The 228396-nt window shown below is 68.9% G+C and carries 221 protein-coding genes and 5 tRNA genes (2 of these 226 cut by a window edge); 77 read left to right on the top strand and 149 right to left on the bottom strand.

Annotated elements, in window-relative coordinates:
- Window positions 1–1363: the 3' portion of a purine-cytosine permease family protein gene (locus PU630_RS07305; RefSeq protein ID WP_275279701.1), read on the top strand. The gene continues 95 nt to the left of window position 1, outside the view; 1363 of the gene's 1458 nt are visible here — the last part of the coding sequence; the start codon falls outside the window, past its left edge; it ends in the stop codon at window positions 1361–1363.
- Window positions 1360–1908: a cysteine hydrolase family protein gene (locus PU630_RS07300; RefSeq protein ID WP_275279700.1), complete on the top strand. Its 549-nt coding sequence runs from the start codon at window positions 1360–1362 to the stop codon at window positions 1906–1908. Before PU630_RS07305 ends, PU630_RS07300 begins: the two co-directional genes overlap by 4 nt.
- Here PU630_RS07300 and PU630_RS07295 read toward each other — a convergent pair.
- The 6 genes from PU630_RS07295 to PU630_RS07270 form a co-directional block, all read right to left on the bottom strand.
- Complete coding sequence (locus PU630_RS07295) at window positions 1895–4141, bottom strand: exo-beta-d-1,3/1,6-glucosidase (RefSeq protein ID WP_275279699.1); 2247 nt, start codon at window positions 4139–4141, stop codon at window positions 1895–1897. The genes PU630_RS07300 and PU630_RS07295 overlap by 14 nt on opposite strands.
- Window positions 4138–5121, bottom strand: coding sequence for an ABC transporter permease (locus tag PU630_RS07290; RefSeq protein WP_428982001.1), 984 nt, complete (start codon window positions 5119–5121; stop codon window positions 4138–4140). The genes PU630_RS07295 and PU630_RS07290 overlap by 4 nt, the downstream gene beginning before the upstream one ends.
- Window positions 5122–5138: 17 nt before the next feature.
- Entirely contained in the window at window positions 5139–6185 is a 1047-nt protein-coding gene (locus PU630_RS07285) for an ABC transporter permease (protein ID WP_275280048.1), read from the bottom strand.
- 74 nt (window positions 6186–6259) lie between these two features.
- Complete coding sequence (locus PU630_RS07280) at window positions 6260–7078, bottom strand: ABC transporter ATP-binding protein (protein ID WP_275279697.1); 819 nt, start codon at window positions 7076–7078, stop codon at window positions 6260–6262.
- Complete coding sequence (locus PU630_RS07275) at window positions 7075–7899, bottom strand: ABC transporter ATP-binding protein (RefSeq protein WP_275279696.1); 825 nt, start codon at window positions 7897–7899, stop codon at window positions 7075–7077. The genes PU630_RS07280 and PU630_RS07275 overlap by 4 nt, the downstream gene beginning before the upstream one ends.
- A gap of 78 nt (window positions 7900–7977) precedes the next feature.
- A complete protein-coding gene (locus PU630_RS07270) occupies window positions 7978–9657 on the bottom strand; it encodes an ABC transporter substrate-binding protein (protein ID WP_275279695.1) in 1680 nt (559 codons plus the stop codon).
- Window positions 9658–9842: 185 nt separating this feature from the next.
- Here PU630_RS07270 and PU630_RS07265 point away from each other — a divergent pair, with 185 nt between their 5' ends.
- Window positions 9843–10457 (top strand): TetR/AcrR family transcriptional regulator, encoded by a 615-nt coding sequence (locus PU630_RS07265; protein WP_275280047.1) that lies wholly within the window; start codon window positions 9843–9845, stop codon window positions 10455–10457.
- Window positions 10458–10475: 18 nt separating this feature from the next.
- Here PU630_RS07265 and PU630_RS07260 read toward each other — a convergent pair whose 3' ends face one another.
- From PU630_RS07260 to rplU, 14 genes are all read right to left on the bottom strand, one after another.
- Window positions 10476–11264, bottom strand: coding sequence for an SDR family oxidoreductase (locus PU630_RS07260; RefSeq protein ID WP_275279694.1), 789 nt, complete (start codon window positions 11262–11264; stop codon window positions 10476–10478).
- Window positions 11265–11641: 377 nt separating this feature from the next.
- Window positions 11642–12685: a hypothetical protein gene (locus tag PU630_RS07255; protein WP_275279693.1), complete on the bottom strand. Its 1044-nt coding sequence runs from the start codon at window positions 12683–12685 to the stop codon at window positions 11642–11644.
- A 74-nt stretch (window positions 12686–12759) separates the two neighbouring features.
- On the bottom strand, window positions 12760–13083 hold the full coding sequence (locus PU630_RS07250) for a hypothetical protein (RefSeq protein ID WP_275279692.1): 324 nt from the start codon (window positions 13081–13083) through the stop codon (window positions 12760–12762).
- Between the two features lie 19 nt (window positions 13084–13102).
- Window positions 13103–13642 (bottom strand): hypothetical protein, encoded by a 540-nt coding sequence (locus tag PU630_RS07245; protein ID WP_275279691.1) that lies wholly within the window; start codon window positions 13640–13642, stop codon window positions 13103–13105.
- 80 nt (window positions 13643–13722) lie between these two features.
- Window positions 13723–13798 (bottom strand) — tRNA-Ala (locus PU630_RS07240).
- A 72-nt stretch (window positions 13799–13870) separates the two neighbouring features.
- Window positions 13871–14248: a ribosome silencing factor gene (gene rsfS / locus PU630_RS07235; protein WP_275279690.1), complete on the bottom strand. Its 378-nt coding sequence runs from the start codon at window positions 14246–14248 to the stop codon at window positions 13871–13873.
- Window positions 14245–15324, bottom strand: coding sequence for a hypothetical protein (locus PU630_RS07230; protein ID WP_275279689.1), 1080 nt, complete (start codon window positions 15322–15324; stop codon window positions 14245–14247). The genes rsfS and PU630_RS07230 overlap by 4 nt, the downstream gene beginning before the upstream one ends.
- The gene (gene nadD, locus PU630_RS07225; RefSeq protein ID WP_275279688.1) at window positions 15321–15917 is read right to left on the bottom strand and encodes a nicotinate-nucleotide adenylyltransferase; all 597 of its coding nucleotides are present in this window, start codon (window positions 15915–15917) and stop codon (window positions 15321–15323) included. Before nadD ends, PU630_RS07230 begins: the two co-directional genes overlap by 4 nt.
- A gap of 9 nt (window positions 15918–15926) precedes the next feature.
- On the bottom strand, window positions 15927–16148 hold the full coding sequence (locus PU630_RS07220) for a hypothetical protein (RefSeq protein ID WP_275279687.1): 222 nt from the start codon (window positions 16146–16148) through the stop codon (window positions 15927–15929).
- A 56-nt stretch (window positions 16149–16204) separates the two neighbouring features.
- Window positions 16205–17431, bottom strand: a complete 1227-nt coding sequence (locus tag PU630_RS07215; protein ID WP_428982000.1) for a glutamate-5-semialdehyde dehydrogenase — start codon at window positions 17429–17431, stop codon at window positions 16205–16207.
- Between the two features lie 42 nt (window positions 17432–17473).
- The gene (gene proB / locus PU630_RS07210) at window positions 17474–18337 is read right to left on the bottom strand and encodes a glutamate 5-kinase (RefSeq protein WP_275279685.1); all 864 of its coding nucleotides are present in this window, start codon (window positions 18335–18337) and stop codon (window positions 17474–17476) included.
- The gene (obgE, locus tag PU630_RS07205) at window positions 18334–19842 is read right to left on the bottom strand and encodes a GTPase ObgE (protein WP_275279684.1); all 1509 of its coding nucleotides are present in this window, start codon (window positions 19840–19842) and stop codon (window positions 18334–18336) included. Before obgE ends, proB begins: the two co-directional genes overlap by 4 nt.
- Before the next feature lie 83 nt (window positions 19843–19925).
- Window positions 19926–20183, bottom strand: a complete 258-nt coding sequence (gene rpmA / locus PU630_RS07200; protein WP_275279683.1) for a 50S ribosomal protein L27 — start codon at window positions 20181–20183, stop codon at window positions 19926–19928.
- 19 nt (window positions 20184–20202) lie between these two features.
- Window positions 20203–20511 (bottom strand): 50S ribosomal protein L21, encoded by a 309-nt coding sequence (rplU, locus tag PU630_RS07195; RefSeq protein WP_275279682.1) that lies wholly within the window; start codon window positions 20509–20511, stop codon window positions 20203–20205.
- A 230-nt stretch (window positions 20512–20741) separates the two neighbouring features.
- Between rplU and PU630_RS07190 the strand changes: the two genes are divergently transcribed.
- Window positions 20742–21014, top strand: coding sequence for a DUF4031 domain-containing protein (locus PU630_RS07190; RefSeq protein ID WP_275279681.1), 273 nt, complete (start codon window positions 20742–20744; stop codon window positions 21012–21014).
- A gap of 8 nt (window positions 21015–21022) precedes the next feature.
- Here the strand turns inward: PU630_RS07190 and PU630_RS07185 are convergent, their stop codons facing one another.
- The gene (locus PU630_RS07185; RefSeq protein ID WP_428981999.1) at window positions 21023–23257 is read right to left on the bottom strand and encodes an Rne/Rng family ribonuclease; all 2235 of its coding nucleotides are present in this window, start codon (window positions 23255–23257) and stop codon (window positions 21023–21025) included.
- Window positions 23258–23643: 386 nt separating this feature from the next.
- On the opposite strand from PU630_RS07185, the gene PU630_RS07180 reads away from it, so the two are divergent.
- Window positions 23644–24276 (top strand): vitamin K epoxide reductase family protein, encoded by a 633-nt coding sequence (locus tag PU630_RS07180; protein ID WP_275279679.1) that lies wholly within the window; start codon window positions 23644–23646, stop codon window positions 24274–24276.
- Window position 24277: 1 nt separating this feature from the next.
- Here the strand turns inward: PU630_RS07180 and ndk are convergent, their stop codons facing one another.
- The 7 genes from ndk to PU630_RS07145 all read right to left on the bottom strand — a co-directional run bounded on the left by ndk (window position 24278) and on the right by PU630_RS07145 (window position 32017).
- Window positions 24278–24694, bottom strand: a complete 417-nt coding sequence (gene ndk, locus PU630_RS07175) for a nucleoside-diphosphate kinase (RefSeq protein WP_275279678.1) — start codon at window positions 24692–24694, stop codon at window positions 24278–24280.
- Window position 24695: 1 nt separating this feature from the next.
- On the bottom strand, window positions 24696–25118 hold the full coding sequence (locus tag PU630_RS07170; RefSeq protein ID WP_275279677.1) for a DUF4233 domain-containing protein: 423 nt from the start codon (window positions 25116–25118) through the stop codon (window positions 24696–24698).
- Window positions 25115–26467 (bottom strand): bifunctional folylpolyglutamate synthase/dihydrofolate synthase, encoded by a 1353-nt coding sequence (locus PU630_RS07165; RefSeq protein ID WP_275279676.1) that lies wholly within the window; start codon window positions 26465–26467, stop codon window positions 25115–25117. Before PU630_RS07165 ends, PU630_RS07170 begins: the two co-directional genes overlap by 4 nt.
- Window positions 26464–29775 carry an isoleucine--tRNA ligase gene (gene ileS, locus PU630_RS07160; RefSeq protein ID WP_275279675.1) on the bottom strand — a complete coding sequence of 1104 codons (3312 nt, stop codon included), beginning with the start codon at window positions 29773–29775 and terminating at the stop codon, window positions 26464–26466. The genes PU630_RS07165 and ileS overlap by 4 nt, the downstream gene beginning before the upstream one ends.
- Before the next feature lie 411 nt (window positions 29776–30186).
- Window positions 30187–31029 carry an endonuclease domain-containing protein gene (locus tag PU630_RS07155; RefSeq protein ID WP_275279674.1) on the bottom strand — a complete coding sequence of 281 codons (843 nt, stop codon included), beginning with the start codon at window positions 31027–31029 and terminating at the stop codon, window positions 30187–30189.
- Window positions 31030–31149: 120 nt separating this feature from the next.
- The gene (locus PU630_RS07150; RefSeq protein ID WP_275279673.1) at window positions 31150–31854 is read right to left on the bottom strand and encodes a hypothetical protein; all 705 of its coding nucleotides are present in this window, start codon (window positions 31852–31854) and stop codon (window positions 31150–31152) included.
- A 1-nt stretch (window position 31855) separates the two neighbouring features.
- On the bottom strand, window positions 31856–32017 hold the full coding sequence (locus PU630_RS07145; protein ID WP_275279672.1) for a ribbon-helix-helix domain-containing protein: 162 nt from the start codon (window positions 32015–32017) through the stop codon (window positions 31856–31858).
- 264 nt (window positions 32018–32281) lie between these two features.
- Here PU630_RS07145 and valS point away from each other — a divergent pair, with 264 nt between their 5' ends.
- Together valS and PU630_RS07135 are read left to right on the top strand one after the other, a co-directional pair.
- Window positions 32282–34870 (top strand): valine--tRNA ligase, encoded by a 2589-nt coding sequence (gene valS, locus PU630_RS07140; protein ID WP_275279671.1) that lies wholly within the window; start codon window positions 32282–32284, stop codon window positions 34868–34870.
- A gap of 1 nt (window position 34871) precedes the next feature.
- A complete protein-coding gene (locus tag PU630_RS07135) occupies window positions 34872–35114 on the top strand; it encodes a hypothetical protein (protein WP_275279669.1) in 243 nt (80 codons plus the stop codon).
- 4 nt (window positions 35115–35118) lie between these two features.
- On the opposite strand, the gene PU630_RS07130 is transcribed toward PU630_RS07135, so the two are convergent.
- Both PU630_RS07130 and PU630_RS07125 read right to left on the bottom strand, forming a co-directional pair.
- Window positions 35119–35343, bottom strand: a complete 225-nt coding sequence (locus PU630_RS07130; protein WP_275279667.1) for a hypothetical protein — start codon at window positions 35341–35343, stop codon at window positions 35119–35121.
- Between the two features lies 1 nt (window position 35344).
- Window positions 35345–35944: a winged helix-turn-helix domain-containing protein gene (locus tag PU630_RS07125; protein ID WP_275279666.1), complete on the bottom strand. Its 600-nt coding sequence runs from the start codon at window positions 35942–35944 to the stop codon at window positions 35345–35347.
- An 84-nt stretch (window positions 35945–36028) separates the two neighbouring features.
- Between PU630_RS07125 and PU630_RS07120 the strand changes: the two genes are divergently transcribed.
- Together PU630_RS07120 and PU630_RS07115 are read left to right on the top strand one after the other, a co-directional pair.
- On the top strand, window positions 36029–38068 hold the full coding sequence (locus PU630_RS07120) for a M3 family metallopeptidase (protein WP_275279665.1): 2040 nt from the start codon (window positions 36029–36031) through the stop codon (window positions 38066–38068).
- Between the two features lie 13 nt (window positions 38069–38081).
- The gene (locus PU630_RS07115; protein WP_275279663.1) at window positions 38082–38717 is read left to right on the top strand and encodes a class I SAM-dependent methyltransferase; all 636 of its coding nucleotides are present in this window, start codon (window positions 38082–38084) and stop codon (window positions 38715–38717) included.
- Between the two features lie 122 nt (window positions 38718–38839).
- On the opposite strand, the gene clpX is transcribed toward PU630_RS07115, so the two are convergent.
- The 6 genes from clpX to PU630_RS07085 form a co-directional block, all read right to left on the bottom strand.
- Window positions 38840–40111 carry an ATP-dependent Clp protease ATP-binding subunit ClpX gene (gene clpX, locus PU630_RS07110; protein ID WP_275279662.1) on the bottom strand — a complete coding sequence of 424 codons (1272 nt, stop codon included), beginning with the start codon at window positions 40109–40111 and terminating at the stop codon, window positions 38840–38842.
- A gap of 174 nt (window positions 40112–40285) precedes the next feature.
- Window positions 40286–40978 (bottom strand): ATP-dependent Clp protease proteolytic subunit, encoded by a 693-nt coding sequence (locus PU630_RS07105; protein WP_428981987.1) that lies wholly within the window; start codon window positions 40976–40978, stop codon window positions 40286–40288.
- Window positions 40978–41580: an ATP-dependent Clp protease proteolytic subunit gene (locus PU630_RS07100; protein WP_275279661.1), complete on the bottom strand. Its 603-nt coding sequence runs from the start codon at window positions 41578–41580 to the stop codon at window positions 40978–40980. The genes PU630_RS07105 and PU630_RS07100 overlap by 1 nt, the downstream gene beginning before the upstream one ends.
- A gap of 80 nt (window positions 41581–41660) precedes the next feature.
- Window positions 41661–42161: a tetratricopeptide repeat protein gene (locus PU630_RS07095; RefSeq protein WP_275279660.1), complete on the bottom strand. Its 501-nt coding sequence runs from the start codon at window positions 42159–42161 to the stop codon at window positions 41661–41663.
- Between the two features lie 62 nt (window positions 42162–42223).
- Window positions 42224–43729 carry a trigger factor gene (gene tig / locus PU630_RS07090; protein ID WP_275279659.1) on the bottom strand — a complete coding sequence of 502 codons (1506 nt, stop codon included), beginning with the start codon at window positions 43727–43729 and terminating at the stop codon, window positions 42224–42226.
- Window positions 43730–43801: 72 nt separating this feature from the next.
- Window positions 43802–43875, bottom strand: a tRNA-Pro gene (locus tag PU630_RS07085).
- 114 nt (window positions 43876–43989) lie between these two features.
- Here PU630_RS07085 and PU630_RS07080 point away from each other — a divergent pair.
- Window positions 43990–44063, top strand: a tRNA-Gly gene (locus PU630_RS07080).
- 162 nt (window positions 44064–44225) lie between these two features.
- On the opposite strand, the gene PU630_RS07075 is transcribed toward PU630_RS07080, so the two are convergent.
- Both PU630_RS07075 and PU630_RS07070 read right to left on the bottom strand, forming a co-directional pair.
- On the bottom strand, window positions 44226–45341 hold the full coding sequence (locus tag PU630_RS07075; RefSeq protein WP_275279658.1) for a hypothetical protein: 1116 nt from the start codon (window positions 45339–45341) through the stop codon (window positions 44226–44228).
- Window positions 45338–45877 (bottom strand): gamma carbonic anhydrase family protein, encoded by a 540-nt coding sequence (locus PU630_RS07070; protein WP_275279657.1) that lies wholly within the window; start codon window positions 45875–45877, stop codon window positions 45338–45340. The genes PU630_RS07075 and PU630_RS07070 overlap by 4 nt, the downstream gene beginning before the upstream one ends.
- Window positions 45878–45998: 121 nt before the next feature.
- Between PU630_RS07070 and PU630_RS07065 the strand changes: the two genes are divergently transcribed.
- Entirely contained in the window at window positions 45999–46484 is a 486-nt protein-coding gene (locus PU630_RS07065; RefSeq protein ID WP_275279656.1) for a Dps family protein, read from the top strand.
- Window positions 46485–46539: 55 nt separating this feature from the next.
- Here PU630_RS07065 and PU630_RS07060 read toward each other — a convergent pair whose 3' ends face one another.
- The 4 genes from PU630_RS07060 to PU630_RS07045 form a co-directional block, all read right to left on the bottom strand.
- Window positions 46540–47202, bottom strand: coding sequence for a response regulator transcription factor (locus PU630_RS07060; protein WP_275279654.1), 663 nt, complete (start codon window positions 47200–47202; stop codon window positions 46540–46542).
- A 20-nt stretch (window positions 47203–47222) separates the two neighbouring features.
- Entirely contained in the window at window positions 47223–48587 is a 1365-nt protein-coding gene (locus PU630_RS07055; protein WP_275279653.1) for a sensor histidine kinase, read from the bottom strand.
- Window positions 48588–48711: 124 nt separating this feature from the next.
- The gene (locus tag PU630_RS07050; RefSeq protein WP_275279651.1) at window positions 48712–49707 is read right to left on the bottom strand and encodes an Fpg/Nei family DNA glycosylase; all 996 of its coding nucleotides are present in this window, start codon (window positions 49705–49707) and stop codon (window positions 48712–48714) included.
- Complete coding sequence (locus PU630_RS07045) at window positions 49707–50198, bottom strand: ribose-5-phosphate isomerase (protein ID WP_275279650.1); 492 nt, start codon at window positions 50196–50198, stop codon at window positions 49707–49709. The genes PU630_RS07050 and PU630_RS07045 overlap by 1 nt, the downstream gene beginning before the upstream one ends.
- 134 nt (window positions 50199–50332) lie before the next feature.
- Between PU630_RS07045 and pepN the strand changes: the two genes are divergently transcribed.
- The 8 genes from pepN to PU630_RS07005 all read left to right on the top strand — a co-directional run bounded on the left by pepN (window position 50333) and on the right by PU630_RS07005 (window position 59886).
- The gene (gene pepN / locus PU630_RS07040; RefSeq protein ID WP_275279649.1) at window positions 50333–52882 is read left to right on the top strand and encodes an aminopeptidase N; all 2550 of its coding nucleotides are present in this window, start codon (window positions 50333–50335) and stop codon (window positions 52880–52882) included.
- An 85-nt stretch (window positions 52883–52967) separates the two neighbouring features.
- Window positions 52968–53879: an ABC transporter ATP-binding protein gene (locus tag PU630_RS07035; protein WP_275279648.1), complete on the top strand. Its 912-nt coding sequence runs from the start codon at window positions 52968–52970 to the stop codon at window positions 53877–53879.
- Entirely contained in the window at window positions 53876–54715 is an 840-nt protein-coding gene (locus PU630_RS07030) for an ABC transporter permease subunit (protein WP_275279647.1), read from the top strand. The genes PU630_RS07035 and PU630_RS07030 overlap by 4 nt, the downstream gene beginning before the upstream one ends.
- Before the next feature lie 17 nt (window positions 54716–54732).
- The gene (locus PU630_RS07025) at window positions 54733–55977 is read left to right on the top strand and encodes a sensor histidine kinase (RefSeq protein ID WP_275279645.1); all 1245 of its coding nucleotides are present in this window, start codon (window positions 54733–54735) and stop codon (window positions 55975–55977) included.
- Window positions 55974–56624 (top strand): response regulator, encoded by a 651-nt coding sequence (locus PU630_RS07020; protein ID WP_275279644.1) that lies wholly within the window; start codon window positions 55974–55976, stop codon window positions 56622–56624. Before PU630_RS07025 ends, PU630_RS07020 begins: the two co-directional genes overlap by 4 nt.
- A gap of 51 nt (window positions 56625–56675) precedes the next feature.
- Window positions 56676–57749 carry a mechanosensitive ion channel family protein gene (locus PU630_RS07015; protein WP_428981998.1) on the top strand — a complete coding sequence of 358 codons (1074 nt, stop codon included), beginning with the start codon at window positions 56676–56678 and terminating at the stop codon, window positions 57747–57749.
- The gene (locus tag PU630_RS07010) at window positions 57746–58222 is read left to right on the top strand and encodes a globin (protein WP_275279643.1); all 477 of its coding nucleotides are present in this window, start codon (window positions 57746–57748) and stop codon (window positions 58220–58222) included. Before PU630_RS07015 ends, PU630_RS07010 begins: the two co-directional genes overlap by 4 nt.
- Window positions 58219–59886 (top strand): FAD-binding dehydrogenase, encoded by a 1668-nt coding sequence (locus PU630_RS07005; RefSeq protein WP_275279642.1) that lies wholly within the window; start codon window positions 58219–58221, stop codon window positions 59884–59886. Before PU630_RS07010 ends, PU630_RS07005 begins: the two co-directional genes overlap by 4 nt.
- A gap of 1 nt (window position 59887) precedes the next feature.
- Here the strand turns inward: PU630_RS07005 and PU630_RS07000 are convergent, their stop codons facing one another.
- Entirely contained in the window at window positions 59888–60574 is a 687-nt protein-coding gene (locus PU630_RS07000) for a DUF8185 domain-containing protein (RefSeq protein WP_275279641.1), read from the bottom strand.
- 20 nt (window positions 60575–60594) lie between these two features.
- Between PU630_RS07000 and PU630_RS06995 the strand changes: the two genes are divergently transcribed.
- A complete protein-coding gene (locus PU630_RS06995; RefSeq protein WP_275279640.1) occupies window positions 60595–61479 on the top strand; it encodes an acyl-CoA thioesterase in 885 nt (294 codons plus the stop codon).
- An 11-nt stretch (window positions 61480–61490) separates the two neighbouring features.
- On the opposite strand, the gene PU630_RS06990 is transcribed toward PU630_RS06995, so the two are convergent.
- The 4 genes from PU630_RS06990 to ssb all read right to left on the bottom strand — a co-directional run bounded on the left by PU630_RS06990 (window position 61491) and on the right by ssb (window position 64896).
- Window positions 61491–61961 (bottom strand): acyl-CoA thioesterase, encoded by a 471-nt coding sequence (locus PU630_RS06990; protein ID WP_275280044.1) that lies wholly within the window; start codon window positions 61959–61961, stop codon window positions 61491–61493.
- A gap of 37 nt (window positions 61962–61998) precedes the next feature.
- Complete coding sequence (gene ettA / locus PU630_RS06985) at window positions 61999–63678, bottom strand: energy-dependent translational throttle protein EttA (RefSeq protein ID WP_275279639.1); 1680 nt, start codon at window positions 63676–63678, stop codon at window positions 61999–62001.
- Between the two features lie 83 nt (window positions 63679–63761).
- Entirely contained in the window at window positions 63762–64277 is a 516-nt protein-coding gene (locus PU630_RS06980; RefSeq protein ID WP_275279638.1) for a DUF6993 domain-containing protein, read from the bottom strand.
- Window positions 64278–64335: 58 nt separating this feature from the next.
- Complete coding sequence (ssb, locus tag PU630_RS06975) at window positions 64336–64896, bottom strand: single-stranded DNA-binding protein (RefSeq protein ID WP_275279637.1); 561 nt, start codon at window positions 64894–64896, stop codon at window positions 64336–64338.
- Between the two features lie 227 nt (window positions 64897–65123).
- Here ssb and PU630_RS06970 point away from each other — a divergent pair, with 227 nt between their 5' ends.
- Window positions 65124–65381, top strand: a complete 258-nt coding sequence (locus PU630_RS06970; protein WP_275279636.1) for a hypothetical protein — start codon at window positions 65124–65126, stop codon at window positions 65379–65381.
- 22 nt (window positions 65382–65403) lie between these two features.
- Here the strand turns inward: PU630_RS06970 and PU630_RS06965 are convergent, their stop codons facing one another.
- Window positions 65404–65628 carry a methyltransferase gene (locus PU630_RS06965; RefSeq protein WP_275279635.1) on the bottom strand — a complete coding sequence of 75 codons (225 nt, stop codon included), beginning with the start codon at window positions 65626–65628 and terminating at the stop codon, window positions 65404–65406.
- 103 nt (window positions 65629–65731) lie between these two features.
- On the opposite strand from PU630_RS06965, the gene PU630_RS06960 reads away from it, so the two are divergent.
- The 6 genes from PU630_RS06960 to PU630_RS06935 all read left to right on the top strand — a co-directional run bounded on the left by PU630_RS06960 (window position 65732) and on the right by PU630_RS06935 (window position 67806).
- Window positions 65732–65804: transfer RNA gene (locus tag PU630_RS06960), tRNA-Arg, on the top strand.
- 42 nt (window positions 65805–65846) lie between these two features.
- Window positions 65847–66473: an oligoribonuclease gene (gene orn / locus PU630_RS06955; protein ID WP_275279634.1), complete on the top strand. Its 627-nt coding sequence runs from the start codon at window positions 65847–65849 to the stop codon at window positions 66471–66473.
- Between the two features lie 36 nt (window positions 66474–66509).
- Window positions 66510–66585 (top strand) — tRNA-His (locus PU630_RS06950).
- A gap of 119 nt (window positions 66586–66704) precedes the next feature.
- Complete coding sequence (locus tag PU630_RS06945) at window positions 66705–67055, top strand: metallopeptidase family protein (RefSeq protein ID WP_275279633.1); 351 nt, start codon at window positions 66705–66707, stop codon at window positions 67053–67055.
- Entirely contained in the window at window positions 67046–67351 is a 306-nt protein-coding gene (clpS, locus tag PU630_RS06940; protein WP_275279632.1) for an ATP-dependent Clp protease adapter ClpS, read from the top strand. Before PU630_RS06945 ends, clpS begins: the two co-directional genes overlap by 10 nt.
- On the top strand, window positions 67348–67806 hold the full coding sequence (locus PU630_RS06935; protein WP_275279631.1) for a DUF2017 family protein: 459 nt from the start codon (window positions 67348–67350) through the stop codon (window positions 67804–67806). The genes clpS and PU630_RS06935 overlap by 4 nt, the downstream gene beginning before the upstream one ends.
- Before the next feature lie 31 nt (window positions 67807–67837).
- On the opposite strand, the gene PU630_RS06930 is transcribed toward PU630_RS06935, so the two are convergent.
- From PU630_RS06930 to gatC, 6 genes are read right to left on the bottom strand one after another with little or no spacing between them, the layout of a single operon-like run.
- Complete coding sequence (locus tag PU630_RS06930; protein ID WP_275279630.1) at window positions 67838–68371, bottom strand: nucleoside/nucleotide kinase family protein; 534 nt, start codon at window positions 68369–68371, stop codon at window positions 67838–67840.
- 28 nt (window positions 68372–68399) lie between these two features.
- Window positions 68400–68720 carry a hypothetical protein gene (locus tag PU630_RS06925; protein ID WP_275279629.1) on the bottom strand — a complete coding sequence of 107 codons (321 nt, stop codon included), beginning with the start codon at window positions 68718–68720 and terminating at the stop codon, window positions 68400–68402.
- 54 nt (window positions 68721–68774) lie between these two features.
- The gene (locus PU630_RS06920) at window positions 68775–70034 is read right to left on the bottom strand and encodes a DNA polymerase IV (protein WP_275279628.1); all 1260 of its coding nucleotides are present in this window, start codon (window positions 70032–70034) and stop codon (window positions 68775–68777) included.
- A gap of 54 nt (window positions 70035–70088) precedes the next feature.
- A complete protein-coding gene (gatB, locus tag PU630_RS06915) occupies window positions 70089–71585 on the bottom strand; it encodes an Asp-tRNA(Asn)/Glu-tRNA(Gln) amidotransferase subunit GatB (protein WP_428981986.1) in 1497 nt (498 codons plus the stop codon).
- The gene (gene gatA / locus PU630_RS06910) at window positions 71585–73096 is read right to left on the bottom strand and encodes an Asp-tRNA(Asn)/Glu-tRNA(Gln) amidotransferase subunit GatA (RefSeq protein WP_275279627.1); all 1512 of its coding nucleotides are present in this window, start codon (window positions 73094–73096) and stop codon (window positions 71585–71587) included. The genes gatB and gatA overlap by 1 nt, the downstream gene beginning before the upstream one ends.
- Window positions 73093–73392 carry an Asp-tRNA(Asn)/Glu-tRNA(Gln) amidotransferase subunit GatC gene (gene gatC / locus PU630_RS06905; protein WP_275279626.1) on the bottom strand — a complete coding sequence of 100 codons (300 nt, stop codon included), beginning with the start codon at window positions 73390–73392 and terminating at the stop codon, window positions 73093–73095. The genes gatA and gatC overlap by 4 nt, the downstream gene beginning before the upstream one ends.
- 297 nt (window positions 73393–73689) lie before the next feature.
- On the opposite strand from gatC, the gene PU630_RS06900 reads away from it, so the two are divergent.
- From PU630_RS06900 to PU630_RS06890, 3 genes are all read left to right on the top strand, one after another.
- Window positions 73690–74166 carry an anthrone oxygenase family protein gene (locus PU630_RS06900; protein WP_275279625.1) on the top strand — a complete coding sequence of 159 codons (477 nt, stop codon included), beginning with the start codon at window positions 73690–73692 and terminating at the stop codon, window positions 74164–74166.
- A gap of 74 nt (window positions 74167–74240) precedes the next feature.
- Window positions 74241–75947 carry a long-chain-fatty-acid--CoA ligase gene (locus tag PU630_RS06895; protein WP_275279624.1) on the top strand — a complete coding sequence of 569 codons (1707 nt, stop codon included), beginning with the start codon at window positions 74241–74243 and terminating at the stop codon, window positions 75945–75947.
- Window positions 75944–77785 (top strand): DEAD/DEAH box helicase, encoded by a 1842-nt coding sequence (locus PU630_RS06890; protein WP_275279622.1) that lies wholly within the window; start codon window positions 75944–75946, stop codon window positions 77783–77785. Before PU630_RS06895 ends, PU630_RS06890 begins: the two co-directional genes overlap by 4 nt.
- 6 nt (window positions 77786–77791) lie before the next feature.
- Here PU630_RS06890 and PU630_RS06885 read toward each other — a convergent pair whose 3' ends face one another.
- The 9 genes from PU630_RS06885 to PU630_RS06845 form a co-directional block, all read right to left on the bottom strand.
- Window positions 77792–78061, bottom strand: a complete 270-nt coding sequence (locus PU630_RS06885) for a PIN domain-containing protein (RefSeq protein WP_275279621.1) — start codon at window positions 78059–78061, stop codon at window positions 77792–77794.
- A 36-nt stretch (window positions 78062–78097) separates the two neighbouring features.
- Window positions 78098–78628, bottom strand: coding sequence for a P-loop nucleotide/nucleoside kinase family protein (locus PU630_RS06880; protein WP_275279619.1), 531 nt, complete (start codon window positions 78626–78628; stop codon window positions 78098–78100).
- Complete coding sequence (gene ligA / locus PU630_RS06875; RefSeq protein ID WP_275279618.1) at window positions 78621–80921, bottom strand: NAD-dependent DNA ligase LigA; 2301 nt, start codon at window positions 80919–80921, stop codon at window positions 78621–78623. Before ligA ends, PU630_RS06880 begins: the two co-directional genes overlap by 8 nt.
- A gap of 9 nt (window positions 80922–80930) precedes the next feature.
- The gene (gene mnmA, locus PU630_RS06870; protein ID WP_275279616.1) at window positions 80931–82046 is read right to left on the bottom strand and encodes a tRNA 2-thiouridine(34) synthase MnmA; all 1116 of its coding nucleotides are present in this window, start codon (window positions 82044–82046) and stop codon (window positions 80931–80933) included.
- 10 nt (window positions 82047–82056) lie between these two features.
- A complete protein-coding gene (locus PU630_RS06865) occupies window positions 82057–83241 on the bottom strand; it encodes a cysteine desulfurase family protein (RefSeq protein WP_275279615.1) in 1185 nt (394 codons plus the stop codon).
- 26 nt (window positions 83242–83267) lie between these two features.
- Entirely contained in the window at window positions 83268–84881 is a 1614-nt protein-coding gene (locus PU630_RS06860) for a DHA2 family efflux MFS transporter permease subunit (protein WP_275279614.1), read from the bottom strand.
- 230 nt (window positions 84882–85111) lie between these two features.
- On the bottom strand, window positions 85112–86191 hold the full coding sequence (locus PU630_RS06855; RefSeq protein WP_275279613.1) for a VIT1/CCC1 transporter family protein: 1080 nt from the start codon (window positions 86189–86191) through the stop codon (window positions 85112–85114).
- A 112-nt stretch (window positions 86192–86303) separates the two neighbouring features.
- The gene (locus PU630_RS06850; RefSeq protein ID WP_275279611.1) at window positions 86304–86765 is read right to left on the bottom strand and encodes an SRPBCC family protein; all 462 of its coding nucleotides are present in this window, start codon (window positions 86763–86765) and stop codon (window positions 86304–86306) included.
- 9 nt (window positions 86766–86774) lie between these two features.
- Window positions 86775–88652, bottom strand: a complete 1878-nt coding sequence (locus PU630_RS06845) for a DEAD/DEAH box helicase (protein WP_428981985.1) — start codon at window positions 88650–88652, stop codon at window positions 86775–86777.
- A 43-nt stretch (window positions 88653–88695) separates the two neighbouring features.
- Between PU630_RS06845 and PU630_RS06840 the strand changes: the two genes are divergently transcribed.
- Window positions 88696–89547: an SGNH/GDSL hydrolase family protein gene (locus PU630_RS06840; protein ID WP_275279609.1), complete on the top strand. Its 852-nt coding sequence runs from the start codon at window positions 88696–88698 to the stop codon at window positions 89545–89547.
- Here the strand turns inward: PU630_RS06840 and PU630_RS06835 are convergent.
- Window positions 89544–90347, bottom strand: coding sequence for a TrmH family RNA methyltransferase (locus PU630_RS06835; RefSeq protein ID WP_275279608.1), 804 nt, complete (start codon window positions 90345–90347; stop codon window positions 89544–89546). The two genes, PU630_RS06840 and PU630_RS06835, sit on opposite strands and share 4 nt — an antisense overlap.
- A 45-nt stretch (window positions 90348–90392) precedes the next feature.
- Between PU630_RS06835 and PU630_RS06830 the strand changes: the two genes are divergently transcribed.
- Both PU630_RS06830 and PU630_RS06825 read left to right on the top strand, forming a co-directional pair.
- Window positions 90393–91199 (top strand): NAD-dependent protein deacetylase, encoded by an 807-nt coding sequence (locus PU630_RS06830; protein ID WP_275279607.1) that lies wholly within the window; start codon window positions 90393–90395, stop codon window positions 91197–91199.
- Window positions 91196–91795: a histidine phosphatase family protein gene (locus PU630_RS06825; protein ID WP_275279606.1), complete on the top strand. Its 600-nt coding sequence runs from the start codon at window positions 91196–91198 to the stop codon at window positions 91793–91795. Before PU630_RS06830 ends, PU630_RS06825 begins: the two co-directional genes overlap by 4 nt.
- A 55-nt stretch (window positions 91796–91850) precedes the next feature.
- Here the strand turns inward: PU630_RS06825 and PU630_RS06820 are convergent, their stop codons facing one another.
- Genes PU630_RS06820 through PU630_RS06800 form a run of 5 tightly spaced genes read right to left on the bottom strand, consistent with a single transcriptional unit; the run spans window position 91851 to window position 97785 of the window.
- On the bottom strand, window positions 91851–92654 hold the full coding sequence (locus tag PU630_RS06820) for an HpcH/HpaI aldolase/citrate lyase family protein (protein ID WP_275279605.1): 804 nt from the start codon (window positions 92652–92654) through the stop codon (window positions 91851–91853).
- A complete protein-coding gene (locus PU630_RS06815) occupies window positions 92651–93127 on the bottom strand; it encodes a MaoC family dehydratase (RefSeq protein ID WP_275279603.1) in 477 nt (158 codons plus the stop codon). Before PU630_RS06815 ends, PU630_RS06820 begins: the two co-directional genes overlap by 4 nt.
- A 19-nt stretch (window positions 93128–93146) precedes the next feature.
- Entirely contained in the window at window positions 93147–94307 is a 1161-nt protein-coding gene (locus PU630_RS06810) for an acyl-CoA dehydrogenase family protein (protein WP_275279602.1), read from the bottom strand.
- Window positions 94308–94315: 8 nt separating this feature from the next.
- Window positions 94316–96214, bottom strand: coding sequence for an ATP-binding protein (locus PU630_RS06805; protein ID WP_275280042.1), 1899 nt, complete (start codon window positions 96212–96214; stop codon window positions 94316–94318).
- A gap of 8 nt (window positions 96215–96222) precedes the next feature.
- Window positions 96223–97785 (bottom strand): carboxyl transferase domain-containing protein, encoded by a 1563-nt coding sequence (locus PU630_RS06800; RefSeq protein WP_275279601.1) that lies wholly within the window; start codon window positions 97783–97785, stop codon window positions 96223–96225.
- A 61-nt stretch (window positions 97786–97846) separates the two neighbouring features.
- On the opposite strand from PU630_RS06800, the gene PU630_RS06795 reads away from it, so the two are divergent.
- Window positions 97847–98437, top strand: coding sequence for an SACE_7040 family transcriptional regulator (locus PU630_RS06795; RefSeq protein WP_275279600.1), 591 nt, complete (start codon window positions 97847–97849; stop codon window positions 98435–98437).
- A 484-nt stretch (window positions 98438–98921) separates the two neighbouring features.
- Here PU630_RS06795 and PU630_RS06790 read toward each other — a convergent pair whose 3' ends face one another.
- From PU630_RS06790 to pdhA, 3 genes are read right to left on the bottom strand one after another with little or no spacing between them, the layout of a single operon-like run.
- On the bottom strand, window positions 98922–100295 hold the full coding sequence (locus PU630_RS06790) for a dihydrolipoamide acetyltransferase family protein (protein ID WP_275279599.1): 1374 nt from the start codon (window positions 100293–100295) through the stop codon (window positions 98922–98924).
- Window positions 100295–101305, bottom strand: a complete 1011-nt coding sequence (locus tag PU630_RS06785) for an alpha-ketoacid dehydrogenase subunit beta (protein ID WP_275279598.1) — start codon at window positions 101303–101305, stop codon at window positions 100295–100297. Before PU630_RS06785 ends, PU630_RS06790 begins: the two co-directional genes overlap by 1 nt.
- Entirely contained in the window at window positions 101302–102429 is a 1128-nt protein-coding gene (gene pdhA, locus PU630_RS06780; RefSeq protein ID WP_275279596.1) for a pyruvate dehydrogenase (acetyl-transferring) E1 component subunit alpha, read from the bottom strand. Before pdhA ends, PU630_RS06785 begins: the two co-directional genes overlap by 4 nt.
- Before the next feature lie 164 nt (window positions 102430–102593).
- Between pdhA and PU630_RS06775 the strand changes: the two genes are divergently transcribed.
- Window positions 102594–103067, top strand: coding sequence for an Lrp/AsnC family transcriptional regulator (locus PU630_RS06775; protein ID WP_275279595.1), 474 nt, complete (start codon window positions 102594–102596; stop codon window positions 103065–103067).
- Here the strand turns inward: PU630_RS06775 and PU630_RS06770 are convergent.
- Window positions 103039–103926, bottom strand: a complete 888-nt coding sequence (locus tag PU630_RS06770; protein ID WP_275279594.1) for an alpha/beta fold hydrolase — start codon at window positions 103924–103926, stop codon at window positions 103039–103041. The two genes, PU630_RS06775 and PU630_RS06770, sit on opposite strands and share 29 nt — an antisense overlap.
- Window positions 103927–103991: 65 nt before the next feature.
- On the opposite strand from PU630_RS06770, the gene PU630_RS06765 reads away from it, so the two are divergent.
- A complete protein-coding gene (locus PU630_RS06765; protein ID WP_275279593.1) occupies window positions 103992–104711 on the top strand; it encodes an exonuclease domain-containing protein in 720 nt (239 codons plus the stop codon).
- Window positions 104712–104772: 61 nt separating this feature from the next.
- Here the strand turns inward: PU630_RS06765 and PU630_RS06760 are convergent, their stop codons facing one another.
- The 3 genes from PU630_RS06760 to glgA all read right to left on the bottom strand — a co-directional run bounded on the left by PU630_RS06760 (window position 104773) and on the right by glgA (window position 107109).
- Entirely contained in the window at window positions 104773–105027 is a 255-nt protein-coding gene (locus PU630_RS06760; RefSeq protein WP_275279592.1) for a type B 50S ribosomal protein L31, read from the bottom strand.
- 62 nt (window positions 105028–105089) lie between these two features.
- Window positions 105090–105893: an ABC transporter ATP-binding protein gene (locus tag PU630_RS06755; protein ID WP_275279591.1), complete on the bottom strand. Its 804-nt coding sequence runs from the start codon at window positions 105891–105893 to the stop codon at window positions 105090–105092.
- Between the two features lie 10 nt (window positions 105894–105903).
- Window positions 105904–107109 carry a glycogen synthase gene (glgA, locus tag PU630_RS06750; protein WP_275279590.1) on the bottom strand — a complete coding sequence of 402 codons (1206 nt, stop codon included), beginning with the start codon at window positions 107107–107109 and terminating at the stop codon, window positions 105904–105906.
- A gap of 46 nt (window positions 107110–107155) precedes the next feature.
- Here glgA and glgC point away from each other — a divergent pair, with 46 nt between their 5' ends.
- The 4 genes from glgC to PU630_RS06730 all read left to right on the top strand — a co-directional run bounded on the left by glgC (window position 107156) and on the right by PU630_RS06730 (window position 110733).
- Window positions 107156–108394: a glucose-1-phosphate adenylyltransferase gene (gene glgC / locus PU630_RS06745; RefSeq protein WP_275279588.1), complete on the top strand. Its 1239-nt coding sequence runs from the start codon at window positions 107156–107158 to the stop codon at window positions 108392–108394.
- A gap of 21 nt (window positions 108395–108415) precedes the next feature.
- A complete protein-coding gene (gene serB / locus PU630_RS06740; RefSeq protein ID WP_275279587.1) occupies window positions 108416–109060 on the top strand; it encodes a phosphoserine phosphatase SerB in 645 nt (214 codons plus the stop codon).
- A 56-nt stretch (window positions 109061–109116) separates the two neighbouring features.
- Window positions 109117–109857 (top strand): alpha/beta fold hydrolase, encoded by a 741-nt coding sequence (locus tag PU630_RS06735; RefSeq protein WP_275279585.1) that lies wholly within the window; start codon window positions 109117–109119, stop codon window positions 109855–109857.
- 243 nt (window positions 109858–110100) lie between these two features.
- On the top strand, window positions 110101–110733 hold the full coding sequence (locus PU630_RS06730) for an HAD-IA family hydrolase (RefSeq protein ID WP_275279583.1): 633 nt from the start codon (window positions 110101–110103) through the stop codon (window positions 110731–110733).
- Here PU630_RS06730 and PU630_RS06725 read toward each other — a convergent pair.
- On the bottom strand, window positions 110730–111440 hold the full coding sequence (locus tag PU630_RS06725) for a beta-ketoacyl-ACP reductase (RefSeq protein WP_275279582.1): 711 nt from the start codon (window positions 111438–111440) through the stop codon (window positions 110730–110732). The genes PU630_RS06730 and PU630_RS06725 overlap by 4 nt on opposite strands.
- 144 nt (window positions 111441–111584) lie before the next feature.
- Here PU630_RS06725 and PU630_RS06720 point away from each other — a divergent pair, with 144 nt between their 5' ends.
- From PU630_RS06720 to PU630_RS06710, 3 genes are read left to right on the top strand one after another with little or no spacing between them, the layout of a single operon-like run.
- Window positions 111585–111896, top strand: coding sequence for a DUF3099 domain-containing protein (locus tag PU630_RS06720; protein WP_275279581.1), 312 nt, complete (start codon window positions 111585–111587; stop codon window positions 111894–111896).
- A complete protein-coding gene (locus PU630_RS06715) occupies window positions 111893–112114 on the top strand; it encodes a hypothetical protein (RefSeq protein WP_275279580.1) in 222 nt (73 codons plus the stop codon). Before PU630_RS06720 ends, PU630_RS06715 begins: the two co-directional genes overlap by 4 nt.
- A complete protein-coding gene (locus PU630_RS06710; RefSeq protein WP_275279579.1) occupies window positions 112111–113031 on the top strand; it encodes an SURF1 family cytochrome oxidase biogenesis protein in 921 nt (306 codons plus the stop codon). Before PU630_RS06715 ends, PU630_RS06710 begins: the two co-directional genes overlap by 4 nt.
- 21 nt (window positions 113032–113052) lie before the next feature.
- On the opposite strand, the gene abc-f is transcribed toward PU630_RS06710, so the two are convergent.
- A complete protein-coding gene (abc-f, locus tag PU630_RS06705; RefSeq protein WP_275279578.1) occupies window positions 113053–114651 on the bottom strand; it encodes a ribosomal protection-like ABC-F family protein in 1599 nt (532 codons plus the stop codon).
- A gap of 154 nt (window positions 114652–114805) precedes the next feature.
- On the opposite strand from abc-f, the gene PU630_RS06700 reads away from it, so the two are divergent.
- The 8 genes from PU630_RS06700 (at window position 114806) to PU630_RS06665 (ending at window position 122284) form a co-directional block, all read left to right on the top strand.
- Window positions 114806–115459 (top strand): DedA family protein, encoded by a 654-nt coding sequence (locus tag PU630_RS06700; protein ID WP_275279577.1) that lies wholly within the window; start codon window positions 114806–114808, stop codon window positions 115457–115459.
- On the top strand, window positions 115456–116673 hold the full coding sequence (locus PU630_RS06695; protein ID WP_275279576.1) for a sensor histidine kinase: 1218 nt from the start codon (window positions 115456–115458) through the stop codon (window positions 116671–116673). The genes PU630_RS06700 and PU630_RS06695 overlap by 4 nt, the downstream gene beginning before the upstream one ends.
- Window positions 116670–117341 (top strand): response regulator, encoded by a 672-nt coding sequence (locus tag PU630_RS06690; RefSeq protein WP_275279575.1) that lies wholly within the window; start codon window positions 116670–116672, stop codon window positions 117339–117341. The genes PU630_RS06695 and PU630_RS06690 overlap by 4 nt, the downstream gene beginning before the upstream one ends.
- Window positions 117342–117413: 72 nt before the next feature.
- The gene (locus PU630_RS06685; RefSeq protein ID WP_275280041.1) at window positions 117414–118445 is read left to right on the top strand and encodes an iron-siderophore ABC transporter substrate-binding protein; all 1032 of its coding nucleotides are present in this window, start codon (window positions 117414–117416) and stop codon (window positions 118443–118445) included.
- A gap of 23 nt (window positions 118446–118468) precedes the next feature.
- Window positions 118469–119515, top strand: coding sequence for a FecCD family ABC transporter permease (locus tag PU630_RS06680; RefSeq protein WP_275279573.1), 1047 nt, complete (start codon window positions 118469–118471; stop codon window positions 119513–119515).
- Entirely contained in the window at window positions 119512–120567 is a 1056-nt protein-coding gene (locus tag PU630_RS06675; protein ID WP_275279572.1) for a FecCD family ABC transporter permease, read from the top strand. The genes PU630_RS06680 and PU630_RS06675 overlap by 4 nt, the downstream gene beginning before the upstream one ends.
- Window positions 120564–121394 (top strand): ABC transporter ATP-binding protein, encoded by an 831-nt coding sequence (locus PU630_RS06670; protein WP_275279571.1) that lies wholly within the window; start codon window positions 120564–120566, stop codon window positions 121392–121394. Before PU630_RS06675 ends, PU630_RS06670 begins: the two co-directional genes overlap by 4 nt.
- A complete protein-coding gene (locus tag PU630_RS06665) occupies window positions 121391–122284 on the top strand; it encodes a siderophore-interacting protein (RefSeq protein ID WP_275279569.1) in 894 nt (297 codons plus the stop codon). Before PU630_RS06670 ends, PU630_RS06665 begins: the two co-directional genes overlap by 4 nt.
- Window positions 122285–122289: 5 nt before the next feature.
- Here the strand turns inward: PU630_RS06665 and PU630_RS06660 are convergent, their stop codons facing one another.
- From PU630_RS06660 to sufB, 6 genes are read right to left on the bottom strand one after another with little or no spacing between them, the layout of a single operon-like run.
- Complete coding sequence (locus PU630_RS06660) at window positions 122290–123447, bottom strand: MalY/PatB family protein (protein ID WP_275279568.1); 1158 nt, start codon at window positions 123445–123447, stop codon at window positions 122290–122292.
- A gap of 56 nt (window positions 123448–123503) precedes the next feature.
- Window positions 123504–123833, bottom strand: a complete 330-nt coding sequence (locus tag PU630_RS06655) for a metal-sulfur cluster assembly factor (RefSeq protein ID WP_275279567.1) — start codon at window positions 123831–123833, stop codon at window positions 123504–123506.
- 9 nt (window positions 123834–123842) lie between these two features.
- A complete protein-coding gene (gene sufC, locus PU630_RS06650) occupies window positions 123843–124625 on the bottom strand; it encodes a Fe-S cluster assembly ATPase SufC (protein WP_275279566.1) in 783 nt (260 codons plus the stop codon).
- Entirely contained in the window at window positions 124626–124967 is a 342-nt protein-coding gene (locus PU630_RS06645) for a non-heme iron oxygenase ferredoxin subunit (protein ID WP_275279565.1), read from the bottom strand. It lies immediately after the preceding gene.
- Window positions 124964–126166, bottom strand: a complete 1203-nt coding sequence (gene sufD / locus PU630_RS06640) for a Fe-S cluster assembly protein SufD (RefSeq protein WP_275279563.1) — start codon at window positions 126164–126166, stop codon at window positions 124964–124966. The genes PU630_RS06645 and sufD overlap by 4 nt, the downstream gene beginning before the upstream one ends.
- On the bottom strand, window positions 126167–127585 hold the full coding sequence (gene sufB, locus PU630_RS06635) for a Fe-S cluster assembly protein SufB (protein WP_275279561.1): 1419 nt from the start codon (window positions 127583–127585) through the stop codon (window positions 126167–126169).
- A gap of 248 nt (window positions 127586–127833) precedes the next feature.
- Between sufB and PU630_RS06630 the strand changes: the two genes are divergently transcribed.
- Together PU630_RS06630 and PU630_RS06625 are read left to right on the top strand one after the other, a co-directional pair.
- Complete coding sequence (locus tag PU630_RS06630; RefSeq protein ID WP_275279560.1) at window positions 127834–128769, top strand: COX15/CtaA family protein; 936 nt, start codon at window positions 127834–127836, stop codon at window positions 128767–128769.
- An 87-nt stretch (window positions 128770–128856) separates the two neighbouring features.
- Window positions 128857–129231, top strand: coding sequence for a dinucleotide-utilizing enzyme (locus PU630_RS06625; RefSeq protein ID WP_275279559.1), 375 nt, complete (start codon window positions 128857–128859; stop codon window positions 129229–129231).
- On the opposite strand, the gene PU630_RS06620 is transcribed toward PU630_RS06625, so the two are convergent.
- Window positions 129228–130133 (bottom strand): heme o synthase, encoded by a 906-nt coding sequence (locus PU630_RS06620; RefSeq protein ID WP_275279557.1) that lies wholly within the window; start codon window positions 130131–130133, stop codon window positions 129228–129230. The two genes, PU630_RS06625 and PU630_RS06620, sit on opposite strands and share 4 nt — an antisense overlap.
- A gap of 229 nt (window positions 130134–130362) precedes the next feature.
- Here PU630_RS06620 and tkt point away from each other — a divergent pair, with 229 nt between their 5' ends.
- From tkt to pgl, 6 genes are read left to right on the top strand one after another with little or no spacing between them, the layout of a single operon-like run.
- The gene (tkt, locus tag PU630_RS06615; protein ID WP_275279556.1) at window positions 130363–132459 is read left to right on the top strand and encodes a transketolase; all 2097 of its coding nucleotides are present in this window, start codon (window positions 130363–130365) and stop codon (window positions 132457–132459) included.
- Window positions 132456–133571 (top strand): transaldolase, encoded by a 1116-nt coding sequence (gene tal, locus PU630_RS06610; protein ID WP_275279554.1) that lies wholly within the window; start codon window positions 132456–132458, stop codon window positions 133569–133571. Before tkt ends, tal begins: the two co-directional genes overlap by 4 nt.
- Complete coding sequence (locus tag PU630_RS06605; protein ID WP_275279553.1) at window positions 133568–135184, top strand: glucose-6-phosphate isomerase; 1617 nt, start codon at window positions 133568–133570, stop codon at window positions 135182–135184. Before tal ends, PU630_RS06605 begins: the two co-directional genes overlap by 4 nt.
- A gap of 7 nt (window positions 135185–135191) precedes the next feature.
- Window positions 135192–136742: a glucose-6-phosphate dehydrogenase gene (zwf, locus tag PU630_RS06600; protein WP_275279552.1), complete on the top strand. Its 1551-nt coding sequence runs from the start codon at window positions 135192–135194 to the stop codon at window positions 136740–136742.
- A complete protein-coding gene (locus PU630_RS06595; protein ID WP_275279550.1) occupies window positions 136739–137704 on the top strand; it encodes a glucose-6-phosphate dehydrogenase assembly protein OpcA in 966 nt (321 codons plus the stop codon). Before zwf ends, PU630_RS06595 begins: the two co-directional genes overlap by 4 nt.
- A complete protein-coding gene (gene pgl, locus PU630_RS06590; RefSeq protein ID WP_275279548.1) occupies window positions 137697–138497 on the top strand; it encodes a 6-phosphogluconolactonase in 801 nt (266 codons plus the stop codon). The genes PU630_RS06595 and pgl overlap by 8 nt, the downstream gene beginning before the upstream one ends.
- A gap of 9 nt (window positions 138498–138506) precedes the next feature.
- Here pgl and PU630_RS06585 read toward each other — a convergent pair whose 3' ends face one another.
- The 10 genes from PU630_RS06585 to uvrA all read right to left on the bottom strand — a co-directional run bounded on the left by PU630_RS06585 (window position 138507) and on the right by uvrA (window position 149764).
- Entirely contained in the window at window positions 138507–138860 is a 354-nt protein-coding gene (locus PU630_RS06585; protein ID WP_275279547.1) for an RNA polymerase-binding protein RbpA, read from the bottom strand.
- A 1-nt stretch (window position 138861) separates the two neighbouring features.
- Entirely contained in the window at window positions 138862–139110 is a 249-nt protein-coding gene (gene secG / locus PU630_RS06580; RefSeq protein WP_275279546.1) for a preprotein translocase subunit SecG, read from the bottom strand.
- A 90-nt stretch (window positions 139111–139200) separates the two neighbouring features.
- Window positions 139201–139992, bottom strand: coding sequence for a triose-phosphate isomerase (tpiA, locus tag PU630_RS06575; RefSeq protein WP_275279545.1), 792 nt, complete (start codon window positions 139990–139992; stop codon window positions 139201–139203).
- Window positions 139980–141212 carry a phosphoglycerate kinase gene (locus tag PU630_RS06570; RefSeq protein WP_275279544.1) on the bottom strand — a complete coding sequence of 411 codons (1233 nt, stop codon included), beginning with the start codon at window positions 141210–141212 and terminating at the stop codon, window positions 139980–139982. Before PU630_RS06570 ends, tpiA begins: the two co-directional genes overlap by 13 nt.
- 5 nt (window positions 141213–141217) lie before the next feature.
- On the bottom strand, window positions 141218–142228 hold the full coding sequence (gap, locus tag PU630_RS06565; protein WP_275279543.1) for a type I glyceraldehyde-3-phosphate dehydrogenase: 1011 nt from the start codon (window positions 142226–142228) through the stop codon (window positions 141218–141220).
- Between the two features lie 99 nt (window positions 142229–142327).
- Entirely contained in the window at window positions 142328–142954 is a 627-nt protein-coding gene (locus PU630_RS06560; protein ID WP_275279542.1) for a superoxide dismutase, read from the bottom strand.
- A gap of 92 nt (window positions 142955–143046) precedes the next feature.
- Window positions 143047–144015, bottom strand: coding sequence for a DNA-binding protein WhiA (whiA, locus tag PU630_RS06555; RefSeq protein ID WP_275279541.1), 969 nt, complete (start codon window positions 144013–144015; stop codon window positions 143047–143049).
- 48 nt (window positions 144016–144063) lie between these two features.
- Window positions 144064–144951, bottom strand: a complete 888-nt coding sequence (rapZ, locus tag PU630_RS06550) for an RNase adapter RapZ (RefSeq protein WP_275279540.1) — start codon at window positions 144949–144951, stop codon at window positions 144064–144066.
- Window positions 144952–144990: 39 nt separating this feature from the next.
- Window positions 144991–146856, bottom strand: a complete 1866-nt coding sequence (gene uvrC, locus PU630_RS06545; RefSeq protein ID WP_275279539.1) for an excinuclease ABC subunit UvrC — start codon at window positions 146854–146856, stop codon at window positions 144991–144993.
- 4 nt (window positions 146857–146860) lie between these two features.
- Window positions 146861–149764, bottom strand: a complete 2904-nt coding sequence (gene uvrA, locus PU630_RS06540; RefSeq protein WP_275279538.1) for an excinuclease ABC subunit UvrA — start codon at window positions 149762–149764, stop codon at window positions 146861–146863.
- Window positions 149765–149924: 160 nt separating this feature from the next.
- On the opposite strand from uvrA, the gene PU630_RS06535 reads away from it, so the two are divergent.
- Complete coding sequence (locus tag PU630_RS06535; RefSeq protein ID WP_275279537.1) at window positions 149925–152051, top strand: catalase; 2127 nt, start codon at window positions 149925–149927, stop codon at window positions 152049–152051.
- Window positions 152052–152056: 5 nt separating this feature from the next.
- Here PU630_RS06535 and PU630_RS06530 read toward each other — a convergent pair whose 3' ends face one another.
- Genes PU630_RS06530 through coaE form a run of 7 tightly spaced genes read right to left on the bottom strand, consistent with a single transcriptional unit; the run spans window position 152057 to window position 158772 of the window.
- Window positions 152057–152569, bottom strand: a complete 513-nt coding sequence (locus tag PU630_RS06530) for a hypothetical protein (protein WP_275279535.1) — start codon at window positions 152567–152569, stop codon at window positions 152057–152059.
- Window positions 152566–153840 (bottom strand): DUF58 domain-containing protein, encoded by a 1275-nt coding sequence (locus tag PU630_RS06525; protein WP_275279534.1) that lies wholly within the window; start codon window positions 153838–153840, stop codon window positions 152566–152568. Before PU630_RS06525 ends, PU630_RS06530 begins: the two co-directional genes overlap by 4 nt.
- Window positions 153840–154820: an AAA family ATPase gene (locus tag PU630_RS06520; protein WP_275280040.1), complete on the bottom strand. Its 981-nt coding sequence runs from the start codon at window positions 154818–154820 to the stop codon at window positions 153840–153842. Before PU630_RS06520 ends, PU630_RS06525 begins: the two co-directional genes overlap by 1 nt.
- 20 nt (window positions 154821–154840) lie before the next feature.
- Complete coding sequence (locus PU630_RS06515) at window positions 154841–155326, bottom strand: hypothetical protein (RefSeq protein WP_275279533.1); 486 nt, start codon at window positions 155324–155326, stop codon at window positions 154841–154843.
- Window positions 155323–156045: a DUF4129 domain-containing protein gene (locus PU630_RS06510; RefSeq protein WP_275279532.1), complete on the bottom strand. Its 723-nt coding sequence runs from the start codon at window positions 156043–156045 to the stop codon at window positions 155323–155325. Before PU630_RS06510 ends, PU630_RS06515 begins: the two co-directional genes overlap by 4 nt.
- A gap of 31 nt (window positions 156046–156076) precedes the next feature.
- The gene (gene uvrB, locus PU630_RS06505) at window positions 156077–158158 is read right to left on the bottom strand and encodes an excinuclease ABC subunit UvrB (protein ID WP_275279531.1); all 2082 of its coding nucleotides are present in this window, start codon (window positions 158156–158158) and stop codon (window positions 156077–156079) included.
- Window positions 158158–158772: a dephospho-CoA kinase gene (gene coaE, locus PU630_RS06500; protein WP_275279530.1), complete on the bottom strand. Its 615-nt coding sequence runs from the start codon at window positions 158770–158772 to the stop codon at window positions 158158–158160. Before coaE ends, uvrB begins: the two co-directional genes overlap by 1 nt.
- Window positions 158773–158837: 65 nt before the next feature.
- Here coaE and PU630_RS06495 point away from each other — a divergent pair, with 65 nt between their 5' ends.
- Entirely contained in the window at window positions 158838–159560 is a 723-nt protein-coding gene (locus PU630_RS06495; protein WP_275279529.1) for a response regulator transcription factor, read from the top strand.
- Here PU630_RS06495 and PU630_RS06490 read toward each other — a convergent pair.
- The 3 genes from PU630_RS06490 to rpsA form a co-directional block, all read right to left on the bottom strand.
- On the bottom strand, window positions 159501–160703 hold the full coding sequence (locus tag PU630_RS06490) for a hypothetical protein (RefSeq protein WP_275279528.1): 1203 nt from the start codon (window positions 160701–160703) through the stop codon (window positions 159501–159503). The two genes, PU630_RS06495 and PU630_RS06490, sit on opposite strands and share 60 nt — an antisense overlap.
- Complete coding sequence (locus PU630_RS06485) at window positions 160693–162006, bottom strand: sensor histidine kinase (protein WP_275279527.1); 1314 nt, start codon at window positions 162004–162006, stop codon at window positions 160693–160695. Before PU630_RS06485 ends, PU630_RS06490 begins: the two co-directional genes overlap by 11 nt.
- A 95-nt stretch (window positions 162007–162101) precedes the next feature.
- The gene (rpsA, locus tag PU630_RS06480) at window positions 162102–163553 is read right to left on the bottom strand and encodes a 30S ribosomal protein S1 (protein WP_275279526.1); all 1452 of its coding nucleotides are present in this window, start codon (window positions 163551–163553) and stop codon (window positions 162102–162104) included.
- Between the two features lie 204 nt (window positions 163554–163757).
- Between rpsA and PU630_RS06475 the strand changes: the two genes are divergently transcribed.
- The gene (locus PU630_RS06475; protein WP_275279525.1) at window positions 163758–164255 is read left to right on the top strand and encodes an STM3941 family protein; all 498 of its coding nucleotides are present in this window, start codon (window positions 163758–163760) and stop codon (window positions 164253–164255) included.
- A gap of 6 nt (window positions 164256–164261) precedes the next feature.
- On the opposite strand, the gene PU630_RS06470 is transcribed toward PU630_RS06475, so the two are convergent.
- Entirely contained in the window at window positions 164262–165299 is a 1038-nt protein-coding gene (locus PU630_RS06470; RefSeq protein WP_275279524.1) for an FUSC family protein, read from the bottom strand.
- A 63-nt stretch (window positions 165300–165362) separates the two neighbouring features.
- On the opposite strand from PU630_RS06470, the gene PU630_RS06465 reads away from it, so the two are divergent.
- Window positions 165363–165845, top strand: a complete 483-nt coding sequence (locus PU630_RS06465) for a MarR family winged helix-turn-helix transcriptional regulator (protein WP_275279523.1) — start codon at window positions 165363–165365, stop codon at window positions 165843–165845.
- Here PU630_RS06465 and PU630_RS06460 read toward each other — a convergent pair whose 3' ends face one another.
- The gene (locus tag PU630_RS06460) at window positions 165846–166208 is read right to left on the bottom strand and encodes a TraR/DksA family transcriptional regulator (protein ID WP_275279522.1); all 363 of its coding nucleotides are present in this window, start codon (window positions 166206–166208) and stop codon (window positions 165846–165848) included.
- 54 nt (window positions 166209–166262) lie between these two features.
- On the opposite strand from PU630_RS06460, the gene PU630_RS06455 reads away from it, so the two are divergent.
- Both PU630_RS06455 and PU630_RS06450 read left to right on the top strand, forming a co-directional pair.
- Window positions 166263–167309, top strand: a complete 1047-nt coding sequence (locus tag PU630_RS06455; protein ID WP_275279521.1) for an FUSC family protein — start codon at window positions 166263–166265, stop codon at window positions 167307–167309.
- Between the two features lie 4 nt (window positions 167310–167313).
- Window positions 167314–168225 (top strand): 5'-3' exonuclease, encoded by a 912-nt coding sequence (locus PU630_RS06450; RefSeq protein WP_275279520.1) that lies wholly within the window; start codon window positions 167314–167316, stop codon window positions 168223–168225.
- A gap of 7 nt (window positions 168226–168232) precedes the next feature.
- Here PU630_RS06450 and trpD read toward each other — a convergent pair whose 3' ends face one another.
- Window positions 168233–169294 (bottom strand): anthranilate phosphoribosyltransferase, encoded by a 1062-nt coding sequence (trpD, locus tag PU630_RS06445; protein ID WP_275279519.1) that lies wholly within the window; start codon window positions 169292–169294, stop codon window positions 168233–168235.
- Window positions 169295–169515: 221 nt separating this feature from the next.
- Between trpD and ctaE the strand changes: the two genes are divergently transcribed.
- The 4 genes from ctaE to qcrB are packed head-to-tail and all read left to right on the top strand — an operon-like array spanning window position 169516 to window position 173913.
- Window positions 169516–170154 carry an aa3-type cytochrome oxidase subunit III gene (gene ctaE / locus PU630_RS06440; RefSeq protein ID WP_275279518.1) on the top strand — a complete coding sequence of 213 codons (639 nt, stop codon included), beginning with the start codon at window positions 169516–169518 and terminating at the stop codon, window positions 170152–170154.
- A gap of 20 nt (window positions 170155–170174) precedes the next feature.
- Window positions 170175–170981, top strand: coding sequence for a cytochrome bc1 complex diheme cytochrome c subunit (gene qcrC / locus PU630_RS06435; RefSeq protein ID WP_275279517.1), 807 nt, complete (start codon window positions 170175–170177; stop codon window positions 170979–170981).
- Between the two features lie 32 nt (window positions 170982–171013).
- A complete protein-coding gene (gene qcrA / locus PU630_RS06430) occupies window positions 171014–172093 on the top strand; it encodes a cytochrome bc1 complex Rieske iron-sulfur subunit (protein ID WP_275279516.1) in 1080 nt (359 codons plus the stop codon).
- A complete protein-coding gene (gene qcrB / locus PU630_RS06425; RefSeq protein ID WP_275279515.1) occupies window positions 172090–173913 on the top strand; it encodes a cytochrome bc1 complex cytochrome b subunit in 1824 nt (607 codons plus the stop codon). Before qcrA ends, qcrB begins: the two co-directional genes overlap by 4 nt.
- A 106-nt stretch (window positions 173914–174019) precedes the next feature.
- On the opposite strand, the gene PU630_RS06420 is transcribed toward qcrB, so the two are convergent.
- The 6 genes from PU630_RS06420 to PU630_RS06395 all read right to left on the bottom strand — a co-directional run bounded on the left by PU630_RS06420 (window position 174020) and on the right by PU630_RS06395 (window position 179693).
- Window positions 174020–174493, bottom strand: a complete 474-nt coding sequence (locus PU630_RS06420; protein ID WP_275279514.1) for a GNAT family N-acetyltransferase — start codon at window positions 174491–174493, stop codon at window positions 174020–174022.
- Between the two features lie 191 nt (window positions 174494–174684).
- Entirely contained in the window at window positions 174685–175119 is a 435-nt protein-coding gene (locus PU630_RS06415) for a cytochrome c oxidase subunit 4 (RefSeq protein ID WP_275279513.1), read from the bottom strand.
- Window positions 175120–176844 carry an aa3-type cytochrome oxidase subunit I gene (gene ctaD, locus PU630_RS06410; protein ID WP_275279512.1) on the bottom strand — a complete coding sequence of 575 codons (1725 nt, stop codon included), beginning with the start codon at window positions 176842–176844 and terminating at the stop codon, window positions 175120–175122.
- A 1-nt stretch (window position 176845) separates the two neighbouring features.
- Window positions 176846–177742, bottom strand: coding sequence for an aa3-type cytochrome oxidase subunit II (ctaC, locus tag PU630_RS06405; RefSeq protein WP_275279511.1), 897 nt, complete (start codon window positions 177740–177742; stop codon window positions 176846–176848).
- Window positions 177743–177853: 111 nt separating this feature from the next.
- Window positions 177854–178219 carry an iron-sulfur cluster insertion protein ErpA gene (erpA, locus tag PU630_RS06400; RefSeq protein ID WP_275279510.1) on the bottom strand — a complete coding sequence of 122 codons (366 nt, stop codon included), beginning with the start codon at window positions 178217–178219 and terminating at the stop codon, window positions 177854–177856.
- 79 nt (window positions 178220–178298) lie between these two features.
- A complete protein-coding gene (locus tag PU630_RS06395) occupies window positions 178299–179693 on the bottom strand; it encodes a dipeptidase (RefSeq protein WP_275279509.1) in 1395 nt (464 codons plus the stop codon).
- A 97-nt stretch (window positions 179694–179790) separates the two neighbouring features.
- On the opposite strand from PU630_RS06395, the gene PU630_RS06390 reads away from it, so the two are divergent.
- Window positions 179791–180306: a DUF3043 domain-containing protein gene (locus tag PU630_RS06390; protein ID WP_275280039.1), complete on the top strand. Its 516-nt coding sequence runs from the start codon at window positions 179791–179793 to the stop codon at window positions 180304–180306.
- Here PU630_RS06390 and PU630_RS06385 read toward each other — a convergent pair.
- From PU630_RS06385 to murC, 14 genes are all read right to left on the bottom strand, one after another.
- A complete protein-coding gene (locus tag PU630_RS06385) occupies window positions 180278–181315 on the bottom strand; it encodes a quinone-dependent dihydroorotate dehydrogenase (protein WP_275279508.1) in 1038 nt (345 codons plus the stop codon). The genes PU630_RS06390 and PU630_RS06385 overlap by 29 nt on opposite strands.
- A gap of 15 nt (window positions 181316–181330) precedes the next feature.
- Window positions 181331–181786, bottom strand: coding sequence for a transcriptional regulator NrdR (gene nrdR, locus PU630_RS06380; RefSeq protein WP_275279507.1), 456 nt, complete (start codon window positions 181784–181786; stop codon window positions 181331–181333).
- 11 nt (window positions 181787–181797) lie between these two features.
- The gene (hisD, locus tag PU630_RS06375; protein WP_275279505.1) at window positions 181798–183099 is read right to left on the bottom strand and encodes a histidinol dehydrogenase; all 1302 of its coding nucleotides are present in this window, start codon (window positions 183097–183099) and stop codon (window positions 181798–181800) included.
- 49 nt (window positions 183100–183148) lie between these two features.
- The gene (locus PU630_RS06370) at window positions 183149–184330 is read right to left on the bottom strand and encodes a hypothetical protein (protein ID WP_275279503.1); all 1182 of its coding nucleotides are present in this window, start codon (window positions 184328–184330) and stop codon (window positions 183149–183151) included.
- Window positions 184331–184387: 57 nt separating this feature from the next.
- Complete coding sequence (gene dnaE, locus PU630_RS06365; protein ID WP_275280038.1) at window positions 184388–187858, bottom strand: DNA polymerase III subunit alpha; 3471 nt, start codon at window positions 187856–187858, stop codon at window positions 184388–184390.
- Window positions 187859–187954: 96 nt separating this feature from the next.
- Window positions 187955–188875: an RluA family pseudouridine synthase gene (locus tag PU630_RS06360; RefSeq protein WP_275279502.1), complete on the bottom strand. Its 921-nt coding sequence runs from the start codon at window positions 188873–188875 to the stop codon at window positions 187955–187957.
- A gap of 1 nt (window position 188876) precedes the next feature.
- Window positions 188877–189416: a signal peptidase II gene (gene lspA, locus PU630_RS06355; RefSeq protein WP_275279501.1), complete on the bottom strand. Its 540-nt coding sequence runs from the start codon at window positions 189414–189416 to the stop codon at window positions 188877–188879.
- A gap of 15 nt (window positions 189417–189431) precedes the next feature.
- Window positions 189432–190049 carry a DivIVA domain-containing protein gene (locus tag PU630_RS06350; protein ID WP_275279500.1) on the bottom strand — a complete coding sequence of 206 codons (618 nt, stop codon included), beginning with the start codon at window positions 190047–190049 and terminating at the stop codon, window positions 189432–189434.
- Window positions 190050–190171: 122 nt separating this feature from the next.
- Complete coding sequence (locus PU630_RS06345; protein ID WP_275279498.1) at window positions 190172–190474, bottom strand: YggT family protein; 303 nt, start codon at window positions 190472–190474, stop codon at window positions 190172–190174.
- Window positions 190475–190479: 5 nt separating this feature from the next.
- Window positions 190480–190947, bottom strand: coding sequence for a cell division protein SepF (locus PU630_RS06340; RefSeq protein ID WP_275279497.1), 468 nt, complete (start codon window positions 190945–190947; stop codon window positions 190480–190482).
- 31 nt (window positions 190948–190978) lie between these two features.
- Window positions 190979–191665 carry a YggS family pyridoxal phosphate-dependent enzyme gene (locus tag PU630_RS06335; RefSeq protein ID WP_275279496.1) on the bottom strand — a complete coding sequence of 229 codons (687 nt, stop codon included), beginning with the start codon at window positions 191663–191665 and terminating at the stop codon, window positions 190979–190981.
- A gap of 3 nt (window positions 191666–191668) precedes the next feature.
- Window positions 191669–192826 carry a cell division protein FtsZ gene (ftsZ, locus tag PU630_RS06330; protein ID WP_275279495.1) on the bottom strand — a complete coding sequence of 386 codons (1158 nt, stop codon included), beginning with the start codon at window positions 192824–192826 and terminating at the stop codon, window positions 191669–191671.
- A 158-nt stretch (window positions 192827–192984) separates the two neighbouring features.
- Entirely contained in the window at window positions 192985–193974 is a 990-nt protein-coding gene (locus PU630_RS06325) for a cell division protein FtsQ/DivIB (protein WP_275279493.1), read from the bottom strand.
- A 5-nt stretch (window positions 193975–193979) separates the two neighbouring features.
- Complete coding sequence (murC, locus tag PU630_RS06320; RefSeq protein ID WP_275279492.1) at window positions 193980–195419, bottom strand: UDP-N-acetylmuramate--L-alanine ligase; 1440 nt, start codon at window positions 195417–195419, stop codon at window positions 193980–193982.
- 128 nt (window positions 195420–195547) lie between these two features.
- Here murC and PU630_RS06315 point away from each other — a divergent pair, with 128 nt between their 5' ends.
- Window positions 195548–196429 carry a Hint domain-containing protein gene (locus PU630_RS06315; protein ID WP_275279491.1) on the top strand — a complete coding sequence of 294 codons (882 nt, stop codon included), beginning with the start codon at window positions 195548–195550 and terminating at the stop codon, window positions 196427–196429.
- Window positions 196426–196785, top strand: coding sequence for a GntR family transcriptional regulator (locus PU630_RS06310; protein ID WP_275279490.1), 360 nt, complete (start codon window positions 196426–196428; stop codon window positions 196783–196785). The genes PU630_RS06315 and PU630_RS06310 overlap by 4 nt, the downstream gene beginning before the upstream one ends.
- Window positions 196786–196789: 4 nt before the next feature.
- Here the strand turns inward: PU630_RS06310 and murG are convergent, their stop codons facing one another.
- From murG to PU630_RS06260, 10 genes are all read right to left on the bottom strand, one after another.
- Complete coding sequence (murG, locus tag PU630_RS06305; protein ID WP_275279489.1) at window positions 196790–197863, bottom strand: undecaprenyldiphospho-muramoylpentapeptide beta-N-acetylglucosaminyltransferase; 1074 nt, start codon at window positions 197861–197863, stop codon at window positions 196790–196792.
- 9 nt (window positions 197864–197872) lie between these two features.
- Complete coding sequence (ftsW, locus tag PU630_RS06300; protein ID WP_275279488.1) at window positions 197873–199084, bottom strand: putative lipid II flippase FtsW; 1212 nt, start codon at window positions 199082–199084, stop codon at window positions 197873–197875.
- Window positions 199044–200585 (bottom strand): UDP-N-acetylmuramoyl-L-alanine--D-glutamate ligase, encoded by a 1542-nt coding sequence (gene murD / locus PU630_RS06295; protein ID WP_275279487.1) that lies wholly within the window; start codon window positions 200583–200585, stop codon window positions 199044–199046. Before murD ends, ftsW begins: the two co-directional genes overlap by 41 nt.
- On the bottom strand, window positions 200582–201691 hold the full coding sequence (mraY, locus tag PU630_RS06290) for a phospho-N-acetylmuramoyl-pentapeptide-transferase (protein ID WP_275279485.1): 1110 nt from the start codon (window positions 201689–201691) through the stop codon (window positions 200582–200584). The genes murD and mraY overlap by 4 nt, the downstream gene beginning before the upstream one ends.
- Window positions 201688–203100, bottom strand: a complete 1413-nt coding sequence (locus PU630_RS06285) for a UDP-N-acetylmuramoyl-tripeptide--D-alanyl-D-alanine ligase (RefSeq protein WP_275279484.1) — start codon at window positions 203098–203100, stop codon at window positions 201688–201690. The genes mraY and PU630_RS06285 overlap by 4 nt, the downstream gene beginning before the upstream one ends.
- 18 nt (window positions 203101–203118) lie before the next feature.
- Window positions 203119–204912 (bottom strand): peptidoglycan D,D-transpeptidase FtsI family protein, encoded by a 1794-nt coding sequence (locus PU630_RS06280; protein WP_275279483.1) that lies wholly within the window; start codon window positions 204910–204912, stop codon window positions 203119–203121.
- A gap of 4 nt (window positions 204913–204916) precedes the next feature.
- Window positions 204917–205489 (bottom strand): cell division protein FtsL, encoded by a 573-nt coding sequence (ftsL, locus tag PU630_RS06275; RefSeq protein WP_275279482.1) that lies wholly within the window; start codon window positions 205487–205489, stop codon window positions 204917–204919.
- Window positions 205486–206454: a 16S rRNA (cytosine(1402)-N(4))-methyltransferase RsmH gene (gene rsmH / locus PU630_RS06270; RefSeq protein WP_275279481.1), complete on the bottom strand. Its 969-nt coding sequence runs from the start codon at window positions 206452–206454 to the stop codon at window positions 205486–205488. Before rsmH ends, ftsL begins: the two co-directional genes overlap by 4 nt.
- A 104-nt stretch (window positions 206455–206558) precedes the next feature.
- Window positions 206559–206990, bottom strand: a complete 432-nt coding sequence (gene mraZ / locus PU630_RS06265; RefSeq protein WP_275279480.1) for a division/cell wall cluster transcriptional repressor MraZ — start codon at window positions 206988–206990, stop codon at window positions 206559–206561.
- A 207-nt stretch (window positions 206991–207197) separates the two neighbouring features.
- Window positions 207198–207563 carry a DUF3040 domain-containing protein gene (locus tag PU630_RS06260; protein WP_275279479.1) on the bottom strand — a complete coding sequence of 122 codons (366 nt, stop codon included), beginning with the start codon at window positions 207561–207563 and terminating at the stop codon, window positions 207198–207200.
- Between the two features lie 65 nt (window positions 207564–207628).
- On the opposite strand from PU630_RS06260, the gene PU630_RS06255 reads away from it, so the two are divergent.
- A complete protein-coding gene (locus PU630_RS06255; RefSeq protein ID WP_275279477.1) occupies window positions 207629–208726 on the top strand; it encodes a polyprenyl synthetase family protein in 1098 nt (365 codons plus the stop codon).
- Between the two features lie 3 nt (window positions 208727–208729).
- Here PU630_RS06255 and PU630_RS06250 read toward each other — a convergent pair whose 3' ends face one another.
- Window positions 208730–209080 carry an Rv2175c family DNA-binding protein gene (locus PU630_RS06250; protein ID WP_275279476.1) on the bottom strand — a complete coding sequence of 117 codons (351 nt, stop codon included), beginning with the start codon at window positions 209078–209080 and terminating at the stop codon, window positions 208730–208732.
- 183 nt (window positions 209081–209263) lie between these two features.
- On the opposite strand from PU630_RS06250, the gene PU630_RS06245 reads away from it, so the two are divergent.
- Complete coding sequence (locus PU630_RS06245) at window positions 209264–210565, top strand: LysM peptidoglycan-binding domain-containing protein (protein WP_428981996.1); 1302 nt, start codon at window positions 209264–209266, stop codon at window positions 210563–210565.
- A gap of 43 nt (window positions 210566–210608) precedes the next feature.
- Complete coding sequence (gene pknB, locus PU630_RS06240; RefSeq protein WP_275279474.1) at window positions 210609–212570, top strand: Stk1 family PASTA domain-containing Ser/Thr kinase; 1962 nt, start codon at window positions 210609–210611, stop codon at window positions 212568–212570.
- 484 nt (window positions 212571–213054) lie between these two features.
- Here the strand turns inward: pknB and PU630_RS06235 are convergent, their stop codons facing one another.
- From PU630_RS06235 to PU630_RS06225, 3 genes are all read right to left on the bottom strand, one after another.
- A complete protein-coding gene (locus PU630_RS06235; RefSeq protein ID WP_275279472.1) occupies window positions 213055–213999 on the bottom strand; it encodes a hypothetical protein in 945 nt (314 codons plus the stop codon).
- Between the two features lie 401 nt (window positions 214000–214400).
- Entirely contained in the window at window positions 214401–215738 is a 1338-nt protein-coding gene (locus PU630_RS06230; RefSeq protein WP_275279471.1) for a class II 3-deoxy-7-phosphoheptulonate synthase, read from the bottom strand.
- A gap of 26 nt (window positions 215739–215764) precedes the next feature.
- On the bottom strand, window positions 215765–216457 hold the full coding sequence (locus tag PU630_RS06225) for a lysophospholipid acyltransferase family protein (RefSeq protein WP_275279469.1): 693 nt from the start codon (window positions 216455–216457) through the stop codon (window positions 215765–215767).
- Between the two features lie 201 nt (window positions 216458–216658).
- Between PU630_RS06225 and PU630_RS06220 the strand changes: the two genes are divergently transcribed.
- Window positions 216659–218494, top strand: a complete 1836-nt coding sequence (locus tag PU630_RS06220; protein WP_275279468.1) for an AMP-dependent synthetase/ligase — start codon at window positions 216659–216661, stop codon at window positions 218492–218494.
- A 308-nt stretch (window positions 218495–218802) separates the two neighbouring features.
- Here PU630_RS06220 and PU630_RS06215 read toward each other — a convergent pair whose 3' ends face one another.
- The 4 genes from PU630_RS06215 to PU630_RS06200 form a co-directional block, all read right to left on the bottom strand.
- A complete protein-coding gene (locus PU630_RS06215) occupies window positions 218803–219840 on the bottom strand; it encodes a hypothetical protein (RefSeq protein ID WP_275279467.1) in 1038 nt (345 codons plus the stop codon).
- 239 nt (window positions 219841–220079) lie between these two features.
- Entirely contained in the window at window positions 220080–220571 is a 492-nt protein-coding gene (gene def, locus PU630_RS06210) for a peptide deformylase (protein ID WP_275279466.1), read from the bottom strand.
- A gap of 3 nt (window positions 220572–220574) precedes the next feature.
- Complete coding sequence (locus PU630_RS06205; RefSeq protein ID WP_275279464.1) at window positions 220575–222239, bottom strand: MinD/ParA family ATP-binding protein; 1665 nt, start codon at window positions 222237–222239, stop codon at window positions 220575–220577.
- A gap of 48 nt (window positions 222240–222287) precedes the next feature.
- Window positions 222288–225695 (bottom strand): pyruvate carboxylase, encoded by a 3408-nt coding sequence (locus PU630_RS06200; protein ID WP_275279463.1) that lies wholly within the window; start codon window positions 225693–225695, stop codon window positions 222288–222290.
- Between the two features lie 95 nt (window positions 225696–225790).
- Between PU630_RS06200 and PU630_RS06195 the strand changes: the two genes are divergently transcribed.
- On the top strand, window positions 225791–226603 hold the full coding sequence (locus PU630_RS06195) for a ParA family protein (RefSeq protein WP_275279462.1): 813 nt from the start codon (window positions 225791–225793) through the stop codon (window positions 226601–226603).
- 161 nt (window positions 226604–226764) lie between these two features.
- Here the strand turns inward: PU630_RS06195 and PU630_RS06190 are convergent, their stop codons facing one another.
- From PU630_RS06190 to PU630_RS06180, 3 genes are all read right to left on the bottom strand, one after another.
- Window positions 226765–227310, bottom strand: a complete 546-nt coding sequence (locus PU630_RS06190; RefSeq protein WP_275279461.1) for a MerR family transcriptional regulator — start codon at window positions 227308–227310, stop codon at window positions 226765–226767.
- A 105-nt stretch (window positions 227311–227415) separates the two neighbouring features.
- Window positions 227416–228105, bottom strand: a complete 690-nt coding sequence (ftsR, locus tag PU630_RS06185) for a transcriptional regulator FtsR (RefSeq protein WP_275279460.1) — start codon at window positions 228103–228105, stop codon at window positions 227416–227418.
- Window positions 228105–228396, bottom strand: partial view of an FHA domain-containing protein gene (locus tag PU630_RS06180; protein ID WP_275279459.1) — the 3' portion only. It continues 203 nt past the right edge of the window; the window shows 292 of its 495 coding nt (coding positions 204–495); the start codon falls outside the window, past its right edge; the stop codon is at window positions 228105–228107. The genes ftsR and PU630_RS06180 overlap by 1 nt, the downstream gene beginning before the upstream one ends.

Here is a 228396-nt window from a genome sequence, read left to right as displayed (position 1 = left end):
CGACCTCTTCTGGCCCTGGTTCGCCGCCAACGTGTCGGTCTTCGGCATGTCGTACGGCTCGTTCGTGCTCGGCTTCGGCATCTCGTTCTGGCAGGCCACGATCGTCTCGGTCATCGGTATCGTGGTCTCGTTCTTCCTGTGCGGCCTGATCGCCATCGCCGGCAAGCGCGGCTCGGCCCCGACCATGGTTCTCTCCCGCGCCGCGTTCGGCGTGCACGGGCAGAAGGTGCCCGGCATCGTCTCCTGGCTGACCTCGATCGGGTGGGAGACGTTCCTGTCCATCACGGCGGTGCTCGCCACGGCGACGATCATCTCCGAACTCGGCGGCGACGGCGACAGCGTGTGGCTCAAGATCGCCGCGATCCTCATCGTCGCGGCCCTCATCGTGGCGGCCTCCGTGCTCGGCTACCACACGATCATGAAGCTGCAGTCGGTGCTCACGTGGATCACCGGCATCGTCACGATCCTGTACATCATCCTTGCGATCCCGCAGATCGACCTCGCCGGGGTCATGGCGCAGCCGTCGGGCAACATCGGCCACGTCATCGGCGCGCTCGTCATGGTCATGACCGGGTTCGGCCTCGGCTGGATCAACATCGCCGCCGACTGGTCTCGCTACCAGAAGCGCACGGCGTCAGACGGCGCGATCGTCTGGTGGAACACGTTCGGCGGCGCGATCGCGCCGGTGATCCTCGTGATCTTCGGCCTGCTGCTGGCCGGCTCGAACGACGAGCTGTTCCAGGGCGTGCAGAACGACCCCGTCGGCGCGCTCGCGAAGATCCTGCCGGTCTGGGTGCTCGTGCCGTTCCTCATCACCGCGATCCTCGCGCTCGTCTCCGGCGCTGTCTTGGGCATCTACTCGTCGGGGCTGACGCTGCTGAGCCTCGGCATCCGCATCCCCCGTCCGTCCGCCGCTGCAATCGACGGCGTGATCCTCACCCTCGGCACAATCTGGGTGGTGTTCTTCGCCCAGAGCTTCCTCGGCCCGTTCCAGAGCTTCCTGATCACGCTCGGCGTTCCGCTGGCAGCTTGGGCCGGCATCCTCATCGCCGACATCCTGCACCGCCGGAAGGACTACGACGACGCCGCCCTCTTCGATGCGAAGGGTCGCTACGGTTCGTGGGACTGGACGTCGATCATCACGATGATCGTCGCGTCGGTGATCGGCTGGGGCTTCGTGATCAACAACTTCGCGCAGGACGCGAGCTGGAACAACTGGCAGGGCTACCTCCTGTTCCTCATCGGCGGCAAGGACGGTGACTGGGCATACGCGAACCTCGGCGTGTTCTTGGCCCTGGTCATCGGCTTCATCGTGTGCTGGTTTGCGCGTGCGGGGAAGATCCGCCGGCAGGAGGCCGTATGACCGACCGATGGCTGGTCGTCGTCGACCCGCAGGCGATCTTCGCCGCACCCGACTCGCCGTGGGGATCGCCGACCTTCCCCGCGGCCATGGCGAACATCCGGCGCCTCGCCGACGCGTTCGGCGACCGCGTCATCGTCACGCGGTGGCTGCCGACGGCCGATCGCACGACGGCGTGGGGCGACTACTTCGCCGCCTGGCCGTTCGCGGACGTGCCGGCCGGTGATCCGCTGTACGCGCTGGTGCCGGATGCCGCGGGCCTGTCGCCTCACCCGACGCTGGATCTGCCCACCTTCGGCAAATGGGGTCCCGAACTCGAGCGGATCACCGGCCGAGCACCGCACCTGGTGCTGTGCGGAGTGTCGACGGACTGCTGTGTGATCTCCACGGCGCTGCCGGCGGCCGACGCCGGCGCGCACGTGGAGATCGCGGCCGACGCCTGTGCAGGGTCGACGGCCGAGAACCATACCGCCGCCCTGCACGTGTTGGGTCTGTATCCGCCGCAGATCGCGGTGACCGACACCGCCGCCGTGCTCAGCGAACGGTGAACTCCGCCGCCAGCAGATCCGCATCGCGCGACGACGGGCCCGCCAGAGCCCGGAAGCGCCCGGCCTCGACGATGCGTCGGCCCGCGGCATCCACGATCGTGCACTCGGCCACCGGAAGCTCGATACGTACCCGCTCCGAGGCGCCGGGCGCGATGTCGACCTGCCGATAGGCCTTGAGCTCCTTCTCTGCCCAGCTGACCGTCGTCACCTCGTCGCAGATGTAGAGCTGCACGGTTTCGCGCGCGGGCCGCTCTCCGGTGTTGCGCACGGTCACCTCGGCCACAAGGGTGTCAGCCTCGCCCAGTTCGGTGTCGGCAAGCGTCAGGTCGGCGTACTCGACCGTCGTGTATGACAGACCCTGGCCGAACGCCCAGGCGGGTGCCTGCGTGAGGTCGGCGTAGCGATCGCCATGCTGGCCGCGGATGCGGTTGTAGTAGATCGGCAGCTGGCCGGCATGCCGCGCGAACGAGATCGGCAGTCGACCCGAGGGCTCGACACGGCCGGTGAGCACCTCGGCCAGCGCGCGCCCGCCCTGCATGCCGGGGTTCGCGATCCACAGCATGGCCGCGGCGTCCTGCACCGAGGCCGGCAGCACGAGCGGCTTGGACGCCAGCAGCACGACGACCACCGGCGTACCGGTGGCGATCACCGCATCCAGGAGCGCGTTCTGCCCGCCGATCAGTTCGAGCGTCGCGGTCGAGCGGCCCTCGCCGACGAGCTCGATGTGGTCACCCACGACCGCCACGACGACGTCGGCGGTCGACGCCGCTTCGACCGCCTCGGCGATCCGCGCGTCGTCGGGCGCGCACGGGTGCACGATCGGCGGTCGCGGCTGCCCGTCGGGGAACGTGGCCCCGGCCGGGTCGGGCTGCATGGTCAGGATGTCGGCGCCGCGCGTGTATGTCACACTCGAGCCCTCGGGCGCGAGCTCGCGGATGCCGTCAAGGACGGTCGTGATCATCGCGCGCGGCTGACCGTCGAGCCAACCGGCCTGCCCCGACCCTCCGGCCCAGTCCCCCAGCTGGTACTGGGCGTCGTCGGCGAGAGGCCCGACGACGGCGATGGACGCCGCACGATCGGCCAGCGGCAAGGTTCCGTCGTTCTCGAGCAGCACGATCGACCGACGTGCGGCCTCGAGGTTGAGAGCTGCGTGCTCCTGCGAGCCCACAACGCGCTCCAGCCCGCTCTGCGGCAGCCGCGGGTCTTCGAACAGCCCCAGGTCGAACTTCAGGGTGAGGATACGGGCCACGGCGTCGTCGAAGGCGTCAGGCGGCAGCATCCCCTCCTCCACCGCCTGCAAGGCGCCTTCGAAGAATCCGGGCGTCGTCATGATCATGTCGTTGCCGGCGCGGGTCGCGGCTGCCGCCGCGTGCGCGTAGTCGGGCTGCACGTGCTGTTCCCACACCATGCGGCCCACGTTGTCCCAGTCGGTGATGAGGGTGCCGGTGTAGCCCCACTCCCCCTTGAGCACGTCGCTGAGCAGCCAGTCGTTCACCGTGATCGGCACACCGTCGGTGCTCTGGTAGCCGAGCATGAAGGTGCGGCATCCCTCCCGCGCCACCCTCTCGAACGGCGGCAGGAACCAGCTGCGCAGCTTGCGACGCGAGATGTCGGCCTCGCTCGCGTCGCGACCGCCCTGGGTCTCGGAGTATCCGGCGAAGTGCTTCGCCGTCGCCAGGATCGCCGTGGCATCGTCGAGCCCGGCACCCTGATAGCCGCGCACCATCGCCGAAGCGAGCTCGCCGATGAGGAACGGGTCCTCGCCGAAGGTCTCGTCCACACGGCCCCAGCGCAGGTCACGGGCGATGCAGAGCACGGGCGAGAAGGTCCAGTGGATGCCGGTGGCCGCGACCTCCACAGCGGTCACACGGGCGACCCGCTCGAGCAGGTCGGCGTCCCAGCTGGCGGCAAGTCCCAGCTGCGTCGGGAAGATGGTCGCGCCCGGCCAGAAGGAATGGCCGTGGATGCAGTCCTCCGCCACGAGCAGCGGGATACCCAGCCGGGTACGGCCGGTCAGGACGTTGGCCTGCACGATGCGCTCGGGCGAGGTGTGCAGGATCGACCCCGCATGCCGGTGCAGCACTATGTCGTCCAGATCACCCCGGGCGTCCAGCTGCAGCATCTGCCCGACCTTCTCGGCCAGCGTCATCCGCCCCAGCAGGTCGGCGACCCGCTCGGCGGTCGAACGCGACGGATCACGATAGGCGAGGGTGGCTGTGGAGAGAATCGTCATGCCTTGCTTTCTTCGTCGTCTGCGGTACGCACGGCTGTCACGGCGTCGTTCACGTTGAGGCCCTTCTTCTTCATCGCCCGGGCGCGCTCTCCGGCCGAGCGCAGGCGCGGGTTGACGTACTCGTCGATGCCGAAGTTGATCAGAGCGAGGGCGACGCCCACAAAGGCGATGCACAGGCCAGCCGGCACGTACCACCACCAGTAATCGGGGAAGGCACTGTTCTGCTGGGCCCAGAACAGAATCGTTCCCCAGTTGAGGTTCGACACCGGGATGACCCCGATGAACGCGAGGGTCGTCAGCCCCAGCACGGCCGCGGTCATCGTGCCGACGAAGCTCGAGGCGATGAGCGCCATGAGATTCGGCAGCATCTCGACCAGGATGATGCGGTGCAGCGGCTCGCCGTTGGCCCGCGCGGCCTGGACGAAGTCGCGGTTGCGCAACGACATGGTCTGTGCGCGCAGCACGCGCGCACCCCACGCCCACCCGGTCAGTCCGAGGACCGCGGCGATGATCCACAACGGCGGGTCGGCGAACTGCGAGGCGATGATGATCATCAGCGGCAGCCCGGGGATGACGAGGAAGACGTTCGACAGCGCCGAGAGCGACTCGCTCTTCCACCCCCGCAGGTAGCCTGCAGTCACGCCGACGACGACGGCGACCACGGTGGCCATGATCGTCGCGAGAAACCCGACCACGAGCACGCCGCGGGTGCCGTAGATGATCTGACTGAAGACGTCCTCGCCGATGTGCGTCGTGCCCAGGAGGTGCTGGAACGAGGGAGCCTGCAGCGTCGCATCGAGGTTCTGCGCGGTCGGGTCGTACGGGGCGATCAGCGGGGCGAAGATCGCGACGAGCACGAAGATGCCCAGGATGATGAGCCCCGCCGCCGACTTCGGATTGCTGAACATCGCCATCGAGGCCGACAGCTGCGTCCAGAAGGTCTTCTTCTTCACCGCAGCGACCGTGGCCGGGGCGGTCATCTCAGGAGCGGTCATGGTCAGGCCTCCGTCTGACGGGTGCGGGGGTCGAGGATCGCGTACGCGATGTCGGCCAGGATGTTGGCGACCAGCACGGCCAGGACCAGCACGAGGAAGATCCCCTGCATCAGTGCGTAATCCTTCGCGTTGGTCGCGCTGAGGAGCAGCAGCCCGATCCCGGGGTAGGAGAACACCATCTCCATCACGATCGTGCCGCCGACGATGAAGCCCAGTGCGAGTGCGAAGCTCTGGATCTGCGGGAGCACCGCATTGCGGGCCGCGTAGCGCCAGAGCACACGCTTGTTAGGCATGCCCTTCGCCTGCGCGACGGTGATGTAGTCCTCGTCCAGCACGGTGAGCATCATGTTGCGCATGCCCAGCACCCAGCCGCCGATCGATGCGATGACGATGGTGATCACCGGGAGCGCGGCATGTGAGATCACCTGACCGATGAACTCCGTGTTCCACCCGGTCTCCACCCCCACCTCATACGCGTGCCCGGCGGGGAACCAGCCCATGATGGTGGAGAACACCGCGATGAAGATCAACCCGAGCCAGAAGTACGGCACGGTGCCCATGAACGTCGTCACGGGCACGAGCGCGTCCAGGCGCCCGCCGCGTCGCCATCCGATGACAGCGCCGAGCACGGTGCCGACGAGGAACGAGATGATCGTCGCGACGCCCACGAGCCCGAGCGTCCACGGCAGGGCCGATGCGATGGCCTGACCGACCGGCGCCATGCCTGTCGAGATCGACAGCCCGAGGTCGCCGTGCAACAGTCTGCCCCAGTAGTCGAAGTACTGCTGCCACAGCGGCACGGACTTGTCGAGGCCGAACAGGGCGCGCAGCGCCTTCTCTGCCTCGGGCGGCAGCTGTCCCTGGCTGCGCGCCATGTAGGCGTCGACCGCATCGCCCTTCATCATGCGGGGAAGGAAGAAGTTGATGGTGATCGCGGCCCAGGCCGTGAACAGGTAGAACGCCGCCCGCCCGACGATGAACCGCCACGGCACGCGGATGCCGCCGCGCTCGGCGACCGTCGCCGTCGTCCCGACGAGCGTCGGGTCCATCGGCGTCGCCGACTCGGCGCTCTGAACTGCCGGATCCGAGGGACGTTGATCGGTGGATGTCGTCATGTCAGCGCTCATCGCGCACCTCCGATGGTCTGTGCGGGGGTGGATGCCGTGCCGAAGAACTCCTCGGGATCCGGGGAGGCCGCCCGCAACTCGCGGGTGTACGGGTCCTTCGGACGCAGGATGACGTCGTCTGCGGGTCCGCGTTCGACGACCCTGCCCTGGTTGAGCACCATGATCTCGTCGCTGAAGTGCCTCGCGGTCGCGAGGTCGTGCGTGATGTAGAGCACGCCGAGGCCCTCTTCGCGCTGCAGATCCGCAAGCAGATTCAACACGCCGAGGCGGATCGACACGTCGAGCATCGACACGGGCTCGTCGGCCACCAGCAGTGCGGGGCGGGAAGCGAGCGCACGGGCAATCGCGACGCGCTGCCGCTGCCCGCCGGACAGCTCGTGCGGGCGTCGCTCCATGACCGCGTCGGCGTCGAGCCGCACGCGCTCGAGAAGACGACGCACCTCGTCGTCGACCTCGTTGCGGGGAACCACCTTGTCCAGTCGCAGGGGCCGTTCGATGTGGTGACGGATGGAGTGATAGGGATTCAGCGACGCGAAGGGGTCTTGGAAGACCATGCGCAGCTGCTGCCGGTACCGGCGCAGTCCCTTGCCGCTGCGCGGGATGGGAGCGCCGTCCAGGAGCACTTCGCCACGCGTGGGCACCTCCAGCTGCGTGAGGATCTTCGCGATCGTCGACTTGCCGCTGCCGGACTGGCCCACCAGGCCGATCGTCTGGTGGGAGTTGAGGGTGAAGCTCACATCGTCGAGAGCTTTGATCTGGCCCGAGCCGCGGACGTTGTAGATCTTGGTGACGTTCTTGAACTCGAGCACGGTCATCGCACCACCACTCCCCTCTCGCCGGTCAGCCGTGGGAATGAGCTGAGCAGGCTGCGCGTGTACTCATGCTGAGGATTCGTCCAGATGTCTCGCGCATCGGCCAGCTCGACGATCTCTCCTTCACGCATGATCGCGATGCGGTCGCTGATCTCGAGAAGCAGGGGGAGATCGTGGGTGATGAACACCACCGAGAAGCCGAACTCCCGACGAAGCTGCGAGATCTGCTTCAGGATCTCACGCTGAACGAGCACGTCGAGTGCTGTGGTCGGCTCGTCCATCACCATCAGCTGCGGGCGCAGCGCAAGAGCCATGGCGATCATCACCCGCTGTCGCATACCGCCCGACAACTCGTGCGGGTACGACCGTGCGCGCTGTGCCCCGACCTTCACGATGTCCAGCAGCTCGGCCACGGCGGCGCGACGGTCTTTGCGCGTCATACCCGGCCGATGGATGACGAACACGTCATCCAACTGCGATCCGATGGTGGCGACGGGGTTGAGCGCATTCATCGCGCCTTGGAAGACCATCGAGATCCGGTCCCAGCGGAACCGACGCATCTGCTCGGCGTCCAGGGCGTGCAAATCGATGTCATCACCGCTGGCGTCGTGGAAGACGACGCTGCCGCTGGTGATCACCGCCGGGGGCTTCAGCAGGCGTTGCACGCCGTAGGCGAGCGTCGTCTTGCCGCTCCCGCTTTCGCCGGCGAGGCCGACGATCTCACCGCGCTGGATCTCAAGATTGACGTTCGCGACCGCCTTCACCGGCGGGTCCACGTCGTACACGACGGAGAAGTCGCGTACCGACAGGAGGGGATCTGTCATGGCTGTCCTTCGGGAGGAGCCGCCGGCCGTTGGGCGAAGTCCGGAGAGCTTCACTCAACGGCCGGTCGGCAGGAGTGCTTACTTGGCGGGCTTCAGATTCATCAGCACCTGCACGGCCGACGGCTGCGTCGGGTCAGCCGTGGCGTACTGATCGTCTTCGCTCGGCCAGCCGGTGTAGTTGCGGGTGTTGTACTCGGCCAGCTGCGGGTGGGTCCCGATCGGGATGGCCGGCACGTCCTCGACGAAGATCTTCTGGATCTTGTTGAGAGCGGCGGTACGGGTGGCGTCGTCGGACGCCTGTGCGTACTCCTTGAGCAGCGCCGTGGCCTCCGGGTTGTTGTAGCGCCCGAAGTTGTCAGACACCTTGCCGTCGGCCGCCTGCTCGAGGTAGGCGCCGTTCATGACGTCGTCATAGATGTGCCACGGGTTCGAGCCCGAGCCCGACCAGTGCAGCGCGGCGTCGAAGTTGCCTGTGGCCATGTTGGTGGTCCAGGTGTCGGCGTCGGGGGTGGCGACCTTCGCGTCCGCGCCCAGCGTCTTCTTCACCTGCGAGGCGACCAGCTGGATGCCGGTGACGTAGTCGTTCCAGCCCTGCGGGTCTTGCAGCGTGAACGACACCGCCTTGCCCTTCGGGTCGATCAGTGCGCCGTCCTTCCAGGTGTACCCGGCGTCGGAGAGCACCTTCTTGGCCCCCTCGACGTCGATGGTGAAGTTCTTGTCCTTGTAGTCCGGTGCGATGTACTGGTCACCGGTCGGCTGCGGAATGCCGGTGACGCTGGTCAGCTCGGGGCCGGCGTTGCTGCGCGCCTTCTCGGCATGCGCCTTGCGGTCGACGACCATGTTCACGGCCTTGCGGAACGCGACGTCGTTGAACGGCGCCTTCGTGGTGTTGACCAGGATCATGTCGGGGCTGAGCACGTTGGCTCCCCAGAACACGTTGTGGTCGGGGTCCTTGTCGATGTAGTTCGTCTGGTAGTCGGTGATGAAGATCTGCGCCCAGTCGGTCTCGCCGTTCTGCAGAGCACGCAGCAGACCGGTGTTGTCGTTGTACTCGAGGTACTTCAGCTGCCCGACCGGAACGTCGCCGCCCCAGTAGTCCTTGCGCGCGTCGAGCACGACGCCCTGCGATGAGAAGGACTTGACCGTGTAAGGGCCGGTGCCCACGGCATCCTTCACCGGATCCTTCGTCGGGTCGGCGATGTCTTTCCACTGGTGCTCGGGGACGATGCTGATCTGCAGCACATCGCCCTGCTTGACGAACTTCGACTCGCTGAAGGTCATGACGACGTTGTCGCCGTCCTTCTTGATGTCCGCCAGCTTCAGGCCGGCCAGATCCAGCGCCGGGGTGTTCTTGATGAGGTTGAAGGTGAAGATGATGTCGTCGGCGGTGAACGGCTTGCCGTCGTTCCACTTCACGCCCTTCCGCGGCGTGACGGTCAGCTGCGTGTAGTCGCTGTTCCACTCGACCTTCGACGCGAGCCACGGGGTCGTCTCGTTCTTGCCGACCGGGTTGACCATGGCCAGCGGTTCGTAGATCATCCGGTCGTAACCGAGCGACATGCCCGATCCGGTGCCGATGAACGGGTTGTTGATCTGCGTCGACAGGACGCCGGCACCATCGGGCTTGGCGACCGTGAGCGAGCCTGAGCTCGCCGAGTCCTTGTTGCCATTGCTGGCGCCTGACGAGCATCCGGCCAGCGCCGTAGCGCTGAGGACGGTGATCGCCGTCCACGCGATCAGTGACTTTCCGAGCTTCATTGCGTCTCCTTGACACGGTCGTTGTGCAACGGGTTGGGGCACGCCCCTGTTTAACTTACTGTCGAGAAAGTAAGCTGATGTGAGATTACCTACTCGCCGGTAAGCTGACAAGTGACAGTTGCCGATTTGTGATGTTCGACGAAGGAGCCACCGTGACCGAAGCCGCTGCAGGCCTTGGCGCGCGCATGCGACCCGCTACGCAGCGCAAGCACGCGAAGATCCTCCAGGCTGCGATGGACGTCTTCGGCAGCAAGGGATCCACGAACGGTACCCTCGCCGAGATCGCCGAGCAGGCCGGCATGACGCACGCGGGGGTTCTCCACCACTTCGGGTCGAAGCAGAATCTGCTGCTCGAGGTTCTTGCGTACCGCGACCAGGCTGACGTCGCCGAACTCGCCGACCAGCATATCCCGGGCGGGCCTGAACTCTTCCTGCATCTGGTGCGCACCGCGTTCGCGAACGCGCAGCGCCCCGGGATCGTCCAGGTGTACACCGTCTTGTCAGCGGAGTCCGTGACCGACGAGCACCCCGGGCGGCCGTACTTCGAGGACCGGTACCGGGTGTTGCGCGGCGACGTCGTCGCCGCCTTCCGCGAGCTGTGCGGGCAGCAGGGCGTGACATCGATGGAGACGGTGGATGCCGCGGCCGCGGCCATTCTCGCGGTGATGGACGGGCTGCAGCTGCAGTGGCTGCTCGAACCGACAGCCGTCGACCTCGCCCAGGCGAGCGAGTTCGCCATCCGATCGATCGTCAACGGCGTGCTGCACCCCGGCCCGGAGTTGCGCAGCTACGTCGAGTGATCCTCGTCGGATCCGCCGTCAGTCGCGGACGTGGCGCCAGTCGTGGTCGGCGATCGCCGCTCCCGCCTGCGGGCCCATCTGCAGCATCCCGCCGTCGACCGACAACGAGGTGCCCGTGATGTAGCCCGCCGCTCGCGACGCGAGGAAGGCGATCACGGCACCGACTTCTCGGGCATCGCCGGGTCGCCCCAGCGGGATACCCGGGCGATCGTGGTCGCGCGGGTCGACGTCGGTCTGCCCGGTCATCGGCGTGGCGATCTCGCCCGGCGCCACGCTCACCGCCCGGATGCCATGCCACGCGAGTTCGAGCGCGATGGTCTTCATGAGCCCGTCCAGACCGTGCTTGGCCGCGTCGTACGCCGCGGAGCCCACCATCGGCTGGTGCGCATGCACGCTCGTGACAGCGATGATGCAGCCGCCGCGTCGCGCGGCGACCATGTGGCGCGCGGCGCGCTGGATGCACGCGAATGCGCCCGAGAGGTCCGTGTCGACCACGCGACGCCACTCCTCCATCGACGTGTCGAGGAACGGCGTCATGATGCCGGTGCCGGCGTTGTTCACGAACACGTCGAGCCCACCCAGCGCCTCGACGAGGTCGCCGATCGCGGGACCGCAGCGCTCCAGGTCGGCCGTGTCGAGGTGGCCGACAACGGCCTCCACCCCGCGCGAGCGCACCTCGTCGGCGGTGCGCTGTGCGCCGGCCTCATCGGTGTGCCATGTGATGCCCACGTCCAACCCCGACTCCGCGAGCGCCACGGCGGTGGCTCGTCCGATACCAGAGTCTGCCCCGGTGACGATGGCGCGCATCGGTGAATAGTCTGCAGTGTCGATCCGGCCTTCACGCATGATCCGCCCTCCGATCTGCTCGGAAACCTAGACGCTCTTGCTCGCCGGATGGAGGGGGTTGACAGGCGCGATCCGCCCGCACAGCACGAAACCCCCGGACGAGCCGGGGGTTTCTTTGGTGGACCTGAGGGGACTCGAACCCCTGACCCCCTGTCAGTGATGTTGGTGTCCCGGCCCTGCCTGTAGTGACCTTGAGGAACCCGCTTCTCCCCTGGATTTCCGGGTGTCTCCCGGCCTCTTCCCGGAATCTTGCGGAATCCCATCCGGGCACTAATCCGGGCACTTGGAGACTGAATGCGGTCACCAATGAGGGCACTGGCCAGCGGCGTGCAGGCGCATCACTCGTCATCGTCATCGTCATCGTCATCGTCGAGCAGGTCCCAAGACAGGATGTCGAACCGGCTCCCTGCGGGGCCGTCGCTCCACGAGAAGCCGAGCGTGTCAAGCCATTGGTCAAGCACGTTCGCGACCTCGTCCGTGAGGTCTTCTCTCGCCCGCTCATCCCACTCCGTCGTGCCAGTGGGCGCATCGGAGAGCGCCTCTTGGAAGTCCACCCAATGTGCATCAGCCATTCGCTTCCACTCGTCGGTCTTGAGCACGTCCAGTGAGACGGGTTCGCCGATGGCGACACCTTCGACGCGGCACATGGCGGCCTGATACGCGAATGCCTTCCACAGGTTGGAAGCCTGGTACAACACATCATGGGCGAGCTTGCCCACGTTTAAGTGGCTCTGGTACTCGACGCACGCGACGCGGCGCAGCCCGTCCCGCAACACCTCCAGGTCCTCTATCGGGCTCCACTCCGATGTCGGGGCATTCATCTGCGCCGGGACTCCGAGCTCGGCCCGATACTCGGTCATCACTTGGTGGGCCGCGACCAAGAGATTGCGCCGACCCTCTCGCGCATCTCTGATAATGGGGTCGTCCTCACCGTTCTGATACATGGCTACGTGTTGCGCTTCGTGGGTCACCAAGCGGTAGAGCATGCCTGTGCGCAACTGCACGATATCGGCGATCTCCTTTGCGTGCTTAGGTGCGGAACGTGCCTGAGCTACGTCGGCGTCGAGACAGAGCAGTGCCGGCACGAGAACGTGCACATCGTCTCGCACCATCATTGTCTTGGCGCCCACCGTTCCTGCTCCGCGGGAGATGTCGTAGAGCCCTCTCTGTGCGGGCGGCAGCCGGTCCGAAACGGACTTCACGAAGTCAGCCGTGATGACTAGCTTGACTTCCTGTGGGCGCGGGGCGTTGGCACCGAGCACCGCGAGGCACCGGCCTAGCCTCTGAAGCCCCGCGGTCGTTGAGGGCTGGATGCCGAGTAACGCAGGGTCAGCGCCGTGCTCCAGCACGAAGTCGACTTCTGGCGCAGCGAATGACGTCATGACTTGAATACTGCCGCACATAGGTGGTGCGAGGGGTGCGGTGACGAGGTGGCGCACTCCTCCTGAGGGACGAGTCAGAAGGGGGTGCGAGGGTTACGCCTCGAGGCGCTCCACTTCCCGAGTGCCCTGACGCCAACGCAGAGCAGGACGATGACTGCCACCGCGGTGATGCCGAGCGCAATCTCGAAGACCAAGTCGTAAGGCTGGCGAGCAACCATCGTGGCGCCGAGAGAGCGCATCGCATCGTCCGCCCAACCAGCGTGGTTGGCAACGATCTCGCCGTAGCGTGGCGCCGAGGCTCTCGCCACGAAGGCCACGACCGCACCGAGGACGGCCACGCCGGCGGCGGTCCAGCCGAGCTGCCATGCGCCGAAGCGACGCGAACGTTGAGCTGCCACGTGCCGATGCTATCGGAGCTCAGCTCCCTCGCCGGCCGAGGCTTAGCTCCCGATCCGTGAGTCGGCGCGCATGGAAACCCGCCGGCAGCCCTTCGCAATGGAGCCACCCCCAGGCAACGGTCACTGCCTCCTCAGCACTCAACACCTCCGCGGTGGTCGCGGTCCGCATCCACGAGCAAGCATGGCGACTGATACGCACGGGTGAACTGCCGCCCCCTGCCTCCCGAACAACACGATTTTGGATACCGCCGGCCACCCCGCTCTCGACTACGAGGCCATCTTTGCCGGGGCAGATTGCCTGTGCACCAATGGGCCCGCGGTCCAGGACCACCCACACCGGATCGGTATCTGCCCGCAGGCTGCCAAAGAGCATGTGCAGGTGGGATTTGCCGCCGACCTTGACGCGCTGCCCATCGGAGATCTCGAAGTTGATGGGGATCTCCGGCCGGGGCTGCGAGAGCTGCCCGAACTGGCCTGCGGTATCACGATGCATCCCGGGCGTGTCGTGACCCAAGATCGACGAGCTGCAGCGTGACCAGAACGGCAATGCGGGCACCACCGGCCGGAAAGTGCCCGGATCTCGTGAAGCTGACACCCTTTACGGAAGCAGAAAACCCCCGTTTCACCGGGGGTTTTCTTTGGTGGACCTGAGGGGACTCGAACCCCTGACCCCCTGCATGCCATGCAGGTGCGCTACCAGCTGCGCCACAGGCCCAGAATCACTTCGAAGCTCTCGAAGCAACCCGTTCAGATTACTACATTCTCGAGCACTGACGAAATCGAGCCGTCATCCCGCCGAGGCTGTCTGCGCCTCGGCGATCGGGACCGCGGGGCAGTCCTTCCACAGCCGTTCCAGGCCGTAGAATTCGCGTTCCTGCTCGTGGAAGACGTGCACCACAAGGTCGCCGAAGTCGAGCAGAATCCAGCGTGCTTCCTGTCGACCTTCGCGGCGCAGACGCTTGTGGCCTGCCTCGAGCATCTTGTCTTCGATCTCGTCGGCGATGGCGGCGACGTTGCGCTCGCTGCGCCCCGAGACGACGAGGAAGACGTCGACGAGCGGGAGCGGCTCGGACACGTCGAGTGCGACGAGCTCCTCCCCTCCCTTGGCTTGAGCGGCCGTTGCGGCAACGGCCAGCATGTCGAGTCCCTGTGGGGTTGCGGTCACGAAATGACTCCAGAAGCGAGGGCGTACACGAGCACGCCGACGAGGGCGAGCGCCAGTACACCGGCGGTGATGGCGAGCGACAGCATCAGCTTGCCGCCCTTTTCAGGGGCGGGCGCCTGCATGACCTCGTCGTTCGTCTTGATCGTGCTGACGGCAGCGCTGGCCGCAATCGGGGTCGGCGACGAGTGAGCGGGCAACTCGCCGTCAACGAGGATCGCATCGACTTCCTTGCCATCTGCGGTCCCGATGGCGTGTCCGGTCGAGCCGAGCCCCTCCGGCAGCGCGAACGTGCCCGTCACGAGCACCTCGCCGGTTCCGGCGATCGGCGCGACGAGCGGAGCCGAGGTCTGCGACATGATGAGGGCATGCGGCGCCGAGGCGCTGCCGCTGCTGGCTGTGTCTCGCGTCAGCAGCTGCTCGAACGATGCAGCCGGTTCGGGGGCCTTCGCATCGGCGGAGAGCAGCTTCGCACCGAAGGCGGGGTTGAGTACCGGCTTCTCGTTCGACGGCGGCGTCGCGCCGCCCGGGCGAGGTGCCTCGTCTTCCGCCGGGGCGTCCACTCCCAGCAGCTTCTCGAAGGAGGGCTCCGGCTCGGCCTCGGGTGTCGCCACGGGGGCCGGAGCCGCGGCCGACCGCGCACTCTGCTCGGGCGCGTCGTCGACGGGCGGCGCCCAGGGCGAGCGCTCGACGACAGCGGTGCCCGCAGGACGGACGGAGGGGACCGACGCCCCGGCCCCTGCCACATCAGGCGTGATGACCGGCACCGACGCGGTGCGGATGCGCTCCTGCTGTCGAGCCTGACGGCGGGTGAGCGGTGTGGCACCCAGGTCGACGTTGTGGTCGGGCACCGGTGCGGTGTGCACGGGCGCGGGAGCTGCCGCACGCGGCAGGGGTGAGGGCGTCACGGGCTCCGGCGCGGGAGCTGGCTGCTGCACCGCCTCTGTGGCGTCGTCTGCGGCATCCCGCCCCGATTCCGAGGCGTCGGGTGCGGCTGCGGGCGCGATCACAGGGGTCACGCCGGTGTTGCGCAGCTCACGAATCTGCCGACGAGTGAGCGGCTGATCGGGTGTGCTCATGCCTTGCTCCGGTAAAGATGATGCTTTGCGATGTACTGGACGACGCCGTCGGGGACGAGGTACCACACGGGGTGGCCCTCACGGACGCGCTGCCGACAATCCGTCGACGAAATCGCCAGGGCGGGGATCTCCAGCTGACTCACGTCATCGCTCGGCAGACCGTCCGTGTTCAGAACATGGCCGGGTCTGGAAACGGCGACGAAGTGCGCAAGATCCCATAGTTCATCATGGTCCCTCCAACTGAGAATTTGCGCTACGGCGTCGGCCCCCGTGATGAAGTAGAACTCCGCGTTGGGCCGTTCCGTGCGCAGATCACGGAGGGTATCGATCGTGTAGGTGGGACCGGAGCGGTCGATGTCGACCCGACTCGTCGTGAAGCGGGGGTTGGATGCCGTCGCGATGACGGTCATCAGATACCGATGCTCGCTCGGCGTGACTTTGTACTTCTGCCACGGTCGTCCCGTGGGCACGAAGATCACCTCGTCGAGACCGAACGACTCCGCCACTTCGGACGCCGCGACAAGGTGGCCATGGTGGATCGGGTCGAACGTCCCACCCATGACCCCGATGCGCTCGGGTCGCGACGTCGTCATACGGTGGGCCTAGTGGCCGTGCCCCGCCTGCGGCGCGTCGTCCGCGTGCTCCTTCGCGTAGGCGGCGGCCTTGGGTGCATGACGGTTCGCGACGTTCTTGTACGACAGCGTCACCATGGCGAGGAAGAAGAACACCGCAAGGGCGATGATCGGGTACCAGACCGTCTCGAGCATCACGTTGCCGTGCTCGGCCTCCTCAGCGGCGAAGGCGATCAGCGAGGCGAAGGTCATCGGTACTCCGTTCATGTCGTTCCAGGGCGCTCGCGCGCCATCCCTCAGTCTAGGCGCTATGCCCGGACCTGTCCTGCACCGCGCGCGAGCCACTTCGTGCTGGTCAGCTCGGCCAACCCCATCGGACCGCGGGCGTGCAGCTTCTGCGTGGAAATACCCACCTCGGCGCCGAATCCGAATTCGCCGCCGTCGGTGAACCGGGTCGAAGCATTCGCCATCACCACGGCCGAGTCGACTTCGGCGAGGAACCGCTCGGCATTGGCGTCGTCGGTCGTGATGATCGACTCGGTGTGATGTGTCGAGTATCGCCGGATGTGCGCGAGCGCACCGTCGAGATCGTCGACCACGCGCATCGACAGGTCGAGGCTGAGGTGCTCGATGGCCCAGTCGTCATCGGTCGCCGGCACCACGTCGTCGGCGAGGGATGCCACGGACTCGTCGCCGTGCACGGTCACGCCCGCCTGCTGCAGCGCCGCCACGACCGGACCGACGAGGCGGGGCGCGGCGTCCCGGTGGACGAGCACCGTCTCGACCGCGTTGCACACACTCGGGCGCTGTACCTTCGCGTTCACCACGATGTCGCGCGCCCACTCCAGCGGCGCACTCGCATCGAGCACGATGTGCACGATGCCCGCTCCCGTCTCGATGACCGGAACGGACGATTCGGTCACGACCGTCTCGATGAGCTGCGCGCTGCCGCGCGGCACCAACACGTCGACAAGGCCCCGCGCATGCATGAGCTCGCGCGCCCCGTCACGGCCGAAGTCGTCGACGCTCTGCACGGCGCGGGCGTCGATGCCGGCACTGTCAAGGGCCGTGCGGATGGCGTCCACAAGCACGGCGTTCGTGCGCTGCGCGGCCGAGCCGCCGCGGAGCACCACGCTGTTGCCCGAGCGCAGCGCGAGGGCGGTGATGTCGACGGTGACATTGGGGCGGGCCTCGTAGATAGCGCCGACGACCCCGAACGGCACGGAGACCTTCTGCAGCCGCACGCCGCTGGGCAGAGTGCGCTCGTCGAGGACGCGGCCGACGGGGTCGGGCAGCGCAGCGATGTCACGGACCGCGTCGGCGAGGGCCGCCACGCGTGCCGCATCGAGGCGCAGGCGATCCTGCAGCGCCGTCGAGAGCCCGTTCGCGCGCCCGTGATCAAGATCGTCGACGTTGGCCGCGATGATGCGATCGGCGCAAGCCCCGATCGCCTCGGCGACCGCCAGCAGCGCGTCGCGTTTTGCAGCGTCGGAGAGCAGGCCCACCGTTCGTGCTGCGTCCTTGGCCGACCGCATGCGGTCACGGGCGGTGTCGACGATGGTGCTCACCGCGCCAGTCTATCCAGCGGGACTCGCACCCGATCCGGCCGCCACGGATTGTGACATGACCGCCAGGGCGCCGGTCAGCGTGGACTCGGGCGGCGACGGATTCGGGGCGAACCAGGTGCCGATCGTCTGCCCTTCGAGTGCCTGACCGATCAGGTCGGCGCGGGTGACGAGGGTGCCGATTCCGGATGCCGCAGCCAGCCGAGCCGCCGAGACCTTCGTCGCCGCTCCCCCGGTGCCGACGCTGTTGACCACCACCGACCCGAATTCGAATCCGGCCAGGTCCTGGCCGAATGCGACCTGGTCGATCGGCTGCGCACCCGGCTGGTCGGGCGGCGCCGTGTAGAGCGCCTCGATGTCGCTGAGCAGCACGAGCGCGTCGGCGCGGATGAGCCGTGCGACCAGAGCCGCCAGCCGGTCGTTGTCGCCGAAGCGGATCTCGTGGGTGGCGACGGTGTCGTTCTCGTTGACGATGGGGAGGATGCGCAGTCCGAGCAGGCGCTCCATGGCACGCTTCGCGTTCGAGCGCGGGGTCCGGTCCTCGAGGTCGCCGGCGGTGAGCAGCACCTGGCCGGCGACGATCCCGTACTCGCGCATCGCGGCCTGGTAACGGTAGATGAGCACGTTCTGCCCGACGGCTGCGGCCGCCTGCTGGGTGGCCAGGTCAGTGGGCCGCGAGTTCAGCTGCAGATAGGGCATCCCGGTCGCGATCGCCCCCGACGAGACGAGCACGACCTCGGTCCCGCGGCCGTGCGCGGCGGCGAGAGCGGCGACCAGCGGGGGGATGTTCGCGGCAGCGTCGCCGCTCACCGATGACGAGCCGACCTTCACGACGACCCGACGCGCGGTGGGCAGATCGGCGCGCAGCGGGGTCACTGCCCGTCCTCCTCCGTGTCATCGCGACGCGCGATGCGCTCGGCCTCGAGCTCGGCACGGGCGGCGGCCTTGGCATCCATCCGCTCGTGATACCACTCGCGGCGCTCCGCGGTCGTCCGACGCTGGTTCGGATCGATCCGCGGGTCGCTGCCGCGCGGGGCGACCATGACCTCGGCGGCCGAGGTGAGCGCGGGCTGCCAGTCGAAGACGACGCCGTCGCCAGGACCGATGACGACGGTCGCGCCGGGCACGGCACCGGCCTTGTACAGCGCGTTGTCCACACCGAGCTTGTCGAGACGGTCAGCGAGGAAGCCGACGGCCTCGTCGTTCTGGAAGTCGGTCTGCGCGACCCAGCGCTCGGGCTTGGCCCCGCGGATCCGATAGACGGGACCGTAGGTGCCGCCCTCCACCTTGATCTCGAACTCGCGTTCGGAGCCGCGCGGGCGGATGACCACGCGCGGTGCCGGCGGCTGTGCGGCGAGGTCGGCACGATGCCGGGCGATGATGTCGCCCAGGGCGAACGTCAGCTGGCGCAGACCATCGTGACTGACAGTGGAGATCTCGAAGACGCGGTATCCCTGCGCTTCCAGCTCCGGGCGCACGAGGTCGGCCAGGTCCTTGGCCTCGGGTACGTCGACCTTGTTCAGCGCCACCAGCTGCGGGCGCTCCAGGAGCGGGGTCTGCCCCTCCGGTACCGGGTAGGCCGCCAGCTCTGCACGGATGACGTCGAGGTCGGTGAGTGGATCGCGGCCGGACTCGAGCGTGGCGCAGTCGAGCACGTGCACGAGAGCCGTGCACCGCTCCACGTGGCGCAGAAACTCCAGGCCGAGGCCCTTGCCCTCGCTGGCGCCTTCGATCAGCCCGGGCACATCGGCCACGGTGAAGCGCACGTCCCCGGCATCCACCACTCCGAGGTTCGGGTGCAGGGTCGTGAACGGGTAGTCGGCGATCTTCGGCCGTGCGGCCGACACCGCCGCGATCAGGCTGGACTTGCCCGCGGAGGGGAACCCCACCAGGGCCACGTCGGCGACCGTCTTCAGCTCGAGGACGACATCGCCCTCCCAGCCGGGCGTGCCCAGCAATGCGAAACCGGGCGCCTTGCGCTTGGTGCTCGCCAGCGCCGCGTTGCCCAGGCCGCCGCGACCGCCGGGGGCCGCAATGAAGCGCATTCCCGGCTCGATCATGTCGGCGAGCACGGTGCCGTCGGCGTCTTTCACCACGGTGCCGACCGGCACGGGCAGCTCGACGGCCTCGCCCTGCACGCCGGAACGGTTGTCGCCCATCCCGAAACCGCCGTTGCCGCCGGAGCGGTGCGGTGAGTGGTGGTACGACAGCAGCGTCGTCACCTGCGGATCGGCGACGAGCACGACGTCGCCGCCGTTGCCGCCATTGCCGCCGTCGGGGCCGGCGAGGGGTTTGAACTTCTCACGACGGACCGAGACGCAGCCGTTGCCGCCCTTGCCCGCGCTCAGATGCAGAGTGACGCGGTCGACGAAGGTGACCATGGTGCTCCCGGATGTGGTGTGGAAATGCGTCGAGGGGCGAGCCGCAGCCCGCCCCTCGTAAAGCTATCGTGTGCGAACCGGGATCACTCCGCGGCAGCGACGATGTTGACGACCTTGCGGCCGCCCTTGGTTCCGAACTGGACGGCGCCCGCCGACAGCGCGAACAGCGTGTCGTCGCCACCGCGGCCGACGTTCACGCCGGGGTGGAAGTGGGTGCCGCGCTGGCGGACGATGATCTCGCCGGCGTTGACGGACTGACCGCCGAAGCGCTTCACGCCCAGTCGCTGGGCGTTGGAGTCGCGACCGTTACGGGTGGAGCTTGCGCCCTTCTTGTGTGCCATCTCTGCGTCTCTCCCTGGCCTACTTGATGCCGGTGACCTTGACGCGCGTGAGGTCCTGGCGGTGCCCCTGGCGCTTCTTGTAGCCGGTCTTGTTCTTGAACTTCTGGATCACGATCTTCGGGCCGCGCTCTTCGCCGAGCACCTCGGCGGTCACCGCGACCTTCGCGAGCTTGGCCGCATCGCTGGTGACGGCCTCGCCGTCGACCAGGAGCACGGCGGGCAGCTCGATGGTGTCGCCGACCTTGGCCTGCTGGCGATCGAGGACGACGATCGAGCCGACCTCGACCTTCTCCTGCCGGCCACCGGCGCGCACAACTGCGTAAACCACTTCACACCTGTTTTCGTCTGGGAGCGCACGGCTCCGGTTGTCTTTTGCGAGACTCGACCCACCAGGGTGCGGCTCTCGGAAAGATGATGTTTGGTGCCGGGACGGCTCACGCTGGCGGCGGAGCCGGTCGACGCCTGCCTCGCGACGTGACGCACCAGGGATCTACTTTACCGGATGCCGCCGAATCCGGCAAAGCGAGCCCGATGCGTGTCGCGCCTAGGATCGGGATCGTGGTGATCCTGATCGACGATGCGCGCTGGCCGGCGCACGGCACGCTGTGGGCCCACCTCGTCAGTGACAGCTCTCTCGACGAGCTGCACGCCTTCGCACAGGCCAACGGAATCAACGCGCGCGCCTTCGACCTCGACCACTACGACGTGCCGGCGCGGGCGCTCGACCGGTTGGTCGCCGCCGGCGCCGAGCACGTCAGCGGACACGAGCTCGTCCGAAGGCTCATCGCCTCCGGACTGCGCGTGCGCGCGCGGGACCGTCCCGGCCGCTGAGTCGTCGGTCAGTCGCTCTCGGGGTTCGTCGAGATCGGCGTCCCCGTGAGCGCGGCGGTCGTCACGCGGCGACGCGAACGTCCCTGGCCCGGTGCCTTCGGCTCGGGCAGCGCGTTGAGCACCGAGTCCAGCAGCAGGTCGCGCTCGGTCTTGGGCTCGTGCGACTTCGATTCCTTGTCTTTGCGCTTCTTGCGCTTCTTGCGCTCGGGCTCGGCCGGCGGTGCGACGGGCGCCTCCACCGGGATCTCTTCGCCTTCGACGGTGTGCAGAGTGGATGCCGCGATCTTCGCGAGCGCGGACTTGGCACCCTCCGTGATCACGTGCGTTCCGCCTGCAGGCGTCGTGGTGGGCACCGGCGCGGGGCGCTGACGGCGCGACGAGCCGCTGCTGCTCGAACCGCGGTGCTTGACGACGGGATCGTGGTGCACGATGATCCCGCGGCCGGCGCAGACCTCACACGGCTCGCTGAACGTCTCGACCAGGCCGAGGCCGATCTTCTTGCGAGTCATCTGCACGAGACCCAGCGAGGTGACCTCAGCCACCTGGTGCTTGGTGCGGTCGCGGCTCAGGCACTCCACGAGCCGGCGCAGTACCAGGTCGCGGTTGGACTCGAGCACCATGTCGATGAAGTCGACGACGATGATGCCGCCGATGTCGCGCAGGCGCAGCTGCCGGACGATCTCTTCTGCCGCCTCGAGGTTGTTCTTGGTCACCGTCTCTTCGAGGTTGCCGCCGGTGCCGACGAACTTGCCCGTGTTCACGTCGATGACCGTCATGGCCTCGGTGCGGTCGATGACCAGCGAGCCGCCCGAAGGCAGCCAGACCTTGCGGTCGAGCGCCTTCTCGATCTGCTCGGTGATGCGGAAGTCGTCGAACGGGTCGCCGTCACCCTCGAAACGCTCGACGCGTTCGAGCAGATCGGGCGCGACCGCCTGCAGGTAGTTCTCGATGGTGCGCTGCGCTTCCTCGCCCTGGATGAGCATCTTCGAGAAGTCCTCGTTGAAGACGTCGCGCACGATCTTGACGAGCAGGTCGGGCTCCGAGTGCAGCAGCGCGGGGGCCTGCTGGGTCTCGACGAGACGGTTGATGTGCTCCCACTGCGACGTGAGACGCTGCACGTCGCGTGTCAGCTGCTCTTCGGTGGCGCCCTCGGCGGCCGTACGAACGATGACGCCGGACGACTCGGGCAGGACCTCCTTGAGGATGCGCTTGAGCCGCGCGCGCTCGGTGTCGGGCAGCTTGCGCGAGATGCCGTTCATCGCGCCGCCGGGCACGTACACGAGGTAGCGACCGGGGAGGGAGATCTGACTGGTCAGCCGCGCGCCCTTGTGGCCCACCGGGTCCTTCGTGACCTGGACGAGCACCCGGTCGCCGGACTTCAAGGCGAGCTCGATGCGCCGCGGCTGGTTGCCGGTCTCCACACCATCCCAGTCGACCTCACCCGAGTACAGCACGGCGTTGCGGCCCCGGCCGATGTCGACGAAGGCCGCCTCCATGCTGGGGAGCACGTTCTGCACGCGACCGAGGTATACGTTGCCGATGAGCGACGCGTCCTGGCTGCGGGCGACGTAGTGCTCCGCGAGGGTCTTGTCTTCGAGCACGCCGATCTGGATGCGGCCGTTCTTCGAGCGGACGATCATCTCCCGATCCACCGACTCGCGCCGTGCGAGGAACTCCGCCTCGGTCACAACGGGGCGGCGGCGTCCGGCCTCGCGCCCGTCACGACGGCGCTGCTTCTTGGCCTCGAGCCGGGTGGAACCTTTGATGCGCTGCGGCTCGGTGATGACCTCGACCGGGCGCTCGCGACCGGACTGCTCGTCATCGCGGCCCTCGCCGCGCCGACGGTTGCGGCGCCGCGAAGACCCGCCCTCCTGCACCGGCGCGGGAAGCGGCGGCAGCAGCGTGATCTCCGGGGCGTAGAAGTGCAGATCGGTCGACACCGCCGACACGAACTCCTCGGACAGAAGTCCCAGGCTCACGGCCGTGGGCAGCGGGGATTCCTCTGGCCGTGCGGGCTGTTCCGGTGCGGATGACTCTTCCGGCTCCGCGGGCTCTTCCGGCTCCGCGGGCTCTTCCGGCTCCGCCGACTCTTCCGGCTCCGCGGGCTTTTCCTGCTGCGCCGACTCTTCGGCTTCCGCAGGCTCTTCGGCTTCCGCAGGCCCTTCCGGCTCCGCGGGCGTCTCTGCGTCGGCCGCGACCGGCGCGGGTGCCGCCCATGCCTGCGCGGCTTCGGCCGCAGGCATCTCGGGGATCAGTGGCGGCTGCGCTGCGGCATCCCACTTCGGCTGATCATCAGGACTCTGGTTGCTCTCATCGACCGTCACCGGCGTACTCCCTGCGGGTGACACCGCGCGTCACCCGGCGAAATCTCGTGCGGCGCCGCTCCGCCCTTCCGGTGCGGGACGGGGGCCGCGAACTCACTCGGTCTGCAGCCGGCCTGTGGCCCTGACTGCGATAGGGCGTTCGTCGCCCGAAGTCTTCGTCGATGCGATCCCCGGCGCGGCCGCGGATGCATCCGAATTCCATTATCGCATCACCAGGGCGAAATGCGCGAAGCGGGGGGCCCGCGCCGCCATAATCACGGCCGCTCCTGGCTGGTTCCAGAGGTGAGAGTGCCATAATTCCCCCCATGTCACAGCCCCAGTCGCACACTCGACCGACCGGCCTGGCCATCTGGCTCATCATCGCGGGGGTGATCGGCTGGTGGGCCGCCTTCCAGCTGACCTTGGAGAAGATCTTCCTGCTGGAGAACCCCGATGCCAAGGCGGCGTGCGACTTCAGCGTTCTCGTCCAGTGCGGCAAGAACATCGAGTCCGCTCAGGGGAATGTCTTCGGATTCTCCAACCCGATCCTGGGCGTCGCGTGCTGGGTCGCACCCATCGTCGTCGGCATGGCGATCCTCGCGCACGCACGCTTCGCGAAGTGGTTCTGGTGGCTGTTCTGGCTCGGCCACCTCTTCGCGATCGCGTTCGTGTGCTGGCTCATCTTCGAGAGCATCTTCATCCTGCACACACTGTGCCCGTGGTGCATGGTCACCTGGTCGGTGACCATCCCCTCGTTCTTCGCCGTGACGATCCACCTGCTGCGATCGGGCGTGTGGCCGCTGCCGGCCAAGGGCCGCGGCATCGCAGGGCGGCTGATGTCGTATGTGCCGCTGATGACGATCGTCGCCTACGGCATCGTCATCCTGCTCGCCCAGATCCGCCTGAACGCGATCCCGAACGTGTGGCACACGATCCAGATCGCGCTCGGCTGGGTCTGACTCAGCGGAACCAGATACCGAGCTCGTGTGCTGCTGACTCGGGGCTGTCTGAGCCGTGCACGAGGTTCTGCTGCACGGGCAGACCCCAGTCGCGTCCGTAATCGCCGCGGATCGTGCCCGGTGCGGCCGTCGTGGGGTCGGTGGTCCCCGCGAGCGAACGGAACCCCTCGATGACGCGCTCCCCCGCCACACGGATGGCGACCGACGGTCCCGACATCATGAAGTCCACGAGCGGCTCGTAGAACGGCTTCCCCTCGTGCTCGGCGTAGTGACGCTCGAGACGCTCGCGGTCTGGCTCGACGAGACGCAGGTCGACCAACGAGTACCCCTTCGCCTCGATGCGCGCGAGGATCGAGCCGGTGAGTCCGCGGGCGACGCCGTCGGGCTTGACGAGGACGAGAGTCTCTTCGGTGGCCATGTCATTCTCCGTTCGTGGATTCGGCTTCACGCATCAGCTGGGCGTTTCGACGGTCCAGAGACGCACCCTTGATGGTGGCATATCCCCACATCGCTCCGAAAACCGCGGCGACGATGAGGTTCGCGAGCACGAGGAACGCCGACAGCGCCAGCAGCCCCTGCAGGATCCAGCCGACGACGATGCCCCAGCGGTAGCGCAGCACGCCGCAGGTGCCGAGCATGAGCACCGCCAGCACGGCTCCGCCGACGATGCCCCACCATTGCGGCACACCGTCCGGTAGCGCCTTCAGCCCGAACGCCACGAGTCCCGCGAGGAAGACGATGACCGACTCGAACACCAGCACTATCTGGCCGAGCGACTCGGCGGCCCCGCGGCGGCGCCGCGGCGCGGCATCCCCCGCCGTCTCTTCCGACGCCTCGGTCACGATGCCCACCCCGCCTTCCAGTCTTCGGCCTTCGACAGCGCGATGGCCTCGCCCGCGAGCACTATCGATCCCGCGATCACGACGGCACGGCGGTCGGATGCCGCGGCCCACTCCCGGGCGGCGTCCACCGCGTCGCTGAGATCGGGGTGGACGGTGACCGGCAGCCCGGCCGCCTCGACGAGGTCGGCGACCTCGTCCGCGTCGCGGGCGCGCTCGGACTCGGGCGCGGTGGCGAAGACACGTGTCGCGGCGGTCGCCAGCTCTGCGACGATGCCGGCCGCATCCTTGTCGGCGAGTACCCCGAACACGACGCCCCACTCGTCGAAGTCGAACGATTCATGCAGCGCCGTCACGAGCGCATGCGCGCCGTGCGGGTTGTGCGCGGCGTCGACGAGCACGGTCGGCGCAGTACCGACGAGCTGCAGGCGTCCGGGTGAAGTCGCCTCGCCGAGGCCCTCGGTCACGATGCCGGCCGGGATCGACGTGGTGCTCTCACCGATGAGCGACTCGACCGCGGCGAGCGCGAGAGCGGCGTTGAAGCCCTGATGCGTGCCGTACAGCGGCAGGTACTCCTCGCTGTAGGTGCCGCCGAGCCCGCGAACGGTGATCTGCTGCCCGCCCACAGCCAGGCGCTGTTCCACGAGGGCGAAGTCCTGGCCTTCGAATGCGATGGGTGCGCCGTGCGCCTCCGCCGCCGCGCGCAGCACGCGCTCGGCCTCGGGAGTCTGCCGTGCCGAGACGACCGCGGCGCCGTCCTTGATGATTCCCGCCTTGACGGTGGCGATCTCCTCGATCGTGTGGCCGAGCCGGTCGGCGTGGTCCATCGCGATGGGAGCGAACACCGCCACATCGCCGTCGGCGGTGTTCGTCGAGTCCCATGAGCCGCCCATGCCCACCTCGAGCACGAGCACGTCGACGGGAGCATCGGCGGCCACGACAAAGCCGAGCACCGTGAGCAGCTCGAAGAACGTCAGCGGCGCGTCGCCGGCCGCCGCGAGCTCCGCATCGACGATCTGCACGAACGGCGTGATCTCGTCCCACGCGTCGGCCACCGCGCCGTCATCGGCGGGCTCGCCGTCGATGAGGATGCGCTCCGTGAAACGCTCCAGATGCGGGCTGGTGAACAGCCCGGTGCGCAGCCCATGCGCGCGGATGAGGCTCTCGATGATGCGCGCCGTCGACGTCTTGCCGTTCGTGCCCGTGATGTGCACGACCCGGTAGGTCCGCTGCGGGTCGTCGAGCAGCTCGAGCACGCGCCGCGTGCGCTCGACGCGCGGCTGCACCCACTGCTCGCCCTGCCGCTGCAGCAGCTCGGCGTAGACGGCGTCGGCCCGGTCCCGGTCATTCATGCCTGCACCTCGATCCTCTCGACGGCCACCCAGAAGTCACCGGCGTTCGCGAACTTCCCGCTCGCAAACTCGACGACGTGCGCGTGGTCGACCTCGGGCCCGCTGTCTGTCGCCGTCACCGTGTGCTCAAGAGCGAGCGTCTCGCCCGCGACGTCGGCGACCTCGAACGCCGACGCGACGGCGTCGCGGTCGGTCGCGTCGGCGAACGCGAGCTGGAGGCGGATGCGATCACTCACATCGAACCCGGCGGCCTTGCGGGTGTCCTGCACGGCGCGGATCACGTCGCGCGCGAGCCCCTCGGCTTCCAGCTCGGGCGTGGTCACCGTGTCGAGCAGCACGAAGCCGCCCTGCGGCAGAACGGCGAGCGCCTCGCCCTCGGGTCGGCCGCTGGTAGAGAGCACGAGCTCGTACTCGGCGGGCTCTAGCGTGATGCCGCCGGCGGTGACGACGCCGCCCTGCTCGGACCAGTCGCCCTCCTTGGCGGCGCGGATCGCCTGCTGCACCTGCTTGCCCAGGCGCGGGCCGGCGGCGCGCGCGTTGACCGAGAGGCGGTGTGTGATCCCGTAGTCCGCCGCGGTGGTGTCACCGAGCTCGGCGAACTCGACCGTCTTGACGTTGAGCTCGTCGCGCACGATGGCCGCGTACGGCGTCAGGTCCGCGGCATCCGGCGCCACGACCGTCAGCCGCGCGAGCGGCAGGCGTACGCGCTTGCGCTCCTTCTTGCGCAGCGCGTTCGCGACGCTCGAGACCTCACGGACGGTGTCCATCGCACGGCGGATGGTCGCATCGTCGGGGAAGGACGCCGCATCCGGCCACTCCGTGAGGTGCACGCTGCGGCCGCCGGTCAGACCCTGCCACACGCGCTCGGCCACCAGCGGGATGAGCGGCGCCGCCACGCGACACAGGGTCTCGAGGACCGTGTAGAGAGTATCGAAGGCCTCCGTGGAGCGCGGGTCTGCGGCATCCACCCCCGTCCAGAACCGGTCGCGGGAACGTCGGATGTACCAGTTCGTGAGCGCCTCGGCGAAGTCGCGCAGCCGCTCGGTCGCCGTGGTCGAGTCGAGCCCCTCCAGATCCGAGGCGACCTCGGCGACGAGCCGCCCGGTCAGCGACAGGATGTAGCGGTCCAGCACGTCGGTGGAGTCGGTGCGCCAGGTCGCCTCGTAGCCGTCGGACGCGTTCGCGTACGTGGCGAAGAAGTACCAGGCGTTCCACAGGGGCAGCAGGAATTCCCGGACACCGGCACGGATGCCCTCTTCGGTGACGCTGAGGTTGCCGCCGCGCAGCACCGAGCTCGACATGAGGAACCAGCGCATGGCATCGGAACCGTCGCGGTCGAAGACCTCGCTCACGTCGGGATAGTTGCGCAGCGACTTCGACATCTTCTGCCCGTCGGAGCCGAGCACGATGCCGTGACAGCTGACGCCCGTGAACGCCGGGCGGTCGAACAGCGCGGTCGACAGCACATGCATAACGTAGAACCAGCCGCGAGTCTGTCCGATGTACTCGACGATGAAGTCGGCGGGCGCGTGGGTGTCGAACCACTCCTGGTTCTCGAACGGGTAGTGCACCTGCGCGTACGGCATCGAGCCGGAATCGAACCAGACGTCGAAGACGTCCTCGATGCGGCGCATCGTGCTCTGGCCACTGGAGTCGTCGGGGTTCGGCCGGGTCAGCTCGTCGATGTACGGCCGGTGCAGATCGACCTCGCCCTGCGGGTTGCGCGGCAGCGCGCCGAAATCGCGCTCGAGCTCTTCCAGCGAGCCGTAGACGTCGATGCGCGGGTGCGCGGGATCGTCGCTCTTCCACACGGGGATCGGCGAGCCCCAGTACCGGTTGCGGCTGACCGACCAGTCACGCGCACCCTCGAGCCACTTGCCGAACTGACCGTGCTTGACACCCTCGGGCACCCAGGTGATCTGCTCGTTGTTCGCGAGCATGCGGTCCTTGATGTCGGTGACACGGACGAACCAGCTCGACACCGCACGATAGATGAGAGGGTTGCGACACCGCCAGCAGTGCGGGTATGAGTGCTCGTAGCTCTGCTCGCGCAGCAGCCGTCCATTCGCCTGCAACAGGCGGATGAGCGGGCGGTTCGCATCCATCCACAGCTGCCCGGCGACATCCGTCACCTGGGGCAGGAACTTTCCGCCGTCATCGAGGCTGAGGACGACGGGGATGCCGTTCGCCTCACAGACCCGCTGGTCGTCCTCACCGTAGGCCGGGGCCTGGTGGACGATGCCCGTGCCGTCGGTCGTGGTGACGTAGTCGTCGACGAGGATGCGCCAGGCATTGCCCGTGCCGTAGGTGTCGGTGTCGGCGTAGTAGTCGAACAGGCGCTCGTACTCGACGCCGCCGAGCTCGCCGCCGGTCAGCGTCTTCGTGACGGCGGCGGCCGCGGCATCCCCGCTCTCGTAGCCCAGGTCCTTGGCGTGGTTGGCCAGCAGATCCTCGGCGAGCAGGTACGCGTGGTCGCCTCCGTCTTTGCCGCCGTTCGGGCCCACCGGCACGACGGCGTAACAGATGTCGGGACCGACGACGAGCGCGAGGTTGGTGGGCAGCGTCCACGGCGTGGTCGTCCAGGCCAGCGCGCGCACACCCTCGATGCCGAGGGCCTGCGCCTTTTCGCCCAGGAGCGGGAAGGTCACGGTCACCGACGGGTCCTGACGCATCTTGTAGACGTCGTCGTCCATGCGCAGCTCGTGGTTGGAAAGCGGCGTCTCGTCGCGCCAGCAGTACGGCAGCACGCGGTAGCCCTCGTAGGCGAGCCCCTTGTCGTGCAGCTGTTTGAAGGCCCAGAGCACCGACTCCATGAACGAGACGTCGAGGGTCTTGTAGCCGCGCTCGAAATCGACCCAGCGCGCCTGCCGGGTGACGTAGTCCTGCCACTCCCGGGTGTACTCGAGCACCGATTCGCGGGCCTTCGCGTTGAAGGTCGCGATGCCCATCTGCTCGATCTCGTCCTTCTCGGTGATGCCGAGCTGCTTCATCGCCTCGAGTTCGGCGGGGAGCCCATGCGTGTCCCATCCGAACACGCGGTCGACCTTCTTGCCGCGCATGGTCTGGAATCGTGGGAAGACGTCTTTCGCGTACCCCGTGAGCAGGTGACCGTAGTGCGGCAGGCCGTTGGCGAACGGCGGCCCGTCGTAGAACACCCACTCCTGCGCGCCGTCGCGCTGCGCGATCGAGGCGCGGAACGTGTCATCCCGTTCCCAGAACGCGAGCGTGTCACGCTCGATCTCGGGAAAGCGCGGGCTCGGAACGAGGTCGGCCGCCGGGCCGAAAGCGGATTCGCGGGGGTAGGTCATGGGCGTCTCGCAGGGTCGGATCTTCTCCGCCGGGACGACCCGTGCCAGAGGCATCGAGCCGCGGTACCACCCCGCGTAAGCACGCACCCGCGGTGCGCGCTCCCCTCTCACTGCGGCTGTGACGGGCCTGCCCCGCTCGGTTCTACCAGGCGCTGGCGCGCCGTTCTTCCGAGAGCTCCCCGGTGATGGCCGGATCGATGCCGATCGGTCCATTCTACGCGCGGGAGGGGCGGGATGCCGCATCCTGTGTGCTGCGGGCTCCCTCGCGCCCCGAACTCGGCCTCCGCCCCGCCTCAGCCTCCCTCACCCCCGCCGCCCTCGCCTCAGGCGAGGGGATCTACCGGAGCGAGGGCCGTTTTGCGGGATCGGGCCCTCGCCTCGTCCATTCCCCTCGCCCGAGGCGAGGGCCGCTCATGCCGCGAGGTGCAGCCCTTGTGCAATCGCGGCGAGGATCCGCTCCTGCACGTCCTCCCAGTGGTTAACGACCTCGTCGTACCCGACGCGGATGACGAAGTAACCCCGCAGCATCAGTTCGGCGTCATGTGCGATGTCCGACGCGCGCTGAGCGTCGACGTGATGCCCTCCGTCGATCTGGAAGACCAGACGATCGCCGATCAGAAAGTCGACCCGGTGACCATAGAGCCAGACCTGCGGGCGGATGGGGACCTTGAGCCACTTCAATCGCGGGTAGACGAACGTCTCGAGCCCCGAGTCGTGGAACGGCACGACCGCGTCGAGCAGGTTGCGCGCCATCCCGCGGAATGGAAGACGCTCCAGCTTCTTCTTGTCGACGAGCTGCTTGTTCATCGCGCTATCCCACACGGCGAGCGCGGCCTCATAGGGCTGACACAGCGCGACCGCCTGTAAGACATTGACGAGCGGATCCGTCAGGCCGTCGGGGTCACGGGCCACAAGCGGCGTGAACCTGTGCAGTACGACGGCACCGGACACCGCGACCATTCCCGCATGCGGTCCGCACGCGACATGAGCGGTTGCAGCATCCATGACCCACAGCCCCAGCCGCTTGGCGGCCGTCACACACGACAGCACGACACCCGCCCGCGCCGCCATTCGCAGGTCTATCTCTGCGTCCGGCGTCGCGATCCACACTCGCCGTTCGCGGACGAGTGCACCGGAGCCCACCGCAGCAGTGATGTCGTGCTTGCTGAGCCCGGCTCGTACGAGCGTTTGGCCGCGCACGACACCCCCGCCACGGCGAACAGCTTTGACAACGGCGTCGATTCGACTCTCCATGGCGTCGAGGATGGCGCATCACATCGCCGAGATGAGTGGCAAGAGCACATCTGTGGTCAACTCGTCGCTTGTGGAGGAACCCGGGCGAACGCTCCCCTCGCCCGAGGCGACGATGGTGCTCTATGCCCCGGCGCGGCGATACCCGTACAGGTCGGTCATCGCGCCGTTGATCCAGAGCTTGGTTCCGTCGGGCGTGTCGACCAGCAGCGTGCGGTTGTACGCCTCGTCCACGATCTCGGCGGAGAGGTGGGATGCCTCGAGCCGCCGTTGCAGCGCTTCGACATCGCCGGCGTACTCCATGCCCAGAACCACCCCGGCTTCCTGCGCGGCATGGAACGCCACCGAGCCGCCCGACGGGGCGGTGAAATCCATCCACGTGCCGCTGTCGGAGGCGATGCGGGGCCGCAGGCCGGCTGCTTCAAGCACCGCGCGGACCGGAACGGTGTCGGTGTCGTACCAGATCGGTTGGATCAGCATCCCGCCGACAGCCTCTCGGGCGCCGGCCGACGCCGTCACCCGCACTCCCGATGCGGCCTGCGCCGACACAAGGAGTCCGACATCCTCCAGAACACTCCGAGAGACATCGGCCACCCCCTCAAGTGCGGCAGCCACACCGTCCAGGTCGTCGACGAGCAGATGGATGTCGGTCGTGCCGTCAAGCACGTCGCCGGCGTCGACCCCGTGAATTGCGAGGATGCCGTCACCCTCGAACTCGCTCCAGACATCGTCGGGCGCCCCGGCCGGCGTTAGCCCGAGCACCACAGCGAGGGCATGCCAATCGCGCGGCCGGCTCGTGTAGTGGATCGCCTGAACGACAACCGCCATGTCAGTCCTCCTCCAGGTAGCGGGCCAGCGCCCGTTCCACCAGGGCTGAGAGCGACATCCCGTCGTCGATCGCCCGGTGCTTCGTCGCCCTTACGAGCGCCGGCGGCAGATAGACGTTGAACTGGGCCTTCGCCCCGGGCGCAGCATCCTTGCTTTCTTGCATGCTAGCAACATAGCATCTGGACCCTCTCCCTGTCTTCCGATGCACGCTGCCCCTCGCTCGAGGCGAGGGGATCTGCCGGAGCGAGGACCCTTCCGCGGGATTGGGTCCTCGCCTCGTCCATTCCCCTCGCCCGAGGCGAGGGCGGCGCACCGGGGCAGCCGCACGCATTCCCAGGCGCATGCAGCGTGCTCCGGTAGTATGGCCGGACATCCCACACTCAGGCACGCTCACACAGTGCCGCATACATCGCTCAAGGAGACCCCTATGGCCGACGCATCCATTCCCGACAAGCCCGCCCTCGAGGGTCTCGAGTCCAAGTGGGATGCCGCATGGCGCGAACAGGGGACGTACCTGTTCGACCGCGACGCCGCCAAGGCCAAGGGCCGCGCGGGCGTGTACTCGATCGACACTCCCCCGCCCACAGCGTCGGGCAGCCTGCACATCGGGCACGTCTTCAGCTTCACGCACACCGATGTGAAGGCGCGCTTCGAGCGCATGCGCGGCAAGAGCGTCTTCTACCCGATGGGCTGGGACGACAACGGTCTGCCCACCGAGCGACGCGTCCAGAACTACTACGGCGTGCGCTGCGACCCCTCGCTTCCCTACGACAGCGACTTCGAGCCGCCCTTCTACGGCGACGCGAAGAGTCTCAAGCCCGCAGACCAGGTGCCGATCAGCCGCCGCAACTTCATCGAGCTGTGCGAGACGCTCACCGAAGAGGACGAGAAGCAGTTCGAGAGCCTTTTCCGTCAGCTGGGACTGTCGGTGGACTGGACGCAGACCTACCGCACGATCTCGGACGACACGATCCGCACAAGCCAGCTCGCGTTCCTGCGCAACCTTGAGCGCGGCGAGGCCTACCAGGCCCTGGCGCCCACGCTGTGGGACATCGACTTCCGCTCCGCGATCGCGCAGGCCGAGCTCGAGGACCGTGAGCAGCAAGCCAGCTATCACCGCGTGGCCTTCCACCGCACGGACGGCGAAGGCGACGTGCTCATCGAGACCACGCGCCCCGAGCTGCTGCCCGCCTGCGTGGCACTGGTGGCCAACCCCGACGACGAGCGCTACAAGCCGCTGTTCGGCACCACGGTGCGCACTCCCCTGTTCGACGTCGAGGTACCGATCCTGGCCCACCCGCTCGCCCAACAAGACAAGGGCTCGGGCATCGCCATGATCTGCACCTTCGGTGACGTGACCGACATCATCTGGTGGCGCGAACTGCAGCTGCCCAACCGCACGATCCTCGGCAAAGACGGCCGTATCCTCGCGGAGACCCCCGAAGCGATCGTGACGGATGCCGCGAAGACCGCCTACGCGGAGCTCGCCGGCAAGACGGTGTTCAGCGCCAAGAAGCGCATCGTCGAGCTGCTTGAAGAGTCGGGCGACCTGAAGAACGTGTCGAAGCCGTTCAGCCACCCCGTGAAGTTCTTCGAGAAGGGCGACCGGCCGCTCGAGATCGTCTCCACGCGCCAGTGGTACCTGCGCAACGGCGCCCGCGATGAGGACCTGCGCGACAAGCTCATCACCTTCGGACGTGGTATGGACTGGCATCCCGACTTCATGCGGGTGCGGTACGAGAACTGGACGAACGGTCTCACCGGCGACTGGCTGGTCTCACGCCAGCGGTTCTTCGGCGTGCCGATCCCGCTCTGGTACGCCCTCGATGAGAACGGTGAGCGCGACTACGACCGCGTGCTCACTCCCGATCTCGCGGCGCTGCCGATCGACCCGACAACAGACGTGCCCGCCGGCTACACCGAAGACCAGCGTGGCGTGCCCGGCGGCTTCGATGCCGAGAAGGACATCTTCGACACCTGGGCGACCTCCTCGCTGACCCCGCAGCTGGCCGGCGGCTGGGAGCGCGACGACGAGCTGTGGGGCCTGGTGGCGCCCTTCGACGTGCGCCCGCAGGGTCAGGACATCATTCGCACCTGGCTGTTCTCGACGATGGTGCGCAGCGTGTTGGAAGACGGACGCGCGCCGTGGTCGGATGCCGCGATCAGCGGCTTCATCGTCGACCCCGACCGCAAGAAGATGTCGAAGTCGAAGGGCAATGTGGTCACCCCGGCCGACATCCTCGACAAGCACGGCACCGACGCGGTGCGGTACTGGTCGGCCTCGAGCCGGCTCGGCGCCGATGCCGCCTTCGACCCGCAGAACCCCACGCAGGTCAAGATCGGGCGGCGCCTCGCGATCAAGGTGCTGAACGCGGCAAAGTTCGTGCTGTCGTTCCCGGTGCCCGAGGGCGCCGAGGTGACGCATGCGGTGGATGCTGCGATGCTGGCGACCCTCGACGGCGTGGTGCGCGATGCGACCAAGGCGTACGAGGCCTACGACCACGCGCGCGCGCTCGAGGTGACGGAGTCGTTCTTCTGGACGTTCTGCGACGACTACCTCGAGCTTGTGAAGGAGCGCGCGTACGACCGCAGCGACGTCGGCCAGGCGTCGGCGGCGCTGGCCCTGCGCCTAGCGCTGTCGACGCTGCTGCGCCTGCTCGCACCGGTGCTCGCCTTCGCATCCGAAGAGGCGTGGTCGTGGTTCGAGGAGGGCTCGATCCACACCGCTGAATGGCCCGCGCCCCTCGGCGGGTGGGGCGACGAGCGCGTGCTGGCCACCGCAAGCGCCGCGCTCATCGGCATCCGTCGCGCCAAGACCGAGGCGAAGGCATCACAGAAGACACCCGTGAGCCGACTCACCATCACGGCCGACCCCGTCACCCGCGATCTCCTGCGCCTCGCGGAGGGAGATCTGCGCGCCGTCGGCCGGATCGAAGAGCTCACGCTGCTCTCCGACGACGAGCGCTCACTGGGCTTCTCCATCGACGTCCTCGAGCTCGCAGAGCAGGAGGCCTGACATGCAACTGGGCACACGCTGGGCCGCCGGCGCCGAGCCGCCGGCCCGGCTCTCCCCTGAGTTCGTGGCGCAGGTGCGGGCGATAGAGGCCGACCTTCCTCCGAACGAGGAGGGCGTCGCGCAGTGGACGCTCACCTGGCTCGAGGGGCGCCCTGTCGCCGAGCTCGACACGGGTGTGATCGTGTCGGTCGACCACGCCGGCGCGGTCGTCGTTCACCACGACGACGAAGACGAGTTCGGCTAGACACTCACCGAAAGGTCGACATCCGGTAGGAGTCGACCTCGGGCATCGGCCGCTCCGCGTACGGGTTCCGGCCGGCGGCGATGCGCTCGGCCAGCTGCTGGCGTCGTGACATGCGGCGGTGGGCGAAAGCCTCCATCGCACGAGCACCGGCCAGCAGCATCCGCTCGGTGAACGTCGGCGGAGCGAACATTGCACGCGCCGGGACGGCGCGCGTGGTCATGGCGGTCATGTCAGTGTCCCTTCTCGGGGAGCGGGAAGACGTCGGCCCGGATGGTCACGGGGCGCACGCCTTCACCCTTCTGGTCTCGGTACTTGCCGACGTATTCGTCGACGATGTCGGTCATGCGGCGCACGAGCTCGCCCATCTGCTCGTCCGTCAGCCGAGCCGTCGCGGTCGTGATGGTGGCATCCGGTTCTTCCTCGTTGGGATGCGCGATGCCCTCGGCGATGAAGTCCATGAGCTGCTGGTGTCGACGGTTGAAGAACTCGGTCATGACCACCTGTGTGGCAGCGCGGCCGGACGGCGTCTTCAACCCCTCCGCGCTGCCGAACGACACCGCGCCGCGAGGCCGTTCCCACCAGCGCTCGCGGGCGTTGCCCCGCCCCTCGGCCTCTTGGATGAGTCCATGCTTGGCGAGGGCCCGCAGGTGGTAGCTCGTCGATCCTGTCGACTCCCCCGTCATCTGCGCGAGACTGCTCGCGGTCTGCGCGCCATACTGCGACAGGATGTCGTAGATCTGAATCCGGAGCGGGTGCGCGAGGGCGCGCAGCGCGCTCCCGTCGACGATGCGCTGCACATCGCTGCCGTTCGGGGTCTCGTTCTCGCTCATGACTGCAAAGATACCTTTGCGAACCATCCTTTGCAAGCTCTTCTTTGCAATTGATTCTTTGCGGTGTGCAACTAGGGTGGAGACATGACGGATGCCTCGGCCAACCCCCTCCTGATGCCCAGCCCTCTCCCCTACCAGTTGCCCGATTACGCGCACATTCGACCTGCGCATTATCTGCCGGCGTTCGAGCTCGCCTTCGAAGAGCATCTGCAGGAGATCTCGGCCATCACCCGCGTGCGCTCGGTCCCCACTTTCGAGAACACCATGGTGCCGCTCGAATCCAGCGGGCGACTGCTCGGCGACGTCGCGCGCGCCTTCTACACCGTGGCGTCATCCGATGCGACCGCTGAGATCCAGCAGATCGAGGAGACGCTCGCGCCCCTCATGGCCGCCCATGAAGACGCGATTCAGCTCGACGGCGCGCTGTACGCGCGCATCTCAATGCTGCACGACCGGCTCGATGAGCTCTCTCTCGACGCCGAGCAGCGCTACCTGGTGCAGCGCTGGCACCGCGAGATGACCCACGCGGGCGCGGCACTCGACGACGCTGCAAAGAAGCACCTCACCGAACTGAACACACAGCTGTCGACACTGACCACGGCGTTCGACAAGAACCTCCTCGGCGACACCAACGAGCTCGCGGTCGTCTTCGACGATGCATCCGAACTCGAAGGCCTCAGCGACGGCGAGCTGTCGGCCGCCGCGCAGGCCGCTGCCGACCGCGGCCTCGAGGGCAAGCACCTCGTCACCCTGGTTCTGCCGACCGGGCACCCGTACCTGGCGTCGCTGACCGACCGCGCTGCACGCGAGCGCATCATGACGGCATCCCGCTCCCGCGCCTCGCGCGGCAACGAGAACGACAACCGCGCCACACTGCTGCAGATCGTGCGGCTGCGCGCCGAGCGCGCGGCCCTGCTCGGCTACGACTCGCATGCGGCATACGTCACCGCCGACGAGACGGCCGGCACGCCCGAAGCCGTGCACGATCTGTTGCGCCGGCTCGCGGCGCCCGCCGCGCGCAACGCGTCGCGTGAGCAGGCCGCTCTGGAGGCCAGCGCCGGTACCGCTGTCACCGCAGCCGACTGGGCCTTCTCCACCGAGAAAGTACGGCAGGCCGAGTACGCCATCGACACGGCGGCACTCCGCCCCTGGTTCGAGGCCGAGCGTGTGCTGCGCGACGGCGTGTTCTTCGCCGCGACGAAGCTCTACGGCATCACCTTCACCGAGCGCGACGATCTGCGCGCGCACCACGCCGACGCGCGGGTCTTCGAGGTGCACAACGAAGACGGCTCGCCGCAGGGCCTGTACATCCTCGACCTCTACACGCGCGACACCAAACGCGGCGGCGCGTGGATGAACTCCATCGTCGACCAGTCCGCCCTGCGCGGTACCAAGGCCGTCGTCGTGAACAACCTCAACGTCTCCAAGCCCGCGTCCGGGCCGACGCTGCTCAGCCTCGATGAGGTCAACACCCTGTTCCACGAGTTCGGGCACGCGCTGCACGGTCTGTTCGCCACGGTGTCGTTCCCGCACTTCGCGGGCACCGAGGTCTTCCGCGACTTCGTCGAGTTCCCGAGCCAGGTGAACGAGATGTGGATGCTGTGGCCCGAGGTGCTCGACAACTACGCCCGGCACATCGAGACCGGCGAGCCCTTGCCGGCCGAGATCGTCGAGAAGCTGCACGCGTCGGAGGCCTTCAACCAGGGCTTCGAGACCAGCGAGTATCTCGCCGCCGCCTGGCTCGACCAGGCGTGGCACTCGCTCGACCAGCAGCAGGCGTCCGAAGATCTGGATGTCGCCGGGTTCGAGGCATCCGCCCTCGCCGACATCGGGCTCGACAACCCTGCCGTGCCCACGCGGTATTCGTCGACGTACTTCCAGCACGTGTTCTCGGGCGGCTACAGCGCCGCCTACTACTCCTACATCTGGAGCGAGGTGCTCGACGCCGATACCGTCGAGTGGTTCAAGGAGCACGGCGGACTGACCCGCGCGAACGGCGACCGCTTCCGTTCGCTGTTGCTGGGCGTCGGCGGCTCGAAGGACCCCCTCGAGGCCTATCGCGACTTCCGCGGCCGCGACGCCGATATCGCGCCGCTGCTGAAGCGCCGAGGGCTCGACGGCTGATCGGGAGGGACCGATGACCGACGACCGGGTGTCCGCGATTCGCGAGGCGTTCGATGCCCGCGCGGGCGACTATGACGAGAACGCCATGCACCGCGCTCTCGCCGCGTCGGTCGCGCGATTCGCGCGCGTTCCCGCTGACGGGACGGTGGTGGATGCCGCAACCGGCACCGGCCTCGTCGCCCGGGCCCTGCTCACCCGGTGCCCGGGTCTGCACATCACTGGCGTCGACATCTCCCCCGGCATGCTCGCCGTCGCCCGCACCGCCGAGCCGCGCATCGACTGGGTCGAGGCGGATGCCGCGACCCTGCCGCTCGACGACGCCTCGGTCGATCTCGTCACCTGTGTGACAGCTCTTCATCTGTTCGCCGAGCCCGACCGTGCTATCGAGGAATGGGCGCGCGTGCTGCGGCCCGGCGGCCGTGTCGTCGCAGCGACCTTCGTCAGCGGCGGGCACCATGGCAAGAACCATGCCGAGCACTCGCCCGCCCGGCATCCCGCCGACGTGCCGTACCCGCGTGATCACGCCTCGTTCGCGACGCCCGAGCGTCTGCAGGCGCACTACGCACCGACGGGCCTGCGCATCGACCGCCTCGCTACCTGGGTGCGGGCCGACGACCGATTGCTGATCGCCGAAGCCGTGCGAGTCTGACACACACTCAAGAAACGCATTGCGCTTCCCGCTCACACCCGTCGGCACCGGTTGGTGTGTGAACGGGAAGTTCAGTACGAATTTCGAAGGTGTGGGAGCGGACGAGCGCCGGACGCCACGCGTCAGGCGCTCTTCTTGCGCTTCTCGCGCAGCACGAGCGTGGGCGCAGCGCCCTCGTCGACGGCCGCGCGGGTGACGATCACCTTGTCGACGTCTTCGGTCGACGGGATCTCGAACATGATCGGGCCGAGCACATCTTCGAGGATGGCCCGGAGCCCGCGCGCGCCGGTCTTGCGTGCGACGGCGAGATCCGCGATGGCCTCGAGAGCATCCCGCTCGAAATCAAGCTCGACGTCGTCGAGCTGGAACATGCGCTGATACTGCTTGATCAGCGCGTTCTTCGGCGTCGTGAGGATCTCCATCAGCGCCTCACGGTCGAGCGGCTGCACCGAGGCGACGACCGGCAGCCGGCCGATGAACTCGGGGATAAGACCGAACTTGTGCAGGTCTTCGGGCTGCACGTCGCTGAAGAGGTTCAGGTCTTCGTCCTTGCGGTGCAGGGACGCCCCGAAACCGACACCGTGCTTGCCGACGCGCGCCGAGATGATGTCTTCGAGACCGGCGAACGCGCCAGCCACGATGAACAGCACGTTCGTCGTATCGATCTGGATGAACTCCTGATGCGGGTGCTTGCGGCCGCCCTGAGGCGGCACCGACGCGACCGTCCCCTCGAGGATCTTCAGCAGCGCCTGCTGCACGCCCTCACCCGAGACATCGCGGGTGATCGACGGGTTCTCTGCCTTGCGCGCGATCTTGTCGACCTCGTCGATGTAGATGATGCCGTTCTCGGCGCGCTTCGTGTCGAAGTCGGCGGCTTGAAGCAGCTTGAGCAGGATGTTCTCGACGTCTTCGCCGACGTACCCGGCTTCGGTCAGCGCCGTGGCGTCGGCGACCGCGAACGGCACGTTCAGCCGCTTGGCGAGCGTCTGCGCGAGATAGGTCTTGCCGCAACCGGTGGGTCCGAGCAGCAGGATGTTGCTCTTGGCGATCTCGATCTCTTCGGCACGCTCTTCGGCGGACTGGATCGTGGTGTGGGCGCGGACGCGCTTGTAGTGGTTGTACACGGCCACGGCAAGGGCGCGCTTCGCGTCATCTTGCCCCACGACGTACTCCTCGAGGAACGAGAAGATCTCACGCGGCTTGGGCAGGTCGAACTCGGAGACCGTGCCGTCGGCCGACTCGGCCATGCGCTCTTCGATGATCTCGTTACACAACTCGACGCACTCGTCGCAGATGTAGACGCCCGGCCCCGCGATCAGCTGCTGAACCTGCTTCTGGCTCTTTCCGCAGAAGGAGCACTTGAACAGGTCAGCACTCTCGCCGATGCGTGCCATGGGCACCTCCTCGTCCGCGGCGGGTGTCGGTCTCCCGCACCCTTCGAGCCTAATCGCACCCGCCGACATCCGGGGGCATTGCGACACGCGGGGCGCCGACCCGCACCCTTGGTTTCGCCGACGGCGAAGGCCCCGCCGCTCACAGGAGCGGCGGGGCCTTCGGTCGATTCGCTGTTACGACGTGATCGCGTTCTGGCCGCCGCGCTTGCGGGTGGTCAGCACCTGGTCGACCAGGCCGTACTCGACGGCGTCGGTCGCCGACAGGATCTTGTCGCGGTCGATGTCCTTGTTGACCTGCTCCTGCGTGCGCTTGGAGTGCTTCGACAGCGTCTCCTCCAGCCACGTGCGCATCCGCATGATCTCGTTCGCCTGGATCTCGATGTCGGACGCCTGCCCCTGTCCTGCCTCGCCGACGGCGGGCTGGTGGATAAGGATGCGGGCGTTCGGCAGCGCGAGACGCTTGCCGGGGGCGCCGGCAGCCAGCAGCACGGCGGCGGCCGAGGCCGCCTGGCCGAGCACGACGGTCTGAATCTGCGGCGACACGTACTGCATGGTGTCGTAGATCGCCGTCATGGCCGTGAACGAGCCACCGGGCGAGTTGATGTACATGACGATGTCGCGGTCGGGGTCCTGGCTCTCAAGCACCAGCAGCTGCGCCATCACGTCGTCGGCCGACGCGTCGTCGACCTGCACGCCGAGGAAGATCACGCGATCTTCGAACAGCTTGTTGTACGGGTCCTGGCGCTTGTACCCGTAGGCGGTGCGCTCTTCGAACTGCGGGAGGACGTACCGGCTGCCCGGCATCTGCAGCCCGCTCGGGGCGAGGGCCTGCGGGGAGGTCGGAAGACCGAAGGACGGGGTGTTCATCAGTTGCTCTCCTTCGCGTCCTGGTTCGTTCCGCCACCGCCGTGCACGTCTTCGGCGTGCTCGCGGATGTGGTCGACGAAGCCGTACTCGAGTGCTTCATCGGCCCGGAACCAGCGGTCGCGGTCGCCGTCCGCGTTGATCTGCTCGACGGTCTTGCCCGTCTGCGACGCGGTGATCTCGGCCAGACGACGCTTCATGTCGAGGATCAGCTGCGCCTGCGTCTGGATGTCGCTCGCGGTGCCGCCGAAGCCGCCGTGCGGCTGGTGCAGCAGCACGCGGGCGTTCGGGGTGATGTACCGCTTGCCCTTCGTGCCACTGGTCAGCAGCAGCTGCCCCATGGACGCCGCCATGCCGATGCCGACGGTGACGATGTCGTTGGGCACGAACTGCATAGTGTCGTAGATCGCCATGCCGGCCGTGATCGAGCCGCCGGGCGAGTTGATGTAGAGGTAGATGTCCTTCTCGGGGTCTTCGGCGGCGAGAAGGAGGATCTTGGCACAGATCTCGTTGGCGTTGTCGTCGCGCACCTCTGATCCCAGCCAGATGATGCGGTCCTTCAGCAGCCTGTCGAAGACGCTCTGCGCGACAAGGGGTTCAGCCATTCCAGCTCCTGATTCGGTTGCGTGATTCGAATCTACCGGGGCGCGCCGCGCGACCTGCCGCTGTTCGCCCTGGGCAGAGTTCAGGCGCGCCCATCGATGAGTTCGCCCGCGTACCCGGTGACCGAGCGCGTGTACCGGGTCAGGTGCGGCGCGAGGGCAGTGAGGGCGATGGATGCCGCGCGCAGGGCGTCGCCCGATGACACCAGCGCGAGCGCGTAGAAGGCGGCGGCTTCGTCGGCGAACTCCCCACCGCGGGTCGCGTCATACTCGTCGCGCAGCATGCGGAGCGCCTCATCGGCCCGGCCGAGGTTGCGGATGGTGCTCGCGAGCTGGATCACCGACCGGGTGCGTCGGCGTGGGTCGAGGCCCGCGTCGAGGGCTGCTCGGTACAGCGGCTCTGCCTCGCGCTCGAGTCCGGCGCTGTCACGCGCACCGGCGCGTTCAAAGAGGGCGACGGGATGCCGCGGCCCCAGCTCGACCGCCAGCTTGTCGATCGCCGCGATCCGCGCCGTGTCATCGAGCCCGTCATCGGCCCACACAGCGTCGACCCGGTCCTGCCAGTCATCGGGCAGCTCGGTCATGAGTCCTCCTGGGGAACGGCGAAGGGCGGGTGACCATGGTCACCCGCCCTTCGGAGTGTGTCTTACTCGGCGTCCTTCTTGGGCGCGGCCTTCTTGGCGGCCGGCTTCTTGGCCGCGGGCTTCTTGGCGGGCTTCTCGTCCGCTGCAGCCTCGTCGGCCTTCTCCGCGTTCTTCGCGGGGGCCTTCTTGGTCGCCGGCTTCTTGGCCGGAGCCTTCTTGGCGGGCTCGTCCTCGGCAGGCGCCTCGGCGGCCTCAGCAGACTCGTCGGCCGCGGCATCCCCCTCTTCGTCCTCGGTGGCGACGAAGCCGGTCAGATCGATGGACTTGCCGTTGCTGTCGACGACGTTCACCTTGCCCAGGGCGACCGCGAGCGCCTTGTTGCGCGCGACCTCGCCGACGAGAACCGGCAGCTGGCCGTTCTGCTGCAGGATTTCGACGAACTCCTGCGGCGCGACGCCGTACTGCGCGGCCGACTGCACGATGTACTGGGTCAGCTCGTCCTGCGAGACCTGCACGTCGTGCTGCTCGACGATCTTGTCGAGGAGAACCTGGGTGCGGAACTGCTTCTCGCTGGCCTCGGTGACCTCGGCGCGGTGCTCGTCGTCTTCGAGGCGGCCCTCCTGCTCGAGGTGCTCGTGCACCTGGTCGGCGACCAGCTGCTCGGGAACGGGGATCTCGACCTTCGCGAGCAGTTCTTCGACAAGCTTGTCGCGCGCCGCCGAGCCTTGCCCGAAGGAGGCCTGCTGCTGCACACGCTCGACGAGCGACTCGCGCAGCTCGGCGATGGTGTCGAACTCGCTCGCGATCTGCGCGAAGTCGTCGTCAGCGTCGGGCAGCTCGCGCTCCTTGACGCTCTTGACGGTCACGGCGACCTCGGCCTCTTCGCCGGCACGGTCGCCGCCGATGAGCGTCGAGCGGAACGTGGTGTCTTCACCCGCGGTGAGCGACTCGACGGCCTCGTCGATGCCTTCGAGCAGTTCGCCCGAGCCGACCTCGTACGAGACGCTCTCGGCGCGGTCGACCTCCGCGTCGCCGATCGTGGCGACCAGGTCGAGCTCGACGAAGTCACCGGTCTTGGCGGGACGGTCGACCGTCACGAGCGTGCCGAAGCGGCCGCGCAGGCGGTCGAGCTCCTCGTCGACGGCGGCGTCGTCGGTCTCGGCGGCGTCGACCGTGATCGTGGTGCCCTCGTAGTCGGGCAGCTCGACCTCGGGACGGACATCGACCTCGATCTCGACCTTGAGGTCGCCCGAGAAGTCCTTCTCGTTGGGCCACTCGATGATCTCGGCGCTCGGACGGCCCACGATGCGCACCTCATGGGCGGTGACGGCCTCGCGGTAGAACGCGTCGAGCCCCTCGTTGACCGCGTGCTCGATGACGGCGCCGCGGCCGACGCGCTGATCGATGATGGGCGCGGGGACCTTGCCCTTGCGGAAGCCGGGGACCTGCACGTCCTGAGCGATGTGCTCATACGCGTGGGTGATGCTCGGCTTGAGCTCGTCGGGCGTGACGCTGATGTGCAGCTTCACACGGGTCGGGCTGAGCTTCTCGACGGTGCTCGTGACCATGCCTGTTCGTTCTCCTCTGGTTTCCGCGTCTAAACGCACGCGGCGCAGTGCTGGGGTCTGTGGGCCGTGATGTCGGGGCGACAGGATTTGAACCTGCGGCCTCCCGCTCCCAAAGCGGGCGCTCTACCAAGCTGAGCTACGCCCCGGGGCGCGCGGCGCCGAAACGGCCTGGAAAAGTCTAGCCGACCCGGATGAGAACCACGTGCGGGCGGTGCTCGCCGCATCCAGTACACTTGCCGAGGTGCTCTTTCGAGAGCCCCGGGGATGTAGCTCAATGGTAGAGCCTCAGTCTTCCAAACTGATCACGCGGGTTCGATTCCCGTCATCCCCTCCAATGCCCAGACGTGCGGCCGAAGGCCGTGCGGCTGGGCATTCGTGCCGTCGGATCGGGCGTGAGGCGGGCGGGCCCCCGCCGCCGGAGGCTCCGCGCGCCGGCGCAGCCGGCGTGTGGAGTGGCGGTGGGGACGATTCCCGTCATCCCCTCCGCGAGCTCTGGTCAGAACAGCCGGAACAGCTGCATGACTCCGATGATCACGGCGGCGACGGCCAGCAGCGCCCACATCGTGCCGGAGCCGGCACGCAGCCGGCGCCCGGGCGCGGCGACGTCGGTGAGCACACGGATCGCGGGGGTGGATGCGGGGGCCGCCGCCTCGTCCGCCGAGAGATGGTCGTCCTTCCACCGCTCCCACTGCGCGAGCTTGCCGCGCAGCGCGCCGGTCGCGGCGATGACCGCGCGCCAACGCTGGGGGTCGAGCGTCACGAAATCCCGGGCCTGGCTGATGAACACCCAGTCGTCGACGATCTCCACGTCGAACCCACCGGCCCGATCGATCAAGCGCGCCATCACGTCAGGGGTGAACAGGTACAGCGCGTCGCGCTCATATCCGCGCGGGCAGTACAGCGTGAAGTGCCGATCGAAGTCGCCCTCGAGCGAAAGGCGCTGTGCTCGCGCGGGCACCGCCGCCTCGGTCAGCGGATTGCGATGCCGGCGCGACCGCAGCACGATGTTGGGCAACCCGCGATCCAGCCGCAGGGCGCAGTAGCCGCCGAACTGCGACTGGCCGTTCGACGTCGTCGCGTATGACAGCTCGTAGTTCCCGAACTCCACCGTCCCCTCAGGAGACGGAGCGCGCATCACCCGCGAGACGATGAGGCGTCCCCGGTCCGCCCAGGGCTCAAGGTATCCACCGAAGGCCGGTCCGGGCAGGTAGGCAAGCCGGTTGTCAGCCGCGAACCGGGCCAGCCGATACTGGCGCTTGGGGGTGCTGCGTCGTTTGCCGTTGCGTATCGAGACCCACAGGAACACGCCGCCCGCGACGAGGAAGAGGCCCATCATGATGCCCATCCCCAGCAGCTGTTCGGCCTTGTCGTCGTCCTGGGAAGTCAGCTCTCCCAGCATCCCGAATCCCAGCGCCAGCGCTCCTATCAGCACCGCCGCCGCGCCGATGCGCACCATCACACGGCGGACAGCCTCACTTCCCGGCCCTTTCAGATCGGGATGCCGCACGGCGAACGAGCGGAAGAACGCGGTGACGTCGTGGCGGCGCGCCCGTGCCGTGAGCGCGCTCGTGTCGAGCGTCGCTCCGTTCGGCAGCGTCTGAACAGCCGTCATGCAGGCTGCGCGTCGCGGTGGGCGGGCGCGTGCTCGTCCCGGTAGACACGCGCGTTGCGCACGAGGCCGGCCTTCTCCTCGTCGCTGAGTGCTCTTCGCACCTTCGCCGGCACGCCCGCCACCAGCGAGCCCGCCGGAATCTCTGCGTTCTCGAGCACGACGGCACCACCCGCGACGAGGCACCCGGCGCCGATCTTCGCGCCGTTGAGCACGACGGCGCCCATGCCGATCAGTGACCCGTCGCCGATCGTGCAACCGTGCACGACGGCGTTGTGCCCGACCGAGACGTCCTCGCCCAGCACGACGGGCGATCCTTTGTCGACATGGACAGACACATTGTCCTGAAGATTGCTCCCGGCACCGATCGTGATCGCATCGCCGTCGCCCCGCAACACAGCGTTGTACCAGACGCTCGCTCCCGCGTGCAGCGTCACGTCGCCCACCAGCCGTGCACCGGAGACGACCAGGGCGGTCTCGTCGATCTGTGGGGTCTTTCCGTTCACAGGCAGGATGCGTGCATCGGCGGCGATCGTCATGCTCCGACTCTACGACTCGCTGACAAAGCCCAGGTAAGCCGAGCCTGTACTTGCTTGCGGAATGTCTGCAGCTGGGTAGCGTTGTCATCACTGAGGCAGCCATACCGAAACGGAGGCCACCATGCCCACCACGAAGACCACTCCCACCGCCGCGGTCGACCCCACCGTCGCCGCCGGATCCGCCCAGTTCCTGACCCCGGTCGTCCACGGCCTGCAGGCTCTCGCCGTCAACGGCAAGCAGGCGCATTGGAACGTCCGTGGCTCGAACTTCATCGCGATCCACGAATTGCTCGACTCGGTCGTGGAGCACGCACAGGGCTGGGCGGACGACGCCGCCGAGCGTGTCGTCGCCCTCGGCCTGCCGATCGACGCACGGCTGAAGACGATCGCCGACAATGTCGACGCGACCGGTGTCGATGCAGGGTTCGCCCAGTGGCAGGACACCGTGCGTGGCGTGATCGCCGACATCGACAAGGTCGCCGCCGACGTGCAGGCCGCGATCGACGGTCTCGACGAGATCGATCTGACCAGCCAGGACATCGCGATCGCCATCAAGGAGGGCCTCGACAAGGACCGCTGGTTCCTCGTCGCGCACCTCGCCGAGTGAGTCCGGCGAACCACTGAACCAAGACGTCCCCGACCCGACGGTCGGGGACGTCTTCTCATTCCGCCTGGAGGAACGCCAGTACGGCGAGCACCCGTCTGTGGTCGACACCCGAGTCATCGAGACCGAGCTTCTGGAAGATCGACGTCACATTCTTCTCGACGGCGCCGACGCCGATGAACAGGCGCTGGGCGATCGTGGCGTTACTGCGGCCCTGCGCCATCAGCTCCAGCACGTCCCGCTCGCGCGGGGTCAGCGCGACCAGCGGGTCGGGACGCGTCGCCAGAAGGCTGCGAACCACGAGTGGATCGAGCACCGTACCGCCGTCGTGGATGCGACGGACGGCGTCCGTGAACTCGTCCAGCGAGCTGACACGATCTTTGAGCAGGTAACCGACGCCTCCGGAGCCGTCTGCGAGCAGCTCGCGAGCGTAGACACCCTCGACGTACTGGCTGAGCACGAGGATGCCGACCTCGGGCAATTCCGAGCGGAGTGCCAGCGCCGCTCGGATGCCCTCGTCACGGAACGTCGGCGGCAGCCGCACGTCGAGGACCGCGACATCGGCCCGCGCTTCCCGTACCCGCTCGACGAGGTCTTCGGCATCGGGGAACGCACCCGCCGCGACGTAACCCGCCTCGTCCAGCAGTCGGGTCAGTCCCTCGCGCAGCAGAAGCGAGTCTTCGACCAGGGCGATGCGCAGCGGCAGTGTGGACGCGACCATTCCGTCATCGTAGAGGGCGCTCAGCGCGTCACCGGGAGCGGGATCTGCACACCGATCGTCGTCGGCCCGCCCTCTGGGCTGTGCACCGTGAAGGTGCCGCGGAGACCCGCGACCCGCTCCCCCAGCCCTTCCAGCCCGTGACCCGACCGCGCCGTGGCCCCGCCGCGCCCGTTGTCCACGACCCGCACGTCGAGCCGCGTTCCGCTCGGAGCCTGCCGGCGCATCGCGGTGACCGAGACGGCGGTGGCCCGTGCGTGCTTGGCGACGTTCGTCAGCAGCTCCGCAATGACGAAGTACACCGCGCGAGCGATCTCGGGGCTCACCGACTCGTCGAGGCCGGGTTCCACATCGATCGTCGCGGGGAGGGCTCCGGCCGCGCCGAGCGCGACAAGCGCCGCCGACAGACCACGGTCCTGCAGAAGGGGCGGCACCACCCCGCTGGAGAGCGCCCGCAGCTCGTCCAGCGCGGCGCGGGCATGCTCCTGCGACTCGCGAGCCAGCTGCGCCGCCGCTTCGACATCACCCGACTGCGATCGGCGCTCGAGCGCGGCAAGATCCATCTGCAACCGCACGAGGCGCTGCTGCGGGCCGTCGTGGATGTCGCGCTCGAGGCGGCGCAATGCGGCATCCTCAGCGTGTACTGCGGCGCCGCGCGCGCTGGCCTCGGCCCGGGCCTCAGCTGCCAGGTCGTCGGAGCGCCAGCGGCCCAGCATCCCGCGGGCGATAGCGTGATGCCCTCGCGCCAGCCCGCCCACCACCCAGGGCAGGGTCACGGCGCACACCACGCCGCCCACGAGGTACAGGACGACCTGAACATTCCACGCGCCCCAGCCGGCGAACAGCCACGGAAGTGCCTCCGCGACATACCCGCCCCACACCGTCTCGCCGTCACGCGGGAGGAAGCTGCTCCAGAACCAGTAGCTGAGACCGCCCAGCGACATACTCAACCATGCGACGGTAATGCCGAACGTGATGGTCGAGACCACCGGTCGCACAATCATCCCGTGCAGAAGCGCCGCCCAGTGGTGTCCGTTGCGGAGAGGACGGGTCGCCGTGCTCCAGAATCCCGCGTGCCCCGCCGCGTCCGGGCCCCCGGCCGCCGTCTGGATGCTCGGCAGCCCGGTCAGGCGCAGCAGGAACAGCTCGGCCATACCCAGGCCGCGGGCGATGAACAGTGCCGCGAGGACGAACGCGAGGCCGATCCCGAGGATCAGCAGCCCCACACCCGCGAAGAACACCGGTGCCAGCACCCCGATGCCGGCGATGGCCAGCGGGAACAGCGTGAGGAGAAAGAGCGCTCGGCCCGGCGCCGCACGCCAGGCCGCACCGTACCCTTCTGCGGTGCGCACACGGCGGGGGGCGCGATCGGTCACGATGGCGGTCATCTTGGTCCTCCAGGCTTGTCCGGACCCGATCCGGCCCGTGACTTCCACTCTCGCGTCACCGAGACGCCTCCGACAGAGGATGGGCTCCCGAGTCGAGACGGGGGTTATCCCCCGTCCACCGTGCTCAGGCCTGGCAGCTCGGGCACCAGTAGAGCTTGCGCCCGGCTGCCTCTTCGACGACGATCGACGTGCCGCACACCCGGCACGGCAGACCGCGGTGGTAGACCCAGTGCCGGTCGTCGCGACTGGCCATCGCCTTCCGATAATCCTCGGGGTCCAGTCCGTCCATCGTCATCATCTGCCCGGTCTCCACGCCGGTCTTCAACAGCCCCACCCAGTCGCGCCACAGGCCGCGCACGACCTCTTCGGGCACGTCCTTGCCCGGCGTGTGCGGGTTCAACCGCGCGCGGAACAGCAGCTCAGCGCGATAGACGTTGCCGATGCCGCTGACCACCGACTGGTCCATGAGCAGCAGTCCGATGGCGGTGCGCTTACGTCGCACGGCCTGCGTGAAGCGCTCCTCTCCCTCTTCAGGGTCGCCGACCAGCGGGTCCGGCCCGAGCCTGGCGATCGTTCTGAGCATCTCGTCGGTGGACTGCACCTCGCACTTCGTCGGTCCGCGCAGGTCGGCACAGGTCAGCTCGGTGAGCAGCCGCAGCCGCACCTGGCCGACCACCGGCGGCGGCCATTGCTCGCCCTCGTCGTCGAGCCCGCGCGTCTGCTCCGACATCCGCACGTGCACACGCGTGCGGCGCGGCGCACCGATCGACGTCAGGGAGTTCTCGCCCGCGGCATCCATCACCCGATCGCCGAGATCGGTGCCGCGCTGGTTCGTCTGCCCCATGCGTCCGTTCGCGGAGGCGATCGTCGGATCCACGAGGATCTCGCCTGCGAAGTCCCACGCGCCGTAGAGCCCCAGGTGCACGTGCAGCCAGAGGTCGCCGTCGAACTCGACGAACATCTGCTTGCCGACGGCCTTCGCGGCGAGCGCCTCGCGGCCGTTGAGCAGTGCCGCTCCCTCGGCGAAACGACCCTGCGGGCTGGATGCCGCCACCTCCCGCCCCACGAAGTTGCGCGCGAACTGGCGCGCGATGCGATGGACCGAATGCCCCTCGGGCATCAGCGACCGGCGCGCGGGTCGGGAACGAGCGTTCCGTCGTCTTCGAACGCACGGATCTGCGCGATGCGGCGCGCGTGCCGCTCTTCACCCGAGAACGGGGTGGCGATGAAGCGGTCGATGAACGACGCCGCTTCGTCGAACGTGTGCTGACGGGCGCCGATGGCTATCACGTTCGCGTCGTTGTGCTCACGGGCGAGTTCGGCGGTCGCCATATTCCAGACGAGTGCGGCGCGAATACCGACGACCTTGTTCGCGGCGATCTGCTCGCCGTTGCCCGAGCCCCCGAAGACGACACCGAGTGTCTCGATGCCGGCCTCCTGATCGCGCACGACCGCCTGTGCGGCGCGGATGCAGAACGCGGGATAGTCGTCGAGCGCGTCGTACTCCAGCGGCCCATGGTCCACGACCTCGTGACCCTGGTCGCCGAGATGATGCTGCAGACGGGTCGAGAACTCCAGGCCGGCATGGTCGGTGGCGATGTGGATGCGCATGGTCCCAATCCTAGAGAGGATGCCGCACCCGGCGTCTCTTCGTTCCGATGGGGTCACTGACGTAGGCTGGGCTGGTTGCCGACCTCGCCAGCAGCGACGTCGCGATCCACCGCCCACAACACGGGAGCATTGCAGTGCCTGGAGAGAACCTCACCCGCATCGAGGCGCAGGAGCGCCGAGCCGTCGTCGACACGCAGGAGTACGACGTCGTCCTCGATCTGACCACGGGTCCGGAGGTGTTCCGCTCGATCACGACGGTGCGCTTCTCCGCCACCGAGGGCGCTTCGACCTTCATCGACCTGATCGCGCGCAACGTGCACACGATCACCCTCAACGGGCGGCCGCTGGACCCGTCCGCAGTCTTCGCCGACTCGCGGATCGCCCTGGATAACCTGGCCGCGCAGAACGAGCTCGTGGTCGATGCCGACTGCCTCTACACGAACACCGGCGAGGGTCTGCACCGTTTCGTCGATCCGGTCGACGACGAGGTGTACCTCTACACGCAGTTCGAGGTACCCGACTCGCGGCGCATGTTCGCGGTCTTCGAGCAGCCCGATCTGAAGGCGGGCTTCCGCTTCACCGTCACGGCGCCCGCGCAGTGGAAGGTCGTCTCCAACTCGCCGACCCCCGAGCCCGCGCCCGCCGCCGACGGCGCCGCGACCTGGTCGCTCGAGCGCACACCGCGCATCTCGTCGTACATCACCGCGCTGATCGCGGGCCCGTACGAGGCGACCTTCTCAGAGCTCACGAGCGCCTCGGGCCGCGTCATCCCCCTCGGCGTCTACGCCCGCAAGAGCCTGTGGCACGACATGGACGCCGACTACATCTTCGACAAGACGCGCGAAGGCTTCGCGTATTACGAAGACAAGTTCGGTGTGCCGTACCCGTTCGCCAAGTACGACCAGCTCTTCGTCCCGGAGTTCAACGCCGGTGCCATGGAGAACGCCGGGGCGGTGACCTTCACCGAGACATACGTGTTCCGCAGCAAGGTCACCGACGCGGTCAAGGAGCGCCGCGTCGTGACGATCCTGCACGAACTGGCGCACATGTGGTTCGGCGACCTCGTCACCATGAAGTGGTGGAACGACCTGTGGCTGAACGAATCGTTCGCCGAGTGGGCCTCGACGATCGCCACGGCCGAGGCCACCGAGTGGACCGAGGCGTGGACCACCTTCAACGCGATGGAGAAGAGCTGGGCCTACCGCCAGGACCAGTTGCCGTCCACGCACCCGGTCGTGGCGACCATCAACGACCTCGAAGACGTGCAGGTGAACTTCGACGGCATCACCTACGCGAAGGGCGGCTCCGTTCTCAAGCAGCTCACCGCCTGGGTGGGCATCGACGCTTTCTTCTCCGGCGTCTCGGCATACTTCGCCAAGCACAGCTGGGGCAACACCGAGCTCGCGGACCTGCTCGCCGAACTCGAGGTCACCAGCGGCCGCGACCTGTCGGCCTGGTCGAAGAAGTGGCTCGAGACCGCCGGTGTCAACACGCTCTCTCCCCTGATCGAGGATGACGCGGACGGCGTCATCACCCGATTCGCAGTCGTGCAGACCGCCCCGGCCGACTACCCGACCATCCGCCCGCATCGCCTGGGCATCGGCTTCTACAACCTCGACGGCGACGCGCTCGTGCGCGTGCACCACATCGAGCTCGACGTGGACGGCGACCGTACCGATGTGCCCGACCTGAAGGGCCTGAAGCGCCCGGACCTCGTGCTGCTCAACGACGACGACCTCGCCTACGCGAAGATCCGCCTCGACGACCGCTCGCTGGCCACCGTCATCGCGCATCTCGACAAGATCAGCGACCCGCTGGCCCGCTCCCTCGTGTGGGGCGCAGCCTGGGACCAGACCCGTGACGCCGAGGCCTCGCCCAGCGACTACGTCGACCTGGTGCTGGGCAACATCGGAGCCGAGACCGAGTCGACCACGATCCGCACGACGCTGAACCAGCTGCTTTTGACGGCGAACTCGTATGTCGCGCCGGCGCATCGCGATCAGACCCGTGAGCGGGTCGCCGATGCGTTGTGGCAGCTGGCCCAGGACGCTGATGCCGGCAGCGACAGCCAGCTGCAGCTTGTCACCGCGTTCGCCTCGGCGGCCGCGAATGACGCCCAGTGGGAGCAGGTGCGCAGCCTTCGCGACGGGCAGACGATGCTCGACGGGCTCGAGATCGACACCGACCTCTCGTGGCAGCTGCTCATCGCGCTGGCCGCAGGAGGTGCGGTCGCCGGCGCCGACATCGACACCGCGCTGGCCGCCGACAACACGGCGAAGGGCTCGGAGCTCGCCGCACAGGCGCGCGCCGCCCTGCCCACCCCTGCCGACAAGCAGGTCGCGTGGGACAGCCTCGTCGTCGACGCCGACCTGCCGAACACGGTGGTGCGCTCGGCGGCCCTCGGCTTCGTGCACCCGGCGGGCGCGCCGCTGCTCGAGCCGTTCGTCAGCCAGTACTTCAACATGCTGCTGCCGGTGTGGGAGTCGCGCACGTACCAGATCGCCAGCTACCTGATCACCGGCCTCTACCCGGCGCCGCTGGCGAACACCGGGCTGCGCGACGCGACCCGGGCGTGGCTGGGCGAGAACTCCGACGCACCCGCTGCGCTGCGCCGCATCGTCGCCGAGAACCTCGCCGGCGTCGAGCGCGCGCTGTCGGTGCAGGCGCGCGACGCTCAGGACTGACTTCCACACATCGTCCCGCGGTACCGGCGCAGATCGGTACCGCGGGACGATGTGCGTCTGCCGCCGCGGCCGATAGCGTCGAAGCATGATCACAGCAGAAGGTCTCACGAAGAGATTCGGAGACAAGACCGCCGTCGACGACGTGTCGTTCACGGTGCAGCCCGGCAAAGTCACCGGATTCCTCGGCCCGAACGGCGCCGGCAAGTCGACGACCATGCGCATGATCGTCGGGCTCGACCGCCCCAGCGCCGGCAGCGTGACGGTCAACGGCGCGCGATACACCACCATGCGCGCACCTCTACGAGAGGTGGGCGTCCTGCTCGATGCGAAGGCCGTGCACACCGGGCGCACCGCCCGCAACCACCTGCGCGCGATGGCGGCGACCCACGGCATCCCGTCTCGCCGCGTCGACGAGGTCATCGAGCTGACCGGCATCGGAGCGGTGGCCCGCAAGCGCGCAGGCAAGTTCTCCCTCGGCATGGGGCAGCGCCTGGGCATCGCCGCGGCGCTGCTCGGCGATCCGCAGACCCTGATCCTCGACGAGCCGGTCAACGGCCTCGACCCCGAGGGCGTGCGCTGGGTACGTCAGTTCGTACGGTACGCGGCCGGTGAAGGCCGCACGGTTCTGCTCTCCAGCCATCTCATGAGCGAGATGGCGCAGACAGCCGATCACGTCATCGTGCTGGGCCGCGGCAGAGTGCTTGCCGATGCGCCGCTCGACGACCTCGTACGGTCGTGGACCACGAACACGGTCCGCGTTCGCAGCCCGCGTGCGTCCGACCTCGTCGCCCTCATCTCGGGGCCCGACGTCGAGGTCACCGCCCTCGAACCCGGACTCTTGCAGATCGCCGGGCTCGCGGCATCCCGCATCGGCGACATCGCCGCGGAGCGCGCCATCCCGCTGCACGAGCTCACCCCCACCACCGGCTCACTCGAAGACGCCTACCTCGCCCTCACCGGTGACGCCGTCGAGTACGTCTCGAAGGAGATAGCATGACCGCCGTCACTCTCGAAGCCCCCGCGCGGGTGCGCTCCGGCGACGAGCGGCTCACGTTCGGCCGGGTGCTGCGCAGCGAGACGATCAAGCTGCTGACCCTGCGCTCCACGTGGTGGTCGATCGCCGTCGTCGCGGTGCTGTCCGTCGGCCTCGCCACGATCGTCGCCGCCTCCATGAGTGCGTTCAACGACGCCGCGAGCACGAGCGCGGCACAACTGTCGCAGCTGGTGGCCTCCGCGGTCATCTCGCCGATCCAGTTCACCATGCTGCTGGCCGGGGCCCTCGGCGCCATCGCCGTCACGGGCGAGTACTCGACCGGGATGATCCGTTCGACGCTGACCGCCGAGCCGCGGCGGGGCGTCGTCCTGTCTGCGAAGGCCATCGTCGTCGCGGCCTTGCTGCTGGTCGTCAGCCTCATAGTGTTCGTCGTGTCGACGCTGCCCGCCGCGGCGATCATCGGCACGTCGCCGATCGATCTCGCCGACCCGGGGATCGTGCTGCAGCCGATCCTGTACGGCGCGCTGTCGATGGCCGTGTTCGCGGTGATCGGCCTGTCGTGGGGCTTCCTGCTGCGCAGCGGTCCCGGTGCGATCGCCGCGACCGTCGGCCTGCTGTTCGTGCTGCCGATCATCGGGATGATCTTCCCCTCCGAGGGCGCCTGGAGCTGGATCTCCCACGCCGCGACGTACCTGCCGATGTCCGCGGCCCAGTCGCTGACGGTGCCGCCCGGTGCCGACGGCGCGCTCACCATCCCCGTCGCCCTCATCACACTGGCGGCCTGGGTGGTCGCCGGCCTGCTGGGATCGTGGGCGGTGCTGCGTTCGCGTGACGCATAGGAGAAACGGGATGCCGCGTGGCTGACTCCCCCGCAGGCGAGGCCCGTGTCCGGCAGGACGCGGACCTCGCTCTGCCGCGTCCGCCCGGTGTGATCCGCCGGTTCTGGGCGCGGCATCCCGTGTTCAGCGACGTGTTGATCGCGCTGCTGTGCCTGATGCTCTCGCTCGCGGGGATCAGTGCCGGGGCGGTACACGCGCCATGGGCCCTGTCTTTTGCGATCGTCATCCTCGTGCTCGCGGGGTGCACGTCGCTGCTGTTCCGGCGACGCGTGCCCTTGCTGGCGTTCGCCCTGGCCGTCGCGCTGCAGATGACCGTGCCCTTCGCACCCCACGGCGGCGCGGTAGCGCTGCTGATCGTCAGCACCTATTCCCTCGCCGTCTACGGGTCGAACCGTCTGTGCGTGATCGCGGGCGTTGCCGGCACCCTCCTCGTGACGGCGGTCTCCGGCGGCGTCGCCGGCGTTCTGCACCCCGACGACGCGCTGCCCCAGACGATGAACACCTTCTTCAACACCGGGCTTTCGGTGGTGCTCGGCGCCCTGGTGGGTGTGAACGTCGGCAACCGCAAACGCTACCTGCACGCGGTCATCGACCGGTCCCGGCAGCTGGCGATCGAACGCGACCAGCAGGCCGAGCTGGCCGCCGCTGCCGAACGTGAGCGCATAGCGCGCGAGATGCACGACATCGTGTCGCACTCCTTGACGGTGATCGTGGCTCTCGCCGAAGGCGCGGGCGCCACGCCCGATGCCGAGCGGGCCCGCACCGCCATGGCGGCCACGGCGGCGACCGCGCGCAGCGCGCTCACCGACATGCGGGCCATGCTCGGCGTGCTGCGCTCCGATGACCCCGAAGCGCCGCTGGCTCCGCTGGGGTCGGTGTCGCCCGCCGATGTGGTGACGGCCGCGCAGCAGGCCGGCTTCCCCGTCACGCTGACCACGACGGGGACCGCGGGGCTTCCGCCGACGATCGCCTCCGCCATCGGACGCATCGTGCAGGAGGGACTCACGAACGCCATGCGTCACGCGCCCCGCGCGCGCAGCATCCCTGTCCGCATCGACACACACGACGACCACGTGCAGATCACCGTCACCAACGACGGCGCGACGGCACCCGCCCGTGCCGGCGGCTTCGGGATCCGCGGGCTGCAGGAACGGGCGCGTCTGGCCGGCGGAACGCTGGAGTCCGGCCCGGACGGACCGGGACGGTGGATGCTGCGTGCCGACCTTCCGCTCGCGCCGCCCCGTCAGGAGGACATCGCATGAACGACCCCATCCGCGTGCTGCTCGTCGATGACCAGGAGCTCATCCGCCTGGGCTTCCGCCTGAGCCTGGAGGCGGACGCCGACATCGCCGTGGTCGGCGAGGCGTCCGATGGTCAGGAAGGTCTCGACCTGGCACGCGAGCTGAAGCCCGACGTCGTGATCATGGACGTGCGGATGCCGCGGCTTGACGGCATCGCGGCCACGGCACGCATCGTGGACGAGCTGCCGTCCGCACGCGTGCTCGTCGTGACCACGTTCGATCTCGACGAGTATGCGTTCGGCGCGCTCGAGGCGGGAGCCAGCGGCTTTCTGCTGAAGGATGCCACCAGCGCCCAGCTGGTCGCCGCGGTCCGCTCCGTGCACCGCGGCGACGCGATCCTGTCGCCGCGTGCGACCCGCCTGCTCATCGAGGCGCACGCCATGCGCGCCCCACAGCCGAGGATGGTCGAGCCGACGAACCTCACGCCACGGGAGCGAGATGTGCTCCTGGCCGTGGGCCGCGGCCTGAACAACACCGAGATCGCCGCGGAGCTGTTCCTCAGCGAATCCACCGTGAAGACGCACGTCGGCCGTCTGCTCACCAAGCTCGACGCACGCGACCGGGTGCACCTGGTGATTCTCACGCACCGTTCCGGGCTCGTGCACTGACCCCGCACAGGCACGGCAGAGGCCGCGGTCGTTAGGATCGTCACGATGTCCATGATCCTGCAGAGTCTGCTCTCCGCGGCCGACAAGAGCGAGATGCCCACGTGGCTCCAGAGCGTGCTCTCGTTCCTGGTGACAGCCGGGCTGCGCCTGCTCGGCGCCGCGTGCATCGTGGTGGGCGCCGTCATCATCGCGTGGCTGCTGCGCATCTTCATCCGCCGCATCGTCACCCGCATCGTCAACGGGGCGAAGAACAAGGCACATGTCGACGACACGCAGGCGCTCGAGCGGTCGCCGCTGGCTTCGGCACGACTCGTGCAGCGGACGCGCACGCTCGGCTCGATCCTCACGAACATCGTCAACATCCTCGTCGGGGTCATCGCGATCATCCTCGTCATCAACGCGCTCTTCCCCGACATCCTGGGCTCGTTCGCCCTGCTGACCGCGGCGCTCGGCGCCGGTCTCGGCTTCGGCGCGCAGAACATCGTCAAAGACGTGCTCAACGGCATCTTCATCGTCGCTGAAGACCAGATCGGCATCGGCGATGTCGTCGACCTGGGCCTTGCCACCGGCATCGTCGAGTACGTCAGCGTGCGCGTGACGCACGTGCGCGATGTCAACGGCACTCTCTGGTATGTGCGCAACGGAGAGGTGACCCGCATCGGCAACATGTCGAAGGGCTGGTCGCGCGTGATCGTCGACGTCACCGTCCCCGCCGACGCCGACGTCGACGAGGTCGAGAAGAAGATGCTGGATGCCGCGACCGCCCTCGCCAAGGATGCGAAGTGGCGCACCCGCATCACCGGCTACCCCGAATTGTGGGGGCTGCAGTCGGTCGCCGACGAGACGCTGGTGTTGCGCATCGTCATGAAGACCCGCGCCCACGCGCGCGACGACGTGGCCAGCGAGCTGCGACTGCGGCTGCGCGACGGCCTGGCTGACGCGGGCCTGGCCGATCTCGCCTCCGTGGTCCTCGAGGGGGCGGAGGGCGCCCAGCGCGTGCGCGGCGCAAACCCGCCCCGCACCAAGCCGAACCCCATCGCCGGCGATGTGGTCTGGAAGCCCAAGAAGAAGAAGCGCGACAAGGGCGCAGACGGCGCCGAGACGCCGGGAGAGAGCGCCCCATGACCGAAACCGCACCGATGAGCTTCTACGACGAGGTGGGCGGGCATGATGTGTTCGAGCGCCTCGTGCACCTGTTCTACCAGGGTGTGGCCGCCGACCCGGTTCTGAAGCCGATGTACCCCGCCGACGACATGGATGGCGCCGAGCATCGTCTCACCACTTTCCTCGCACAGTACTGGGTCGGACCGAGCACGTACAGCCAGGAGCGCGGTCACCCGCGGCTGCGGATGCGACACCAGGCGTTTCACGTCAACCCCGACGCGCGCGACCGCTGGCTCGGCCACATGCGCGACGCCATGGATGCGCTGCAGCTGCCACCGCTGCACGATGCGACGCTGTGGGACTACCTGCAGCGCGCCGCCCATTCGCTCGTGAACACGTTCGAGCCCACCCCGGCCACCACCGACTCGGCGACGCCCACCTCGACGGCGCCCGCCTCGACGGCGCCCGCCTCGACGACGAAGGAGCCGTCATGACCTCATCGCCCGCCCACAGCGCCGATCTGCTCGTCATCGGATGGGGCCTTGCCGGGCTCGTCGCCGCGGGCGAAGCCGCCGCTGCAGGCAAGAGGGTGATCATCGTCGACCAGGAGCCGCGCACGAACCTCGGCGGGCAGGCCTGGTGGTCGTTCGGCGGGCTGTTCTTCATCGACTCGCCCGAGCAGCGCCGGTTCGGCATCCACGACTCGCTCGAGCTGGCGCGTCAAGACTGGTTCGCCACCGCCGGCTTCGACCGCGATGAAGACGCGTGGGCGCGGCAGTGGGCGGAGGCGTATCTGCAGTTCGCGCACCAGGAGAAGCGCGCGTGGCTGCACGAGAAGGGCGTCGGGTTCTTCCCGGTCGTCGGCTGGGCTGAGCGCGGCGGATACACCGCGACCGGCCCCGGCAACTCCGTGCCTCGCTTCCACATCACGTGGGGCACCGGTCCCGGCATCGTCGCCCCGTTCCAGGCCGCCGTCGAGAAGCACGAGGCCGAGGGACGTATCACGATCCTTCCGCGCCATCGCGTGACGACCCTCACCACCGCGAACGGCACGGTCACCGGTGCCGTCGGCGACGTGCTCGCCCCCTCCGGCGCCGCACGCGGCATCGCGAGCTCGCGCGAGGCGGTCGCGTCGTTCACCGTGGATGCCGCCGCCACGCTCGTCTCGTCGGGCGGCATCGGCGGCAATCATGAGCTGGTCCGCCGCAACTGGCCGGCGAGCCTCGGCACACCACCGACCTCGATGGTCACGGGCGTTCCCGCCTACGTCGACGGGTCGATGCAGGAGGTCGCCGCCACCGCCGGCGGGCGCCTGGTCAACACCGACCGGATGTGGCACTACGTCGAGGGCATCCAGAACTGGGATCCGGTGTGGCCCGGTCACGGCATCCGGATCCTCCCCGGTCCGTCCTCGATCTGGCTGGATGCCACGGGGTGCCGACTCCCGGTGCCGCTGTTCCCCGGCTTCGACACGCTCGGCACGCTCGCGCACCTGCGTGCGACCGGGCACGACCACTCGTGGTTCATCCTGTCGCAGAAGATCATCGAGAAGGAGTTCACGCTCTCGGGCAGTGAGCAGAACCCCGATCTGACCGGTAAGGACCTCGGCCTGCTCGTGAAGTCGCGCTTGGGCAAGGGCGCCGCCGGGCCGGTGCAGGCGTTCATGGACCACGGTGACGACTTCATCGTCCGCGACACGCTCGACGACCTCATCGCCGGGATGCGCGAGCTGCCCGGCGGCGAGGTGCTCGACGGTGAACGGGTGCGGTACGAAGTCGAGTCGCGCGACCGCGAGATCGACAACGAGTTCACGAAGGACGCCCAGATCGCCATGCTGCGGTCAGCGCGCGCGTACCGCGGCGACAAGCTCATCCGCACCGCGGCGCCGCACAAGGTGCTCGACCCGGCCGCGGGCCCGCTCATCGCGGTGAAGCTGCACGTGCTCACCCGCAAATCACTCGGCGGCATCGAGACCGATCTCTCGTCCCGCGCGCTCGGCGCCGACGGCGCACCCGTACCCGGCCTGTACGCGGCCGGCGAAGCCGCGGGTTTCGGCGGCGGTGGAGTGCACGGCTACCGGGCGCTGGAGGGCACGTTCCTGGGCGGGTGCCTCTTCTCCGGGCGCGTCGCGGGGCGCGCGGCCGCCGCGGCCATCTGAGTCAGCGCGACGCCGCCGCCCGTGTGGGGCGCACATCGGTCATGCCCAGGTGCGCCGGGCCGCGCCACAGCACGTGTCCGCGCCGCAGGCTCACGCGAGTCCAGCGTCCGTTGTGCCGCACGCGGGCGCGCTCGGTGTCCGCACCGAGAAAGCCCAGCGACAGCGCGACGAAAGCGACCCCGCGCGGGAACCCCAGAAGATCCTCGTCGGGTTCGCTCCACACCTGACCGCGGACCGTGTGCACCATCTGGTCGCCCGGGTCGATCGGCAGCGCATGGGCGACCGCCGACATGCCCCACTGCCCGCGAGAGGCGAGGGCCGCGGCATCCAGTTCTCCCCCATCCGTCCACCCGCTGCGCGGCACATCGGCACGCGCCCACAGCGGAGGCTCGACGGCCGTCTCGGGCAAGAGGACTGCGGACGGGCGACCGGGCTCGGTCTGCAGGGTGACGCCCTCGACGACAAGGTCGCATTCGAGCTCGGGATCGACCGGGAGGGTCCGCATCCCCATGATGGTCGGCGTGGGGTCGAGCAGCCCCTGGCGCACCAGCGGCACCGCGGCCACGGCGAGAGTGCCCCTCGCCGCTCGCAGGTGCACGGCACCGTCGCCGGCGCGCGACGCACGACCGGAGAAGGTGAGCAGATCAGCGGCGGCGTAGGCATCGGGAAAGATCAGACGCTCGGCCATCGCGTTCTAAGCTAGTGCACGTGACAGACGCCGCGGCCGCTCCTACCGATCCCGTTGCGGCGCTTCTCGAGGTCCTCGACCTGGCTGCGTCCGATGCCCGCACCACCGAGGACATCTTCGTCGGCGCCTCTCAGCCGATGCCGCACGGCCGCGTCTACGGCGGCCAGGTGGTCGCGCAGTCGATCGTCGCCGCGCAGCGTACCGTCGACGCCGACCGCTCAGCGCACTCGCTGCATGGCTACTTCCTGCGACCGGGCGACGCGGCCAAACCCATCACGTTCTCGGTGGACCGCATCCATGACGGCCGATCGTTCTCGACCCGACGCACGCAGGCGTACCAGAACGGCGTGCCGATCTTCTCGATGATCGCGTCGTTCGAGGTCGAGTCGCCCGGTCTCGACCACCAGGCGCCGATGCCCGAGGGGCTGCCCGAGCCCGAGGATCTTCCTTCCGAACCGTCGACGTCGGAGGCCGTGGTCTCGCTCGACCGCAGCGACACCTGGGATCGTCCCGTCGAGCATCGGCACATTCCGGTCGAGGCATATGGCGCCGCCGCCGACGGCCCGCTCCTGCGCCATGCCGTGTGGATGCGTGTTCCGCGTGCCCTCCCCGACGACCCGGCGCTCCATCGGGCGGCGCTCGTCTACATGACCGACATGTCCATCCAGGAGACGGTGCTGCGGGCACATGACGTGACCTGGGCCACGCCGGGGCTGAAGCTCGCCAGCCTCGATCACGCGATGTGGTGGCACCGCGACGGGCGTGCGGACGAGTGGATGCTGTATGTCCAGGAGTCCCCGAGCGCCCGCGGCGGCCGCGGGCTGACGCAAGGGCGGATCTACTCCCGTGACGGGGTGCTGCTGGCCTCGGTGGCGCAGGAGGTCATGGTGCGCGTTCCGCGCTGACCGGTCGCGTGTCAGCGCCGGTGCGCGTACCTGATGGACGGGCCCGCGAACGGCGTCCACGCGGCGCGCTCCTCGGCCGTCAGCCGCAGCGGGCGCCCGGTCGCGGCATCCACCTTCACGACGATCGTGGTGGCCCGGGCGTAGATCTGCTGCTGCGCGCCGGCCGGGGTCGTCTCACGCGGCGCGCACACCTCATAGCAGACCTCGATGCTGCTGCCGGCGAGCTTTCCGAACCACATCTGGACGTCGAGGGGATGCCGCTGGTACGGCACCGGTGCCAGATACTCGATCTCCTGCCGCGCGATGAGCGTGAGCACATCGCTCGGCACGGCGGAATCGAGCACGGCGGTGGGCGGGGCGTCCTCCCCCGCGCCGGGCCGCCAGAAGGCGCGCACACGCGCCTCCTCGAGGATCTTCAGCATCGACGTGTTGTTGACGTGGTTGTACGCGTCGAGGTCGCCCCACCGCAGCGGAACGGGCATGTGCAGTCGGCGATGAGCCGTCTCGGTCACGTTCGGCTCAATCGCGTGTGAGCTTCCGATACGTGGAGCGGTGCGGCGTGGCCGCGTCAGGACCGAGGCGCTCGATCTTGTTCTTCTCGTACGCCTCGAAGTTGCCCTCGAACCAGTACCACTGGTCGGGCTTCTCGTCGGTGCCTTCGTAAGCGAGGATGTGCGTGGCGATGCGGTCGAGGAACCACCGGTCGTGCGTGATGACCACCGCGCATCCGGGGAACTCGAGCAGCGCGTTCTCCAGCGACTGCAGCGTCTCGACGTCGAGGTCGTTGGTCGGCTCGTCGAGCAGCAGCAGGTTGCCACCCTGCTTGAGCGTGAGGGCGAGGTTCAGTCGGTTGCGCTCACCGCCGGAGAGCACCCCCGCCTTCTTCTGCTGGTCGGGCCCCTTGAATCCGAACTTCGACACGTAGGCGCGCGAGGGGATCTCGGTCTTGCCGACCGTGATGATGTCGAGCCCGTCGGAGACAACCTCCCACAGCGTCTTCTCCGGGTCGATGCCCGCGCGCGACTGGTCCACGTAGCTGATCTTGACGGTCTCGCCGATCTTCAGCTGCCCCCCGTCGAGTTCTTCGAGTCCGACGACCGTCTTAAACAGCGTGGTCTTCCCGACGCCGTTGGGGCCGATGACGCCGACGATGCCGTTCGGCGGCAGCGTGAAGCTGAGCCCGTCGATGAGCGAGCGGCCGTCGAAGCCCTTCTGCAGCTTCTTCGCTTCGATAACGACACTGCCCAGGCGCGGCCCCGGCGGGATCTGGATCTCTTCGAAGTCGAGCTTGCGGGTGCGCTCGGCCTCCGCCGCCATCTCCTCGTAGCGCGCCAGGCGCGCCTTCGACTTCGCCTGGCGACCCTTGGTGTTCGAGCGGACCCAGTCGAGCTCGTCCGCGAGCCGCTTGGCGAGCTTCGCGTCCTTCTTGCCCTGAACCTGGAGACGCTCTGCCTTCTTCTCCAGATAGGTCGAGTAGTTGCCCTCGTAGCCGATGAGCCGACCGCGGTCGACCTCGGCGATCCACTCCACGACGTTGTCGAGGAAGTACCGGTCGTGCGTGATCACGATGACGGCGCCCGCGTACTTCTGCAGATGCTGCTCGAGCCACTGCACGCTCTCCGCGTCGAGGTGGTTGGTGGGCTCGTCGAGCAGCAGCAGGTCGGGCTTCTGCAGCAGCAGCTGCGCCAGCGCCACGCGTCGGCGCTCACCTCCCGACAGGGTGGCGACCAGCGCGTCACCGGGCGGGGTGCGCAGCGCGTCCATCGCCTGCTCCAGCTGCGAGTCGAGGTCCCACGCGTCGGCGGCGTCGATCTCCTCCTGCAGTGTGCCCATCTCGGCCAGCAGCGCGTCGAAGTCGGCGTCGGGGTCGCTCATGAGACCGGAGATCTCGTTGAAGCGGTCGAGCTTGGCCTTGATGGCCACACCCTCCTGCACGTTCTCCAGCACGGTCTTGGATTCGTCGAGCTCGGGCTCCTGCATGAGGATGCCGACCGAATACCCCGGAGACAGCATCGCCTCTCCGTTGGAGGGGTGGTCGAGACCGGCCATGATCTTCAGGATCGTCGACTTGCCCGCGCCGTTCGGACCGACCATGCCGATCTTCGCGCCGGGAAGGAAGGCCATGGTGACGTCATCGAGGATGACCTTCTCACCGACCGCCTTGCGGGCACGGACCATCTGATAGATATATTCAGCCATTCGAAAAGAGCACTCCCTGGGTGGTCACGTCAGCCTCCCAGCCTACCTGCTCGCACCTGAGTGTCTGGGCAGTGCGACGCGGCTCACCAATCGATGGTGCGGGTCTTGCCGAGCAGGCACCGTCCGTCTCCGAGTTCGGGCATGACCTCGACCACCGGTGTGCCGGTCTCCGGACCGACTTGGCCGATGAGGCACTGGTCGTCGTGCCACAGCACGGAGAATTGAAGACTCTCGGCAGCGTTGCCCACGGTGGAGAGGTCTTCGGTGACCTGCATGGCCTTCTTGGAGAATCCGGCCTTGACGAGCGCATCGACGTAGGCACGTCCGTGCACCTTGTCGTCGCTGGCCCAGACCCTCTTCACCACCTTGCGGAACAGCGGCACGTTGTCGTCGGCGGACCCGTCGGGCACCAGCACGACCGGCACGGTGGTGGGTGTGGGGGTGCTCGTCGGCGTCGCCGAGGCACTCGCGACGGGCGTCGTCGAGGTCGGTGTCGGCTCCGCCTCGGCCGCGCATCCGGTCAGCGCGCTGACGACAGCGACGGCGAAGACGGACAGCGCCACTCGCGACCGGCGAGAGGCCAGAGGAGGGATGGGCACGTCTCGAGTCTATGTGGTGGGCGCCTGCGCAGCCGTCATGCAAGCGCCCACCACATCGTCAGAACGGCGCCCCCTCGAGCACGGGTGCGCCCGCTTCCTGGGCGGTCCCGGCCCCGGGCGCGCCCTCACCCTGCCCCAATGGGGCAGTCGTCCATTCCTGCACCACGCCGTCGCCCGCAGCGCCGCTCGGGTCGGTCCCGGCGGCACCATCCGCACCGTCGGCGGTCGCGGCATCCATCCCCGGCACGTTCCATTCGTCGCCCCGGCGCACCCGTGTGTACTTCGTCGTGCCCCACAGCAGGTCATGGCCGACCGCTTCGGCCTCGATCTCCACGCTCGTGCCCTTGGCCTTCTCGGTCTGCCACGGTCGGATCTTCAGCCGACCGTTCACGATGACCCGCTCCCCTTTGCGGAGCGACTCATAGGCGTGATCGCCGAGGTCGCGGAAGACCGACACGTCGTACCAGTTGGTGTCTTTGTCGACCCACTTGCCCTCCTTCCGATCGAAGTGCCGCTGGGTGCTGGCCACACGGAAGCTCGTGACCGTCATCCCGCCGCCGATCATCCGCTTCTCCGGGTCGGCGGCCAGGTTCCCCATGATCGTGATCGTGTCGTTCATCTCACTGTCCTTTCCGACACTGCCGGGCAGCCGCCCGGCTGCTCCGGTGCCCCGTGCCCAGTGAGCACCGGAGCAGACTCCACTCTGTCGCGACGGACTCATTGACGGGGCGCTGATCAGGACATCTGTGGATGGCGACCGTGATTTCGCCGTTGGGCGGGTTCTGGGGAGGAACCGATGAGTTCAATGTCGGAGGTCGCACCTATCTTCGAGTGGAGGAGGTCATCATGGTCATGACAACACGCACTGCCCCATCCCCGCGGCTGCGCCCCGGGCTCGGACTGCGACTGATCCCGATCGGCGACAGCCGCTGGCGCCTCGTCGACGCCGCAGGGCTCATCATCGGCCACGTCGACACGGTCACCGAGGCGCGCGGAACCCGCTACCGGGCACTGCACTACCACCCCGGGTCACGATCGTTCCGCGAGCTCGGGGCTTTCTGGTCCCTCGACGACGCCGTCGACTGCCTGCGTTACGCGCGCTGACGCGCACACCACGCGGCGTGCGTCAGTGCTGCTCGAATCGCGGCCACTCGCTGCCGGGTGTCATCGCCGAGTGCAGTGCCGCCTTCGCCACTTCCATGGAAGGGTACGTTCCCCCCGCCCGGTCCGCTCCCGCCATGGTGACGGTCCACCCGTCGTCACCTTCGCGGATGCTGCCGACGACGCCACCCGTTCCGTAGGCCACCCACACCGCGTGCCGCGTTTCGTTCCCCGCTGTCTGCTCGTTCATCGCATGACCTCCTCCGCGCACTGCCGACCGTACGCCGCGGCCACACGCCACGCCAGGCCTGTTCCCGGAAGCCACTGCTGTTCGATACCCTGTAAGCACCTTTCCCTCCGTAGCTCAGGGGACAGAGCGAGCGGTTTCTACCCGCAAGGTCGGGGGTTCGAATCCTCCCGGAGGGGCTCTGCGATCGTCGTGTCCGTACCGGTCAGTAGGATGAACGCATGGCAGGAGCATCCGAAAACGACCGGCTCGTATGGATCGACTGCGAGATGACAGGCCTCGACCTCAGTGTCGATGAGCTTGTCGAGATCGCCGTCGTCGTCACGGATTTCGAGCTCAATGTGCTCGACCCGGGCTTGCAGGTCGTGATCCGGCCCACTCCCGCGGCGCTCGATCACATGGGCGATTTCGTCACGAAGATGCACACGACGTCAGGGCTGATCGAAGAGATCCCGCAGGGCGTGAGCCTGCAGGAGGCCGAGAGCCTCACCCTTGCCTACATCAAGCGCTTCGTGCCCCTGGCGGGCAAGGCGCCGCTGGCCGGCAACACGATCGGGACCGATCGCATGTTCCTGGCGAAGTACATGCCGAAGGTCGACAACTGGCTGCACTACCGCAACGTCGATGTCTCCAGCATCAAGGAGCTCGCGCGGCGCTGGTATCCCCGTGCGTACTTCCACGCACCGGCGAAAGACGGGGGTCATCGGGCCCTCGCCGACATCCGCGAGTCCATCCGTGAACTGGCCTACTACCGCGATGCGGTGTTCGTCGCGCAGCCCGGCCCCACCAGCGACGACGCCAAGGCGGCCGCTGCCGCCGCCGTTTCGTCGTTTGCGCCTCAGGTGTGAGAGAATTTTCTGGTTGCCCGTGAGAGCGGGAACATGGTGGCTGTAGCTCAGTTGGTAGAGCACCGCGTTGTGGTCGCGGGGGTCGCGGGTTCAAGCCCCGTCAGCCACCCCACAACGGTGAGGTCCATGCCCTGGCGTGGACCTCACCTGTTTCCGCCACGGCCGCGCTGTCCGGTTGCGCCTGCGAAGATGGAGCCATCCCTTCATCGACGTCAAGAGTAGGAACCACGGATGCTGGACATGGATGCCGAAGCGTTCGAGGCTCTCGTCGTCGATGAGCTCGACCACCTTCCCGACGACATGGTCGAAGGTCTCGACAACGTGGTCTTCGTCGTCGAGGACCGCCCCGAAGACGGCAGCCTCGATCTGCTGGGCCTGTATGACGGGTGGGCGCTGACCGAGCGCGATCGCTACGGCGTCGGCGAACTGCCCGACCGCATCATCGTCTACCGCGAGCCGCACCTCGATGTCTGCGCCGACGAGGCCGAGTTGCGCGATGAGGTGCACACGACGCTCGTGCACGAGATCGCCCACTTCTACGGCATCGACGATGACCGCCTCCATGAGTTGGGATGGGCATGAACCTGATGGCGGCCCCCGACACCCGCGAAGATGTCGATCTGAATCAGTCGGTCGTTCCCGACCGGCCCTGGCAGACGGTGGTCTGGAACGACCCGGTCAATCTCATGAGCTACGTCGTGCGCGTTCTCGAGCAGTACTTCGGCTACCCGCGCGAGGTCGCCACGCGGCTCATGCTCTCCGTGCATCACGACGGCCACGCCGTCGTCGCCGAGGGACCGCGCGAGCAGATGGAACTGCACGCACAGGCCATGCACGACTACGGCCTCTGGGCCACCATCCGGAAGGCCCCGCAATGACCGTTGTGCAGATCACCCGCATCGAGGCAGCGAACCTGGCCGAGCTTCTGCGCCAGTTCCGTGAGTTGATGGATGCTGCGGACAACGCCGATCCAGCGGTGCAGCGACTCACCCCCGACGCGTATCCCGACGACACCGAAGCGTCACGCCAGTTCCGCGATCTGACGGCATCCGATCTCCTGTCGCGTCGCCAGGAGGACGCGCAGACCGTGCTCGAGACGCTGGGCGTCCCCTTCGAGATGCCACGCACAGACACGGAGTCGCTCGAAGAGGTGACCATCGCCCTCTCCCCCGAACAGTTCGAGGCGTGGCTGCGGTCATTGGCCGCACTGAGGCTGGTGCTGGCGTCGCGACTCGGCGTATCAGACGAAGACGACCACGACGAGGACGACCCTCGTTTCGGTGTGTACGACTGGCTCGGGTACCGCCTGGAGATGCTCGTCCAGCAGGCCTAGGGCCTTCGGCACCAGTTCGCGCGCGGCGCGCTCAGGGCACGTCCACCGCGATCAGGGCGAGCTCGTCGGGCCGGTCGCGTGCGAGGTGCCGCTCCTCCTGGCGCGCCCACCGCTCCCAGTGCGGGCGATATGCGTCTCCGTCACGATCGAGGGCCCGCGTGCGCCTCGATGCCTCGGGTGCGTTCAGCCACAGTGTGACCTCGGCCAGCGGCGCCGTCGCGGGAGTGAGGATGCCCGCTCCCTCCACGATCAGCGCACGATCCGCCGCGACGCGATGTTCCTCCGCCGGAGCTTCCGCGGCCCAGTCCCAGCGCCGCCAGACACCCTCCACTCCCCGGTGGTGCGGCTCGAGGATGCACCGCCGAGCGAGCTCGGCACCCGCATCCAACCCGTCCCATCCCGGATAGAGCGAGTCCAGGGCGACAAGCTGCACCGGACCGCCCCACTCCTCGACCAGCAGTCGTGCGAGCGTCGACTTGCCGGCCCCACTGCGTCCGTCGACGAGCACGACCGGAGCTGTCGAGGGGGCCGCCCGCACGGCGGTCAGAACACGGTCGGCGGCCACCCGCAGGGCAACGTCGACCGCGTCGGTGTCACTTCTTGAGGGCTTTGATGACACGTGCGAGCGCGCGGCCTGCGACCCACACGAACGGGATCGCGACGGCGAGGAACGAGACGATGTTCGGTTCGAACCGAAGGTCGTCGCCGCGACGCACGTACGCGCCGATCGGCACGGCGTAGCCGCCGCCTCCCCCGCCGCCGTTGCCGGCCTCGTCGGATCCGCCGCCGAAGCCCGTCCAGCTGAGGGCGACCGGGATGACGCGGATGCCGTCGACATCCTCCTGCTTGCCATAGGCGCCGTTGACGCCGAATGACGCGGCCTGCTTGCCGAGCTCGAGTGCGATGTTGGGCATGTTCCCACGGTAGCCGTCCGCGGGCGGCATTCCCACCCTCTATCGCGTCGACGCTCAGTCGTGTCGACGAACCGGCGGGTGATGCGTGACGCCGCGCACATCGCGCCGCTCACCCAGGAGAGCTGCCCGCGTGACCACTCCCGCCCCGAAGCGGGCGGTCGCGTCATCCAGCGCCCCTTCGACCTGCCGCCATTCGGCGTCGTCGTCCCAGAGGGTGAGTCCCCCGGCGCCTGCAGCGCGCAGCTTCTCGGCACGCACCCCGATCAGGCGGAGGGGCAACGGCCGTTCAAGGCGGTCGAACAGATCAAGGGCGGCGGCGCCGATGCGCTGCCCGACGTTCGTCGGCTCGGACAGGGTCTGCGCACGTGTGTAGGTGGAGAAGTCCGCGAAGCGCACCTTGATCGAAACCGTGGCGGCCTCCCATTGCGCTTCACGCAGGCGCGCGCCGACGCGATCGGCCAGGCGCCGCAACTCCGCCCGCAGGACCCGCTCGTCGGCGATGTCGGTGCGGAACGTCTCTTCGTGCCCGATGCTCTTCTCGATGCGCTCGGTCTCGACCTCGCGGGCGTCGAGTCCGCGTGCCAGATGCCAGATGCGGTCGCCCATCGACGCCCCGAGGATGCGCTCGAGCACGGGCCGCGGTGTATCGCGGATGTCGTGGACGGTGCGGATGCCGCGGGACTCCAGCGCCTCCGACGACTTCGGCCCCACGCCCCACAGTGCGCGCACGCTCAGTGGTTCGAGGAACGACTCGGTGGCGGCCTCGGCGACGATCAGCAGCCCATCGGGTTTACTCATGGTCGACGCGATCTTCGCGACGTGCTTGGTGGCCGCTGCGCCCACGCTGCAGGTCAGACCGGTCTCATCCTGGACCCGGGTACGCAGCATCCGCGCGATCCGACCCGGCGGGCCCCACAGCCGGCGCGCGCCGCGCACGTCGAGGAAGGCTTCGTCGATCGACAGCGGCTCGACCAGCGGTGTGACCTCGTGGAACAGGTCCATGACACGACCCGACAGCGCGAGGTACCGCTCGAAGTGCGGGGGCACCACGATCGCCGCCGGGCATAGGCGCAGCGCCTGCCCCACAGGCATGGCCGAGCGCACGCCATAGCGGCGGGCCTCATACGTCGCGCTCGAGACGACGCCGCGTCCCTCGACGCCACCCACGATGACGGGCTTGCCCCGCAACGAGGGGTCGTCGAGCACTTCGACCGATGCGTAGAACGCGTCCATGTCGACATGCAGGATGCCGGCGCCGGTGTCATCGGCACCGTCGGGCGAGACACGTCTGCTCGATCCGTCGCCGCGTCCCATGCATCCATTCTCGCGGAGACCGCCGACATCGGCGGCCTCCGCGAGTGGATGCCGCTACTGCGCGGCGCGCTCCAGAATGAGTTCGCGCACGCGGGCCGCGTCGGCCTGCCCGCGCATGGCCTTCATGACCGCGCCGATGATGGCGCCGGCGGCCTGCACCTTGCCGTCCTTGATCTTGGCGAGCACATCGGGCTGGGCCTTCAGCGCCTCATCGATCGCGGCGATGAGCGCTCCGTCGTCGGAGACGACGGCCAGGCCCCGGGCATCCACGATCTCCTGCGGGCTGCCCTCGCCGGCGACCATGCCCTCCAGCACCTGCCGGGCGAGCTTGTCGGTGAGGGTGCCGGCGTCGACGAGCGTCTGCAGCTCGGCCACGGAGGCGGGCTCGACCAGGTCGCTGGTCTCACGCCCGGCCTCATTGGCCAGGCGGGCGATCTCGCCGGTCCACCACTTGCGCGCGGCGGCGGGCGTCGTCCCGGCGGCGATGGTCTGCTCGACCTCGACGAGCACGCCGCCGTTGGCGACGTCTTGGAACTCGAGGTCCGTGAAGCCCCACTCCGTCTTCAGCCGACGGCGACGCGCCGCGGGCGGCTCGGGCAGAGCGGCGCGCAGCTGCTCGACCAGCTCTCGCGAGGGCACGACGGGCAGCAGGTCGGGCTCCGGGAAGTACCGGTAGTCGTCGGCGTCCGACTTCGGGCGGCCCGGCGAGGTCACGCCGGTGTCTTCATGCCAGTGCCGTGTCTCCTGCGTGATCGTGCCGCCGTCGGCGAGGATCGCCGCCTGTCGCTGGATCTCGTACCGGACCGCGCGCTCGACCGAGCGCATCGAGTTGACGTTCTTGGTCTCGGTGCGGGTGCCCAGCTTCTCCTGGCCACGCGGGCGCAGCGAGACGTTGGCGTCGCAGCGGATGTTTCCCCGCTCCATACGCGCGTCGGAGATGTCCAGCGACCGGACGATGTCACGGATCGTGCGCACGTAGGCGGCGCCCAGCTGGGGAGCATTGTGCTCGGCGCCGAAGATCGGCTTGGTGACGATCTCGACCAGCGGCACGCCCGCGCGGTTGTAGTCGACGAGCGAGTACTCGGCGCCCTGGATGCGACCGGCTGCTCCCCCGACGTGGGTCAGCTTTCCGGCATCCTCTTCCATGTGCGCCCGCTCGATCGGCACCTGTACCAGCGTGCCGTCTTCGAGCTCGACCTCGACCTGACCCTCGTATGCGATGGGCTCGTCGTACTGCGAGATCTGGTAGTTCTTGCCCAGGTCCGGGTAGAAGTAGTTCTTGCGCGCGAAACGGCACGACTCGGCGATCGAGCAGCCCAGGGCCAGGCCCAGGCTGATCGAGTACCGCACCGCCTGCTCGTTGACGACGGGCATCGATCCCGGAAGGCCGAGGTCGACCGGCGCGAGATCGGTGTTCGGCTCGCGCCCGAACGAGTTGGGCGCATCGGAGAACATCTTGGTCTTGGTGTTCAGCTCGACGTGCACCTCGAAGCCGAGCACGGGCTCGAACAGCTCAAGAGCCTTGTCGAAGTCCATGATCTTCGCAGCCATCAGCGTGCCCCTCCCAGAACGGGGGCACGATCCAGCAGCGGGCCGCCCCATGAGTCGACGAGCGCGGCCTCGAGTGCGGCGCCCACACGGTACAACCGGGCGTCTTCACGCGCCGGTGCGAGGAATTGGATGCCGACGGGCAGCCCGTCATCGGAAGCCAGGCCCGACGGGATCGAGATGCCCGGAACACCCGCGAGGTTCGCCGGGATGGTCGTCAGGTCGTTCAGGTACATCTGCAGCGGGTCGCCGATCTTCTCACCGAGTTTGAACGCCGTGGTCGGCGCAGACGGCGTCGCTATCACGTCGACCTGACCGAAGGCGGCGGTGAAGTCCTGCTGGATCAGCGTGCGCACCTTCTGCGCCGAGCCGTAGTAGGCGTCGTAGTACCCCGCCGACAGCGCGTACGTGCCGAGGATCACACGGCGCTTGACCTCGTCGCCGAACCCGGCGTCGCGGGTCGCTGCCATGACGTCTTCGACGGTGCCTGCGGGAACGTCGGCGCGCATCCCGAACCGCACGGAGTCGAACTTCGCGAGGTTGCTGGATGCCTCAGCCGGCAGGATGAGGTAGTAGGCGGCGACACCGTACTCGAAGTGCGGTGCGCTGATCTCGACGATCTCGGCGCCGTGCGCCTGCAGAAGCTCGATCGAGGCGCGGAACGACGCGGCGACCCCGGCCTGGAAGCCGCTGTCGGGCAGCTCCGTCACGATGCCGACCTTGAGACCCTTGAGCACGTCGCCGCGGGCGCCCTCGCGGGCGGCGGCGGCGAACGACGGCCACGCGTCGGTCAGTGAGGTCGAGTCGTGCGGGTCGTGCCCGCCGATGGCGTCGTGCAGCAGGCCGGCGTCGAGCACGGTGCGGGTCACGGGTCCGACCTGGTCGAGCGATGAGGCCAGGGCGATGGCGCCGTAGCGGCTCACACCACCGTAGGTCGGCTTCATGCCGACGGTGCCGGTGACGTGCGCAGGCTGGCGGATCGACCCGCCGGTGTCGGAGCCGAGCGCCAGCGGCGCCTCGAAGGCTGCCACCGCGGCGGCCGAGCCACCGCCCGAGCCGCCGGGGATGCGCTCGAGGTCCCACGGGTTGTGGGTGGCGCCGTACGCCGAGTGCTCGGTCGACGAGCCCATCGCGAACTCATCCATGTTCGTTTTGCCGAGCGGAATGAGGTCCGCCGCGCGCGAGCGCGCGACGACCGTCGCGTCGAACGGCGACATGTAGCCCTCGAGGATCTTCGATCCGCTCGTGGACGGCATGTCGGTGGTGACGAGCACGTCCTTGATGGCCAGCGGAACGCCGGCGATGGGGCCGAGCTGCTCGCCGGCCGCGCGCCGGCGGTCGACGTCGGCCGCGGCATCCAACGCCTTCTCGTTCACGTGCAGGAACGCGTGCACGTCGCCGTCAATGGCGGCGATGCGGTCCAGGTGGGCTTGCGTGGCCTCGACCGACGAGATCTCGCCGGCGGCCAGCTTGTCGGCCAGTTCGGCCGCGGTCAGACGGATGATGTCGCTCACTGCTCCTCCCCCAGGATCGCGGTCACGCGGAATCGGCCGTCCGCGGCATCCGGTGCATTCTGCAGCGCCTGCTCATGCGTCAGCGTCTGCCCGACCACGTCGGGTCGGAAGACGTTCTGCAGAGCGATGGGATGACTGGTGGCCGCCACGTCGGGCGTGGCCACCTGGGACACCTTCGCGATGTTGTCGACGATGACGTCGAGCTGGCCGGTGAGGCGCTCGACCTCTTCATCGCTCAGTCGGATGCGCGCGAGCACACCGAGATGGCGCACGAGATCGGGGGTGATTTCTGACACCCCTCCAGTCTACGGGCGAGTGGATGCCGCGCCCGCGGCGTCTGTGTCGGCGCCCACGATGTGCACACCCGTTCCGCTCGCGCTGTCGTTCTCGACGTTTGCGCCTGAAATTCGCATGCGCGCGAGCGAATCTCTAGAGCGCGAACGATCGGCGCCTCCCGGACGGCTGTCCTCGAGCCCTCTCGGGGCTGTCAGTGGCTCTTCCCACAGACGTCGGTCATGCGACAGGCTGGGGGCATGCCTGAGTGGATCCTTCGCGTTCGTCTCGTCCGCACACCGATTGCCGGGTGATCCACCATGAGCGCGCCGATCTGGTTCACGATCCTGGTCTGGGTCACCGCGGCCTTGACGATGGTCAACGCGGGCATCTACCTCGCGTTCTCGACGTTCGTCCTGCCCGCGCTGCGCACACTGCCGGCGGGCGATGCCGTCCGCGCGATGCAGCGCATCAACGAGAAGGCACCGCGCAGCGCGTTCATGGTGCCGTTCATCGGTTCCGCGCTGGGCGCGGCGGCCGTGATCGTCGCAGCGTTCGTCATTCGCGCCGAAGGGTTCTGGTGGCTCATCGGTGGAGCAGTCGCCGCGCTCGTCGCGTTCTTCCTCACGGCGGCTGTCAACGTTCCGCTGAACAACACGCTCGCCGCGGCCACCGATGCGAACGCGAAGGCTGGGTGGGCACGGTTCGATCGCCCGTGGGCCGCGTCGAACCATCTGCGCGCTGCCATTTCGATCGTCAGCTCCGCATTGCTGTCGATCGGTGCCGTGTCGGTGTGAGCGTGGCCGTCCTTATCCCCAGGAGGCACGCGCCCAGTCCGGTGCGCGCCACTCCCGACGCGTAGGCTGGGTGGATGACGTCGTTCGATCCACCGCGCCCGTGGACCGCCAGCTACGCCGCCGGCGTGCCCGAAGATCTCGAACCCGTCACCGGCTCGCTCATCGACATCGTCGCGGCCTCCGCTCGCGACTATCCCGACGCACCCGCCCTCCAGTTCTTCGGCCGTGAGACGACGTACCGCGAGCTGCAGGAGCAGATCGACCGGGCGGCCGCGGGTCTGAAGGCACGAGGTGTCGCCGCCGGCGACACCGTGGCCATCGTGCTGCCCAACTGCCCGCAGCACATCGTCGCGTTCTATGCGATCCTGCGCCTGGGCGCCATCGCGATCGAACACAATCCGTTGTACACGCCGCGCGAGCTGCGCAAGCAGTTCGAAGACCACGGAGCGAAGACGGCGATCGTCTGGACGAAGGTCGTCGGCAGCATCCACGACTTCCCCGCCGACCTCGCCGTCACCAACCTCATCTCCGTCGACGTCATCCAGGCGATGCCGCTGCGCACCCGCCTGGCCCTGAGGCTGCCGGTCGCGAAGGCCCGCGAGTCGCGCGAGGCGCTGTACAGCCGTGTGAGCGGCACGATCGGCTGGAAGCAGATCGTCGGCTCCGAACCGCTGCCTGCCCGCCACCCGAAGCCGGCGACCGACGACCTCGCCATCATCCAGTACACGAGCGGCACGACCGGCACCCCGAAGGGCGCGTCGCTCACGCACCGCAATCTGCTCGCGAACGCCGCACAGGCGCAGGCGTGGGTGCCGCAGATCGTCCGCGGCAACGGGTGCGTCGTCTATGCCGTGCTGCCGATGTTCCATGCCTACGGCCTGACGCTGTGCCTGACGTTCGCCATGTCGATGGGCGCGCGGCTGGTGCTGTTCCCCAAGTTCGACCCCGATCTGGTGCTGGATGTCACCAAGAAGCACCCCGCGACGTTTCTGCCGCTCGTGCCGCCGATCGCCGAACGGCTGCTGACGGCCGCGCACGAGAAGGGCGTCTCGCTGGAGGGCACCGAGATCGCGATCTCGGGGGCCATGGCGCTCCCACACGAACTGGTCGTGCCGTTCGAGAAGGCCACCGGCGGCTATCTCGTCGAGGGCTATGGGCTGAGTGAGTGCTCCCCCGTGCTGATGGCCAACCCCGTCGCCGACAATCGCGTGCCCGGCACCGTCGGACTGCCGCTTCCTGGCACCGAGTGCCGCGTCGTCGACCCGGATGAACCGACAACGGATGTCGCGCCCGGTGCCGCCGGCGAGCTCCTGGTCCGTGGGCCGCAGGTGTTCGGCGGTTACTACGGCAAGCCCGAGGCGACCGAGGCCGTGTTCGTCGACGGATGGTTCCGCACCGGCGACATCGTCACGATCGACAACGCCGGGTTCGTGCGCATTGTCGACCGCATCAAGGAGCTCATCATCACGGGCGGCTTCAACGTCGCCCCGACCGAAGTCGAGAACGCGCTGCGCCAGCATCCCGATGTCGATGACGTCGCCGTCGTGGGGCTGCCCAGCGAGCACTCCGGCGAAGAGGTCGTGGCCGCGATTGTGCTGGTTCCGAACGTGGAGGAGCCCGACGTCGAGGCGATCCGCGCCTTCGCCCGCGGCATCCTCACCCCCTACAAAGTTCCGCGGCGCGTCTTCGTCGTCGACGAACTGCCGAAGTCGCTGATCGGCAAGGTGCTGCGCCGCCAGGTGCGCGAGAAACTGCTTGACCTGACAGGAGCCGGACAATGACAGAGACGATGGATGCCGCAGAAGGCGCGTCGACCGAAGAGACCGAGACCGCGGCCGAGCCGCAGGGACCCGGTTTCGAAGAGCTCGGGGTGACCGGGCGGGTCCTGGCTGCGATCCGCGACCTCGGCTACGAGACGCCGTCGGCGATTCAGGCGGCGACGATCCCACTCCTGATGGAGGGCCGCGACGTGCTCGGCACGGCGCAGACCGGCACCGGCAAGACCGCCGCGTTCGCGCTGCCGATCCTTGAGCGCCTCGACCTGTCGCAGAAGACGCCGCAGGCGCTCGTGCTCGCCCCCACCCGCGAGCTCGCCCTGCAGGTCTGCGAAGCGTTCGAGTCGTACGCGAGCCACCTCAAGGGCGTGCACGTGCTGCCGGTCTACGGCGGTCAGGGGTACGGCCAGCAGCTGTCGGCGCTGCGACGCGGCGTGCACATCGTCGTCGGGACGCCCGGCCGCATCATGGACCACCAGGCCAAGGGCACGCTCGACCTGGCCGAGCTCAAGTACCTCGTGCTCGACGAGGCCGACGAGATGCTCAAGATGGGCTTTGCCGAAGACGTCGAGCAGATCCTCGCACAGACGCCCGAAGACAAGCAGGTCGCCCTCTTCTCGGCGACGATGCCCGCCGCGATCCGGCGCCTCGCACAGCAGTACCTGCGGGAGCCCGAAGAGATCGCTATCAAGACCAAGACGACGACGAACCAGAACATCACGCAGCGGTACCTCGTCGTCTCCTACCAACAGAAGGTGGATGCCCTCACCCGCATCCTCGAGGTGGAGAACTTCGACGGGGTCATCGTCTTCGTGCGTACGAAGAACGAGACCGAGACGCTGGCCGAGAAGCTGCGCGCCCGCGGATACTCGGCCGCTGCGATCAACGGCGACGTCCCTCAGGCTCAGCGCGAGCGCTCGGTGAACCAGCTCAAGGACGGCAAGCTCGACATCCTCGTGGCCACCGACGTCGCCGCGCGCGGGCTCGACGTCGAGCGGATCAGCCACGTCATCAACTTCGACATCCCGACCGACACCGAGTCGTATGTGCACCGCATCGGGCGCACGGGCCGCGCGGGTCGTTCGGGCGATGCAATCAGCTTCATCACGCCGCGCGAGCGTTATCTGCTCAAGCACATCGAGAAGGCGACCCGGCAGCAGCCGGCGCAGATGCAGCTGCCGACGACCGAAGACGTCAACACGACCCGTCTCACGCGCTTCGACGACGCCATCACCGAGGCGTTGGAGGCGACCGGCCGCATCGAGGCGTTCCGCGACATCATCGACCACTACGTGCGCCACCATGACGTGCCGGAGCAGGATGTCGCAGCCGCCCTCGCGATTGTCGCCCAGGGGGCGACGCCGCTGCTGCTCGATCCTCAGAACGATCCGCTCGCGGCATCCGTCGATGCGGTGAACCGGCCGCAGCGTGACCGGCCTGCTCGCGGCGATCGCCCCGGGCGCGGCGACCGCGGGCCGCGTCGGAGCCGGGGCGACTATGCGCCCTACCGCATCGAGGTGGGTCGTCGCCAGCATGTCGAACCGCGTCAGATCGTCGGTGCGCTGGCGAACGAGGGCGGCCTGCGGCGCGACGACTTCGGTGTGATCACGATCAAGCCCGACTTCTCGATCGTCGAACTGCCGACGAACCTCGATCCGTCGGTGCTCGACAAGCTCAGCGGCACCCGCATCTCGGGCAAGCTCATCCAGATGAGGCCTGACCGCGGTGCGCCGAATCGGCGTCACCCGCGCGATGGTTTCGACGACCGCCCGCGCCGCGATGACCGCCCGTCGTACCGCGACTGCGACGATCGTCCGCCGCGCAAGCCCCGCCACAAGGGCTGAGCGCGCTCAGACGCGAATCACGGTGACGCCGGGGGCGCCCTCCAGCGCGTCGAAGTCGGCGTCTTGTGTGACGACGGGTAACTCGTTGGCGGCGGCGATCGCTGCGATCCAGAGGTCGTTGACGCCCATGCGGCGGCGTTCCTGCAAAAGATGCGCACGTAGGCGTGCCCAGTGAGCGGCAGCGCGCGAATCGACGGGCAGGATGACGCTTCCGTGCAGCTGGTGCAGCGTATCAAGCCTTCGTGCGCGGAGGTCTGCATCCGCAGCACCGAGCACTCCCGCTCTCAACTCGCCCTCTGTGATCACGCTTCCTCAACGCCCCGTGCCGAACCTACTCCGCTCGATCCGCCTTGCAAGCACGACGATGTCGACAGGAGACGACGTATCGACGGCGAGAACCGGCAGGCCCGTCATAGGGCGTCCGGCATCCGCCCACGATTCCCACTCGGCCAGACGGGCGCTGTCGTCATGAACGGCATGACGCGGCCGTGAGCGATACCGCGCACGCATGACATCGCGAGGTGCCTCACACCAGACCTCGAGTCCGACCGGAGAGCCCGCAGACGACCACCCGCGCCGGAACCACTCCTCGTCACGTCCCGCCATCCACGCGGATTCGACCAGAACTGTGCCATCGAGCATCGCGACGATCCGCCACAACACATCGGCTCCGACGGCCCCGATCGCTCGCGTGGGCAGCTTCGTCTCGACTGCTTCACTCAGCGCTTCCTTGATTGCGTCCTTCGACACAACGGGAACGCCGAGTTCGGCCGCCAACGGACGTGCGAGCGTCGTCTTGCCGGCCCCCGGGGTGCCGTTGAGAACGATGAGTCGATCAGGCATCCGCCGAGTCCAGCGCGTCGGGCCCCTGCTCGACGAGGATCTTGAACTGCGCCGCGTCGAGGATGCGCACGCCGAGCTCTTCGGCCTTCGTGAGCTTCGAGCCCGCGCCCGGTCCCGCCGCCACGAAGTCGGTCTTCTTGGAGACGGATGACGCGGCCTTGCCGCCCGCGGCGATGATGGCCTCCTGCGCGCCCTCGCGGCTGTAGCCCTCGAGCGACCCGGTCGCCACGACCGTGACGCCTTCGAGCACTCCCCCAGCCGTCACGGCGCCCGGCCCGGCATGCCCGGGAATCGCCCACTGCACGCCGGCGTCCGTCCACCGCGACACGATGTCCACGTGCCAGTCGACCCCGAACCAGTCCATGAGTGAGTCGGCGATGATGCCGCCGACCCCCTCGACCGCCGCAAGGTCTTCACGCGAGGCTGCCCGAATCGCGTCCAACGACCCGAACCACTGCGCGAGCGCCCGTGCCGCCACCGGCCCCACGTGCCGGATGTTCAGCGCCACCAGCAGTCGCCAGAGATCCTTCGTCTTGGCCTTCTCGAGCTCGTCGAGCAGCTTGATGGCCGAGGCCGACGGCTGGGGTCCCTCGAGCCCCGCCTTGCGCTCATCGGCCGTGGGGTTGCGACGGAACGGACGCCGCGTCTTGACCACGCCATCCGTCTCTTTGGGCAGCCCCGTCTCGGCATCGCGCACGATCACCGAGATCGGCACGAGCTCGTCGAGCGTGAGCTCGAACAGCCCGGCCTCAGTGTCGAGCGGCGCCTCCGCCGGCGGCTCGGCCTGCGTGAGTGCGGCGGCGGTGACCTCGCCGAGCACCTCGATGTCGAGCGCTCCGCGCGAACCGATGTGCTCGACCCGTCCGCGCACCTGCGCCGGGCACGACCGTGCATTCGGGCACCGCAGGTCGATGTCGCCCTCCTTGGCCGGGCGCAGTGGCGACCCGCATTCGGGGCAGAACTCCGGCATCACAAACGCGCGCTCGCTGCCGTCGCGCAGCTCGACGACGGGCCCGAGCACCTCGGGGATCACGTCGCCCGCCTTGCGCAGCACCACGGTGTCGCCGATGAGCACGCCCTTGGCCTTCACGACGTCCTGGTTGTGCAGAGTCGCCTGGCGCACGACCGAACCCGCGACCCGCGCCGGCTCCATCACCGCATACGGCGTCGCCCGCCCCGTACGTCCGACCGAGACCACGATGTCGAGAAGCTTCGTGTTCACCTGCTCGGGCGGGTACTTGTAGGCGATCGCCCAGCGCGGTGCACGACTGGTGGCGCCCAGCTCGTCGTGCAGCGCGAGCTCGTCGACCTTGACGACGATGCCGTCGAGCTCGTGCTCGACATCGTGTCGGTGCTCGCCGTAGTACGCGACGTACTCGAGCACGCCGTCGATGGTGTCAGGCGTGCGATAGTACGGGCTCGTCGGCAGTCCCCAGTCCGCCAGCAGCTCATACACCTCGCTCTGCGACGAGACGGGCGGATTCGGCCAGGCGCCGATCCCGTGCACGAGAAGGCGCAGGGAGTCGAGCCGTCGCGTGCCCGACTCGAGCTCGAGGCCGTCTTTCTTGTCGAGCTGCTGCCGCAGCCCGCCGCTGGCGGCGTTGCGCGGGTTCGCGAAGGCCGGAAACCGTCGCTGCGCGCTCGTGCGCGCCTTTTCTTCATCGAACCGCGGCCGCTCCCGTGCATCGGCCACGACGCGCTCGCGCAACTCCGCCTGGAACTCGTTGAGCTCTTCGAACGCCGCTACCGGGATGTACACCTCGCCGCGCACCTCGACGAGGGCGGGATGCCCCGTGCCGGCGAGTCTGTCGGGGATGCCGTGCACCCGCACCGCGTTCATGGTGATGTCTTCGCCGACACGGCCGTCACCGCGCGTCGCGGCCGAAGTGAGCCGGCCGTGCTCGTAACGCAGGCTGATGGCGAGTCCGTCGATCTTCAGCTCGGTGAGCCAGCGCACTGTGCGCCCTGCGCTCGCCTCGGCCTTCACGCACCAGTCACGCAGTTCGTCGGGCGAGAACACGTTGTCGAGGCTCAGCATGCGCTCGGCGTGCTCGACAGGAGCAAACGGCGTGTTCTCAGCGGCGCCGACGGTGAGCGTGGGCGAGTCCTGTCCCTGCAGCTCGGGGTACCACCGCTCGATCTCTTCGAGCCGCCGCATCCACCCGTCGTACGTCGCGTCGTCGACGACCTCGGCGTTGCGGCCGTAGTAGTCGTCGCGCGCAGTCAGGATGCGCTCGGTGAGGTCGTTCGCCTCAGCACGCGCCTGGTCGAGGGTCAGCTGCTCGTCTGCCACGCGTTCAGTCTAGGAGCGAGCGCCGACACTCTCGGGGACGGGCACGGCCGAGACCGTGCGGTCGATCGTGAACTGACCGATCACGCGAGTGCCGTCGTACAGGACCGCCGTCTGACCGGGAGCCACGCCGTCGAACGGGTGCTCCGGGCGCACCGTCACGGCCCCGCCTGTGAACCGCGCCTGCGCCGGCACCGGGTCGGCGTGCGCACGGATCTGCACCGCGCAGTCGAACTCTCCCGCGGCCTGCGCGCGGCCTGCCCAGCTGAAGCGCTCACCGGCGATCTCAGCGGTCGCCAACGCCTCTTTCGGCCCCACGACCACCGTGTTGGTCACGGGCTGCACTTCGAGCACGAAGCGCGGCTTGCCGTCGGGCGCGGGCACGCCCAGCTGCAGCCCACGCCGCTGCCCGACCGTGTACGAATGGGCGCCGTGGTGGGTGCCGACGACAGTCCCCGTGCGATCGACGACGTCGCCGTCGGACTCGCCGACCTTGTCAGCCAACCAGCCGCGGGTGTCGCCGTCGGGGATGAAGCAGATGTCGTAGCTGTCGGGCTTCTTGGCGACGGCGAGACCCCGTCGCTCGGCCTCGGCGCGGACGAGGTCCTTCGAGGGGGTGTCGCCCAGCGGAAAGTAGGTGTGCGCGAGCTGCTCGGCCGTCAGCACTCCGAGCACGTACGACTGGTCCTTCGCCGCCTCCGACGCGCGATGCAGCTCGCGCCCCTGCGGTCCGTCGACGAGCTTGGCATAGTGGCCGGTGCACACCGCGTCGTAGCCGAGCTCGAGACCGCGCTCGAGCAGAGCCGCGAACTTGATGTGCTGATTGCATCGCATGCACGGGTTCGGGGTGCGCCCGGCCTGGTACTCGGCGATGAAGTCGTCGACGACCTCCTGCCGGAACCGCTCGGAGAAATCCCACACGTAGAACGGAATGCCCAGCACGTCGGCGACCCGACGCGCGTCCATCGCGTCTTCGATCGTGCAGCAGCCGCGGCTCCCGGTGCGCAGCGTGCCGCCCGCGCGTGAGAGAGCGAGGTGCACACCGATGACCTCGTGCCCCGCCTCCACGGCGCGCGCAGCCGCCACGGCGGAATCGACACCACCGCTCATCGCCGCAAGAATACGCATGGGCTCCAGTCTACGAGTGCGCTGCTGCACGGGCGCCGGATGCCCGCGCGCGCTCCACCGCGGCCGGCAGCGCCGCCAGCACCGCGTCGACGTCGCTCTGCGTCGTGGTGCGCCCGAGCGTGAAGCGCAGCACCTGCCGCGCGTCGGCGCCGGTCCGCCCCATCGCCATGACGACGTGCGAGGGCTCGGGGATGCCGGCCTGGCACGCCGACCCGGTCGATGCGCTCACATCGGCGCGGTCGAGCAGGAACAGCAGCGTCTCGCCGAGCGCGCCGGGAAACAGCACGTGCGCGTTGCCGGGCAGCCGGTCGATGGGGTCGCCCAGCAGCTCGGCATCGGCGATGGACTGATGGATGCCGCGCACCAGCCGGTCGCGCAGAGCGACAAGACGCGCAGCCTCGGTCTGCCGCTCGGCGAGTGCGAGCTCGGCGACGACGGCGAACGCAGCGGCCCCTGCGACATCTTGCGTGCCGCTGCGCAACGAGCGCTGCTGGCCGCCGCCCTGCAGGAGGGCGGTCGGGTGGGCGTGGCGCGAGACGACGAGCGCACCGACGCCGACGGGCCCGCCGATCTTGTGCGCCGACACACTCAGCGCGCACAGCCCTGTCTGCCCGGCCGCCTCGCCCCGCCAAGCACGGAACGACACCGGAATGTGCCCGAAGGCCGACACCGCATCCAGGTGCAGCGGCACGCCGACGTCGCGGGCCGCCGCGGCCAGCCCGGCGGCATCGTTGATCGTGCCGACCTCATTGTTCGCGACCAGGGCGGTCGCGACCGCGGCGCCCGGGAGAGCCGCGGCGAACCCGTCCACAGGAATGCGGGCCGCGGCATCCACCCCCACCGGCCGTACCGGTGCGTGCTCGTGCTCGCGCAGCCACTGCACGGAATCGAGGGTCGCGTGATGCTCGCCGTCCGGCAGCACTATCGCGTCGGCGCCGTCGGCCCGAGCCCACCACAGGCCTTTGAGCGCGGTGTTGATCGACTCGGTGCCCCCGGAGGTGAGCACGACCTCGATCGGGTCGCAGCCGAGAGTCGCCGCAAGGCGCTCGCGCGACTCCTCGAGCAGCCGGCGGGCGTCCTGACCCGCCCGATGGATCGATGACGCATTCCCACAGCGGGCCGCGGCATCCAGCCACGCGTCGCGTGCTTCGGCTCGCAGCGGCGTGGTCGCCGCGTGATCCAGGTAGACCGTCACCGATCCACTCTCGCACGTCCCAGGGATCAGGGGGCGGGATGCCGTGCCACGGCGCGCACGCGAAGGGCACCGACCAGGCCCAGGACGAGGAAGACGCCGGCCACGAGCAACGCGACGCGGGTCGCGTCGGTGAAGCCTGCCGACAGAGCGTCGACGATCGCGCCGCCGTGCTGCGCGCGCAGCACGCTGATCGTGGCGCCGGCGCTCGAGCGCGTCGTCTGAACCGCCTGGTCGACGTGCGCACCCGAGAGACCGGCGTCGCCGGTGGCCGCGGGCAGCGTCATCGCGAGCGCGATCGACAGTGCCGCACCCGCCAGCGCCGTGCCCAGGGCACTTCCGACCTGGCGAACCGTGCTCTGCGTGGCCGAGCCCTGCCCGGACTGCGCGACGGGCACATCACGCAGCACCGTTCCGGTGAGCTGCGCGGATGCGAGCCCCAGCCCGAGCCCGTAGACGACCAGCGGGATGGCGAGCACCCCACCGGCACTGTCAGGGCGCAGCAGCAACGCCAGGGTGCCGACGCCGATGACCTCGAGCACGAGACCCACGATCACGACACCGGGGGCACCCAGCGCCCGCGCGAGATGACGCGCGAGGGCGCCCGAGACGAAGGCGCCCAGCGCCATGCCCGCGAGGATGAGGCCCGCCCCCATCGCGTCGAAGCCCAGCGCGTTGACCAGGCACAACGGCAGCACGAACACGATGGCGAACTCGCCGACCGCGATAGTGCCGGCGGTGAGGTTGCCCCAGCTGAAGGTCGGCAACCGGAACAGAGTGAGATCCAGCAGCACGGGACGCCCCCGCCGGGCACGTTGCTGTTCCCAGACGAGGAATCCCGCGATGCCGAGCACGGCGACGACTGCCAGCGGGACGACGAGCGACACCGGCGCGGTCGCCGGCCAGGTGAACCCGAGGATCGCGAAGTCTTCCTTCGGCGTCCACCAGCCGAGGTCGGGTCCCTCGATGACGACGAACACGAGCGCGGCGAAGCCGATAGCGCTGAACACCGCGCCGAGCACGTCGCCGCCGCGCTTCTTGACCCCCGGATCCTTCGTCTCGCGCACCGTGAAGATCGCGGCGGCGAACACGAGCGCGCCCAGCGGCAGGTTCACGAGGAAGATCCACGGCCACGACGCGTACTGCGTCAGTGCGCCGCCGGCAAGCGGCCCGACGGCGGCAGCGCCGGAGATCACGGCGCCCCACACGCCGAAGGCCGCGGCGCGGTACTTGCCGCGGAAGGTCGCGTTCACGGTCGACAGCGTCGACGGCATGATCATCGCCGCACCGATCGCCTGACCTGCTCGCGCAGCGATGAGGGAACCCGCACCGCTCGCGGTGGCCGCCCACAGGCTGCCGAGCACGAAGACGACGATCCCCACCAGGAACAGCCGCTTACGCCCCCACCGATCGGCGAGGCGGCCGGCCGACAGCAGCAGCGCCGCGAGGACCGCGGCGTACAGGCTGCCGACCCACTGCGCGTCGCTGAGGGTCAGGTGCAGGTCCGCGACGATGTCGGGCAGCGCGACGCCGACGATCGTGCCGTCGAGCACGATCATGCCCAGGCCCGCGGCGAGGGCGCCGAGGCCGAGCCAGTCGCGCCGGGTGGGCGCGGTTGTGATGGTTTCGCTGATGGCGGTCATGCCGCCTCCTCTTACCTTCAGTACAACTGATGCCTGCTTCAGTATAGCTGAAGGAGGGGGATGCGGCATCCACTCTCTTCTCACTCGCGCGGCGCCCGCCCGACATCGCGAGATCACCCTTGTGCACGCTTTTTGCGCCGGAGAGCGTGCACAAGGATGTTCTCGCGCAGGGAAAAGGCGTGTGCTCGGCGCGCTCGTCCCGACGCACGCTCAGCCAGGTTCAGCCAGGCTCAGCCCAGGCTCACCCCGAACAGGAGGCCGAGCAGGTAGGTCACCGCCGCGGCGCCGTAGCCGATGAGCAGCTGGCGCAGCGCGCGTCGCAGCGGAGCAGCACCAGAGAGCAGGCCGACGATCGCGCCGGTGCCCAGAAGCGCCAGCCCGACCAGGACGAGGGCCAGCACGACGGCGGGAACCCCGGCCATGCCGAAGATCCACGGCAGCACCGGGATGATCGCCCCCGAGGCGAAGCAGAGGAAGCTGAAGAACGCCGCCCGCCAGGCGCTGCCGACGACATCGCGATCGTCGGGCACGCCTACCGGACCGGTGTGGGCCGCGACAACGTCGGGGCGTCGCGCGCGAGCGAGCGTCTGCTCTGCGCGCGCAAGGGCGGCATCGGCCGACATCCCGCGGGTCCGGTAGACGAGCGCGAGCTCGTTGGCATCGAGATCGAGATCGGGAAGGATGCCGTCGGCGAACTCGCCCGGTTGCGTGGCCTCGAGCATCTCGCGCTGCGAGCGGACCGACACGTACTCCCCCGCGCCCATCGACAGCGCACCGGCCAACAGCCCGGCAATGCCGCTGAACAGCACGAACTGCGCGGAGGCTCCCGCCGCTCCGATGCCCATCACCAGCGCGAGGTTGGAGACCAGACCGTCATTGGCGCCGAACACCGCCGCGCGGAAGCCGCCCGACAACTGCCGACGGCCGCGAGCGGCGAGCCCCCGCACGACCTCCTGATGCACCTTCTCGTCGGCCGCCATCGCCGCCGTCGCGTGCGGATCGTCGTCGTACGGCGAGCGCCCTTCGGCGTTCTGCGCCAGGGCGAGAACGAAGATCGGGCCGAAGTGCCGCGCCATCCAGCCCAGCATCCGGGTGCGCTTGGAGGCACGCGGCAGCGAGGCCGGCTCGCCGCCCAGCAGGGTCAGCCAGTGTGCTTCGTGGCGCCCCTCCGCCTCGGCGAGCTGGAGCAGGATCTCGCGCTCCTGTCCGCTCCGCCGCCCGGCGAGTTCGCGGTACACGCGGGCTTCGGCCCGTTCGTTCACGAGGTACTGCGCCCAGCGGCGGCGATCACGGGCGCTCGGTTCACTCACGTTGATCGAGGGTATCGGGCGCGGGATGCCGCACCCGCCCGAACCGCGTGATTGCCAGCATTTCGGGGCCCCGAACCGCACCGGGTCGACGCCCGAACCCGCACCGGACGCGCTAACCGCGCCCGGCAAGGGTCGCGCGCAGACCGCGCTCGCCCCGCGCCATCACCCGGTCGTGCGCACGGGCGAACGCCCCGTGCATCAGCGGCGCTGCCAGATTCATCCAGAGCCGCTGGGTCTCGACCTCCCACACGAAGGTGAGAATGCTGCCGCCCCCGACCGCGCGCACGGTGATCGCCCCGTGTCCGCGCAGGTCGCCCACGGCATCGGCCGCGATGAGCCGCGCCGGCTCGCTCTGCGTGATGCGCATCGTCACCCGCAGCCGATAGCCCAGGGGACTGCGCACGAGCAGGAGAAACTGCGCGCCCACCGCGGCGTCAACGGGAGCCGGCGCGACCCGCACACCCGGCCACCACGCGACGGCGCCATCGCGCAGCATCCGTTCCAATTCCTGCCAGCATCGCTCGCGCGGGGCAGGCAGGCGCCACCGTGTCTCGAACGAGTATCTCGCTGCCACGCGGCGAGTCTACGAGTGCACCCTCCGGCGCAGCACCTCGATGCGCTTCTGCAGCTGCGCCACCGTGGCCTGACCCACCGCCGGGCCGCCGCACGTGCGCCGCAGCTCAGCGTGCACCACGCCGTGCGGTTCGCCCGACTGCCGTGCGTACAGCCCGACCAGGCTGTTCAGCAGCTGGCGCTGCTCTTTGAGGGTACGGTGCAGCGCCTGCGGCGGCTCGGGCTCGTCGCCCGTTGCTCCTTCGTGCGTCTCTCGGGCGACGCGGTGCCGGCTCTGCCGCGCCTGCCGTTGCATAAGCAGCTCGTGCACGTGCTCGGGCTCGAGCAGGCCCGGCAGCCCGAGGAACTCCTCTTCCTCGGGCGTGCCAGGGGTGGCGAGCTGCCCGAACTCCTTGCCGTCGAACAGCACGCGGTCGAAGTTCGCGTGCGAGCCCAGTGCCTGGTAGCTGAACTCCTCCATCAGCGAGTCCGAGGCCTTCTCGTCGCGCTGCGCGGCATCCATCGCGTCTTCTTCAGGCGCCCACTCGTCGTCTCCGCCCTCGCGGTCGAGCGCATGGTCGCGCTGGCGCTCGAGCTCGCCTGCGAGGGCCAGCAGCTGCGGCACGTTCGGCAGGAACACGCTCGCCGTCTCACCGCGTCGCCGGGCGCGCACGAAGCGGCCGATGGCCTGGGCGAAGAACAGCGGCGTGGAGGCGCTCGTCGCATACACCCCCACCGACAGACGCGGCACGTCGACGCCCTCCGACACCATGCGCACCGCGACCATCCAGCGGCTCGTGCCCTTCGAGAAGGTCTCGATGCGGCCCGAGGCCTCGGCCTCGTCCGAGAGCACGACGGTGACCTGTTCGCCCGTGATCTGCCGAAGGATGTCGGCGTAGGCGCGCGCGGCCGTCTGATCCGTCGCGATCACCAGGCCCCCGGCATCCGGCACCTGCTCGCGTACTTCGGTCAGACGCCGGTCGGCGCTGCGCAGCACCGCGGGGATCCAGTCGCCCTCTGGATCGAGCGCAGTGCGCCAGGCCTGCGCGGTGATGTCCTTGGTGTTGTCCTGCCCGAGCTGGGCTTCCATCTCGTCGCCGGTCTTGGTGCGCCAGCGCATGTTGCCGGCGTACACCATGAAGATCACGGGGCGCACGACACCGTCTTCGAGCGCCCGCCGGTAGCCGTAGCTGTAGTCGGTGCGCGAGACGCGGATGCCGTGCACATCGGGGTGGTACTCGACGAACGGGATGGGCGCGGTGTCGCTGCGGAACGGCGTGCCGCTCAGCAGCAGGCGGCGGGTGGCGCGCCGATAGGCGTCGCGCAGCGCGTCGCCCCAGCTGAGGGCGTCGCCACCGTGATGCACCTCGTCGAGGATCACGAGGCTTCGCCGCTCGAGTACGAGCCGCTCGTGCACCGACGACTTGACCGCGACCTGCGCGTAGGTCACGGCGACGCCATGGTATTCGCGCGCCGGCGACGCATGCCTGTTGGAGAACGCGGGGTCGAGCCGGATCCCGACGCGGGCCGCGGCATCCGCCCACTGCGTCTTGAGGTGCTCGGTGGGTGCCACCACGATGATGCGGTCGACCACGCGACGGCGCAGCAGCTCGCTGCCCAGACGCAGCGCGAACGTCGTCTTGCCGGCGCCGGGCGTGGCCGCCGCGAGGAAGTCGCGCGGGCCCTGTCCGACGCCATCGGGGCCGTCGAGCCCGAAGTACAGGTCGAGCGCCTCGGCCTGCCACGCGCGCAGGCGCTGGGCGGTGCCCCAGGGGGCCCGCTGCGGGTAGGTGGGCGAGAGATGTTCGGCGGCGAAGCTTCCCAGTGAGGCGTGCTCCTCCAACCCGAACTCCCTTCTGCGCCGCCGGACGGCGCGACGACATTCCACCTTAGGCGAAGCGGCAGACATCGCCCGACGATTAGTCTGAGTGTCTGTCCGGAGGAGGATCACGATGTCTGAGGATCACCGCAGCCCGTTCGTCGAGAACGCCGAGCCGCACCCCTGGCGACGCTTCGTCGCCCTCGGCGACTCGTTCACCGAGGGCGTGGGCGACCCCTCCGATGAGCCGGGAGTCTTCCGCGGCTGGGCCGATCGGGTCGCCGAGGTGCTCTCCAGCCAGGTCGACGACTTCGCCTATGCGAACCTCGCCGTGCGGGGCAAGCTCATCCGTCAGGTGATCGCCGATCAGATCGAGCCGGCCCTGGCGCTCAAACCCGACCTGGTCACGCTCTGCGCGGGCGGCAACGACGTGATCCGCCCCGGCACCGACCCCGACGAGATCGCGACTCTGTTCCGCGATGCGGTCGCACGCCTGTCGAGCACCGGCGCGACGCTCGTGGTCTTCACCGGCATCGACACCGAGTTCACCCCGGTGTTCCGCGCGATCCGCGGCAAGGTGGCGATCTACAACGAGAACGTGCGCGCGGTCGCTGACGAGTACGACTGCATAGTGGCCGATCAGTGGGCGCTGAAGACCGTGCAGGACCCGCGGTTCTTCACCGACGACCGGCTGCACTACAACGCGCTCGGGCACCACGAGATAGCGCGCATGGTGCTGCGCGCCCTGAACGTGCCCAATGACCTCACCCCGATGGAGCCCGACCCGCTGCCGCCGCGCACCTGGCGCGCAGCGCGCAGCGAAGACCTCGTCTGGGCACGCACGCACCTGATGCCGTGGGTGCTGCGACGCCTGCGCCACCAGTCGTCGGGTGACAACGTCACCGCGAAGCGCCCAGAACCGCTGCCGGTCACGACGCTGGCGCCGGGGAAGGATGCCGCGGCCCGCCGCGGCGAGAAGGCCTAGACCCGCAGCGCCCACATCGCCACGGCGGCGGCCGCAGCCACGTTCAGCGAGTCCACTCCCCCGGCCATCGGGATCGTGACGATGGTGTCTGCCGCGGCGAGCGCCTTGCGTCCGAGGCCGTCCCCCTCGGCACCGAGCATGAGGGCCACCCGCTCGGGCGGATCGGCGGCGAAGTCGTCGAGTGAGACGGCGTCGTCGGCGAGCGCGAGCGCCGCCAGATGCAAGCCCTCGGCGCGCAACGCGTCGCCCGCCTGTGGCCACTCGGGCAGCCGTGTCCACGGCACCTGGAAGACCGTGCCCATGCTCACACGCACGCTGCGCCGGTACAGGGGGTCGGCGCAGCGCGCACCCACGAGCACGGCGTCGGCGCCCAGGCCCGCGGCACCCCGGAACATCGCCCCGACGTTCGTGTGATCCACGATCTCATCGAGCACAAGCACACGACGTGCGCCGGTCAGCACCTCCGCGATCGAGGGCAGCTCGGGGCGATGCATGGCGGCCAGCAGCCCGCGGTGCACGGCGTACCCGGTGAGCTTCTCGGCCACCTCCGCCGGTACGACGTACACCGGCACATCGCCGCGCTCGCCCAGCAGCATAAGCGCGTCGTCGAGCCACTTCTCCTGCACGAGCAGCGAGCGCGGCTGGTGCCCCGCTTCCAGCGCCCGCGCGAGCACCTTGGCCGACTCCGCCATGTACAGGCCACCTGCCGGTTCCAGCATGCGCCGCAGCCTCACGTCGGTGAGATCGCGGTAATCCGCGAGTCGTGGTTCGAGGGGGTCGTCGATGCGGATCACGCTCACCCCTCCAGCATGCCCGCACCGCGGCCGAACGCGTAACCTGGGCAGGTGCTCGAAGACGCCGTCGCCGCTCTGACCGGGCGGCGCATCGCCGTTCTCACCGGCGCCGGTGTCTCCACCGACTCGGGAATCCCCGACTATCGCGGCGAGCACGCTCCGGTGCGGCAGCCCATGACCGTGCAGCAGTTCTTGGCGACGGATGCCGCGCGCCGACGCTACTGGATCGGCAGCCACCTCGGGTGGAAGCGGTTCGCCGCCGCACGTCCCAATGCCGGCCACCAGGCCCTCGCCGATCTCGAGCACCGCGGCGTCGTGAACGGTGTCATGACCCAGAACGTCGATGGACTCCACCTTCAGGCGGGGTCCGAGCGCGTCGTCGAGCTGCACGGCACGCTCCGTCGGGTGCTCTGTCTGCACTGCGGCCAGGTGTTCGATCGCCGCGACCTGGCGGTACGCATCGAGGCCGACAACCCGTGGCTGGTCACGAACGAAGACGCTGTGCTGCTGCCGGACGGCGATGTGCGCCCCGACTCCGTCGACGGATTCATCGTGCCGGCGTGCAGTGTGTGTGGAGGGATGCTGAAACCCGAAGTCGTCTTCTTCGGCGAGACGATTCCCCTCGGGCAGTTCGCCGGTGCCGAGCAGCTGCTGACCGCCGCCGATGCGCTGCTCGTGGCGGGATCGTCGCTGGTGGTCAACTCGGGGATGCGGTTCATCCAGCGCGCACAGCGCCGCGGCATCCCGATCGTGATCGTCAATCGCGGGCAGACACGTGCCGATGCGCGGGCGACGGTGAAGCTCGACGCCGGAACGAGCGAGGTGCTCACAGGTCTCGCCGATAGGCTTGAGCCGTGACGACTCTGACCCTCATCCGCCACGGCGAGACGGATTGGAATCGCGTCGGCCGCATCCAGGGCACGAGCGACATCGCGCTGAACGAGACCGGCCGTCAGCAGGCACGCGACACCGCGGCGATCCTACTCGACCGCATGGATCCGTCCCTGCCGGTCGCCGTCGCGGCCAGCGACCTGTCGCGCGCCCGCGAGACGGCCGAGATCATCGCCGACGAGCTCGGGCTGCCCACGCCGCACCTCTACCCCGAACTGCGCGAGCGCGCGTACGGCGAGGCAGAGGGGATGACCGGCGACGACATCGAGGCACGCTGGGGCACCCGCCATGCATCCGACGTGCCCGGCGCCGAGCCGTGGCCGCTCGTGCGCAAGCGCGCGGTGCGCGGCGTGCGCAAGGTAGCCCGCGATGTCCGTGCACTGACCGCGCCGGGCGGCGCGTCGGTCATCGTCGTCTCGCATGGCGCGCTCATCCGCGAGCTCGTGCGCCACATCAGCCACGGCGACCTGCCTGACCCCGCCACCCGGCTGCCCAACGGCGGCGGCTACACGATCCTCATCGAGCGCGAGCGCCTGCGCCTCGTCGACGCCGTCGCGCACTGAGCTGGCGTTTCGACTCAGCGTCCTGCGGGCGCTTCGCTCAACGACCGGCTGACGCTCACGCCCGCGCGAGCACCGAGCGCGCGTGCGCGAGCACAGGCTCGTCGACCATGCGTCCCTCGAACGAGAACACACCGCGTTGCCCGGCGGCCGCGGCCAGCACCGCCCGGGCCCAGGCCACGGTCTTCACGTCCGGGCGGTACGCGGCCCGCACGAGCTCGACCTGCGAAGGATGGATGCAGGCGGTGGCCGCGAAGCCGGAGGCCGCGGCATCCATCGCCTCCCGTGACTGCCCCTTGGCATCGGCGATGTCCAGATGCACGGCGTCGATCGCGGCTTTGCCACGAGCGCCCGCGGCCAGCAGCACGCGGGATCGCGCCTGACGCGCGACGTCCCGGTAGCGCCCGTTCGTCTTGCGGCTGGATATGCCACCCAGCGACGCGACGAGGTCTTCGGCGCCCCACATCAACGCCGTGACGTTCTCGAGCGAGGCGATCTTCTCGGCGTTGACCACCCCGCGCGCTGTCTCGCACAGCGCGATCAGCCGGAAGCGCGGGTCGAATCGGCCGAGTGTCTTCGCCGACTCACTCTTGGCGACCATCACGGTGCGGTAGTCGGTCTGCGACAGAGTGGACAGATCGGATGCCGCATGCTCGGAGTCGAGCGGATTGATACGCACGATGGTGCACGCCGGGTCCAGGTCGCTCTCGATGAGGTTGCCGCGCGCGGTGGGCTTGTCGGCTGCGGCGACAGCGTCTTCGAGGTCGAGGATGACCGCGTCGGCCCGTGCGGCAGCCTTGGCGAACCGCTCGGGCCGGTCGGCAGGGCAGAACAGCAGGGCGGGCCCCATCTGAAAGCTCATGCATCCTCCTTCGGCAGACACCACATCAGCGCGATGCGCGTGACGGTGGCGACGACCTCGTCGTCTTGGTTGCGGCCGGTGTGCGTCATCGTCACGAGGCCCTGCCCGGGGCGCGAGGTCGAGAGCCGCTTGGAAACTATCTCGGTGTCGCCGTAGAGCGTGTCGCCGGCGAAGACGGGGCGCAGAAACGAGATGTCCGACAGGCCGAGCTGGGCGACCAGGGTGCCCTGCGTGATCTGGGCCACCGACATCCCCACCAGCGTTGACAGCGTCCACATCGAGTTCATGAGCGGCTTGCCGAACGGCTGCGTGGCCGAGTATGCCGCGTCGAGGTGCAACGCCTGCGTGTTCATCGTCAGCGCCGAGAACAGCATGTTGTCGGCCTCGGTGACGGTACGCCCGGGCCGGTGGAGATACCGCGCGCCCACCTCGCACTCCTCGTAGTACAGCCCGCGCTGGACGATCTCGGTCATGCCGTTCACGCTAGCCCCTTCACACCAGGCCCAGCGCCCGAGCGATCACGAGCAGCTGCACCTCGGTGGTGCCCTCGCCGACCTCGAGGATCTTCGAGTCCCGGTAATGGCGCGCCACGGGGTACTCGTTCATGAACCCGTTGCCGCCGAACACCTGGGTGGCGTCGCGGGCGTTGTCCATGGCGGCATCCCCCGCCACAAGCTTGGCGATGGCGGCCTCGGTCTTGAACGGCTTGCCGGCGTCGCGCAGGCGTGCCGCGTGGTGCCAGGCGAGCCGCGCCGTGTGCACCCGGGCCTGCATGCGCGCGATCTTGAACTGCATCGTCTGCTTGGTGGCCAGCGGCTGCCCGAAGACCGTCCGCGAGTGCGCGTAGTCGACGGCGGCGTCCACACACCCTTCGGCGGCGCCCGTCGCGAGAGCGGCGATCGCGATACGCCCCTCGTCGAGGATGTGCAGGAAGGCCGCGAACCCACGGCCCCGCTCGCCGAGCAGATTCGCCTCGGGCACCCGGGCGTCGGCGAAGGTGAGCGGGTGCGTGTCAGACGCGTGCCAGCCCACCTTGTCGTAAGCCGGCTCGACGGTGAACCCCGGTGTGCCGTTCGGAACGATGATCGTCGAGATCTCCTTGCGGCCGTCCTTCTCCCCGGTTACCGCGGTCACGGTGACGAAGCGGGTGATGTCGGTGCCCGAGTTGGTGATGAACTGCTTCGCACCGTTGATGACCCACTCGCCGCCCTCGAGTCGCGCGGTGGTGCGCGTGGCGCCGGCATCGGATCCGGCATCCGGTTCGGTCAGACCGAACCCCCCGAGCGCCCGGCCGGCGAGCAGATCCGGCAGCAGCTCGCGCTTCTGCTCGTCGTTCCCGAAGCGGAAGATCGGCATCGCGCCCAGGCTCACCCCGGCTTCGAGCGTGATCGCCAGCGACTGGTCGACGCGGCCGATGGCCTCGATCGCCAGGCTCAGCGCGAAGTAGTCGCCGCCCTGCCCGCCGTACTCTTCGGGGAACGGCAGGCCGAACAGGCCCATCTCCCCCATCTGCGCGACGACGTCGAGCGGCAGGGTGTGGGTGCGGTTCGCCTCATAGGCGATCGGCGCGATGACCTCGTCGGCGAAGCCGCGCACGAGTCCGGCGAGCTCGCGCTCGTCGTCGCTGACGTCATAAGTGCTGTAGGTGTCCATGCTGTCTTTCACTCGCCTTCGGCAGGGTCGACGCGCGCGATGATCTGATCGCGACGCACCTGGTCGCCGCTCGCGACCAGGAGGGTGAGGATGCCGTCATGCGGCGCCGTCACCGGGTGTTCCATCTTCATCGCCTCGATGGAGACGATCTTCTCTCCCGCAGTCACGCGGGCGCCTTCTTCAGCGTGCACTGCGACCACGGCGCCGGGCATCGGCGCACGCAGCTCGGGGTCGGAGGCGCCCTCGGCGCGTTCCCGCTGTGCGAGGCGGTGCTCCATCGCCTGGCGTCGCGTGAGCGGCGTGAGGGCGCTGGTCACGCCGTCGGCGTGGACCCAGACGGTTCCCTCCGAGCCGACGGCGGTCACCGGACCTTCGTCTCGCTGCGCTCGCGGGGCGACCGACACCGTCCCGTCGCTCGTTTCGAACCACACCCGCCCCGGCACCGGCGCGGCGCTTGCACGCCACCCCGTTCCCGCCAGCCACAGCGGCGTCGCGTGTCCGCGCTCCTCCGCGAGCGGCACCGCAGCAGCCGCAGCGGCGAGCGCTGCCTCGTTCGGTGCCGGGTCTTCGAACGGCGGCATCCGGTCGATGAGCCCGGTGTCCATGTCGCCGGCCTGCACGACGGGATCAGTCAGCAGCGTGCGCAGAAAGTCGATGTTGCTCTCCACACCGAACAGCACGGTGCCGGCGAGCGCGGCATCCAACCGCTCGAGCGCCTGCGCACGGTCGGCACCGTGGGCTATGACCTTCGCGATCATCGGGTCGTAGTCGGCGGTGACCACGCTGCCGGTCTCGACAGCGGCATCCGTCCGCACTCCCTCGGCCGGCTGCCACAACAGCACATCGCCGGTCGCCGGCAAGAAGCCGCGCGCGGGGCTCTCGGCATACACCCGCGCCTCGATCGCGTGCCCGTCGAATGTCACATCAGCGATGTCGAGCGCCTCGCCCGCGGCGATGCGCAGCTGCTGCTCGACGAGATCGACGCCGGTCACCAGCTCGGTCACCGGGTGCTCGACCTGGAGGCGCGTGTTCATCTCCATGAAGAAGAACTCGTCGGGCCGGTCCGCCGACACGATGAACTCCACGGTTCCGGCGCCCGTGTAGGCGACGGATGCCGCGGCCGCACAGGCCGCTTCGCCCAGCCGTGCCCGGGTGCCGGCGTCGATCAGCGGCGACGGAGCCTCTTCGATGACCTTCTGGTGGCGGCGCTGAAGCGTGCATTCGCGTTCACCAAGGTGGATGACGGTGCCGCGTGTGTCGCCGAGCACCTGCACCTCGATGTGCCGCGGACGCTGGATGAGACGCTCGAACAGCAGCGTGTCGTCGCCGAAGGCGGCCGTGGCCACGCGGCGGGCGGTGGCCACGGCATCCCGGACCTCATCGGGACCATGCACCTCCTGCATGCCCTTGCCGCCGCCGCCGGCCGACGGCTTGATCAGCAGCGGAAAGCCGGCGGCCTTCGCGGCATCCACGATCTCGTCGTCGGTCATGCCGGCGGCGCTGAAGCCGGGCACGATGGGCACACCGGAGGCGGCGACATGGTCGCGAGCGCGGATCTTGTCGGCCATGACCTCGAGCGCCTGGGCACCCGGCCCGATGAAGACGATGCCGGCCTCGGCGCAGGCGCGGCCGAGCGCCGGATTCTCGGAGAGGAAGCCGTACCCGGGGTGGATCGCCTGCGCGCCGCTCGCCTGCGCTGCACCGATGACCGCGTCGATGTCGAGATACGAGTGGGATGCCGCAGCCGGCCCGATCCGCACGGCATCATCGGCCTCGGCCACATGCGGCGCCGACGCGTCGGCGTCGCTGTAGACGGCGACCGACCGGATGCCGAGCAGGCGCAGCGTGCGAATGACGCGGCGGGCGATCTCGCCGCGGTTGGCCACCAGAACGGTGTCGAAGTACATGGTGCTGCTCACATCCGGAAGACGCCGAAGCGCGGTTCGGGCAGGGGCGTGCGCGCAACGACATCGAGCGCGAGCCCCAGCAGGTCACGGGTGTCGGCGGGGTCGACGATGCCGTCGTCCCACAGCCGCGCGGTCGCGTAGTACGGGCTGCCCTGCTCTTCGTACTGCGCGCGGATCGGCGCCTCGAACGCCGCCTGCTCGTCGGCCTGCCACTGGTCGCCGCGCGCCTCGAGCTGATCGCGCTTGACGGTGGAGAGCACGGATGCGGCCTGGGCGCCGCCCATCACCGAGATGCGGCTGGCGGGCCACGTCCACAAGAAGCGGGGCGAATATGCCCGCCCGCACATCGAGTAGTTGCCGGCGCCGAACGAGCCGCCGATCACGACCGTGAGCTTGGGCACCCGCGTCGTCGCGACGGCCGTGACCATCTTGGCCCCGTCCTTCGCGATGCCGCCGGCTTCGGCATCCCGCCCCACCATGAAGCCGGAGATGTTCTGCAGGAACAGCAGCGGGATGCCGCGCTGATCGGACAGCTCGATGAAGTGGGCGCCCTTCAGCGCCGACTCGCTGAACAGCACGCCGTTGTTGGCGACGATGCCCACGGGGTGCCCGTGGATGTGCGCGAAGCCGGTCACCAGGGTCGTGCCGTATTCCTTCTTGAACTCGTGCAGCGCGCCGCCGTCGACGAGGCGGCTGATCACCTCGCGCACGTCGTACGGCTGATTCACGTCGACGGGCACGACGTCGTAGAGCTCGTCGGCGGTGCCCTTCGCCGGGACGGTCTCGGAGACCAGCCACGCCGGCTCGGCGGGCGGCGGCAGGGTTGCGACGATGTCTCGCACGATCTCGAGCGCGTGCTCGTCGTCGTCGGCGAGGTGGTCGACGACTCCCGAGTGGCGGGCGTGCAGCTCTCCCCCGCCGAGCTCTTCGGCGGTGACGACCTCGCCGATCGCGGCCTTCACGAGCGGCGGCCCGCCCAGGAAGATCGTGCCCTGGTTGCGGACGATCACCGTCTCGTCACTCATCGCGGGCACGTACGCACCGCCGGCCGTGCACGAACCGAGCACTGCCGCGATCTGCGGGATGCGCTCGGCCGACAGCCGCGCCTGATTGAAGAAGATGCGCCCGAAGTGGTCGCGGTCGGGAAAGACCTCGTCCTGCATCGGCAGGAACGCGCCCCCCGAGTCGACGAGGTAGACGCAGGGCAGCCGGTTCTCGAGGGCCATCTCCTGCGCGCGCAGATGCTTCTTGACGGTCATCGGATAGTACGTGCCGCCCTTGACGGTGGCGTCGTTGCACACCACCATGACGTGTCGGCCGTGCACGAGCCCGATGCCGGCGATGACGCCCGCCGCCGGAGCCTGCCCGTCGTACAGGCCGTCGGCAGCGAGCGGAGCGACCTCGAGGAATGGGCTGCCTTCGTCGAGCAGGCGCCGCACGCGATCGCGCGGCAGCAGCTTGCCGCGCGTGACGTGGCGGTCGCGGGATGCCGCGGACCCGCCTTCGGCCGCGACGGCGACGCGCTCGCGCAGTTCGGCGGCGAGGTCACGCTGGGTGGCGGGTTCGGTCATGTCTGCTCCGACGGTGTTAGTCTTCATTAACTGAACTCGATGTTAGCGAGGATTAACTCAGATGGCAATCACGCAGCGCGAACGCGCGAAGTCCGACCGCCGGTCGGCGCTGCTGCGCGAGGCGTCACGGCTGTTCGCCGAGCGCGGCTTCGCGTCGGTGACGCTCGAAGACATCGGCGCCGCATGCGGCGTGAGCGGCCCCGCGGTCTACCGACACTTCGCGAGCAAGCAGGCGCTGCTGGGCGCGATCCTCGTGGAGGTGAGCGTGCGACTGCGCGACGGTGGAGTGGGAGTGGTGGATGCCGCGCCCGACCCCGCGAGCGCGCTTGATGACCTCATCCGGTTCCATGTGGCGTTCGCCCTCGATGACGCCGACGTCATCCGCGTGCAGGACCGCGACCTCGCTTCGCTCGCCGAGACCGACCGGCATCGGGTGCGACGACTGCAGCGCGAATACGTCGAGGTGTGGGTGGGGGTGCTGCGCGGCATCCACCCCTCCCGCTCCGATGCCGATCTGCGCGTGCGCGCGCATGCCGTGTTCGGGCTCATCAACTCGACGCCGCACAGCGTGCGCGGGCTGCGCGCCGCCCCCGGCGAGAGCCAGGTGCGGGCGACACTCGAGCAGCTCGCGGGTGCTGCTCTGCGGGCGTGAGGCCCCGAGGCGGCGGCGCGCTACCGCCACACAGACTTCGGAGAAGACGACGCACGTCGGACGATTCCCGCAGAATCACCCGACGTACGTGCGATCATCCGGAGTCTGTGAGAGCGACCCGCTCCCCTCAGCGCACGAACGATCGGCATCGGTCCCCGAGTCGGCGGACGCCGCTCCGAACCCGCTGCCACATGTGATCGGCAGCGCGGTCGGACGCCATGATGACGTCGCCCCAGACGGCGTGCCCTGCGGCTCGGCGGCGGGCACCGCACACGCCGAGAGCGAGCATGCCGAAACCGCGAGCGCGGTACCGACCACCGCGCGCAGCATCCTCGTCGACATGGCTCACCCCGCTGGGCTCGACCCTACGCCCGCGTCCCACGCGAGATCACGCCTGTGCACGCTCCGCCGGCGGAACGGCGTGCACAGGCATGCTCTCGCGGAGAAGCGCGGACGCGCCGTCCAGGCGCAACCCGCGTACCCCTCACCGCAGAAGCATCGCCCTCCCGGGCTGCTCGAGCACGCTCGCGACGTCGACCAGGAACCGCGACCCCTCGGCACCGTCGACGATCCGGTGGTCGAACGACAGGCTCAGCGTCATGACGTCGCGCAGCGCGATCTCGCCCTGGTGCTCCCAGGGCCGCTTGGCCACGGTGCCGAGCCCCAAGATGCCGGCCTCCCCCGGGTTGAGGATCGGCGTGCCGGCTTCGACGCCGAAGACGCCGAAGTTCGTGATCGAGAACGTGCCCCCGGTCATGGCCGCCGGTGGCGTCTTGCCCGACCGCGCGGTGGCCGCGAGCTCACCGATCGCGTCGGCCAGCTCGACGAGCGTCATGGCGTCTGCATCGGGGACCACCGGCACGATGAGCCCCCGCTCGGTCGCCGCCGCCACACCGAGGTTGACGTAGTGGTGCTCGACGATCTCGCCGGCCGCGTCATCCCACTTCGCATTGAGACTCGGGTTGCGGCCGAGCGCCAGACACACGGCCTTGGCCGCGACCGCCATCACGCCGATGCGGTGGCCCTCCAGCGATCGATCGGCCCTCAGCGATGCGACGAGCTCCATCGTCGCGGTCACGTCGACGGTCTGGAAGGTCGTCACATGCGGCGCCGTGAACGCGCTGCGCACCATGGCCTCGGCCGTCGCCTTGCGCACCCCGCGAATCGGCCGGCGGGTGACACGCTCGTCGCTCGTCGGCGCGGGAGTGGTGGATGCCGCGGCCGCCGCCTGCGCGTCCGCCATGCCGGTGTGGCCGGCGTACGCCTCGACATCGCCCCGCGTGATCAGGCCGTTCTCGCCGGTCGCCTCCACGAGCGCGAGGTCGATCCCCAAGTCCTTGGCGAGCTTGCGCACCGGCGGGGTGGAGCGGGGCCGCTCGACCGGTTGCTCTATGGGCTGCTCGACGATCGCATCGTGCGGCGCAGCCTCGAGCACCGCGGTGTCGGCCGATGCCGAAGCACCCGCGCGCGCAGCACGCGCACGCCGCTGCGGCCGCGCGCTCTTGCGCGGAGCGGCCCCGTACCCCACGAGGTTCGGCGTGGCCTTCTCCTCTTCGGGCTCGGCCTCAGCCTCCCCCTTGCCGGCCTCTGCGGGGGCGGCGGGAGCAGCATCCACCGTCTCCCCCTCCAGTGCGAAGGTCACGATGACGTCGCCGACGTCGATCGTGTCGCCGGCGGCGTGATGCAGCCTCTGCACTGTGCCGGCATAGGGCGAGGGCAGCTCGACGACGGCCTTGGCCGTCTCCACCTCGGCGATGTTCTGGTTCAGGCTGACGGTGTCGCCCTCGGCGACGAGCCATTGCACGAGCTCGGCCTCGGGAAGCCCCTCGCCGAGGTCGGGAAGTCGGAAGTCCTGCATTACAGTTCCACCTCCGACATGCTGTTCGGCCGGTCGAGCACCCGGTCGACCGCATCGAGGATCCGGTCCAGGTCGGGCACGTGGTGCTTCTCGAGCTTCGCGGGCGGATACGGGATGTCCCATCCGGTCACTCGAACCGGCGGCGTCTCCAAGTGGTAGAAGCAGCGTTCGGTGACGCTCGCGATGATCTCCGCGCCCAGCCCCGCCTCGCGCGCGGCCTCATGGGTCACGACGACGCGGCCCGTCTTGCGCACCGAGGCGGTGACCGTCTTGTAGTCGATCGGCGAGAGCGAGCGCAGATCGATGACCTCGATGTCGATGCCCTCATCTTCGGCGGCGGTCGCGGCATCCATCGCCGTCGCCACCTGCGCACCGTACGTGATGAGCGTCAGATCCTTGCCCGGCCGGGCGATGCGCGCCAGTCCCATCGGCGCCGCGTCGGCGAGATCCCGGTCGAGATCGACCTCGCCCTTGGTGTGGTACAGCCGCTTGGGCTCGAAGAACACCACGGGGTCATCGCACGCTATCGCCTGGCGCAGAACGGTGTAGGCGTCCTGCGGGTTCGATACCGCCACGACGCGCAGACCGGAGGTGTGCACGAAGTACGCTTCGGGTGACTCGGAATGGTGCTCGGCTGCTCCCACGCCGCCGGCCCACGGGATGCGAATCGTGATCGGCATCCGCACGGTGCCCTGCGAGCGGTAGTGCAGCTTGGCGACGTTCGAGACGATCTGGTCGAACGCCGGGTACACGAATCCGTCGAACTGGATCTCGACGACCGGGCGATACCCGCGGTACGCGAGCCCGACGGCCGTGCCCATGATGCCCGACTCGGCCAACGGGGTGTCGACGATGCGCTGCGCGCCGAACTCTGCCTGCAGACCGTCGGTGATGCGGAACACGCCGCCGAGGCGACCGATGTCTTCGCCCATGACGAGCACCTTGTCGTCATCGGCCATCGCACGGCGCAGCCCCTCGTTGAGGGCCTTCGCCATCGTGAGCTGCGTCATCGCCCGGCCTCCTCGGCGAAGCCGTCGACGTAGGCGGCGAACCAGGTCTTCTCCTCATCGAGGCCGGCGTGCGGCTCGGCGTAGACGTCGTCCAGGATGCTGAGGGCCGGGGCCGTCGTCATCGCCAGGCACGTGCTGCGCACCGCGGCGCCGAGCTCGTCGGCATCGTGCTGCATCTGCGCGGCGACCTCGTCGTCGAACTCTCCGATCGCGCGCAGGTACGCCTCGACGCGCGTCAACGGATCGCGGCGCTTCCAGGCCTCGACCTCGTCCTTCTCCCGATAACGCGTGGGGTCGTCGCTGGTGGTGTGCGGGCCCATCCGGTAGGTGACCGCTTCGATGAACGCCGGCCCTTTGCCGCTGCGGGCGTGGTCGACAGCCCACCGCATAGCGGCCGTCACGGCCAGGATGTCGTTGCCGTCGACGCGCATGCTCGGGATGCCGAAGGCCGGCGCGCGTCCGGCGATCGGAGCCTTCGCCTGCACCCCGACCGGCTCGCTGATCGCGTACTGGTTGTTCGTGCACACGAACACGACGGGCGCTTCGTACGACGCCGCGAACACCATGGCCTCACTGACGTCGCCCTGGCTGGTCGCGCCGTCGCCGAACCAGGTGGCGACGACCTGGTCGACGCCGTCGCGCTGAATGCCCATCGCGTAGCCGACAGCGTGCAGCGTCTGCGCGCCGATGATGATCTGCTGTACGGCGGTGCCCAGCTCGTTCGGGTCGTAGCTGGAGTGCGCCTCACCGCGCCACGCGCGAAGGAATCCCTCGGGCTGCGCACCGCGAGCGTAGACCACACCGGTCTCGCGGTAGCTGGGGAAGGCGAAGTCGGAGGGCTGCAGCACGCGGGCCGTGCCGATCTGGGTGGCCTCCTGCCCGTTGCAGGGCGCCCAGAGGCCCACTTGTCCCTGCCGCTGCAGGGCCATGCCCTCGGCGTCGATGCGACGCAGCAAGAACATATCGCGGTAGAGGCCGCGCAGAGCTTGTGCGTCGAGGTCGGCGATCCACGAGTCCAGATCACGGTCGGCGACGCGTTCACCGTCGGCGGTCAGCAACCGGGCGACGTCGTCGACGTCGGTCTTGAGGTCGGCTGTGGGGTTCAGGGTGTGCACCATCGTCATCCCTCCTTCTCGCGGGTCCCTCGTGAGGCGCACCGCGTGATGAGCCGGCATCTTCGCCGGATATCGTGAGGCTACGTCGATCTCGCACCTAGCTCAAGCATCCGCACAGCGGCTGAGCATGTTGCACAGAAACATGGTTGGGCACCGTGCTAGTCTTTCGCACTATGGCCCAACTGGACAGCGTTGACCTTGAGCTTCTGGCGACCCTCTCGCGCGAACCGCGCGCGACCGTCGTCGCGCTGGCCGATGCTCTGGGGCTCAGCCGCAACACCGTCCAGGCCCGCATGGCGCGGCTCGAGCGCTCCGGCGTCTTCCTCTCCTTCGAGCGCTCACTGTCGCCGAGCGCGATGGGCTTTCCCATCGAGGCCTTCATCTCCGTGACCGTGCGTCAGGCCGAGCTGCCGCAGATAACGGCCGAGCTGCACCGCGTTCCCGAGGTGCTGCAGGCGCACGGCCTGTCCGGCGAAGTCGATCTGCTCGTGCGCGTCGCGTGCCGTGACACCCAGCACCTGTTCGACACCGACGCCCGCATCCTCGCGATCGAGGGCGTCGAACGCACCGAGACCTCGTTGGTGATGGGCGAGGTCATCGACTACCGTGTGCGCCCGCTCATGGGGTTGGCGCGAGAAACCGCCTGATCGCTTCGGCCGCCGCCTGCGGCGTCTCGTAGTGGATGAGGTGCCCGACCTCGGGGATCTCGACGAGTTCCGCCTCGGCGAACAGGGTCGCCAGCTCCCGTTCCTTCTCGATCGGCGTGATGTCGTCGCGCTGCGCGGCGATCAGCAGCGTCGGCTGCCTGATGCGGGCGGCCGACTCGCGCACGTCGTGCGACACGCTCGTCACGAACGCGTCGTGCAGCACGTCGCGGTCGGCGAACCGCGAGAAGTAGGTGTCGTGCTGGTCGTGCACGAAGCGTCGGAGCGCGGCATCCTTCGTCTTCACCATCGCCAGGCTCATCACGCGCACGATGAGACGGTTGCGCAGCAGTGCCTCCCCCAGCCCCGCCGGCAGCTTCGCACCCGCCCAGTAGTAGAACACCGCGAGGCGGGTGAACACGCCGCGTGGCCCTGACAGTGCGGGCGCGCCGATCGGGTTCACGAGGACGAGCCGGGGCGTGGGAAGGCCGCGCGCCACCCCGGCCGACGCGACGATCGATCCGAAGCTGTGTCCGAGCACCACGGCGCCGGGCGCGACCGCCGCGGCGAAGGCCGTCAGCCAGTCGACGTACGCGTCCAGATCGTGCGTACGCCCCGGCAGCGGCGCGCTTTCGCCGAAGCCGGGCAGATCGGGCGAGAGGAACCGCACGTCGGGCAGCTGTGCCACGATCGGCTCGAGCCCGTGATGCTCGCCGCGGAAGCCGTGCACCGCGAGGATCGTGGTCGCGGCGTCCTCCGGTCCGTACTCCCAGTAGGCGGTCGTTCCACCCAGGACCTCGGCCTCGCGGCGCCGCACGGGGATCGCCGCGAGCTGTCGGGCGTAGGGACTGGATGCACTCACCCTGGAAGTCTACGGACCCGGCATGCCGGCTCCGGATGTCGGAGGCGTGGCATACCGTGGGCGGCATGGACGAACTGCCCCTCTTCATCGCACCGGAATGGTCGACGCGGGTGGGGGTGTTCGACCTCGAGACGACGGGCATCGACGTCACACAGGATCGCGTCGTCACCGCGCACGTCGGACTGCTCGACGGTCAGGGGCTCGTGCTCGACGCACACGACTGGATCGCGGATCCCGGTGTGGAGATTCCGGATGCCGCGGCCGCCGTCCACGGCGTGACGACGGCACGCGCACGTGCCGAGGGGCGAGCGGCCGCCGCGGTCGTGGCCGAGGTGACGGCGGCGCTGCGCGCGCTGTTCGAGGCCGGCATCCCGATCGTCGCGTACAACGCCCCGTTCGACTTCTCACTGCTCGCCCACGAGGCGGCGCGTCACGGCGTCGAGCCGATCGCAACACCGTCTCCAGTGATCGACCCGCTCGTCATCGACAAGGCGTGCGATCGCTACCGCCGCGGTAAGCGCACCCTCACCGCGGTCGCTGCCCACTACGCGGTGATGCTCGGCGACGACGCACACGAGGCCTGCGCCGATGCGGTGGCCGCCGGCCGCGTGGCGCTCGCGCTCGCGCAACGCTTTCCCGATGCTCTGCCGGCCACGGCCGCAGAACTGCACACCCAGCAGATCGGGTGGGCGCGCGATCAGGCCGAGAGTCTCACAGCGTACTTTGTGCGCATCGGGCGCATCGATCCCGCCGAGAAGCTCGACGGCAGCTGGCCGATCCGCTGACACGTGCCTCCCGGGCATGCGAAAGGCCCCGCCGAGGCGGGGCCTTTGCGAACGGCTGAGCCTACTTGGCGCCGCCGAAGCCCTTGAAGCGCTGGTTGAACTTCTCGACGCGGCCGGCCGAGTCGAGGATGCGCTGCTTGCCCGTGTAGAACGGGTGCGACGCCGAAGAGATCTCGACGTCGATGACCGGGTACTCGGCACCGTCGAGCTCGATGGTCTTGTCGCTCGTCGCGGTGGAGCGGGTCAGGAAGGTCTCGCCCGAACCGAGGTCGCGGAAAACGACGGCGTGGTAGTCGGGGTGGATGTCAGTCTTCATTGGGTTTCCTTGCGAGTACGGAAGGGAAATCTACGGCGCCGGAGCACCAAGGATCGATTCTATCAGTTGTCGGAGGCATCCGCCGACGCGGCCCGTGCGGCGTACCGTCCATCGGTGGCGGTGAGGGTGATCGGCATGCCGAAGGTCGCGCTGAGATTCTCCGCGGTCAGGACGCTCGCCAGCGGCCCCGCGGCCACCACCGAGCCTTCGCGCAACAGCAGCACGTGCGTGAAACCGACGGGGATCTCCTCGACGTGGTGGGTGACCATGACCATCGCGGGCGTCGTCGGTGCCTGCGCATAGCCGCCGAGCAGTTGCAGCAGCTCTTCGCGGGCGCCCAGATCGAGACTCGCGCTCGGCTCGTCGAGCAGCAGCAGTTCGGGGTCGGTCATCACCGCGCGGGCGATCTGCACCCGCTTCTGCTCCCCCTCCGAGAGGGTGCCGAAGGTCCGGTCGGCGAGATGATCGAGCTTCCACTCCGCCAGTACCCGCAGCGCGCGGCGCTCGTCGATGTCCTCGTAGGTCTCGTTCCAGCGCCCGACCACCGAGTATGCGGCCGTCATGACGACGTCGAGCACTGTCTCCTCCGGCGGCACGCGGCGCGCCATCGCCGTCGACGCGAAACCGATGCGCGGACGCAGCTCGAACACGTCGGTGTGACCGAGACGCTCATCGAGGATCGTCACGCCGCCGCTCGTGGGGTGCAGCAGTGTCGAGGCGAGCTGCAGCAGTGTGGTCTTGCCTGCGCCGTTGGCACCGAGAATGACCCAGCGCTGATCATCGGTGACCGACCAGTCGACATGATCGACGATGTCCCGGGCGTTTCGGCGGACGACGACGTCGGAGAACTCGAGGACCTGAGGCATGCCTTCAAGCCTACTTGTCACCGGCGAGCAACTCCGCGTACAGCGCCGCGGTCTGCTCGGCGATCGTCGCCCAGCTGAAGTCACGCGCAGCGCGTTCACGGCCGGCCTGCCCGTACCGTTCTGCGGCCTCCGGATCGGTGGCCACCTCGGTGAGCGTCGCGGCGAGATCGGCGACGAACCGCTCCGGGTCGTGCGGCGTGCCGGTGCCATCGTCGGCCTGGTCGATGGGCACGAGCCGCCCGGTCACGCCGTCGACGACCACCTCGGGGATGCCGCCGGTCGCCGTGGCCACGACGGCCGCTCCGCACGCCATGGCCTCGAGGTTCACGATGCCCAGCGGCTCGTAGATCGACGGACAGACGAAGGCCGTCGCCTGTCCGAGAATCGTGCACAGCTCGTGGCGCGGCAGAAACTCCTCGATCCAGACGACGCCCTCGCGGGTGGACTGCAACCCGCGGACGAGCCCCTGTACCTCTTCCATGATCTGCGGAGTGTCGGGGGCGCCCGCGCACAGCACGAGCTGCACGTCGGAGGGCAGGCGCTCTGCGGCGCGCAGGAAATAGGGCAGCCCCTTCTGCCGGGTGATCCGCCCGACGAACACCACCGACGGACGCGAAGGATCGATGCCGTGCTTGGCAAGCACCGCGGGATCGTCGACGGGATGCCACTCCTGCACGTCGATGCCGTTGTAGATGACACGCACCTTGCCGGGGTCGAGCTCGGGATAGCTGCGCAGGATGTCAGAGCGCATTCCGTCCGAGACGGCGACGATGGCCGCGGCCGACGCGTATGCGGAGCGCTCGATGAAGCTCGAGACCGCGTAGCCGCCGCCCAGCTGCTCGGCCTTCCACGGGCGCAACGGCTCGAGGCTGTGCGCGGTGATCACGTGCGGGATGCCGTGCAGGAGGGATGCCACGTGCCCGGCGAAGTTCGCGTACCAGGTGTGCGAGTGCACGACATCGGCTCCGGCCACGTCCGACACGATGGCCAGGTCCGTGCCGAGGGTCTGGATCGCGGGGTTCGCGCCGGCCAACTCCGCGGGCACCGCGTAGGAGCTCGTGCCGGACTCGTCGCGCTCGGCGCCGAACGCTCTGACCCTCACATCGAGAGCGGCTGAAGCATCCTGTCTCATCGCCTTCACGAGCTCGGCGACGTGTACTCCGGCGCCTCCGTAGATCTCCGGCGGGTATTCCTTCGTCACGATGTCGACGCGCATGTCAGGAACGCTAGTACAGGGCCGCGGTTGGGCCTAGTGTGGTGCCATGCCAGCCGCACCAAAGGTCTTCGGAATCATCCTCGCCGGCGGTGAGGGCAAGCGACTGATGCCGCTGACAGCGGACCGGGCGAAGCCGGCCGTCCCGTTCGGCGGGCAGTATCGGCTCATCGACTTCGCGATCTCGAACCTCATCAATTCGGGCCTGCGACAGATCGTCGTGCTGACGCAGTACAAGTCGCACAGCCTCGACCGGCACGTCTCGCAGACCTGGCGCATGTCGGCGCTGCTCGACTCATACGTGGCGACGGTGCCGGCCCAGCAACGACTGGGCAAGCGGTGGTTCACGGGTTCGGCCGACGCGATCCTGCAGAGCTTGAACCTCCTCAACGACGAGCAGCCCGACATCGTCATCGTCATCGGGGCGGACCACGTGTACCGCATGGACTTCCGTCAGATGCTCGACGCGCACATCGCCTCGGGCGCGCGTGCGACCGTCGCCGGCATCCGTCAGCCCATCTCGCTGGCGGACCAGTTCGGCGTCATCGACGCCGACGAGAACGGGCGCATCCAGCAGTTCCTCGAGAAGCCGCAGAACCCGGAGGGCCTCCCCGACGCTCCGCACGAGGTGCTGGCGTCGATGGGAAACTACATCTTCGACGCCGATGCCCTCATCGAAGCGGTCACTGACGACGGCGAAGACGCCACGAGCAATCACGACATGGGCGGCGACATCGTGCCCTACTTCGTCGAGCGGGGCGAGGCCGGCGTCTACGACATGAAGCACAACGACGTGCCCGGGTCGAACGACCGCGACCGCGCATACTGGCGCGACGTGGGGACGATCGACTCGTTCTTCGACGCGCACATGGACCTCATCTCCACGCTGCCGGTCTTCAACCTCTACAACATGGCGTGGCCGATCCACTCGCAGACCGTGAACTCGCCGCCGGCGAAGTTCGTGCGCGACTCGGTGGGCCGCATCGGCAACGCGATCGACTCCATCGTCTCGCTGGGGTCGGTGCTGTCGGGCACGCACCTCGAGCGCAGCGTCATCGGCCCGTGGAACCTGGCCGCCGGCGGATCGACGATCACCGATTCGGTCGTCTTCGATCACGTGCAAGTCGGTCAGGGCGCGCGCGTGCACCGGGCGATCCTCGACAAGAACGTCGTGCTCGCCGACCGCGCGACCGTGGGAGTGGATCGCGAGCGTGACCTCGAACGTGGCTTCACCGTGACCGATTCGGGCATCACTGTGGTGGGCAAGGGCGTGCGCATCGAGGCGTGACCTGCCCGGTACTGTGGTCGGGTGTCTGCGCGTCTTCTCGTCGTCCTCGATGCCGATTCCACCCTCATCCGCAATGAGGTGATCGAGCTCATCGCCGATGAAGTCGGCCGTGGTGCCGAGGTGGCCGCGGCGACCGAGGCCGCGATGCGCGGCGAGGTCGACTTCGCGGCGAGCCTGCGCTCGCGCGCCGAGGCGCTCGCGGGCGTGCCGGTGTCGGCGTTCGAGCGCGTTCTGGCGCGCATCGAGCCCACGCCCGGCGTCACCGAGCTGATCGACGCCGTGCACGCGCGCGGCGGTGTCGTCGGCGTCGTGTCGGGCGGGTTCCACGAGATTCTCGACGCGCTCGCGCCGCGCTTGGGCGTGGACGTCTGGCGCGCCAACCGCCTCGAGGTCGATGGCGGGGTGCTCAGCGGTCGGGTGGACGGGACGATAGTGGATGCCGCGGGCAAGGCCGCAGCTCTCCGCGAATGGGCCGCGGATCACGACGTGCCCATGTCGTGCACGCTGGCCATCGGCGACGGAGCGAACGACCTGCAGATGATGGCGGCCGCCGCTCTCGGCCTGGCGTTCAACGCGAAGCCCGCAGTGCGCGCCCAGGCCGACCTGGTCGTCGGCCCGGTCGATCTGTCACAGGTCGTGCCGCTGTTGCCGTCGCCCGCTCGCTGAGCGGAACACCGGGCGTTCTCCGCTCCGATGTCGCCGCGGCGCGTTATGGTGCGGACATGGACGTCATCCTGGTCCCCGGACTCTGGCTGGACGCATCATCCTGGGACGGCGTGGTCCCCGCCCTCGAACGCGCGGGACACACGCCTCATGCCCTCACCATGCCCGGCGTGGGTGAGCCGGTCTCTGCCGCGGCGCACGTCGGCTTCGAGGACTGGGTCGCCACCGTGGTCGCCGAGATCGACAAGTGCGACTCGCTTGTGGCCATCGTCGGCCACTCGGGTGGCGGAAATGTCGCCTGGGCGGCCGCCGATGCGCGCCCCGAGCATGTGTCGCAGGTGATCTTCGTCGACAGCGTGCCCCCGGCATCCGGATTCGGCATCTCGGAGTTCCCCGCGCTCGACGGCGTCGTCCCGTTCCCGGGCTGGGACTACTTCGACGGCGCCGACATCGCCGATCTCGACGATGAGATGCGGGATGCCGTGAGTCTCCGCTCCGTCCCGATGCGGGTGCCCACCGACGCTGTCGAGCTGAGTAACCCGGCGCGGCGCGACATCCCGGTCACGCTCTTGTCGGGGCGGCAGGACGAGATCGCACTGCGAAATGAATTGGCGCGCTGGGCGCCCTGGGAGGACGAGTTGACGGGGATCCGCGATGTCGAGGTCGTGCATCTCGACACCGGGCATTGGCCGCAGCTGTCGGAGCCCGAAGCGCTCGCTGTCGCCATCGTCCGGTCCCTGGAGCGAGCCCGTCCGGATGAGGCGGTGTCGGAGGTTCAAGGTAGGATTCTCCCGGATTGATATCCCAGATCAGACTGTAATTAGGGGTTTGGCGCTCGAAGGCTTGTTCGGTATTGGTGCGCGGCCCTGGAGGCCTCATCCCGGATGTGTCTGCCCGAACGCGGGGTCTGGGCCACAGCCACCCTTCTGAACGATGAACGACTGAGACGGTCATGGCAGGCATCGACAACGTGCGCACACTCGGGTCCGAGCTCGAGCGCTCGTACCCATCCCGACGGGCCGGGCGAGCCGTAGAGTGGCCCGATGACGACGAAGCCGTGGATCCTGTTCGACATCGGTGGCGTGTTCGCCCTCGCCGACGACGGCCACTGGCAGCCACGGTTCTCGGCCCGTCTGCGCGAGCGCGCCGGGCTCGATGCCGAGACCTTCGGCGCGCGCATCGACGCGGCTGACCTCCCCCGCATCGACATCGAGCAGGGCGGCGAGGCCGAGTACTGGCGTCGCGTCGGCGACGCACTTGGCTTCGACGCCGCGATCCGCGCGGACGTGCGCACCGAGTTCTGGAACGCCTACTGTGGCTCCGCGAACAGCGAGCTCCTCGCTTACGCACGGTCACTGCCGGCCCACGTCGGCCGGGCCGCCCTCTCGAACTCCGCCGACGGCGCGCGCGAAGAGGAGGAACGCCGCTTCGACCTGTCGTCGGTCGTCGACCCGATCTTCTACAGCCACGAGATCGGAGTGGCCAAGCCGAATGCCGCTGCTTACGCCGCCGCGCTCTCACTCATGAACGCGCGACCCGACGACGTGCTGTTCATCGATGACCACCGGGTGTCACTCGACGGCGCGGCCGCCGTGGGCATCCGCGGCCATCTGCACACCGACAACGCGACCACGATCGAGGCGATCGAGGAGTTCCTCGAGCCATACGCCCTCTAGTGCCCCATCCCGAGTCCGCCATCGACGGGGATGACGGCACCCGAGATGTAGGCCGCGTCATCCGACGCGAGCCACGCGACGACACCGGCGACCTCGTCGGCCGACGCGTAGCGCCCAGCCGGGATCGCCTTCTTGTACTCGGCCTTCTTCTCCTCGGGCAGCTCTGCTGTCATCTCGGTCTCGATGAACCCGGGCGCCACGACGTTGGCGGTGATGCCCCGGCCGCCGAGCTCGCGGGTCAGCGAGCGCGCGAAGCCGACGAGTCCGGCCTTCGAGCTCGCGTAGTTGATCTGACCGGCCGAGCCGTACAGCCCGACGACCGACGAGATGAGGACGACGCGCCCCCACCGGGCTTTCAGCATCCCCTTCGATGCACGCTTGACGACGCGGAACGTACCGCCGAGGTTCGTGTCCACCACGCTGTCGAAATCGTCCTCGGTCATGCGCAGCAGGAGCGTGTCTTTCGTGATGCCGGCGTTGGCGACCACGACGGTCACGGGGCCGAGCTTCTCTTCGACCTCAGTGAACGCCGCATCGACGGACGCGGCATCGGTCACATCCGCCCGCACTGTCAGCGTGCCTTCCGGACCTTCGCCGCTGCGCGCGGTCACGGCCACCTTGTCACCGTTGGCGACGAAGCGGGCGGCGATGGCGCGTCCGATGCCGCGGTTTCCGCCGGTGACGAGGACGACACGGTCGTCGGACATGGGTGACCTCCGGGGTGGACGAATGAATGCGCGATCCAGCCTAGCGGCGACGCGCACAGCCACCCGGCGTAGGCTGGAACGACAGTGAAGAACACCGCCCACACCCAATCCGCCACGTCTCTGCCGCGAGCACCACGCGATGAGGTGACGTCGCGCTCCGCGCGCTACCTGATCATGATGGGCGTGCGCGTCTTGTGCTTCCTGCTCATGGTGTTCGTCCAGCCGCTGGGTTGGTGGACCTGGGTGTTCGGGGCCGGTGCGATCTTCCTCCCATACATCGCCGTGGTGCTGGCCAACGCAGGCCAGGATGCCAAGACGGTCAATGCGGTGCCGCCGGGGCGCGAACTCGAGGCACACCCGGCACCGCCTTCCTCCGACGCGCACGACGAGGTGATCACGGTCCGCGAGACGCGTGAGACCCCGCATCCCGGCCACGCGCCGGAGGATCCGTCGTGACAGACGCTCCGACCTGTTCGAGAGCGGGATGCCGCGAGCCCGCCACCCAGCAGGTGGTGTGGCGTAATCCGCGTATCCATGCCGCCGACCGCCGCAAGATCTGGCTCGCGTGCGACGAACACGTCGCATACCTGCGTGATTACCTCGCCGCCCGGGCTTTCCCCGTGGCCGTCGAACCGTTCACCGCCCCGACCCCCGACACCCAGGAGTCCCGATGAGCCGCCGACAGTCGGCCCCTGCCGCGGTGCGCTGGACCGCGTACATCAGCGTCGCCATCGTCTTCGCGATCGCCTGCGCCTTCCTCTCCCACTGGCAGCTCAGCAAGAACGCGGACCGCACCGAGCAGCTGGCGATCATCGCCGAGAACTACGACACCGCCCCGGTCGCGCTGGACGAGCTTCTCTCCCCCGGCCAGACGCTGCCCGAGCATCTGAAGTGGCGACAGGTGCGCATGACCGGCACCTACCTCACCGATCAGCAGCTGCTCGTGCGCAACACGGTCCACGACGGCACGGCCGCTTACGAGATCATCGTCCCGTTGCGTCTCGACGACGGTCGTGTTTTCCTCGTCGATCGCGGCTGGGAGCCGCCGGGAAACCGCCAGCCCACGCCCGACACGATCCCCGATGCACCGACCGGCACCGTCACCGTCGTGACCCGGCTCGTCCCCGGTCAGAACCTCCCCTCGTCTGGTGCGGACGCACCGGACGGTCAGGTGCCTTCGGTCCACCTGCCGTTGATCGCCGACAAGATCGGCGGAGCCGACGGCGCCGCGCTCGACCAGGGCGCGTACGGCCAGCTCGTCTCCGAAGATCCGGCGCCCGCAGTGATGCCGCAGCCTTTCGAGGTCCCGTCCGCAGACAGCGGCCCCTACCTCTCGTACGGCGTCCAATGGATCATGTTCGCCGTGATGGGGTTCATCTTCATCTGGTATGTGATCCGCTCCGAGCGGCGCGCACGGCGCGAGGCGGCCGAAGACGCCGCCGCCGTCGCCGCACTCGCGCAGACCGACCCCGCAGCGGCCGCCGCACTCGAGGCCGAGACCTCGGCGCGCCGCATCCGCGAGAAGCGCGAGAAGCGCCGTGACCGCGACTCAGCCGACGAGGACGCACTGCTCGACAACGCGCCGCGCTAGACCCGACGGCGGCTCTGCGCGCTACGCGAGCGTCACGAGATCGACGTAGTCACGACCCCAGATGTCTTCGACGCCGTCGGGCAGGATCAGCACGCGCTCGGGGTTCAACGCCTGGACGGCGCCCTCGTCGTGCGACACGAGCACGACCGATCCCTCGTAGTGCGCGAGCGCGCCGAGGATCTCCTCGCGCGAAGCCGGATCGAGGTTGTTCGTCGGCTCGTCCAGCAGCAGCACATTGGCGCTCGAGACGACGAGCGTGGCAAGCGACAACCGCGTCTTCTCACCGCCGGAGAGCACCCCGGCGGGCTTGAGCACGTCGTCGCCCGTGAACAGGAACGATCCCAGCACCTTGCGCGCCTCGGTCGCCGAGATGTCGGGGGCTGCCGACATCATGTTCTCGAGCACGGAGCGACTCACGTCGAGGTTCTCGTGCTCCTGCGCGTAGTACCCGATCTTCAGGCCGTGACCGGGTTCGACCTGACCCGTGTCGGGCGCGTCGACACCGGCGAGAATGCGCAGCAACGTCGTCTTGCCGGCACCGTTGAGGCCCAGCACCACGACGCGTGAGCCCCGGTCGATGGCGAGGTCCACATCGGTGAAGATCTCCAGCGACCCATACGACTTCGACAGGCCCGACGCCATGAGCGGCGTCTTGCCGCACGGCGCCGGCTTCGGAAAGCGCAGCTTCGCGACACGGTCGACCGCCCGCACCTCTTCGAGCCCCGAGAGAAGCTTCTCGGCCCGCGCGATCATCTGGTGCGCGGCAGCGGCCTTGGTCGCCTTGGCACCGAACTTCGCGGCCTGCTGCTGCAGCGCGGTCGCCTTCTTCTCGGCGTTCGAGCGCTCCTTCTTGCGGCGCTCCTCATCGGCCACGCGCTGGCGCTGGTAGTTGCGCCAGTTCATGTTGTAGATGTCGATGACCTGGCGGTTCGCGTCCAGGTAGAAGACCCGGTTGACCGTCTCGCCGACCAGTTCCACGTCGTGGCTGATGACGATGAGACCGCCCCGGTAGCCCTTCAGGAACTCGCGCAGCCACACGACGCTGTCGGCGTCGAGGTGGTTCGTCGGCTCGTCGAGGATCATCGTCTCGGCGTCCGAGAAGAGGATGCGGGCCAGCTCGATGCGGCGACGCTGACCGCCCGAGAGCGTGCGCAGCGGCTGATCGAGGATCCGGTCGGGAAGAGAGAGGTTGTGGGCGATGGATGCCGCTTCCGCCTCGGCCGCGTAGCCGCCGAGCGCCTCGAACCGCTCGGTGAGGTTCGCGTACTTGCGCATCGCACGGGCCGCGGCATCCACGTCGTCCGACGCCATGTTCTCGGACGCCTCGCGCATGCCCAGCTGCAGCGAGCCGAGGCCGCGCGCGTCGAGGATGCGTGTGCGCGCCAGCATGTCGGGGTCGCCCGACCGCGGGTCCTGCGGCAGATAGCCGAGTTCGCCGGAGCGGTCGACCTTGCCGTCGGCGGGCAGCAGATCTCCGGCGAGCACCCTGGTGAGGGTCGTCTTGCCCGCGCCATTGCGTCCGACCAGGCCGATCTTGTCGCCGCTGGCGACGCGGAACGACACATCCGACATGAGGGTGCGCGCACCCACGCGGATCTCAAGGTCAACCGCGGCAAGCACAGGTCACATCCATTCACTCGGAGAAAAAGGGGAAGGCGGCCGAACGGCCAGCCCCCCAGTATAGGTCGCGCAGCGCAAAGACCCCTCCGAGGTATGACGCGGACGATACCTCGGAGGGATGTGGACGCGGGCGCCCGCTTTCTATGGTTCGGGAGTGGACCTGATCAACGCCTTCATCCTGACCGCGGCCGCATCCCCCTGGGTGCTGCTCGTGATGTTCGTCGTCGCCGCGGTCGACGCGCTCTTCCCGCCGGTGCCGAGCGAGACGGTCCTCGTCGCCGCCGCCGCAGCGGCCGCGGCATCCGGGTCTCTCGCCGTGGTTCCCCTCCTGTGCCTGGCTGCAATCGCCGGCGCCGTGCTGGGTGACAACCTCGCGTACGCGCTCGGCCGGGCCCTCGGCACCACCCGCTTCGCCTGGATGCGCCGGCCGCGCATCGCTGCCGCGTTCACCCGCGCCCGTCGTGCACTCACCCGCGGCGGCGCGGCCCTCATCATCGGCGCTCGGTACGTGCCCGTGGGGCGCGTGGCGGTCGACATGAGCGCGGGCGCCCTCGGCTACCCGTGGCGCCGCTTCTTGCCCGTGAGCATCATCGGGGCAGTGCTGTGGGCTGCCTATGGAGCTGCCATCGGCGTTCTCGCGGGCAGCTGGCTCGGCGAGCAGCCGCTGCTGGCCACCGTCATCGGAGTCGCGGTGGCCGTCGCCGCCGGCATCGTCGTCGACCGCATCGTCGCGGCGCGCCGCCGGCGCCGCGAGGCCGCCGAGGACGCAGCACGCGAGACCGCACAGCCGGTCGAGGTGGCAGGATGAAGCGCATGCGCATTCCGGGTCTGCCCCTACCGCGCAGTCTGCGCAGCGGCCGCGCCGTCACCTATCTGGTACTCGGCATCACCGCAGTGGCGCTCTACCCGGTCTTGGTGCCCGTGCACGTCGCCGTCTACGGCGCCAACGCAGCGATAGCGATGCTTCTGGGACTCTTCGCGGTCGGTGCTCCCCTCGTCGGTGTACGCCGCCCGACGGTGGCCATCGTGCTGTTCACGGCATCCGCGGCCCTGTTCCCCCTCGCCTCGCTCGGGGTGACGCCCGTCACAGCACCCTGGCCGTGGTCGGTGCCCATGCTCATCGCGTTCGCGGTGTGCACGGCATCCCTCACCTTCCTGCATGGATGGCGCACCGGCCTGATCCTGATCGCGTTCGGCGTGGCCGCCGGCATGATCGCGTCGGCCATCGAACCGTCCATCGCGAGTGCCAACGACATCATCACGACGGTCGCGATCGTGGCCGGCCTGTACGTGATAGCGGCTCTGCTGGCCGGCAGGTTGCGCCTCGGCGACGAACTGAGCAGCCAGCGCGCGCTGACCGCTCAGGAGCAGACCCGACGCGAGCTCGTCGAGGAACGCACCCGCATCGCGCGCGAGCTGCACGACGTCGTGGCGCACAGCATGTCGCTCATCCAGGTGCAGGCCTCCACGGCCCGCTATCGCGTCCCGGACCTGCCCGAGCGGGCCCTCGCCGAGTTCGAGGGCATCGCCGCGACCGCGCGCACCTCGCTGACCGAGATGCGCCGCATCCTGGGCGTGCTGCGCACCGAGGACCAGACCGCCGAGCTGGCCCCGCAGCGCGGCATCGACGACATCCCCGCCCTCGTCGAGACGACGCGGCGCGCGGGGGCGGAGGTAGGCCTGGTCCAGGCGGTGTCGGACGAGATAGCACCCGCCGCGCAGATCGCCGCCTACCGCATAGTGCAGGAAGCCCTCAGCAACGCCGTCCGCCACGCTCCGGGTGCCGCGATCTCGGTGTACGTGACGACGGATGCCGCCGACCTGACGCTGCGCGTGCACAATGCCCCGTCCGACCACCCGTCGGGCACTCCGGGTGGCGGGCACGGCCTGCGCGGCATGGGCGAACGCGCGCAGCTGCTCGGCGGTAGCGTGGAAGCGGGGGCCGACGCGGACGGCGGCTGGACGGTTGTCGCGCATCTTCCGACAGCGCCCCCGACCGACCCCTCGGAGGCCACCCTGTGAGCATCGATGTCCTCGTCGCCGACGATCAACCCATCGTCCGCGCGGGATTCGCGGCGCTCCTGGACGCCCATGACGGCATCACCGTCGTCGGACAGGCCGCCAACGGCGCCGAAGCCGTCACGATGGCCGTGCGCGTACAGCCCGACGTGATCCTGATGGACGTGCGGATGCCGCAGCTCGACGGGATCGCGGCGACCCGCCGCATCCTCTCCCCCGACAGCCCCGCCGCGAAGACGCCGCGCATCATCATGCTCACGACGTTCGACATCGACGACTACGTGTATGACGCGCTGCAGGCCGGAGCCAGCGGCTTCCTGCTCAAGGACGCTCTCCCCGAAGAGCTCGTGAACGCCGTGCGCGTCGTCGCCGACGGCGACGCCCTTCTCTCGCCACGGGTGACGCGGCGGCTCATCTCGCGCTTCGCCGCGCAGAAGCCGGCAGCCGGACGCGAAAGCCCCTTGTTGGGCGCACTCACCGAGCGCGAGCGAGAAGTGCTGCAGCTGATCGGACAGGGCCGCTCGAACGGTGAGATCGCGGCCGAACTGTTCATCGCCGAACAGACCGTGAAGACCCACGTCGGCAAGGTGCTCGGCAAGATCGGAGCACGCGACCGCGTGCAGGCCGTCATCTTCGCCTACGACGCAGGGTTGGTCGAGCCGGCGTCCTGACACACGGAGTTCGGGGCTGTTAGGCTAGCCTTACCAACCCTGACCGCCCCGTGAAGGAGCCCTCTCGTGCCCATCCGCCGTGCCCTGTCGCTGGCCGCCCTGTCCGTGGTCGCTGCATCCTCGCTGGCCCTTGCCGGCTGCGCAAGCGGCTCCGCAGCCCCCGCCGACAACGCTGACCAGGCCGAGGCCTCCGACGGCTTCCCCGTCACGATCGACCACGTCTACGGCACGACGACCATCGAGTCCAAGCCCGAGCGGGTCGCGACGGTGGCATGGGGCAACGGCGAGGTTCCGCTGGCCCTCGGCGTCGTACCCGTCGGCATGGCGAAGGTCACCTGGGGCGACGACGACCACGACGGCATCCTGCCTTGGGCCGAAGACAAGATCGCCGAGCTCGGCGGCGAGACGCCCGCCCTCTACGACGAGACCGACGGCATCGACTTCGAGGCCGTCGCCGACACCCGGCCCGATGTCATCCTCGCCGCGTACTCGGGACTCACGCAGAGCGACTACGACACGCTCTCGAAGATCGCCCCGGTGGTCGCCTACCCCGGCACAGCGTACGGCACCTCGTACGAGGACATGATCCGCATGGATGCCCAGGCGATCGGCCTCGAGCAGAAGGGCGACGCGCTCATCGACCAGCTGCACGGCGAGGTCGACGATGCACTGGCCGACTTCCCGAAGCTCAAAGACGCCAAGGTCCTCTTCTCGTACATCGACCCGGCCGACTACAGCAAGATCGGCTTCTACACCGACCATGACACCCGCCCTGGGTTCTTGCTGAGCCTGGGCATGCCCGAGCCACAGGTCGTGAAGGAGGAGTCGGCTAAGACCAACGAGTTCTACGTCACCGTCTCGTCGGAGCAGGCCGACCGATTCGACGACGTCGACCTGTTCGTCACGTATGGCGATGACGCCGAGGCCATGATCAAGAGCCTGCAGGCCGACCCGCTGCTCTCGAAGATCCCCGCGATCAAGGCAGGCCACGTCGCCGTGCTGAAGAACGACACACCGCTGGCCGCCTCGGCGAACCCCTCGCCACTGTCGATCGGCTGGGGCATCCACGACTACTTCGCCCTGCTCGCGAACGCCCTGGGCTGATCTCGGCAAGGACCTCGGACACCATGACCGCCACCGCGACCGCTCGGCCTGCGACGCTCGCCGTCACACGCCGGCGCAGTCGCACCGCACGCACCGGCTGGCTCGTCGTCGCCGTGTGCGCGCTGGCGGCGCTGTGCGTGGCCTCGGTCGCGCTCGGCGTGCGCTTCGTTCCTCTCCCCGACGTGCTCGCGGCGCTCGGCGGGCACACCGAGACCGTCGGCCAAGCCGCCGTCGTCGCCCGGCTGCCACGCACCGCGCTGGCCGTGCTGGTCGGAGCCGCGCTCGCCCTGTCGGGCGCCTCGATGCAGGCGATCACGCGCAATCCGCTCGCCGACCCCGGCATCCTGGGGGTCTCCGGAGGAGCAGCGCTTGCCGTGGTCATCACCATCGTGCTGATCGGCGTGTCCACGCCGGGCGCCCTGATGGCGGCCGCCGTCATCGGCTCGGCGGTCGCCGCCGTGTTCGTGTACGCCGTCGGCTCGCTCGGCTCGGGCGGTGCCACACCGCTCAAGCTCACGCTCGCCGGTGCCGCCACCTCCGCCGCCTTCGCGTCGCTCGTGCAGGCGGTACTGCTGCCCCGCACCGACGCCATGGAGAGCTTCCGGTTCTGGCAGATCGGCGGCGTCGGCGGTGCCACCTGGGATCGCATCGGCCTCGTGGGACCGGCGCTCGCCGTGGGCGCCGCCATCTGCTTGCTCAGTGCGCGGGGCATGAACGCTTTGGCCCTGGGCGATGACCTGGCCGCGGGACTGGGCGCCCACGTGACCCGGACGCGGCTCGTTTCGGCCGCGGGCGCGGTGGTCCTCTGCGGCGCAGCCACCGCCGTGGCCGGTCCTATCGGCTTCGTCGGGCTCGTCATCCCCCACCTGTGCCGACTGCTGGTGGGTACCGACCACCGCTGGCTGCTGCCGTTCTCGGCGATCACGGGTGCCGGGCTCCTCGTGGCCGCCGACGTCATCGGGCGGCTCGTCGCACGGCCCAGCGAACTCGACGTCGGCATCGTCACCGCTCTGGTCGGCGCGCCGTTCTTCATCTGGATCGTCCGGCGCCAGAAGGTGCGCGAACTGTGAGCACTGTGCTGACGGCACCCGATGTCACGACCGTGCGCGCTCTCGTCAGTGGGCGCCGCCGTCGTGCGCGCCGTCGCGGCATCATCGTCGCGGCCCTGGCCGTCGCCGTCGCCGCCGTGTTCGCGATCAGCCTCATGGTCGGCGACACCTTCTATACGCCCGAGGAGGTCTGGCGGGTGTTGATCGGCCAGACCGTGCCGGGCGCCTCATTCACCGTCGGCGACCTGCGCCTGCCGCGCGCCGTCCTCGCGACGCTCGCCGGGTTCGCCTTCGGCGCGGCCGGTGTCACCTTCCAGACCATGCTGCGCAATCCGCTCGCCTCGCCCGACGTCATCGGCATCAGCTCGGGCGCCAGCGCGGCCGCCGTCGTCGGCATCGTGCTGCTGAACCTCGACGCCGTCACGGTGTCGTTCCTCGCGCTGGCGGGCGCCCTCGTGACCGCCGCGGGCATCTACCTTCTCGCGCATCGGGGCGGCTTCGCCGGCACGCGCCTGATCCTCATCGGCATCGGCGTCGCCGCCATGCTCGACAGCGTCATCACCTACGCACTGTCGAAGGCCGCGTCGTGGGACCTGCAGGCGGCCATGCGGTGGCTCACCGGCAGCCTGAACGCGGCAGACTGGCCTGCCATCCTGCCGCTGGCGATCGCTTTCGCCCTGCTCGTACCGATGCTGCTCTCGCAGTCGCGGACGCTGTCGACGCTGCGGCTCGGCGACGACACCGCCACGGGCCTCGGCGTGCACACGCACGTCACGCGCATCATCGTGCTGGTCGCCGCCGTGGCGCTCCTGGCCTTCGCAACCTCTGCGGCCGGTCCGATCGCCTTCGTCGCGTTCATGTCCGGTCCGATCGCCGCGCGTCTCGTCGGGCCTTCCAGCGCGCTGCTGCCGGCCTCGGGCCTCGTCGGCGCGCTGCTCGTGCTCGTCGCCGATCTCGTCGGCCAGTTCGCGTTCGACCACCGCTACCCGGTGGGCGTGATCACCGGAGTCCTGGGCGCCCCGTTCCTGATCTTCCTCCTCATCCGTCTCAACCGCTCGGGGGCATCACTGTGACCGTGTCGCACACCCTTTCGGCAGCATCCCTCTCCCTCGCCTATGGCGAGCGGACGATCGTCGACGGTCTCGATCTCGAGGTACCCGCCGGCGGCATCACCGCGATCATCGGCGCCAACGGCTGCGGCAAGTCGACGCTGCTGCGTGCGCTCGCCCGGCTGCTCAAACCGCGCACGGGCGAGGTGCTGCTCGATGGCGTCCCGCTGCACCGGCAGCACACGAAGCAGATCGCCCGCACTCTCGGCCTGCTGCCGCAGAGCCCGGTCGCTCCCGAGGGCATCGTCGTGGCCGATCTCGTCGGACGCGGCCGCCAGCCGCACCAGAGCATGCTCGCACGCTGGAGCGCACACGACGACGAGGTCGTCGCTCAGGCGCTTCAGACCACGCGGATCGCCGACCTCGCCGACCGCAGCATCGACGAGCTGTCGGGCGGCCAGCGCCAGCGCGTGTGGATAGCGATGGCGCTCGCACAGCAGACCGACATCCTGCTGCTCGACGAGCCGACGACGTTCCTCGACGTCGCCCACCAGGTCGAAGTGCTCGATCTGCTCACCGACCTCAACCGCGAACGGGGCACCACCATCGTCATGGTGCTGCATGACATGAACCTCGCGGCACGCTACGCCGACCACCTGTTCGCGATGCGCGAGGGCCGGGTGATCTCCGCCGGTCCGCCCGCCGACATCCTCACCGCTGACCTCATCCGCGAGGTGTTCGAGCTCGACAGCGTCGTCATCGGCGACCCCGTCTCGGGAGCCCCCATCGTCCTCCCCCGCGGACGCCACCATGTGCTGGCGACCGCCGTTCCTTCTGGAGCCGCGCTGTGACCGACAACCGCTTCTTCCGCGTCCGCGTGGCCGCCATCACCGATGTGACGCCGAGCTTCCGCCGCTTCACCTTCGCCGGCTCCGGCCTCGCCGACTACGCCGACCCCGGATACGACCAGCGCATCAAGGTGGTCTTCCCGAGTGCGACGGCGACCCTCGACGACATGCCCACGGGTGACGACTGGTACGACGTGTGGCGGAGAATGGATGCCGCGGCCCGGCCCCCGTTCCGCACGTACACGACGCGAGCTGTGCGCAACGACGCGTGCGAGGTGGACGTCGACATGGTGGCGCATGAGATCACGGGACCTGCCTCAGCGTGGATCGCGAACGCCCGGGTGGGCGACGAAGTGCTGCTGCTGGCCCCGGTGAAGCCGCACGAGGGCGTGAGTTTCGGCATCGACTTCGTGCCGCCGGCGCAGACCTCGGCGTACCTGCTGGCCGGCGACGAGACCGCCGCCCCCGCGATCGCCGTGATCCTCGAGCAGCTGCCCGCCGACGCGCGCGGAACCGTCGTGCTCGAGGTGCCGCATGCCGACGATGTCGCCTACCTCCCGCAGCACCCCGGCTTCGACTACCGGGTCGCCGCGCGCGGCGCCGAGCGTCACGCCCATCTGGTGCCGCAGGCGAAGGATGCCGCGGCCGCCCTCGTGCCCGAAGGGCTCGGCGCGGACGTCGAAGAGGTCGACATCGACAGCACCCTGCTGTGGGAGGTGCCACGCACCGCGAAGGGCGGGGCGGCGCTGAAGAGCGCGCCGCTCTATGCCTGGCTCGCCGGCGAAGCCGGTGCCATCAAGCAGTTGCGACGTCACCTCGTCGCCGAGCACGGTGTCGACCGCCGGGCCGTGGCGTTCATGGGCTACTGGCGGCTCGGCCGCCCGGAGATGTAGAGCGCTCAGTCCACGAGCGCGCCGATGCGCCGCACGGCCTCGGTGAGCACCTCGGGCGAACAGCCGATGTTGATGCGCACGTGCCCCGCGCCCTCGGCGCCGAACTTCGGCCCGAAGTGCAGCGCGACCTTCGCGTCGCGCAGGATCTTCCGCGCCGGGTTGTCACCCCAGCCCAGCGCCGACAGGTCCACCCAGGCGAGGTAGCCCGCGTCCGGGATCACATAGCGTGCGCCCGGCACGTGTTCGGTCAGCAGCTCGGCCAGCAAGCGACGATTGTGTTCGAGCGCGGCGAGCAGCGAGTCGAGCCATTCGTCGCTGGACTCGTCGAATGCGACGAGTCCAGCCAGCGCGCCGAACAGTCCGGTGCGCCACTCGACCTCGTCGGGCAGCGCATCCACGACACGCTGCGTCTCGGGCGAGGCGGTGACCATGAGCGCGCACTTGAGGCCGGCGAGGTTGAACGCCTTGCTCGCACTGGTGACCGCGTAGCCGACCCGGGCCGCGGCATCCGACGCCGCCAGGAACGGCGTGAAGACGGCCGGTGCGTGCGTGAGGGGCGCGTGGATCTCGTCGCTGACGACGAACGCGCCGTGCCGGTCGACGATCTCGGCGAGGGCCGCCAGGCTCTCGCGGGTATGCACGGTGCCGGTGGGGTTGTGCGGGTTGCACAGCAGCACACCACGTGCACCGCCGGCCAGCGCGGCGTCGATGCCGGCGAGATCGAGCTCCCACCCGGTTTCGGTCCGGGCCAGCGGCACGCGCTCGACGACCGCGCCCGCCTCGGGCACGCTGTCGTAGAACGGTGGATACACCGGCGGGGTGACCACCACGCGGTCGCCGGGCTCGGTCACCGCACGCAAGATCTCGGTGACACCCATCATCACGTCGCACGTCGAGCGCACCCGCGCAGGTGTGACCTCCCAGTCGAAGCGGCGCCGGGCGAACGCGCTGAACGCATCACGGATGCCGGGGTCCGGCGGCGTGTAGCCGGTGTCACCGAGCTCGACCGCGGTCGCCAACCGCTTCGTGATGCCGGGCGCGAGCGGAAAGTCCGTCTCCGCCACGAAAAGCGGCAGCACCTCGTCGGGGTACGTCCGCCATTTAGTGCTCGAGCGCTGGCGGAGTCGCTCAACGGGCAGGGCTTGAAGCGGTGTCACGGTCACGCTTCGAGCGTAACCTGCACGGCGGGTGGGGCATCCACCCGCCGTCACACGGTGTCTCAGATGGCGAAGCCGAGCGCACGCATCATGTCGCGCCCGTCATCGGTGATCTTCTCCGGGCCCCACGGGGGCATCCACACCCAATTGATGCGGAACCGCTCCACGACGTCGTCCAGCGCCTGGGCCGTCTGCTCCTCGAGCACGTCGGTGAGCGGACAGCCCGCCGAGGTCAGGGTCATGTGGATGACGAGAGCATCGTTCTCGTCATCCCACGCGAGGTCGTAGATGAGCCCCAGATCGACGACATTGACCCCCAGCTCGGGGTCCATCACGTCTTTCAGCGCTTCGATGACGTCGTCATACTTCTCGGGTGTCAGCGTCGCTGCCATGGCTTGAGTCTACGCGTCGATCGAGGCTTCGGGCTCGGGCTCGCCCTCGAGGTAGCGGTCGTAACCCTCTTCCTCAAGACGGTCGGCGAGCTCGGGACCGCCCTCTTCGGCGACACGGCCCTTGACGAGCACGTGCACGAAGTCGGGGTGGATGTAGCGCAGGATGCGGGTGTAGTGCGTGATCAGCAGCACACCGAGGTTCGTCGCGTCCTTCGCGCGGTTCACGCCCTCCGACACGATCTTCAGCGCGTCGACGTCGAGCCCCGAGTCGGTCTCGTCGAGGATAGCGATGTTCGGCTTCAGCATCTCGAGCTGGAGGATCTCGTGGCGCTTCTTCTCACCGCCCGAGAAGCCCTCGTTGACGTTGCGCTGGGCGAATTTGGCGTCCATGCGCAGGTTCTTCATCGCCTGCTTGACGTCCTTCATCCACGTGCGGACGGCCGGAGCTTCGCCGTCGATCGCGGTCTTCGCAGTGCGCAGGAAGTTCGTGACGGTGACGCCGGGGATCTCCACCGGGTACTGCATCGCCAGGAACAGGCCGGCACGGGCACGCTCATCGACGGTCATCGACAGCACGTCCTCGCCGTCGAGCGTGATCGAGCCGCTCGTGACGGTGTACTTCGGGTGGCCGGCGATCGTGTAGGCGAGGGTCGACTTGCCCGAGCCGTTGGGGCCCATGATGGCGTGGGTCTCACCGGTGCGGATGGTCAGCGTCACACCGTTGAGGATGGGGGTGACTCCCGCATCCGTCTCCACAGTGACGTGCAGGTCGCGGATTTCGAGGACAGACATTCAGTTTTCCTTCTCGGAAGTGGGAACAGTGACGGTGGGGTCGATGAGCACGTCGTCGCCGTCGATCGTGACGGCGTAGACCGGAACGGGCTCATACGCGGGGAGGTTCAGGGGCTGGCCGGTGCGCAGCGAGAAGCGGGAGCCGTGCGCCCAGCACTCGACGGTGTCGTCTTCCACGAACCCCTCGGACAGGGAGATGTTGCCGTGTGTGCAGGTGTCGCCGATCGCGAACACCTCGCCGGCCGAGTCCTTGACGATGCAGATCGGGTGGCCTTCCAGCTCCACCTTCAACGGCGCGTCCTGCTCGAGCTCGCTGACGCCACAGGCGCGGGCGACGGTCATGCGCCCGTCTCCTCGCCGAGTTCGCGCTCGATGTCGGCGATGAGCTCGGACTCGAGCTCGGGGATGCCGATGCGCTGCACGAGCTCGCTGAGGAACCCGAGCACCACCAGTCGACGGGCCTCGGCCTCGTCGATCCCGCGGGCCTGCAGGTAGAACAGCTGCTCGTCGTCGAAGCGACCGGTCGCGCTGGCATGGCCGGCGCCGACGATGTCGCCGATCTCGATCTCCAGGTTCGGGATCGAGTCGGCGTGCGCGCCCTCGGTGAGCACCAGGTTGCGGTTCGCCTCATACGAGTCGGTGCCGACGGCCTCGGATCCGATGAGCACGTCGCCGATCCACACCGTGTGCGCCTGCTCGCCCTGCAGGGCGCTCTTGTACAGCACGTCGGCGCTGGTCGACGCACCCTCGTGGAAGACGTACACCTGGTTCTCGAGGTGCTGCCCGGCGTCGCAGAAGCCGATGCCGTACACATCGGCGTGCGAGCCGTTGCCCGCCAGCCGCACGTTCGGGTTCACGCGGACGACGTCGCCGCCGAAGCTGACGATGAAGTGCCGGAGCGTGGCATCCTTCCCCACCAGCGCCTGGTGCGCGGAGAGGTGGATGGCGTCGTCCTGCCATTCCTGGACCGTGACGACCTTGAGGTGCGCACCCTCGCCGACGATGATCTCGACGTTCTCGGCGAGCGTGACGCTGCCGCTGTGCCGCAGCACCACGGTGGCCTGCGCGTTCGGCCGCGCCTCGATCACGAGGTGCTCGTGCGCGACGCCGCCCCGGCCGATGATCTCGATCACGACCGGCTCGGCGGGCTCACCGTCGAGGATGACGTGACGGGCATCGGATGCCGCGGTCCACGCGATAGCGGACGGCAGATCTTCCGGTTCGAACGCGGTGCCGCGCGGCGCCTGACCGATCGCGAGCGTGCCCATCGGGGCGCCCGTGACGGTGACCGAGACGGCGTCGGGGTCGCCGGCGCTCGCGTCCAGCAGCGCGCCGATGCGGTTCATCGGGGTGTGCTTCCAGTTGACCTCGCGCCCGGTCGGGGTGCCGAAGTCGGCCGGGTCGTACGACCGCGGCCGCTCGGAGCGGGTCTGGACGGGGACGTCGTAGCCCGTCAGGCGGGCTGCCGGGTCGACGTGTGCGTGGTTCTCCTCCGTCCGAGCGGCGGGTGCCTGCTCGGACGCTGTCGTCGTGGCCGCCATCTAGCCGACCGATCCTTCCATGCCCATCTCGATGAGCTTGTTCAGTTCCAGTGCGTATTCCATGGGCAGTTCGCGCGCGATCGGCTCGATGAAGCCGCGCACGATCATGGCCATGGCTTCGTCTTCGGGCACGCCGCGAGACTGCAGGTAGAAGAGCTGCTCGGCACTCACCTTCGACACCGTGGCCTCGTGACCGAGCTCGACGTCGTCGACGCGGATGTCGATGGCCGGGTAGGTGTCGGAGCGCGAGATCGTGTCGACCAGCAGCGCGTCGCAGCGCACGGTGTTAGCGGAGTGATGCGCGTTGGGCTCGACCCGCACTTCGCCGCGGTAACCAGAGCGACCGCCGCCGCGCGCGATCGACTTCGAGATGATCGACGACTGCGTGTAGGGCGCGAGGTGGATCATCTTCGCACCGGCGTCCTGGTGCTGACCGGGACCGGCGAAGGCCACCGACAGCGTCTCGCCCTTGGCGTGCTCGCCGGCCAGGTAGATCGACGGATACTTCATCGTCACCTTGGAGCCGATGTTGCCGTCGACCCACTCCATGGTCGCGCCCTCGTAGGCGATGGCGCGCTTGGTGACGAGGTTGTACACGTTGCTCGACCAGTTCTGGATCGTCGTGTAGCGGACGCGCGCGTTCTTCTTCACGACGATCTCGACGACGGCCGAGTGCAGCGAGTCGGACTTGTAGACCGGCGCGGTGCAGCCCTCGATGTAGTGCACGTACGAGTCTTCGTCGGCGATGATCAGCGTGCGCTCGAACTGGCCCATGTTCTCGGTGTTGATGCGGAAGTAGGCCTGCAGCGGGATCTCGACGTGGACGCCCTTGGGAACGTAGACGAACGAACCGCCCGACCACACCGCCGTGTTCAACGCGGCGAACTTGTTGTCGCCGGCGGGGATGATCGTGCCGAAGTACTCCTCGAAGAACTCGGGGTGCTCCCGCAGAGCGGTGTCGGTGTCGGTGAAGATGACGCCCTGGCTCTCCAAGTCTTCACGGATCTGGTGGTAGACCACCTCAGACTCGTACTGCGCGGTCACGCCGGCGACCAGCCGCTGCCGCTCGGCCTCCGGAATCCCCAGCCGCTCGTAGGTGTTGCGGATGTCCTCGGGGAGGTCCTCCCACGTCTCCGCCTGGCCCTCGGTGGAGCGCACGAAGTACTTGATGTGTTCGAAGTCGATCTCCGAGAGGTCGGCGCCCCACGTGGGCATGGGTTTGCGCTGGAACAGCGCGAGGCCCTTCAGGCGGGCCTTCAGCATCCATTCCGGCTCGTTCTTCAACCGGGAGATGTCGCGCACGACGGCTTCACTGAGCCCCCGCTGAGCGCTGGCACCGGCGATGTCGTCATCGTGCCAGCCGAATTCGTACACCCCCAGACCGTCGAGTTCAGGGCGTTCGATCAGAACATCGGACATGACGTCACACACTCTCCTCAATGGACCGCAACGGTGTCATCCGTCCCGGCAACCTCGGTCCCCACGGGAGTGTGGTGGGGAGGATGCCGCTTTCCGGGTCCGCTCTGGCGACGCGCGCTGCGCGCCTAGACTGTCAGTGATGCGACCCTTTGTGCGCCGCATCCGACCCCTCGATTCTATAGGCTCCACCCGACAGTCGGGTCGGAGCCGCGCTCGCGCCCGGCGAGCACCCAGGAGGCTCCACCACGATGTCCAGCGAGCAGACCGTCACCGAACCCTCGACACTGCGGCGTCGCCTGTGGCTGTGGCTGCCCGATCGCGTCGATCGTCGGGTGATGGTCGCGGCCTGGATCTCGTTCATCACCGAGGTGCTCATCATCGGCACCGGCGGCGCCGTGCGGCTCACCGGCTCGGGCCTCGGATGCGAATGGCCGCTGTGCGCACCCGACTCCCTCGTGCCGGTGCCCGGCATGGGGTTGCACTCGTACATCGAGTTCGGCAACCGCCTGATGACCGGGGTGGTGGGCCTGGCCGGTCTTGCCGTGCTGCTTCTCGTGCTGAGGCTGCGCCGCACCCGCAAGGACCTGTTCGTGATGGCCGTCATCGTCGTCGCGGGGATCCTCGCGCAGGCGGTGGTCGGCGGTATCACGGTGCTCACCGGACTGAACGCCGGGATCGTGGGCTTCCACTTCTTCGCGACGCTGGCCCTTGTGGCCGTCACGGCGGCCTTCCTCGTCCGGGCGAAGACCCCCTCCGGCCCCCGCACGCTCGCCGTGCCGCGCTGGTACATGATCCTCACTCACGTGACGACGCTGTTCCTCGCGCTCACCCTGATCATCGGCATCCTGACGACCGCCTCCGGTCCGCACTCGGGTGACTCCGCGGTCGTGCGCCATGGCTGGAGCGCCGAGATCCTTGCCCACGTGCACTCCGTCCCCGGGTACACGCTGTTCGCCCTGGTCGTCGTGCTGACCGCGGTGGCGTCGCTGCAGAAGCTGCCGACGCTGCGCTGGGCCGTGCTGCTGCTGATCGTGCTCGGGGTGCAGATCCCGGTGGGCGTCTACCAGGCCCGCGCCGGGCTGCCCGCCCTCTCGGTGGGCGTGCACATGATCCTGGCGGGCCTGGCCACCGCCGCGATGACCGCTCTCGTGCTGAACCTGAAGAAGCCCAGCGAACACGCATAGGGTCCGCATCGACTTCTCCGATGCGAAGCGGGCATGGTGGGATGTCGCGGCCACCCGGGTCGCACCGACCCAGGAGTGAACCGACATATGTCCATCCGTCCCCGTCTCGTCCGCAACATCCCGTTCTGGCTTCTCCTTCTCATCTCGCTCGGCGCCACGATCGGCGGTGCACTGATGATGAAGATCGAGCTCGCCTGGATGACCCAGGCGCTGGCCGCCAACACGGCGACCGGCGTGGACGTCTACGTCGGCCAGCCTGCCGTCGTCGTGGCCGGAATCATCTGCGGCGCGGGCGTCATCGGCCTGCTGCTGACGCTGACGGTCGCCGCCCTCGCCGGACTGCGCCCGAAGACCGCCGTCAACGCTGCGGAGTCCATCGATTGGCAGGCCGAGGCCGCCGGTCCTGACGAGAGCGTCGTCGAAGCCGACGCGAACGAGGCGGTCGGCGCTCCGACCGCCTAGAACGGCAGCAGCGGGTCAACCGCGACGGCGAGGAACAGCAGCGTCAAGTACGTGATCGACGCGTGGAAGACCCGCATCGGCTGCGCGGCTGTGCCGCGCACGGCGCGCTGGTAGAGCACGTGCGCCTCGTAGGCGAACCACCCGCCGAACACGAGCGCCGACACCGTGTACACGAGACCCATGTGGCCGATCGGTATCAGCAGCAGTGAGCAGGCGACGGTCGCCCACGCGTAGAGGATGACCTGCAGGCCGACCTGCGATCCGTTGCGCGTGGCGCCCAGCATCGGCACGTCGACGCCCTCGTAGTCGTCCTTGTACTTCATCGACAGCGGCCAGTAGTGCGGCGGCGTCCAGAGGAAGACGACGACGAACAGCACGAACGGCGCCCAGTCGAGGGAACCGGTCACCGCCACCCAGCCGATGAGCACCGGGAAGCAGCCGGCGATCCCGCCCCAGACGATGTTCTGCTCAGTGCGACGCTTCAGGATCATCGTGTAGATCACGACATAGAAGAAGATGGCGAAGGCCGACAGCCCCGCGGCCAGCACATTCGTCGTGACCAGCAGCCACACCGTGGAGACGACGGCGAGCACCCACGAGAACACCAACGCCCCACGCGGCGAGACGTCGCCGGTGACCAGCGGACGATTCTCGGTGCGGTGCATGCGCACGTCGATGTCGCGGTCCAGGTACATGTTGAACGCGGCGGCCGACCCGGCCGACATCGCGCCACCGAGAACGGTGGCCGCCACCAGCCACAGGTTCGGCACGCCGCCCGCGGCGAGGAACATCACCGGGATCGTGCTGACCAGCAGCAGCTCCATCACCCGCGGCTTCGTCAGCAGGAAGTACCCGCGTACGGTGCGGCGCAGCGAGGTGCGCTGCGCGCGAACGACGGTCACGTCGGTTGTCGTGGTGATGACGATCCTCCCCCGGGAAAGCGGCGCACGGCACCGGCAGACGAATCTCACAAGTCTATCGGCGGCCGCTGTGCGGACGATGTCATCCACTGACTCATGCGACCGTGAGATGAGTAAGCTGGCCTTACGCGCGCGCCCTGTGCCGGACCAGCGCTGGCGACGCTTCGTCCGCCGGTCGTGCAGAGCGCTCCCCTCTACGAAAGGCAGCCTGGTGTCGGAACTGCATTGGGAAGAGATTGACGAGCGAGCCGTGGACACCGTCCGTGTCCTTGCCGCAGATGCCGTGCAGAAGGTGGGCAACGGCCACCCCGGCACCGCGATGAGCCTGGCCCCGGCCGCCTACCTGCTGTACCAGCGGGTCATGCGACACGATCCGTCCGACACCCACTGGATCGGCCGCGACCGATTCGTCCTGTCGTGCGGGCACTCTTCGCTCACCCAGTACATTCAGCTCTACCTCGGCGGGTTCGGCCTCGAGCTCGAAGACCTCGAGTCGCTGCGCACGTGGGGCTCGCTCACGCCAGGCCACCCCGAGTACGGCCACACGAAGGGCGTCGAGATCACGACCGGTCCGCTCGGCCAGGGACTGTCGTCGGCCGTGGGCTTCGCCTACGCGGCCCGCTACGAGCGCGGCCTGTTCGACCCGGACGCTGCGGCCGGCACGTCGCCGTTCGACCACTTCGTGTATGTCATCGCCTCGGACGGCGACCTGCAGGAGGGCGTGACCAGCGAGGCGTCATCGCTCGCCGGCCACCAGCAGCTGGGCAACCTCGTCGTGATCTACGACGCGAACCAGATCTCCATCGAGGACGACACGAACGTCGCGTTCACCGAAGACGTGGCCGCACGCTACGAGGCGTACGGCTGGCATGTGCAGACCGTCGACTGGAAGAAGACCGGACAGTACGTCGAGGATGTGCAGGAGCTGTACGGTGCCGTCGAGGCGGCGAAGGGCGAGACCGACCGCCCCTCGATCATCATCCTGAAGACGATCATCGGATGGCCGAGCCCCGGCAAGCAGAACACCGGCAAGATCCACGGCTCGGCGTTGGGCGCCGACGAAGTCGCCGCCACCAAGAAGGTGCTCGGCTTCGATCCGGAGCGCTCGTTCGACGTCGCCGACGAGGTCCTCTCGCACACCCGCGAGCTCGTGGAGCGAGGCGCCGCCGAGCACCGCGCCTGGCAGGAGCAGTTCGACGCCTGGGCCGCCGCCAACCCCGAGCGCAAGGCCCTGCTCGACCGTCTCGAGGCGCGTGCCCTGCCCGACGGCATCGACGACGTCCTGCCGAGCTTCGAGGCCGGCACCGACGTCTCCACCCGGGCCGCGTCCGGCAAGGTCATCAACGCTCTCGCCGGTGCACTGCCCGAGCTGTGGGGCGGTTCGGCCGACCTCGCCGAGTCGAACAACACCACGATCGCCGACGGCGGCTCGTTCAACCCGCGGCAGTGGTCCACGCACGAATGGAGCGGGAACCCGTACGGACGGGTGCTGCACTTCGGCATCCGTGAGCACGCCATGGCGGCGATCCTCAACGGCATCACACTGCACGGCCCGACCCGCGCCTTCGGCGGCACGTTCCTCATCTTCAGCGACTACATGCGCCCGGCTGTCCGCCTGGCGGCGCTGATGGGCATCCCGTCGACCTTCGTCTGGACCCACGACTCCGTGGCCCTCGGCGAGGACGGCCCGACCCACCAGCCGATCGAGCAGCTCGCGGCCCTCCGGGCGATCCCGAACCTGTCGGTGGTCCGTCCCGCGGACGCGAACGAGACCGCGCAGGCGTGGCTCGAGATCCTCCGACGCCACGGCGGGCCGGTCGGCATCGCCCTGACCCGCCAGAACGTGCCCACGTTCGCTCGCGGCGACGGTGCGGCATCCGGCGACACCCTCGCCTCGGCCGCAGGCACCGCGAAGGGCGCGTACATCCTGGCCGAGGCCACCGGCGGCACGCCCGATGTGATCCTCATCGGCACCGGTTCCGAGGTTCAGCTGGCCGTCGCCGCTCGCGAGACCCTCGAAGCCGAAGGTGTGAAGACCCGCGTGGTCTCGGCGCCGTCGCTCGAGTGGTTCGCCGAGCAGGACGCCGACTACCGCGAGCAGGTGCTGCCCGCGTCGGTCACCGCCCGCGTCTCGGTCGAGGCCGGTCTGGCTCTGTCGTGGCGCGGCATCGTCGGCGACCGCGGGCGCACGGTGTCGATCGAGCACTTCGGCGCCTCGGCCGACTACAAGACCCTTTTCCAGAAGTTCGGCATCACCGCCGACGCCGTCGTCGAGGCGGCCCGCGAGACCCTCAAGGAGAACGCATGACCACTCCCACCCAACAGCTGTCCGCACAGGGCGTCAGCATCTGGCTCGACGACCTGTCTCGCAAGCGCATCACGACCGGCAACCTCGCCGACCTCATAGTGAACCGCAACGTCGTGGGCGTCACCACCAACCCCACGATCTTCGCCAACGCCGTCAGCCACGGAGAGGGTTACCAGGACCGGGTCGCCGAGCTCGCCGCCGCGGGCGCGAACGCCGACGACGCGATCTTCCAGATCACGACGACCGACGTCCGTGACGCGTGCGACATCTTCCGCCCCGTGTACGACGCCACCGCAGGGCGAGACGGCCGCGTGTCAATCGAGGTCTCCCCCGAACTCGCCCACGACACGCAGGCGACCATCGACCAGGCCGCCCAGCTGTGGAACACCGTCGACCGGCCGAACGCCTACATCAAGATCCCCGCGACGAAGGCGGGCCTGTCCGCGATCACCGAGACGATCGCCGCGGGCATCTCCGTCAACGTCACGCTGATCTTCTCGCTGGCCCGCTACGCCGAGGTCATCGACGCGTACCTGACCGGCCTCGAGAAGGCGAAGGCGGCCGGTCACGACCTGTCGCAGATCCACTCCGTGGCGTCGTTCTTCGTCTCGCGCGTGGACACCGAGGTCGACAAGCGCCTCGCGTCCATCGACACCGACGCGTCGGCCGCGTTGAAGTCGAAGGCCGGCATCGCGAACGCGCGACTGGCCTATGAGCTCTACGAGAAGGAGTTCTCGAGCGACCGCGCGAAGGCGCTGGTGGATGCCGGGGCCAACACCCAGCGCCCGTTGTGGGCCTCGACCGGGGTCAAGGACCCGTCGCTGCCCGACACGCTCTACGTGACGGAGCTGACGGCGCCCGGCACCGTCAACACGATGCCGGAGAAGACGCTCGAGGCGGTCTTCGACCACGGCGTGATCGGCGGCGACGCCGTGACCGGCGCCTACGCCGATGCGCATGCGGTCATCGACGGCTTGGCCTCGGTGGGCATCGACTTCGACGACGTCACCCAGGTGCTCGAGGACGAGGGCGTCGAGAAGTTCATCACCTCCTGGCACGAGCTGCAGGAGACGGTGGCGCAGGCGCTGGCGTCGGCGGGCGGAGCCCGGTGAGTTTCGACATCCGCGTCAGCGGACACGTCAAGGCCGTCGTCGAAGACACCCTTCCCGGGCTTGTCGCCGATCTGGTCGCCTCCGGCGTCACCGCACAGGACCCCACCTTGTGGGGTCCTGCCGCCGAAGCCGAGGCCGCCCGTCGGCTCGGCTGGGTGCAGGCGGTGTCGGTGTCGCGGCCGCTGGTGGCACAGATCGCAGAGCTGCGAGCGCAGTTCGTCGCGCAGGGTCTGACCCGCGTGGTTCTGGCCGGCATGGGCGGCTCGTCGCTGGCGCCCGAGGTCATCGCCCGTACCGCCGGGGTGCCTCTCACGATCCTCGACGCGACCGCGCCCGGCCAGGTGCTCGCCGCACTCGACGGCGACGAGGAGGGCGGTCTCGCGCAGACCGTGCTCGTCGTCTCGTCGAAGTCGGGTTCCACGGTCGAGACGGACTCCGCGAAGCGCGCGTTCGAGGCTGCCTTCCGCGACCTCGGCATCGACCCCGCCGAGCGGATCGTCGTGGTCACCGACCCGGGCTCGCCCCTCGACGAGTCCGCACAGGCCGACGGCTACCGCGTCTTCCATGCGGATCCCACCGTCGGCGGCCGCTACTCGGCGCTGACGGCCTTCGGTCTCGTGCCGGCGGGGCTTGCCGGCGTCGACCTCGACGAGCTCCTCGACGAGGCGGACGCCACGCTCCTGGAGGTCGCGATCGACAGCCCGGAGAACCCGGCGCTGGTCCTCGCCGCTGCTATCGCCGGCGGCTCGCCCCGCCGTGACAAGCTCGGCCTGGTGGCGGACGGCACCCACCTCCAGGGTCTGCCCGATTGGATCGAGCAGCTGCTGGCCGAGTCGACCGGAAAGGCCGGCACCGGCATCCTGCCCGTCGTCCTCCTGCCGGTCTCCCCCGAGCTCGAGCGCCGTCCGGAAGACCTGCAGATCCTGCGGATCGTCGACGAGGCCGCCGAGTTCCATCTCTTCGGACGGCACGAGGGCGAGATCCTCGTGAGCGGCTCCCTGGCCGCACAGTTCGTCGTCTGGGAGTACGCGACGGCGATCGCCGGCCGAGTTCTGGGCATCGACCCGTTCGATCAACCCGACGTCGAGGCGGCCAAGGCCGCCACGCGCGGGCTGCTCGAACGCCGACCTGACCAGCCCGCGCCCGCGTTCACGGCCGACGGCGTCGAGGTTCGGGTCTCCGACCCGGCGCTCGCGGCCTCGGGCACCATCGCCGGCGCCCTCGATGCGCTCTGGTCACAGCTCGGGCCCGAGGGGTACGTCGCCATCCAGGCCTACGTCGACCGCGTGCACCTTCCCGAGCTGGCGGGTCTGCGCGAGATGGTCGCCGCGGACTCCGGACGCCCCACGACCTTCGGCTGGGGTCCCCGCTTCCTGCATTCGACGGGCCAGTTCCACAAGGGCGGCCCCGCCGTCGGCGTGTTCCTCCAGATCACCGAGCGCACCGACATCGACGTGGCCATCCCCGGACGCCCCTTCACCTTCGCCGAGCTGGTGGCCGCGCAGGCCGCCGGAGACGCCGCGGTGCTCGCGGACCTCGGGCGGCCCGTCGTCACCCTGACCTTGACCGATCCGCAGCCCGAAGTCCTTTCGCTCTTCGAGGCCGCTCAGTAGGAGTCCCATGACCGTCCAGATCGCCCGAGGGAACAACCCCCTCCGCGACCCCGACGACCGCCGCCTGAACCGCATCGCGGGACCGAGTGCGCTCGTCATCTTCGGTGTGACCGGAGACCTCTCGCGCAAGAAGCTCATGCCCGCGGTGTACGACCTCGCCAACCGAGGTCTGCTGCCCCCCGGGTTCGCTCTGGTCGGGTTCGCCCGGCGCGACTGGGAGGACCAAGACTTCGCCGAGGTGGTCCGCGACGCCGTGCAGGCAGGTGCCCGCACCGAGTTCCGGGAAGAGACCTGGCAGCAGTTGCTGCAGGGCATCCGCTTCGTCTCCGGCGAGTTCGACGATCCCGAGGCCTTCCGTCGGCTGCGGGAGACGGTCGAGCGCCTCGACGTCGAGCGCGGCACCATGGGCAACCACGCCTACTATCTGTCGATCCCGCCGCGGGCGTTCGCGGTGGTCGCCGAGCAGCTCAAGAGCTCGGGGCTGGTCGACGACACCGCCGATCAGCCCGACCGCTGGCGCCGCGTCGTCATCGAGAAGCCGTTCGGGCACGACCTCGCCTCGGCCCGAGAGCTCAACAGCGCGCTGCGCAGCGCCTTCCCCGCCGACTCGATCTTCCGCATCGACCATTACCTCGGCAAGGAGACCGTCCAGAACATCCTGGCGCTGCGGTTCGCCAACGAGCTCTACGAACCGATCTGGAACCGCAACTACGTCGACCACGTCCAGATCACGATGGCCGAAGACATCGGCGTCAGTGGCCGTGCCGGCTACTACGACGGCATCGGCGCGGCGCGCGATGTCATCCAGAACCACCTGCTTCAGCTGCTGGCGCTCACCGCCATGGAAGAGCCCATCTCGTTCAACGCGAAAGATCTGCGCACCGAGAAGGAGAAGGTGCTCGCAGCCGTCTCCCTGCCCGACGACCTGTCGCTGGCCACCGCCCGCGGACAGTACGGGGGCGGCTGGCAGGGCGGCGAGCAGGTGCGCAGCTTCCTCGACGAAGACGGGATGGACCCGCAGTCCACCACGGAGACGTACGCGGCCATCAAGCTCGGCATCAACACGCGGCGCTGGGCGGATGTGCCGTTCTACCTGCGCACAGGCAAGCGCCTGGGCCGGCGCGTGACCGAGATCGCGGTCGTCTTCAAGCGCGCTCCAGAGCACCTCTTCAACCGATCGCAGACGTCCGGCCTCGGGCAGAACGCCCTGGTCATCCGCGTGCAGCCCGACGAGGGCGTGACCATCCGCTTCGGCTCGAAGGTCCCCGGCGCGGGAACGCAGGTGCGGGATGTGACGATGGACTTCGGCTACGGGCACGCCTTCACCGAGGCCAGTCCCGAGGCGTACGAGCGGCTCATCCTCGATGTGCTGCTCGGCGACCCGCCGCTCTTCCCACGGCATGAAGAGGTCGAGCTCAGCTGGAAGATCCTCGACCCCATCGAGCAGTACTGGGCTGCGCAGGGTGGACCGCTGGAGCAGTACACCCCCGGCGGATGGGGGCCTTCGTCCGCCGACGAGCTCCTCGCCCGTGACGGACGCACCTGGAGGCGCCCATGATCATCGACCTGCCCGACACCAATGTCAGCAAGATCGCCAAAGCCCTCGTCAGCGTCCGCGAAGAGGGCGGCGCGGTCGCCCTCGGGCGCGTGCTGACCCTCATCATCCTGCTGCGCCACGGCGCCGAAGAAGAGGTGATCGAGGCCGCGAACGACGCCTCGCGCGAGCACCCGATGCGGGTCATCGCCCTCATCAGCGACCCCGCTGCCACCGATGCCGAGCCGCGGCTGGATGCCGAGATCCGTGTGGGCGGCGATGCCGGCGCGAGCGAGGTCATCGTGCTGCGCGCGTACGGCGCCGCCGGCAACAACTCGGAGAGCCTGGTCACCGGTCTGCTCCTGCCCGATGCCCCAGTCGTCGCCTGGTGGCCGGGCGAGCCCCCGGCCAAGCGGCCGTCGCGCTCGTCGGTCGGCAAGATCGCGCAGCGTCGGATCACGGATGCCGCGACCCAGCCCAATCCCGCGGCGTGGGTCGCCGGGCTCGGCTCGCACTACGCGCCGGGCGACACCGACCTCGCATGGACGCGCCTGACGCGCTGGCGCGAGCAGCTGGCCGCGGTCCTCGACCAGCCGCCCTACGAACCGGTGACCGCGGTGGAGGTGCGCGGCGCCGGCGACTCGCCGTCCACCGCTCTGCTGGCGGCGTGGCTGCGACTCGCGCTCGACGTTCCCGTGGACTGGCGCTACCTCCCCGCTGACGAATGGGCACACGGCATCAAGTCGGTGCGCCTCGTGCGGGCCTCCGGCGACACTCTCCTCGAGCGTCCCGAACCGGCCGCGGCAGTGCTCACCCAGCCGGGTCAGCCCTCGCACGAACTCGCTTTTCCGCGTCGCACGCTGCGCGAGTGCCTGGCCGAAGAGCTGCGCAGCCTGGACCCTGATCTGCTGTATGGTCGGGTCATCACCGAAGGCTGGGCGCTTCTGCAGGGCGCCGACGAGGAGGATGAGCGCAAGGATGGCTGACAGCACCGTCAAGAGGGTCGTCATCGCCGCCGATCCGGATGCCGTGGCGATCGCCGTCGCCGACCGCTTCTACGCACGCGTCGGCAAGCGCGCCCGCGCGGGCAAGACGGTGCATGTGTCGCTGACCGGCGGCGGAATGGGCACAGCCGTGCTGCGCGCCGCTGCTGCCCACCCCGATGCCAGCGCGGTCGACTGGTCGCAGGTCCACTTCTGGTGGAGCGACGAGCGGTTCGTCCCGGCGGGCTCCGCCGACCGCAACGAGGTCGGCGCCACCGAGGCGTTCTTCTCGAAGGTCGACGTACCCGCCGCGAACATCCACCGCATGGCCGCGAGCGACGACGGCCTCGACATCGACGCGGCCGCTGCCGCATACGCTGCTGAGCTGGCCGCTTTCGGTCCCGCGGCGACCTCGGCCACCGGCATCCTGAACGGAGAATGGCCCTCGTTCGACATCTGCTTTCTGGGTGTCGGACCCGACGGGCACATAGCATCGCTGTTTCCCGATCGCCCCGAGATCGGCATCACCGATCGCACCGCGGTCCCGGTGCTCGACTCCCCCAAGCCTCCGCCGGCGCGCATCACGCTGACGCGCCCTGTCATCAACTCGTCGAAGCGCGTGTGGTTGGTGCTAGCCGGCCTCGACAAGGCGTCGGCGTTGGGGCTCGCTCTGGCCGGTGCGAGCTATCACAGCGTGCCCGTCGCGGGCGCGAAGGGACGTCGTCGCACTATCTTCTTCGTCGACGAAAAGGCGGCACAGAATGTGCCGCCTGATCTCATCGATGGGTCGTACTGACCCGCTGCGTCACTGGCCGCGACGCTCGCGCAGCTGACGCAGGGCGTCGTCGAGAAGCTGCTCGGCCTCTTCGTCGGTGCGACGCTCCTTGACGTAGGCGAGGTGCGTCTTGTACGGCTCGGCCTTCGTCATCTCGGGTGGGTTCGTCTTGTCACGCCCGGCCGGCAGGCCCGAGTGCGGCGAATCGATGGTGTCGGGGATCTCTTCGGCGGGGATGTCGGCCGCGAAGTAGCGGACCGTCTCATTGCCCAGCGCGTCCCAGTACGACACCGCCACGCGCTCCGCGTGGTAGCCGTGGTCTTGCTCGCCCATCGGGCCCGCGCCGACGCGCGTGCCACGGATAGCGTTCCCGCCCGTCGCCATGTCAGATCCCCTGCAGTTTGGTGAGAAGCCCCAGCGCCACGATCGCGATGAACCAGACGAGCGCGAGGACCACGGTGAAGCGGTTCAGGTTGCGCTCCGCGAGCCCGGATGAGCCCACGGCGGAGCTCATGCCACCGCCGAACATGTCGGACAGACCGCCGCCGCGACCCTTGTGCAACAGGATCAGGAGGGTCAGCAGCAGGCTCGTGATGCCGAGCACCACCTGCAAGACGAACTCGAGGATCTCCAACGCTTCACTGCCTTTCGCGGCGGCCCGGCGGCCGCACCCGGTCAAGTATACGGGAGGCGTGCGGCGGGGTACGGACCCCGCCGCACGCGCTCACACGCCGACGTGCTTCTGGTAGCGGATGATCGCGGCGAACTCGTCGACGACGAGGCTCGCTCCCCCGACCAGGGCGCCGTCCACATCGGGCTGGCGCATGAAGCCGGCGATGTTGCCCGACTTCACCGATCCGCCGTAAAGGATGCGCGTGCGGTCGGCGGCGTCTCCGCCGATGGCCTGCGTCACGACGTCACGGAGCTTCGCGCAGACGTCCTGTGCCTGCTCCGGGGTCGCCGCCTGACCCGATCCGATCGCCCAGACGGGCTCATAGGCGACGACGATCTCGGCGCCTGCGGCCACCCCGGCCAGTGCCGCCGTCAGCTGGGCGACGGGCACCGCGCTGGTGCCGTGCACCTCGAGGTCCTCGGCCGTCTCACCCACGCAGATGACGGGCACGAGGCCGTGTCGCAGGGCTGCCTGGACCTTGGATGCCACGACCTCGTCGGACTCCGCGTGGTATGCGCGCCGCTCCGAGTGGCCGATGATGACGTACCGGCAGTCGAGCTTGGCGAGGAAGGAGCCGGAGACCTCGCCGGTGTACGCGCCGGAGTCGTGCGACGACAGATCCTGCGCGCCGAGCGCGAAGGGGATCTTGTCGGCGTCCAGCAGTGTCTGCACGGTGCGGACATCGGTGAACGGCGGGAAGACCGCCACCTCGACCGACTCGGCGTCGTGCTTGGCGTCCTTCAGCGTCCAATGCAGCTTCTGGACGAACGCGACCGCCTGCAGGTGGTCGAGATTCATCTTCCAGTTGCCGGCGATGAGCGGGGTACGGGTCACTGCTCCCATCCGAGCACCTCCAGTCCAGGAAGCTTCTTGCCCTCGAGGAACTCAAGGCTCGCGCCTCCGCCCGTCGAGATGTGGCCGAAGCTGTCGTCCGAGAAGCCGAGCTGACGCACGGCGGCTGCCGAGTCGCCGCCGCCGACGACGCTGAGGCCTTTCGCCTCGGTGAGCGCCTGGGCCACCGCCTTCGTGCCCGCCGCGAACGCCGGCATCTCGAACACGCCCATCGGGCCGTTCCAGAACACCGTCGTGCTGCTGCGGATGGCATCGGCGAACGCCTCGGCTGTGCGTGGTCCGATGTCGAGTCCGAGTCCGGAAGCACCGAACGCGGTGTCCTCCAGGGCGTCCGCATCCGCCACGACGTGCTCGGCGTCGGCGGCGAAGGATGCCGCGACCACCGCGTCGACGGGAAGAACGAGGTCGATGCCCCGTTCGCGCGCCGTCTCCATGTAGCCGCGGACCGTGTCGAGCTGGTCCTTCTCGAGCAGGCTCGCGCCGACCTTGTGTCCCTGGGCGGCCAGGAAGGTGAACATCATCCCGCCGCCGACGAGGAGCTTGTCCACGCGGGGCAGGAGATGCTGGATCACACCGAGCTTGTCGCTGACCTTCGAGCCGCCGAGGACGACCGTGTAGGGCCGCTCGGGATTCTCGGTCAGACGGTCGAGCACATCGACCTCGGTCGCGATGAGGAGCCCGGCGACCGATGGCAGCAGACGGGCGAGGTCGTACACACTCGCCTGCTTGCGGTGCACGACGCCGAACCCGTCGGAGACCAGTGCATCGCCGAGGGAGGCGAGCTCGCGGGCGAAGGCGTCACGCTCGGCGTCGTCCTTCGAGGTCTCCCCGGGGTTGAAGCGGAGGTTCTCGATGACCGCGACGTCGCCGTCGCCCAGTGCGGCGACGGTCTCGCGAGCCGAGTCGCCGACGGTGTCGGTCGCGAACGCGACCGGCGTGCCGAGCAGCTCGGACAGACGCTCGGCGACCGGGGCCAGGCTGTACTTCGCGTCGGGGGCCCCGGCCGGACGGCCGAGGTGCGAGCACACGACGAGGCGTGCGCCCTGATCGATGAGGGCCTTCAGCGTGGGCAGCGACGCGCGCACGCGGCCATCGTCCGTGATGACGCCGTCCCGCAGGGGGACGTTGAGGTCACAACGGACGATGACACGCGTGCCCGCGAGCGAACCCCCTACGCGTTCGGGCAGGGTGTCGAGGGTGCGCAGAGCCATACGGATCAGAGACGCTCGCCGACGTACTCGGTGAGGTCGACCAGGCGGTTCGAGTAGCCCCACTCGTTGTCGTACCAGCTCGAGACCTTGACCAGGTTGCCGCTGACGTTGGTCAGCTCGGAGTCGAAGATCGACGAGTGCGGGTCGAGCTGGATGTCGCTGGAGACGATCGGGTCCTCGGTGTACTTGAGGATGCCGTTCAGACGTCCCTCGGAGGCGGCGGCCTTGTAGGCGGCGTTGACCTCGTCCACGGTCAGGCCCTCACGGGTGGTGACGATGGTCAGGTCGACGATCGAGCCGGTCGGAACCGGAACGCGGTACGACGAGCCGCTGAGCTTGCCGTTGAGCTCGGGCAGGACCAGGCCGATGGCCTTGGCCGCACCGGTCGAGGCCGGCACGATGTTGATCGCGGCGGCGCGTGCACGGCGCAGGTCCTTGTGCGGGCCGTCCTGCAGGTTCTGGTCGGCGGTGTAGGCGTGCGCGGTCATCATGAAGCCGCGCTCGATGCCGAAGGCGTCCTCGAAGACCTTGGCCAGCGGCGCGAGGCAGTTGGTCGTGCACGAGGCGTTCGAGATGATGTTCATCGTCGCCGCGTCGTAGGTGTCTTCGTTCACGCCCATGACGAACGTGCCGTCGACATCGGTGCCAGGCGCCGAGATGATGACCTTCTTCGCGCCGCCCGCGATGTGCTTGCCGGCGTCGGCGGCGTTCGTGAAGCGGCCGGTGGACTCGATGACGATGTCGACGCCGAGCTCGCCCCAGGGCAGGTTCGCGGGGTCGCGCTCTTCGAAGACCTTGATGCTCTTGCCGCCGACCGTGATCGCGTCGGCGTCGTAGCTGACCTCCTGGCCGAGGCGACCGCCGACCGAGTCGTACTTGAGCAGGTGTGCGAGGGTCTTGTTGTCGGTGAGGTCGTTGACGGCGACGATGTCGATGTCAGCGCCCTGCGCGAGCGCCGCGCGGAGGAAATTGCGTCCGATGCGGCCGAAGCCGTTGATTCCGATCTTGACGGTCACGGAATGTCTCCCAGGTGTGTCATGCGCGAATGCGCGGTTTTTTCACGGGGTTGGGACAACGGCGTCCCGGCGGGCTTCCCACCGGGACGCCTGCGCTGGCTATGACAGTACCAGCAGGCCCGCCGTCTTCTCACGCGCAGCGTCGAAACGTGACTGCACGTTCTGCCAGTTCGCGATGTTCCAGACCGCCTTGATGTAGTCGGCCTTCACGTTCAGGTAGTCGAGGTAGAAGGCGTGCTCCCACATGTCCAGCTGGAACAGCGGGATGGTGCCCTGGGCGGTGTTGCCCTGCTGATCGAACAGCTGCTGGATGATCAGCTGCTCGCCGATCGGATCCCAGCTGAGCACTGCCCATCCGGAGCCCTGGATGCCCGCGGCCGCGGCCGCGAAGTGCGCCTGGAACTTGTCGAAGCCGCCGAAGAACTCGTCGATGGCCGCGCTGAGCTCGCCCTCGGGCTGCCCGCCGCCGTTCGGCGAGAGGTTGGTCCAGAAGATCGAGTGGTTGACGTGACCGCCGAGGTTGAACGCGAGGTCCTTCTCGAGCTTGTTGACGGCGCCCAGGTCGCCGGACTCACGAGCCTCGGCGAGCTTCTCCAGGGCGGTGTTCGCACCGGCGACGTACGCCGCGTGGTGCTTGTCGTGGTGCAGCTGCATGATCTTGCCGCTGATGTGAGGCTCGAGCGCCGCGTAGTCGTAGGGGAGGTCGGGCAAGGTGTACTTCGCCATGTTCTCTTCTTCCTGTCGGAGCCGCGCCCATGACGGGACCAGGTCGTCCCGCGGACGCGGCGGGGCTGACCTTCTTCATCCTAGTGACGCTGTCAGTCGACGGCACCGGCAGGGACGGCGGACTCCGTTCCGGGGATGCCGTCGGTCTGTGCCTTCTTGTCGGCCATCGCCAGCAGGCGGCGGATACGCCCGGCCACGGCATCCTTCGTCAGCGGAGGATCGGCGTGGTGGCCCAGTTCGTCCAGGCTCGCATCCCGGTGGTCCAGACGCAGCCGACCCGCCTCGCGCAGGTGCTCGGGAACCTCGTCGCCGAGGATCTCCAGCGCCCGCTCGACGCGCGCGCACGCCGCCACCGCGGCCTGTGCCGAGCGTCGCAGGTTGGCGTCGTCGAAGTTGACGAGACGGTTCACGCCCGCGCGCACTTCACGGCGCTGGCGCATCTGCTCCCAGGCCGACGCCGCCTGCACGGCGCCCATCGCGCCCAGCGCGGCACGGATGGCTTCTCCGTCACGGATGACGACCCGCGGGATCCCGCGCACCTCGCGGGCCTTCGCGGCCACACCGAAGCGATGCGCAGCGCCGACCAGCGCCATCGCCGTCTCAGACGAGGGGCAGGTGATCTCCAGGGCCGCCGAGCGGCCGGGGTCGCTCAGCGAACCGGCCGCGAGGAAGGCGCCGCGCCACACGGCGGCGAGGTCGCCGCGCGATCCGGTGGTGAGCTTGTTGGGCAGACCGCGCACCTGGCGACGCCGCTGATCGAGCAGCCCGGTCTGGCGAGCGAGGGTCTCGCCCGCCTCGACGACCCGAACGACGTACCGGGGGCCCGCTGCACCTTGCATCTGCGCGAGCTCGGGGCGCACCCCGTAGAGTTCGACGATCTCGCGCGCGGTGCGACGCGCGAGGATGTCGGAGTCGACCTCGGCTTCGACGGCGACGCGGCCGGCGATCGAGTGCAGTCCCCCCGAGAGGCGCAGCAGTGCGGTGAGCTCGGCGACCCGGGCTGTCGGGCGCGGGTCGCGTACGGTGACGAGCTCGGCTTTCACGTCTGCGGTCAGGGGCACGGGACTCCTCAGGTGTGAGCGGATCGGAACGACGTTCCAGCCTACCCGTTACTCGCGGCCCAGATCCCGGTGTGAGACCCGCACGGCGACGCCCGGCACGTCGTGCAGGCGTCTGCCGAGCTCGGCGGCCATCGCCACCGATCGATGCTTTCCACCGGTGCAGCCGACGGCCAGCACGCTGTGCCGCTTGTTCTCGCGCTGATAGCCCTCCAGCACGTCCTGGACCGCGCGCGTGTACGTGTCGAGGAAGTCCTCGGCCCCGGATTGTGCCAAGACGAAATCGCGCACCGCCTCGTCCTCGCCGGTCAGGGCGCGCAGCTCGTCCTGCCAGTACGGATTGGGCAGGAAGCGCATGTCGGCCACCATGTCGGCGTCGGCCGGCAGCCCGTACTTGAACCCGAAGCTGAGCACGGTGAGCGTGTGGCGGGCGCTCCCCCGCTCGCTGAACAGGTCGACGACGTGGGTGGCCAGCTGGTGGACGTTGAAATCGCTCGTGTCGATGACGATGTCGGCGCTCTCGCGCATGACCGCCAGGCGCTCGCGCTCGCGGCGGATGCCGTCCACGATCGTGCCGTCGTCCTGCAGCGGGTGCGGCCGGCGCACGGCCTCGTAGCGGCGCACCAGCACGTCATCGGAGGCGTCGAGGAACACGACCCGCAGCTGCTCGCGGGCGTCGCGCAGGGCCCGTGTCACCGCCGGCAGCTCGGTGAACAGCATCCCCCCGCGCACGTCGACGACCGCCGCGACCCGCGGCAGCGCGCCCGCGGCCAGGCCCGACACGTCCAGGAGCGGTTTGAGCATCTGCGGAGGCAGGTTGTCGACGACGTACCACCCCATGTCTTCCAGGGCGTTGGCGACCGTCGACCGGCCGGCCCCCGACATCCCCGTCACGATGAGGATCTCGCCCGTGCTCTGCTCCGTAGCCGTGTCGGCCATCGCTCCCCCGTTCCCTGCACCCCAGCCTAGCGAGCGCGGCTACTTCTCGACCAAGCGCCGGTGCACCGCAGCCGCCGTCGCGGGCCCGACGCCGGGCACCTCGGCGATCTGCTCGGGCGTCGCCTCGCGCAAGGCCGTCACCGAGCCAAAGGTGCGCAGCAGCGCCTTGATGCGCGCGGGACCGAGCCCCGGCACCTCGGCGAGCACGGTCGTGATGTCGCGCTTGCGACGCTTGCGCTGATGCGTGATCGCGAACCGATGCGCCTCGTCACGCAAGCGCTGCAGCAGGTACAGCGCCTCAGACGTGCGCGGCAGGATCACCGGGTACTCCTGATCGGGCACCCACACCTCTTCGAGACGCTTCGCGATGCCGCAGAGGGCGATCTCGGGGTGCCCGGCTTCTTCCAGGGCGCGCGCCGCCGCGGCGACCTGCGGCGGCCCGCCGTCGACCATCAGCAGCTGCGGCGGGTAGGAGAAGCGCCGCTTCTTGCCCTCGACCTCCGGCTCCTGCTCCTCGGGATCGTCGAGCCGTGCCAGCCTGCGCATCAGCACCTGGTGCATGGAGTCGGTGTCGTCGGTGGTCTCGGCGATGGAGAACGAGCGGTACTGGTCTTTGCGCGGCAGGCCGTCTTCGAACACCACCATCGACCCCACGACGTTCGTTCCGGCCAGGTGCGAGATGTCGTAGCACTCGATGCGCAACGGCGCCTCGGCAAGACCCAGGGCCTCTTGCAGGTCGGTGAGTGCTTGCGTGCGCGCGACGTAGTCGCTCGTGCGTCGCGTGCGGTGCAGCAGAAGCGCCTGCTGCGCGTTGCGCGTCGCCGTCTTCATGAGTTCGGCCTTGCGCCCCCGGTGCGCGACCGAGATGGCGACCTTCTTGCCGCGCCGCTCGCACAGCCAGGACTCCAGCTCCGCGGCGTCGTCGGGCAGCTGCGACACGAGGATCTGCCGCGGGATGTCGGTGGATGCCGCAGACCCGTAAACCCGCTGCAGCACCTGATCGACGAGCTCGGGGCCGGAGATGTCGAGCTCCTTCTCGATCGTCGAAGCCCGCACCCCGCGCACCCTGCCGCCGCGCACGACGAAGTGCTGCACGACGGCGGCCAGCTCGTCCTCGGCGACGCCGAACAGATCGGCGTCCATGTCGGGGGCCAGCACCAGCGCGCTCTTGGAGAGCACGGCGTCGATCGACCGCAGCTTGTCGCGGTACTCGGCGGCGGACTCGTAGTCCATCGCCGCTGCCGCCGCCTGCATGCGGCGCGTCAGATCGCGTCGGAAGCGCTCATCGCCGCCGGAGAGGAAGGCCACGAAGTCGTCGACGACGGCCCGGTGCTCGTCGACCGTCACCTTCATCGAGCAGGGCCCGCCGCAGCGACCGATCTGGCCAGGAAAGCAGGGACGGCCCGTGGACATCGCCTTCTTGTACGAGGCGTCGCTGCAGGTGCGGATCGGGAAGACCTTGATCATCTCGTCGATCGTGTCGTGCACCGCCCACACCTTCGGGTAGGGGCCGAAATACTTGGCGCCCTTGATGTTGTGGTTGCGGGTGACGATCACCCGAGGCGCCTCATCGGCGAGCGTGACGGCGAGGTAGGGGTACGACTTGTCGTCCTTGTACCGCACATTGAAGGGCGGCTTGTACTCCTGGATCCACATGTACTCCAGTTGGAGTGCCTCGACGTCGCTGCCGACGACGGTCCACTCCACCGACGCCGCCGTCGTCACCATGCGGCGGGTGCGCTCGTGGAGGGTGCGCAGCGGCGCGAAGTAGTTCGACAGCCGCGAGCGGAGGTTCTTCGCCTTGCCGACGTAGAGGATGCGCCCGTCCCGATCACGGAACCGGTACACACCCGGCTCGGTGGGGATCTCGCCCTGCTTCGGCTTGTACGGAAGCTGATCGGCCATCGGATCAGCCCGCCTTGCGCTGCTGTGCGTCCGTCCCGTCCAAGATCTCCGCCAGGAACGCGCCGGTGTACGAGCCATCGGCGCGCGCGACCTGTTCGGGAGTGCCCGTGGCGACGATAGTGCCGCCGCCGGAGCCCCCCTCGGGCCCGAGGTCGACGATCCAGTCGGCCGACTTGATGACATCGAGGTTGTGCTCGATGACGATCACGGTGTTGCCCTTGTCGACCAGCCCGTTCAGCACCTCGAGCAGGCGCCGCACATCTTCGAAATGCAGCCCCGTCGTGGGCTCGTCGAGCACGTAGACCGAGCGGCCGTTGGAGCGTCGCTGCAGTTCGGTCGCGAGCTTCACACGCTGCGCCTCGCCGCCCGACAGCGTCGTGGCCGACTGGCCGAGGCGCACATAGCCGAGCCCCACGTCGACGAGCGTCTGCAGGTACCGGTGGATCGCCTGGATCGGCTCGAAGAACACCGCCGCCTCGCTGATCGGCATCTCGAGCACCTCGGCGATGTTCTTGCCCTTGTAGTGCACGGCGAGGGTGTCACGGTTGTACCGCTTGCCGTGGCACACCTCGCAGTCGACGTACACGTCGGGCAGGAAGTTCATCTCGATCTTGATCGTGCCGTCGCCGGAGCAGGCCTCGCAGCGGCCGCCCTTGACGTTGAAACTGAAGCGCCCCGGCCGGTAGCCACGGGCCTTCGCCTCGGGCGTCTCGCTGAACAGCGTGCGGATGCGGTCGAACACGCCGGTGTAGGTCGCCGGGTTCGAGCGCGGCGTGCGGCCGATCGGCGCCTGGTCGACGTGAACGACCTTGTCGAGGTGGTCGATGCCGGTGACCCGGGTGTGCTTGCCGGGGACGGTGCGGGCGCCGTTCAGGCGGGAGGCCAGCACCTGGTAGAGGATGTCGTTGACCAGCGACGACTTGCCCGAGCCGCTGACACCCGTCACGGCCGTGAACACACCGAGCGGGAAGTCGACGCTCACGTTCTGCAGGTTGTTCTCGCGCGCGCCCACCACCGACAGCTGCCGCTTCTTGTCGATACGGCGGCGTTTGCGCGGTGTCGGGATCTCTCGCCGGCCGGCGAGGTAGTCGCCCGTGAGCGACTCCCGCTCCTCCAGCAGGGACGCCAGCGGACCGGAGTGCACGACGGCCCCACCGTCGACGCCGGCGCGCGGGCCGATGTCGACGATCCAGTCGGCGGCGTGGATCGTCTCCTCGTCGTGCTCGACGACGATGAGAGTGTTGCCGAGGTCGCGCAGCGTCTCGAGCGTCTCGATCAGGCGGCGGTTGTCACGCTGGTGCAGACCGATCGACGGCTCGTCAAGCACGTAGAGCACCCCCGTGAGCCCCGACCCGATCTGGGTCGCCAGCCGGATGCGCTGGGCCTCGCCGCCCGACAGCGACCCCGCCGCGCGGCCCAGGTTGAGGTAGTTCAACCCCACCTGCACGAGGAAGTCGAGCCGCAGCCGGATCTCCCGAAGGACCTGCGCGGCGATCTTGGCCTCGCGCTCGGTCAGCTTCAGCGTCGTGAAGTAGTCCTGCGCCTCGGCCAGACTCAGCCGCGAGGCGTCCGCGATCGACCGCCCGTGGACGGTGACGGCGAGCACCTCGGGCTTGAGCCGGTCGCCGTCGCACGCCGCGCACGGCACCTCGCGCAGGTACTCGGACCAGCGCTGGCGCGCAGAGTCGGACTCGGCCTGCATGTACTGCCGTTCGATGTAGGGCACGACACCCTCGAAACCCGAGGTGTATCGCATCTCCCGGCCGTAGCGGTTCTTCCACTTCACGGTGACCTTGAAGTTGTCGCCGTGCAGCACCGCGTCTTTGACGTTCTGAGGCAGCTTCCGCCAGGGCGTGTTCAGTGAGAAGCCGAGGTCGTCGGCGAGTCCCGACAACAGTCGTTCGTAGTACTGGAAGAGTCCCTTGCCCTGCGTGGTCCACGGGATGATGACGCCTTCGGCGATCGAGAGATCCTCGTCGCCGAGCATGAGATCGACGTCCACTGACATGCGGGTGCCCAGGCCCGAGCACGTCGGGCAGGCACCGAACGGCGCGTTGAACGAGAACGTCCGCGGCTCGATCTCGGTCAGCTGCAGCGGGTGGCCGTTGGGGCACGCGAGCTTCTCGGAGAAGCTCTGCCACGCGGCATCCCCCTCCCCGTCCACGAAGTTCACCTGCATGATGCCGTCGGCCAGGCCCAGCGCGGTCTCGACCGAGTCGGTGACCCGCTCGAGGATGTCGCCGCCGGCCACGAGCCGGTCGACGACGACGGCGATGTCGTGCTTGTAGCTCTTCTTCAGCGCGGGCGGCTCAGACAGCTGCACGAGGTCGCCGTCGACGACGGCGCGCGCGTAGCCCTTCGCCGAGAGCTCTTTGAAGAGGTCGACGAACTCGCCCTTCTTCTGGGTGACGACGGGCGCGACGATCTGGTAGCGGGTGCGCTCGGGCAGCTCGACGAGCCGGTCGGCGATCTGCTGCACGGTCTGCCGCTGGATGACCTCACCGCACTCGGGGCAGTGCGGCACACCGATGCGCGCCCAGAGCAGGCGCATGTAGTCGTGGATCTCGGTGATCGTGCCGACCGTGGACCGCGGGTTGCGGTTCGTGGACTTCTGGTCGATCGAGACGGCCGGACTCAGCCCCTCGATGAAGTCGACGTCGGGGCGATCGACCTGCCCGAGGAACTGGCGGGCATAGGCGCTGAGCGACTCGACGTAACGGCGCTGCCCCTCCGCGAAGATGGTGTCGAACGCGAGACTGGACTTGCCGGACCCGGACAGCCCGGTGAAGACGACGAGGGAGTCGCGAGGGATGTCCAGATCGACGTTGCGCAGATTGTGGACGCGCGCGCCGCGGACACTGAGCTTTCCGGAGGGATGGCCGGAGCTGGAGACGGGGACGATGGGCACCGCTCAAGTCTAGGTGGGGGCTCCGACACTCAGCCGTGAAGCGTGTTCGCCCTCAGCGACGCGCTGACGATAGCCGCGGTCTTTCGCGCCGTCAAGCCGCTCGGGGGCCGCACCGGCCGGATTTAGCCTGCGTTCATCGCCCACGATGAGGAGTTCGATCATGACCGACGACATCTCTGTGCCCGGAGCGCCCGCTTCGCGTCCCGCTCCCTTCGACGAGCCGACCACACCGGAGGGACCGCTGCCGCCCAAGGCCGACCAATCCGGCCCCGAGCCGCGCACTCCGACGGGGGCCCGATCCGCCGACACTCCGCCCGCTGTGGCGCAGCAGGGCGAATACCTCACGAGCGCGCAGGGTGCCCGGCTGCGCCAGACCGACCGCTCACTCAAGGCCGGCCCCCGCGGCCCGGTGCTGCTGCAGGACCACCACCTCCGCGAGAAGATCACGCACTTCGACCACGAGCGCATCCCCGAGCGCGCGGTGCATGCGCGCGGTGCGGCTGCGCACGGGACCTTCACCGCGAACGGCGCGGCCGAATCGGTCACCTGTGCCGGGTTCCTGCGTGCGGGGGTGACCACCCCGGTGTTCGTGCGGTTCTCCACGGTGCTCGGTTCGCGCGGCTCAGCCGACACGGTCCGCGACACCCGCGGCTTCGCGACGAAGTTCTACACCGAGGAGGGCGTGTACGACCTCGTCGGCAACAACATCCCGGTGTTCTTCATCCAGGACGCGATCAAGTTCCCCGACGTCGTCCACGCCGCCAAGCCGCACCCCGACCGGGAGATTCCCCAGGCCCAGTCCGCCCACGACACGTTCTGGGACTTCGTCTCGCTGCACACCGAGGCGCAGGCGCACACCATCTGGAACATGTCCGACCGCGGCATCCCCCGTTCCTTCCGGATGATGCAGGGCTTCGGCGTGCACACCTTCCGACTGATCAACGCGCAGGGCGAGACGGTGCTGGTCAAGTTCCATTGGCGGCCGAAGATCGGCACACACGGCCAGCTCTGGGAGGAAGCGCAGCTCAGCGCCGGCAAAGACCCCGACTACCACCGCCGCGACCTCGCCGACGCCATCGAGTCGGGCGCGTATCCGCAGTGGGACCTCGCGCTGCAGGTGATGCCCGACAGCCCCGACGAGACGTTCGCGGGCATCGACCTGCTCGATCCGACGAAGTTCGTCCCCGAAGAGCTGGCACCGCTCCACGTCGTGGGCACGATGACCCTCGACCGCAACCCTGTCAACTACTTCGCAGAGACCGAGCAGGTGGCGTTCCACCCCGGTCACCTTGTGCCGGGCATCGACGTCACGAACGACCCGTTGCTGCAGGGACGGCTCTTCTCGTACATCGACACCCAGATCACCCGCCTGGGCGGTCCCAACTTCGCCCAGCTGCCCATCAACCGCCCCCACGCAGACGTGAATGACATGCTGCGCGACGGCATGCATCAGTCCGCCGTGCACGGCGGTGTCGCGCCGTACCATCCCAACTCGCTCGACGGCGGCTGCCCGTTCCAGGCGGGTGCCGATGTGGGCGCGTTCATCGACGTGCCGGCCGTGGTCGCCGAGTCCGTGAAGGAGCGCACGCAGTCCGCGAGCTTCGAGGACCACTTCTCTCAGGTGCGGCTCTTCTACCGCTCGCTGACGCCGATCGAGCAGCAGCACATCTCCGCCGCCTACGCCTTCGAGCTCGGCAAGTGCTACGAAGAAGCCGTCAAGCGACGCCAGCTCGTTGCGCTCGCCAACGTGGATGCCGGGCTGTGCGCCACGGTAGCCGCATCGCTCGGGCTGGACGCCCCCGCGCCCACCCTCGAGCCGGCCGATGTCGAACCGAGCCCCGCGTTGCGCATGGTCGGCGAGACCTGGCCGATCGACGGACGAACGGTGGGGATCGTCGCCGACGACGCCACCGACGTTTCCGAGCTCGCCACCGTTCGCGACGCGGTCCACGCGGCCGGCGCCGTGCCGCTGGTGATAGCCCCGCACGGGGGCATGCTCGGCGAAGTCCCGGTGCAGCGGACGACGCACACCGCGGCCAGCATCGAGTTCGATGCGGTGGTGGCCCTCGCCGATGATCCGTCTGCGGAGACGACCCGCGTGTTCGAAGAGGCGTTCCGGCACGGCAAGGCCCTCGGCGCCACCTCCGCCGGCGCCGGCGTGCTGGACCGCGCGCACATCACGCGCGACGCCCCGGGCGTGGTGGTCGCCGATGCGGACGCCGCCGTCGACGCGCTGCTGCGGTTGCTGGGCGCGCACCGGGTGTGGGAGCGGCTCCTGGCGGGGTAGCGCCTTCAGCGACGCGCGGCCAGCACGCGCACGAGAACGACCATCAGCACGATGGCCGCGGCCGTCACGACCACCACCGCGCCGGCCGGGAGCACGCCCGACAGCGGCAGACTGCGCGCGAGCAGCGCGAGCACGAGCAGAACCTGCGCGGGCACCTGCAGCATCAGCCAGCGCCGCGCCGGCGCGGCGAGGGCACGCAGCTGCAGGCGGCCCTTCCACGGCAGCGCGAGCTGCAGGCCGCCGATCACATGCAGCAGATGCGCGACGAGCAGGAACACGCTTGCACCGGCATCGGGCGCCTGCCCCAGCTCTGCGAGCGCGAGCACCGCGATGGCCGCCCAGGTCGTGAATGTCGCGGGCACCGCTGCCCCCACCGTCGCCAGGCAGACGACGATGATCGCGTACGGAACCGGGACGAGGAAGAAGGATGCTGCGGCCACGACGACGCCCGCAGCCCGCAGGCTCCACAGAGGCACGGTGCGCCCGACGGAGATGCGCACATCTTGATCACGGGTCATCCACGCCTCCGTTGCCGCGTCATCGCGCGCAGCGCCGCGGCGCGGGCGCCGGGCTCGGCATCCCACACCAGCACGTCCGCACCCATCGCCCGCACATCGGCCAGCCGATCCGCGCGCGAGCCGAGGACGATCCGGGCGGCGGCCAGCTCCTCCCGGCGCAGCCGCTCGGTGCGCAGCTGTGGCAGCACGTCGACCGTGACCACGCGGTGACCGCCCGCACGCCAGAGCCCGGCCAGCCGCACCGGCTCGTCGTCGAGGAACGTCGACAACAGCACGACGAGGGCGTTCGCCGGGACGAGCGGCGTGCGACTGCGCACCATGCGCTGTTGGGCCGTCACCACCGCTATCGCGGAGCGGAGCCGCTCGCGGTGCCGCGCGCCCGATCCGCGCGGGACGGCGCTCGACAGACGCGAGAGCACCTGGAACGACACCTGGTCGGCCCGGTCGAGGTACGCGGTGGCCAGACTCCACGCCGCCTCGCGCGCGACGTCCATGGACGTCGGTAGGCCCAGGCCGGGATCGCCCCGCACCCAGTCGCCGAGCACACCGGCCAGATCGTCGCCGTCGTCGAGCACCACGGCGACGTCGATGTCGCTCGTGGCCAGAGTCCGCCGCACGTATAGGTCACCAGGGCGCCGTCCGAGCCGGGCTGTGGCCTTCCAGTCGATGCGCTGCAGCCGGTCGCCGGGCGCGAACGGGTGGATGTCGCGGAACTCGCCGCCGTCGCCGGGCCGGGGCGCGTCATGCGCGCCGGTCAGCCCCGACGGCACGCGCGGCAGTGGCAGGTCGCGCAGTGCACGCGCGTGTGGATCGATGCGTGCGCGCACGGTCTGCCCGGGCCCGAGACTCATCGTCCACGCGCCGTCACGGCCGACGGCCAGGGCGTCGACCGCCAGCAGATCCTGATCGCCCGAGTGCACGGTACGCACCTGCACCGGCACCTCGGCCGTGGGGCCGGCCACCGCGGTGTGACGCGTGCGGCGTCCCGGTGCCGTCGTCGTCACGACGAGGACCTCGGCGTCGGGCACGCTCAGCGCGATGCGGGTCGGAATCTCGAGGGTCTTGCCGTCGCCGCCGGCACGTGCCTGGTCGCGGTCGATGCGCATCTGGGCGCCCGCACCGCGGCGGCTCGACATCGCCGTGGCCGCCGCCACGAGCAGAAGAGCGCCCGCCACCGCCAGGTCGACGCGGCCGAAGCCGAGCGCTGCCGCCAGCAGGACGACGCCCGTGCCGATGCCGGCCGCACTCGCCGGCGACGCGATGCCGCGCATCAGGACGCGTGAGCCGCGCGGGCCACCGAGGGCGGTCCGGGAACGGCTGCGACCACCGCTTCGACGACACGCGCGGGATCGGTGCCGTTGGCCCATGCCGCCGGCGTCAGGGTCAGCCGGTGCGCGAGGACGGGCACCGCGACCCGCTTGACGTCATCGGGCGTGATGTAGTCACGGCCGTCGATGACGGCCACGGCTCGGGCGACCAGCATGAGCGCCTGTGAGCCGCGGGGCGAAGCGCCCACCTCGACGGAGAGGTCGCTGCGGGTCGCTGCGGCCAGGTCCACGCAGTAGCGGATCACATCGGGATCGACATGGACCGCCTCGACCCCCGCCTGCATCCCCCGCAGCTCGTCGGCATCCACGACCTGCGCGACGGTGGCGACCTCGGTGCGACGAGTGACGCGGTTCTGCAGGATCTGCTCTTCGCCGGCACGATCGGGGTACCCGACACTGAGCCGGACGAGGAAGCGGTCGAGCTGCGCCTCCGGCAGGGCGTAGGTGCCCTCATATTCGATGGGGTTCGCCGTCGCGATCAGGTGGAACGGCCGCGGCAGCGCGAAGCTGTCGCCCTCGACCGTGACCTGGCCCTCGGCCATGGCCTCCAGCAACGCCGACTGCGTCTTGGGCGCCGTGCGGTTGAGCTCGTCCGCCAGGAGCAGCCCGGTGAACACCGGGCCGGGGCGGAACTGGAAAGTGCCAGAGTCGGGCGCGTACACGTACGAGCCGGTGATGTCACTGGGCAGCAGGTCGGGCGTGCACTGCAGCCGGCGGAAAGCGAGCCCCGACGCCTGGGCGAGCGCGCGTGCCGCGAGGGTCTTGCCGAGCCCCGGCACGTCTTCGAAGAGCACGTGGCCGCCGGCGAGGATCGCGGCCAGCGCCAGCCGCAGGGGCTCTTCCTGCCCGATGACCACGGTGCCGACGGCATCGAGGATGCGCCGCGCGGTCTGACCCGCACGCTCGGGCGTGTACGGTGTGATCTCTTCGTCGGTGGGGGATGTCACGGGTGCTGCTCTCCTGTCGTCTCGAAGGCTTCGAGCACGTCCAGGCAGTGCTCGACATCGGTCATCCGGGTGGTGTTCGCGCCGGCGAGGACCGACCAGGCGCGGTCGCCGACCGCCCGGCGGATGGCGGGAGCGGCGGCCGCGTCGTCGAGATCCCAGCCGTTGCGTGCGAGCCGGCGACGCGCGAACGCGCGAACGCGCTTGATGCCGGCGTCCCCGATCTCTCCGTGGCGTGGCCGGAGCGCCCACGCGGTCTGGACGAGCTCGGACCGCGTTCCCGGACGCTGCTCGGCGCGGACGACGGGGTAGAGAGCGGGTTCCGATCCGTTGTGCGCGGTCCATGCGACCACGCCGGCGATCACGAGCGCACCCGCCGCGACCGCGAACGGCCAGGTGAGTCCGAAGAACCACAGGGCACCGCCGACCGCTCCGGCGGCCACGAGGGTGGCCAGTGCCGGGCGGATCAGCTCGCGGGGCGTCATCGGCTCGCCTCCGGAACCTCGTGCCAGGAAGACTGCAGCCGCAGGAGGCTGTCGCGCGCGGCGGCGACGGTTGCCGCATCGGCCGTGCGCCCGCCGAAGCGCACGTCCTGGTACAGCCGGAGCAGGGACTGCGCGGCAGCGGTGTCGGTGTCGAACCGCTGCACGATGCGGGCGGTGTACTCCGCGGGCGTCTCGGCTGGGTTGCGCCCGGCGCCGGCGTCGGCCGCGGCCTCCTCCAGCCCCAGCCACGCCTCGATCACGGCGTCCGACGGCGCACGACGCTCGTCGAGGATCTGCAGCGCCCGGGCGATGCCCCGTCGCATCACCGGCGCGGGCACGGAGCCGTCGGAGGCCGATGCGACTCCCCCGCCGACCTCGCCGAGCACCTCGCGACGACGCAGCAGACGCCGTCGCTCACGGATGCGTCGGACGATGACCACGACGATCACCGCGACGACGGCTGCCACGGCGACGGCGAACAGCACCTCGAGGATGATCCCGACGATGCGTTCCAGCAGCGGATCGGCTGCCACCGTCTGCGGAAGGCGGCTGCCCGGCGATGCGCCCGGAAGCTGGAGGGGCGTAGGCGTCACCGCCGGCGGGCTCCAGCGTGGTCCTTCGACCTGCACGGGCCCCGCGGTCAGCACCCCGAGGACGATGAGCACACCCACGCCGACGACCGATCCGATCAGAAGACCGCGGGCGTTCAGGGTGGTCACAGGTTCACGCTATCGGATGCCGCACACGCGCTCAGGCGTGGCCGGCCTTCTCCATCGCCCGCAGCTGCTTCTTCAGATCCTGCACTTCGTCGCGCAGTCGTGCCGCGAGCTCGAACTTGAGCTCCTGCGCCGCGGAGAGCATCTGACCGGTCAGGTCGGCGATGGTGTCTTCGAGCTGTTGCGCCCCCTCGGCGGCGAGCCCCTCCCGCCGCAGCTGCGGTGTCGGGCTCTTGCCCTTGCCGCTCTTGGGCTTGGCGGCATCCCGCTTCGACATCATCGCCGCGGTGTCGGCGCCTTCACGGGCCAGCACCTCGGTGATGTCGGCGATCCGCTTGCGCAGCGGCTGCGGGTCGATGCCGTGCTCGGTGTTGTACGCGACCTGGATCTCACGGCGCCGCTCGGTCTCGTCGATCGCGGTGCGCATCGAGTCGGTCATGTTGTCGGCGTACATGTGCACCTGCCCCGACACGTTGCGCGCCGCGCGCCCGATCGTCTGGATCAGCGAGGTGCCGCTGCGCAGGAACCCCTCTTTGTCGGCGTCGAGGATCGCCACGAGCGACACCTCGGGAAGGTCGAGGCCCTCGCGCAGCAGGTTGATGCCCACGAGCACGTCGTAGACGCCCGCGCGCAGCTCGGTGAGAAGCTCGACGCGCCGCAGCGTGTCGACGTCGGAGTGCAGATACCGCACCCGCACGCCGTGCTCGCCGAGGAAGTCGGTGAGCTCCTCGGCCATCTTCTTCGTCAGCGTCGTCACCAGGACCCGCTCATCACGCTGCGTGCGCTGCCGGATCTCTTCGAGCAGGTCGTCGATCTGCCCCTTGGACGGCTTCACGACGATCTCGGGGTCGACCAGGCCCGTCGGGCGGATGATCTGCTCGACGATGCCGTCGGCCACGCCCATCTCGTACCGGCCGGGGGTCGCCGACAGGTAGACGGTCTGCCCGATGCGCTCTTTGAACTCGTCCCAGCGGAGCGGTCGGTTGTCCATCGCGGAGGGCAGCCGGAAGCCGTGCTCGACGAGAGTGCGCTTGCGCGAGGCATCCCCCTCGTACATCGCCCCCACCTGCGGGACGGTCACATGCGACTCGTCGATGACCAGGAGGAAGTCGTCGGGGAAGAAGTCCAGAAGGGTGTGCGGCGGCTCGCCGGGCGAGCGCCCGTCGAGGTGCCGCGAGTAATTCTCGATGCCCGAGCAGAACCCGAGCTGCTGCAGCATCTCGAGGTCGAACGTCGTGCGCATGCGCAGCCGCTGGGCCTCGAGCAGCTTGCCCTGACGCTCGAACTCGGCCAGACGCTCGGCGAGCTCTTGCTCGATCGTGCCGATCGCGCGGTGGATGACATCGGTGCCGGCGACGTAGTGCGAGGCCGGGAAGATCGGCACGGAGTCGAGGGTGCGGATCACCTCGCCGGTCAGCGGATGCAGCATGTAGAGTGCCTCGATCTCGTCGCCGAACAGCTCGATGCGGATCGCGTACTCCTCGTACACGGGGATGATCTCGATCGTGTCGCCGCGCACCCGGAAGTTGCCGCGCGAGAAATCGACGTCGTTGCGGTTGTACTGCATGGCGATGAACTGCCGGATCAGCGCGTCGCGGTCGTAGCGCTCACCCACCTGCAGCGCCACCATGGCCCGCAGGTACTCTTCGGGCGCGCCCAGGCCGTAGATGCACGACACGGTCGAGACCACGACGACGTCGCGGCGACTGAGCAGCGAGTTCGTCGTCGAGTGCCGCAGCCGCTCGACCTCGGCGTTGATCGACGAGTCCTTCTCGATGAAGGTGTCGGTCTGCGGCACGTACGCCTCGGGCTGGTAGTAGTCGTAGTAGCTGACGAAGTACTCGACCGCGTTGTGCGGCATGAGGTCGCGGAACTCGTTGGCCAGCTGCGCGGCGAGGGTCTTGTTGTGCGCGAGCACGAGGGTCGGCCGCTGCACCTTCTCGATGAGCCAGGCCGTCGTCGCCGACTTACCCGTGCCGGTCGCACCGAGCAGCACGACGTCGGTCTCGCCCGCGTTGATGCGCGCGGCGAGCTGTTCGATCGCCTGAGGCTGATCGCCGCTGGGCACATATTCGCTGACGACCTCGAAGGGCCGCACGGAGCGAGTGGTCTGCATCACTCCAGGCTACGTCGGGGTTCCGACAGTCGCTCCCAGAGCGCGTCCGTCTGTGCGCCGGTGTGCGCGAGCGACCCGGCCGTGTCGATGACGACGTCGGCGAGCGCGAGCCGCTCGTCGTCGCCGGCCTGCGACGCTATGCGCGCGCGGGCGTCGTCCGGGGTCATGCCGCGCAGCTCGACCAGCCGCTGCTCGCGCACGGCTGCCGGCGCGTGGGCGACGACGACGAGGTCCCACGGATCGTCGGCGCGGGCCTCGGCCAGCAGCGGCACGTCGTACACGACGATCGCGGCGGGGTCGGCCGCGAAGGCCGCGGCGAAACGCCGCTTCGATTCCTCGCCGACGGCGGGATGCACGATGGCGTTCAGCCGCGCCACCCGGTCGGCGTGTCCGAAGACATGCCCGCCGAGGGCGGCGCGATCGAGCGATCCGTCCGGACGCAGCATCCCTTCGCCGAACGCGGACGCTATCTCGGCGAGCACCGGCGAGCCGGGGCTCTGCACCTCGCGCACGATGGCGTCGGCGTCGACGAGGACGGCGCCGTGCTCGGCGAGGCGACGGGCGACGGTGGACTTTCCGGAGGCGATCCCTCCGGTCAGCGCGATGAGGGGCATGCCTACGAGGATGCCACGGACACCGCGCCCCTCTCGGCGATATCCTGACTGCGGGGGAGGATCACGTGCCGGAGCTGCGCTGTGCCGTCGTCATCGAGGACGAGCACGACATCCGCCATCTGCTGGCGACCGTGCTCGCCCAGGCGGGGTTCCACGTGCGCACCGCCACCGACGGCGCCGCCGGCGTCGCCCTCGTACGCGAGCACGACCCTCTGGTGACCACGCTCGATCTGAACATGCCGGGGATGGACGGCTTCGAGGCCGCGCGCCGGATCCGGGCGGCGAGCTCCACCTATCTCGTCATCCTGACCGCCCGCACCGAAGAGGTCGATGCCCTCCAGGGACTCGAGGCGGGCGCCGACGACTACATCGCCAAGCCGTTCCGCCCCCGCGAACTGCGTGCGCGCATCGATGCCATGCTCCGTCGGCCGCGCGCGCATGTGCTGACGCCCTCGAACGGCGGCGAAGGGCAGTCGTGGCTCGAGCACAAGGGGCTGCGGCTGCACCGGCAGATGCATCTTGTCGAGGCCGACGGCACCCAGCTCGAGCTCACCCCGAGCGAGTTCGACCTGCTCGCGGAGCTGCTCTCCTCCCGCAGGCTCGTGCGCAGCAAGACCGAGCTCGCCCTCGCCCTGCGCGGGATCGCGCAGGGCTATGTCAGCGACAGCGATGCACGCGCGATCGAAGTGCACATGGCGAACCTGCGCCGCAAGCTCGGCGAGTCGCCGTCACGGCCGCGTTGGATCGAGACCGTCCGCGGCGTCGGCTATCGCCTCACCGCCGACTGACGCCGCACGCGCGCATGCGACCAGGGCCGCGGCATCCCACCCCTGATCGTCTGTGAGAGCCACGCCCACGCCCACCGTCGGCAGCACCGCGCCGGGAACCGTGCGCAGATCCTCGAACGCGCCCTGCGAGATGCGCTCGGCGGCCCGGCGCGCATCGGCTGCCGAGACGACCACCGTCGAGACCAGCAGAGCGGACGGTCCGTCCTCGCCGACCCGGGCCGCCGCCGGCACGTGGTGACGAACGCTCTGCCGCCACGCCCGTGCGACATCCGCAGCCGCCTCGGTGCCGAACGCGGTGGCGATCCGCTGCAGGTCGTCGACGCGCACCGCGAACACGGCCACGAGCTCGTTGTGCCAGCTCGCGCGGGTGAGTAGGCCCTGCAGCGCGATCCAGAACTGCTCGGCGACGAGCACTCCGCTGTCGGCGCCGGTCGCACGCGCCATCTCGGCGGCGGTCCGTCCTCGCGCACCGCTCAGGGAGCGCAGGCCACGCACGGGCACGCGGCCGGCACGGAGGACGGATGCCGTCACCAGCGCGACGATGGTGAGGATCACCGTGACGAAGCTCGCGGGGATCGTCGACAGCCACGTCTCGAAGAAGCCGCTGTCGGGACCGGCGACGGCGAAGACGACCAGGCGAAGCAGGCAGAAGGCGCTGTGCAGCATGAGCACGACCGCGAGCGCCCATGCGACACGAGTCGCCCGCAGCGCACCGCGCAGGCACTCGACGCAGCCGAGGACGCCGAAGACGGTCAGCAGCAAGTACATCGTGCGGGCGCCCGCCCAGTCCCCTCCATCGGGCCCCGCGACCAGCACGGCGCCCGCCGCCAGGACCGCGCCTGCGACCACTCCTGCTGCGGCCACCGCCATACGCCGTTCGTTGTAGCGACGGCATCCCAGCCACATCATCGAGATCGTCGACACGAATGCGGCGTTGCCGACGGCGACGGCCCACCACGCCGAGCGCTCCTGCGCCCAGACGAGAAAGGCCAGCAGTGCGAGCGGCCCCGCCAGAAACGCCCCGGCCCAGATCCGGCCGACGGCGTCGTCGCGGCGCACGACAGTGTCGGTGATGAAGACGGCGCCGCTGACGGAGACGGTCAGCGCCGTCATCACCAGGACCGAGGTGAGGTCAAGATCCATCGGTGGCCTCCTGAGGCGTCGATCCGAGTGCGGGCAGCCGCACGGTGAAGGTCGTCCCCTGACCGGGAACGCTGTCGACCACGATGTCACCGCCGTGCGCGCGGACGATGTCGCGGCTGATCGCCAGCCCCAGTCCGGTGCCGGCGACGTTGCCTTCCCGCGCGGCGCGGCCGCGGTAGAAGCGCTGGAACAGCTGCGGCACGTCCTCGGGACGAATACCGGGGCCCCCGTCGTGCACGAGGATCTCGATGTCGGCGTCGGCCGTGCGCGTGGTCAGCGTCAAGCTCCCGCCTTCCCTGTTGTAGATGATGGCGTTCGCGATGAGATTGTCCAGCACCTGCCGCAGGCGCGGGGCGTCGACGAAGGCGCTCAGCGGCCGCACGGCGTGGGTGTCGATCACGATGCGGCGCTCGGCCGCGCGCGGAGCGAGCGATTCGGAGGAGCGGAGGACGATGTCGGCCACATCGGCGTCGGCTCTCTGCAGTTCGAGCCGCGTGTGCGCGTCGTGCGTGCGCTGCGACGCGGCGAGGATGTCGCGGGTGATGCCCAGAAGCCGCTCGGCATTGCGCTCCGCCACCTGGACATCGCGTCGCGCCTGTGCCGGGACGTCGGGATTCTCGAGGACGAGATCGAGGTAGCCCATGATCGACGTCAGCGGGGTGCGCAGTTCGTGCGACACCGAGGCGACGAGCTCGTCACGCGCTTCCAGCGTCGTCAGGAGTTGCCGCTCCTGACGCTGCGTGCGCTCCAGCGCACGGCCGAGCACCCCGGCTTGGGCGTCGAGCAGCGTCCGCTGTGCAGCCGCGCGTCGCGCATTGACGAACGTCACGGCGCTGACGGCCAGGATCGTCAGCGGCAGCAGGAGCGTCGGAAACCCGATGATCTGAGTGGGGTCGTGGGCGAGGGCGACACCGAACAGCGCCATGCTGGTGCCCAGTCCCCCGACGATGCCGACGAGCCCGAAATCCGCGGCCAGCCACATCGCCGGGAACACCCACAGCAGTCCGATGCCGGTCGAGCCCTCCGCGAACCGCATCAGGCCGACGGCGAGGATGTCGCCCGCGGGGACGATCAGCAGCCAGGGCCGGGAGAGGCGATGCCAGGGCACCAGCAGTACCGCGCCGGTCAGCAGCAAGACGATCGCGGCACCGGCGAACAGCAGCGCGAGATCGCCGGCGAACCCCGGCGTGAACGCGAGGAAGGCGGCCACCAGCACGACCCCGGCCAGCATCAGCTGGTTCAGGAGCGCGGCGCGGTCGCGTGTGCGGTCGACCGTGGGCGACCCGGGCGCCGGCTCGTGCATACTGCGACCGTAGCGCGTGTCGCGGCCATCCTCCCGGAAGACGGCGGAAGGGCCGGAGCCCGAGGCCCCGACCCTTCCGTGCGTTGCAGACCGTATCAGCGGCCCGACAGCTTCTCCCGCAGAGCGGCGAGCGCCTCGTCGTCGGCGAGGGTGCCGACCGAGTTGGAGTCGCTGGAGAAGGACGACGACGGCTCGTTGCCGCCGAAGCCGGCGGCCTCGGCCTCGGCCGCCTTGGCGACCTGTGCCTTGTGGGCCTCCCAGCGCGCCTGTGCGGCAGCGTATTCCTGCTCCCACTTCTCGCGCTGCTCGTCGAAGCCTTCCTTCCACTGGTTGGTCTCCGGGTCGAACCCCTCGGGGAACTTGTACTCCCCGTTCTCGTCGTACTCGGTGGCCATGCCGTAGAGGGCCGGGTCGAACTCGGTGCCGAACGGGTCGACGGCGTCGTTCGCCTGCTTGAGCGACAGCGAGATGCGGCGGCGCTCCAGGTCGATGTCGATGACCTTGACGAAGACCTCTTCACCCACCGAGACGACCTGCTCGGCCAGCTCGACGTGCTTGCCCGACAGCTCGGAGATGTGCACGAGGCCCTCGATGCCGTCCGCGACGCGAACGAACGCACCGAACGGAACGAGCTTGGTGACCTTGCCCGGTGCGATCTGGCCGATCGCGTGGGTGCGGGCGAAGACCTGCCACGGGTCCTCCTGCGTCGCCTTCAGCGACAGGGAGACGCGCTCGCGGTCGAGGTCGACCTCGAGAACCTCGACGGTGACCTCCTGGCCCACCTCGACGACCTCGCTGGCGTGCTCGATGTGCTTCCAGCTGAGCTCGGAGACGTGCACCAGGCCGTCCACGCCGCCCAGGTCGACGAACGCACCGAAGTTGACGATCGACGAGACCGTGCCCTTGCGGATCTGGCCCTTGTGCAGGTTGTTGAGGAAGTTCGTGCGCGACTCGGACTGCGTCTGCTCGAGCAGGGCGCGGCGCGAGAGCACCACGTTGTTGCGGTTCTTGTCGAGCTCGAGGATCTTCGCCTCCAGCTCCTGGCCCAGGTACGGGGTCAGGTCGCGGACGCGGCGCAGCTCGATGAGCGACGCCGGCAGGAAGCCGCGCAGCCCGATGTCGACGATAAGACCACCCTTGACGACCTCGATGACCTGACCGGTCACGACGCCGTCGTTCTCCTTGATCTTCTCGACATCGCCCCAGGCGCGCTCGTACTGTGCGCGCTTCTTGGACAGGATGAGGCGGCCTTCCTTGTCCTCCTTCTGGAGGACCAGCGCCTCGACTTCATCGCCGACCTTGACGACCTCGTTGGGGTCGACGTCGTGCTTGATGGAAAGTTCGCGCGAGGGAATGACACCCTCGGTCTTGTACCCGACGTCGAGGAGCACCTCGTCGCGGTCGATCTTCACGACGGTGCCTTCGATGAGGTCTCCGTCGTTGAAGAACTTCAGGGTCTTTTCGACCGCGGCCATGAAGTCTTCAGCAGATCCGATGTCGTTGATCGCGACCTGCGTGATGGCCGGGGCGGTCGTTGCGGTAGTCATGTAGTGGGTTGTCCTTGTTGGTTTCAGAAGTCGGGCCCCGGCGCACGTGTTCTCCCGGAAGGAAGACATCGTGAATGCCGGAGCGAAGCGGATTGTGTTGCGGTTGTCGTCCCCGCGGCCGGAACGGCCACGCGACTGACACTCCAGGTTATCAGAACACCCCTGGTGCCCGCGATGTTCCCGGCATCCGTCTACCGTTGAGTCGTGGCCGATTCCCCCGATGTGCTCAAGATCGTCTCTCCGCGGCGCAGTCTCGTCTTCCTGCTGGTGGTCTGCGTGCTGTTCACCGCCATGGGCGTGGTCATCCTCGCGCTCGCACCGACCAAGACGCTGAACCTCATCGTCGGCGTCGCCGCGATCGGCTTCTTCGGCGTCGGCGGTGGCTACTCGCTGGTCCGGCAGTGGCGGCGCTCCACCGTGCTGGTCGCCGACGATGAGGGCATCCGCGTGACGGGCGCCGGCCGGATCCCGTGGGCCGACGTGGACCGCATCGGCGTCACCAGCGAGGGATTGGGCATTCGCCTGCGTCGCTACGACGCGTTCCTCGCGTCGACGCCGGCCCGAGGCGAGCACTCCGCGACGAGCCTGCGCGCCGCCCGGACCCGCAACTCCGGCTACGACCTTCTGTTCGCCGAGCGCCTCCTGGGCCGCACCGCCGGCGAGGCCGCACGCGACCTGCAGCGCCGCCGGCCGGGCGCATGAGCCGGCTCAGCCGAGCACGGTGCGCGGGGCGCGACTGCGTGCCCGCGCGGCACGGACGGTGAGCACCAGCATCCCGATCCCGATCCCCACCACCGTCGCCCAGAACCGGTCGAACAGCAGGGACGCCGTGTCACCGGGATGCGCGGCGCTGCTGATGAGCAGCGCGAGCGGCGTGATGAACAGCATCGCGAGCCCGTAGTTGCGCGGCACGAACAGCTCGGTGCCCAGCTGCAGGACGAGCGCGACGACGACGACGGCCCAGCCCGGCAGCGCCAGCATCAGCAGCGGCGCGGCCAGCGCGACGCCGGCCGCCGTCCCGATGACGCGGTGCGCGCCTTTGGCGACCCAGGGTCCACGCAGCGACACCGACGCGGGGACCACCGCCGAGAGCACCGCCCAATACACGTGGTCAAGGCCCAAGACCAGCGCGACCGCGCCGGCGAGGGTCGAAGCCACGACGACATCGACGACCATTCCGTCGCCGGCGGCGTCCTGCCAACGACCGCGCACGGCTCGGTCGGGGCGGTCGGCGTGCCCGCACCCGGTGAGCAGCGCCGCGGCGGCGCCGACCAGCACCGCCAAGGCGGAGGTCGCTATCGTCACGACAGCGATCAGCGCGGCACCGGCGAGCCCGAGCGCCGGCCCGCCGGCGAACGCCCCCGACGCGAAGATGAAGAACAGCGGCCCCGCCGGCTTCCACTGCACGATGTTGCCCAGCACGCTGGCCACGATGCCCACGAGGATGACCACGATGGTGCTCGACCACGGCTGCCACGGCAGGTGTGCGGCGGCGAGACCGATGACGACGGATGCCGCCAGCCCGGCGCCCATCAACGCTTGCAGGCGCGCCCGCGCGCCGGGCGTCAGCTCACGGCCGAAGACGGCGGCGAAAGCCCCGAACGCGGCGGCGCCCAGCAGATCGAGCCGGCCGGTGGCCAAGAGCACGAGCATCGGCACACCAATGCTGATCACACAGCGGACGGCGACACGCCACGCTCCCCCGTCGGGCCCGAAATGGAACAGCTGCGCACCGAACGCCCGCATAGATCTCCTGTCATTTTGTTTACTCGTGAACTATTCTACTTCACGCGTGAAAGGATTCTCGCCATGGACGATTCGATCGACCGCATCCGAACCGAGTGGGCCCGGATGCGACCCGGCCTGGACACCGCGCCGATCGCGGTCCTCGGCCGCGTCCTGCTGGCGGCGAAGACGGTGCAGGAGAGAGCCGATCAGAACCTCGCCGACGCCGGGGTGAGCCGCGCGGAGTTCGATCTGCTCAGTCAGCTGCGTCGCAGCCAGGCGCCGCTGCGCCCGGGCGATCTGACCCGCGGCATCGTCGGGTCGCCGGCCGCAACCACCAAGCGCCTGCATCGGCTCGCCGAGGCGGAGCTCGTGGTGCGCTCGGCCGACCCCGACGACGGGCGGGCATCCCGTGTGTCGCTGACCGACGCAGGGCGCGAGCTCATCGACCGCGTGCTGCCCGCTCAGCTGGCCGAGGAGGCGCAGCTGCTGGCGGGGTTGCCACCGGCCCGACAGCGCGAGCTCGCCGATCTGCTGCGCGAACTGCTGATCTCCTGGGGCCTGTGATCACACCCCGGCGCGCTCGGCGCACGCCACACACAGCGTCGCCATCGGCCTCACGCGCAACCGCCCGATCGGAATGGGCCTGCCGCAGCCCGCACAGATCCCGTAGGTGCCGGCATCCCACCGCGTCTGCGCGGCGGCGACCGCATCGCGCTCACGCATCTGCTCGGCGCGCAGGCCGGCGATGCGCGACCACTCCGCCGACAGCGTGACTCCCTCGGGGTCGTGCTCGTCATCGGCGGTGTCCTGACCGCGCGCGGTGGCCAGGGCATCCAGATCCTCATCGAGCGCGGCGGTGGTCTGAGCGATCTCCTCGGCCCGCGCCGTCAGCAGGGCACGGAACTCTTCGCGGTGCGCGTCGTCCATGATCACCTGAGCATAGGACCGGCGCAGACGCATCGGGGGCAATAACGTGGTGACATGCGCATGACCCTTCGCGCGAGCCGCCGGGCTCCCCTCCTGCAGGTGCTCAAATCGGCGGTCGCCACGATCATCGCGTGGCTGCTGTGCGCATGGCTCATTCCCGGGCAGCTGCCGGTGTTCGCCGCCATCGCCGCATTGCTTGTGGTCCAGCCGAGCCTGAACCAATCGTTCTCGAAGGCGGTCGAGCGCACGGTCGGCGTGATCATCGGCGTCGCCGTGGCCGGAGTCCTCGGGCTCGCGCTCGGCAACGGCACCTGGATCATCATCGCCGCCATCCTGCTCGCGCTTTTGCTCGCCTGGGCGCTGCGGATGACGTCCGGCACCGCGAACCAGGTCGCCATCAGCGCGATGCTCGTCCTGGCACTGGGCATCGGTACGCCCGGCTACGCGGTCGATCGCATCATCGAGACGATGATCGGCGCGGTCATCGGCTTCATCGTGAACGTGGCGATCGTTCCGCCGGTGGCGGTCGCGCCCGCCCACCGCAGTGTCGACCTGCTCGGCGTCGAGCTCGCGGACACTCTCGACCGCCTCGCCGATGCCCTGCAGCGCCCGCAGACGGCCGCGTCGTTGACAGAGCTCCTGGTCACCGCACGCCTGCTGCGGTCCATGCGCGAGCGCGCCGAGACCGCCATCAGCACCGCGACCGAGTCGCTGACCCTCAACCCTCGCGCGGCCCGGCACCGATCGGAGCTCACCGAGCTGCAGCGGCTGCTCGATCGCTTCTCGACGGTGATCACCCAGACCATCGGGATGACCCGCACCTTCTACGATCGCTACGACGCCGATCTCGAGACGGAACCCACCGTGACCGCCATCAGTGAGCAGCTGCACCGCGCCGCGCACGATGTGCGCCTGCTCGTGCAGCGCATGGAGGATGCGACCGATCTCGCGCCCGCTGAGGAGGACGCACCGGCCCTCACCCGCCCGCTGTCAGTGGCCGCGCCGCGCTCGGGCCACTGGGTGCTCGTCGGCTCGCTCCTGGTCGATCTGCATCGCATCCACGACACGCTGACGGAGGATGCCCCGCCCGTGTCACACTGACACGATGGTCGCTCCGCTCATGCTCCTCGACTCCGCATCGCTGTATTTCCGCGGATTCTACGGAGCCCCGGCATCCATCACCGCCCCCGACGGCACGCCGGTCAACGCCGTCCGCGGCTTCCTCGACATCATCGCCAAGCTCGTCGCGACCTATCGGCCGGGCCCCGTGGTCGCCTGCTGGGACGACGCATGGCGCCCGCGCTGGCGCGTCGGGCTGATCGCGTCGTACAAGGCGCATCGGGTCGCGCAGACGCTCTCCGACGGGACGTGGGCCGAAGACGTCCCGCCGGAGCTGATCGTGCAGGTGCCGATCATCCGAGAGGTGCTGGAAGCGCTCGGGATGCCGCCGGTCGGCGCCGCGGACCATGAAGCCGACGACGTCATCGGCACGCTCGCCGCCCGCGCCACCGGGCCCGTCGACGTGGTCACCGGCGACCGCGACCTGTTCCAGGTCATCGACGACGACCGCGGAGTGCGCGTGGTCTACACGGCCCGCGGGATGAGCCGGCTCGAGGTCGTCACCGACGAGGTCGTGCAGACCAAGTACGGCGTGCACGCCGGGCAGTACGTGGACTTCGCGGTGCTGCGCGGCGATCCCTCGGACGGGCTGCCCGGTGTCGCGGGCATCGGCGAGAAGACGGCGGCGGGCCTGCTGGCCGCGCACGGCGATCTCGCCGGCATCCGGGCGGCGGCCGACGCCGGCGAAGGTCTGACGCCGCGTGCACGCACGAACGTGCTGGCATCCGCCGCCTATCTCGATGTGGCCCCCACCGTCGTGCGAGTGACCACAGACGCGGACGTGCCGCCCGCTCCCGCACGCGCCCCGCGGCCCGACCTCGACGCCGCGCACGCCCTGGCCGAGCGCTGGGGACTGGGCGGGGCGATGCAGCGCGTGCTCGACGCCCTGGCAGGTTAGCCGCCGGTCAGCGCGCGAGCTCGCGGGTCGTGCGGATCCACTCGTCGAGCTTGGCCGCTGCCGCACCGCTGTCGACGACTTCCGCGCCGTCGCGGAGCGCCTCGGTGAGGCGCTCCAGGATCGGGCGCTGCACCTGCGTGGGGTCGCGGAACAGGCGATACGAGACGAGGCCGGCGGCCGCGTTCAGCAGCACGACGTCGCGGACCGGCCCCGCCTCGCCGCCGAGCGTGCGCCGCACGACCTCGGCGTTGTGGGCCGGGTCGCCGCCGATGAGGTCTTCGAGTCGCGCGAGCGGAAGACCGAGGTCAGGCGGGTAGATGTCGTGCTCGTGGATGTCGCCGAGACTGACCTCCCACACCCGGGTGTGGCCGGTCGTGGTCATCTCGTCGAGTCCGTCGTCGCCGCGGAAGACGAGCGCTGTGGCCCCGCGTGTGCGGAAGACGCCGGTGATCAGCGGCACACGGTCGAGTTGGGCGACGCCGACGGCGTTGGCTTCGGCACGGGCCGGGTTGCACAGCGGCCCGAGGAAGTTGAAGACGGTGGGGATGCCGAGCTCGGCGCGGGTTGCACCGGCGTGCCGGAAACCCGGATGGAACGCGGAGGCGAAGGCGAAGGTGATGCCGGTGCGCTCGAGCACCTCGGCCACGGTCTCGGGCGACAGGGTCAGATCCAGGCCGAGGGCCGCCAGCACGTCACTGGAGCCCGACGACGAGCTCGCCGCCTTGTTGCCGTGCTTGACGACGGGGATGCCGGATGCCGCGGCCACGATCGCCGACATGGTGGAGATGTTCACCGTGCCCACGCGGTCGCCGCCGGTGCCGACGATGTCGAGGACGTCGGCGCTCACCGGGAGGGGGAGCGCCGCCTCGAGGATGGCGTCGCGGAAGCCGACGACCTCGTCGACGGTCTCGCCCTTGCGCCGCAGCGCGACGAGGAAGCCCGCAAGCTGGGACGGCGTCGCTTCGCCCGCCATGACCGCGCGCATCGCCCACGTCGCCTCCGAGACGCTGAGGTCGCGTCCCTCCAGGAGTGCGGTGAGGATGCCGGACCACGACGTGAGTTCTGCCATGACTGAAGATCCTACTTGCCGGCACGAATCCGCCCCGTTTCCGTGACGGACACCCCCCCTTCAGAAGAACTGACGCATTCACCGGGGATTCTCAGCCCTGATCCAGCAGTTCCGTGGCTGATTCGCATCGATCGGGCGGCCACTTCTTAGGGTTGCCTAACCCCGTATGGCGGTCATTTCAGGCACGCCGATGCGAGAATCCCGCCGCAGAATCGGCCATAATGGTGTGCGTGACGACCCCAGCGACTTTCAATCAGGCTTTGCGCACAGTGAAGCGACCTGACCCGGTCGCCGTCGGCACGATCGTCTGGCTCGGCAGCGAGGTGATGTTCTTCGCGGGACTCTTCGCGATCTACTTCACGCTGCGCAGCACGTCCCCCGACCTGTGGGCGGAGATGACGCAGCACCTGAACGTGCCGTACGCCGCCGTGAACACGATCATCCTCGTGCTCTCGTCGGTGACGTGCCAGATGGGCGTGTTCGCGGCGGAGCGGTTCCAGCCCTATTCCGTGAAGAAGCGCGGGCCTCTGGGCTGGGGCATGGTCGAGTGGTTCTTCCTCACCTTCGCGATGGGCGCGATCTTCGTGTCCGGTCAGGTGTGGGAGTACGCCCAGCTCGTCGCCGAGGGCATGCCGATCCACGCGAACGCCTACGCGTCGGCGTTCTACCTCACCACCGGCTTCCACGCCCTGCACGTGACCGGCGGTCTCATCGCGTTCCTCCTGGTGATCGGACGCGCCTACGCCGTGAAGAACTTCGGGCGCAAGGAGATGACGACATCCATCGTCGTGTCGTACTACTGGCACTTCGTCGACGTCGTCTGGATCGCCCTGTTCCTCGTCATCTACTTCCTGAAATAAGAAGCGAAGGCCGCATCGAAATGGCACGTGAGAAGAAGCGTCGCGTCTCCGGGCGCCGCAGTCCCCTGGCAGCAGTCGCCCTCATCGGGATCGGTCTGCTGGCGACCGGCGGCATCTACGCCGGCGCGTCGGCGGCGGTCGCCGCGACCAACGACTCGTCGACGTCCGCGTCGACGGCACTGACCGTCGACGACGGCAAGAAGCTGTTCCAGGCCAACTGCGCCACCTGTCACGGCATGGATCTGCAGGGATCCGACGACGGCCCGTCGCTGGCCGGCGTCGGCGAACTCGCCGTGGAGTTCCAGGTGTCCACCGGTCGCATGCCGCTGGCGATGCAGGGCCCGCAGGCCCCGCAGAAGCCCGAGCAGTTCACCGAGGACCAGATCAAGGCCATCGCCGCCTACGTGCAGTCCGTCGCCCCCGGCCCGACATACCCGTCTGAAGAAACGCTCGACGGCAAGGGCGACGTCGCCAACGGCGCGGAGATCTTCCGCACCAACTGCGCCATGTGCCACAACGTCGCCGGCGCCGGCGGTGCCCTGACCCAGGGCAAGTTCGCGCCGTCGCTGGAGAACACCAGCGCACTGCACATGTACGCCGCGATGGTCACCGGCCCGCAGAACATGCCCGTGTTCAGCAACATGAACCTGAACCTCGACGAGAAGCGCGACATCATCTCGTACCTGCTCTACCTGCAGGATCACGAATCGGTCGGCGGCTTCGGCCTCGGTTCTCTCGGCCCCGTCGCAGAGGGCCTCTTCATCTGGATCTTCGGCATCGGCACCCTCATCGGTGTGACGGTGTGGATCACCGCGAAGTCCAACTGATCGTTCACGCAATTCCACGCACGAGGAGCACCATGGCACACGAGGAAGACCCGCTCGAGCACGAGAGGGCTTCGTGGCAGCCCTCCCCCGGGCTCGCCGTCGCGGTCCCCGATCCGGTGCAGAACGACGAACTGCCGCCGCACCGCGAGCGGGTGACCGACAAAGACCCCGCCGCCATGAAGCGGGCCGTCCGCACGGTCTACACGTTGTTCTACCTGTCGGTCGCCGCGAGCATCTGGGCGGTGGCCGCCTACATGATCTTCCCGATCGAAGACGGCCAGATCACCAGCATCCGGCACAACAATCTCTTCATCGGCCTCGGCATCGCACTCGCGCTGCTGGCGATCGGCATCGGCGCGATCCACTGGTCGAAGGCGATCATGTCCGACAAGGAGTTCGTCGAGCCCCGGCACGCGACCCGCGGTCGTGACAGCACCCGCGAGGCCGCCGTCAAGGCGTTCGCCGATGCCAACGAGGAGTCCGGCTTCGGTCGCCGTGCGATGGTCCGCAACTCGCTGATCGCGGCGGTCGTGGCATCCATCGCCCCCGGCGTCGTGCTGTTCCGCGGCCTGGCCCCGCACAGCAGCCCCTCGAACCCCTACGCGGGCGACCCGGTGCACTTGCTCAGCCACACCATGTGGAAGAAGGGCATGCGCCTGGCCCACGACCCCAGCGGTGTGCCGATCAAGGCCTCCGACGTGACCCTGGGCTCGGCGTTCCACGTGATCCCCGAGGCTCTGGCCGATGTCACCCACGCGGAGGGCTACCTCGACGAGAAGGCCAAGGCCATCGTGCTGCTGATGCGCCTGCCCGTCGACCAGCTGCACCCCGAGCCGGGCCATGAGGACTGGGGCTTCGACGGCATCGTCGCGTACTCCAAGGTCTGCACGCACGTCGGTTGCCCGGTCGCACTGTACGAGCAGCAGACGCACCACCTGCTGTGCCCGTGCCACCAGTCGCAGTTCGACGTCTCGCACGGCGCCCGCGTCATCTTCGGCCCGGCGGCGCGCGCGCTGCCGCAGCTGCCGATCGAGGTCGATGCCGAAGGCTACATCGTCGCCAAGAGCGACTTCCAAGAACCCGTCGGCCCGAGCTTCTGGGAGCGTCATTGAGTACTGCAACCGCCACCTCCCGCTTCCAGGAGGAAACGAAGGAAAAGCCGCTCGGCGGCCGTTTCGTCGGCTGGGCGTCGAACTACATCGATGAGCGGACGAGCCTCTCCGGCTTCGTCAAAGAGCTCGGCCGCAAGATCTTCCCCGACCACTGGTCGTTCATGCTGGGTGAGATCGCGCTGTGGAGCTTCGTGGTCATCCTCCTCTCGGGGACCTTCCTGACGTTCTTCTTCCAGGCCTCGATGGTCGAGACGCACTACGCCGGCTCCTTCATCCCGATGCGCGGTGTCGAGATGTCGGCCGCGCTCGACTCCACGCTGCGCCTGTCGTTCGACATCCGCGGCGGTCTCCTGGTCCGCCAGATCCACCACTGGGCCGCGCTGGTGTTCGTCGCCGGTATCGGCGTGCACATGCTGCGGATCTTCTTCACGGGCGCCTTCCGCAAGCCCCGCGAGCTGAACTGGGTGATCGGCTTCATCCTGTTCATCCTCGCGATGGCCGAGGGCTTCACCGGCTACTCGCTGCCCGACGATCTGCTCTCCGGCAACGGTCTGCGCATCATCGACGGCATGGTCAAGGGCATCCCGCTCGTGGGCACCTGGATCTCGTTCCTGCTGTTCGGCGGCGAGTTCCCCGGCGACCAGATCGTGGGGCGCCTGTACACGCTGCATATCCTGCTGCTGCCGGCGATCCTCGTGGGGCTGCTCGTGCTGCACCTGATGCTCATGGTCATCAACAAGCACACGCAGTTCGCGGGGCCCGGCCGCAAGAACAGCAACGTCGTCGGCTACCCGATGATGCCGGTCTACATGTCGAAGATGGGCGGTTTCTTCTTCATCGTCTTCGGTGTGATCGTGCTGATCGCCTCGCTGTTCACGATCAACCCGATCTGGAACTACGGCCCGTACGACCCGTCCCCCGTCTCCGCCGGCACCCAGCCCGACTGGTACATCGGCTTCGCGGACGGTGCTCTGCGCCTGGTGCCCCCGCACCTGGAGTTCGTGTGGCTTGACCACACCTGGTCGTTCAACATCATCCTGCCGCTGCTGGTGCTGGGTCTGTTCATCATCCTGGTGCTCATCTACCCGTTCATCGAGGCCTGGGTCACCGGTGACAAGCGCGAGCACCACATCGCGCAGCGTCCCCGCCATGCGGCCACCCGCACCGCCATCGGCGTCGCCGGTGTGATCTTCTACGCGGTCCTGTGGGCGGCGGCGTCATCCGACCTCATCGCGACGCACTTCTCGGTCACGATGGAAGGCGTGATCCACACGCTGCAGGGGCTGTTGATCCTCGGACCGATCATCGGGTACTTCGTCGCCAAACGCATTGCTATCGCACTGCAGAAGAAGGACCGCGAGATCGTCCTTCACGGCTACGAATCCGGTCGCATCGTGCGCCTGCCGGGCGGCGAGTTCACCGAGGTGCACCGCACCGTCGACCAGTACGACCGCTTCAAGCTGGTCGACTACGAGACGTACGAGCCTCTCGTCGTTCGTCCGAACGCCAAGGGCAAGATCGGCTTCTGGCAGAACACCCGCTCGGCTCTGTCGCGCTGGTTCTTCGAAGACCGTCTCACCCCGGTCACCCAGTCGGAGATCGAGGCCGCCGTGGCGCACCAGCACCACACGCTGGAGGACGTCAACGCGACCACCTCGTCCGAGATCCAGGGGGCGCACGCCCGCGCCGGCCACCCCGAATCGCCGCTGCGGCCGCAGGACCCTGACGCGAAGACTGGTGAGATCCCGACCACGCCGACGTCCGTCCTCAGCGATGACGAAGAGAACAAGCATCACCGGGAGAGCGACCGCGACCAGTAGGTCACACCGCTCCTCCCCTGGGCCCCGTTGCACACACCGTGCAGCGGGGCCCTTCTGCTGCCCGGGCTCGTGCGTCTGTGCGCTGCTCGCACGCCCCTCGCGCGCGTCAGAGGTCGACGGCGAAGAGAAGGCGCTCTCCCCCATCGAACGGCACGTCGCGGAACCGTGGCCCACGGGCGATCTCCCGGAAGCCCCACCGGCGGTGTGCCGCGATGGATGCCGCGTTCCGCACGTTCGTGAAGTAGTACGCGCGCGCCGCGCCCGACCGTCGGATCAGCTCGAGACGCGCCGCCACGAGCGCGGCGCCGACTCCCCCACGTCGGTGTGCGGTGCGTACACGCACGCCCATGAGGTACTCGCCCGCAGGCGCTGCGCCCGCCGCATCGTCGAAGCGTCTCGTGGCCGCCCACCCGACGACTGCGTCGGTCTCCTCTGCGACGCACACGCGCTCGTGCTCCGCCTCGACGGCGCGGGTGGCCCAGCTGCGGAACCGATCGCCGGTCGCGCCCTCGCCGTGTGCCTGCACCGCGAGGATCGCGTCGATGTCGGAGGGACGTGCCGTGCGGACCGAGAGCGCCATGCCGCCCACGCTACGTCGCCCGGCCGTGAGAGTACAGCTGACGGACGAGAGCGTGGGAAATACCCGCTCTCTCGGCGACCAGCTGTTCTCTCACGGGCGGGAGGGCCGTCGGCGCGCGCCGAGGACGCGCTCCGCCAACGGCAGAGGGCCCCGGCCCGGAAACCCGGTGCCAGGGCCCTCTGAAGGAGCTCTCAGCGAGCGAAGTGCCCGCGGTAGTACTCGTAGACCCAGCCGACGATAGCGACGACGAAGATGCCCACACCGATCGGGAGCATCCAGGTGCCGACGGCGAAGCCGATCATGGCGAATGCGGCCGACAGTGCAAGAACGAGCGGCCACCACGACCACGGCGAGAACTCGCCCATCTCGGGGTCGCCGTCGTCGATCTCGGCGGTCAGCACGTCAGCGGGCAACTCGCCGCCCTGCGCGTGGTGCACACGCCCGATGTAGAAGGCGATGAGTGCCGACATGAGTCCGACGAACAGGAGAGCGACCGTACCGACCCACTCCACACCGTGGTTCCAGGGCAGGTCAGGGTGCGGGAGCACCGACCACACCGTGTAGACCACGGACATCAGCACGAAGAACGCGCAGATGACCCACCAGAGCACTGCGTTGGTGCGCATTTACTTCGCCTCTCCGTTCGTGGCGGCCACGAGGTGGACGCCATCGGGCGCCGCTTCGGGGTGGTTCAGGTCGAACGCGGGCCGCTCGCTGCGGATTCGCGGGATCGACGTGAAGTTGTGCCGCGGCGGCGGGCAGCTGGTCGCCCACTCGAGCGACGCGCCGTAGCCCCACGGATCGTTCACCGTCACCTTGGGTGCGTTCCGCGCCGTGATCCAGACGTTCAGCAGGAACGGGATCATCGACGAACCCAGCAGCATGGCGCCGATGGTCGACACCTGGTTCATCCAGGTCCAGCCGTCGGACGGTGCGTAGTCGGCGTAGCGACGCGGCATGCCGTCGACACCGGCCCAGTGCTGCACGAGGAAGGTCATGTGGAAGCCGATGAACAGCATCCAGAAGTGCACCATCCCCAGCCGCTCGTTGAGCATCTTGCCCGTCCACTTCGGCCACCAGAAATAGAAGCCCGAGAACATGGCGAACACGACCGTGCCGAACACCACGTAGTGGAAGTGCGCCACCACGAAGTACGAGTCAGACAGGAAGAAGTCCAGCGGCGGCGACGCGAGGATCACGCCGGTCAGGCCACCGAACACGAACGAGGCCAGGAAGCCGATCGCGAAGACCATGGGCGTCTCGAAGGTCACCGAGCCACGCCACATCGTGCCGATCCAGTTGAAGATCTTCACACCCGTCGGAACCGCGATCAGCATGGTCATCAGCGAGAAGAACGGCAGCAGCACCGCGCCGGTGACGTACATGTGGTGCGCCCACACCGACGCCGACAGCGCGGCGATCGAGATCGTGGCGTACACGAGCGTCTTGTATCCGAAGATCGGCTTGCGGCTGAAGACCGGGAAGATCTCGGACACGATGCCGAAGAACGGCAGCGCGATGATGTACACCTCGGGGTGCCCGAAGAACCAGAACAGATGCTGCCAGAGCAGCACACCGCCGTTCGCCGCATCGTAGATGTGCGCACCGAGGATGCGGTCAGCAGCACCCGCGAGGATGGCGGCGGCCAGCACCGGGAAGACCATGAGGATCAGGATGCTGGTGATCAGCGTGTTCCACGAGAAGATCGGCATGCGCCACATGGTCATGCCCGGAGCGCGCATCGTGATCACCGTGGTGACGAAGTTCACAGCGCCGAGGATCGTGCCGAAACCGCTCATCCCCAGGCCCAGGAACCAGAGGTTGCCGCCGGCCCCCGGCGAGAACGTCGCATTCGCCAACGGCTGGTACGCGAACCACCCGAACGCCGCCGCACCCTGCGGAGTCAGGAACCCCGCCACCGCGATCAGCGATCCGAACAGGAACAACCAGAACGCAAAAGCGTTCAACCGGGGGAACGCCACATCGGGAGCCCCCAGCTGCAACGGCAGGATCGCATTGGCGAACCCGGCGAACAACGGCGTCGCGAACATCAGCAGCATGATCGTGCCATGCATCGTGAACAGCTGGTTGAACTGGTCCTTCGTCGCAACGATCTGGATGCCCGGGGCGAACAGCTCGGCACGGATGATCAGCGCCATCACACCGCCAAGCATGAAGAACATGACAGAGGAGATCAGGTACATGTACCCGATGATCTTGTGGTCGGTGGAGGTGATCCACCGAACGACGATATTGCCCTTGGACTCGACACGCGTCGAGGACATCAGCGCCGCCTGGCGGGGCGGCAACGTGGTGCGGCCGCTTTCCTGCAACGGGAGCGTTGTCGCCATCTCAGTTCTCTCCCTCATTCTGGGCGCCCGTGCCCGGCTCGTTGTTCAGGCGGTCGTATGCGTCCGTGATGTCTCCCGTGTTGCCCTCGGCACGCAGCTCGTCGAGGTGCTGCTGGTACTCGTCGGCGCTGACCACCTTCACGCGGAACAGCATGGCCGAGTGGTACTCACCACACAGCTCGGCGCACTTGCCCTGGTAGGTGCCCTCGCGCGTCGGCGTGAACGACCAGGAGTTGTCGCGGCCGATGTAGAGGTCCTTCTTGTAGAGGAAGTCGATGACCCAGAACGAGTGGGCGACGTCACGCGACTCGAGGTCGATGCGCACGCTTTCGTTCACGGGCAGGTACAGGGTGGGCAGGGCGTCCTGGTCGACGTTGCCGTCCTTGTCGGGCTGAGCCTGCGTCCCCATCGTCCAGACGGCGTCGGAGTTGTCGGCGGCCTCGCCGTTGTACTGGAAGTCCCACGACCACTGCTTGCCGATCGCCGTCACCGACACATCGGGGTTCTGGTCCTGCGTCTCGAGGGTCGTCTGGTCACGGGCGGTGAACGAGAACATGCCCGCGACGAGGATGAGCGGCACGACCGTGTAGAAGATCTCGATCGGCATGTTGTAGCGCAGCTGGACCGGCAGTCCCGTCTGGCCCTTACGGCGACGATAGGCCACCATGGCCCACAGCATCAGGCCCCAGGTGATGAGACCGACGATGAGCAGGACGACCCACGAGTTGGTCCACAGCGCCGCCACCATGTCGGTGCGGTTCGTCGCCGGCGGAGCATCGGCGTCCTCGAAACCAGGGAGGAACCCGTGGAGCTGGGACGAAGTGCAACCCGCCAGCAGAACGGCCGCAGCGGTCCCGAGCGGGAGGGCGAGCCAGCGGAGGCGACGTTTCGAGGGCACAGTGCACCTTTCCGGATCAACGAACTGACAGAGGCCAGTCTAGAGCAACCTCCCACCCGATTCTGGCCATTCGTTCAGGTGGAGGCTCCGCGCCACAGGCGCGATCAGAGGTCAGTGGAAGCTGTCGCCACAGGCGCAGCTGCCCGACGCGTTGGGGTTGTCGATGGTGAAACCCTGCTGCGCGATGGTGTCTTGGAAGTCGATCGTGGCGCCGTCCAGATACGGGACGCTCATCTCATCGACGATGACCTCGACGCCGTCGAAGTCGACGGCCTTGTCGCCGTCGAGGAAGCGCTCGTCGAAGTAGAGCTGATAGATCAGTCCCGAGCATCCCCCCGGCTGCACAGCGACGCGAAGACGCAGGTCATCGCGGCCTTCCTGGGCGAGCAGGCTCCTGACCTTCTGCGCGGCGGCTTCTGTCAGCAGAACTCCGTGCTCGCGGACAGGCTGCTCGGTCGTCAGTGCGGTGTCGGTCATGGCATTCCTCCGTGATGGGCGGGTGGATGCCACGAGTCTACGCCCGAGGCGAACACCGGGGCCGCCCGTCCAGGCGTGTTCAGAGAGCGCGCGCGTCGAGGCGTTCCAGCAGGAGAGCCTCGGCCGCGAGGGCGTTTCGGAAAGTGTCCAGGTGAAGCGACTCATTCGGGCTGTGGGCGCGCGCGTGCGGGTCTTCGACACCGGTCACGAGGATCTGCGCCTCGGGGAACTCCCGCACGAGGTCCGCGACGAAGGGGATCGACCCGCCGACGCCGAGGTCGACCGGCGCCACGCCGTATCCGGCCTCCATGGCGACACGTGCATCCTGCACGGCCCACCCGCTCGTGTCGACGAGGAAGCCGTCGCCGAAATCGACGTCCGTGAAGGAGAGCTCCGCGCCGAACGGTGCACGGGCGCGCAGGTGCGCGGCGATGGCCTCGTATGCGTCGCGGGCGTTCTGCCCCGGTGCGACGCGCGCGCTGACGACGACCTTCACCTCGGGAGTGAGAGTGTTCGACGCGTTGACGACGCTGGGCGCGTCGATGCCCGTGACCGTGATCGACGGCTTGTTCCAGATCCGACTGAGGATGCTGTCGCGCCCGATCGGTGTGACCTGTTCGGGAAGCCCTGCCTCATCGCGCAGGGTCTCTTCGGAGTAGTCGGGGGTCGCAGCATCCCGTGTGGCCAGACCCTCGACGGCCACGGCGCCGTCGTCATCCCAGAGCGTCGCCAGCAGCTTCACGGTGGCCATCATCGCGTCGGGCACCGCTCCCCCGAACATGCCGGAGTGCGACGCGTGCTCGAGCGTGCGCACGGTCAGCGTGAATCGCGCGTTCCCGCGCAGCGACACCGTGACGGCGGGGGTCTTCGCGTCCCAGTTGCCGGAATCGGCGACGACGATCACGTCGGCGCGCAGTGCGTCGGCGTTGTCGGAGAGGAACTGCGAGAACGAGCGGGAGCCGGCCTCCTCCTCGCCCTCGATGAACAGGGCCACCCCGAGGTCGATGTCGTCGCCGAGGACCGCACGCAGCGCACGCAGCGCGCCGATGTGCACCATCACGCCGGCCTTGTCGTCGGCCGCCCCGCGCCCGTAGAGGCGTCCGCCGCGCACGGTCGGCTCGAACGGCGTCGACTCCCACAGCGATTCGTCGCCGACCGGCTGCACGTCGTGGTGCGCGTACAGGAGGATCGTCGGCCGACCGTTGCGCGCGGCGCGCGTGGCCAGCACGGCGGGCATGCCGCGTTCCGGTCCACCGTCGATCGCCGCATCGCGGATCTCGACCCGGTCGAACATTCCGGTCCCCTCCGCGAGAGCCTTCACCGCCTCGGCGCTGCGCTGCACCTGCGCGCGGTCGAAGCCCGGGAACGCGATCGAGGGGATGCGCACCAGCGCACCCAGATCGGCAAGGGCTGCGGGCACTGCGTCGGCGGCGGCGGCATGGACGGCTTCGTGTCGAGGCGACTGTGAGGTCATGCGGGTAATCTTAAGGGCACCCCATCCCCGATCCCGAGGTTCATCCGTGTCCAAGAAGACAGCCGCCGACGAGCACGACGTCACCGACGAGACGCCCATGAGCGGCAAGGGACGTCCCACTCCGTCGCGTGCCGAGCAGGAGGCCGCCCGCAAGCGGCCCCTCGTTCCGGACACCAAAGAGGCCCGTCAGCGGCAGAAGGCCGATCTGGCCGCGCAGCGCGAGAAGGCTCGGGTCGGCATGGCCGCCGGTGAAGACAAGTACCTGCCGGCCCGCGATAAGGGGCCCCAGCGCCGCTTCGTGCGCGACTTCATCGACGCCGGCTGGCACGTGGGCGAACTCGTGATGCCGCTGATGATCCTCGTCATCGTCATCATGATGGTCAACCTCGTGATGCTGCAGGTCTACGCGATGATCGTGCTCTGGGCCTACGTCGTGCTCGTCATCATCGACATGGTCGTCACCTCGATGCGCATCAAGAAGGCCGCGGCGAAGAAGTTCGGCGACCGGCGTGAGAAGGGTCTGGGCTGGTACGGCGCGATGCGCACCATTCAGATGCGGTGGATGCGGCTGCCCAAGCCTCAGGTCAAGCGCGGGCAGTACCCGACGAAGTGAGACCGCGGTTGATCTGCCGCGCCCACAGGGGTCCGCGGTAGAGGAACGCCGTATACCCCTGCACGAGGTCGGCTCCGGCATCCAGCCGCTCCTGCACATCGGCGGCCGTCTCGACGCCGCCGACGGCGATGACCGTGAACGGGCTGGGAACGACGCGTCGCACCTGGCGCAGAACATCCAGCGCGCGCTGTTTCAACGGGGCGCCCGACAGACCGCCCTCCCCCGCGGCGGCCACGACCGCCGGGTCTGTGGTCAGCCCCTCGCGGGAGATCGTCGTGTTGGTGACGATGATGCCGGAAAGCCCCAGGTCGACGGCCATCGTCGCGATCGCCGCGATCTCGTCGTCGGGCAGGTCGGGGGCGATCTTCACGAGCAGCGGGGTCGTGCCCGCGGCATCCTGCACCGCTGCCAGCAGCGGGCGCAGAGTCTCGACCGCCTGCAGACCGCGCAGGCCGGGAGTGTTCGGCGACGACACGTTCACGGCGAGGTAGTCGGCCAACGGCGCGAGCAGCGTGGCGCTGCGCACGTAGTCGCCGGTGGCATCGGCGACGTCGACCACCCGGCTCTTGCCGATGTTCACGCCGATCACGCCGTGGCGCCCTCCGCGACGCAGGCGCCGCAGCCGGGCCGCCGCAGCCTCGGCGCCGCGGTTGTTGAAGCCCATGCGGTTCACCACGGCGCGGTCGGGGATGAGTCGGAACAGGCGCGGCTTCGGGTTGCCGTCCTGCGGGATGGCGGTCACGGTCCCGACCTCGACATGCCCGAAGCCCAGGGCCGAGAGGCCACGCACGCCCAGCACGTTCTTGTCGAACCCGGCGGCGACGCCGAACGGCGAATCGAAATCGAGTCCGAGGACGCGCCTGCGCAGTGACGGATCGGGCTTGGCGATCGCTCGCGCCGCCCAGGAGAACGGACGCACGCCGAGCACGCGGATCACGAGCATCGCGCTGTGGTGGGCGAACTCCGGATCCATGCGCGAGAGAACGGTACGGAACAGGAACGGGTACATCGGGCTCCGGTGATCTCAGGCGCGGCTGTGGTCGGCGCGCAGCTGGGCGATGGACGCCTCGAAGTCCTCGAGGGAGTCGAAGGCCTGGTAGACGCTCGCGAAGCGGAGGTACGCCACCTCATCGAGCTCGCGCAGCGGGCCCAGGATCGCCAGACCGATGTCGTTCGTCTCCAGTTGCGATGCGCCGGTGCCGCGCAGCGCCTCTTCGACCTGCTGCGCGAGCATGGCCAGGTCGTCTTCCGTGACCGGGCGGCCCTGGCAGGCCTTGCGCACGCCGGCCGCGACCTTCTCACGGCTGAACGGCTCGGCGACGCCCGAGCGCTTGATGACGGTGAGGCTCGCGGTCTCGACTGTCGAGAAGCGACGCCCGCATTCGGGGCATTGCCGACGGCGACGGATGCTGAGACCGTCGTCGCTCGTGCGGGAATCGATGACGCGGGAATCGGGGTGGCGGCAGAAGGGGCAGTGCATCAGCCGACAGACTACCCCGCGAACCTGGCCGTGACCGCTTCGCCGTGCGCAGGCAGTGCCTCCGCGTCGGCGAGGGCCACGATGTGGCCCGCGACCTCGTGCAGTGCGTCGCGGTTGTAGGCGATGACCTGCTGTGGGCGCAGAAAGGTCGCGGCGGAAAGACCGGCCGCATAGCGCGCCTGGCCGCCGGTGGGCAGCACGTGATTGCTGCCGGCGAGGTAGTCGCCCAGACTCACCGGCGAGTACGCCCCGACGAAGACCGCTCCGGCGTTCACGAAGGCCGCCGGGCGGGGGTCGGCCAGGTGCAGCTCGAGGTGCTCGGGAGCGTAGGCGTTGCTGAACGCCGTGGCGGCGTCGAGGTCATCGACCAGGACGATCGCCGACTGTTCGCCTTCCAGCGCCGTCCGTGCGCGGGCGCCGTTGCGGGTGCCGTCGATACGCGCCTCCACGGCGGCGTGCACACGATCGGCCAGATCGGTGCTGTCGGTGACGAGCAGCGCCGACGCCTGCTCATCGTGCTCGGCCTGGCTGATGAGGTCGACCGCCACCAGCACGGGGTCAGCACTGTCGTCGGCCACGATGAGGATCTCGGTCGCGCCGGCCTCGGCGTCGGTGCCGACCAGGCCCGCCACAGCACGCTTGGCGGCTGCGACGAAGTTGTTGCCCGGACCGGTGACGACGTCGACCGGGTCGAGGTCGATGGTCGCGACACCGTGCGCGAGCGCGCCGATGGCACCGGCGCCGCCCATCGCATACACCTCGGTGATGCCCAGCAGACGCGCGGCAGCGAGGATGTCGGGGTGGACCCGGCCACCGAACGCCGCCTGCGGCGGCGAGGCCAGGGCCACCTCGCCGACACCGGCGACCTGCGCCGGCACGACGTTCATGATGACGCTCGACGGATAGACGGCCTTGCCGCCCGGAACGTACACGCCCGCGCGGCGCACCGGCTGCCACCGCTGCTCGACGCGGCCACCGTCACCCAGGTCGGTCGTGCGTCCCTGCGGAACCTGAGCCGCAGACGCTGCCCGCACCCGACGGATCGATTCCTCGAGCGCGGCGCGCACGCCGGCGTCGAGTCCCGCGAGTGCCTCGTCGAGGTGCGCCGTGGGAACCCGGATCTCGTGACCGGAGACGTGGTCGAAGGTCTCGGCCTGCTCGCGCAGGGCCGCCTCGCCGCGCGCGGCGACGTCGTGCACGATCCGGGCGGCGGTGTCCACTGCGTCGGCGCGGGCGGCCTGGGCCCGCGGGACGGCGGCCAGCAGTTCGGCCGGCGTGAACGTCCGACCCCTCAGATCGATGGTGCGCAGCATCCCTCCAGGCTATCCGGTGGGATGCCGCGCACCCGTCGTTCTTACGGCCTCAGCCGCGGGTGACCCCCGACACGTCAGTGAGCAAGCCCACTCGGCCGTCTTCGTGACGGATCACGAACGCCGAACCGCGGTCCTCGATCACGAGCGCCCAGGCGGTCGGTCCGATGCGGAACAGCGGGGCGCCGTTGTCGTCGACGACGTCGCGCTCTTCGGGAGCGAGCGCCCAGAACGCCTGCTGCGCCGGCTGCGGGGCGGCCTCAGGCGCCTGCTCGGGAACAGGACTGTGCACCGGGTCTTGCACCGCGGCCGGGTCGGGCTGCGCATACTGCTCGGCGGAAGCGTACGGGTCGGGCTGTGCATACGGGTCGGGCTGTGCATACGGGTGGGGCTGCGCGTACTGCTCGGCCGGCGCGGAGGAGTCCGCAGGCTGGCCGTCGTACGCGGGCGCGGGCTGGTATGCGGGCGCGACCGGACGCGGACGCGCCGTCACCGGACGAACGCCGCGTGCGCTGCGGTGTGCGACGGACTCGGGGCGTCCCGCGAAGTCCTCGGACAGGCCGGGGATGACCGGCGCGAACACCGTGAGCACGACGCCGGCGAGCATGAGCACGAGCTCGACCCAGATGACCCAGCTGGTGACCCATGGGCCACCCGCGATGGTCACGGCGAGCTGCGCCCACACGCGGCCGAGCCACAGCACCGCGGCGACCGAGAACGCGACGGAGGCGAACTGATCGATGCCCAGCGATCCGACCCGTCGGATGCCCGACGGCGACAGGCGCCGCAGCACGATCAGGAACACGGCGACGGTCGGCACACCGATGGTGAGGATCCAGTCGATCCCGCTGGTCCACACCGAGCTGAAGCCGAACGACGAGGTCGAGAAGAACGACACGACGAAGGCGACCAGCCAGACACCGGCCAGGATCACTTCGCGGAGCGAGAACGGCCCGACGCCGTACTGGACCGCTCCGGCGGGCGCCGCGTCGGCAGGCGCGTCGTCGATGAACGCGTCGTCGGCCGGAGACACCTCGGCTTCCGATGCGGCAGGGTCCGGCGCGACATCCGCAGCGGCGTCCGGTGCGACCTCCGCAGGAGCGTCGGTACTCTCGTCGACGGACGCGTCCGCGGCCGAGAACTCGGGCTCGGCCGGCGCTGCGACGGCAGGGGCGACATCCTCCGGTGCCGCCTCGGCGTCGGCGGACGGCTCTTTCTGCTTTTCCTCGGTCACCTGTGCTCCCTTCCGGTACACGCTTGCACGCGCGTGTCGTCCGATACTACCCAACCGTCACCCCAGGCACTGGGGTCCCAGCAGTCCCTTGAGCTCTCCATAGAGATCTGCGGTGACCCGCACCGGATGCGGGACCTCGAACACCTTCGCCACACCTCCGCGATGCAGCTTGAGGGTGACTTCGGTGTCGCCGCGATGACGGTCGAGCATCTCGGCGAGCTCGGTCACCAGGCGCTGGGTGGCCCGCCGCTCGGGCACCAGCAGGGTCAGCGGACCCGAGACATCCACCACTCCCAGATCGGGCACGAATGCCGACTGGGCGTGCAGGTTCAATCCGTCGTCGCGACGCGACACCCGTCCGCGCACGACGAGGATCGAGTCACCTTGGAGCATCGAGGAGAACTCGAGATAGGTCTTGCCCATGAACATCACCGTGACCTCGCCGTCGAAGTCTTCGACGGTGATCATGCCGTAAGGGTTGCCACTCGACTTCGCCACGCGGTGCTGCACGCTCGTCACCAGGCCCGCGACCGTGACCTGGTCGCCGTCGCGCACATCCTCGTTCGAGAGCAGGTCATGGATGTTCGTCGAGGCGTGCTTGGCGAGCGGGATCTCCAGGCCGGCCAGCGGGTGGTCACTGACGTAGAGTCCCAGCATCTCGCGTTCGAACGCCAGCTTGTCTTTCTTGGTCCATTCCGGGCGGTCGGGCACCTTCGCATCGTGCTGCGGCTCATCGTCGCCCCACAGCGAGTCGAAGTCGAACCCGACCTCGCCGTTGGCCTCGCGCCGTTTGTCGAGCACGGCCGCCTCGACCGCGTCTTCGTGGATCTCGACCAGCGCACGGCGCGTCGCGCCCATCGAGTCGAACGCACCCGCCTTGATGAGCGACTCGACCGTTCGCTTGTTGGAGACGTGAGGGGGCACACGGCGCAGGAAGTCGTGGAACGAGGTGTAGGGCCCTTCGGCGCGGGCCTGCACGATGCCGTCGACGACGTTCGATCCGACGTTGCGGACGGCCCCGAGGCCGAAGCGGATGTCTTCGCCGACGGCCGCGAAGTACTTGATGGACTCCGACACGTCCGGCGGGAGGACATGGATGCCCATCCGGCGACACTCGTTCAGATAGAGCGCGAGCTTGTCACGGGAGTCGCCGACACTCGTCAGCAGCGCCGCCATGTACTCGGCCGGGTAGTGGGCCTTGAGATACGCGGTCCAGTAGGACACGAGACCGTAGGCGGCCGAGTGCGCTTTGTTGAACGCATAGTCGGAGAAGGGCAGCAGGATGTCCCACAGCGCCTTGATCGCGCCCTCGCCGTACCCGCGGTCGATCATGCCCTGGTGGAAGCCCGCGTACTGCTTGTCGAGCTCGGATTTCTTCTTCTTGCCCATCGCACGACGCAGGATGTCTGCTTGGCCGAGCGAGAAGCCCGCCACCCGCTGAGCGATGGCCATCACCTGCTCCTGATAGATGATCAGGCCGTAGCTGGTCTCCAGGATCTCTTTCAGCGGCTCTTCGAGCTCAGGATGGATCGGGCTGATCTCCTGTTGCCCGTTCTTGCGCAGCGCATAGTTGATGTGCGAATTAGCACCCATCGGGCCCGGGCGGTACAGGGCGATGACCGCCGAGATGTCTTCGAAGTTGTCGGGCTTCATGAGCCGCAGCAGCGAGCGCATCGGCCCGCCGTCGAGCTGGAACACGCCGAGCGTGTCGCCGCGCGTGAGAAGCGCATAGGACTCCTCGTCGTCGAGCGGCAGCTCTTCAAGCACCAGCGGGTGACCGCGGTTGGCCTCGATGTTGTCGAGGGCGTCGTTGATGATGGTGAGGTTGCGCAACCCCAGGAAGTCCATCTTGATAAGGCCCAGCGTCTCGCACGACGGGTAGTCGAACTGGGTGACGATCTGGCCGTCCTGCTCCCGCTTCATGATGGGGATGATGTCCATCAGCGGGTGGCTCGACATGATGACGCCGGCCGCGTGCACGCCCCACTGGCGCTTCAGGTTCTCCAGGCCCACAGCCGTGTCGAACACGGTCTTGGCCTCGGGGTCCGTCTCGATGACGGTGCGGAATTCGGACGCCTCCTTGTAGCGGGGATGCTGCGGGTCGAACATCCCGTTCAACGGCATGTCTTTGCCCATCACCGCCGGCGGCATCGCCTTCGTGAGCTTCTCGCCCATGCTGAACGGGAACCCGAGCACACGACCGGCGTCCTTCAGCGCCTGCTTGGCCTTGATCGTGCCGTAGGTGACGATCTGCGCTACACGGTCATCGCCGTACTTCTCGGTCACGTACTGGATGACCTCGCCGCGACGACGGTCGTCGAAGTCGACGTCGAAGTCGGGCATCGACACGCGGTCGGGGTTGAGGAACCGCTCGAAGATCAGCCCGTGGTTGAGCGGATCGAGGTCGGTGATGCGCATAGCGTACGCGGCCATCGACCCGGCACCCGATCCGCGGCCGGGGCCCACGCGGATGCCATGGTCCTTGGCCCAGTTGATGAAGTCGGCCACGACGAGGAAGTAGCCCGGGAAGCCCATCTGCGCGATGACGCCGCACTCGTAGTCGGCCTGCTTGCGCACCTTGTCGGGGATGCCGTCGGGATAGCGGAAGTGCAGGCCGCTCTCGACCTCCTTGAGGAACCAGCTCTCTTCGGTCTCCCCCTCGGGCACGGGGTAGCGCGGCATGTAGTTCGCACCGGTGTTGAACTCGACGTTGCACCGCTCGGCGATCAGCAGCGTGTTGTCACACGCGCCTGGCCGCTCGCGGAACATCTGCCGCATCTCGGCGGGCGATTTGATGTAGTAGCCGTCGCCGTCGAACTTGAACCGCTTGGGGTCGTCGAGCGTCGAGCCGGACTGCACGCACAGCAGCGCGGAATGGCTGGTCGCGTCGTGCTGGTGCGTGTAGTGCGAGTCGTTGGTGGCCAGCAGCGGGATGTGCAGGTCTTTGGCGATCTTGAGCAGATCGTCGACGATGCGGCGCTCGATGGACAGCCCGTGATCCATGAGCTCGCAGAAGTAGTTGTCACGCCCGAAGATGTCTTGGAACTCGGCGGCCGCCGCGCGTGCGGCCTCATACTGTCCCAATCGCAGCCGGGTCTGGATCTCGCCCGACGGGCAGCCGGTCGTGGCGATGAGCCCCTTGCTGTAGTTCTGCAGGATCTCGCGGTCCATGCGCGACTTGAAGTAGTAGCCTTCCAGGCTCGCCCGACTCGAGAGGCGGAACAGGTTGTGCATGCCCTCGGTCGTCTCGCTGAGCAGCGTCATGTGCGTGTACGCGCCCGAGCCCGAGACGTCGTCGTCGTTCTGCTCGGGTGTGCCCCAGCGCACCCGAGACTTGTCGGAGCGGTGCGTGCCGGGGGTCACGTACGCCTCGATGCCGATGATCGGCTTGACGCCGGCGGCGTTGGCGGCCTTGTAGAACTCGAAGGCGGCGAAGGTGTTGCCGTGATCGGTCACCGCGATCGCGGGCATCTCCAGCCGGGCTGCCTCAGCGACCATCTCGGTGATCCGGGCGGCGCCGTCGAGCATCGAGTACTCGCTGTGGACGTGCAGATGAACGAAGGAGTCGGATGCCACGGTTTCGAGTCTACGTACCGGCTCCGACGCTCAGCTCTGCCACGCTGCTCACTCGGCGCGCAGCACGTCCAGCGCGTGCTGGAAGTCTTCCGGATATGCGGAGGCGAACGACATCCACTCCCCCGTTCCCGGGTGCTCGAACGCCAGCCGATGCGCGTGCAGCCACTGCCGGGTCAGTCCCAGCCGTGCGGACAGGGTCGGGTCTGCCCCGTACAGCGGATCGCCCACGCACGGATGCCGGTGGGCGGCCATGTGCACGCGGATCTGATGCGTGCGTCCGGTCTCGAGATGGATCTCGAGGAGGGATGCCCCGCGGAACGCCTCGATCGTCTCGTAGTGGGTGACCGAGTCCTTGCCGTCGGGGGTGACCGCGAACTTCCACGGGTGACTGCGATGCCGGCCGATGGGGGCGTCGATGGTGCCGGCCAGTGGGTCGGGATGTCCCTGGACCACCGCGTGGTAGATCTTCTCGACCGTGCGCTCCTTGAACGCGCGCTTGAGTGCCACGTAGGCCCGCTCGCTCGAGGCGACGACCATGAGGCCGCTGGTGCCGGCATCCAGCCGGTGCACGATGCCCTGCCGCTCGGCCGGACCGCTCGTCGACGTCCGGAATCCGGCGGCCGCCAGCGCCCCCAGAACAGTCGGCCCCTCCCAGCCCAGCGAGGGGTGTGCCGCGACGCCGGCGGGCTTGTCCACCACGATGATGTCGTCGTCGCTGTAGACGACCCCGAGGTCGGGCACCGCGAGCGGAACGACCTGCGGTTCGCTCTTGGGCGTCCAGCTCACCTCGAGCCAGCTGCCCGCGTGCAGGCGGTCGGACTTGCCCAGGGCACGACCGTCTGCGATGACCCCGCCGGCGTCCGCGACCTCGGCTGCGAAGGTCCGCGAGAATCCGAGCATCTTCGCGAGCGCGGCATCCACTCTCGTGCCCTCGAGCCCGTCCGGCACCGGGATCGTGCGCGACTCCACGTCAGTCCTCGTCGGACGTGGTCGCTATGGCACGCGCACGGCCGTCGAGGCGCACGCCAATCAACACGAGGATCGCGACGCCGATCATCATCGTCGTGATGAACATGTCGGCCACGTTGTAGGTGGCCGGCATCATCCATGGGGTGTTGATGAAGTCGACCACGTGACCGCGAGCGAAACCGGGCTCGCGGATGAGCCGATCGGTGAGGTTGCCGAGGACGCCCCCGAGCAGCAGCCCGAGGATGATGGTCCACGCGCGGGAGCGGACCCGCGTTCCCACGAGCCAGATGATGACGAGGGCGACCACTGCCAGGGCGATGGTGAACACCCAGGTCACGTTCTCGCCGAGCGAGAAGGCGGCACCGGCGTTCGTGATCCGGAAGAAGATCAGGAAGTCGCCGATGACGTGCACCGGCTGTTCCACAGGAAGATGCTGCAGGGCGAGGTACTTGGTGAACTGGTCGGCGGCCAGCACCAGCGCTGCGAGGATCACAACGATGGTGCCGGCCGCCGCCGTACGCAATGGTGCGCGACCGGTCAAGGGCCGGTGACCGAGCTAGAGGCCCGCCGAGACCGGCGTCGCACCCGAGCTGGTGCCGGTGGTCTCGAGGTCGCGGAGCTTGCCCTCGATGTAGCTGCGCAGCTGCGAGCGATAGTCGCTCTCGAACTGCTGCAGCTCGGCGATGCGGCCCTCGAGCGCGCCGCGCTCCTTCTCGAGCCGGGCGATCTCATCGCGGCCCCGGGCCTCGGCGTCGGAGACGATGGCTGCGGCCTGCGAACGCGCGTCGGCGATCAGCTTGTCGCGCTGCGACTTGCCCTCGGCCACGTGCTCGTCGTGCAGACGCTGCGCGAGCTCGATGATGCTCGCGCTCTGCGTGGCCCCGTCGGCGGAAGCGGCGACAGGAGCGGACGCGACCGGCGCCGGTGCGGGCTCGGGAGCCGCCTGAGCGGGGGCTGCGGTCTGAGCGGGGGCTGCGGCCTGGGCCGGCGCTGCAGCTTGGCCGGACTCGTAGGCGGCCAGCTTCGCCTTCAGCTCTTCGTTCTCGGCCAGCGCCTTGCGCCACTCGACGACGATCTCGTCGAGGAAGTCATCGACCTCGTCCGGGTCGAAGCCCTCCTTGAACCGGACGTGTTGGAACTGCTTGGTGACGACGTCATCCGGAGACAGTGGCATTTCTTCCTCTTTCGGGCTCGTTTGGGCAATGAATCTGCTTGGCCGATGCCAGGACGACCTCCCTCGAGGTCGGTCGCTTCAGGCAAGCATAGTCGCCGGTCCGAGCCGGCGCGAAGGTCTGGTCATATGACGGAAAGGGCACCCGTGATCGACATCAGCACGAAGCAGATGAGGATCACGATCGTGAATGAGAGGTCGATGGCGACCGGCCCGACCCGCAGAGGGCGGATGAAGCGCCGGAGGAAGCGCAGCGGCGGATCGGTGATCGTGTACACGGCTTCGGCGAGGACCAGTCCTGCACCGCGCGGCCGCCAGCCGCGGTTCACCATGGGGATGATGTCGAGGATCATCCGCGCGAACAGCACGAGGACGTACAGCAGGAGGAGGACGTTGACGATCCCCGCGATCAGCCGGACTGCTCCCACGGCTGCTACGACTGCGAGAAGGGCGCGACGTCCGGATCGGCCTGCGCCACCGTGCCGTCGCCCGACAGCGCGACGTTCTCCGGCGACAGCAGGAACACCTTGCTGGTCACGCGCTCGATGCGTCCGTGCAGGCCCAGCGACAGACCACTGGCGAAGTCGACGAGACGCCGTGCATCGGCGTCGCTCATCTGTGACAGGTTGATGATCACCGGGATGCCCTCGCGGAAGTTCTCGGCGATCAGCTGCGCATCCCGGTACTGCTTGGGGTGCACCGTGAGGATCTCGGTCACCGCGCTCGGCACGGGCTGGCGCACCACGGTGGGACGATGGATCGGCGTCACCGGAGCAGCCTTCTCGACGTTCTTCGCGGTGCTGCGGGGTGCGGGCTGGGTCGCCTGCTCCTCTTCGTACACCTCTTCTTCTTCGTCGGCCAGGCCCAGGTACACCATGGTCTTCTTGAGCGGGTTCGACATCGCATCCTCCGTTTGCTCGTCTGATTCGAGGCTAAAGGTGTGGGGGCCGCTCGCCCGTGATTGCCGAGCCGATCCGCAGGTGTGTCGCGCCTGCGGCTATCGCCTCGGGGAAGTCGGCGGTCATCCCGGCTGAGATCCAGTCGGCATCGGGCACGACCGTCCGCAGCCGCCCGGCGTACCCGGCCAGCCGTTCGAACGCCGCGGCGGCCGGCTCATCGAGCGGCGCCACCGCCATCACGCCGCGGACCCGCAGGGTGGGGCATCCCCCCACCACGTGCTCGGCGAGCGGTTCGATCTGATCCGGCGCGACGCCCCCGCGGCCCGGATCGTCGGTGAGATTTATCTGCAGCAGCACGTCGAGGACGTCGCCGTCCTCGCCGACGCTATCGAGGGCGTCGGCGAGTCGGGCGCGGTCGACGGAGTGGACGACGGATGCCGCAGCCCGGACCGCCCGTGCCTTCTTGGTCTGTGCTTGGCCGATGAAGTGCCAGCGAAGCCCTTCGAGCGCCACGAGCTCCTGCGTCTTCGCCGTCAGCTCCTGCTGCCGGTTCTCCCCCACGTCGCGGACCCCGAGACGGAAGAGGTCGGAGACGAGGGAGGCCGGATGGAACTTGGTGACGACGATGCGGGTGATCTCGCTCGGGTCGCGGCCGACCGCGCGCGCCGCATCCGCGATGCGCGCGTCGACCGCAGCCAGACGTGAGGCGAGATCGTCCACGTGCTACTTCAGGAAGTCGGGGATGTCGAGGTCGTCATCGCCGAAGGCCGATTCGTACGCCGTGTCGGCGACGACGGCCACGGGGATCGACTCCGGCTTCTTGGCGCCTTCGCCGTCGCCCTCTCCGGCACGTGCCGCCTCTTCGGCCGGCACGTCGGGCAGCGCGGGCGCCACCGGACGCTGTGCGGTCATCGGCTCGATGCGCGACTGCGGCTCGCCGCCGTCGAAGCCCGCCGCGATCACGGTCACGCGCACCTCGTCGCCGAGGGTGTCGTCGATGACAGTACCGAAGATGATGTTGGCCTCGGGATGCGCGGCCTCCTTCACCAGCTGCGCGGCGTCGTTGATCTCGAAGATGCCGAGGTTCGATCCGCCCTGGATCGACAGCAGCACGCCGTGCGCGCCCTCGATCGACGCCTCCAGCAGCGGAGATTCGACCGCCAGCTCCGCGGCCTTGATCGCCCTATCGGCGCCACGTGCCGAGCCGATGCCCATGAGCGCGGAGCCCGCCCCCTGCATGACCGACTTGACGTCGGCGAAGTCGAGGTTGATGAGCCCCGGCGTCGTGATGAGGTCGGTGATGCCCTGGACACCGGCCAGGAGCACCTGATCGGCCGTCGCGAACGCCTCGATCATCGAGATGCCGCGGTCGCTGATCTCCAGCAGCCGGTCGTTCGGCACGACGATGAGGGTGTCGACCTCTTCTTTCAGGCGGGCCACACCGCCCTCGGCCTGACTCTGCCGACGCCGTCCCTCGAACGAGAACGGCTTGGTGACCACACCGATGGTGAGGGCACCGATCGACTTCGCGATCTTCGCGACGACGGGTGCACCTCCGGTGCCCGTTCCGCCGCCCTCACCCGCGGTGACGAAGACCATGTCGGCGCCCGCGAGCGCCTCTTCGATCTCTTCCGCGTGGTCTTCGGCCGCACGGCGCCCGACCTCGGGGTCGGCGCCTGCGCCCAGCCCCCGTGTCAGCTCGCGACCGACGTCCAGCTTGACGTCGGCATCACTCATCAGCAGCGCCTGCGCGTCGGTGTTGATCGCGATGAACTCCACGCCCCGCAGACCCAGTTCGATCATGCGGTTGACGGCATTGACTCCGCCACCGCCGACTCCGACCACCTTGATCACTGCGAGGTAGTTCTGGTTCTGGCTCATGCCGGCCTCCGTCTCGTCCCGAACCAAGCTCTTAAACCTTCAACCTCATCTAGAGGTTTAAAGAATTGCCCGGTATGCAATTCCTTCTCGTTGAACGTAAGCGGGACCGGCCCCGCACGGCGGTACATGTTGGGCGTGTCGCCGAAGTCGCGACGGATTCAGCGCACGAGAACGGCGTCGGGGCTCGACACGTCGTACGAGGTGACCTTCGACGGCGGCTTGGCCTTCATCAGCGTCTGCAGCACGACGCCCTTCCGCGCCGACTCGTCGGCGCTGCCCCACACGACCTTGGTGCCGGTCTTGCCGAGTGTGAGCGTCACGTCGTCGGGGGTCGTCGCCGATACCGCGGTGACCTTCGAGCGGATGGCGCTGGGCAGAGAGCGGATGACCTGGCCGGCCGAGCGGAAGGCCTCTGAGCTCGTCCCGCCGCCGATCGTCAGCACCGGCAGCGATTTCGGCTTCGCCGATGAGGTCGACAGTGCGACGCCCGCCGCATCGACGACCGTGTAGCCGGCAGCCGAGGTCACGACGCCGACGGGTGTGCGCTCGACGATGCGCACGATCAGCTCGTGCGGCGGCTGTGCCTGCAGCGTGTAGGTCTCGACGAGGGGGAAGGTGACGAGAGCAGCTTTGACCGCCGCCTGATCGACGAGGGGCAGAGGGGTGCCCAGCTGGCTCTTCAGCGCCGCGGCGACCTTCGCTTCATCGAGCGCCGAGGTCCCGACCACATGGATCTCACGGACCGCGAACAGCGGACTGTACGCCGCCCCGAAGGAACCCGCCACCAGCAGCACGAATGCGCCCAGCACGCTCAGCCACACGATGCGTCGACGGCGCTGCCGCGCAGTGAAGCGCCGCACCTCCGCGCGCAGGGCCCGGCGACGCGCACGGGACGCCCGCCACACATCGTGCCAGCGCACCCGCTCTCCGTCGTTCGCGGGCATCTCAGCGATGCCGGTCACGGCGGGCGCGGCATCCGGCCCCGTCGACAGCGGGATGACGGGGGCCGTGGCCTCCGGCTCGCCGATCGGGTCGGGCTCGACGGTCGGGTCCGGCTCGCCGATCGAACGCGGCTCGAGCGTCGGGTACTCAGGACGCTTCGGTCGCTCCACCCGGGGCGGGGCGGGCAGGGGCGTCGGCCGGCGCATCCCGGTTACTCCCCCGACGCCGCCGTGATCGTGCCGGTGGAGGCATCTGCGCCGACACCGGCGGCGAGGGCCTGCAGCACCTGCGGGATGATCAGGTAGACGTTGCCGCAGCCGAGCGTGATGATGTAATCGCCCGGGCGCGCGACCGACGCGGTGTAGTCGGCGGCCTCCTGCCAGTCGGCGACGAAGTGCACGTGCGACGCGTCGGCGAAGTCATCGCTGACGAGCTTGCCGGTCACGCCCGGCACCGGGTCTTCGCGGGCGCCGTACACGTCGAGCACGACCGTGTGGTCGGCGCGCGACTCGAGCACCTCGGCGAACTCGCGGTGCATCTGCTGCGTGCGCGAGTAGGTGTGCGGCTGGTGCATCGCGATGATGCGCCCGTCGCCGATCACGGTGCGGGCGGCATCGAGCGCCGCGGCGACCTCGGTGGGGTGGTGCGCGTAGTCGTCGTACACGCTGACCCCGTGCTCGACGCCGTGCAGCTCGAAGCGGCGCACGGTGCCGGTGAACCCGGTGATCGCCCGCGCGGCGGCGTCGAGGTCGTAGCCGAGGGTGAGCAGCACCGCGGCCACGCCGGCGGCGTTCAGAGCGTTGTGCGCCCCGGGGATCGCGAGCTGCACGCGCACCGAGCTGTCCCCATGCGTGAGGGTGAAGGCCACCGGGCCCTCGGTCGTGATCCCGGTCACCCGCACATCGGCCTCGGCTGCAGTGCCGAACGTGATGACGTTCGGATGGGTCAGCGCACGTGTCACGCGCTGCGCACCGGGGTCGTCGGCCGAGATCACGACGGCCTCGCGCGCCTTGTTCGCGAAGTCGGCGAAGGCGGCGTAGAACGCGTCGGCCGTGCCGTAATGGTCGAGGTGGTCGGGGTCGACGTTCGTGATGAGGGCGACCGACGTGTCGTACAGCACGAAAGTGCCGTCGGACTCGTCGGCCTCGATGACCACGAGGTCGTCGGTGCCGGTCCCGCTCGAGACGCCGAGCTGGGCGATCACTCCCCCGTTGACGAACGTCGGGTCGGCGTCGAGCGCCTGGAGGGCCGTGACGATCATGCCCGTCGAAGTGGTCTTGCCGTGGGCGCCGGCCACCGCGACCAGGCGCCGGCCGCCGATCAGCCAATACAGCGCCTGCGAGCGGTGGATCACCGCGAGCCCGCGTTCCTTGGCCGCCACGTACTCGGGGTTCTCCGGCCAGATCGCACCGGTGTGGATGACGGTGTCGGCATCGCCCAGGTGTGCGGCGTCATGCCCGATGTGCACCTGGGCGCCGAGCTCGGCCAGGGCCCGCAGGTTCGCGCTGTCGGCGCGGTCAGACCCAGAGACGTGGATGCCGCGGGCCAGGAACATCCGCGCGAGCCCCGACATCCCCGAACCGCCGATGCCGATGAAGTGCGCGGCCCGGATCTCGTCGGGGATGGGAAGGGTCAAATCGGGTCTGATCATGTCGCCTCCATCCTAGGTTGGCGGGCCGTGGGCGCCGGTCGTGGCGCGCTGGGAGGGCGCTGGGACGCCTCGTCACGAAGGGCCAGTTTGTATTGACACATATGGACAAACGGTGATACAAACGTCGCATGGGTGACGACCGGATCACGAACCTCACCATGATGCTGACGCTTCATGCGCTGCCGGTCGTCTTCCTGGTGCTGTCGTCCCGGCGTGGGTGGGGCATGCGCAACGCGGGCCAGACGGCGTTGCGCGCAGGCCTGCCCTTCACGGCGGCTGCGACCCAGGAGCACATCGGCCGCGCGATCCGCGAACGCACACGGATCGGCATGTGGATGCTGCTGGCTGCCATGACCGGCTACGCACTGGTCTTGCTGCTGACGCCTCTGGGCACCTTCCCCTCCGCGCCGTGGGTCCTCGTGGTGATCATCGTGTGCGGCGTCACCACCCTCACCGCGGGTGTCCATACCGCCCGGCATCCGCTCTTCCGGCCCGAGGCCGGCGCGGTGCGGATCGCACGGGCGGCTCGACTGCGCGTCGGTGACTACCTGGGCACCACCCGCACGGTTCTGCCGCGCGTGCTGCTCGGCGTCGGCATCCTCGCCGCCGGATCGACGGCGGTCGGCGCGACGGCCTCGCCCGCCCTTCGCTCCGGGCTGCCGTTGATCGTGGGATGCCTCGTCGTTGCGCTGGTCGTCACCGTGTGGACAGCCCTGCTGGAGCATCGCGTGCTCGACCGCGCACAGCCGGCGAGCAATGACATCGAACTCGCCTGGGACGATCTCTTTCGGACGACCGCACTGAGTTCGCTCCGCGCCGGGGCGGCCATTGCGAGCTGGCTTCCGGTGGGCGCTGTGGCGGTCACGCTGCTGAGCGCCGGCGCCGCATCCACCCAGACGAGCGCATGGCTGGTGTTCTTCGGCATCCCGTTCCTGCAGCTCGTGTATGTCCTCGGGGCGGGACGCCTGCGTCCGGGCCTGTGCCCGACTCCCGCTGAGAGGTCCGCATGATCACCGTCGATCCGTCCAGCCCGACACCGCCCTTCGAGCAGCTGCGGGCGCAGTTCGTCGATGCGGTCGCCTCGGGTGAACTCGTAGCCGGCGAGCGGCTGCCCACCGTGCGGCGCCTCGCCGACGACCTCGGCGTGGCGCCCGGCACCGTGGCGCGCGCGTACCGCGAGCTCGAGGCGGCCGGCGTCATCGAGACCCGTGGCCGCGCCGGCAGCTTCGTGACGCTCGACCGCGATCCCATCCGGCAGCAGGCGCAGCGCGCGGCGGCGGCGTTCGTCGAGCAGATCCGCTCGCTCGGGCTCGACGCCGACGAGGCGCTGCAGATCGCCGCGGCGGCGCTGCGCGCGCAGGCGTGACCCGCTAGCCCGCCAGCGCCCGGTCGATCAGCGCGATGACGTTCTCGGTTCCGGTGCGGATGCCGGTGGATGCCGCGGCCGCCCGCATCTGCTCGCGCGCCGCGTCGTCCTCCAGAAGCGGGATGATCTCCTCACGCACCCGCTCGAGGGTGAGGTCGGCGTCGGGAATGAGCCGGGCCGCACCCGCACGGACGGCCGATGCGGCGTTAAGGCTCTGCTCGCCGTTGCCGACGGCGTAGGGCACGTACACGGCAGGGAGCCCGAGCGCACTGATCTCACTGACGGTCGCGGCCCCTGAGCGGGAGACGACGAGATCGGCCAGCGCGAACGCGAGGTCCATGCGGTCGATGTAGCGGTGCAGGGCGTACCCCTCGACCTCGGGGTCCGAGTGCTCGCTGCGCTCCCCCGTCACATGCAGCAGCTGCCAGCCTGCGCCGAGGATGTCGCGCCACGCGCCGCCGAAGGCGTCGTTCAACCGACGCGCACCCAGCGATCCGCCGAACACGAGGACGGTGGGACGGGCTGCCTCGAGCCCGAAGAACGCCGCGGCCTCCTCTCGGATCGCCGCACGATCGAGATCGACGATCTCGCGGCGCAGCGGCATCCCGACCACTTCCCCGCCGCGCAGCCGCGTGCCCTCGAAGGCGACGCCGACCGCGGCCGCTCTCCGCGCGCCCAGCACGTTGGCCAGCCCCGGCTTCGCGTTCGCCTCGTGCACGACCACCGGCACGCCTTCACGCCGCGCGGCGATGTAAGCGGGTGCCGCCGCATAGCCGCCGAAGCCGACCACCACGTCGACGCCGCGCTCGCGGATGTGCGCGCGCACCTGCAGAATCGCCCGGCGGAAGCGGGCGGGGAAGGCCGCGGCATCCCGATTCGGCCGCCGCGGGAACGGAACCTTGTCGACGAACAGCAGCTCGTAGCCGCGCTCGGGTACGAGGCGCGCTTCCAAGCCTTCTCTGGTGCCCAGGACGAGCACCTCGGCGTCGGCGTCCCGTGCGCGCAGACCGTCGGCGACCGCAAGCAGCGGGTTCACATGGCCGGCAGTTCCGCCGCCGGCCAGAAGATACGTCGTCACCCAGAGAGACTAACCGGTCGTGGCGGGCTGCTTCGCCGGCAGCGTGCGCGCGAACGACAGCAGCACCCCGCATGCGAGCAGGGTGGACAGCAGAGAGGTGCCCCCCTGCGACATGAACGGCAACGGCACGCCCAGCACCGGGAACAGACGCAGGACGACGCCGATGTTCAGGAGCGCCTCGCCGACGATCCAGACCGTGATCGCGCCCGAGACGATGCGCACGAACGGGTCGGTGGTACGGCGGATCACGTGGAAGGACCCCACGGCGAACAGTGCGAACAGCACGAGCACCACGCAGCAGCCGATGAGCCCGAGCTCTTCTCCGACGATCGCGAAGATGTAGTCGTTGGCAGCGGCCGGGAGCCAGTCGTACTTCTGCTTGGAGTTGCCCAGGCCGAGCCCGAACACCCCGCCGCTGGCCAGCCCCCAGATGCCGTGCAGGGGCTGATAGCACTTGTCGAAGTAGTCGGTGCACTGCGCGTCAAGGAAGGTCATGATGCGCGACATGCGGTTGGGACTGGTGACCGCCAGCACCGCCACGAGAACCACCGACAGCAACGTGGGAAGGATGAAGATGCGCAGCTTCACCCCGGAGAAGAACAGCGCCGACAGCACGATGAGCACGAGGATCATCGCGGTGCCCAGGTCGTGACCGGCCAGGACCGTGGCGATCACCGCCACCGAGACGGGCACGAGCGGGATGAACACGTGCCGCCACAGGCCCAACAGCGTCTGCTTGCGGAACAGCACGTATCCCAGCCACAGGGCCAGGGCGAGCTTGAGCAGTTCGGAGGGCTGCGCCTGCAGTCCCGCGATGCGGATCCAGTTCGTGTTGCCGTCGTTGTTGATGCCCAACGGCGTGAACACGAGCATCTGGAAAGCGGTGGCGCCGATCAGCGCGGGCCAGGCTATCTTCTTCCAGAACGACACCGAGAAGCGACTGGCCACGAGCATCATCGGAATGCCGATCGCGGCGAACACCGCCTGCTTGGCCAGGGCCTCATACGGCTTGTCGCCGTTGGCCGACCCCACGGCCGACGTCGCCGACAGCACCATCACCAGACCGAAGCCGGTCAGCATCAGCGCGGTCGACAGGATCAGCAGGAACTCGCTGGGCACGGGCGCGAACACCCTGCCCAGGACGACGCGCGCCGACAGCGGCCGACGGCGGTCCGGCTCGTCAGCGGCCCCGTGCGGAGGACGGATCGTCGTGCTGGTCATCGTCCCCCCTCGCGATCAGCTCGTGCACGGCGGCTGCGAAGCGCGACCCCCGGTCGGCGTAGGACGAGAACTGGTCGAAAGACGCCGCGGCGGGTGCGAGCAGAACCACGTCCCCGTCAGCGGCGATTCCGGTCGCGATCTCGACGACCCGCGCCATGACATCCTCAGTCTCGCCGCCGTCGACCTCCACGACCGGCACCGTCGGCGCGTGTCGCGCGAACGCCGCGAGGACCGGCGCGCGGTCGACGCCGATGACGATCGCCGCCTTGGCGGCCGGGCCCCGGGTCTGCACGAGGTCGCTGATGTCCACGCCCTTCAGCAGGCCGCCCACGACCCAGACCGCGCCGGGGTAGGCGGCCAGTGACGAGGCCGCGGCGTGCGGGTTCGTCGCCTTCGAGTCGTCGATCCAGGTGATGCCGTCGGCGCTGGCGACGATCTCGATGCGGTGCGCGTCGAGGCGGAAGTCGCGCAGGGCCGCGCGGATGGCGGCGGGCGGCACGTCGAGCGAGCGGGCGAGAGCGGCTGCGGCCAGCGCGTTCGCGACGATGTGCGCAGCGGCCAGCCCCTGCTCGGCCAGATCGTCGACCGTGCACAGCTCGAGCGCGGTCGTGCGCCGATCATCAAGGAAGGCCCGGTCGACGAGGATGCCGTCGACGACGCCGAGATCGCTGGGCCCGGGAACGTCCAGCCCGAAGCCGATGGCGCGCGCCCCCTCGACGACGTCGGCGTCTTCGACCATGCGCCGGGTGGCGACGTCGGCCCGGTTGTACACGCACGCGACGCGCGTGTTCGCGTAGACGAACGACTTCGCATCGCGGTACGCGTCGAACGAGCCGTGCCACTGCAGATGGTCGGGCGCCAGGTTGAGGCACACCGCGGCGTGGGGCGAGACCGGCTCGGGGCCGCCGACCTGGTGCGAGAGATACCAGAGCTGGTGGCTGGAGACCTCGACGACCAGCACGTCGAAGCCGCCCGGATCGCGCACGGCATCGAGGACCGGCACGCCGATGTTGCCGCACGGCGCCGCACGCAGACCGCCCGCCACGAGCATCGCCGCGGTCATCTGGGTGGTCGTGGTCTTGCCGTTCGTGCCCGTGATGAGCACCCAGTCGGCCGGTCGACCGTCAGGCCGGGTGACCTTGTCGCGCACCCGCCACGCGACCTCGAGGTCGCCCCAGAGCGGGATGCCGCGCTCCTGCGCCCACCGGATCACCGGGTGGTGCGGGGCGAAGCCGGGTGAGGCGACGACGACCTCCGGCGCGAAGTCGCGCAGCGGCGCCGGAACCTCTTCGAGCGGACCCTGATGCAGGCGTGCGCCGATCACCGGCAGCAGCCGGGCGTACTCCTCGGAGGCGCTCTCGGTGACCACGAGCACCTCTGCGCCGAGTTCGGCGAGTGTGTCGGCGACCGAGAAGCCGGTCACCGACAGCCCGAGCACGGCGACCCGCAGGCCCTTCCAGTCGGCGTGCCAGCTGGTCAGTGCGGCGATGCGCTCGGTCATGTCAGCGAGAGCCATTCGACGTAGAACAGGCCGATGCCGGTGACGGCGAGGATTCCGGCGATGATCCACATGCGCACGACGATGGTGATCTCCGGCCACCCGCGCATCTCGAGATGATGGTGGAACGGACTCATCAGGAACAGCCGCTTGCCGCGCGTGGCCTTGAAGTAGATGCGCTGCAGGATGACCGATCCGGGTCCGACGATGAACGCACCGGCGATGAGAGCCGCGAGGATCTCGGTGTGCGACAGGATCGACATCGCGGCGATGACGCCACCGATGGCCATCGACCCGACGTCGCCCATGAACACCTTCGCCTTCGGCGCGTTCCACCAGAGGAATCCGACCAGGGCGCTGACGAAGGATGCCGCGATGATCGTGAGATCGAGCGGGTCACGGGTGGTGTAACACGCCGGCTGATAGGCCGTGAGCAGTGCGGCGTCGGCGCACGACTGCTGGAACTGCCAGAACGTGGCCAGGCTCATCGCGGCGATCGTGAAGATGCCGATACCGGTGGCCAGGCCGTCGAGCCCGTCCGTCACATTGGTGCTGTTCGACCAGGCGACGCCGAGGAAGCTGATCCAGATCAGATAGAGGATCCACCCCACGACGGCGCCGAGGGCGAAGAGGTTCAGCACCGGGACGTCGCGGAACAGCGAGATGAACTTCGACCCGGGCGTCTGGTTGTATGCGTCGGGAAAGTTCAGGGCCATGATGCCGAACGGCACCGTGACGATCACCTGGCCGAGCACCTTGGGCCAGCCGCTGAGGCCGAGGCTGCGCTGTTTGCGGACCTTCATGAAGTCGTCGATGAAGCCGACGGCGCCGAAGCCCACCATCATCCAGATGACGAGCCACCCCGACACGGTGGGCGGGGTGTTGCCCGTGAAGCAGCCGACGAGGTAGCCGACGACGCTGCCGGCGATGAAGATAGTGCCGCCCATGGTGACGGTGCCGCGCTTGGCTGCGTGGCTGGGGTTGTGCGGATCCTCGGGCGTGCGGATGACCTGACCCCAGCCCCACTTGCGGAACAGCCGCATGAAGACGGGTGTCAGGAAGAGCGTGAACGCGAGCGAGACCGCTGCCGCTGTCAGGAGAGACCTCACGAGAACGATTCTCCCAGACGATCGCCGAGGAAGCGGAGTCCCGCGGAGTTGGACGACTTCACCAGCACCCGGTCGCCGTCGCGCAGCTCGGTGAGCAGGTAGTCGTAGGCCTCATCGGCGGTCGCGAAGAAGACGGCCTCGTCATCCCATGACCCCTCGCCGACGGCGGCGAGGAACAGCCGGCGCGCATCGGCGCCGATGACGACGATGCGCTGGATGCGCAGTCGCACGGCCAGCTCGCCGATGCGGTCGTGCTCTTCTCCGGCGTATTCGCCGAGCTCGCTCATGGCGCCGAGCACCGCCACCGTGCGCTCGTCGGGGCCGGTGATCTGCGCGAGCGTGCGCAGCGCGGCCGCCATCGAGTCGGGGCTCGCGTTGTACGCGTCGTTGATGATGCGCACGCGGTCGTTGCCGAGCGGCTGCATGCGCCAGCGCTCGGCGAGCTCGACGGTCTCCAGCCGCGCCACGGCGTCTTGCGGTGCCACGCCGAGAGCGACGGCGGCGGTGAGCGCCGCCATGGCGTTCCAGACGTGGTGGGCGCCCAGCACACGCAGGTGCAGCGGCAGCCGCGCGCCGTCGACGACAAGCGTGCAGCGCGTGCCCGCGGCATCCGTCTCCGTCTCCTCGGCGCGCACATCAGCGGTCGGACCGGTGCCGAACCGGCGCACCGTGAGGCCGCGCTCGTCGGCGATGGACGCCATCGCGGCGACGCGCGGGTCGTCGGCGTTGAGCACGGCCACGCCGCTGGGGCGGACCGCGTGGACGAGCTCGGCCTTGGCCTTCGCGGTGCCTTCGATGCCGCCGAAGCCGCCGGCGTGCGCCATTCCCACCATCAGCACGACCCCGACGTCGGGGTCGACGAGGCCAGCCAGGCGCGCGATCGCGCCAGGTCCGGACGCCCCGAACTCGCACACGAGGTAGCGCGTGGCATCCGTCACCCGCAGCATCGTCAGCGGCGCACCCACTTCGTTGTTGAACGAGGCACGCGGGGCGACGGTCTCGCCCTCGTCCTGCAGGACGCGCGCCAGCAGGTTCTTCGTGGTGGTCTTGCCGTTCGAGCCGGTGATGCCGACGACCTTCAGGTCGCCGTGCGCGCGCACCCGCGCGACCACCTCGCGCGCGAGGTCGGCCAGCGCCTGGACGGCGTCGGAGACGACGATCTGCGAGATCCGGGTCTCGACGAGGTGCTCGACGATGGCGACGGCGGCGCCGTTGGCTGCGGCGGCGTCGACGAACAGGTGGCCGTCGGTGATCTCGCCGGGCTTGGCGACGAACACGCCGCCGGGCTCGATGAGGCGGGAGTCGGTGTCGACGGGACCAGCGAGGACGGTGCCTTCCGTATCGGCACCGGCGATGTGCAGGGTGCCCGACACGGCGCGGGCGATCTGAGCGAGGGTGAGGGCGATCATGAGTGTGGGGGCCGCGCGTCAGCCGAACTTCGGCAGCATGGTCGGCTTCTTCGTCGCGGGCATCACCCGATAGGTCTTCAGAACCTGGGTCATCGCCTTCACGAAGGTGGGCGCGTTGGCCGTAGACGACCTTACCTTAGTGGGCTGATCGAGCGTGACCGCGACGAGGTACTGCGGGTCGTCGGCGGGGGCGAACCCGATCATCGTCGTGTAGTACACGCCGCTCTTGTAGTGCCCGTTCTCGGCGATCTGGCCGGTGCCGGTCTTGACGCCGATGCGGTAGCCGGGGATCTTCACCATGTCGGCGTAGGAGTTCGACTGCAGCGCCACGTTCTCGAAGATCTCGCGCATCGTCGCCGAGGTCTTCTCGCTGATAACCCGCTCCGCCTTGGGCAGCGTCGGGGTCACCTCGGTCCCGTCCGCCTTCGTGCACGAGTCGACGAGCTGGATCGGGTACTTCACGCCCCCGTCGATCAGCGCCTCGTACGCGGTCAGCAGTTCGGGCACGGTGGTCGTCAGACCTTGACCGTAGGCGGTGTCGTAGCGCATCTGGTTGTCCCAGTCCTGGTACGGGTGCACGATGCCGTTGGTCTCACCGAGGAAGTGGATGGCGGAGCCGTCGCCGATGCCGAACTTCTTCAGGTACTGATACCGGGTCTTCAACGTCGTGCGTTCGCTGAAGATCGATGCTCCGACGTTGGAGGAGTCCATGAGCGCGCCCGCGAGCGTGTAGGTGGACACGCCGTGCCGGAACGCGTCGTTGACCACGGCGCCGTTGGAGAAGTGCTTGACCCAGGGCACCTGCGCCGTCGAAGTGGGAGTGGCGGCCCCGGTGTCGATGAGCGTGGCGGCGGTGATGCCCTTGAACGTCGATCCCGGCTCGAACTGTGAGTTGAAGATACGGCTGTACAGGTACGAGCCCTTCGCGTCGTAGTTGTTCGGGTCGACGGTCGGGTACTCGGCGGCGGCCTTCAGCTTGTGGGTCTTCACGTCGAGCACCGAGATCGTCGCGTACTGCGCGCCGGTCTCCTTGGTCGCCTGCTCAGCCAGTTGCTGCATGTACCACTGCAGGTCGGAGTCGATCGTGAGCTTGAGCGTGCCGCCGTCCACGGCGGGCGTCTCCGTCTCGGTGCCGGGGATGATGACGCCGTCCTTGCCGTTCTGGAAGGTGAGCTTGCCGTTCGACGGCGTCAGGCACTGGTTGTACTGGCTTTCCAGACCCGCGCCGGGCTTGCCCTCGGCGTTCATGAAACCGATGAGGTTGCCGCCCACCGCGCCGTTCGGGTACGTGCGTGCGGCCTTCGGGGTGCATGCGACGTAGTCGGCTCCCAGCGCCGTGATCTTGCGGTACTGGTCGGTCGTGAGGTTCTTGGCCAGGGGCGCGTACTGGGCAGGGACCTTGGGATCGGGGTGCGCGATCAGCGCGTCGGAGACGGCCTTGCGCAGTTCGTCGGCGCTCTGCCCGGTGATCTGGGCGATCTTCTCCGACATCTCGTCCCAGGTGACGTGCACTTCCTGGCCGTGCGTGTCGTGCAGGGTGAGCGTGCGCACGATGTTCGGGCTGAACTGGCAGGTGTAGCTGAGCGTGCCGACGGCGAGCGGGGTGCCGTCGTCGTCGACGATCTCGCCGCGCGTGCCGGCGAGCACCGTGGTGGTGCTCAGGCCGTGGTCCATCGCGTTGTCGATGTTCTCCTGCGCGTTGACGACCTGGATGTCGACGAGGCGGATGACGAACGCGCACAGGATGATGAGAACGACGCCGAGGGCGACCACCGTACGGCGGCGAGGGCTGCGAGTGCTGCGGGTCGTCATGTTCTCAGTGTGTGCGAACCGTCGGCAGACCGTCGGTCACGGGCACGGGTGTCATGTTTTCGGTGGTCGAGGTCTTCTTCTGCTTGTCGTTGCCGTCGATCGTGGCGTGCGGGTCGGTCACCAGCGGCGTGTCGGCGATCAGCTCGTTGGCCACCGACCCCTTGCCGAGGGTGATGGCCGACGTCGACGAGGCCGCCTTCTGCGCGCCGAGGATCTTGCCGTCGCTCAGGCGCAGGTAGCTCGGCGTCTTGTCGACGACCATGCCGAGCGCCGCGGCATTCGCCGCGAGGTACTGCGGCGAACCGAGCCCGGCCAGCTCGTCGTCGAGGACCTGCTTCTGCAGCGTCAGCTCGTGGTGCTGGGAGTTCAGCCGGGCGAGTTCGTACGAGCTCTGCGTCGTCATCACCGACAAGACCATCTGCGCGCCGACGATCCCGAGCGCCGCGGCCACGGCGATCAGGCCGTACCACAGGCGCGGGCGGCGGCGCAGGGCCGGCAGCTCGAGCGCGCGCAGCCGACGTACGGGCCGCGCAGCGGGTGTGGACAGTGGGCGGGCGGTGGCGGCCTGGGCGCTCATGCGATCTCCTGGGCATCATCGGGGCGCACGCGCTCGGCGGCGCGCAGCCGGACGGGCGCGGCACGGCGGTTGCGTGCGCGCTCGTCATCGGATGCCTGCTCGGCTCCCTTGACCAGCAGACGGAAGCGGGGGGCATGTTCGGGGAGTTCGACGGGCAGTCCCGCGGGGGCGGTGGACGTGGATGCCGCGGCCAGAGCCCGCTTGACGAGCCGGTCCTCCAGCGACTGGTACGACAGCACGACGATGCGGCCGCCCACGTGCAGGCTGCGCAGCGCAGCGGGGATGGCGTGCTCGAGCACGGAGAGCTCGGCGTTGACCTCGATGCGCAGCGCCTGGAACACCCGCTTGGCCGGGTGCCCGGCGCGGGCGACGGCGGCGGGCGTGGCATCCGTCAGGATCTCGACCAGGCGACCGGACCGCTCGATGGGCTCAGTGCCGCGCGCCGCGATGATCGCGCGCGCATAACGGCCGGCGAGCTTCTCCTCGCCGTAGCGCTCGAAGATGCGCCGCAGTTCGCCCTCGCTGTAGGTCGCCAGCACGTCGGCGGCGGTGGTGCCCGCCGACTGGTCCATGCGCATGTCCAGCGGCGCGTCCTGCGCGTAGGCGAAACCGCGCTCGGCCTCGTCGAGCTGCAGGGACGAGACACCCAGGTCGAAGAGGATGCCGTCGACGCCGTCGCGGCCGGTCCCGGTCACCGCCTCGGCGATGTCGTCGTAGACGGTGTGCACGAAGGTGACCCGCCCGGCGAAGCGCGCCAGGCGCTCCTGCGCGATGCGCAGCGCATCGGTGTCGCGGTCCAGGCCGATCACATGGAGACCGGCGAAGCGCTCGAGGAAGGCCTCGGTGTGGCCGCCCATGCCGAGCGTCGCGTCGACGAGCACGGCACCCGGGCGCTCGAGCGCGGGGGCCAGCAGCTCGACGCAGCGGTCGAGCATTACGGGGGTGTGGATGTCGCGGATGTCCATGGTCGGCGGGTGGGCTCCGTTCCCGGATCCTGATCCCCATCCGCTCTGACCTGGCGCCGGGGAAGTGCGTCAGGGCGTGAGCGGCTGGGCATCACGAACAGGGATCAGAACAGTCCCGGAATCACCTCCTGCTCCATCTCTGCGTAGGCGGATTCGTTGCTCTCGGCGTAGGCGTTCCACGCATCGGCGTCCCAGATCTCGGCGTGGGCGCCGACACCGGTGACGACGAGCTCTTTCTGCAGCCCGGCGTACGACCGCAGCGGAACGGGGAGGGTGATGCGGTTCTGTCCGTCCGGCTTCTCGGCGCTGGCTCCGGAGAGGAACATCCGCAGGAAGTCGCGGGCCTGCTTGTTGGTCAGGGGCGCCTCACGGATGCGCTCGTGAATGCGCTCGAACTCGTCGGTGGCGAACACGTACAGGCAGCGTTCCTGCCCGCGGGTGACGACCACCCCGGCGCCGAGGTCATCGCGGAACTTGGCCGGCAGGATGACGCGGCCCTTGTCGTCGAGCTTCGGAGTGTACGTCCCGAGCAACATCGCCGATCACCCCCCTTCGTCCGGCCCCCCGTGAGGTTTCACGCCACTTTACTCCACTATCCTCCACTTCACCACCACTGGCGACGTGTTTCCTCCCCCGGCGCTCCCCTTCACGCTTCCCGGCCACGCGGATCCCCCGTCCGGACACAAAAAAAGACACCGACCCGAGGGTCGGTGTCTGGTGTCTTTACTTGTTATGCGGCGCGGTCAGCGCCCGTCCTGTCGACGGTCCCAGCGGTCGTTCAGGCGATCCATGAACGACGACGCCGGCTTGTCGGCCTTCGGCGGATTCGACCGGTCGCGTGGGCCTCGGCTGCCTCTGGCCGGCGTGACGGCGAGGACGACGCCGCCGAGCATCAGCACGAAGCCGATGACTCCGACAACGGCGAGCGGGACCGCGACCCCGGCGATGAGTCCGCCGAGGCCGATGAGCACGAGCACCGTGCCGTACACGATGTTGCGGTAGCTGAGGGTGCGGCCATCGCGCGACGCGTGGACGACGTCGGCGTCGTTTTGCATGAGATGGCGTTCCATCTCATCGAGCAGGCGCTGCTCTTGTTCGGAGAGTGGCATGCATCCCCCTCGGGTGAACTCTTTCCCACGAGTCTACTCGTGGCTGTCATCACTAGGCTAGGCCTGTGGCATCCCTCTCAGACCCTGTTGCGGCCGTTTCCCAGCAGATGGAAGCCTTCTTCACGGCGCAGCGCGCGCAGACCGCGTCATACGGCGCCGAAGCGGGACGGATGATGGATGCCGCGGCCGCGGCCGTCACCGGCGGCAAGCGCCTGCGCGCCCGGTTCTGCATCACCGGCTACCAGGCGGTGATGGAGTCGTCAACCCCCGCGCCGGCGCCCGTTCCCGGTGCGGTGATCCGTGCGGCGGGAGCCCTCGAGGTCTTCCACGCCGCCGCCCTGGTGCACGACGACATCATCGACAACTCCGACACCCGGCGAGGGCGTCCGTCCGCGCACCGCCGCATCGAGAGCGCGCACGCCGCGGCCGGCTGGCGCGGCGACGCCGTGGCGTTCGGCCGTGCCGGAGCCCTGCTGCTCGGCGACCTGCTGGTCGCCCTCAGCGACGACCTGCTGGAGAGCGCCCTCTCGGGCGTCTCCGCCGAGATCGCGGCATCCACCCGTTCCCAATACGCCACGATGCGCCGCGACGTGACGATCGGCCAGTTCCTGGACATCGCCGAAGAATCGGCACACGCGACCGCGCCCGACGCGGAACACGCCGAGCGCGCACTGCGCGTGGCCTCGCTCAAGTCGGCTCGCTACAGCGTCGAGCAGCCGCTTCTCATCGGCGCACGTCTGGCCGGCGCCGATGATGACCAGGTGCGCGCCCTTTCGCAGTTCGGACACCCGGTCGGCATGGCGTTCCAGCTGCGGGACGACGTGCTGGGCGTCTTCGGCGACGCCTCCGAGACGGGCAAACCGGCAGGCGACGATCTGCGCGAGGGCAAGCGCACCGTTCTCATCGCGTACGCGCGCGAGGCGCTGCCGGCGGGCACACGTGCCGTCGTCGACGAGCTGCTCGGCGACCCGGAGCTCGATGACGCGCAGGTGGCGTCGCTGCAGCGCACGATCCACGACACCGGAGCGCTTGCGCGCGTGGAGGCGTTGATCGCCGACTACGCGCGCGACGCCGACCGCGCCCTCGCTGGCGCGCAGCTGGGCCACGCGGCCGTCAGTGGGCTGCGCGATCTCGCCCGCGCGGCGGTCGTGCGCTCGTCCTGACCGTCAGGCCAGTGCGCGCGCGACGCGGCGCACCTCGCTCTTGCGGCCCTGCAGCAGGGCCTCGATCGGCGGCATCCCGATCGTGTCTTCCGGCGCGAACAGCCAGTCGATCGCCTCGTCGTCGGTGAACCCGACATCGTGCAGGACGAACAGCGTGCCCCGCAGCGACGACAGCGGTGCGCCGTCGACGACGAACGCCGCCGGGACCTTGACGGGCCCCTCGCGGCGCGACGAGACGAACTGACGGTCGTCGATCATGCTGCGCACGCGCCCGAGCGTCTCGCCGAGAGCCTCGGCGAGCTCGGGCAGGGTCAGCCATTCGATCGGAGTGGATGCTGCATTCTCACCGGTCACCAGGCCACTATCTCACGGCCGCCGGTCTCGGTCGCCCGATCACAGTAGTCACACTGTTCACATGCACCACGGAAATCTCACACGTTGACAGGAATCACCATCCGTGACACCGTGTGATGGTCACCGAGGGGGGAACTCGTGCCGGATTCGCACAGCGTCATTCGTCGTACCACCACTGCAGCATTGCCCGCCGCGATCGTCGGATCGCTCGCACTGTCGCTCGCGGCCGCGCCCGCAGCGCATGCCGATGTCACCGCCGAGCACATGCGTGCGCGGCAGGCACCCGCAACGCCCGACCTGGTGCCGCAGACGATCGGCCGGGTGTCGGGTCTCGACGCGGCTCTGGCCGCAGCGATGGCGCCCGCCCTGGCGAGCGTGGCCGCCAAGCGCGCGGCGACGACCCACACGGTCGTGCGCGGTGACACGATCTTCGCGATCGCCAAGCACTACGGACTGTCCACCGCCGACGTGCTCTCCTGGAACGGCCTGAGCTGGTCGACAGTGATCTACCCCGGGCAGAAGATCCGGCTGACGCCCCCGTCCGGTGCGGCGACGGCCTCGACCCCCAAGAAGAAGTCGAGCACGCCCTCGGCGGCGAAGCCCGCGAAGACCACGAAGACCTCGAAGCCGTCGGGCTCGTACACGGTGCGCTCGGGAGACACCATCAGCGGCATCGCCCGGGCGCACGGCCTGGCCACGCAGACGCTGCTGACCGCCAACAGGCTGCGCTGGTCGTCGATCATCTACCCCGGGCAGAAGATCACGATCCCCGGGACGACGACGGCGGCTGCGGCATCCACGTCGTCCTCGTCGACGAAGAAGAAGACCGAGACGAAGGCGACGCCCAGCAAGAAAGCGACGCCCAGCAAGAAGACGACGCCCACCGAGAGCACGTCGACCTCGGGCGGCACGGTTCTGCCCGGCCAGCGTTACACGGTGCACACCGGCGACACGATGTCGGGGATCGCCGCCAAGCACGGCGTGAGCGTGGCGGCGCTGCTGAAGGCCAACGGCATGGACTTCACCTCGATCATCTATCCCGGTCAGACCGTGAAGATCCCCACCAGCGGGATCGCCGGGCTGACGACCGAACAGGCGGCGAACGCCCGCCTCATCGTGCGCATCGGGCGGCAGCTCGGGGTGTCGAACCGGGGCATCGCCATCGCCCTGGGCACCGCCATGCAGGAGTCGGGGCTGCGAAACCTCGACTACGGCGACCGCGACTCGCTGGGCCTTTTCCAGCAGCGTCCGAGCACCGGTTGGGGCACGGCGGCGCAGGTGCGCGACGCCGACCGCGCGATCCGCGCCTTCTTCGGCGGACCGTCGGATCCGAACGGCACACGCACGCGCGGCCTGCTCGACATCGCCGGCTGGGAGAAGATGAGCTTCACCGAGGCGGCGCAGGCCGTGCAGATCTCGGCGTACCCCGACCGGTACGCGCAGTGGGAGAAGCCCGCGTACGCCTGGCTCGCGGCGATCAAGTGAGCCGCTGCGCAGGGTGTCGGCCGGTTCTCCGTAGACTTCGAGGGTGACCACCAGCGCGCAGGCCGATCCTCTCATCGGGCGTCTCGTCGACGGCCGATACCGGGTTCGCGCGCGCATCGCCCGGGGCGGAATGGCCACCGTATACGTCGCGACCGACCTGCGCCTGGAGCGTCGCGTGGCTCTGAAGGTCATGCACAGCCACCTCAGCGACGACGCCGTCTTCCAGAGCAGGTTCATCCAGGAGGCGCGTGCGGCCGCGCGATTGGCCGACCCGCACGTGGTCAATGTGTTCGACCAGGGCCAAGAGGGCGAGATGGCCTATCTGGTCATGGAGTACCTTCCCGGCATCACGCTGCGCGAACTGCTGCGCGAGCAGAAGCGACTGACCCTCGCGCAGGCGGTGACGATCATGGACGCCGTGTTGTCGGGCTTGTCGGCGGCGCACCGCGCGAACATCGTGCACCGTGATGTGAAACCCGAGAACGTGCTGCTGGCCGAGGATGGCCGCATCAAGATCGGCGACTTCGGGCTCGCCCGCGCCACGACCGCCAACACCGGCAGCGGGCAGATGCTGCTGGGCACCATCGCGTACCTCGCGCCCGAGCTGGTCACGCGCGGCACCGCCGACGCCCGTAGCGACATCTACGCGCTGGGCATCATGCTCTACGAGATGCTCACCGGTGAGCAGCCCTACAAGGGCGAGCAGCCGATGCAGATCGCGTTCCAGCACGCGACCGAGTCGGTCCCCCGCCCCAGCGTGCGCAACCCCGGCGTTCCCGAGCCGCTCGACGAGCTCGTGCTGTGGTCCACCGAGAAGTCTCCCGATGATCGACCCACCGACGCCGGCGTGATGCTCGCGCGGCTGCGCGAGATCGAGCAGCAGCTGGGGATCGCCCCGCAGGTGCAGCGCACGCTCGCCGTCGCGGGGGTCGCGGCATCCGATCATCTCGACACGGGCGAGCTGACGAAAGTGCTGCCGCCCAGCGTCGAGGTCGATACCCCCGTCGAGGGCGACGACAACTCCACCCGGCTGCGACACCAGGCCGGCCGTCGCCGGGCGAAGGGCTGGTGGCTGTTCGCGATCGTGATCGTGCTGGCCGTCGTCGCGGCGGGCATCGGTCTGTGGTTCGGATCGGGACCGGGATCGCAGGTGATCGTGCCGACCGTGGCGGGCAAGACGTTCGCGCAGGCCAAGGCGTCGCTGGCCGAACAGCAGCTGGGCGCGAAGAAGGCCGGTCAGAACAGCCTGGACGTCGCCGCGGGCCGGGTGATCTCCACCGACCCCGGGCCGGGCACTCGTCTCGACAAGGACGCGACCGTGACCGTGACGGTCTCTCTGGGACCCGCCGAAGCCACGATCGACACGCTCGAGGGCATGCCGGAGAAGGACGCGCGCGCGACGTTCGGCGCGCAGCACATCACCGTCGCCGAGAAGAGCAAGACCTTCTACACCGACGATGACGAAGGCACCGTGATCGGCGCCGTCGTGCACCCCGCCGACGGCGGCAAAGACGTCGACTGCGCCAAGGGCTGCACCGTGCACCAGGGCGACTCCGCGACGCTGTCGGTGTCGCTCGGCGCCCTGCCGAGCGTGATCGGGATGTCGCTGGATGACGCCGTGGCCAAGCTCGAAGACAAGGGCATCACCGTCACCGCGCACTCCGAGCAGTACAGCGACTCCGCCGCGAAGGGAACCGTCATCAGCATGGCGGACCGTGACGGCGGCGGCTCGTGGCGCCCCGGAGACAAGACGACGCTCGTCATCTCGAAGGGGCCGCAGCTGTTCGAGGTGCCCGATGTCACGGGTCAGACCCGCGACGAGGCGAAGCAGACGCTGTCGCAGGCGGGATTCCGCGCGACCTACAACGGATTGTGGGATGCGGTCATCAACGGCGTCACCAAGGTCACCTCACAGTCCCCCGTCGACGGATCGACGTGCAACGGCGACGGCACCCTGTGCGCGTCGGGTACGACGATCGAGCTGAAGATCAGCGGCTCGTTCTGACGGCGAACCTGTGCCGTGGCGGCGCGGCCGCTTGCCGCCGGTTCTCGCCCGTCCGCGGGCGCCGGTCGCGGCATCCACCGCCCCTCGCGGGCCGATCGCGGGCGGCATCCTCTCCCTCCCCTGACGCGAGAACACGTCTCTGCACGCCCTTGCCCGCTAAAACCGTGCACGAACGTGTTCTCGTGGAGGCTGTTCGGCGTCACCCGCCGAACGAAGGACCCGCGAGCGCCCGCGCCGCGAAGGCCGATCGCGGCATCCGTCCCCGTCCGCGGGCGCCGGTTGCGGTATCCCCGCCCCGTCCGCGGGCGCCGGTCGCAGCATCCACTCCCCGTCCTTCGCGCTCCGGTCGCGGCATCCCGCCCCGTCCGCGGGCGCCGGTCGCAGCATCCACCCCTGCCCCCTCCCATAACGCGAGAACAGGTCTCTGCACACCCTTGCCCGCCAAAACCGTGCACGAACGTGTTCTCGTGGAGTCTGTTCGGCGTCACCCGCCGAACGAACGCCCCGCGAGCGCCCGCCGAACCCGCGCCGCGAGCGCCGTGCAGTCCGGGAGGACGTCGTCCGCCCCGACGAACATGGTGCGGAACCCGGCGTCTTCGAAGAGCTGGGCCCTCGTCAGGTCGCGCAGCCACCGCTCCCGCGATATGCGATGCTCGTCGCCCTGGTATTCGATGAGCAGGCGGGCCGCAGGGTATCCCAAGTCGGCATGCAGAAGCCCGACGGCGGTGTCTACAGGAACCTGCCGCTCTGGCTCGGGCAGGCCGTGGCCGATGAGTCCGAGACGCAGCAGGGTTTCCATGACCGAGCCGACCGTCCCGCGGGCACGCTCGAGAGCGGCGCGCATGCGCCTCGAGCCGCGACGTCCCTTCCTCCGGGTGACCGCATTCTCGAGTTCTTCGCGCGTGCTCAGCGGGGACCAGGTGTCTGTCATCGGGTGGTAGACGCCGCTGAGCACGTAGTCGGCTGCGGCGACGAGCCGGTCGTCAGAGATGCGCTCGTCCCCGGCGAGAGCGGCCACCTGACACCAGGCCTCGTGCGCGGCCACGAGCGGAACACGGCCCCGGATCTCACGCCCCACCTCGGGATCGGCGGTCTCCCATGCGCGAACCTGCGCCCGGCGCGCCGGGTGGTGCGTGCCGATCACCAACACGTCGAGCGGGTCGTCATCGGCCTCGGCCCAGGGCAGCGGTATGCCCCACAACCGCGCAGCCGTCACGTGGCTGAACCAGTGCTCTGCGCGCAGATGCGGTCGCAGAGCCAGACACCGCTGCTCGAGGTCGGTCAGATCCACGCCCTGCGTGTACACGCCACGAAACGGATGGCCGACGTCGACGTGGGCGAGGCGCCGTCGCGCGACCCCCGCTGCTCGAGCCTCGGCGAAGGTGAACGATGTCCCGAGGAACTCCGATGAGAGTGGTGGATGCGGCATCCCTCGATCCTGCTCGGTTCCGCGGCGGTGCCTCCGAAGTTATCCACAGGGCGCCCCGCCACGAGCTCCTTCCTTCACGAGAACACTCTCGTGCACGCCTTCTCGCGGCTGCACCGTGCACAGGCGTGTTCTCGCGGAGCTGGAGCCGCGGCATCCCCCTGCCCGTACGCCTCCGACCACGGTGCCCCGTTCCGCGACAACACGCTTATGCACGCAGGAAGCGCACAAAAGCGTGCACAGACGTGTTCTCGCGGAGTCGTACGCGCGTGGCGGGGCGGCGCATCGTGGCGGGGCGCAGCGCAGCGCAACAGGACACCGCAACAGGACACCGCACCGTGACAGCACGCCGCACGGCGGCCGGACGCCGGGAACTCAAGCCGCAGGCCGCCGTGGCCTCCGGCTCAGCGCTTCTCGAGCTCCTCGGCCACCAGGAACGCGAGCTCGAGGCTCTGCATGTGGTTCAGGCGCGGGTCGCACAGCGACTCGTACCGTGTCGCCAGGGTGTCTTCGTCGATGTGCTCCGAGCCGCCCAGGCACTCGGTGACGTCGTCGCCGGTGAGTTCGACATGGATGCCGCCGGGGAACGTCCCCGCTTCGCGATGGGCGTCGAAGAACCCGCGCACCTCGTCGACGACGTCGTCGAAGCGGCGCGTCTTGTATCCGGTGGGCGTCGTGATCCCGTTGCCGTGCATGGGGTCGGTGACCCAGAGGGGTGTGGCACCGGCATCCTTCACCGCCTGCAGCAACGGCGGCAGCGCGTCGCGGATCTTGCCGGCGCCCATGCGGGTGATGAACGTGAGCCGGCCCGGCTCGCGCTCGGGGTCGAGCTTGTCGATGAGCGCCAGGGCCGTCTCGGGGGTCGTGGCGGGGCCGAGCTTCACGCCGATCGGGTTGCGGATGCGCGAGAAGTAGTCGACGTGGGCGCCGTCGAGGTCGCGGGTCCGCTCGCCGATCCAGAGGAAGTGCGCCGAGGTGTTGTACGGCAGGTCGGTCCGCGAGTCGATGCGGGTCATGGGCCGCTCGTAGTCCATGAGCAGGCCCTCGTGGCCGGTGTAGAACTCGACGCGCTTGAGCTCGTCGAAGTCGGCACCCGCGGCGGCCATGAACTTGATGGCGCGGTCGATCTCAGCGGCCAGGCGCTCATAGCGCTGATTGGCGGGGTTCTGCGCGAAGCCCTGGTTCCAGCTGTGCACCTCGCGCAGGTCGGCGAACCCGCCCTGCGTGAAGGCGCGGATGATGTTCAGCGTCGAGGCGGCCGTGTGGTAGCCGCGCAGCAGCCGCTGCGGGTCGGCGACGCGCGACCCCTCGGTGAAGTCATAGCCGTTGACGATGTCACCGCGGTAGGCCGGCAGCGTGACATCCCCCCGCGTCTCGGTGTCGCTCGACCGCGGCTTGGCGAACTGCCCCGCCATGCGCCCCATCTTGATCACGGGCATCGAGGCGCCGTACGTGAGCACGACGGCCATCTGCAGCACCGTCTTGATGCGGTTGCGGATCTTGTCGACCGTCGCGCCGGCGAACGTCTCGGCGCAGTCGCCGCCCTGCAGCAGGAACGCCCCGCCGGCCGCGGCCGCGGCGAGCTTCGCGCGCAGATGGTCGACCTCGCCGGCGAAGACGAGCGGGGGCATCGTGGCGATCTCGCTGGATGCCGCAGCCACCGCATCGGGGTCGCCCCACAGCGGCTGCTGCTTGATGGGCAGAGTCCGCCAATGGTCGAGCGCGTCGAGATGCTGCAGCATCCCGCCAGTCTATCCGCCGGGCTCGCTCAGCCTTCCGCAGATGACGGCAGGCGATCCTTCACCGTGGAGGCGTACACGTCGTCATAGCGCTGCTGCCCGAGCCGCTGCAGAGCGACCATGATCTCGTCGACCACCGAGCGCAGGATGTACCGGTCGTTCTCCATGCCCGCGTAGCGCGAGAAGTCGATCGGCTCGCCGATCACGACGCCCACGCGGGCGATGCGCGGCAGTGTCGTGCCGATCGGCATCATGGTGTCGGTGTCGACCATGATCACCGGGATCACGGGCACCTTGGCCTCCAGCGCCATGCGCGCGATGCCGGTGCGGCCGCGATACAGCCGGCCGTCGGGGCTGCGGGTGCCCTCCGGATAGATGCCGAGCAGTTCGCCGCGGCCGAGCACCTGCAGACCGGTGTTCAGCGACGCCTCGGACGCCTTGCCGCCGGAGCGGTCGATGGGCAGCTGTCCGGTCGCCTTCATGAACAGTCGCGTCGCCCAGCCTCTGATCCCCCGGCCGGTGAAGTAGTCGCTCTTGGCCAGGAACGCGACCGGGCGGTCGATCATCAGGGGTAGAAAGACCGAGTCGACGAAGGAGAGGTGGTTGCTGGCCAGAATCGCCGCGCCCGACACCGGCACGTTGCGGCGACCGACGACCCACGGGCGGAAGATCGCCTTCACGATCGGGCCGATCACCACGTACTTCATGAGCCAGTAGAACATGGACCTCCCCTCCGGTGGACGAGTCTACCCAGCGGGGTCGCGCCGCCTTGCGGCATCCCTCCTCCGCATTCGTGGAATCGGATGCCGCGGCGAGATCGCGTATCGTCATTCATGAGACTGAATCCCAGACCGGCCGCGCAGCGCCACCGGCTAGACTCAGGGCACAGCAATAGCCCGAACGGTACCGAAGGAGATGCCGGCATGACCCCCGCCGCCGAGTTCCACGCCCCCGTGATCGTCCCCGCCGATCCGAACGAGAACATCACCGATCTGCTCGAAGAGCGCGTTGCGGCCACGCCGGAGCTCGCGCTGTTCGCCGTGCCCGAAGGGGACGGATGGCGGGATGTCACGGCCGCCGAGTTCCGTCGCCAGGTGATCGAGCTGGCCAAGGGCTTCGTCGCCGCCGGCATCGAGCCCGGCGACAAGGTCGGCTTCGTCGCGCGCACGACCTACGAGTGGACGCTCGTGGACTTCGCGCTGTTCTACGCGGGCGCCGTGATGGTGCCGGTCTACGAGACGAGCTCATCCGCGCAGATCCACTGGGATCTCTCCGACTCGGGCGCCATCGCGTGCCTGACCGAGCTGCCCGAGCACACCGAGCGCTTTGAGGAGGCCCGCGCCGACCTGCCGCTCATCCGCGTCGCGTGGAGCATGCACACCGGCGCGCTCGACGAGCTGCGCGCGCAAGGAGCATCGGTGGCGGACGACGAGATCGAGCGGCGCCGCCAGATCGCGAACGCCGACGACATCGCGACGCTCATCTACACCGCCGGAACCACGGGGCGCCCGAAAGGCTGCGTGCTCACGCACTCGAACTTCGTCGAGCTGGCGCGCAACTCCGCGCGCTCGCTGCACGAGGTCGTCGAGACCCCGGGCGCATCCACCCTGCTGTTCATCACGACCGCCCACGTGTTTGCGCGATTCATCTCGATCCTCGACGTGCACGCCGGAGTGAAGACCGGCCACCAGCCCGACACCAAGCAGCTGCTGCCCGCGCTCGGTTCGTTCAAGCCGACGTTCCTGCTGGCGGTGCCGCGCGTGTTCGAGAAGGTCTACAACTCCGCCGAGCAGAAGGCAGAGTCCGGCGGCAAGGGCAAGATCTTCCGCTCGGCGGCGAAGGTGGCCATCGAGCATTCACGGCTGGTCGAATCGGGCGCGAAGGTGCCGTTCTGGCTGGGCCTGAAGTTCAAGGTCTTCGACAAGCTCGTCTACAGCACGTTGCGCGAGGCGATGGGCGGACGTGTCGTCTACGCGATCTCGGGCTCGGCGCCCCTCGGCGAGCGTCTCGGGCACTTCTTCGCGAGCCTCGGCGTGAAGGTTCTCGAGGGCTACGGCCTCACCGAGACGACCGCCCCGGCGACCGTGAACCTGCCGACCAAGACGAAGATCGGCACCGTCGGCCCCGCGCTGCCGGGCGTCTCGCTGCGGCTCGCCGACGACGGCGAGGTCGAGGTGAAGGGCATCAACGTCTTCCGCGAGTACTGGAAGAACCCCGAGGCCACGGCGGCGGCGTTCGACGACGGCTGGTTCCGCACCGGCGACATCGGGTCGTTCGATGCGGACGGGTTCTTGACCATCACCGGCCGCAAGAAGGAGATCATCGTCACGGCGGGCGGCAAGAACGTCGCGCCGGCGATCCTCGAAGACCCCATCCGCGCCAACCCCGTGGTGAGCCAGGTGGTCGTGGTCGGCGAGAAGCGGCCGTTCATCGCGGCGCTGATCACGCTCGACAGCGAGATGCTGCCGACGTGGCTGGGCAACAACGGGCTGCGCGCCGACATGACGCTCGAAGAGGCCGCGGCCGCGCCGGAGGTGCGGGCCGAGGTGCAGCGCGCGATTGACGAGGCGAACAAGTTCGTCTCGCGCGCCGAGTCGATCCGCAAGTTCACGATCCTGCCAACGGAGTGGACCGAGGAGAGCGGCCACCTCACGCCGAAGTTCAGCATCAAGCGCCACGCCATCCTCAAGGACTTCGCGGGCACGATCGACGAGATCTACAACGTCCCGGTAGAGACCACGAACGTCTCGCTGAAGTAGCGGCGCGGGTCCGGGCTGGCCTGGGTAGGCGGTCTGGGCTGGCCGGGCTGACCGGGCTGCTCGGTATGGGCGGTGTCGGCCGGGGTTGACGTGGTGGGCCGGGCTGCGGCATCCCGCCCCGTCTCTCCGGCGAATTCATATGAATCTGTCCCACGCACATCAAACCGCCCGCCGGTTTCGTGTGCATGGGACAGTTTCATGTGCGCTCGCACGCCATGTGCGCTCGCACGCCATGTGCGCTCGCACGCCATGTGCGCTCGCACGCCATGTGCGCTCGCACGCCATGTGCGCTGGCACGATGGTGACACTCAACACCCGGGCGCGGGCGGTCCCGGGTCAGGCGTCGGCCGCCGTCGAGGCGCTTGGATGCCGTACTCGGCCAGTCGCCGGACACAGGAGTCGACCGTCCGGACGTGCTCGTCCGCGAGGTGCACCGTCAACCGATCGGTGCGTGCACGGATCCAGTCCTCGCGCTTCTTCTCGGCGAGGATGACCTGCTCGATCGACGCACCGTTTCGCATGTCGCGGTCGAGGTATTTGCCATTGCCGTCGAACTCCGCCCACCACCGTTCGGCGTCGATGTCGATGACGTAGAACGAATCACCGGGCCCTTCGATACGGACCTGAACATCAGGAACACAGAACCCGATCTGCACCAGGCGCAGGCGACTGACGCTCTCCCCCGGCAGCTGAGCGCGACCATCTGCGAAATCGATGACCCACCGCGCCCGTCGAGCGCCACGTGCGCCAGGCATGCGGTCGAGCACAGCGTGCATCTCGCGCCGCAGCTCGTTCGCGGCGTCCTCGTCGTAGGCCCACTGATCGTTCGCATCGGTGACCGCGACTCGACGCAACGCGGCGTCTGCGCACGCCACGGCAGTCTCGAGCTTTGCGGTCCGGGCGACATCGACGACCGTTCGCGCGAGCGAGGTGCAGCGAATGCCATCGATCTCGGTGATCTCGGAAGCGTCGATGGGCCCCGTATGGCGGAAGACGTCCGGCGTGCTCGAAGACCGTGCGTCGCCGATGCAGAGGACGTGCACGCGCGGAGGACATTCGCGATACAGCGGAAGCGCGTGGACAACGGCCGCCGACTCATGGGCCACAACGGGTCCGAGCTCGTCCTCGGCGTCGGCGACCACTGCCATGACGTGTGCGAGGTGCTGCTGCTCCCAGAACAGCTCATCCCAGAGCGGCTGGGAGATATACCAGCCATGGTGCACCCGGCGCACGGTCTTCTGCTTGACCGCTGTCCTCAGCTTCTTGTCTGACCACCCGATGGCGAGCAGACCCGCCCGCGAGTGCAGTGCTGCCTGAAGGGTCGACGGTTCGTGGCGCTTGCGCATGGCCTCCATGCTCGCGAACTGCCGCAGGGCGTGAGGGCAGATCGGGAGATCCGTGGAGAACTCGCGGCAGCACCCCGCCTGTGGAGGAACCGCCGCTCAGCCGCCGTGCACATCAAACCGTCTTGTGCACATCGAACCGCCGCCGGTTTGATGTGCACAGGACAAATTCATATGAATTTGCCCGAGAGGAGCCGGGAGCCGCGGCGACCACCGACGGGCGCAGGGCAGCCCCGGGACGCTCAGAACCAGTCGGACTCGCGGATCTCGCGCATGGCGATGCGGCGCTCCGCCGACTCGAGCCGGTCGATGTAGAGCTTGCCGTCGAGGTGGTCGGTCTCGTGCTGCAGCGCCTGCGCGAGCACGCCGTCGCCCTCGACCTCGATCGGGTTGCCGTCGACGTCGATGCCGGTGACCTTGGCGTGCGGGTAGCGCAGCACGTCGTGCCAGAGACCGGGCACCGACAGGCACCCCTCCCCGATCAGCTCGGGCTCGCCGGAGGTCTCCACGAGCACCGGATTGAGCACGTAGCCGATCTCACCGTCCACGTTGTAGCTGAACGCCCGCACGCCGACCCCGATCTGCGGCGCGGCGACGCCGGCACGGCCGGGCAGTTGCACGGTCTCGACGAGGTCGTCGACCAGCGCATGCACGCCGTCGTCGAGGTCGCCCACCGGGGCACACTCGCTGCGCAGCACGGGGTCGCCGAAGAGGCGGATCTGCCGAACCGTCATGCGTCAGGCTGCCGCGGCCGGAGTCCGCAGGCCCTCGACGACCGTCGCCGCGAGCGCGCGGGCGGCCTCGCGGGTCTCGGGCTGCAGGTCGTGGAACACTATCGCGCTGCCGGTGCCGATGGCTGCGTCGTACGGCATGCGCACCACCTGGCGCACGCGCGTGCGGAAGTGCGCCTCGAGCTCGTCTTCGCGCACGAGCGGCGCGCCGGGACGCGCGTTGTTCAGCACCACGACCGCGTTGCGCGCCTTGCCGGCGTAGCCGTTGCTCTCCAGCCAGGTCAGCGTCTCGGACGCGAGCCGCGCCTCGTCGACGCTCAGGCCCGCCACCACGACGAGTTGGTCGGCCAGTCCCAGGGTCGCACCCATGACCGAGTGCACGATGCCGGTGCCGGTGTCAGTGAGCACCACCGAGTAGTAGTGCGCGGCGAGCTTCGCGACGTCTTCGTAGTCGTCGTCGCTGAACGCGACCGACACCTGCGGGTCGGCATCCGAGGCGAGCACGTCGAGGCGCGTCTCGTCGCGCGCCACGATCGTCGACACGTCGTTGTAGCCCGAGACGCTGTCTTTCATGCGCACCAGGTCGCGCACGGTCTTGCCGTTGTGCCGCGTGATGCGCTCGGCCAGCGTGCCCCGGTCGGGGTTGGCGTCGATGGCGATGATGCGGTCGTCACGGGCATCGGCCAGCGCCATTCCGAGCAGCGTGGTGATCGTGGTCTTGCCCACACCGCCCTTGCGCGACAGCACCGGCACGAAGCGCGCGCCGCCGGCCAGCGGCGCCGCGATGCGGGTCGACAGCTCTTTACGGGCACGCGCACGCTTGCCGTCGCCGAGGTTGATGCGCCCGCCCGAGAGCGAGTACACGAAGTGCTGCCACGCGCCCTCCGGCTCGGGCCGTGAAAGCCGGCCCGGCTCGAGCAGGCGGTCGGGCGTGAGAAGATCGGAGCTTTCGGTGTCGGCCTCGAACTGATTGAGGCGCTTGGACGCGAGGTTCAACTCGGGCCGGCGCGTGCGAACGCGCTCCACGGCGTGCGCGCGCTCCGCACGGGTTTCGTCCACGTCCGCCTCCTCGTCGACCGGGGCGACGGCATGCACGAGGGCATCCGCCGCGTCGTCTGCCACGCTACCAACAGCGGCCGCCTCGGGAACAGGGTCGACCCCCGCGACGTCGTCGAGAGTGGTGGATGCCGCGGCTGCGGCCTCCACGACAGGCTCGGCGACGACCGGTGCAGCCTCGGCGGCGGGCGCTTCGGGAATCGCTTCGGCGGCCGGCGCGGCATCCACATCCGACTCCGACTCCACGTCCGGCACTGTCTCCGGTTCGTCGTCGGCGGGCTCGATCTCGGCCTCGACGACTTCGATCTCGGCCTCTGCGGTCTCAGTCTCCGAGGTCTCGACCGTCCCGACGCCGGCGACCGCCTTCGCATCGACGACCGGTGACGCGGCCGGCTCGACCTCATCCTCGGCCTCGGGGTCGTCCAGCACGACCTCGTCGCCGATGACATCGTCGTCGGCGAGGTCGTCTTCATCGGAGGTGGGCAGCGACACGCTCACCTGGGCGGTCGCGGCTCCGAGAAAGCCGAGCGCAGACGTGTCGGTGCGTGTCGCGTCGTCGAGGACACCGCGTTCGTCGGCGTCGGACGACGTGGGGTCAGTGTGATCGGGCGTCAAAGCGAGAGTCTCCAAAGAAACGGGGCTCGGGTGAACCCGCCCTACAGATTACTGCCCGGGCCTGATCACGACCAAAAGATCGCCCGCCTCGACCTGCGCCGTGCCGTTGAGCACGAGCCGTTCGACGACGCCGGCGACCGGGGCGGTGATGGCCGCCTCCATCTTCATCGCCTCGATCGAGGCGACCGGCTGACCGGCTTCGACCGCGTCGCCCTCGGCGACCTTGACCGTGACCGCACCCGAGAACGGAGCGGCCACCTGGCCCGGCTTGGAGGTGTCGGCCTTCTCGGCCTGACGCGCCTCGACGGTGATGCTGCGGTCACGCACGAACACCGGCCGCAGCTGGCCGTTGAGCGTCGTCATCACCGAGCGCATACCCTTGTCGTCGGCTTCGCCGATGGCCTCGAGTCCGACGTACAGCTGCACGCCGCGTTCGAGGTCGACGACGTGCTCGGTGCCGGGCACGAGCCCGTACAGGTAGTCGGCGGTGTCGAGCACGCTGAGGTCGCCGAACTGCTCGCGCTGCTGGCGGAACACCTTCGTCGGGGCCGGGAACAGCAGCTCGTTGAGCATGCCGCGCCGCGTCGCGGAGTCACCGGCCAGCGCCTCCTCCTGCGCCGCGGTGATCGGCGTGAGCGACACCTTCGGGTCGCGCCCGGCGAGCACCTTCGTACGGAACGGCTCGGGCCATCCGCCGGGCAGGTCACCCAGCTCGCCGGCCATGAACGAGACCACCGAGTCGGGCACGTCGTACTTCTCCGGGTGCTCGGCGAAATCGGCGGGATCGGCCTTGACGGCCGCCAGGTGCAGCGCGAGGTCGCCGACGACCTTCGACGACGGGGTCACCTTGGGCACCCGGCCGAGGATGTCGTTTGCGGCGGCGTACATGTCCTCGATGAGCTCGAAGTCGTCAGCCAGCCCCAGCGCGATGGCCTGCTGGCGCAGGTTCGACAGCTGCCCGCCGGGGATCTCGTGGCGGTACACGCGGCCTGTGGGGCCGGGCAGCCCCGACTCGAACGGCCCGTACAGGTGCCGCACGGCCTCCCAGTAGGGCTCGAGGTCGCTGACCGCGGTCAGGTCGAGCCCGGTGTCACGCTCGGTGTGGGCCATCGCCGCGACCAGTGCCGACAGCGACGGCTGGCTCGTGGTGCCCGACATCGGCGCCGCGGCGGCGTCGACCGCGTCAGCGCCGGCGGCGCTGGCCGCCAGCAGCGTGGCGAGCTGCCCGCCTGCGGTGTCGTGCGTGTGCACGTGCACCGGCACGTCGAACCGCTCGCGCAGCGCACCGACGAGCTTCGCGGCGGCGGCGGGCTTGAGAAGGCCCGCCATGTCTTTGATCGCGAGGATGTGCGCTCCGGCATCCACTATCTGCCCGGCCAGACCCAGGTAGTAGTCGAGCGTGTACAGGTCTTCGGACGGGTTCAGCAGGTCGCCCGTGTAGCAGAGCGCGACCTCGGCGACGGCGGTTCCGGTGCCGAGCACCGCGTCGATCGCCGGGCGCATCTGGCTGACGTCGTTGAGCGCGTCGAAGATGCGGAAGATGTCAACACCGGACGCCGCGGCCTCGCGCACGAACGCATCGGTGACCTCGGTCGGGTAGGGCGTGTAGCCGACCGTGTTGCGACCGCGCAGCAGCATCTGGATCGCGATGTTGGGCATCGCCTCGCGCAGCTTGTCGAGGCGCTCCCACGGGTCTTCGCCGAGGAATCGCAGCGCGACGTCGTACGTCGCCCCGCCCCAGGCTTCGACGCTCAGCAGCTGGGGCGTCAGCCGCGCCACGTACGGCGCCGCCGCAACCAGGTCTTTCGTGCGCACCCGGGTGGCCAGCAGCGACTGATGTGCGTCGCGGAAGGTCGTGTCGGTCACCGCCAGCGCCGTGCGCTGCCGCAGGTCGGCGGCGAAGCCGGCGGGGCCGAGCTTCTGCAGCCGCTGCCGCGAACCGTCGACGACGGGCTCGGTCAGGTCGATGGAAGGCAGCTTGGTGGCCGGGTCGATGCTGATCGGGTTGATGCCGTGGGGCTTGTTCACCGTGGTGTCGACGAGCCAGTTCAGGATCTTCGTTCCGCGGTCCTTCGACACGCGACCACGCAGAAGTTCGGGGCGCTCCTCGATGAACAGCGTGGACACGTCACCGGCGAGGAACTCAGGGTCGTCGAACACCGCCTGCAGGAACGGGATGTTGGTGGCGACGCCGCGGATGCGGAACTCCGCGAGCGCCCGACGCGCGCGCTTGACCGCCGAGGGGAAGTCGCGGCCGCGGCAGATGAGCTTGGCCAGCATCGAGTCGAAGTGCGGGCCTATCTGCGAGCCCGCGGCGGTCGTGCCGCCGTCGATGCGGATGCCGGCACCACCCGGCGAGCGGTAGGTCGTGATCTTGCCGGTGTCGGGGCGGAAGCCCTGCGACGGGTCCTCGGTCGTGATGCGGCACTGCACCGCCGAGCCGCGCAGCCGGATGTCGTCCTGCTCGAGGCCGAGCTCGTGCAGCGTCTGCCCGGCGGCGATCCGCATCTGCGACTGCACGAGGTCGACGTCGGTGATCTCTTCCGTCACAGTGTGCTCGACCTGGATGCGCGGGTTCATCTCGATGAAGACGACCTCGCCGGCGCGCTCCCCCGCCGTCTCGAGGAGGAACTCCACCGTCCCGGCGTTCTGGTAGCCGATCGACTTCGCGAACGCGACGGCGTGCCGGTGCAGCCGGCCGCGGATCTCGTCGTCGAGGTTCGGGGCCGGCGCGATCTCGACCACCTTCTGGTGGCGGCGCTGCATCGAGCAGTCGCGCTCGAACAGGTGCACGGTCTCACCCTGGCTGTCGGCGAGCACCTGCACCTCGATGTGGCGAGGCCGCAGCACCGCCTGCTCGAGGAACATGCGCTCGTCGCCGAAGGCGCTCCCGGCCTCGCGCATGGCCTCGGCAAGTGCCGGGGCCAGCTCTTCCTTGGTCTCGACCCGCCGCATCCCTCGTCCGCCGCCGCCGGCGACCGCCTTCGCGAACAGCGGGAAGCCGATCTCGTCGGACTGCGCGACCAGCGCGTCGATGTCATCGGAGGCCTCGGTCGAGCGGAGAACCGGAACGCCCGCCGAGATAGCGTGGTGCTTGGCCTCGACTTTGTTACCCGCCATTTCAAGAACCGATGCGGGCGGCCCGATGAAGGTGATGCCGGCCTCGGCGGCCTTGGCCGCCAACTCGGGGTTCTCGGAGAGGAATCCGTACCCCGGGTAGATAGCGTCGGCGCCCGCCTCCTTGGCGACGCGGACGATCTCGTCGACGTCGAGGTAGGCGCGCACCGGGTGCCCCTGCTCGCCGATCTGGTACGCCTCGTCGGCCTTCAGCCGGTGCAGCGAATGCCGGTCCTCGTAAGGGAAGACGGCGACCGTGCGGGCGCCCAGCTCGAAGGCGGCTCGGAAGGCTCGGATGGCGATCTCGCCTCGGTTGGCGACCAGGATCTTCGAGAACATGCGACCTCCGATACGGGCGGCATCCGTCCGACCTGGGCGAACACCGGAAGTGGCTGAGTGTCTTCTCAGACTACGGGACGGTAACGTAGGGCCTTGTGCACGTCCTCTCCGTCAGCTCACTCAAGGGTGGTGTCGGCAAGACGACCGTGACCCTCGGGCTCGCCTCTGCGGCGTTCGCCCGGGGCGTGCGGACTCTCGTCGTCGACCTCGACCCGCAGTCAGACGTGTCCACGGGCATGGACATCCAGGTCGCCGGGCGGCTCAACGTCGCCGACGTCCTGGCGAATCCGAAGGAGAAGGTCGTCCGCCAGGCGATCACCTCCAGCGGCTGGGCCAAGGTGCATCCGGGCACGATCGACGTCATGATCGGCAGCCCGTCTGCGATCAACTTCGACGGCCCGCACCCGAGCGTGCGCGACGTCTGGAAGCTCGAAGAGGCCCTCGCCGCCGTCGAGGCCGACTACGACCTCGTGCTGGTCGACTGCGCGCCGTCGCTGAACGCCCTCACGCGCACTGCGTGGGCGGCCAGTGACCGCGTGATCGTCGTCACCGAGCCGGGCCTGTTCTCCGTCGCGGCCGCCGACCGCGCGCTGCGCGCGATCGAAGAGATCCGCCGCGGCCTGTCGCCGCGTCTGCAGCCGCTGGGCATCGTCGTCAACCGCGTGCGCCCGCAGTCGATCGAGCACCAGTTCCGCATCAAGGAGCTGCGCGACATGTTCGGGCCGCTGGTGCTGACCCCGCAGCTGCCCGAGCGAACGTCGCTGCAGCAGGCGCAGGGTGCGGCCAAGCCGCTGCACATCTGGCCGGGCGACTCCGCGCAGGAGCTCGCGGCCGACTTCGACGCACTGCTGGACCGCGTCATGCGCACCGGACGCATCCCGGCGCCGGACGGCTCCGCCGTCGTCTGACGCGCGCGACGACGGAGAGTGGATGCCGCGGCCCCAGGCCGCGCGGAGTGGACGCCATTGCGCGGCCGGCAGGCATGGAACGGCGTCCATTCCGCGTGCTGTGCAGCACGGCGTTCCGACTCGCTGCCACGCGGCGCGGTCAGCGACCGGAGAAGGCGACGCTACGCGGTGCGCTTGGCGCGCCGGGCTGCCAGCTCGTCGACCGGGTCGGGCTTCTGCGGGTCGAAGTCGAGGAGCGTCGACTCGACCTCGGTGAGCACCTTGCCCACGGCGATGCCGAACACGCCCTGGCCGCGGCTGACGAGGTCGATGACCTCATCGTTCGAGGTGCACAGGTAGACCGACGCGCCGTCGCTCATGAGCGTGGTGCCGGCGAGGTCGCGGATGCCCGCGGCGCGCAGCTGCTCGACGGCAGTGCGGATCTGCTGCAGGGAGATGCCGGTGTCAAGAAGCCGCTTGACGAGCTTGAGCACGAGGATGTCGCGAAAGCCGTAGAGCCGCTGCGTACCCGAGCCCTTGGCGCTGCGCACGGTGGGCTCGACGAGCTCGGTACGGGCCCAGTAGTCGAGCTGGCGGTAGGTGATTCCGGCGGCGCGCGCGGCGACGGCGCCGCGATATCCGACCTCGTCGTCCATCGCCGGCAGTCCGTCGGTGAACAGGAGGTCGACCGCGAACCGCTGTTCGCCTGTGGCATCCTCAGCGGTCATGGAGATCCCCCTCTTCCGATTTCGCATGGAATGAATCCACGGTAGATGAGCTTCGCGTCGCGGGCAACGACATCGGCGTTCCGGCTGCGGCGTGTCGCGCGCCGGTCACCGGACGAGCCGCTCGAGCGCGCTGCGCACGAAGTGCGAGCGCACGTCGGCCAGCCGCGCGGCCAGCTCGGGCGCCAGTTCTCCCGCGCGCCCTCGCGACGCGGCATCCGTCCGCCGCAGCAGGGGCGCGAGCGCCGATTCGATCAGAGCGACCTCGCGGTCGACCGACTGTCGCAGCGTGCGGATGTGGCGCGGCTCGATGCCGTGGCGCTCGAGGGCGACCAGCGAGCGCAACACCCCGAGGGTCTGGTCGGTGAAGCCGTCGGCCGCACCGATCACCCCGGTGCTGATGGCGTCGTTGAGCAGCTGCGGACTCGCCCCGGCCGCGCGCAGCAGCTCGTCACGGCGGTAGCGCCGCGGCTGCGGCGTGATCGAGGGCGGCACGACCGTCGGCGCCGCCGGTGAGCGGCCGGCGTCCACGTCGTCCATGTACTCGCGGATGCGCGCCAGCGGCAGGTAGTGGTCGCGCTGCAGCGTCAGCGCGAGGCGCAGTCGCTCGACATCGTCGGGGGTGAACTTGCGGTAGCCCGACTCGGTGCGCAGCGGCGTCACGATGCCCTGCACCTCGAGAAAGCGCAGCTTGCTCGCCGTGAGCCCTGGGAAGTCTCCGCTCAGCCGGGCCAGCACTTGGCCGATGCTCAGTGCTCCCCCGTTCGCCGTGCGACGGGGGGCGGAGGCCGCTGCCATCACTTCTCCGCGTCGGCGGCGAGGTCGGCGGGGGATCCGAAGAAGTTGAGACGGAACTTTCCGATGCGCACCTCGTCGCCGTTGGCCAGGCCCGCCCGATCGACGCGTTCGCCGTTCACGTACGTGCCGTTCAGCGACCGCTGGTCGACGATCTCGAATCGGCTGCGATCGCGCGTGATCTCGGCATGCCGACGCGAGACGGTAACATCGTCGAAGAAGATGTCGGCCTCAGGGTGGCGGCCCACGGTCATCACGTCGTTGTCGAGGAGGTACCGGGCACCGGCGGTCGGA

This window comes from Microbacterium horticulturae (genome assembly GCF_029094505.1).
GTDB lineage: Bacteria > Actinomycetota > Actinomycetes > Actinomycetales > Microbacteriaceae > Microbacterium > Microbacterium horticulturae.
Note: the sequence above shows the minus strand (reverse complement) of the source record. Positions and strands in the feature narration are given on the sequence as shown.

Bases quoted from the DNA above. Each gene is read 5' to 3' on its own strand.
- PU630_RS07300 (WP_275279700.1), top strand. From the start codon at position 1,360: ATGACCGACCGATGGCTGGTCGTCGTCGACCCGCAGGCGATCTTCGCC.
- PU630_RS07295 (WP_275279699.1), bottom strand. From the start codon at position 4,141: ATGACGATTCTCTCCACAGCCACCCTCGCCTATCGTGATCCGTCGCGT.
- PU630_RS07290 (WP_428982001.1), bottom strand. From the start codon at position 5,121: ATGACCGCCCCGGCCACGGTCGCTGCGGTGAAGAAGAAGACCTTCTGG.
- PU630_RS07285 (WP_275280048.1), bottom strand. From the start codon at position 6,185: ATGGACCCGACGCTCGTCGGGACGACGGCGACGGTCGCCGAGCGCGGC.
- PU630_RS07280 (WP_275279697.1), bottom strand. From the start codon at position 7,078: ATGACCGTGCTCGAGTTCAAGAACGTCACCAAGATCTACAACGTCCGC.
- PU630_RS07275 (WP_275279696.1), bottom strand. From the start codon at position 7,899: ATGACAGATCCCCTCCTGTCGGTACGCGACTTCTCCGTCGTGTACGAC.
- PU630_RS07270 (WP_275279695.1), bottom strand. From the start codon at position 9,657: ATGAAGCTCGGAAAGTCACTGATCGCGTGGACGGCGATCACCGTCCTC.
- PU630_RS07265 (WP_275280047.1), top strand. From the start codon at position 9,843: ATGCGACCCGCTACGCAGCGCAAGCACGCGAAGATCCTCCAGGCTGCG.
- PU630_RS07260 (WP_275279694.1), bottom strand. From the start codon at position 11,264: ATGCGCGCCATCGTCACCGGGGCAGACTCTGGTATCGGACGAGCCACC.
- PU630_RS07255 (WP_275279693.1), bottom strand. From the start codon at position 12,685: ATGACGTCATTCGCTGCGCCAGAAGTCGACTTCGTGCTGGAGCACGGC.
- PU630_RS07230 (WP_275279689.1), bottom strand. From the start codon at position 15,324: ATGAGCACACCCGATCAGCCGCTCACTCGTCGGCAGATTCGTGAGCTG.
- nadD (WP_275279688.1), bottom strand. From the start codon at position 15,917: ATGACGACGTCGCGACCCGAGCGCATCGGGGTCATGGGTGGGACGTTC.
- PU630_RS07220 (WP_275279687.1), bottom strand. From the start codon at position 16,148: ATGACCTTCGCCTCGCTGATCGCCTTCGCCGCTGAGGAGGCCGAGCAC.
- PU630_RS07215 (WP_428982000.1), bottom strand. From the start codon at position 17,431: ATGCGGTCGGCCAAGGACGCAGCACGAACGGTGGGCCTGCTCTCCGAC.
- obgE (WP_275279684.1), bottom strand. From the start codon at position 19,842: ATGGTCACCTTCGTCGACCGCGTCACTCTGCATCTGAGCGCGGGCAAG.
- rpmA (WP_275279683.1), bottom strand. From the start codon at position 20,183: ATGGCACACAAGAAGGGCGCAAGCTCCACCCGTAACGGTCGCGACTCC.
- PU630_RS07185 (WP_428981999.1), bottom strand. From the start codon at position 23,257: ATGCCTGCGGCCGAAGCCGCGCAGGCATGGGCGGCACCCGCGCCGGTC.
- PU630_RS07180 (WP_275279679.1), top strand. From the start codon at position 23,644: ATGTCACAGCCCCAGTCGCACACTCGACCGACCGGCCTGGCCATCTGG.
- ndk (WP_275279678.1), bottom strand. From the start codon at position 24,694: ATGGCCACCGAAGAGACTCTCGTCCTCGTCAAGCCCGACGGCGTCGCC.
- PU630_RS07165 (WP_275279676.1), bottom strand. From the start codon at position 26,467: ATGAATGACCGGGACCGGGCCGACGCCGTCTACGCCGAGCTGCTGCAG.
- ileS (WP_275279675.1), bottom strand. From the start codon at position 29,775: ATGACCTACCCCCGCGAATCCGCTTTCGGCCCGGCGGCCGACCTCGTT.
- PU630_RS07155 (WP_275279674.1), bottom strand. From the start codon at position 31,029: ATGGAGAGTCGAATCGACGCCGTTGTCAAAGCTGTTCGCCGTGGCGGG.
- PU630_RS07150 (WP_275279673.1), bottom strand. From the start codon at position 31,854: ATGGCGGTTGTCGTTCAGGCGATCCACTACACGAGCCGGCCGCGCGAT.
- PU630_RS07145 (WP_275279672.1), bottom strand. From the start codon at position 32,017: ATGCAAGAAAGCAAGGATGCTGCGCCCGGGGCGAAGGCCCAGTTCAAC.
- valS (WP_275279671.1), top strand. From the start codon at position 32,282: ATGGCCGACGCATCCATTCCCGACAAGCCCGCCCTCGAGGGTCTCGAG.
- PU630_RS07135 (WP_275279669.1), top strand. From the start codon at position 34,872: ATGCAACTGGGCACACGCTGGGCCGCCGGCGCCGAGCCGCCGGCCCGG.
- PU630_RS07130 (WP_275279667.1), bottom strand. From the start codon at position 35,343: ATGACCGCCATGACCACGCGCGCCGTCCCGGCGCGTGCAATGTTCGCT.
- PU630_RS07125 (WP_275279666.1), bottom strand. From the start codon at position 35,944: ATGAGCGAGAACGAGACCCCGAACGGCAGCGATGTGCAGCGCATCGTC.
- PU630_RS07120 (WP_275279665.1), top strand. From the start codon at position 36,029: ATGACGGATGCCTCGGCCAACCCCCTCCTGATGCCCAGCCCTCTCCCC.
- PU630_RS07115 (WP_275279663.1), top strand. From the start codon at position 38,082: ATGACCGACGACCGGGTGTCCGCGATTCGCGAGGCGTTCGATGCCCGC.
- clpX (WP_275279662.1), bottom strand. From the start codon at position 40,111: ATGGCACGCATCGGCGAGAGTGCTGACCTGTTCAAGTGCTCCTTCTGC.
- PU630_RS07105 (WP_428981987.1), bottom strand. From the start codon at position 40,978: ATGAACACCCCGTCCTTCGGTCTTCCGACCTCCCCGCAGGCCCTCGCC.
- PU630_RS07100 (WP_275279661.1), bottom strand. From the start codon at position 41,580: ATGGCTGAACCCCTTGTCGCGCAGAGCGTCTTCGACAGGCTGCTGAAG.
- PU630_RS07095 (WP_275279660.1), bottom strand. From the start codon at position 42,161: ATGACCGAGCTGCCCGATGACTGGCAGGACCGGGTCGACGCTGTGTGG.
- tig (WP_275279659.1), bottom strand. From the start codon at position 43,729: ATGGTCACGAGCACCGTCGAGAAGCTCAGCCCGACCCGTGTGAAGCTG.
- PU630_RS07075 (WP_275279658.1), bottom strand. From the start codon at position 45,341: ATGACGGCTGTTCAGACGCTGCCGAACGGAGCGACGCTCGACACGAGC.
- PU630_RS07070 (WP_275279657.1), bottom strand. From the start codon at position 45,877: ATGACGATCGCCGCCGATGCACGCATCCTGCCTGTGAACGGAAAGACC.
- PU630_RS07065 (WP_275279656.1), top strand. From the start codon at position 45,999: ATGCCCACCACGAAGACCACTCCCACCGCCGCGGTCGACCCCACCGTC.
- PU630_RS07060 (WP_275279654.1), bottom strand. From the start codon at position 47,202: ATGGTCGCGTCCACACTGCCGCTGCGCATCGCCCTGGTCGAAGACTCG.
- PU630_RS07055 (WP_275279653.1), bottom strand. From the start codon at position 48,587: ATGACCGCCATCGTGACCGATCGCGCCCCCCGCCGTGTGCGCACCGCA.
- PU630_RS07050 (WP_275279651.1), bottom strand. From the start codon at position 49,707: ATGCCCGAGGGGCATTCGGTCCATCGCATCGCGCGCCAGTTCGCGCGC.
- PU630_RS07045 (WP_275279650.1), bottom strand. From the start codon at position 50,198: ATGCGCATCCACATCGCCACCGACCATGCCGGCCTGGAGTTCTCGACC.
- PU630_RS07035 (WP_275279648.1), top strand. From the start codon at position 52,968: ATGATCACAGCAGAAGGTCTCACGAAGAGATTCGGAGACAAGACCGCC.
- PU630_RS07030 (WP_275279647.1), top strand. From the start codon at position 53,876: ATGACCGCCGTCACTCTCGAAGCCCCCGCGCGGGTGCGCTCCGGCGAC.
- PU630_RS07020 (WP_275279644.1), top strand. From the start codon at position 55,974: ATGAACGACCCCATCCGCGTGCTGCTCGTCGATGACCAGGAGCTCATC.
- PU630_RS07015 (WP_428981998.1), top strand. From the start codon at position 56,676: ATGATCCTGCAGAGTCTGCTCTCCGCGGCCGACAAGAGCGAGATGCCC.
- PU630_RS07010 (WP_275279643.1), top strand. From the start codon at position 57,746: ATGACCGAAACCGCACCGATGAGCTTCTACGACGAGGTGGGCGGGCAT.
- PU630_RS07005 (WP_275279642.1), top strand. From the start codon at position 58,219: ATGACCTCATCGCCCGCCCACAGCGCCGATCTGCTCGTCATCGGATGG.
- PU630_RS07000 (WP_275279641.1), bottom strand. From the start codon at position 60,574: ATGGCCGAGCGTCTGATCTTTCCCGATGCCTACGCCGCCGCTGATCTG.
- PU630_RS06990 (WP_275280044.1), bottom strand. From the start codon at position 61,961: ATGCCCGTTCCGCTGCGGTGGGGCGACCTCGACGCGTACAACCACGTC.
- ettA (WP_275279639.1), bottom strand. From the start codon at position 63,678: ATGGCTGAATATATCTATCAGATGGTCCGTGCCCGCAAGGCGGTCGGT.
- ssb (WP_275279637.1), bottom strand. From the start codon at position 64,896: ATGAACGACACGATCACGATCATGGGGAACCTGGCCGCCGACCCGGAG.
- PU630_RS06970 (WP_275279636.1), top strand. From the start codon at position 65,124: ATGGTCATGACAACACGCACTGCCCCATCCCCGCGGCTGCGCCCCGGG.
- PU630_RS06965 (WP_275279635.1), bottom strand. From the start codon at position 65,628: ATGAACGAGCAGACAGCGGGGAACGAAACGCGGCACGCGGTGTGGGTG.
- orn (WP_275279634.1), top strand. From the start codon at position 65,847: ATGGCAGGAGCATCCGAAAACGACCGGCTCGTATGGATCGACTGCGAG.
- PU630_RS06945 (WP_275279633.1), top strand. From the start codon at position 66,705: ATGCTGGACATGGATGCCGAAGCGTTCGAGGCTCTCGTCGTCGATGAG.
- clpS (WP_275279632.1), top strand. From the start codon at position 67,046: ATGGGCATGAACCTGATGGCGGCCCCCGACACCCGCGAAGATGTCGAT.
- PU630_RS06935 (WP_275279631.1), top strand. From the start codon at position 67,348: ATGACCGTTGTGCAGATCACCCGCATCGAGGCAGCGAACCTGGCCGAG.
- PU630_RS06925 (WP_275279629.1), bottom strand. From the start codon at position 68,720: ATGCCCAACATCGCACTCGAGCTCGGCAAGCAGGCCGCGTCATTCGGC.
- PU630_RS06920 (WP_275279628.1), bottom strand. From the start codon at position 70,034: ATGGGACGCGGCGACGGATCGAGCAGACGTGTCTCGCCCGACGGTGCC.
- gatB (WP_428981986.1), bottom strand. From the start codon at position 71,585: ATGGCTGCGAAGATCATGGACTTCGACAAGGCTCTTGAGCTGTTCGAG.
- PU630_RS06900 (WP_275279625.1), top strand. From the start codon at position 73,690: ATGAGCGCGCCGATCTGGTTCACGATCCTGGTCTGGGTCACCGCGGCC.
- PU630_RS06895 (WP_275279624.1), top strand. From the start codon at position 74,241: ATGACGTCGTTCGATCCACCGCGCCCGTGGACCGCCAGCTACGCCGCC.
- PU630_RS06890 (WP_275279622.1), top strand. From the start codon at position 75,944: ATGACAGAGACGATGGATGCCGCAGAAGGCGCGTCGACCGAAGAGACC.
- PU630_RS06880 (WP_275279619.1), bottom strand. From the start codon at position 78,628: ATGCCTGATCGACTCATCGTTCTCAACGGCACCCCGGGGGCCGGCAAG.
- mnmA (WP_275279616.1), bottom strand. From the start codon at position 82,046: ATGCGTATTCTTGCGGCGATGAGCGGTGGTGTCGATTCCGCCGTGGCG.
- PU630_RS06860 (WP_275279614.1), bottom strand. From the start codon at position 84,881: ATGACCGCCATCAGCGAAACCATCACAACCGCGCCCACCCGGCGCGAC.
- PU630_RS06845 (WP_428981985.1), bottom strand. From the start codon at position 88,652: ATGTCTGCCGCTTCGCCTAAGGTGGAATGTCGTCGCGCCGTCCGGCGG.
- PU630_RS06840 (WP_275279609.1), top strand. From the start codon at position 88,696: ATGTCTGAGGATCACCGCAGCCCGTTCGTCGAGAACGCCGAGCCGCAC.
- PU630_RS06820 (WP_275279605.1), bottom strand. From the start codon at position 92,654: ATGAGCTTTCAGATGGGGCCCGCCCTGCTGTTCTGCCCTGCCGACCGG.
- PU630_RS06815 (WP_275279603.1), bottom strand. From the start codon at position 93,127: ATGACCGAGATCGTCCAGCGCGGGCTGTACTACGAGGAGTGCGAGGTG.
- PU630_RS06810 (WP_275279602.1), bottom strand. From the start codon at position 94,307: ATGGACACCTACAGCACTTATGACGTCAGCGACGACGAGCGCGAGCTC.
- PU630_RS06805 (WP_275280042.1), bottom strand. From the start codon at position 96,214: ATGTACTTCGACACCGTTCTGGTGGCCAACCGCGGCGAGATCGCCCGC.
- PU630_RS06800 (WP_275279601.1), bottom strand. From the start codon at position 97,785: ATGACCGAACCCGCCACCCAGCGTGACCTCGCCGCCGAACTGCGCGAG.
- PU630_RS06795 (WP_275279600.1), top strand. From the start codon at position 97,847: ATGGCAATCACGCAGCGCGAACGCGCGAAGTCCGACCGCCGGTCGGCG.
- PU630_RS06790 (WP_275279599.1), bottom strand. From the start codon at position 100,295: ATGCAGGACTTCCGACTTCCCGACCTCGGCGAGGGGCTTCCCGAGGCC.
- PU630_RS06785 (WP_275279598.1), bottom strand. From the start codon at position 101,305: ATGACGCAGCTCACGATGGCGAAGGCCCTCAACGAGGGGCTGCGCCGT.
- pdhA (WP_275279596.1), bottom strand. From the start codon at position 102,429: ATGACGATGGTGCACACCCTGAACCCCACAGCCGACCTCAAGACCGAC.
- PU630_RS06775 (WP_275279595.1), top strand. From the start codon at position 102,594: ATGGCCCAACTGGACAGCGTTGACCTTGAGCTTCTGGCGACCCTCTCG.
- PU630_RS06765 (WP_275279593.1), top strand. From the start codon at position 103,992: ATGGACGAACTGCCCCTCTTCATCGCACCGGAATGGTCGACGCGGGTG.
- PU630_RS06760 (WP_275279592.1), bottom strand. From the start codon at position 105,027: ATGAAGACTGACATCCACCCCGACTACCACGCCGTCGTTTTCCGCGAC.
- PU630_RS06755 (WP_275279591.1), bottom strand. From the start codon at position 105,893: ATGCCTCAGGTCCTCGAGTTCTCCGACGTCGTCGTCCGCCGAAACGCC.
- glgA (WP_275279590.1), bottom strand. From the start codon at position 107,109: ATGCGCGTCGACATCGTGACGAAGGAATACCCGCCGGAGATCTACGGA.
- glgC (WP_275279588.1), top strand. From the start codon at position 107,156: ATGCCAGCCGCACCAAAGGTCTTCGGAATCATCCTCGCCGGCGGTGAG.
- PU630_RS06735 (WP_275279585.1), top strand. From the start codon at position 109,117: ATGGACGTCATCCTGGTCCCCGGACTCTGGCTGGACGCATCATCCTGG.
- PU630_RS06730 (WP_275279583.1), top strand. From the start codon at position 110,101: ATGACGACGAAGCCGTGGATCCTGTTCGACATCGGTGGCGTGTTCGCC.
- PU630_RS06725 (WP_275279582.1), bottom strand. From the start codon at position 111,440: ATGTCCGACGACCGTGTCGTCCTCGTCACCGGCGGAAACCGCGGCATC.
- PU630_RS06710 (WP_275279579.1), top strand. From the start codon at position 112,111: ATGAGCCGCCGACAGTCGGCCCCTGCCGCGGTGCGCTGGACCGCGTAC.
- PU630_RS06695 (WP_275279576.1), top strand. From the start codon at position 115,456: ATGAAGCGCATGCGCATTCCGGGTCTGCCCCTACCGCGCAGTCTGCGC.
- PU630_RS06680 (WP_275279573.1), top strand. From the start codon at position 118,469: ATGACCGCCACCGCGACCGCTCGGCCTGCGACGCTCGCCGTCACACGC.
- PU630_RS06655 (WP_275279567.1), bottom strand. From the start codon at position 123,833: ATGGCAGCGACGCTGACACCCGAGAAGTATGACGACGTCATCGAAGCG.
- sufC (WP_275279566.1), bottom strand. From the start codon at position 124,625: ATGTCTGTCCTCGAAATCCGCGACCTGCACGTCACTGTGGAGACGGAT.
- PU630_RS06645 (WP_275279565.1), bottom strand. From the start codon at position 124,967: ATGACCGTCGCCCGCGCCTGTGGCGTCAGCGAGCTCGAGCAGGACGCG.
- sufD (WP_275279563.1), bottom strand. From the start codon at position 126,166: ATGGCGGCCACGACGACAGCGTCCGAGCAGGCACCCGCCGCTCGGACG.
- sufB (WP_275279561.1), bottom strand. From the start codon at position 127,585: ATGTCCGATGTTCTGATCGAACGCCCTGAACTCGACGGTCTGGGGGTG.
- PU630_RS06630 (WP_275279560.1), top strand. From the start codon at position 127,834: ATGTCCAGCGAGCAGACCGTCACCGAACCCTCGACACTGCGGCGTCGC.
- PU630_RS06625 (WP_275279559.1), top strand. From the start codon at position 128,857: ATGTCCATCCGTCCCCGTCTCGTCCGCAACATCCCGTTCTGGCTTCTC.
- tal (WP_275279554.1), top strand. From the start codon at position 132,456: ATGACCACTCCCACCCAACAGCTGTCCGCACAGGGCGTCAGCATCTGG.
- zwf (WP_275279552.1), top strand. From the start codon at position 135,192: ATGACCGTCCAGATCGCCCGAGGGAACAACCCCCTCCGCGACCCCGAC.
- PU630_RS06595 (WP_275279550.1), top strand. From the start codon at position 136,739: ATGATCATCGACCTGCCCGACACCAATGTCAGCAAGATCGCCAAAGCC.
- pgl (WP_275279548.1), top strand. From the start codon at position 137,697: ATGGCTGACAGCACCGTCAAGAGGGTCGTCATCGCCGCCGATCCGGAT.
- PU630_RS06585 (WP_275279547.1), bottom strand. From the start codon at position 138,860: ATGGCGACGGGCGGGAACGCTATCCGTGGCACGCGCGTCGGCGCGGGC.
- tpiA (WP_275279545.1), bottom strand. From the start codon at position 139,992: ATGGGAGCAGTGACCCGTACCCCGCTCATCGCCGGCAACTGGAAGATG.
- PU630_RS06570 (WP_275279544.1), bottom strand. From the start codon at position 141,212: ATGGCTCTGCGCACCCTCGACACCCTGCCCGAACGCGTAGGGGGTTCG.
- PU630_RS06560 (WP_275279542.1), bottom strand. From the start codon at position 142,954: ATGGCGAAGTACACCTTGCCCGACCTCCCCTACGACTACGCGGCGCTC.
- rapZ (WP_275279540.1), bottom strand. From the start codon at position 144,951: ATGGCCGACACGGCTACGGAGCAGAGCACGGGCGAGATCCTCATCGTG.
- uvrC (WP_275279539.1), bottom strand. From the start codon at position 146,856: ATGGCCGATCAGCTTCCGTACAAGCCGAAGCAGGGCGAGATCCCCACC.
- PU630_RS06535 (WP_275279537.1), top strand. From the start codon at position 149,925: ATGACCGACGACATCTCTGTGCCCGGAGCGCCCGCTTCGCGTCCCGCT.
- PU630_RS06530 (WP_275279535.1), bottom strand. From the start codon at position 152,569: ATGACCCGTGATCAAGATGTGCGCATCTCCGTCGGGCGCACCGTGCCT.
- PU630_RS06525 (WP_275279534.1), bottom strand. From the start codon at position 153,840: ATGCGCGGCATCGCGTCGCCGGCGAGTGCGGCCGGCATCGGCACGGGC.
- PU630_RS06515 (WP_275279533.1), bottom strand. From the start codon at position 155,326: ATGACGCCCCGCGAGCTGATCCGCCCGGCACTGGCCACCCTCGTGGCC.
- uvrB (WP_275279531.1), bottom strand. From the start codon at position 158,158: ATGCAGACCACTCGCTCCGTGCGGCCCTTCGAGGTCGTCAGCGAATAT.
- coaE (WP_275279530.1), bottom strand. From the start codon at position 158,772: ATGCCCCTCATCGCGCTGACCGGAGGGATCGCCTCCGGAAAGTCCACC.
- PU630_RS06490 (WP_275279528.1), bottom strand. From the start codon at position 160,703: ATGGATCTTGACCTCACCTCGGTCCTGGTGATGACGGCGCTGACCGTC.
- PU630_RS06485 (WP_275279527.1), bottom strand. From the start codon at position 162,006: ATGCACGAGCCGGCGCCCGGGTCGCCCACGGTCGACCGCACACGCGAC.
- rpsA (WP_275279526.1), bottom strand. From the start codon at position 163,553: ATGACTACCGCAACGACCGCCCCGGCCATCACGCAGGTCGCGATCAAC.
- PU630_RS06470 (WP_275279524.1), bottom strand. From the start codon at position 165,299: ATGCGGGCGTTCGGTGCGCAGCTGTTCCATTTCGGGCCCGACGGGGGA.
- PU630_RS06465 (WP_275279523.1), top strand. From the start codon at position 165,363: ATGGACGATTCGATCGACCGCATCCGAACCGAGTGGGCCCGGATGCGA.
- PU630_RS06460 (WP_275279522.1), bottom strand. From the start codon at position 166,208: ATGGACGACGCGCACCGCGAAGAGTTCCGTGCCCTGCTGACGGCGCGG.
- PU630_RS06455 (WP_275279521.1), top strand. From the start codon at position 166,263: ATGCGCATGACCCTTCGCGCGAGCCGCCGGGCTCCCCTCCTGCAGGTG.
- PU630_RS06450 (WP_275279520.1), top strand. From the start codon at position 167,314: ATGGTCGCTCCGCTCATGCTCCTCGACTCCGCATCGCTGTATTTCCGC.
- trpD (WP_275279519.1), bottom strand. From the start codon at position 169,294: ATGGCAGAACTCACGTCGTGGTCCGGCATCCTCACCGCACTCCTGGAG.
- ctaE (WP_275279518.1), top strand. From the start codon at position 169,516: ATGGTGTGCGTGACGACCCCAGCGACTTTCAATCAGGCTTTGCGCACA.
- qcrC (WP_275279517.1), top strand. From the start codon at position 170,175: ATGGCACGTGAGAAGAAGCGTCGCGTCTCCGGGCGCCGCAGTCCCCTG.
- qcrA (WP_275279516.1), top strand. From the start codon at position 171,014: ATGGCACACGAGGAAGACCCGCTCGAGCACGAGAGGGCTTCGTGGCAG.
- PU630_RS06420 (WP_275279514.1), bottom strand. From the start codon at position 174,493: ATGGCGCTCTCGGTCCGCACGGCACGTCCCTCCGACATCGACGCGATC.
- PU630_RS06415 (WP_275279513.1), bottom strand. From the start codon at position 175,119: ATGCGCACCAACGCAGTGCTCTGGTGGGTCATCTGCGCGTTCTTCGTG.
- ctaD (WP_275279512.1), bottom strand. From the start codon at position 176,844: ATGGCGACAACGCTCCCGTTGCAGGAAAGCGGCCGCACCACGTTGCCG.
- erpA (WP_275279510.1), bottom strand. From the start codon at position 178,219: ATGACCGACACCGCACTGACGACCGAGCAGCCTGTCCGCGAGCACGGA.
- PU630_RS06395 (WP_275279509.1), bottom strand. From the start codon at position 179,693: ATGACCTCACAGTCGCCTCGACACGAAGCCGTCCATGCCGCCGCCGCC.
- PU630_RS06390 (WP_275280039.1), top strand. From the start codon at position 179,791: ATGAGCGGCAAGGGACGTCCCACTCCGTCGCGTGCCGAGCAGGAGGCC.
- PU630_RS06385 (WP_275279508.1), bottom strand. From the start codon at position 181,315: ATGTACCCGTTCCTGTTCCGTACCGTTCTCTCGCGCATGGATCCGGAG.
- nrdR (WP_275279507.1), bottom strand. From the start codon at position 181,786: ATGCACTGCCCCTTCTGCCGCCACCCCGATTCCCGCGTCATCGATTCC.
- hisD (WP_275279505.1), bottom strand. From the start codon at position 183,099: ATGCTGCGCACCATCGATCTGAGGGGTCGGACGTTCACGCCGGCCGAA.
- dnaE (WP_275280038.1), bottom strand. From the start codon at position 187,858: ATGCTCGACGGCGCCGCCCGGATCACCGAGATGGTCGCTGAGGCAGCC.
- PU630_RS06350 (WP_275279500.1), bottom strand. From the start codon at position 190,049: ATGCCACTGTCTCCGGATGACGTCGTCACCAAGCAGTTCCAACACGTC.
- PU630_RS06340 (WP_275279497.1), bottom strand. From the start codon at position 190,947: ATGTCGAACCCGCTCAAGAAGACCATGGTGTACCTGGGCCTGGCCGAC.
- ftsZ (WP_275279495.1), bottom strand. From the start codon at position 192,826: ATGAGCCAGAACCAGAACTACCTCGCAGTGATCAAGGTGGTCGGAGTC.
- PU630_RS06325 (WP_275279493.1), bottom strand. From the start codon at position 193,974: ATGCGCCGGCCGACGCCCCTGCCCGCCCCGCCCCGGGTGGAGCGACCG.
- murC (WP_275279492.1), bottom strand. From the start codon at position 195,419: ATGATCAGACCCGATTTGACCCTTCCCATCCCCGACGAGATCCGGGCC.
- PU630_RS06315 (WP_275279491.1), top strand. From the start codon at position 195,548: ATGGGTGACGACCGGATCACGAACCTCACCATGATGCTGACGCTTCAT.
- PU630_RS06310 (WP_275279490.1), top strand. From the start codon at position 196,426: ATGATCACCGTCGATCCGTCCAGCCCGACACCGCCCTTCGAGCAGCTG.
- ftsW (WP_275279488.1), bottom strand. From the start codon at position 199,084: ATGACCAGCACGACGATCCGTCCTCCGCACGGGGCCGCTGACGAGCCG.
- murD (WP_275279487.1), bottom strand. From the start codon at position 200,585: ATGACCGAGCGCATCGCCGCACTGACCAGCTGGCACGCCGACTGGAAG.
- PU630_RS06285 (WP_275279484.1), bottom strand. From the start codon at position 203,100: ATGATCGCCCTCACCCTCGCTCAGATCGCCCGCGCCGTGTCGGGCACC.
- PU630_RS06280 (WP_275279483.1), bottom strand. From the start codon at position 204,912: ATGACGACCCGCAGCACTCGCAGCCCTCGCCGCCGTACGGTGGTCGCC.
- ftsL (WP_275279482.1), bottom strand. From the start codon at position 205,489: ATGAGCGCCCAGGCCGCCACCGCCCGCCCACTGTCCACACCCGCTGCG.
- rsmH (WP_275279481.1), bottom strand. From the start codon at position 206,454: ATGGACATCCGCGACATCCACACCCCCGTAATGCTCGACCGCTGCGTC.
- mraZ (WP_275279480.1), bottom strand. From the start codon at position 206,990: ATGTTGCTCGGGACGTACACTCCGAAGCTCGACGACAAGGGCCGCGTC.
- PU630_RS06260 (WP_275279479.1), bottom strand. From the start codon at position 207,563: ATGCCACTCTCCGAACAAGAGCAGCGCCTGCTCGATGAGATGGAACGC.
- PU630_RS06235 (WP_275279472.1), bottom strand. From the start codon at position 213,999: ATGCCGCATCCACCACTCTCATCGGAGTTCCTCGGGACATCGTTCACC.
- PU630_RS06230 (WP_275279471.1), bottom strand. From the start codon at position 215,738: ATGCTGCAGCATCTCGACGCGCTCGACCATTGGCGGACTCTGCCCATC.
- PU630_RS06225 (WP_275279469.1), bottom strand. From the start codon at position 216,457: ATGTTCTACTGGCTCATGAAGTACGTGGTGATCGGCCCGATCGTGAAG.
- PU630_RS06220 (WP_275279468.1), top strand. From the start codon at position 216,659: ATGACCCCCGCCGCCGAGTTCCACGCCCCCGTGATCGTCCCCGCCGAT.
- PU630_RS06215 (WP_275279467.1), bottom strand. From the start codon at position 219,840: ATGCGCAAGCGCCACGAACCGTCGACCCTTCAGGCAGCACTGCACTCG.
- def (WP_275279466.1), bottom strand. From the start codon at position 220,571: ATGACGGTTCGGCAGATCCGCCTCTTCGGCGACCCCGTGCTGCGCAGC.
- PU630_RS06200 (WP_275279463.1), bottom strand. From the start codon at position 225,695: ATGTTCTCGAAGATCCTGGTCGCCAACCGAGGCGAGATCGCCATCCGA.
- PU630_RS06190 (WP_275279461.1), bottom strand. From the start codon at position 227,310: ATGACCGCTGAGGATGCCACAGGCGAACAGCGGTTCGCGGTCGACCTC.
- ftsR (WP_275279460.1), bottom strand. From the start codon at position 228,105: ATGGCAGCGGCCTCCGCCCCCCGTCGCACGGCGAACGGGGGAGCACTG.